Below are 228,396 nucleotides of genomic sequence, written 5' to 3' on the forward strand. Positions count from 1 at the left end.
GCCTCCTCCTGCGCGGCGGCCGGTTCGGCCGGGGCCTGCTGCGGCTCGGCCGGCTGGGCCGGCGCCGCCTGCTCGGGCTCGGCGGCGGGGGCGGCGCCCTCGCCGATGATCGCCAGTTCGGCGCCGACCTCGACGGTCTCGTCCTCGGCGACCTTGATGCTGGTCAGGGTGCCCGAGGCGGGGGAGGGGATCTCGGTGTCGACCTTGTCGGTCGACACTTCGAGAAGCGGCTCGTCGGTCTCGACGTGCTCACCCTCCTTCTTCAGCCAGCGGGTGACGGTGCCCTCGGTGACGCTCTCGCCGAGCTGGGGCATGGTGACGGAGACCGGCATGGCTCTCAGCGACTCCTTCGAGATCTCTCAAATATGGTGCCGGCGTTCAGCCGTGCACGTGCAAGGGCTTGCCGGCGAGCGCCAGGTGGGCCTCGCCGACGGCTTCGGACTGGGTCGGGTGGGGGTGGATCAGCTGGGCGACCTCCGCGGGCAGGGCCTCCCAGTTGTAGATGAGCTGGCCCTCCGCGATGAGCTCGCCCACGCGCGCGCCGACCATGTGGATGCCGAGGACGGGACCGTCCACGGCCGCGATCACCTTGACCTCGCCCTGGGTCCCCAGGATCTTGCTCTTGGGGTTCCCGGCCAGGTCGTAGGTGACCTCCCGGACCTCGTGGCCGCGCTCGCGGGCCACCGCGGAGGTGATGCCCACCGAGGCGACCTCGGGGTCGGAGTAGGTGATCCGCGGCACCCCGTCGTAGTCGATCGGCACCGGGCTCAGCCTGCCGAGCCGTTCGGCCACCAGGATGCCCTCGGCGAAGCCGGCGTGCGCCAGCTGCAGGGTCGGGATCAGGTCGCCCACCGCGTAGACGGTGGGAACGCTGGTCCGGCAGTACTCGTCGACCTTGACGAATCCGCGCTCGGTCTCCACCCCGGCCTCGGCCAGGCCGAGATCGTCGGACACCGGGCCGCGGCCGACGGCGACCAGCAGCAGTTCGGCGTCGATGGTGGTGCCGTTCTCCAGGGTGACCGCGACGCCGCCCTGGGTGGGCTTGGCCTCCCGGAAGAGGGTGCCGAGCTCGTATTTGACGCCGCGCTTGCGGAACGCCCGCTCCAGCCGTTTGGAGGACGACTCCTCCTCCAGCGGCAGCAGGTGCGGCAGCGCCTCGACGATGGTGACCTCGGCGCCGAACGAGCGCCACACGCTGGCGAACTCCACGCCGATCACGCCGCCGCCGAGGATGACCACCGAGCCGGGCACGTGCTCCAGGCGCAGCGCGTCGTCGCTGGAGATGATCCGCTCGCCGTCGATCTCCAGGCCGGGCAGGGTGTTGGGCTTGGATCCGGTGGCCAGCACGATGTGCCCGCCCTCGACCGTGGTGGTGCCGCCGTCGGGCGCGGTGACGGTGACCGCGGTGGGCCCGGCCAGCCGGCCCTCGCCCTCGATGAGCGTGATGCCCTTGGACTTGATCAGCCCGGTCAGGCCCTTGACGGTGGTGGAGACCACCTTGTCCTTGTAGGCGTTGACGCCCGCGATGTCGATGCCGTCGAAGGTGGCCTTGATCCCGAACGTCGCGGCCGCGCGGGTCTGGTCGGCCACCTCCGCGGCGTGCAGGAGGGCCTTGGTGGGGATGCACCCGCGGTTGAGGCAGGTGCCGCCGAGCTTGTCGCGCTCGATCAGCGCCACCGTCATGCCGAGTTCGGCCGCCCGCAGTGCGCACGCGTAACCGCCGCTCCCGCCACCCAGGACGACGATGTCGAAGGGGCCGCTGTTGGCCACTGGACGCTCCCTTTCCCCGTCTCGCGCTGTCGCTGCCGTGCCCCGGTGCCGCGCTCGGATCGGGCCGGTCGCGGGCCGCCGCTGCGCGCGGTTTCGAGGTACCTATTCACTTCTACCCGACGGCACCCGGCGCGGTCCGGTCGGCTCAGAGGACCCCGGCCGCCAGGTCCTCGGCGATCTGCACCAACGTACGGGCGGCGGCGCCGGTGCCGCCCTTGGGGGTGTAGCCGTACGGCTCGCCCTTGTTGAACGCGGGACCGGCGATGTCCAGGTGCGCCCAGCGGACGCCGTCCGGGACGAACTCCTTGAGGAAGACGCCCGCGGTCAGCATGCCGCCCCAGCGCTCGCCGCTGATGTTGGCGATGTCGGCCACCGCCGAGTCGAGCCCCTTGCGCAGGTCGGCCGGGAGCGGCATCCCCCAGGCGGCCTCCCCGGCCCGGTCGGCCGCCGCGACCACCTTCTCACGGACCTCGTCGTCGTTGGCCATCACTCCGGCGGTCCGGGCGCCGAGCGCGACCAGCTGGGCGCCGGTGAGGGTGGCCACGTCCACGATCAGGTCGGGACGGTCCTCGCCGCAGCGGACCAGGGCGTCGGCCATGACCAGGCGGCCCTCGGCGTCGGTGTTGAGGACCTCGACGGTCTTGCCGCCGTACACCCGCAGCACGTCGGAGGGGCGCTGGGCGGTGCCGCTGGGCATGTTCTCGGCGATGGCGAGGTAGCCGACGACGTTGACCCGGGGGGCCAGCCTGGCGATGGCGGCGAGCGCGCCGAGCACGGCCGCGGCGCCGCCCATGTCGGACTTCATCCAGTCCATGGAGTCGGCCGGCTTGAGGGACAGGCCGCCGGAGTCGAAGGTGATGCCCTTGCCGACCAGGGCGAGCGTCTTGGCCGCCTCGGGGTGGGAGTAGGCGAGCCGGACCAGGCGGGGCGGGTTGGCCGAGCCCTGCCCGACCCCGGCGATGCCGCCGTAGCCGCCCTCGACCAGGGCCTTCTCGTCGAGGACCTCGATCGCCAGGCCGGTCTCGGCGGCGACCCGCTCGGCGGCGCCGGACAGGTCCTCGGGGGTGAGGTCGGAGGGCGGGGTGTTGACCAGGTCGCGGACCAGGGTGACGGACTCGGCCAGGGTGCGGGCGCGCTCGACGGAGGCGTCGCCGGAGTCGGCCAGCACGGTGATCTCGGCGACCGGCTCGGGCCGCTCGCCGGTGCGGTAGGTGCCGAAGCTGTAGCTGCCGAGCAGGGCGCCGAGCGCGACGGCCTCGACCTCCTCGGCGGTGGCGGCGGGCAGCGCGACGGCGGCCCGGCGGGTGCCGGCCAGCGCCCGCACGCCGGCGCCGGCGGCGCGGCGCAGCTCCTCGGCGGTGGGGGACTCGCTCAGCCCGACCGCGACGATCACGGCGGCGGGGACGGCGCCCAGCGTCGGCAGCTTGGTGACCTCGCCGGCCTTGCCGGTGGCGCCCAGCGCCCGCAGCGCGGGGCCGAGCCCGCCGTTGAGCGCCTCGTCCAGGTCGGCGGCGCCCGCGGGACGGGGGCCCTGCCCGGCATCCGAGCCCGTGCCGGAACCGGTGTCCGAGCCGGTCGCGGAGCCGGCCGGCGTGACGCCGATCACGATCGCGTCGACGTCGAGAGAGGCGGGTGCTGCGCTGTCAAGGCTGATGCTCGTCACGTAGCCCGATGTTAGTCCTCCCGGTGACCGGTTTCGCCCTTTTGGATCAAGCCTTACCTCGCCCAACACCGGTTTCGGCGGCGCCGTGACCGGCCGGGGGAACGCGCGCGGGTGTGACGGCCCGTGCGCCGACCGGTTCGCGCGGTGAGCGCGGAGGACGACGAGGGGCCGGGCGGGACCGGCCCGGGAGCGGCCCCGCCGGGTGCCGGACGTGGCCTCAGGTACCGCGCGAGCGCGCTACCTGGCCGGTCATGCGATGCCGGAGGCGAGCCTCACCGGCCAGATCGCGAAGCGATGTCGCGCTCGCACCAAGCACGGTCAGGGTCCGAGCCGCCAGGCGAGCAGCCTGGGCCGTGATTGCAATAAACACAGCCCGGGACTATGAAACACAGCCCAGGACGACCAGCGCGGCGGTGGTGGCCAGCTCGACCAGCGCGCCGAAGACGTCACCGGTGACACCGCCCAGACGGCGGACGGCGTGGCGGAGCATGAGGAGCGCCGTGCCGAGCGCCGCCGCCACCGCCAGGCCCGCGCCGAGGGCGCCCTGAAGCCCGCCGCAGGCCGCGCCCGCCAGCGCGGCGCCCGCGAGGACGGCGGCCGTCACGGCGACGGCGGCGCGCGTCGTGACCGTGCCCGCCACCAGCGCGCCCAGGCCGCCGGGACGGGCCGCCGGGACGCCGGAGCGGCACGCCCACGGCAGCGCCAGGCGCCCGGCCACCGCGGCGATCACGGCGGCGGCCGCGGCGTCCGGCGCGGTGGCCAGGCAACCGACCTGGATCATCAGGGTGAGCACCAGCGTCACCACGCCGAACGGGCCGATGTCGGACCGCTTCATGATCGCCAAGGCGTCCGCGGCCGGGCGCCCGCTGCCGAGCCCGTCGGCCAGGTCGGCCAGGCCGTCCAGGTGCAGGGCCCGGGTGAGCACCGCCGTCACCGCCACCGCCAGGGCGGCCCGCGGCACCGCCGCCAGGCCCAGCGCATCGCCCAGCAGCAGCACGGCCGCCGCCCCGCCGCCGACGATCAGGCCGGTCAGCGGGGCCGGCACCATCGCGCGCCGGGCCGCCTCCCGGTCGGCCCGCTCCGCCCGCAGCGGCACGATCGTCAGCAGGGTGACCGCCAGCCGCAGCCCGGCGGCGGTGGCGCTCACGGCAGCTCCATGACGCGCCCGGCCACCACCAGGGCCGCCTCCTCCGACTCGGCGGCCAGCCGCTGGTTGAGCGCGCCCAGCAGGTCGCGGAACGCCCGTCCCGACGCGGTCGCCGGCACCAGCGACAGGCCGACCTCGTCGCTGACGGCCACCACCCGCGCCGCCGTGGCCCGCCAGGCGTCGACCAGCTCGTCCAGCCGCGGGCCGACGGCGGCGGGATCGTCCCAGGCGCCGGCCTCGTCGACCGTCGCGGTGAGCCACGTGCCGATGGCGTCGACCAGGACCGCGCCCGCGCCGGACTCCGCGGACCTCAGCGCCTCCGGCAGCGCGGTGGTCTCGACCGTCCGCCACCAGGACGGCCGGCGGCGCCGGTGGGCCTCCACGCGCGCGGCCCACTCGGCGTCGCCGTCGCGCGGCGCGCTCGTCGCCAGATAGGTGACGTCCGGGTGCGCGAGCAGGCGCGACTCGGCCTCGGCCGACTTCCCCGACCGCGCCCCGCCGAGCAGCAGCGTCCGATGCGGACCTCCCGGGGGACGGAGCCAGTGCCCCAGCCGCCGCCGCAGCTCCTCCTCCGACCGGACCCGGTGGTCCACGTGGATCGCCCTCACCTCGGTGCGGGACGTGACGGTCCCCATGCGGCGCAGCAGGCCCAGATGGTCCGGGCAGCCGATCAGGTCGAGCAGGGCCGCGTCGTACCGCGTCCGGGCGGACGGTTCGGGACGATCACCTGGCCCGGCGGCCACCAGGACCCGTTCGCCGTTGGGGCCGCGGACGTCATGGCCGCCGGGGACCTCCTCCCGGACGCATTCCTCCAGCGGCACGCCGCCGATGAGGACGCGGGCGGGCCCGTACCGGGTCCCCGCCGCGCGGAGCCGGCCGCAGGACGCGCAACGGCACCCTTCGGCGGGCCACCCCTCCTTGCCGGCGAACCCCCGCACCTCGATGCGCGCGTCCCGCGACCCGATATCCATCCCAATGTCCTTATCGATGCTCATGGCGTTCGAAACAATAGGCAGTGCCAGGGAGAATGGTTCCGCCGACGTCCATGAGCAGGGAGGAACGGTGGGCAACCCCCCGAACGCACCGTGGCCGCAGACGCCCGGTCAACCCGGCCCCCCGGCAGGGGCCTGGGGCCCGCCCCAGGGTCCGCCACAGGGCCCGCCGCCTGGCCCGCCGCAGGGCCCGCCGCCACCACGCAAAAGCGGTGGCGCCGGGCTGGTGATCGCGCTGGTGGCCGCCGGGCTGGTGGTCGTGGTGGTCGCGGCCGCCGCCGTGTTCTTCCTCACCGGGGACGACGACGATGGCGGAGGAGGAGGGGGCGGGCCGCAGCGGCTCGAGGTCGGGCAGATCGTCGGCGGGGCCGAGGCCAGGCCCGGAAGCGACGGCAGCCTCACCATGGTGCGGCCCGGCGTCGAGCGTCCCGTCGTGGAGGTGTACGGCGACTTCGCCTGCCCGCACTGCGGCACCTTCGACAAGATGATCGACCCGATGCTCAAGGACCTGGCCGTGTCGGGCAAGGCCAAGGTGATCTACCGGCCGATGGTGGTGTTCGGCGAGGGGTCGGAGCCGCAGTACGGCAACTCGCTGCGCGCCGCGTCCGCGATGCGCTGCCTGGGCGACGGGGCCCGCTGGCTGGCCTACCAGGACGCGCTGTACGCCCACCAGCCGGCCACCCTGAGCACCAAGGGCTACGTGCCGGCCGACCTGGTGTCGTACGCGGCGCCGCTGGGGGTGAGCGACCCGGCGTTCCGCGACTGCGTGCTGCGGCAGCGGTACGCGCCGTCGGTGCTGACCACCAGCCGCGCCTACATCGCCTCCGGGATCAACGCGACCCCGACCGTCCGGGTGGACGGCCGGTCGCTCTCGCCCAGCTCGCTGGGCAGCGCGGAGGAGATCCGCCGCGCCATCGAGAGCGGCTGAGAGCGGCTGAGGAAAAGGCAGGGAACCCGCGGACGGGCCGGTCGAGGCACTAGTCTCGCCGCGACCGGTGCGCAGAGGCCGTGGGCATGAGCGTGGGCGGACAGCAGGGAGGTCGACGCGATGGCGTGGAGCTGGCGGTTGGAGAAGGCCGACGGGCGGGCGGCCGGGGTGGCGGAGGAGACCTTCACCACACAGGCGGACGCCGAGTCCTGGCTGGGTGAGAACTGGCGCGGGCTCCGGGAGGAGGGCACCGATCAGGTCACGCTCCTGGACGGCGATTCGCCTGTCTACGGCCCGATGAGCCTGCACGAACCCGAGTGATGATCCGCCGGAACGCGACCGCCCGCCCGGCACGCGGCCGGGCGGGCGGGAGGACCGGGACGTCCGGGACGTCCGGCGGCGGGATGCTCAGGGGCGCCGGGGCGGGCTCTTCGTCTTCGCCGCGTCGCTGATGACCACCGGGTCCAGGATGTCGTCGATGCGCTTGAGCACGTCGGCGTCGAGCTTGACCCCGGCCGCCTTGACGTTGTCGCGGACCTGCTCGGGCCGGGACGCGCCCACGATGGCCGACGACACGTTCTGGTTCTGCAGCACCCAGGCCACCGCGAGCTGCGCCATGCTCAGTCCGAGGTCGGCGGCCACCGGCTTGAGCTCCTGCACCCGGGTCAGCACGTCGTCGTTCAGGTAGCGCTGGACCGCGTCGGCGCCGCCCTTGCCGTCGGTGGCGCGCGACCCCTCGGGCAGCGGCCGCCCCGGCAGGTACTTGCCGCTCAGGACGCCCTGCGCGATCGGCGACCAGACGATCTGCCCGACGCCCTCCCGCTCGCACAGCGGGACGACCTCGGACTCGATGACCCGCCACAGCATCGAGTACTGCGGCTGGTTGGAGACGATCCGTTCGAACCCCATCTCGTCGGCGATCTTCAGGGCGCGCTCGATCTCCTCGGCCCGCCACTCCGACACGCCCACGTACAGCACCTTGCCCTGCCGGACCAGGTCGTCGAACGCCTTGAGGGTCTCCTCCAGCGGCGTCTCGTGGTCGAACCGGTGCGCCTGGTAGAGGTCCACGTAGTCGGTGCGCAGCCGGCGCAGCGACCCGTGGATCGACTCGAAGATGTGCTTGCGCGACAGCCCCCGGTCGTTGGGGCCGGGGCCGGTCGGCCAGAAGACCTTGGTGAAGATCTCCAGGCCCTCGCGGCGCCGCCCCTCCAGCGCCCGTCCCAGGACCTCCTCGGCGCGCGTTCCGGCGTAGACGTCCGCGGTGTCGAAGGTGGTGATCCCTTCGTCGAGGGCCGCCTCCACGCATTCGCGGGCGGCGTCCTCCTCCACCTGGGAACCGTGGGTGAGCCAGTTGCCGTAGGAGATTTCACTGACTTTCAGACCGCTTCGGCCGAGATTCCTGAACTCCATGGGTCCGACCCTAGTGCCGGAAGATCGCCCGAGCGCGGCACGGCCGGACCCATCCTCATGAGAATCCCGCACGGGAGGCCGCACAGACGGCCTCCCGGTCCCCGCCGGTCAGTCCCTGCTGGTCAATCCTTGCCGACCGCTTCCTTCCGGCCCGGCTTGACCTGCGGCGCCGGGACGCGCAGCCGGCGGATCTGCATGGCGCGCATCGCCGCGTACAGGCCGACGCCCTTCTGGTCCTCATCGGGGTACCGCTCGGCGGCCAGCCGCTTGACCCCGCGGCTGATCAGCAGGCCCTCGACGAACACCACGGCCAGCAGCAGCGGCGGCGCGAGCAGCACCAGCAGCTTGGCGGCGGCCAGCGGCAGCAGGCTGAGCGCCACGATCGCGAACATCGCGTACATCAGGTAGGAGCCCATGGTGCGGCGGCCGTCGACGTAGTCGCGGGCCAGCCGGCGGACCGGGCCCTTGTCTCGTTTGAGGAGGTACTTCTCCTCGCCCTTGGCCATGCCCTCGCGCGCCTTGACGCGTTCGGACGCCTGCTTCTCGCGCACCCGCTTGTAGGCCTCCTTGCGGTTGGCCGGGGCGGTGATCGGCTGCCGGCGGCGTTTTTCAGCCTCGCTGCGCTTGGGCGTGGGGCGGCCCTTTCCTCCCGGCTTTGCTACCTGAGGAGGATTCTCGGGGGCTTCCTGGGTACGACGTCGGAACACGAGGATCAGACTACCGGCTGCGAACATCGTGGCTGCCTCGCGCGTTAACGCGTAGGGTGATAAGAACCCCAGCAGTGGTCATTGAGCCCAGTTTGTGACTGAGCACAGCACACGAAGGGACCGGCGCCGCGCGATGAGCGTGATGAAGCGAATGTCGATGATCTTCAAGTCCAAGGCGAACAAAGCCCTGGACCGTATGGAGGATCCCCGCGAGACCCTGGACTATTCCTACCAGCGCCAGCTGGAGATGCTGCAGAAGGTCCGTCGGGGTGTCGCCGACGTCGCCACCTCGCGCAAGCGTCTCGAGCTGCAGATCAACCAGCTCGAGCAGCAGCAGAGCAAGCTGACCGAGCAGGGCAAGAAGGCGTTGCAGGTGGGCCGTGAGGACCTGGCCAGGGAGGCGCTGACCCGGCGCGCCGGCCTGGACTCCCAGCTTGGCGACCTGCGCGCGCAGTACCAGCAGCTGCAGGGCGAGGAGGAGAAGCTGACGCTGGCCTCGCAGCGGCTGCAGGCCAAGGTCGACTCCTTCCGCACCCGCAAGGAGACCATCAAGGCCACCTACACCGCGGCCGAGGCGCAGACCAAGATCAACGAGGCGTTCACCGGCATCTCCGAGGAGATGGGCGATGTGGGCCTGGCGATCCAGCGCGCCGAGGAGAAGACAGAGAACATGAAGGCGCGCGCCGGCGCCATCGACGATCTGCTGGCCTCCGGCGCGCTGGAGGACTTCTCCGGTCCCAAGGACGACATCCAGGCCGAGCTCGACCGGATGGGCTCCGGGCCCGGCGTCGACCTGGAGTTGGAGCGGCTCAAGGCCGAGCTGGGCCAGGGCCCCGCGCCCAAGGAGCTCAACCAGGGCACTCCCGGTGCGCAGGAGCAGGGCGTCGACGCCCCGCAGCAGGCCCAGCAGAAGGCGCAGTGGCCGCAGCCGCCCGGCGGTGCGCAATGATCGTCCGGATCATGGGGGAGGGGCAGCTGGAGATCGCGGCCGACGATCTGACCGCCCTCAACACCTTGGACGACGCGCTCGAGGCCGCGATCGAGTCCGGTGACGAGGCGTCGTTCCGCACCGCGCTGCACGGGCTGCTCGACAACGTGCGCAAGGTCGGCCGGCCGCTGCCGGCCGACAGCCTGTCGTCGTCCGAGCTGATCCTCCCCCCGGCGGACGCGGCGATGGACGAGGTCCGCGGGATGCTCCGCGACGAGGGCCTGATCCCGGACTGAGCGCCGGCCGGCACCGGGCCACCCGACCACGGAGAACCGGAGCAACGGACAGCCCGCCCCTGCCTCGCGGTCAGGCACAAATACCGGTCCTTGTGCGTTTTCCCTGATGAACAGGGGAATGCACCGCGGGGGACAGGGGGACCGGATGGTTCGTACGCGGTATGCCCCCGATAGGGGGCTGACGTCACGGATGCTCGTGACGATGTTCCTGCTCGGGCTGGTCTATGTCGTCTTCGTGACGGCGTTCTTCGTGATCGCGCCCAGCTGGGGGCTGATCGCACTGGTGATCGCGGTGGTCTTCCTCCTCGCGCAGTACTTCTTCTCCGACCGGCTGGCGCTGTACGCGATGCACGGCCGGGAGGTGTCCCCGGCGGAGATGCCCGAGCTGCACGGCGTGGTCGACCGGATCTGCGCGATGTCGGACACGCCCAAGCCCCGGGTGGCCGTCGCGGACACCGACGTGCCCAACGCGTTCGCGACCGGCCGCGACCAGCGCCGGGCCGTGGTGTGCGTGACGACCGGCCTGCTGCGCCGGCTCGACCCGGTCGAGCTGGAGGGCGTGCTGGCGCACGAGATGTCGCACATCGCGCACCGCGACGTCGCGGTCATGACGATCGCCTCGTTCCTGGGCGTGTGCGCGGGCCTGATCACCAGGTTCGGGCTGGAGTGGGGGCTGTGGGGCGGCTTCCGGCAGCGGAACGGCGACCAGAACACCGGGCTGGTGCTGCTGGCGGTGATCGCGGTCAGCGCGGTCGCGTACGCGGTGAGCTTCCTGCTGACCCGGGCGCTGTCGCGGTACCGGGAACTGTCGGCCGACCGGGCGGCGGCGCTGCTGACCGGGCGGCCGTCGGCGCTGGCCGGGGCACTGACCAAGATCTCGGGGGAGATGGCCCGGATCCCGAACCGCGACCTGCGGGCGGCCGAGCCGTTCAACGCCTTCTTCTTCGCGCCCGCCTTCACCAAGGGGTTCAGCGTGTCCTCGCTGTTCTCCACGCACCCGCCGCTGGAGCGGCGGCTGGCGCAGCTGCGGGAGATCTCCGGCCGGCTGAGCAGGGGAGCGTGAGGCGATGGGGTTCCTGGACGTGCTGCTCGGCCGGTCCAAGCCGGCCAAGCCCGACCTCGACCGGCTGTTCGCGCTGCCGACGGCGGCGGTGACGCTGGAGGCGGCGGCGGGGTTCACGCCCACCGGGCTCGGCTCGGTGTGCTTCCGGGCAGCCGAGGGCGGCGCGTTCGCCCGGCTGCAACGCGACGTCCAAGAGCTGCTGGACGCCGACGAGGGCCCGCAGGTGGAGCTGAGCACCGACTCCTACGGCTACACCTGGCTGCTGGCCCGGCACGATCCCGGCGACCTGGCCGGGCTGGTCACCGATCTGCACGCGGTCAACGCCTCGCTGGAGTCGGCCGGGTTCGGGCCGCACCTGCTGTGCTCGCTGGCCGGCTTCCGCGGGCCGGGGCCCGGGCCGGACGAGCGGCCGCTGGCGCTGGTCTACCTCTACAAGCGCGGCACCTTCTACCCGTTCGCTCCGGTTCCGGGTGCCGCCGAGCGCCGCGACAACGCCCTTGAGCTGCAGGTCCGCGGCGCGGTCGGGGCCGATCTGCCGTTCGAGGACGATCTGGCCCGCTGGTTCCCGGTCTGGGGCGCGCCCGGGCTGTGACCCGTTTCGGGGTGGTCTCGGCGGGCAGACGGCCTTGAGTACTTGGAAGGGGGAACGTCATGACCGGTGGCCTGTACGGACCGGGGAACCACGACCCCGATCCTTTCGAGGAGTTCTTCGCCCGTTTCTTCGGCCCCGGAATGCCGCGGCGGCCCGTGCAGCGGGTCGACATCGGGCGGCTGATGAACGAGGAGGCCCGCGAGGCCGTCCGGGAGGCGGCGCTGAAGGCCGCCGAGTGGGGCAGCCGCGATCTGGACACCGACCACATCCTGTGGGCCCTGGCCCGCCAGGAGAGCACCCGGCGGCTGCTGGAGCGCGCCGGGGTGGACGCCGGCGTGATCCTGCGGGACGTCGAGGCCGAGGTGTCCCGCGGCAAGGCGAAGGAGAACCCGCCGGAGCTGACGCCGGCGGCCAAGCGCGCGCTTCTGGACGCCCACCAGATCTCGCGGGCCCTCGGCGCGTCCTACATCGGCCCGGAGCATCTGCTGTTCGCGCTGCCGCTGACCCCCGAGTCCCCGGCGGGCCGCATCCTGGCCCGGGAGCGGCTCACGCCCGAGGCGCTGCGGGACGCCGTCGGCGGCGGGCCGCGCGGCGGCGGGCCCCCGCCGACCGGGACCCCCACGCTGGACGAGTACGGCCGCGACCTGACCGCGCTGGCCGCCGAGGGCCGGATGGACCCGGTGGTGGGCCGGGACGAGCAGATCGAGCAGACCGTCGAGGTGCTGTCCCGCCGCACGAAGAACAACCCGGTGCTGATCGGCGACCCGGGCGTCGGCAAGACGGCGATCGTGGAGGGCATCGCGCAGCGCGTGGTGGACGGCGACGTGCCCGAGACGCTGTGCGGCAAGCGGGTCGTCCAGCTGGACCTGGTCGGCGTCATCGCCGGGACCCGGTACCGCGGCGACTTCGAGGAGCGGCTGAAGAAGATCGTCGACGAGATCCGGGCGCACTCCGAGCAGCTGGTGATCTTCATCGACGAGCTGCACACGATGGTCAGCGCCGGCGGCGGCGAGGGCGGCATCAACGCGGGGAACATGCTCAAGCCCGCGCTGGCCCGCGGCGAGCTGCACATCATCGGCGCGACCACGATCGACGAGTACCGCAAGAACGTGGAGAAGGACGCCGCGCTGGAGCGGCGGTTCCAGCCGATCCTGGTGCCCGAGCCGGCCGTGGACGACACCATCGAGATCCTGCGCGGCCTGCGCGACCGCTACGAGGCCCACCACCAGGTGCGGTTCACCGACGAGGCGCTGCTGGCGGCGGCCGAGCTGAGCGACCGCTACATCACCGACCGGTTCCTGCCGGACAAGGCGATCGACCTGGTCGACCAGGCGGGCGCCCGGGTCCGGCTGCGGGTGCGCACCCCGGCGGGCGAGGCGCGGCGGCTCGAACAGGAGCTGGCGGACCTGCGCCGGGAGAAGGAGCACGCGGTCACGGCGGAGGACTACGAGCGCGCGTCGTCCCTGCGCGACGAGATCATGGCCCTGGAGCGGCGCGTCGCCGACGCCCACGAGGGCGACCACAAGGCCGTGCCCGAGGTGACCCATGTCGACGTCGCCGAGGTGGTGTCCCGGACGACCGGCGTTCCGGTGTCCCAGCTGACCGAGGAGGAACGCGACCGGCTGCTGCGCCTGGAGGAGCACCTGCACCAGCGGGTGATCGGGCAGGACGAGGCGGTCTCGGCGGTGGCCGAGGCGGTCCGCCGGTCCCGTTCGGGGATGGCGCCGCCGGACCGCCCGATCGGCAGCTTCCTGTTCCTGGGGCCGACCGGGGTGGGCAAGACCGAGCTGGCGCGGGCGCTGGCCGAGGCGCTGTTCGGGTCGTCCGACCGGATGATCCGCTTCGACATGAGCGAGTTCCAGGAGCGGCACACCGTCAGCCGCCTGGTCGGCGCGCCGCCCGGGTACGTCGGGTACGAGGAGGCGGGCCAGCTCACCGACGCGGTGCGGCGCACCCCCTACGCGGTGGTGCTGCTCGACGAGATCGAGAAGGCCAACCAGGACGTCTTCAACGTGCTGCTGCAGCTGCTGGACGACGGCCGGCTGACCGACGCGCAGGGCCGCACCGTCGACTTCAAGAACACGATCGTCATCATGACCAGCAACCTGGGCTCGGAGCTGATCGTGGGCAGCGGCGGCCGGATCGGCTTCGGCGACAGCGGCGACGGGGCGGCCGAGGCGTCGGTGCGCGACCGGGTGCTGCGGCTGCTGCGGGACCGGCTGCGGCCGGAGTTCCTCAACCGGATCGACGAGATCATCGTGTTCCGGCAGCTGGACGCCGAGCAGCTCCGGCGGATCACCGACCTGCTGCTGGAGGAGACCCGGCGCCGCCTGCACGCCCAGCACGTCACGGTGGAGTTCGGCACCGCGGCGGTCGACTGGCTGGCCGAGCGGGGCTTCCAGCCCGAGTTCGGCGCCCGCCCGCTGAGCCGCACCATCCAGCGCGAGGTCGGCAACAGGCTGTCGCGGCTGCTGCTGGACGGCTCGCTGCACCCCGGCCAGCACGTGCGGGTCACGGTCAGGGACGACCGCCTGGAGTTCGAGGCGACCGCCCCGCGCGAGCGCGCGGAAGCCGCCGCGGCACCGCCGGACTGACTGTGGCACCCTCGGGGGGACGTGCCGATCACCCCCGGGAGGAGCTTCATGGCCGTGGAGCCTTGGACGCATGACCGCCACTGCGACGCGGCCGAGGCCGAGATCAGCGCCTTCGCCCGCGCCGTCGAGGGCGCCGACTGGGAGGCGCCCGTGCCGACCTGCCCGGGCTGGTCGCTGGGCGATCTGGCGCGGCATCTCGGGGTGACCCACAGGTGGGCCGAGGCCCTGGTGCGCACCAGGGCGCAGGAGCGGCAGAGCCCCCGCGGGCTGGGCGTCACGCGGCCGGAGGGGCCGGAGGGGCTGCTGCCGTGGTTCGCGGACGGCGGCGAGCGGCTGGTCAAGACGCTGCGCTCGCACGATCCCGGGACGCCGGTCTGGGCCTGGGGCGCGGACCGGCACGTGCGGTTCTGGTCGCGCCGGATGCTGCACGAGACGCTCGTGCACCGCTGCGACGCCGAACTGGCCCTCGGCCTGCGGCCGCGGATCGATCCCGGGACCGCCGTGGACGGCGTGGCGGAGCTGCTGGCGAACCTGCCCAGCGCCGCCGCGTTCGCGCCCAAGGTCGGCGAACTGCGCGGGGACGGCACCGCGCTGGCCTTCGTCGCCGCCGACGCCGGGACGAGCTGGACCGTCCGGCTCCGGCCGGACGGGTTCGACTGGTCCGCCGAGGACATCGCCGGCGGCGGCGCCGGCCCGGAGGCCGGCGCCGCCGTCAGCGGCGATGCCGCGGACCTCTACCTGTTCCTGTGGGGCCGCCGCAAGCTCGGCGACCCCGCGCTGGAGTTCTCCGGGGACGAGGTGCTGCTCGTCCACTGGGTGGAGAACTCGGCGATCTAGGGGAGGGCCAGCATCCGGTCGAGGGCCGTCCGGGCGTGGCGGGTGGTCTCCTCGTCCACCTCGATGCGGTTGACGACCTCGCCCGCCGCCAGCGTCTCCAGGGACCGGACCAGGTGCGGCAGGTCGATCCGGTTCATCGTCGAGCAGAAGCACACGGCCTTGTCCAGGAACATGACGTTCTTGTCCGGGTGCTCGTTCGCCAGCCGCCGCACCAGGTTCAGCTCGGTGCCGACCGCCCACGCCGATCCGGGCGGCGCCGCCTCGATGGTCTTGATGATGTACTCGGTCGACCCGATCAGGTCGGCGTTCAGCACGACCTCGTGCCGGCACTCGGGGTGCACCAGGACGTTCACCCCGGGCACCCGGGCGCGGACCTCGTCCACCGACTCCTTGCTGAAGCGGCCGTGGACCGAGCAGTGGCCGCGCCACAGGATCATCTTGGCGTCCCGCAGTTCCTCCTGGGAGAGCCCCCCGTTGGGGCGGTGCGGGTTGTAGACGACGCAGTCGTCCAGGGCGAAGCCCATCTCCAGGACGGCGGTGTTGCGGCCGAGGTGCTGGTCGGGGAGGAACAGCACCTTCTTGCCGCCCGCCCCACCCTCGCCATAGGCCCAGTCCAGCGCGCGCTTGGCGTTGGACGAGGTGCAGACCGTGCCGCCGTGGCGGCCCACGAACGCCTTGATGTCGGCCGAGGAGTTCATGTAGGTGACCGGGACGACGTCGTCGGCGATCCCTGCGTCCTCCAGGACCTCCCAGCACTCCTCGACCTGGTCGAAGGTGGCCATGTCGGCCATCGAGCAGCCGGCGGCCAGGTCCGGCAGCACCACCTGCTGGTGGGGGGCGGTGAGGATGTCGGCCGACTCGGCCATGAAGTGCACGCCGCAGAACACGATGTAGGGCGCCTCGGGCCGGGCCGCCGCCTGCTGGGCGAGCTTGAACGAGTCACCGGTCACGTCCGCGAACTGGATGACCTCGTCGCGCTGGTAGTGGTGGCCCAGGACGAACACCTGGTCGCCCAGCGCGGCCTTGGCCGCCCTGGCCCGTTCCACGAGTGCCGGGTCGGAGGCGGGCGGCAGGTCGCCGGGGCAGTCCACGCCGCGCTCGCTGGCCGGATCGGCCCCCTCGCCCAGGAACAGCAGTGGAAGGTCACGCACGGGGGTGGTCACGGGAGTCTCCCTCCTGCGACGGGGCTTATCGTCGCTTTGACGACTAATCATGGCATACCCGGCGGACGGGACCTTCCGCCAGGGGGTGCCCAGAAGGTCCGCGAAACTCCGGCCGGTGACCGGAATGAGCACGCGGCGAGGTACGTTGGTGTACGGAAGAGACGCACGGCGTCCTCGATGACATGCCGAATAGCCGCGAGACCGGGAGCTGAGCACATGGCAGGCGAGACGACCACGCAGGAGACCACCGAGGGCGTCATGGTCACCGACGCCGCCGCCGAGAAGGCCAAGAGCCTGCTCGAGCAGGAGGGCCGGGACGACCTCGCGCTGCGCGTCGCCGTGCAGCCCGGCGGCTGCTCGGGCCTGGTCTACCAGCTGTTCTTCGACGAGCGCGAGATGGACGGCGACCAGGTCCAGGACTTCGGCGGCCTCAGCGTCCGGGTGGACCGGATGAGCGCCCCCTACCTGGGCGGCGCGACCATCGACTACGTGGACTCGATCGAGAAGCAGGGCTTCACGATCGACAACCCGAACGCGTCGGGCTCCTGCGCCTGCGGCGACTCCTTCAACTAGCAGGGATCGCCCCGAAACGCGGTCCGGACCTGCCGTCCGGACCGCTCTTTTCGTGTCGCCTGGAATACCGACGACTGTGGCCCGCGGTGCGATGGCAAGTAGTCTTTCCGGGTTGTACGACAGCCGGATACAGAGCCGGACGACACCGACGAGGAGAGCGACGCCGTGCGCATCGCCGTGACAGGCTCCATCGCGACCGACCATCTGATGACCTTCCCCGGCAGGTTCGCCGACCAGCTCATCCCCGATCAGCTCGATCGGGTCTCGCTGTCCTTCCTGGTGGACGAGCTGGAGATCCGCCGCGGCGGGATCGCCGCCAACATCTGCTTCGGGATGGGCAGCCTGGGCCAGGAGTCCATCCTGGTGGGCTCGGTCGGGGACGACTTCGCCGACTACCGCTCCTGGCTGGAGCGGCACGGCGTCGACACCGACTCGGTGCACGTCTCCGAGCTGCACCACACCGCGCGGTTCCTGTGCACCACCGACCAGGACCAGAACCAGATCGCCACCTTCTACGCCGGGGCGATGAGCGAGGCCCGCTCGATCGAGCTGGGCCCGGTGGCCGACCGCGTCGGCGGCCTCGACCTCGTCGTGATCAGCCCGAACGACCCCGAGGCGATGGTCCGGCACACCGAGGAGTGCCGCGAGCGCGGCATCCCGTTCGTGGCCGACCCGTCCCAGCAGCTGGCCCGGATGGAGGGGCCCGAGGTCCGCAAGCTCATCGACGGCGCCGCCTACCTGTTCACCAACGAGTACGAGAAGGCCCTCTGCGAGGAGAAGACCGGCTGGTCGAGCCAGGAGATCCTGGACCGGGTCGACGTCCGCGTCACCACCCTGGGCGCCAAGGGCGTGGCGATCGACCGCAAGGGCGAGGAGGGCCTGCACGTCCCGGTCACCCCCGTGCCGTCGGTCGTCGACCCGACCGGCGTCGGCGACGCGTTCCGCGCGGGCTTCCTGACGGCGATCGCCTGGGAGCTCCCGCTCGAACGCGCCGCCCAGGTCGGCAACGCCATCGCCGCCCACGTCCTGGAGGCCGCCGGCCCGCAGGAGTACCGCCTGGGCACCCAGGCCTTCATCGACCGCCTCACCCAGGCCTACGGCCAGGAAGCCGCCGACGAAGTCGCCCCCCACCTCTCCTGCCCCACCCCGTAAGACCACCGCCCGCTCGCGGCGCGTCCCAGACCTCAGCTAACGCGCGGGCGCGCTACCTGGCCGGTGGGGCGATGCCGGAGGCAAGCCTCACCGGCCAGATCGCGAAGCGATGTCGCGCTCGCCCAAGCACGGTCAGGGTGCGAGCCGCCAGGCGAGCGCCCTGGGCCGGGATTGCAAAAAACACAGCGCGCTCAGTACGTGCGGCGGATGTGGAAGGCCCAGCCCTTGGGTGGAGAGCCCGCCGGGGCCTGGGCGTGGTAGAGGGTCTCCTCGCGGACGAAGTCCTGCGACTTCATCCGGCACCACGCGGGCACGTCGGTGCGGGCGGCGACGTCGTCGGCGAGGACGGCCACCACCTCGCCGACCGGGATCTCCCGGATCCGCTCGGCCAGCAGGATGATCGGGATGGGGCACTTGCGGCCCAGCGCGTCGATGACCAGCACGGGCTCGGGCCCGGCCGGCTCGGGGGCGGGGGCCGGGGCGGTCTGCGGCGGGGCGCCGCGGCGCGACCCGGTCTTCGCACGTCCTAGGAACCTCATGTGCGGGCCCGCCTCCCTCTGGTCCTGTCCATCATTGTGCGCTCACCCCCGCGGACCGGCGCAGCCGGGCCACGATGTCGGGGAGCACGGCGAGGAGGCGGTCGACGTCGTCCGGATTCGCGCCACGCGGCAGCGATACCCGTACGTTGCCATGCGTAATCACCCCCATCGCCTCGAGGACATGGCTGGGTCGCAGCGTATCCGCCGTGCACGAGCTTCCCGAGGAAACCGCGAAACCCAGTCGGTCCAGTTCGGTGAGCAGCGCCTCGCCCGGTACGTACAGGCAGGAGAAGGTGACCAGGTGCGGCAGCCGGTCGGTGGGATGGCCGACCACCTCGACGTCGGGGACGAGCCGCGGCACCTCCGTCCGGATCCGGTCGACCAGGCCGGACAGGCGGGGCGCCTCGGCGACGGCCTCCGCGGCGCGGGCCTCCAGCGCGGCGGCCGCGGCGACGGCGGCCGGGACGTTCTCGAACCCGGGGACGCGGCGGTCCCCGCGCTCGTCGTGCGGGAGCGGCGAGCGCCACCGGTTGCCCTTGCGCACGACCAGCAGGCCGACGCCGGGCGGCCCGCCCCATTTGTGCGCGCTGGCGGCCAGGTAGGACCAGCCGCCCGGGATCGCGGCGCGTCCGGCGGACTGGGCGGCGTCCACGAACAGCGGGACGCCCGCGGCCCGGCACGCCTCGGCGGCCGCGGCGACCGGCTGCAGCGTGCCGACCTCGTGGTTGGCCGACTGCAGGCACGCCAGCGCCGTGTCGGGACGGAGCGCCGCGGCGAACCCGGCGGGTTCGACCCGCCCGTACCGGTCGACGGGGACCGTGGTGACCTCGCCGCCGTCGCGTTCGTGCGTCTCGGCGGCGTGCAGCACGCTGGAGTGCTCCACGGCGCTCACCACCAGGTGCCGGCCCGCGCGGCGGCGCGCGTGCAGGGCGCCCAGGACGGCCAGGTGCACCGCCTGGGTGCCCGAGGTGGTGAACGACAGTTCGTCCGCCCGCACGCCCAGCGCCTCGGCCGTGCGGGCGCGCGCGCCGTCCAGCAGCACGCGGGCGCCGCGGGCGGCGCCGTACAGCCGCGCCGGGTCGGCCCAGCCGCCCTCCAGGGCGTCCAGGAGGGCCTGGCGCGCGGCCGGGTGGAGCGGCTCGGTGGACGCGGCGTCGAAGTAGGCGCCCGGGGCGTGGGAATCGGCCACGTCAGCACCCTAACCGGGCACCCGATCGGGGGTTTGCGGGACCCTCACGCTAATGTGTCCCCCACACGTGTAACAACTGATCTCACCGCCCGGCAGACCGGGCTTTCTATCCGTGGGGAAGGCATTTCGTGAGTCCGACCCGCTCTAGGGAGCGGCGTACGCCTGTGCGCGGTCGCCGCGCATTGACGAGCGCCGGCGCGCTGGGCCTGCTGGCGCTGACCGCCACCGCGTGCAGCGGCGAGGCGTCCCGCCTGGGCATGCCCGAGCCGATCAGTGACCAGGCCGAGCGCATGCTCAAGCTGTGGCAGGGTTCCTGGATCGCCGCGTTCGCCGTGGGCGGCGTGGTCTGGGGCCTGATCATCTGGGCGGTGCTGTTCCACCGCAAGCGCTCCGACGACCTGCCGCCGCAGGTGCGTTACAACATGCCGATCGAGATCCTCTACACGGCGGTCCCGTTCGTCATCATCGGCGTGCTGTTCTACTTCACGGCCCGGGACGAGAACTACGTCGAGAAGACCACCGCCAATCCGGCGGTGACGGTCGACGTGACCGGGTTCCAGTGGAGCTGGCAGTTCGACTACCGGGAGAAGGACTCCGCGGGCAAGGAGCGCACGGTCGCCTCGGTCGTCGGCACCCCGGTGAACCCGAACGCCACCACGGGGGCCAAGCCGGTCATGACGATCCCGGCGGGCGAGACGGTTCGCGTGCGGCTGCACGCCAATGACGTCATCCACTCGTTCTGGGTGCCGGCGCTCCTCTACAAGAAGGACGTCATGCCCGGCTACACCAACGAGTTCGAATTCACGGCCCGGAAGACCGGGACGTACGAGGGCCGTTGCGCGGAGCTCTGCGGGGTCGACCACAGCCGGATGCTGTTCCAGCTGAAGGTCGTCTCGCCGCAGGAGTACGACCGGTTCATCGCCGATGCCAAGCGCAAGGCGACGGGGGGTGCCCAGCAGTGACCACGGTGAGCGAGGCGCCGGGCGACCTGGCGGTCGCCGGGGCGCGGACGAGCAAGGGGCGCATCCTCGCCTCCTGGATGTCGTCCACCGACCACAAGGTGATCGGGTACCTGTATCTGATCACCTCGTTCGTGATGTTCCTGCTCGGCGGCGTGATGGCGCTGATCATGCGGCTCGAGCTGTTCGAGCCGGGGCTGGACTACGTGAGCAACGAGCAGTTCAACCAGCTGTTCACGATGCACGGCACGATCATGCTGCTGATGTTCGCGACCCCGCTGTTCGCCGGGTTCGCCAACGTGATCATGCCGCTCCAGATCGGCGCGCCGGACGTGGCGTTCCCGCGGATGAACATGCTGGCGTACTGGCTGTTCCTGTTCGGCAGCCTGATCGTGATCGCCGGGTTCCTGACGCCGGGCGGCGCGGCCAGCTTCGGCTGGTTCGCCTACGCCCCGCTGTCGGACGCGGTGCGGTCGCCGGGCATCGGCGGCGACATGTGGGTGATGGGCCTGGCCATGTCGGGCTTCGGCACCATCATGGGCGCGGTCAACTTCATCACCACGATCCTGTGCATGCGGGCGCCCGGCATGACGATGTTCCGGATGCCGATCTTCACCTGGAACATCCTGCTGACCTCGATCCTGGTGCTGCTGGCGTTCCCGGTCCTGGCGGCGGCGCTGCTGGCGCTGGAGGCCGACCGCAAGCTCGGCGCGCACGTGTTCGACGCCGCGCACGGCGGGGCGCTGCTGTGGCAGCACCTGTTCTGGTTCTTCGGGCATCCGGAGGTCTACATCATCGCGTTGCCCTTCTTCGGCATCGTGACCGAGATCCTCCCGGTGTTCAGCCGCAAGCCGGTGTTCGGCTACATCGGCCTGGTGTTCGCGACGATCTCGATCGCGGGCCTGTCGGTCACCGTGTGGGCGCACCACATGTTCGTCACCGGCCAGGTGCTGCTGCCGTTCTTCTCGTTCATGACGTTCCTGATCGCGGTGCCCACAGGGGTGAAGTTCTTCAACTGGGTCGGAACTATATGGCGAGGGCAATTGACGTTCGAGTCGCCCATGCTGTGGTCGATCGGCTTCCTGGTGACGTTCCTGTTCGGCGGTCTGACCGGTGTCATCCTGGCCTCGCCGCCGATGGACTTCCAGCTGTCGGACTCCTACTTCGTCGTGGCGCACTTCCACTACGTCGTGTTCGGCACGGTGGTGTTCGCGATGTTCGCCGGGTTCTACTTCTGGTGGCCGAAGTGGACCGGGAAGATGCTGAACGACCGGCTCGGCAAGGTGCACTTCTGGATGCTGTTCATCGGCTTCCACGGCACGTTCCTGATCCAGCACTGGCTGGGCGCCGCGGGCATGCCGCGCCGGTACGCCGACTACGCCAGCGAGTTCACCGGGATGAACCAGGTGTCCTCGGCGTTCTCGCTGCTGCTCGGGCTGTCGATGCTGCCGTTCTTCTACAACGTCTACATCACCTACAAGAAGGGCAAGCGGGTCGAGGTGGACGACCCGTGGGGGTACGGCGCGTCCCTGGAGTGGGCGACGTCCTGCCCGCCGCCCCGGCACAACTTCAACTCGATCCCGCGGATCCGCTCCGAGCGTCCGGCCTTCGACCTGCACCATCCGCACGTCGGGGCCAAGGGCGAGCTCACCGGGACGAAGGGCTAGGCGATGCGCGTTCAGGCGTTCATGTTCTATGGGTGCGCGGTCTTCTTCCTCGCCACCGACGTCGTCTACTGGCTGTGGTCCAAGGACTGGACGGGCACCACGGCGCTGGCCCTGTCCGTCGGCCTGGCCGGGCTGATCGGGTTCTACATCCACTTCACGATCCGCCGGCTGGAGAAGGGCAACGGCGGGCCGCTGTACGAGGACGACCCCGAGGGTGAGATCGCCGACGCGGCGGGCGAGTTGGGCTTCTTCAGCCCGCACAGCTGGTGGCCGCTGTTCGTGGCGCTGTCGGCCGCGGCCGTGGCGCTGGGCGTGGTGTTCGGGTGGTGGCTGGTGATCCTGGGTGCGTGCGCCGCCATCATGACGACGATCGGGCTGGTGTTCGAGTATTACCGGGGCCATTTCTCGCACTGAGTGCACCGGGAATCGGTAAAGGAACGCTCTGAGGGCCGGTACCCGCGAATTTCGCGGGTACCGGCCCTTTCATGATGATCTCGTTCACTATGTGCTCCGGGCCCGGTGCGCCTTCCGGGCCCCATCTTCGCGCGGCCGCACTGGGCCTGACGGCGGTGGTGGCGGGGGCGGGCCTGGCGGGATGTTCCTCGGACGCCGGGATGGTGGCGACCGGTGCCGGTGAGGTGGCGCTGGCGGTCAGCCCGGCGGAGGGCGGGGCGCGGCCGCGTCCCGACAGCCCGATCGCCGTGCAGGCGCGGCAGGGGACCATTGAGAACGTCACCGTCTCCACCAAGGGCGAGCAGGTGGAGGGCGCGTTGAGCGCCGACCGGACGCAGTGGCGGTCGCGCTGGTCGCTGCAGCCCGCGACCGAGTACACGGTCACCGCCACCGCGCTCGGCGGGGACGGCAAGACCCGCACCAAGAGCAGCCGGTTCAAGACCGCCGCGGCCAAGAAGACGCTCGGTGTCACCTTCGAGGGGCCGTACAACAAGGAGGTCGTCGGCGTCGGGATGCCCATCGTCATGAAGTTCGCCCGCGAGGTCTCCGACCGGGCCGCGGTGGAGCGGGCGATGGAGGTGCGTTCCAGCAATCCGGTCGAGGGCGCCTGGCATTGGTTCGACGGCCAGACGATGGTGTTCCGCACCAAGAACTTCTGGCCCCGCCAGACCAAGGTGAGCCTGCGCGCCCACCTGAGCGGCGTGGCGGCCGGCAAGGACGTCTACGGGGGGAAGAACCAGACCCTCGACTTCCGGGTCGGCGACGAGCACATCAGCAAGGCCAGCGAGGACAAGCACAACCTGGTCGTGAAGAAGAACGGCAAGATCGTCCGGAAGATCCCGGTCAGCATGGGGAAGGGCGGCGTCCGCAAGTACACCACCACCAACGGCATGCACCTGACGATGGACAAGGGCAACCCGGTCACCATGACGTCCGAGTGGGAGGGCTGCGGCCCAGGGTGCGCCGGCTACTACAGCCTGACCGTCGCCCACGCCGTCCGCATCTCCAACAGCGGCGAGTACGTGCACAGCGCGCCGTGGTCGGTGGGTTCGCAGGGCAACAGCAACGTCAGCCACGGCTGCATCAACGCCAGCCCTTCGCACGCGGACTGGTTCTACAACTTCTCCCAGCGCGGCGACCCGTTCGAGGTGACGGGCAGCAACCGGGAACTGGAGCCGGACAACGGCTGGGGCTACTGGCAGATGAAGTGGCAGGACTGGGTCAAGGGCAGCGCCCTCAAGCAGTCCATGCGGATCGGGCCACAGGGCGGCACTCCCATGCAGAACTCCGCCGAGGGCGCGGTGGCGGAGTCCGGGCAGCGCTCCTGAGCTCGCCGTCGGCCGAGGCGTCAACCGGCTAGCGTCGCTGCGGGGGAGGTTCCGGGACGCCGTGCAGCCGGGCCCAGTCGCGGGCCATGGCGATGCGTTCGGGTGCCGACGGGTGGGTCATGTAGAGGACCCGTTCGAGCGGGTCCGGCCCCAGGTCGGAGATGTTGCGGCTCGACAGCTCGTGCTGCATCGACGCGAAAGTGGCCGGGTCGCGGGTGAGGTCGAGCGAGTGCGCGTCGGCGCGGGCCTCGATCTGCCGGCTGATGAGGTTCTGCACGGGTGTTCCGAGCTGCATCGCGACCGTCACCAGCGCGAGCAGCAGCGCCAGCGACCGCGGATCGGCCGCGCCGCCCGCGGCGCCGTCCCCGTCACCGCCCTCGGGGGCGACGCCAGAGCGCCGCAGCAGGCGCGGCGAGCTGAGCAGCAGGTGGAGCAGGCAGACCGCCGCGGAGACGCTGAGCGCGCCGATGAGCGTCCCGTAGAGAACGTCGGCGTACTTGGCGTGCCCGAGCTCGTGCGCCACGATCGCCTTGACGCGCGGTTCCGGCGTCGCCTTCAGCAGCGTGTCGTACACGACGATGCGGCGGGTCGAGCCGAAACCGGAGACGTAGGCGTTGAGCGCGGTCGTGCGGCGGGACGCGTCGGCGACCAGCACGTCCTTCACCGGCACGCCGTCGCGCTGGGCCATCGCCAGCAGGTCGGCGCGCAGCCGGCCCTGCGGCAGCGAGTGGAACTTGTTGAAGACCGGCTCGAACGCGATCGGGTAGAGGAACGACATCGTCACGACCAGGAGGAAGCCGGCCGCGGCGGCGCCCGTCCACCAGTAGCGCGGGAAGCGGCGCAGCGCCCAGTACAGCAGGAGCAGCGCCAGCGTCCAGACGATCCAGGTGACGCCGAGCGACTTGGCCTGGTCGACGAACCACTCCGGCCACGACTGCGTGGACAGCCCGTACCGGCGCAGGACGGCCTCGCCCCAGACGCCGAACGGAAGCCCGGCCAGGCGCAGCACGGTGGTGAGCGCCACGGCCGCCACCGCGACCCGCAGCGGCCACCGGCGCACGCGCGCGGTCGTCCAGGCGATGAAGCGGGCGCCCAGCGGGGTGAGGCCGAGCACCAGCACCACGGCCAGGCCGGCGACCAGGCTGCTGTAGGCGCGCGGGGCCAGTGCGGCGTCGAACGCGCGGGACCGGGCGATCTCCGCGGCGCTGAAGTCGCGGGACGGGTCCACCGGCGCCGCGCCGCCCGGCACGTCCCCGGGCAGCGGGTTCCACGGCGTGGTGAGGGCCAGCACCGCGCCGACGGCGGCGAACAGCACGAGGGCGGCGATCGCGGCGGCCCGCCGGGACCTGGCGTCGGCCGTCGGCTCGGCGCTCATCGCAGTTCCCTCCGCAGGTAGTCGCGCCATTCGGCGGTGAAACGGGCCGGGGTCAGGCCCAGCACCTCGCGCAGCGCCGCGGCCTCGGACCGCCGTCCCGCGGCCCGGTAGAGCCGGACCAGACTCGCCTCACCGTACCGGTCGGCGATCATGCGGCAGGCCAGCCACGCCTCCTGGTAGCTCTGGGAGAGCCGGCCGGAGGCGGCGGCGTCGAAGGCGGTGCGGCCGGGCAGCCCGGCGGGCAGCCGTCCGGCGGCCACCTCGCGGCGCAGCTCGCGCGCGGCCGACGGCACGCTCACCGGCATGCCGTGGTAGCCGACGTAGTCGGCGAAGCCCTCGATGAGCCAGATCGGGGTGCGGCCGTCGCGCGCCCCGCCGGTGGCGACGTGCGTCAGCTCATGGGTGAGCACGACGTCGCGGCCCAGGTCGTTGAGGCGGCCGAAGGTGCCGGGCGCGATGACGACGCGGTCCGCGCCGGGGCCGCCCGCGGTGGGCGCGACGGTGGCGAGCGCGGCGATCCCGCCCAGGTCGCGGTCGCCGCCCGCCAGCGCGCCGGCCCGGGCGTCGGTGCCGGGCACCAGCGCGACCACCCGCCCGCGCCAGCCCCGGACGGCCGCCGCGCCGGTGATCCGGGCGACGGCGGGGACGGCCTCGTCCAGCCGGCGTGCGATCTCCGCCAGGGCGGGCCCGTCGCCGATGACCAGGCCGGTGCGGCCCCGCACGGCGGTGAGCGGGCCGCCGTCCCAGATCTCGGCGTCGTCGGGGAGACCGCGTTCCGCGCCGGCACCGGTGATCACCCAGGTGCCCGAGCGCGGCGCGAACGCCAGATGCCGGTTGCGCCGCAGCGGGTCGGCGTCGTGGCCGCGCAGCCGGTAGCCGAGCGTGACCTGGACGAGCACGGCGCTCCCGGTGGTGGAGACGACCCGTTCGAACCGCTCCCGCCAGCCGTCCAGCGGAAGCTTGAGCAGGTTGTCGAACATCGCGGCCTGGGCCTGCCGGTAGCCCGCCGGGGCGGCGGCGACCGTGGCCATGAACGCGGCGCGGTCGCGGTCGCGGACGGCCGCGGCCCGGTTGGCCAGGACGGTGGCTACCGCCTCCCGGTCGGGCGGTCCGACATCGGGGCCTGGCAGCGTCCGCGCCTGGTCTCCGGACGCGCTTCGGGCAGGGCCTTCGGAGCCGGCGGCGGACAGGCCCGCGCCCGCGAGGGCGCAGACGGCGGAGCCCGCGGCGATCGCCGTGAGGGCCTTCCGCCGCGGGACTCCGGGTCCGCGCTCCCGATCCATGCGCGAGATCCTATGCGCGCGCCCGTCCGGGCGCGCCGGGCCTCACTTCGACTTGGCGTACCGGGGGTAGCCGTAGCCGACGACAGAGGCTGTGGAACGTTCCCGAACCAGGACGGCGTTGCTGGTGTTGCCCTCCACCGTCTTCACGGTGCCGTCGCCGTTGTCCTTGATCACCATGCCGACGTGCTCGATGTCGTCGATGCTCTTGCTGCCGCCCCAGTTGAAGAAGACGATGGCGCCCGGCCGCGGCTTGTCGCCCCAGCGGCCCTTGTCCTCGAACCATTGGGCGTGCGCGACCGTCCAGGCGTCCATGCCCAGCTGGTCGCTGGCGCCGATCCGGTGGCCGATCCAGGAGATGAACATGCTGCACCAGGCGGCGGAGCTGTAGCCGCCGATGGTGCCGCCGTCGCGCTCCACGGTCTCCTTGGCGCGGTCGGTCGACTTGTACCAGTCCTGGAACTTGGTGTCGCCGACGGCGTCCTCGGAGATCCCGACCTGGGAACGGGCGAGCTTGATGGCGTCCTGGGCGGTGGGCTTCTTGCGCTTGCCGCGCTTGTCGCGCTTGTCGTGCTTGGCCTTGAGGCCCTTGCCCCGCTTGGTCTGGACGGTCTTCGCCTCCGTCACGTTCGCGGCCCCGGCGGCCAAGGTGGCGGGGCGCCGCGGGGAGTCGCCGAAGGCGAGCGACGCCTGCGTGGTGGCGGCGGCCAGGCCGATCACGGTGGCCCCGGCGACGAGGCCGCCGGTAGTACGGAGAGTGATGTTCAAGGGGTTGCGCGTGCGGTGCTTTCCTGGCACGTGGGGGTCTCCTCAGCTTCCATGCCGCCTGCCGGGTTAGCTGACGGGTTCGGGCGTGGAAGCTGCCCTACGGCCTGGTCAAAGGCCGATTCACCCCGGATGGGACGTGGGTCCCCGGCTCCGCTCGCGCGGACTCGGCGGTGGGCGCCCGTGCTGTGCGGACGCCCGTTGTTCGGATTTCGGTCAGATCACCCTGCGTACACGTGTACGCGGATGAGGGGGTAGGGCGTGGCCGCCCGGGCTCGCCACGGGACAGTGTGTGGGGGAGTCCCGAGGGAGACGGGGACGGGCGGCCACGCCGTGGCCATGTGTTGTCAGGGGTACTGCTGGAGATGGGCGGCCCGGGAACAGGGCACGCCCGCGGCCGGGGCCCGATGGGGGGACCGCCGTGGCGCGCTCTCAGAGCCCATGCGCGTCGAGGGTGCGCTCACGGTGCGGCCGGGCCGGCCGTTGGGAGGGGGACGCGGCACCTGGAAGGTGCCGAATCGAAGGCGGCACCTGGAGGGCGCCGTCGGGGCCGCGGTGCGCGGGTGCCGCGCGGGGCCCGGGCGGCACCTGGGGGGTACCGCGAGTGGACACAAGATAGCAAAGGTCTACGAGATGGCAAATAGGCGACAAAAAGCCGCCGGACCTGGAATAACGCGGTCCGGCGGCCTTCGTCCAGCCATCGATCCTCGGCTCAGGGGCGACCGGCCCCGTAGTAGTTCGAGGCGTAGTAGCCGGACATGATGGGCACGATCTCGACGTTCTTGCCCGTGCGCGGGGCGTGGATCATCTTGCCGCCGCCCACGTACATGCCCATGTGGTTGAGGCTGTTGAAGAACACCAGGTCACCGGGTTGCAACGCGCTCTTGGAGACCCTCTTGGTGGCCGCGTACTGCGTGTTGGTCGTGCGGGTGACGTTGACGCCCGCCGCCCCCCACGCCCTCATGGTGAGCCCGGAGCAGTCATAGGTTCCGGGGCCCGTGGCGCCGTACTCGTAGGGCTTGCCGAGCTGGGCGTAGGCGAAGTTGAGCGCCGTGCGGGCCGAACCGCTGGCCGGACCGGTGTAGGAGCCGCCGGTGCTGCCGCCGCCCGAGGAGCCGGACGGCTCGCCCAGCCGGGCCAGCAGCGTCTTCTGCTTCTTGATCGACTTCTCGACCTCGGTCTTCTTGGCCTTGGCCTCCTTGGCCTTCTTGGCCGCCTCGTCGTAGGCGGCCTTGGCCTGGGCCTGCTCCCGCCGCAGCCGCTGCGCCGACCCCAGGAACTGGGCCAGCTCGGAGTTGCGGTTGCGGGACAGGTGCTGGAACACGGCGGCCTGGTCGAGCACGGCCTGCGGGTTCTCGTTGCCGACGAAGCCGGCCACGTCGCCGGTGTTGCCCTGCTTGTAGGCGGTCGCCGCCATCTGCGCGACCTTCTCCTGGAGCTGGTTGAAGGTCGCCAGCTCCTCCTTGCCCGCCGCCTGCGTCGCCTTCCACTTCTTCTTGGCGACCTTGAGCTGCTCTTGGAGCTGGTTGTACTTCTCCACCATCTGCTCGACCTGCTCGTTGAGCTTGGTGAGCTTCTTGCGCGCCTCTGCCGCGCTGGGCCGCGGTTCGGCGTTGGCGGCGGTGGCGGGCAGCACGGTGACGGGAAGCGCGAGCGAGACCGTCACGGCGATCGCCGTGAGCCTGCGGGAGGTGCCGCGTGCCGCGCTACCGCTCGGGCGGTCGTGCTCTCTCAGGGAGCCCGCCCGGGTGAGATCACTGGCCACGATCCGTTGTGCCCCTCTCGTCCACGATGTCAGCGGACGACACTAGCGAGGGGTCACACCCGTCACAACTGATTCGTTGGTCTTTGGCGCGGCAATTCGCGCTTTACGCACACTCGGTGAGAGACGAATCACGAAACGCTGTTGCGAAGGAGTCTCATGTCACGCCGCGCGCAGGCAGCGCCACCAGGCGCTACGAACGGCCGAGGCGGCGCAGCAGCAGCGTGGACGGGGCGGGCCGCGCGTTGGCGCGGCGGGCCGCGTCGGCCACCTCGCGGTCGGAGGAGACCACCACCACCGCGCGCCCGGACGGCTCGGCCCGCACCAGTTCCCCGATCAGCTCGTCGGCGGTCTGACCGGGCTGGCTGAACAGCACCCGCACCCCGCGCGGCGCCGCGATCGCCACCGGGGCGTCCAGATCCGCCCCGTCGAAGACGCAGGTCACCTCGGCCCGCGTCTGCGCGGCCAGCCCGCCCAGCCCCGACAGCAGCCGGCTGCGCTGGTCGGCCAGCGGCAGCTCGCCGTAACCGGTCTTGGTGACGTTGTAGCCGTCCACCACCAGATGCACCTGCGGCAGGGTCAGCAGCCGCTCCAGCAGCTGCGGGTCCTGATCCGACAGCGCCCGCCCGGGCAGCGCCCGATGCGCCAGCCGGTCCGGCTCCACCCCGGCCACCGCGTCCGCCGGACGCTCGATCGTCGAGGGCAGCGCCAGCTCCCGGCGCACCCCCTGCGCCGCGTCCACCAGCGTGTCCAGCAGCATCCGCAGCCGCACGTCGTCGACGTTGCGGCCCTCCCGCGAAGCGCGCCGCGCCGCCTCGGCATCGGTCTCCGCCCGCGCCACCCTGCCGCGCAGCCGCCGCATCTCCTTGTCGGCCGCCGCGGTGCCGTCCCGGGCCGCGGCCAGCTCGCGCTCGGTCTCGGCGGCCAGCGCCTCGGCGCGCTCCTGCGCCGCCTTCGCCCTGGTCCGCGCCTCGTGCAGCTTCCGGCGCAGCTCCGCCACCTCGGCCTTGCTGTCGCGCAGCTCCGCGCGCAGCCGCTCCACCTCGGCGGAACGGGCGGTGCGCGCCGCCGCCAGCTCGGCGCGCAACTCGGCGATCCGCCGCTCGGCCGCCGCGCCCTCCGAAACGCTCGCGGATCGTTCCAGCTCGGCCCGGGCCGCCTCCACCAGCCGCGTCCAGCCCTCGGGACGCAGCAGGTAGGCGATCACCGCGACCTTCACCGGGTCCGCGGCCGGCGGCACCGGGCCCTGCTCCACCGCCTCGACCAGATCGGGCTGCGCCTCGCGCAGCGGCACCGCCACCCGCCGCCGGAAATCGGCGTCCTTCTCCAACTGCGCGGCGATGTGCTGCCCGGCCAACTTGGCCCGCTTGCGCCGCTCGAAGCGGGCGAACCGGCGCAGCGGAAGCGGGACCTCCTCGGCGGGCAGCGCCCCGATCAGCTCGGCGGCGGTCTCCACCACGCCCACCCGAACCGCCTCGGGGAGGGGACGAGGCAGGCGCTCCTCCGCGTCCGCGCCGCTGTCGATGATCCCGCTCCTCCCAGGCCCGTACCGCCGGTGCGCTCAAGTGTTTCCCGGGTGCCGCGCACCTTAACCAGCGCGAACGCCTGATCAGCCGGTGCCGGCCGGGGCCTCGCGGGCCGCCCCCGGCGCCTCCCGCCCACGGCGTTCCCCGGCGTGTCCTCCACCCTAGCGGCCCGCGCTCTGTCAGTGGCGTCCTCTACGGTCACGGCCATGACGGCTGCGCGTTCGCACTCCACCACGGCGCAGGGCGTCCAGGGCACCCTCGACGACCTCGGCACCCCGCTCGCGGAAGTCACCTTCGTGGTGGTCGACCTGGAGACCACCGGGGGCTCCCCGGCCGAATCGGCCATCACCGAGATCGGCGCGGTCAAGGTGCGCGGCGGCGCCGACCTCGGCCAGTTCGGCACCCTCGTCGACCCCGGCGGCGAGATCCCCCCGTTCATCACCGCGCTCACCGGCATCACCCAGGCCATGGTCACCGCCGCGCCCCGCATCGACTCGGTGCTCCCGGCCTTCCTGGAGTTCGCCCGCGGCTGCGTGCTGGTCGCCCACAACGCCCCCTTCGACACCGGATTCCTCAAGGCCGCCTGCGCCGCGCACGGCTACGCCTGGCCCGCCTTCCCCGTCATCGACACCGTCGACCTGGCCCGCCGCGTGCTCACCCGCGACGAGGTGCCCAACTGCAAACTGGAGACCCTGGCCCGGTTCTTCCGCACCGCCACCCGGCCCTGCCATCGCGCCCTCGCCGACGCCCGCGCCACCGTCGACGTCCTGCACGGCCTCATCGAACGGCTCGGCTCCTTCGGCGTCACCTCCCTGGAGGAGCTGCGCGGCTTCGCCAAGGCCCCCACCCCCGAGCAGCGGAGCAAACGCCACCTCGCCGACACCGTCCCCAGCGCCCCCGGCGTGTACGTCTTCGAGGACACCCGCGGCGAGGCCCTCTACATCGGCAAGAGCGGCGACCTGCGCAGCCGCGTGCGCAGCTACTTCACCGGCTCGGAGACCCGGCACCGCGTCCGCGAGATGGTCGGCCTCGCCGAACGGGTCCGCACGATCGTCTGCGCCACCGGCCTGGAGGCCGAGATCCGGGAGCTGCGGCTCATCGCCGAGCACAAGCCCCGCTACAACCGGCGCTCCAAGTTCCCCGAACGGGTGCTGTGGCTCAAGCTCACCGTCGAACCGTTCCCCCGGCTGTCGATCGTCCGCGAATGCCGCGACGACGGCGCCGCCTACCTCGGTCCCATGTCCTCCCGGCGGCAGGCCGAGGAGGCCCGCGCCGCGATGCACGAGGCCCTCCCGCTGCGGCAGTGCACCCAGCGGCTCACCCCCCGCCTCATCGAACGCGGCCGCGCCCGCACCTGCGCCCTCGGCGAGATGGGCCGCTGCGGCGCCCCCTGCGAGGGCCGCGAGTCCGCCGCCGCCTACGAGGCGCACAGCGGCTCCGCCCGGGCCGTCATCGCCGGCGACGTGCGCCCCGTGGTCGCCGCCGCCCGCGCCCGGATCGACCGGCTCGCCGCCGGGCGGCGCTACGAGGAGGCCGGCCTGCAGCGCGACCGCCTCGCCGCGTTCGTCCGCGCCGCCGCCCGCGGCCAGCGGCTGGGCGCCCTGGCCGGCTGCCGCCAGGTCGTCGCCGCCCGCCCCGCCTTCGACGGCGGCTGGGAACTGGCCGTCGTCCGGCACGGCCGGCTCGCCGCCGCCGGCATGATCCCGCCCCGCGCCCACCCCCGCCCCTACGTCGACGCCCTCATCGCCACCGCCGAGACCGTCTTCCCCTGGTCGGTCACCACCGGCGCCCCCGGCGGCGCCGCCGCGGCCGAAGAGATGGAATGCATCCTGCGCTGGATGGACGCCCCCGGCGTCCGCCCCGTCGAGGTCGAGGGCAGCTGGACCAGCCCGGTCCACGGCGCCGAACGCCTCCGCGAATGGATCGACAACGCCTACGCCACCCGCGGCCTGGGCGAGTCGCGGTCCGGCCGACCACTAAAGTGACGGGAGAAACCCCGGCAAACCCTTCCAGGACACGCACGAGGACACCCGATGGCCCTGCCGCTCTACGACAGCCAGCCCGCCCGGCGGGTCCCCTGGGTGACCTACCTCCTGGTGGCCGCCAACGTCCTGGTCTTCCTGATCACCCCCATGGCCAGCTTCTCCACCTGGTACGGCGACGGCAAGACCCGCGAATGCAACGCGGCCCGCTTCTCCTTCGAACACGGAGCCGTCCCCAAGGAACTGACCACCGGGGAACAGCAGCCGCTGCCCAACGAGATCGTCCGCCAGTGCGGCAACGCCACCTACGACAAGACCCCGTGGTTCTCCGCCTTCACCTCGATGTTCCTGCACTCCGGCGCCCTCCACCTGCTGGGCAACCTGGTGGTGCTGTTCGTCGTGGGCATGGGCGTCGAAGACCGGCTCGGACGCCTCCGATATCTGCTCGCCTACCTGTTCTTCGGCCTGGCGGCCGTCTACGGCTTCGCCTACATGTCGCCCGACTCCACCACACCCCTGATCGGAGCCTCCGGCGCCATCGCGGGCGTCCTCGGCACCTACCTGATCCTCAACCCGCGCGGACGCATCGTCAGCCTCGTCCCGCCCGTCATCGTGATCCGGCTCCCCGTCTGGGTCGTCCTCGGCTACTGGTTCGTCCTCCAGTGGCTCTCCCTGGGCGACAAGGAGAGCAACGTCGCCTACGTCGCCCACATCGCGGGCTTCATCGCCGGAGTGGGCTTCGCCGCCCTGGCCCGCCACGCCGGCCCGTCCCGCCGCCCCGTCGCCCTGAGCCGCGGGTAGAGTCGACCCGCTCAGCGTTGCCGAACGGGGGAGGATGCCGTGGTCACCGCGATCGTGCTCATCAAGGCGGACGTCGCGCAGATCCATGAGGTCGCCGAGAGCGTCGCCGCCCTGGACGGAGTCAGCGAGGTCTACTCCATGACCGGCGAATACGACCTCATCGCGATGGTCCGCGTCCACCGCCACGAGGAACTCAACGACATCATCCCCGGCCGCCTCAACAAGGTCCCCGGCATCCGCGACACCGAGACCCACATAGCCTTCCGCACCTACTCCCAGCACGACCTGGAAGCAGCGTTCGCCCTGGGCCTCCCCGACGCGGACTAGTCTGCGAGAACACAGCCGCCAGGCGAGCCCGTAGGCCGGGACTCTGAAACACAGCCTAGAGGTTGCTGCGCTTGATCCATTGGGCCAGCTTGGCGGCGGCCTGGCCCTCGTCCACGGCTTCGGCGGCCTGGGTGTAGGCGGTGCGGAGGGACTCGGTCAGTTCGCTCGCCGGCGGGGTGCCGTTGTAGGCGACCAGTAGGGCGGCCGCGTTGAGCAGGACCATGTCGCGGACGGGGCCGGGTTCGCCGGCGAAGACGGCGCGTGCGACCTGGGCGTTGTACGGGGCGTCGGCGCCGCGCAGGTCGTCCGGGCCGGCGGGTGGGATGCCCAGGTCGGCGGGGTCGAAGACGGTCTCGGTGGCGGTGCCGCCGCGGACGACCCACACGGTGGAGGTGCCGGTGGTGGTGAGCTCGTCCAGGCCGTCGTCACCGCGGAAGACCAGGGACGAGCAGCCGCGCTGGGCGAACACGCCGGCGATGATCCCGGCCATGCGGGGGTGGAACACGCCCACGGCCTGGGTGGTGGTGCGGGCCGGGTTGGTCAGCGGGCCCAGGAAGTTGAAGACCGTGGGGGTGCCCAGCTCGCGGCGGGTCTTGGACGTGTGCTTCAGCGCCGGGTGGTAGAGGGGCGCGAAGCAGAAGGTGATGCCGACCTCTTCGGCGATCTCGGCGGCCCGCCGCGGGGGCAGGTCGATCGCGACGCCGAGCTCTTCGAGCAGGTCGGCGGCGCCGCAGGAGGACGAGGCGGCCCGGTTGCCGTGCTTGACGACCTTGACGCCCGCGGCGGCGGCGACCACCGCGGCCATGGTGGAGATGTTGACCGTGTGCGCCCGGTCGCCGCCGGTGCCGACCAGGTCGCCGATCCGGCCGGGGACGTCGATCGGGGTGGCGTTGGCCATCATGCCCTCGGCCAGCCCGGTGACCTCGGCGACCGTCTCGCCCTTGGCCCGCAACGCGACGGCGAAGCCCGCGATCTGGGCGTCGGTGGCCTCCCCGGCCATGATCTGGTTCATCGCCCAGGCGGCCTCCTCGCTCGACAGCGACTCGCCGCCGATCAAGGCGTCCAGCAGCGCCGGCCAGGTGGTACGCGCGTTCATGGTCTCCCCAGGTGGGTCCGAGGGCCCGGGGGGCTCGCCCCGCCTCCCGGGCGAGCAGGTCTACAGAGCCGGGAGGCGGTTCTCCGCGCGGCGGCGCATGAGGTCGGCCACGGCGCCGGCCAGCGCCATCGGGTCCAGCGGCAGGCCGACCACCTTGTCGGCGCGCGACCAGGTCGCCAGCCAGCCGTCGTCGCGCCGCGCGATGATCGCCAGCACCGGCGGGCAGTCGTACACCTCGTCCTTGGCCTGGCGGCACACGCCCAGACCGCCCGCGGGCTGCGCCTCGCCGTCGACCACGACGACGTCGATGCCGCCCTCGTCCAGCCGCTCCACCACCGCGGGCTGGGTGGCGCGCTCGACGAACTCCACCCGGGGGAGGTCGGCGGCGGGCCGGCGCCCGATGGCGAGCCGGATCTGGGCGCGGGTGTCGGCGTCGTCGCTGTAGACGAGGACCTTCATCGGGGTCTCGGCGGCGCTGTCCGGGGTGGTGCTCATGGCTGAAGAGGGTACCGGACCTGCGGCGGGGATTTCTGTGGCCGTACCGTGTCCGAAACGTGGCCGTGCGCATACGGTGCGCGGGTCAGGGCCGGTGGGACGGCCGCGGGCGGTGCCCGGGGGCGCCCGGGAAAGCGCAGGTCGGACACGCTCGGGGGGCGCTGAAGGGGGGTCATGCGTCGATCACCGGGTGGGTGACGTAATAATGGCGCCCGTGGCAACAGCATCCGCGATAGAGACAACCCCTCACGCTCGGGCGAATCGTCCCAACCTGGTCAGCGTGGGGACGATCGTTTGGCTGTCGTCCGAGCTGATGTTCTTCGCGGCTCTGTTCGCGATGTTCTTCACGATCCGCTCCGTGACGATCGGCCAGCAGGGAGAGCACGCGTGGCCGGGCGCCGAGCTGGACCTTCCGCTTTCCGCGGTCAACACCACGATCCTGGTGCTGTCCTCGGTGACCTGCCAGATGGGCGTGTTCAAGGCCGAGGCCGGCAAGGTCGGACGCGACGGCGGCCTGCTGAACTTCCGGCGCTGGGGGCTGCGCGAGTGGTACGTGCTGTCCTTCCTGATGGGCGCCTACTTCGTGGCCGGGCAGGCCTACGAGTACTACAACCTGGTCACCCATGACGGCCTGACGCTGTCGTCCTCGGCGTACGGCTCGGTCTTCTACCTGACCACCGGGTTCCACGGCCTGCACGTCACCGGCGGCCTGGTCGCGTTCCTGTTCGTCCTCGGGCGGACCTACGCCGCCAAGCGCTGGACCCACGAGCAGGCGACCAGCGCGATCGTCGTGTCCTACTACTGGCACTTCGTGGACGTGGTCTGGATCGGCCTGTTCGCGACGATCTACCTGCTGGACCTGTGACCCGCGTGACCACCGACGACAAGACCCGAACGGGGATTTCCGTGAAAAGGTTCACCGCATGGCGACGGCGCCCGTGGGCGGGCTACGCCGTCGTGCTGGCGGCCCTGGCGGCGATCGGCGTCATCTACGCCGGTTTCCAGCCGCAGCCTGAGCGCGCAGAGGCGGCGAACACGGCGCAGGCCGCAGATGATCTGAAGAACGGCAAGCAGCTGTTCGACAAGAACTGCGCCAGCTGTCACGGCCTGAACGCCGAGGGCTCCAAGGACGCCAAGGGCAAGCCGCTGGCGCCGAGCCTGATCGGGGTGGGCGCGGCGTCCGTCGACTTCCAGGTCAGCACGGGCCGGATGCCCGCGATGAACCCGGGCGCGCAGATGCCCCGCAAGAAGCCGATCCCCGAGTTCGACACCGGGATCAACACCGACTACGAGGACCCCGAGCAGCGGGCGCGGGCCGAGAAGCAGAAGGCCCAGGCGGAGAAGAACCTGGCCGACCTGCGCGCCTACATCAACTCGCTCGGCGGCGGTCCCGCGGTGCCCAGCGCGGAGATGGTCGACCCGAAGAAGGGCGATGTCGCCCTCGGCGGCAAGCTGTTCCGTACCAACTGCGCCCAGTGCCACAACTTCGTGGGCGCGGGCGGCGCGCTGACCGGCGGCAAGTACGCTCCGCCGCTGGACAAGAGCGACGTCACGCCCACGCAGATCTACGAGGCGATGCTGACCGGGCCGCAGGCCATGCCGGTGTTCAACGACACCACGCTCACCGAAGAGGACAAGCGGGCCGTCATCGCCTACCTGGTCCAGACCCGCCAGGAGCCCAACCCGGGCGGTAACGGGCTCGGCCGCATCGGCCCGGTCTCCGAGGGCCTGGCCGGCTGGCTGATCGGGATCGGGCTGCTGGTCCTGGCGGCCATGTGGATCACCGCCAAGAAGCCGAAGAAGCTGAAGAAGTCATGACCGACAACAACGACACCGCCGGCTCCGGACGGGAGCCGGCCGAGGGCGGGGCGGCGCCGGGCCGGGTGGTCGGCACGCCCTCGCCCGCGGCCGAGAAGCAGCTGCTGGTCAGCGAGGACATCTCCGCGCCCGCCGGCGCGGGCGAGGAACTGGACGAGAAGGCCGCCAAGCGCGCCGAGCGCGTCGTGGCCCTGTTCTTCCTGGCCGCGTTCGCCGGCAGCGTGGCGTTCATCGCCTACTACATCGGGTGGAGCGGCCGCGACGGCGGCATGCACGGCATCGACCGGGCCCGCGAGTCGAACTACTGGCTCGGCGGCATGATGGCGCTGTCGTTCCTGGCACTGGCCATCGGCGTCACCATCTGGGTGCGCCGGCTCATGACGGCCAAGCCGATCGTCCAGGAGCGGCACGAGCTGCAGGCCGACGCGCAGACGCGGCGGGAGTTCACCCAGGATTTCCTGGAGGGCGCCCACGACAGCGGCATCACCAAGCGGCCGCTGCTGCGCCGCACCCTGCTGCTGGCCGCCGCGCCGCTGGGCCTGGCCCCGCTGGTGCTGCTGCGCGACCTCGGCCCGCTGCCGGAGAAGCGGCTGCGCCACACCTACTGGGGCGAGGCGGTGAAGAAGGCCCAGGCAGAGGGCAAGAAGGGCGTCCGCCTGGTGGTGGACGGCACCAACAAGCCCCTTAAGGCCAGCGACTTTGCCTCCCCGGGCAGCATGATCACGGTGCTGCCGGAGGGCATCGAGGAGTCGCACCACGCGCTGAACCAGATCGCCAAGGCCGTGACGATCCTCGTCAACATCCCGGCGGACCAGATCAAGGGCGGTACCGAGAAGAACTGGACCGTCAACGGGATCGTGGCCTACTCCAAGATCTGCACGCACGTGGGCTGCCCGGCCGCCCTGTACGAGCAGACCACGCACCACATCCTGTGCCCGTGCCACCAGTCCACCTTCGACGCCACCGACGGGGCCAAGGTCATCTTCGGCCCGGCGGCGCGGTCGCTGCCGCAGCTTCCGCTCGCGACGGAGAACGGCTACCTGATCGCCACGGGCGACTTCCCCGAGCCGATCGGGCCGTCCTTCTGGGAGCGCGGATGAGCGAGACAACCGCCCCGAAGGCGGTCGACGGGACGCTGAACTTCCTCGACGACCGCCTGGGCTCCACCGGCTTCTTCAAGCGGAACGTGAAGAAGGTCTTTCCGGACCACTGGTCGTTCATGCTGGGCGAGATCGCCCTGTACTCCTTCGTCATCCTGCTGCTGACCGGGACGTTCCTGACGCTCTGGTTCAAGCCGAGCATGACCGAGGTGATCTACGAGGGCTCGTACACCAAGCTGAACGGCGTGCCGATGTCGGAGGCCTACGCCTCCACGCTGCACATCACCTTCGACGTCCGCGGCGGGCTGCTGATGCGGCAGATCCACCACTGGGCGGCACTGCTGTTCATGGCGTCGATCATGGCGCACATGCTGCGGGTGTTCTTCACCGGCGCGTACCGCAAGCCGCGCGAGATCAACTGGCTGATCGGCATCGGCATGTTCACGCTGGGCATGCTCGAGGGCCTGTTCGGCTACTCGCTGCCCGACGACCTGCTGTCCGGCACCGGCCTGCGGATCACCCAGGGCGTGGCGGAGTCGATCCCGGTGGTAGGCACCTACATCTACATGTTCCTGTTCGGCGGGGAGTTCCCCGAGGGCAACACCGGCGACATCATTCCGCGGCTGTTCACCCTGCACGTGCTGCTGATCCCGGGCATCATCCTGGGCCTGGTCACCGCGCACATGATGATCATGTGGCATCAGAAGCACACCGCGATGCCGGTCAAGGAGCAGACCGAGGACAAGGTCTACGGCTACCCGTTCTACCCGGTCTTCATGGCCAAGACGGGCGCCTACTTCATGTTCACCTTCGGCGTGTGCGCGCTGCTGGGGGCGTTCGCCCAGATCAACCCGATCTGGCTGTTCGGTCCCTACGATCCCGGGGCGATCTCTTCGGGCTCCCAACCCGACTTCTACATGGGGATCCTCGAGGGTTCGCTGCGGATCATGCCGAACTGGGAGACCACCGCGTTCGGCCACACGGTCAGCTGGAACGTCCTGATACCGGCGCTGGGCCCGCTCGGGATCATCTTCACCGGAGCGGCGCTGTTCCCGTTCATCGAGCAGTGGGTGACCGGCGACAAGCGGCAGCACCATGTCAACGTGCGGCCGCGCAACGCCCCGGTCCGCACCGGCATCGGCATGGCGGCGGTCGCCTTCTACGGGCTGCTGTGGCTGGCCGGCGCGAACGACGTGATCGCCGAGCGGTTCCACGTGTCGCTGTTCGCCACGACCTGGTTCTTCCGGTTCGCGGTCATCCTCGGCCCGTTCATCGCCTACGCCGTCACCAAGCGGATGTGCCTGGGACTGCAGCGCAAGGACGCCGACACGATCGGCCACGGCGTGGAGAGCGGCATCATCCTGATGGCGCCGGACGGCAAGTTCAGCGAGCGGCACGAGCCGGCGCGCGCGGAGGAGCGGGCGGTGATTCTGAGCAAGGAGAACTCCCGTCCCGAGACGCCCGCGGTGGACGCCAACGGGGTCCCCGCGCCGAGCACCAAGGGCCCGCTGGGGCATGTGCGGTCGCGGCTCAACCGGGCCTGGACCTTCGACGACATCCCGGTCGAGGAGCACGCCGAGGTCGAGCACGGGGAGCACGGCGGGCACGAGGTCGAGAGCGGTACCCAGAGCGGTACCGAGAGCGGTTCGGAGCGCGAGGAGCTCAGCCGCTGAGCCGCCCGTTCCACGAGGGCATGGCGGAGGCCCGCCACCGGAGTGCCGGTGGCGGGCCTCCGCTCGTGCGTAGTCTGGGGAGAGATGACCAAGACCCTTGTCGTCACCAACGACTTCCCGCCCCGCCCGGGCGGGATCCAGGCGTTCGTGCACAACCTGGCGGTGCGCCGCCCGCCGGGGTCGATCGTGGTGTACGCACCCGCCTGGAAGGGGGCCGCGGAGTTCGACGCCGCGCAGCCGTTCCCGGTCGTCCGGCATCCGACCTCGCTGCTGCTGCCCGAGCCGGCGGCGCTGCGGCGGGCGGGGCAGATCCTGCGGTCGGAGGGCTGCGACTCGGTGATCTTCGGGGCGGCCGCACCGCTGGGGCTGCTGGCGCCGGCGCTGCGGCGGCGCGGGGCGGAGCGGCTGGTGGGCCTCACCCACGGGCATGAGGCCGGATGGGCGGCGCTGCCGGGGGCGCGCGGGCTGCTGCGCCGGATCGGTGACGGCGTCGACGCCCTGACCTACCTGGGGGAGTACACCCGAAGCCGTATGGCGAAGGCCCTTTCGCCCTCGGCGGCGTCCCGGATGGCCTGGCTGGCCCCCGGCGTCGACGAGCAGGTCTTCTACGCGGGCGCGGGCGGCGGGGAAGTCCGGGCGCGGTACGGCCTCAGCGATCGTCCTGTCGCCGTCTGCGTGTCGCGGCTCGTGCGCCGCAAGGGGCAGGACGCTCTGATCCATGCGTGGCCGCGGGTGCTGAAGGCCGTCCCCGATGCGGCCCTGCTGCTTGTGGGGGACGGATCGTACCGGGCCGACCTGGAGAAGCTGGCCGTCTCCCTAGGGGTGGACGGCTCTGTGGTGTTCACGGGAAGCGTGCCCTGGGAGGAACTGCCGGCCCACTTCGACGCGGGCGATGTGTTCGCGATGCCGTGCAGGACGCGCCATCGCGGCCTCGACGTCGAAGGGCTCGGCATCGTCTATCTGGAGGCGTCGGCCACAGGGCTGCCCGTCGTGGCAGGCGATTCCGGGGGCGCGCCTGACGCGGTCGTGGACGGGGAGACCGGCATCGTGGTCGAGGGTCGTTCCGTGGCCGCCGTCGCGCGCGCGCTGAGCGACTTGCTCGGCGACCCTGAGCGGGCTCGGAAGATGGGACGGCAGGGCCGTTCCTGGGTCGAGCAGGAGTGGCGCTGGGAGCTTCAGTCGTCCCGTCTCGACGCCCTTCTCCAGGGCTGACCGCCGTCCGGATCGGCCGGAACCGGCGGTTCGCGACGAGGATCACCATGCGGGTGTCATGGAGTGTCCGGAACCCGCTTCGAACAGTGGCAGGATGCGGGTCATGGCGGACGTCGAAGACACGTGGGAGCCGGTTTCCGGGGAGGCCACCGACTGGTTGAAGAAGCTCGATCCCGAGCAAGGGCCCACGGGTTACCACCCGCCGCGCCGTCCCGACGCGGTGTGGATCCTGCATTCCATGTACGTGTGGAACGGCGGCCTGGTCACCACGACCCACGACGACGTCTACCAGTCGGCACGGGCGTCCGGGCTGGCCGAGCCGGAGCCGGCGGGGGAGATCGACCGCGACCTTGTGGAGGGCGCCGTCGTCACCGGTACCCGGCTGGGCCGCGGCGGCCATCCGGGCGAGGGATGGCGGCGGCTGCGCTGGGCCGAGCTGGCCCGCGGGTTCGGGGAGCCGGCGGTGCCCGAGGGGGTGCTGCCGGGCCACCGCTGCCTGCGGCAGGCGCATCCGACCGGGAGCTGGTCGGCGGCCATCGAGCCGCCTGCGGAGGGCTGCCTCGACCGGGAGGGCTGGTCCCGGCTGATGGCGCTGCTGGCCCGGCACGACATCGACGGCGACGGCCGGCGCTGCCTGGCCTACTACTGCTCGTTCGTCACCGGCGACTGGGACCGGGAGACGGTGCTGGCCGGGCGGCTGGGCGACGCCGCCGGGCTGTACGAGCATCCGGCGATGTCGAGCTGCCCGTCCAACCTGTGGGCGGAGGACCGCTCCTGGATCGTCTACTGCGACTGGGATCTGTGGGGCACCAAGGTGGTGGGCCCGACCTCGCTGATCGAGTCGATCCTGGCGGATCCGGAGCTGGAGGCGCTGCGCCTGCCCTGGACCGGCTGAATCTTCCGGCCCGGGCTCGCCGGGGCCGCTTCACCGACCCGAGCCGGGGACGGGCGGCCCGCCCCCGCGCCATGCGGGCGGGCCGCCCGTCCCCGGGCCGCCTGTGATTCAGGGAAGGTCCGGTGGGGGATGGGATCGCGCCGGGCACTCCCGGAGACCAGTTCCACGCGGCCCCTGTCGAGGAGGGCTTGCGATCCGCGGTGCCCCGGCCCGGCGCCCATTCGGGGGGAGAACCTGGAGGCGGGCGCGTCGTGCGGGACGGCCGGTGCGCGGATCGTCGAGGCGTGGACGGGAGTGCCGGGCGCGACCCCGGCACTGGATCGCGGGTCCGTTCGAGGAGGGGTGGGCCACCCCGCGGAGGTCGTTCAACGGGGTACCTCCTCTCGTACCGGCGACCAGTGACACCACTGAAGCTAGGCCGCGCTTTCGCCCATGTCACGGGCGTTATGTCTGGCTTAAGGGAAGGCTGAGCCGCGGCTAAGCCGGGGCCGGCGGAACGGTCCCGTGACCTGCGCGGCGGGGCCCGCAGGTGCGTGCGAAGGGGGAGTGCGGAGGCGGAATCCGCGGCGCGGCCCTGTGAACATCCGGCCGCGTTCGCCCGTACTGGAGTACGGGGCGCGCGAGCTTCCCCCGGAGGACCGTGCCGGAAGGGGCAAGATCCACTTTCGGACACTTCTTCCGGAGGATTTTTGTCGCCAACCCCCGACAGAGTGGCCCTTGGGGCGTATGCTCCGGGGGAGTCGGGACGGACTCGATGTTCGAGCCGTCTTTGGGCGTGGTTGGAGCGGAGCGGGTTCCAACGCCTCGCCCGTGACTCAACTCAATCAGGAACGCGTTCCGGACCCTCGCGGGCCCGGAGCGAGACGGAACCAAGGTCGCGTTCGCGAGCCTCCGCCTTCCTCCACAGGAGAGGGCATGGCGCGACGCGACAGCAGGCATGCGTCCGAGAGCTCGTATGACGCCTTCTGGGCGAACCCGGCGGGCAGGCGCTCTCGGCCGAAGCAGCGGTCCCAGCCGCGGCAGCAGGCGCAGCCGAGGCGGTCTCAGCCGTCCCGGACGCCATCGGTCACGGACCCCCGTGACGTCCGGACCCCGGTCCGGAACGAGCCGGCGCGGCCAGGGACGCGGGATCTCGGCCCGCGCAACGCCGGCGTGCCCGCCCACGTATGGGCGGAGCCGCCGCGCGTGGAACCGGCACGCCCGGAATCGGCGCGCCCGGACCCGCGCCGTCCCATCCGGACCCGCACGGAGTCGGCCCTCCCAACGGCGCCTCCGGCACGGCCGACCCGTACCCGGCGGCCGCCCTTGCCCGAGCCGATCCTTCCGCCGGAGCTCCTTCCGGACCCGGACCCGCCACGGATCGAACGGCTGCACGGCGAGGACGGCCGGACGGGCCGGAAGCGGCGCCGTCCCCAGCGGCCCGGGTCGGCCCGGCGCGGCCGCGGCCCGCACGCGATGCCCAAGCAGAGCGGCATGCCGCGGCAGCGGGTCCGCGGCGCGCGCGGCCCCGCCGACCGGCTGAGCACCGGCGCGCTGGTCTTCTCCATCGTCGTCGGCCTGTCGCTGCTGGCGGTCGTGGAGAGCAGCCTGCTCGAGGGCAGCACCTTCGGCACCCCCGGCCCCGCGGGCTCCGACCTCGTGCTGCAATCGCCGGGTTCCCAGGCCAAGTCCCCCTCCCGCGGACCGGCCCCGACCCGGCCCTCGGCCGCGCCCCAGCCGGGCAACGCGGCGCCCGACACCCGCACCCTCACCGAAAGGGTCCGCAGGCTCACCCTCGACCAGCACGGCTCGACCGCCCGGCAGGCCTACGGGGCCGCCCCCGCCGGGGCCCCGATCATCGACGTCGACCGGGTCAGCGCCGACCGCCAGTGGGTGTTCGGCACCACGGCCGTCCCCGTCCCGGCCTCCAGCCCGGCCACTCCGCAGGGCGCGCTGTTCATCGGCCGCTGGGCGCAGGGCCAGTGGCAGGTCGGGCTGTCGGGGACCAGCTCGTTCGCCGCGCTGATCGCGCGGATGCCGGCGGCGGTGATGCCCGCGCCCGAGGTCGGGCTGCTGCGCCGCTACAACTCGGTGACCTCCGAGCAGGCGGTCGCGGCGACCAACGGCACCCGGGGCGGCGACGGCCTGATGCTGCCCTGGCGCGTCGGCGGCACCTGGACGATCGGCAGCGCCGACGGGAACGCCTCGTCCCGCCCGCTGGGCGCGCTCGCCTTCTGGGGCGGCGACGGCCTGGTGCAGGCCGCCGGCGACGGCCGCGTCTACCGGTTCTGCGGCGGCACCGCCGGCAGCGGGCTGGTCATGGTGGTGCACCCCAGCGGCGTCGCCAGCACCTACTACCGCATGCGCCAGGTCACCACCGTGCGCGGCGGCACCCCGGTCAAGCGCGGCGACACGCTCGGCCGGATCGGCACCGACCGTGCCTGCGGCGGCGCGGCCGCCCCTCGTTCGCTCGTCCAGTTCTCCCTCCGCCGCGGAGCCGAGGAGGTCCCGCTCGAAGGGGCCCGGCTCGGCGGCTGGACCTTCCGGGAACGGGCCCGCCCGCTGCTCGGCTTCGCCGAGCGCGGCGTGATGCAGGTCCTGCCCGGCGGGCTGCTGGCCAACCTCGGGGCGGTCCCGGCGGAAGCACCGTCGGCCGTCCCCTCCCTCCCCGGCCTGCCGGGCGGCGACGACGCCGACGGTGCCGGGCGAGGCCCCGCGCCTTCCGCAACCCAGAAACGGAGTTCGAACAGTGCAGACGCGAACTAGCGACGATCCCCTCATACCGAGTTGGGCGCTGCGCGCCGTCCTGATCGGCGCCGTCCTGGTGCTGATCGGCGCCGCGACCCCGCAGGGGGCCGCGATCGCCGGCGACGTGCAGCGCTTCCTCTCCTTCTACGCGGGCGTGTTCGGCCTGCTCTCGATGACGACCGCGGTGGTCACCGGGCTGCTGGCCACCGAGCGGCTGATCCTGGCGATCCGGCACCGGGTGCTGGCCCAGGCCGTCCACCGGGCGGCGTCCCTGCTCGCGGTGACGTTCGTGCTCGCGCACTTCACGGTGAAGATCCTCGGCGGGCTGGCGGTGCCGCAGCAGGTGATCGTGCCGAGCGTGGGCCCGATCGGGTACGGCGCGCTGGCCTTCGACCTGATGCTGGTGATCGCGGCCAGCGGGCTGCTGCGGGCCCGGTTCGCGCGCGGCACCCGGCCGTGGGTGTGGCGGTCCGTCCACGCGCTGGCCTACGTCTCCTGGCCGATGTCGATCGCGCACGGCCTGACCGCGGGACGCGCGGCGGCGCCGTGGGTGACGCTCAGCTACGTGCTGTGCGTCGCGATGGTCGCGCTCGCCGTGTTCACCCGGGTGTTCGTGGTCTTCCGGCCGCGGGAGGTGCGGCGCGCCGGCGACACCGCCACGGCGCCGTCGGCCACCGAGGCGCGCGGCGGCCGCACCGGCGGCGGGCGGCGCGACGTGGTCCGCGGCGCGACCCGCGGCCCGACGAACGACCCGCGCTTCGCCGACCCCCGCAACGGCGAGCTGGACCCCGGTGACCCGCGCACCGGCCCGGCCGACCCGAGAGGCACAGAGGTGATGCGATGAGCGGGGCCATAACCGTCTCCAACATCGGCGGGTCCCGCCTCACGCTCGGGTTCGACCGCTTCGACCGGCTGGACCTGGAACGCCACAAGGCGGTGCACGGCAGGCTCAGCACCCCGGTCATGGAAGACCTGGTCAAGATGGCCGAGCAGGTCGACATGCGCGGCCGCGGCGGGGCCGGCTTCCCGTTCGCGCGCAAGCTGATGGCCGTGGCCGCACAGGTCACCCATCCCTCCGCCGACCAGATGAACATGCTGCCCGGCGAGAGCCGCGACCGGCGCCGGCCCGCCCAGGACGCGGTCGTGGTGGTGAACGGCGCCGAGGGCGAGCCGGGCAGCTCCAAGGACAAGGTGCTGCTCAACCGGGCGCCGCACCTGGTCCTGGACGGCGCCGCGATCGCCGCCACCGCGCTGGGCACCCAGCGGATCGTGGTGGCGGTCGAGGACGACGAGGCCGCCCGCTCGGTGCGCGCCGCCATCGTCGAGCGCCGCATGCCGGCCCGCGTCGTACGGCTCACCGAACGGTTCATCTCCGGCCAGGCCGGCGCGGTGGTCCGGGCGATCAACGGGGAGATCCCGATCCCGCCGGGCCGCAAGGTGCGGGCCGCCGAGTCGGGCGTGGACGGCTGCCCGACGCTGCTGTCCAACACCGAGACGTTCGCCCAGCTGGCGGTGCTCACCTCGCTCGGCCCGGACCTGTACGCCTCCGTCGGCACCGAGGACGAGCCGGGCACCACCCTGCTCACCATCGGCGGGACCCGGGTCGTCGAGGCGCCGCTGGGCACCCCGCTGCAGGCCGTCCTCGAGCACTGCGAGGTCCCGCCGTCGCAGGCCGTGCTGGTCGGCGGCTACCACGGCATGTGGCTGGACGCGCGGGGCGTGTCGCGCGCCCTGCTGTCGCGCAAGGGCATGAAGGCGGTGGGCGGCACGGTCGGCGCGGGCATCATCCTGCCGCTCACGCAGGGCACCTGCCCGCTCGGCGAGGCCACCCGGATCGCCTCGTACCTGGCCGCGCAGTCCGCCGGGCAGTGCGGGCCGTGCCGGCTGGGGCTCCCGGACGTGGTCCGGGCCATGAACACGCTCAACGACGGGTCGGGCAGCGTCGACGACGTGCGCCGCGCCGCGGGGATCGGCCGCGGCCGGGGCGCCTGCACGCACCCGGACGGCACGGCGAAGTTCGTGCTGTCGGCGATGGACGCCTTCGCCGAGGACATCGAGATCCACCGGTACGGCGGCACCTGCGGGCAGCCGGTGTTCGGCGTGCTGCCGCTGCCCGTCCCGACCGGGAGCGAGGGACGGGTCGCGATCGACTGGAGCCGGTGCGACGGGCACGGCCTGTGCGCCTACCTGGTGCCCGAGCTGATCCAGCTCGACCGGTACGGCTTCCCGGTGGTGCTGGGCACCGACATCCCGGCCTGGATGGAACGCGACGTGCAGCGGGCGGTGGCGATGTGCCCCGCGCTGGCGTTGCGCGTGACCACGGGAGTGCCCAAGAGCGGCTCCACCCGCCGTTCCTGATCGGGAACGGTCCCGGAATGCCCGGCCGAAACCGGGCCGGGCATTCCGGCAACGGGCTGTGAATTGCACGGCCCGGCCATTGTCTTGGCGTTTCGCCCGGTCTTCTCCAAGGGCTCGGCCAGAGCAAGAGTAAAAGCCAGAAAATAATGTTACCCGGTGAACCCGGGGCGGGACCGGCGCGTATTTCCTGAAGACGCCTGCCGGGGTGGAGTTCAAGGATGCGGCGAAAGGAGGAAACCGGTGCGGAAGTCGTACGGCATCGGCGAGGCAAGGCTGCTGCGGCGCATGCGGCGCGGCCGGCTGCTGCTGGTGGTCGCGGCCGCGCTGACGGTCGCGGCGGCACTGTTCGTCGTGATGCGGCCGCCGGGGTCCGGGGTCGGGGCACCGGCCGATGGCGACATGTCCCGCGGGGGCATGCTCGCCGGCGGCACGGAGGACACCCGCTGGGGTCGTCTCAGCGCCTCGGACCGGACACTGCTGGTCAAGGTGCGGCAGGCCGGTCTGTGGGAGATGCCCGCGGGCCAGCAGGCCCAGCAGCGCGCCGCCAGCCCCAGGGTCAAGGAGGTGGCGGCGATGATCGCCGAGCAGCACGCGCGGCTCGACGAGGACACCCGCGCCGTCGCGCAACGTCTGGAGGTGATCCTGCCGAGTGAGCCGAGCCAGCAGCAGAAGGGGTGGCTGGCCGAGATGACCGACCGGTACGGCAACTCGTTCGACGACACCTTCGTGCTGCGGCTGCGCGCCGCGCACGGTGCGGTCTTCAGTGTCATCGCGACGGTACGGGCCAAGACCGAGAACAGCGAGATCCGCGCTTTCGCCGAGCGTGCGATGAAGTACGTCAATACGCACATGTCGCTGTTGGAGAGTACCGGGCTCGTCTCTAAGTCAGCCCTTTCCTGACGGGTCTATCATCCCCACCCCCGCTTACAGGGAGATGTACATGGGAAGCAGGAAACGAATAGCCGTCGTCCTTCCGGCGTTGCTGCTGATGGCAGCGATGACGGAGGCGCCGGCCGGGGCCACGGTTCCAGGGAGCCTGTCGCCCGCGGCTGCGGCGGCCGACCCCAACGAGCCGCCCGATAACGGCGGCCAGCAGAACGGCGGGCAGCAGGGCGGCGGCCAGCAGGGCGGCGCCCAGCCCCCGGCCGAGGACCCGAACGCGCCCGGCGGTCAGCAGGGCGGCGGGCAGCAAGGTGGCGGCCAGCAGGGCGGCGACCAGCAAGGTGGCGGCCAGCAGGGCGGCGGCCAGCAGGGCGGCGGCCAGCAAGGTGGCGGCCAGCAGGGCGGCGGCCAGCAGGGCGGCGGCCAGGAAGGCGGCGACCAGCAGCAGGTCGTCGAGGGGCCGAACGCCGACGACTTCGCTCCCATCGACCAGGCCCCGCCGGTGCAGCAGGTCGACGCGGCGGGCGGCGGCTCGAACGGCACGTTCACCTCGGAGTGCGGGACGAACGAGAACGAGCACCACAACCCCGACAACTTCATCGTGGCGCCGGGCGTCCAGAACGGGGCGCACCACATCCACGACTACGTGGGCAACAACTCGGCGGACGCCTTCTCCACCGACGAGAGCCTCGCCGCTTCGGACACCACCTGCACCAACGGTGACCTGTCCACCTACTACTGGCCGGTCATGCGCGACCGGGCCCAGCAGGACGACTCCAACCAGGCGCAGCAGAGCACGGCGGACGGCAACGTCGGCAAGATCGTGCTGCCGCAGTCGGCCCAGGTCGAGTTCCGCGGCAACGCGCAGAGCAAGGTCGTGCCGATGCCGCGGTTCCTGCGGGTGATCATGGGTGACGCCAAGGCCGGCACCAACGGCCTGGCCAACGCGAAGGCCTCGTGGACCTGCAGCGGGTCCGAGGACCAGGCGTTCACCGACAAGTACCCGCTGTGCCCGGGCGACAGCCAGGTGAAGCGCGTCCTGGACTTCCCGAGCTGCTGGGACGGCCAGAACACCGACAGCGCCAACCACCGCGACCACATCGCCTTCCCAGAGGAGAACGGCGCCTGCGGCGAGGGCCGGCAGGCCGTTCCCCAGCTGCGCCTGACGCTCAGCTACAACCTGCCCAACAAGGCGCAGGCGTTCGCGGTGGACTCCTTCCCCGAGCAGGGGCACGACCCGGTGACCGACCACGCCGACTTCGTGAACGTCATGCCCGACAACCTCATGGCCAAGGCGGCCGACTGCATCAACTCCGGGCAAGAGTGCTGAACCGGGCACGCTGAACCGGTCGGCAGACCGGAGGAAGGACCGAAGACCCGTCGGCGCGGCCGGTGCGGGGGACCGGGGAACCGGTGCCCGCACCGGCCGCGCCCCTTTCGGCCGCAGGTTCGTAAGATCGATCGCATGAACGTTGCCATCGCTGGAGGGCACGGGAAGATCGCGCTGCGGCTGGCCACGCTGCTGGCCGCGCGCGGCGACACCGTGCTCGCCCTGATCCGCGATCCCGACCACGCCGAAGACGTGCGGGCGGCCGGCGCCGACCCGGTGGTGTGCGATCTGGAGCGCGCCACCGCCGACGAGGTCGCCGGCCATGTCGCCGGCGCGGACGCCCTGGTCTTCGCCGCCGGGGCGGGGCCGGGCAGCGGCGCGGCGCGCAAGGACACCGTCGACCGGGCCGCCTCGGCCCTCACCGCGGACGCGGCCGAGCGCGCCGGGGTCCGGACGTTCCTGCAGATCTCGGCCATGGGCGTGGACGCGGAGCCGCGCGCCGACCGGGGCGAGGTCTGGGCCGCCTACATCAGGGCCAAGAAGCGGGCCGAGGACGACCTGCGGGCGCGCGACGGCCTGGACTGGCTGATCCTGCGCCCCGGCCTGCTCACCGACGACCCCGGCACCGGCCGGGTGCGGCTGGCCGCGCCGTACGTGGGGCACGAGGCGGTGCCGCGGGACGACGTGGCCGCGGTGATCGTCGCGCTGCTGCGCGCACCGGCCGTGCGGCGGCGCGTGCTCGAACTGATCGGCGGCGCCACCCCGGTCGACGAGGCCGTCGCCGCTGTATTTTAAAGTCCCGGCCTACGGCGCTCGCCTGGCGGGCTGTGTTTATTTCAATCCCGGCCCAGGGCGCTCGCCTGGCGGCTCGCACCCTGACCGTGCTTGGACGAGCGCGACATCGCTTCGCGATCTGGCCGGCGGGGCTCGCCTCCGGCGTCGCCCCAGCGGCCAGGTAGCGCGCTCGCGCGGTGCCTGAGGCGACTAGGAGTAGAGGGCTTCGATCTCGTCGGCGAAGTCCTTCATGACGGCGTGCCGGCGGACCTTGAGGCTGGGGGTCATGTGCCCGGCCTCCTCGGTGAAGTCCACCTCCAGGATCCGGTGCTTCTTGATCGCCTCGGCGTGGCTGACCGACCGGTTGGCCGCGGCGACCGCGGCGTCGATCTCGGCGATCACCTCGGGGTCGCGGGACAGCTCGGCGACCGACGTCGCGGCGGGCTTGCCGTGCCGCTCCTTCCACGGCCCCAGCGCCTCCTCGTCCAGCGTGACCAGCGCGGCGATGAACTTGCGGCCGTCGCCGACCACCAGGCACTGGCTGACCAGCGCGTGGGCGCGTATGAGGTCCTCCAGCGGGGCGGGCGCCACGTTCTTGCCGGCCGCGGTGACCAGGATCTCCTTCTTGCGGCCGGTGATGCGCAGGAAGCCGTCGTCGTCGAGGGCGCCGAGGTCGCCGGTGCGGAACCAGCCGTCGTCCAGGGCCTCCTTGGTGGCGGCGTCGTTGTTCCAGTAGCCGGTCATGACGCTGACGCCGCGGACCTGGACCTCGCCGTCCTCGGCGATCCGCACCGTCACGCCCGGGATCGGCCGGCCGACCGAGCCGACCTTGATGGCGTTGGGCCGGTTGACCGAGGCGGGGGCGGTGGTCTCGGTGAGGCCGTACCCCTCCAGGATGGTGATGCCGACGCCGCGGAAGAAGTGGCCGAGCCGCTCGCCGAGCGCGGCGCCGCCGGAGATGGCGTACTCGACCCGGCCGCCGACCGCCGCGCGCAGCTTGCCGTACACCAGCCGGTCGAACACCCGGTGCTTGATCTTGAGGCCGAGGCCGGGGCCGCCGTCGTCCAGCGCCCGGCTGTAGGCGATCGCGGTGTCGGCCGCCGCGTGGAAGATCCGGCCCTTGCCCTCGGCCTCGGCCTTCTGCGCGGCGCCGTTGTAGACCTTCTCGAACACCCGCGGCACGGCCAGCAGGAACGTCGGCTGGAACGAGGCCAGGTCGGGCAGCAGGTTGGCGACGTCGCTGTGGCCGAGCACGATGCCGCCCTCGACGCAGGCGACCTGGATCAGCCGGGCGAGCACGTGCGCCAGCGGCAGGAACAGCAGCGTCGAGCTGCCGTCCACCGTCACCTCGGCCATCGCGCCCTGGATGGCGTTGCGGGCGGTGGACACGAAGTTGCCGTGCGTCAGCTCGCAGCCCTTGGGACGGCCGGTGGTGCCCGAGGTGTAGATGAGCGTGGCCAGGTCGGCGGCGGTGCGGGAGCGGCGGCGCTCCTCGGCGGTCTCGTCGGTGACCTGCGCGCCGGCGGCTACCACGTCCTCCAGGTCGCCGGCGTCGATGCCCCAGACGTGCGCGAGGCCGGGCAGGTCCTCCCGTACCTCGGCGATGGCGGCCAGGTGCTCGGAGGTCTCGGCGAACACCGCCCTGGCGCCCGAGTCACCGATGATCCACTCGATCTGCGCGGGGGAGGAGGTCTCGTAGACCGGCACCGTCACGGCGCCGGCCGCCCAGATCGCGTAATCCAGGACGGTCCACTCGTAGCGGGTGCGCGACACCAGCGCGACCCGGTCGCCGGGCTCGATGCCCGCGGCGACCAGGCCCTTGGCGACCTCGGTCACCTCGGCCGCGAACCCGCCGGCGGTCACCGGCCGCCAGATCCCGCCGTCCTGGCGCCGCAGCACGATAGCGCCGGGGTGCTCGGCGGCCCGGGCGAAGGGCGCGTCGGTCAGGTTCTCGTCGGCCGGGACCTGCACCATCTCGGGGACGCTGAACTCGCGCACGGCCCATCTCCTCGGTTCGACACGGCAACGGTCGGGCGCTGCGGACGCCCGTCGTCCCACCGTCCCGCGGGGTGGACGGCGCGGCGGTGGCCACGACGGTACAGCGTTCCCACGGTCGAATGATACCCGCGAGTAGTAATCTGGCTCCGGCGTGCGGGGACGCGCCGCCGCGGTTAACGGTGACGCAAAGACGGCGGCGGACGCCCCGGCGGGCGGGCCCGGTCGCCTAGGCTCGGGACCCGTGGGAAATCCATGGCGGGACACCACGGGGGGTGGGGCGCCGTGTCGTTGCTCGAGGTGATCGTGCTGGACGCCGCAGACGCGCGGGCGGCCGAGGAGGGCGGCGCGGACCGGCTGGAGGTCGTCGCCGACATGGCCGCCGACGGCCTGACCCCCGATCCCGACCTGGTCGCCGAGCTGCGCGCGGCGACGTCCCTGCCGATGCGGGTGATGCTGCGCGCCAACGCCGGGTTCCGCACCACGGTCCCGGAGCTGGACCGGCTGCGGCGGGTCGCCGGGCTGCACCGCGAGGCCGGCGCGGACGGCTTCGTGCTGGGCTTCCTGGACCCGCTCGGCGGGATCGACGCCGCGGCCGCCGGCAAGCTCGCCGCCGCCCTGGCCCCGCTGCCGTGGACCTTCCACCGCGCGCTCGACCACGCCACCGCACCGGCACAGGCCTGGCGCGCCGTCCGGGACCTGGGCGGCGGCATGGACGCCGTGCTCACCGCGGGCTCGCCGCGCGGGGTCGGCACCGGGATGGACGCGCTGGTCCGGCGGGCCGCCGAGGGCCCCCGCCAGGCGGCGCTGATCCTGGCGGGCGGCGGGCTGCGCCGCAAGCACGTCGCGGTGCTGGCCGCCGCCGGCATCACCGCGTTCCACGTGGGCAGCGCGGTGCGTCCGGACGGGTCCTGGGACGCCCCGGTCGACGCCCGGCTGGTGCGCGAGTGGCGCGCCCTGGTCGCCGCCGCGGCCGGCCCCTGACCCCGACCCGAGCGGGAAGCCCTTGGGAGCACCGGCGTGCCGGACCATTTAGAGTCGGCTCATGCGGATCCATGTGGTGAGCGACGTTCATGGCCGCGCGGAGGCCCTCAAGCGCGCGGGCGATGGGGCGGACGCGCTCGTCTGCCTGGGCGACCTCATCCTTTTCATCGACTACTCCGACCACGGCCAGGGCATCTTCGCCGACCTGTTCGGGCAGGAGAACGCCGACCGGCTCATCGAGCTGCGCACCCAGAAGCGCTTCGACGAGGCCCGCGCCTTCTCCAAGCGGATGTGGGACTCGCTGGAAGGCGGCGCCTGGCCGCACATCGAGAAGGCCGTCCGCCGCCAGTACGCCGAGCTGTTCGCCGCCATGCCCACGCCGGCCTACCTCACCTACGGGAACGTCGACGTCCCGAACCTGTGGGCCGACTACCTGCGCGAGGGGCAGCACGTCCTGGACGGCGAGGTGACCGAGCTGGGCGGGCTGCGGTTCGGCTTCGTCGGCGGGGGACTGCGAACCGAATACCGCACCCCCTACGAGCTCGACGACGACGCGTACGCGGCCAAGGTCGCGGCCGTCGGCGCGGTCGACGTGCTCTGCTGCCACATCCCGCCCGCCGTCCCCGAGCTGCTGTACGACACCGTCGCGCGCCGGTTCGAGCGGGGCAGCGAGGCGGTGCTGGAGGCGATCCGCGAGACCCAGCCCCGCTACGTGCTGTTCGGCCACGTCCACCAGCCGCTGGCGCGGCGCATGCGCATCGGCCGCACCGAATGCGTCAACGTGGGCCATTTCCGTGGCAGCGGGGTTCCTTACGTTCTGTCGTTCTGACGGATACTTTCCTGGGGACGCCGGATCCGGCGTACTCGCACGCGCAGTACTCGCACGCGACTGGCACGCGCAGAAGGGCGGAGCATCGATGGCGGACCGTACGAGTTCTTCCGTCACCATCAGGTCCGGGAAGGCCGAGATCATGGCGGTGATCGCCGATCTGGAGTCCTATCCCGCGTGGGCCAGCGGCATCCGCGAGTTCACCGTCCAGGAGACCGGCGCGGACGGCCGCGCCGAGCGCGCCCGGCTGACCTTCGACGGCGGGCCGTTCGGCGACACCGTCGGGCTGGCCTACGAGTGGGTCGGCGACGACCACGTCCGCTGGGACCTGGTGGAGAAGGGCAGCGTGGTGAGCGGCCTGCACGGGTCCTACACCCTGAAACCGGCCGGGGACGGCACCGAGGTCACCTACGAGCTGGCGGTGGACGTCCGCGTCCCCATGATCGGCATGGTCAAGCGCAAGGGTGAGAAGCGCATCATCGACTCCGCGCTCAAGGGCCTGAAACGGCACGTCGAGGGCTGAGCGGGCCGCGCCCCCGCACCGGGGGGCGGCGATGCTGTTTCGCGCCGACGACGGATGGACAATGTTCACATGAACGAGCAGCCGGGCGACCTCCTCGACGAGGCGGTCAAGCTCTTCGAGACACTGCGCAGGCGGCTGGGCGAGGCGGGCGGCGGCGCGGGCCGGGAGACCGGCCCGCCCGACGCCGATGAACGTGCGGGTGGACGTGCGGGTGAGGACGTGTGGAGCCGGGTGGTGGCCGAGGAGCCGCCCCCGGGGCCGCTGCCGCCGGGCGAGCGGATCGCGACCGGCGCCCCCGAATGCCGCGACTGCCCGATCTGCCGGGCCATCGCCGTCGCGCGCGCGTCCCGCGCCGATGTCGAGGAGCACGTGCGGCAGGCCGGGCGCTCGCTGCTCGCGGCGGCGCTGGACGTGGCCGCCGCCTACGAGCGCACCCGTCCCTCGCAGGACCCGCCCGGCCGGGCGGAGCGCCGCGGGTGACGCGCAGTGACCCGCAATGACGCAGCGAGGGCTCCGTTAGGCGCCGCGAGGAGGAGGAACCGTACATGGCCCTGACCATCGGCGTTGATGTGGGGGGGACCAAGGTCGCCGCGGGTGTGGTCGACGACCGCGGCAGGATCCTGGAGAAGGTCCGCCGCCCCACCCCCTCGACCAACCCCAAGGAGACCGCCGCGGTCATCGCCGACGTCGTCGACCTGCTCAAGGGCAAGTTCGAGGACGTGGCGGCGGTCGGCCTCGGCTCCGCGGGGTTCGTCGACCAGACCCGTTCGACGGTGCTGTTCGCGCCGAACCTGGCCTGGCGGGACGAGCCGATCAAGAAGAAGGTGGAAGACCTGACCGGGCTGCCGGTCGTGGTGGAGAACGACGGCAACGCCACGGCCTGGGGCGAGGCCCGGTTCGGCGCCGGGCGCGGGCACGACTTCATCGTCCTGATCGCGCTCGGCACCGGCATCGGCGGCGGCGTCATCATCAACGGCGAGCTCTACCGCGGCCGGTTCGGGATCGGCGCCGAGGTGGGCCACTTCCGGGTCGTCCCGGACGGGCGGCGCTGCGGCTGCGGCAACCGCGGCTGCTGGGAGCAGTACGCCAGCGGCAACGCGCTGGTGCACGAGGCCCGCGACCTGGCCAGGGTCGCCCCGGCGATGGCGGGGCGGCTGCTGGAGCTGGGCGAGGGCCGTCCCGAAGGCATCAGCGGGCCGGAGGTGACGCAGGCGGCCCGCGAGGGCGACCCCGCGGCGCTGGAGTGCTTCCGCACCGTGGCGCAGTGGGCCGGGCAGGGGCTGGCCGACCTCACCGCGATCCTCGACCCGGGCGCGTTCATCATCGGCGGCGGCCTGTCCGACGCCGGCGACCTGCTGCTCGACCCGATCCGCGAAGCCTTCGGGAACACGCTCACCGGCCGCGGGCACCGCCCGCTGCCGGAGATCCTGATCGCCGAGCTGGGGTCGGCCGCGGGCATCGTCGGGGCCGCCGACCTGGCCCGGATCTGATCGCGCGGGCATGGCCGCCGTCCGGGTGCTCAGCTACAACGTCCGGTCGCTGCGGGACGACCCGGCGGCCGTGGCGCGGGTCGTGCGCGCCCTCGCGCCCGATGTGGTCTGCCTGCAGGAGGTGCCCCGCTTCCTGTGGTGGCGGTTCAAGCGGCGGCGGCTGGCGCGGGCCTGCGGGCTGTCGGTGGCGGCGGGACGGCGCGCCGCCGGGCTGGCCGTGCTGGCGGGGCCGCGCGCCCGGGTGGTGCACCGCGAGTACCACCTGCTGGAGCGCGTCCCCCGGCTGCATCGGCGCGGGCTGGCCGTCGCCGTCCTGGAGTTCCCGGACGGCGGCGGCGCGGCCGCCGGGGCGGCCCGGCTGATCGCGGCCAGCACCCATCTCGATCTCCGCGACGAGCCGCGCCGCGCCCACACCGGCCAGGTGATCGGCATCCTGGAGCGGGTCCGCGCCGCGTATCCGGCACCGGTCGTCCTCACCGGCGACATCAACGAGGAGCCCGGGGGAGCGTCCTGGACGCTGCTGGCCGGCCGCTTCCAGGACGCGCACGCCGTGGCGCCCGACGGGGAGGCCGCGACCTTCTCCGCGCGCGACCCGCGGCGCCGCATCGACGGGGTGTTCGCCGACCCGGCGATCGAGGTGGTCGGCTGCGGCGTCCCGGCGGGGGCCGCGGTCGCCGCCGACTACCCGGTCGCCACCGACCACCGCCCGGTCCTGGCCACCCTCCGGCTACCGGGCCCGGGCTAGACGACGGCGCCGTCGTCGGGGTCGCGGGGCTCGTCGCCCATCCGCAGCACCAGCGTCACGAACCCGCCGATGAACGCGGCGACCGCCAGGAACGCGGCGTAGCCCGGCACCTCCCAGTCGAGGATCACCGTGACCAGCAGGTACAGCGGCCCGCCGACCAGCGCGATCCAGGCCCCTTTGGTGAGCGGGTCGGCGCTGGGCAGCGGCGGGGGAGGCGGCGGGACGTAGTGGCCCTCGTCGTCCCCGTCGTCCTCGGCGGGGGCCTTGGACAGGTCGGCGGCCTTGATCACGCGGGCGCGGGGGAGCCGACCGGTGCGGTCGTCGCCCTCGGGGAGCGGCGGGGCGGGCGGCTCGTCGATGTTCTCCTGCTCGGGCCAGGGCACCTGGTCGCCCTCGGGGGCCGCGTCGAAGCCGGCGACGATCTCGGCCCAGATGGCGTCCTCGTCCAGCTCGTCGGCGTTCCCCGTCCGGCCGGTGCCGCCCGCCGGGTCGGGCGCGTCGGCGGCCAGGCCCTCGGCCCCGGGCTTGCGCAGGTCGATCTCGCGCGGCTCGCCGGCCGGCGGACCGTCCTCGCCGGGGTCGGTGTCGCGCAGATCGGCGTCCCAGAGATCGATGTCGCGCCGCTCGGGATCGCGCAGCCGGGTCAGGTGGACGCGCAGCACGCTCTCGGCGGTCGGCTTCATCTCGACATCGACGTACAGCCGGTCGAGGACGTCGTCGACGCCCGCCGAGGCCGCTCCGGCCGCGGCCTCCTCGGCGAGGCCCGCCAGCTCCTCCGGGGAGGCGGCATAGGCGGCCACGCCCGCCTCCCGCAAGGCCGAGAGCATGGCGTCGGCCAGATGCGGGGCGAGGTCGACCAGCGGAGCATAGGTGTCCGCTGACAGTCCATTGCCACGGCGATTCACGGGGTCGGCTCCTTCGACGACTCCGGCGTGACCGGCAGCACCGGCATGACGGCCTCCGCTCCCCCATTGACGTGTGTCCCACGGTATTCGCTGCGCCGCCCGGGACAAGCCCCTGAGGCACACCCGATCACGATTCCCTGCGCAGAGCCTACGTTCATATCGCCCCCGCCGGGGCGGGACGGGGCGCACCCGGGGGCGCGGGCGGGCGGACCGGGCGGTGGTGTGGGCAGGTCGGCCCGGGAGTGGGAAGATGTCGCATCATCGCCCGTTCGTCGCAAAGTTCGGGTAGGAGTGTTCGGAAAGCGCGCCGCAGGCGGGCGCGGCCGGAGGAAGGTGTCGGCATGCTCTGGTTCTGGATCCTCCTCAGGATCGTTCTCACGCCCATCCTGTACCTGGTGTGGCGTCCCCGGAACTCGGGCAGCCGGAACGTCCCCAAGCGCGGTCCGGCCCTGCTGGTGAGCAACCACCTGTCGTTCGCCGATCATTTCTTCGGGCCGCTGCCGCTGCTGCGCCCGATCTTCTTCATCGGCAAGGGCGAGTACTTCACCGGGACGGGCGTCAAGGGCCTGATCAGCAGGGCGTTCTTCACCGGGGTGGGGGTCGTCCCGGTGGACCGGTCGGGCGGCGACGCGGCGGAGGCGGCGCTGGAGACCGGGCTGCGGATCCTGCGCGAGGGCAAGCTGCTGGGGATCTACCCAGAGGGCACCCGGGCGCCGGACAACCGGCTCTACCGGGGCAAGACCGGGGTGGCGCGGCTGGCGCTGAAGTCGCGGGTGCCGGTGATCCCGATGGCGATGATCAACACCTTCGAGCTGATGCCGTCCGGCCGGGCCCGTCCCCGGCTGGGGGTGCGGCCGGGCGTGCGGTTCGGCCCCCCGCTGGACTTCTCCCGCTACTACGGCCAGGAGGACGACCGGGAGGTGCTGCGCAAGATCACCGACGAGATCATGCAGACCATCCGGGAGCTGTCCGGGCAGCGCTACGTCGACCGGTACGCGGCCGAGGTGAAGGCCGAGCTGGCGGGCGAGGAGGCCCGCCCGGTCGACGACGAGGACTGAGACGGCGATTGAGACGAGGACTGCGGGGCATCCGGCGGGGGCGGACGATGGGGCTGGAGGTCGCGCTCTGGCGTGCGGTCGCCGTCTACCGGTGGCTCTCGCTCGGCTACGCGGCCCTGCTGATCGCGATGGGCTTCGGCGAGTACGCGCATCCGCTGGGCGGCTGGGCGGTGCTGGCGGTCATGACGGTGTGGACGGCGTACGCCACCTACGCCTTCGCCGATCCCCGGAAGCGGGGCCGGTCGCTGCTGGCCGCCGACATGGCCGTGGCGGTGGGCTGCCTGCTGGCCACCGCGTGGGTGCAGACCCCGGGCGACATCTCCAGCGGCAGCCCGACGCTGCCGAGCTCGTGGGTGGCCGCGGTGGTGCTGTCCTGGGCGGTGGAGTGCGGGAAGCGGTCCGGGGCCGCGGCGGCGCTGCTGCTCGGCACGGCGAACGTCCTGGTGCACGTCCTGGCCGGGACGCCCGGCTCGGCCGGCTCGGTCACCTTCAACGGGATCGTCCTGCTGCTCATGGCCGGGCTGGTGGTGGGGCACGTGGTCAAGCTCGCCCTGGACGCGGAGGCGCGGCTGGCGCGCGCGGTGGAACTGGAGGCCGCCACCCGGGAGCGGGAGCGGCTGGCCCGCCGGATCCACGACTCGGTGCTGCAGGTGCTGGCGATGCTCCAGCGGCGCGGGGGCGAGCTGGGCGGGGAGGCGGCCGAGCTGGGCCGGCTGGCGGGGGAGCAGGAGGCCGCGCTGCGCGCCCTGATCGGCGCGGAACGCGATCCGGCCGCGCCCGACGAGGTCGACCTGCGGTCGCTGCTCAACGGGCACGCGTCCCCCAAGGTCACCGTCGCGGCCCCCGCCACGCCCGTCCGGCTGCCCGGGCATATCGCCCGGGAGGTCGGCGCGGCGGTCGCGGCGGCCCTCGACAACGTGCGGCGGCATTGCTCCGCGGACACCCGCACCTGGGTCCTGCTGGAGGACGACGGGGCGGGGGAGGTGGTGGTGAGCGTCCGCGACGACGGCCCGGGGATGCCGCGGGGACGGCTCGACGAGGCCGCCGCGGACGGGCGGCTCGGCGTCGCCCAGTCCATCCGGGGCCGGATCCGCGACCTGGGCGGCACCGTCTCGATCGTGACCGCGCCGGGCGAGGGCACCGAGATCGAGATGACCGTTCCCGCGCCCCCACCGCCCGTTTAGGGTGGCTTCGTGGACGACGACACCCCTCCCGAGGCCCCTTCCGACGGTTCGCTCCGGGTCATGGTGGTCGACGACCATCCGATGTGGCGCGACGCCGTCGCGCGCGACCTGGCCGAGGCCGGGCACGAGGTGGTCGCCACGGCGGGCGAGGGGCGGGCCGCGGTGCGCGTCGCCGCCGCCGCCCGGCCGCAGGTCGCGGTGGTCGATCTCCAGTTGCCCGACATCAGCGGGGTCGAGGTGACGCGGCGGCTGGCGGCGGCCGACCCGCCGGTGCGCGTCCTGGTGCTGTCGGCGAGCGGCGAGCAGCAGGACGTCCTGGAGGCGGTCAAGGCGGGCGCGACCGGCTACCTGCTCAAGTCGGCCGGGCGCGCGGAGTTCCTGGACGCGGTGCGGCGCACCGGCGACGGTGACGCGGTCTTCACCCCGCGGCTGGCCGGCCTGGTCCTGGGCGAGTACCGGAGGCTGGCCGCCGCCCCGAGCCGCCGTGAGGACGACGCGCCGCGCCTGACCGAGCGCGAGACCGAGGTGCTGCGGCTGGTCGCCAAGGGCCTGACCTACAGGCAGATCGCCGAACGGCTCGTGCTGTCGCACCGGACCGTCCAGAACCACGTGCAGAACACCCTCGGCAAGCTGCAGCTCCACAATCGCGTCGAACTGGTCCGCTACGCCATCGAGAAGGGCCTGGACAAAGAAGAGTGAACCGTGCGGCGGCCTCCGGCATCTATCCATGAAGAGGCTGTAAACGGTTACTTGTCGGTGGAGGCGCCCATGGCAGGCCAGGTCGGGGGTCTTTCCTACTGGGTCTTTCTCGTGCTGCTCGCGGGCGGCTTCGCGGTGCTCCTGGCCGGGGGCGCCGTCGCCCACCGGCGGCTCCGCGTCGGGAGCGCGCCGACGCGCGACCTGCACCCCTACGAGCTCGCCTACCTCGACGGCGGCGGCCGGCACGCGATCACCGCGGCGCTGATCTCGCTGCGCGGGCTCGGGGCCCTCGACGCCTACGCGACCGGGCGGATCCAGCTGACGGGCCGGATCCCCGCGGCGCGCACGCCGCTGGACGGGGCGATCCTCGGGTCGCTGCGCGGCGCGCGGATGCCCAGCGTCGCCGCCGTCGCCGCCGACCCCCATGTGCGGAGCGCGATCGCGCAGCTGCGTGACGGGCTGGCCGCGCAGGGCGCGCTCATGGGCACATGGGAGCGGCAAGTGGCCCGGCTGACGCCCTGGCCGGCCCGGATCTGGCTGCTGATCTGGTTCATCACCGGGTGGGACGACGTGACGGGCGCGGACGCGGTCTGGTACCGGGCGATGCTGCTGGTGTTCTCCTGCGTGGCCCTCGCAGCGGTGTCGTTCACGGTCGGCGGCGGTAACGAGCGGACCCGCGCGGGGGAGCGGGCCCTGGAGGAGGCGCGCGTTCGCCACGCGCACCTCGACCCGCGCTCGCGGCCCGCGTACGAGGGCGACGCGGCGCCGATGGGCGTGGCGCTCTTCGGCACGGCGGCCCTGATGGCGATCGATCCGGTCTTCGCGCAGACCGTCGGCCTCGGCCGCTTCCTGGCGATGGCCGGGAGCTCGTCGGCGACGGCCTCATCCGGTTCGGGCGGGCCCGCCACCTGCTCGTCCAGCGCCTCGGTCTGCTCGTCCGGCGGCTGCGGCGGTGGCGGCTCGTGCGGGGGCGGAGGAGGCGGCGGCTGCGGTGGCGGTGGCGGTGGGGGCGGTGGCTGCGGCGGCGGGGGCGGCGGATGACCATGCGCGAACGTTCGGTGGAACGATGGGGACCCGGAACACCCGCAGGGGAGGACCTGAGCATGCTCGCAGGGTTCGGCGTGGGCATCGGCTGGCGGCCGGAGATCGCCGGGTTCGTCGAGTCGCTGCCCGGCCAGCGCTTCACCGAGGTGGTCGCCGAATCGGTGCACACCGCCCATCCGCCCCCCGAGCTGCTCGAGCTGCGCGACCGCGGCGCCGCGGTCGTCCCGCACGGGGTGAAGCTGTCCCTCGGCGGTGCCGAACCGGTCGCCGCCGAGCGCGTCGCGCACCTGGCCGAATGCGCCGAGGCGCTGCGCGCCCCGCTGGTCAGCGAGCACGTCGCGTTCGTGCGGGCGGGCGGGATCGAGGCCGGGCACCTGCTGCCCGTCCCGCGCACCCGCGCCGCGCTGGACGCGCTCACCGCCAACATCCGCCGCACCCAGGCCGAGCTGCCGGTGCCGCTGGCGGTGGAGCCGATCGCGACACTGTTCGACTGGCCCGACGCCGAGTACGAGGAGGGCGACTTCCTGACCGAACTGCTGGAACGCACCGGCGCCCTGCTCCTGCTCGACGTCGCCAACGTCTACGCCAACGCCCGCAACCAGGGCGAGGACCCGGTGGCGCTCCTCGACCGCCTGCCCCTGGAACGCGTCGCGTACTGCCATGTGGCGGGCGGCTCGCAGGAGGGCGGCCGCTACCACGACACCCACGCCGCCCCCGTACCGGTGGAGGTCCTCGACCTCATCCGCGAGCTGTGCGCCCGCCACCGGCCGCCCGGCTTCCTGCTGGAACGCGACGGCCGCTACCCGCCCGCCGCCGAACTGCGCGAGGAGCTCGACGCCATCGCCACCGCCTCCGGCCACGCCCCCGTCACATGAGCGGCCCGAACGAGCCCCTCGACGCGGGTCTGGCGGCGGCGCAGGAGGCCCTGGTCCGGGCGATCACCGCGGGCGGGCCGCTCCCGCCCGGGTTCGACCCCGCCGCCGTGGACGCCGCCGCGCGCAGCATCCTCTACAAGCGGGCGAGCGAGGTGGCCCGCACCTGGCCCGCGCTCGCCGCCTCGTACGGACCGGACTGGAAGAACACCTTCGCCGACTGGGCCGCGCGGCGTCCCACCAACGGATCGGTCCGCGACGCCTGGGACTTCGCGCGCGAGCACACCGGCGGGCTCTCCGCCGAAGCGGTGCGGGAACTGGCGCTCACCGACGCCCGGTTCCGGTACGACGGACGAGGCGAGCCGCGCCGCCGCAGGGCCGCGGTGCGGCGCGTCCCGGGCGGCGTGATCGTCCAGATCATGGGCCGCGCCCGGACGCTCGGCCCCGCCGCCCGCCGCTGACCCCCGGCTGCGCCGAACGTGCGCGGCACACCCCGCCGAAGCACTATGGTCTAGACCAATGGCGGCACGCCCGCGAAGTGCGGGAACGCACCATCGCGGGGTGCGCCGGGGACTAGGCTTGAGCTGGTGGAACAGAGGGAGGAGCCCGGTGTCTGTTGAGGGAGAGGGCATGCGCGTCGGAGTGCTGACCGGAGGCGGTGACTGCCCCGGCCTGAACGCCGTCATCCGCGCCGTGGTGCGCAAGGGCGTGCAGGTCTTCGGCTACGAGTTCGTGGGCTTCCGGGCGGGCTGGCGCGGCCCGCTGGAGGGCGACACCATGGCCCTCGACATCGAGGCGGTACGCGGCATCCTGCCGCGCGGCGGCACCATCCTCGGCTCCTCCCGGACCAACCCGGTCAAGGTCGAGGGCGGCGTCGAGCGGATCAAGGACAACCTGGCCGGGCTGGGCGTCGACGCCCTCATCGCCATCGGCGGCGAGGACACCCTCGGCGTCGCCCGCGAGCTGTTCGACAACGGCGTCAACGTGGTCGGCGTCCCCAAGACCATCGACAACGACCTCAACGCCACCGACTACACCTTCGGCTTCGACACCGCCGTCGGCATCGCGATGGAGGCCATCGACCGGCTGCACACCACCGCCGAGAGCCACCACCGCGCGCTGATCTGCGAGGTCATGGGCCGGCACGCGGGCTGGATCGCGCTGCACGCGGGCATGGCCGCGGGCGCCAACGTGATCCTCATCCCCGAGCAGCCGTTCGACATCGAGAAGGTCGTCGCCTACGTCGAGAGCCGGTTCAAGACCCGCTACGCGCCGATCATCGTGGTCTCCGAGGGCGCCCACCCGGTGGACGGCCAGATGCAGCTCCAGACCGGCGAGCGGGACGCCTTCGGGCACGTCCGGCTCGGCGGCATCGGGCAGCGGCTCGCCGACGAGATCGAGAAGCGCACCGGGAAGGAGGCCCGCGCCACCGTCCTCGGCCACATCCAGCGCGGCGGCACCCCCACCGCGTTCGACCGCGTCCTGGCCACCCGGTTCGGGCTCCAGGCCATCGACGCGGTCCGCGACGGCGACTACGGCAAGATGGTCGCCCTGCGCGGCACCGACATCGTCCGCGTCGGCCTGGCCGAGGCCACCAAGGAACTGAAGACCGTCCCGGTGGAGCGCTACGCCGAAGCCGAGGTCTTCTTCGGCTAGACCCGGGCCCTCCTTCCCCCGCCCCGCAACAACCTCGTTTTTCCCACTGCCCGGCCCGGAGCGGAGCGCCGGCGGAGTGGAGAGGACGGGCAGGCGTAGCGGAGCGGGTCCGTAGCGGAGCGCCAGCGGAGCGAAGGAGGCGCTTCGCTACGTCCCGGGGGGCGTGGGGGGTCGCCCCCCACAATGAAAGGGAACAGGTATCCGAGTCGCGGCGTTGCGGTCTGTGGGTCACACTAGAGATCGATCCCGTTTCAGGTCCGTCCAGGAGGATGCCGCATGCCGCCGCTCGACACCGCGATCGCCGCCGACGGCCCGCAGGCGGCCGACACCGGGCTGCCGGTCGACGGCGAGCCGTGCGTGCTGATCAAGCTGGGCGAGGTCGTCCTCAAGGGCAAGAACCGCGAGCTGTTCGAGAAGCGGCTCGCCGACAACCTGCGCGCCGCGGTCCGCCCGATCGCCCGGGTCGACGTGGTCCGCCGGCACGGCGTGATGATCGTCCGGACCAAGGACGCCACCGCCGCCACGGTCGACCGGCTGGCCGAGCGGATCACCGACGTGATGGGCATCGTCTGGGCGCACCGCGCCTGGCGGGTCGGCAAGGACGTGGAGAGCGTCGAGCGGGCCGCGCTGGAGCTGATGGCCGGGCGCGCGGGCACGTTCGCGGTCCGCGCCCGCCGCCGCGACAAGCGGTTCCCGCTGACCTCGACCGAGCTCGACCGCAGGATCGGCGCCGCGATCGCCGGCCGGTACGGCCTGCCGGTCCGGTTGAAGAACCCCGACCACACGCTGTCCATCGAGATCGACCGGGACGAGGCGTTCGTGTACTCCGGCGGGCTGCCCGGCCAGGGCGGGCTCCCGGTCGGGATGAGCGGCCGCGGCCTGGTGCTGATGTCGGGCGGGATCGACTCGCCGGTCGCCGCCTACCGGATGATGCGGCGCGGGCTGCGGGTCGACTACCTGCACTTCTCCGGCATGCCGTTCACCGGCCCCGAGTCGATCTACAAGGCCTACGCGCTGGTCCGCGAGCTGGACAGGTTCCAGGGCGGCTCCCGGCTGTTCGTGGTGCCGTTCGGCAAGGCGCAGCAGCAGATCAAGTCCTCGGGCGCCGACCGGCTGGCGGTCATCGCGCAGCGCCGGCTGATGCTGCGCACCGGCGAGCTGCTGGCCCGCCGGCTGCGCGGCGGCACGCTCATCACCGGCGACGCGCTGGGCCAGGTCAGCAGCCAGACGCTGGCCAACATCACCGCCCTGGACGACGCGGTGGAGCTGCCCATCCTGCGCCCGCTGATCGGCATGGACAAGATCGAGATCATGGACCAGGCGCGCCGGATCCGGACGCTGTCGATCTCCGAGCTGCCCGACGAGGACTGCTGCACGCTGCTGGCCCCGCGCCGGGCCGAGACCCGGGCCAAGATCGACGACCTGCGGCAGATCGAGAAGCGGCTGGACGTGGGCGAGCTGGCCGAGCAGCTGGCCGGCTCCGTCCAGGAGCACCGCCCCGTCTACGGCGACGACGCCGCCGCCTGAGCGCGGCCGGCCCGCCCGTTCGGCGGCCGGTGGCTCAGCGCGGGTCGGCGTCGGTCGGACGGGGTGGCTCGGGGCCGTCCGGGCCCATCAGCGTGAGCCGCTCCAGCCGGACGATGCGGAACCGCCGGCCCGCCACCGCGATCCCGTTGCGGCGGGTGGCGTCGGCCATCAGCGAGGCGGCCTCGGCGTACTCGGCCAGGTCGGCCTCGCAGGGCCGCTCCACCGCCGGGACCACGTGCCGGAAGTAGGTGGCCAGGGAGTCGCGCGTCTGCTGCGGCGTCTCGTGCAGCCGTCCCACCGGGAGCCAGCGCCCTTCGGAACGTTCCGCGACGGTGAACACCGGGGCCAGCTGCACCGGCGTCAGGAACGACTCCGGCGGCTCGGCGCCGGTCCGCGACGTGGCGTCCAGGAGCTGGCACAGCAGCTCGGCGGTGGCCAGATCGGGGATGGCGTGGCCGTCGCGCAGCAGGTCGAACGGGCGGCAGCGGGGCAGCCGGTGGTCTCCGGGCCGCGGGTCGAAGTCGGTGGGCCGGGGCGGCTCGGGGCCGTCCGGACCGGTCCGCACCAGCTGCTCGATGCGCAGGACGCGGAACCGCCGGCCCGCCACCGCCAGCTCGTCCACCGGGTCGAACCGCAGCCGCCGCCCGGCCGCGGCGAGCGGCCCGGCGCAGGTGTCCTCCAGATGGTCGGCGAGCATCTCCCTGGCGCCCTGCGGCAGCGGGTCGCAGGGGCAGACGACCTGCCAGCCGTCGGCGACGCGCTCGGCCGCGGTGAACAGGGCGCCGACCGCCACCAGCTCGGGGTAGGCCGCGATGGCGCGGCAGGCGTCCGCGAGCATCACCGCGGCGACCGGATCGACGCCGTCCAGGTCCTCGGGGAAAAGCCGCCCACCGGCGTCCCCCTCGCCCGTTGTCATGCCGGACATCATCCACTCCCGCGCCCGCCCTGCCCAGTGGTTCAGACCAATTTTTCGGAACCCGTTATCGGGGAGCGGCGGCGGATCGGGCGCGGGCCCGGCGGCCCGGAGCGGACCGCCGGGCCGTCCGGATCACCGCCGTGCGGGCAGGACCAGCACGAGCAGGCTCGCCACCAGCAGCGCCAGCCCGCCGAGCGCGACGCCGCCGAGCCGCTCGTCCAGCACCGCCACGCCCAGCACCGCCGCCACCGCGGGCTCGGCCAGCGTCAGCGTCGTGGCCGTGGTCGCGGGCGTGGTGCGCAGCCCGCGCGCGAACAGCACGTAGCCGCCCGCCGTCGTCACCACGCCCAGGTAGAGCGCGACGAGCAGGCCCGTGCCGCCGAGCACCCACCCGGCGGAGCCGGTCGCCAGGACCGGCAGCAGCAGCACGGCGGCCACCCCGAACAGCGCGCCGGTGACGGCCCGGCCCTCCTCGCCGCGGGCGATGAGAGTGGACGCCACGGTGGCGTACACCGCGTAGGACAGCCCCGACAGCACGGCCAGGCCGATCCCCAGCGGCTCGGCTCCGGCGTCCTGGCCGCCGGCGACCAGCGCGGCGCAGCCGGCGATCGCGCCCCCGGTCGCCAGCGCCCACCGGCCGCCGAACGCCGACTGCCGGGTGATCAGGCCGAGCAGCCCGGCGAACGCGGGCGCACTGCCGATGGTGACGACCGTCCCGATCGCCACTCCGGTGCGGGCGGCGGCGACGAAGAAGGCGATCTGGTAGACGGCGACCGCGACCGCTCCCACGCCCAGCAGGTGCCGGTTGCGGCGGGACCTCAGCAGTCGGCGCAGGCCCGTCCCGCGCGCGGTGAGGGCGGCGAGGGCCAGTAGCAGCACGCCGCCCATGACGATCCGGACGGCGGCGATGGAGGCGCTGGAGGCCTCCGGGACGAAGGTGCGGACGGTGCCGGTGGTGCCCCACAGGCAGGCGGCCGCCAGAACGTCGGCGGCGCCGCCCAGACGGCCGCCGGGACGGCGCGCCGCGGTTCCGGAACCCGCGGCGGAGTCATGCTCGGTGACGCGTGCGGACGTGTTGCGCACGGACGAGCGAGGGCGTACGGACATGGGAGGAACGCTCCTGAACTCGAATCGGTGAGAAGGATCCGGATTCGGGGCGCAGGAAAAAGGGACCGGGCGCGTGCGCGCCGGGTCCGCGGGAACTCAGAGGAAGGTCGCCGCGCCCCTTCAGGCGCGGGGCGGCCCGCAGTTCGGTGTCCAGTACTCCACGAAAAGCGAGGCTACCACCCGTACGGCGCCATGCCGCCGGGCCGGGCCGCGCCGGGACGAGCGGCCCCGGCGCGGCCCAGGCGGGGCCCCCGGCGCGGCCCACGCCCGCCGAAGGGGAGAGGCGAGGGACGAGGATCAGACCGGCACGATCAGGCCGGGACCGCGTCGCCGTCGGACACCGCCAGCGATCGGCCCACCAGCGGCGGCAGCTCCCGCACCAGCCGGGCCAGCTCGCGCAGGTCGCCGTCCACCAGGGCCTGCGGCCCGTCGCACAGCGCGGTCTCCGGGTGCGGGTGCACGTCGATGATCACGCCGTCCGCGCCGACCGCGATCGCCGCCCGGCTCAGCGGCAGCACCAGGTCGCGGCTGCCGCCCGAGTGCGAGGGGTCCACGATCACCGGCAGGTGGGAGAGGCGCTGGGCGACCGGCACCGCGGAGATGTCGAGGGTGTTGCGGGTGGCCTTCTCGAAGGTGCGGATGCCCCGCTCGCACAGCACGATGTCGAGGTTGCCGCGCTGGGCGATGTACTCGGCGGCCATCAGCCACTCCTCGATGGTGCCGCTCATGCCGCGCTTGAGCAGCACCGGCTTGCCCGACTCGCCGGCCGCCTGCAGGAGCGCGAAGTTCTGCGCGTTGCGGGTGCCGATCTGGAGCATGTCGGCGTACGAGGCGACCAGCTCCACGTCCTTGGCGTCCACGACCTCGGTGACGACCGGCATGCCGGTCTCCTCCCGCACGTCCGCCAGGATCCGCAGCCCGGCCTCGCCGAGCCCCTGGAAGGCGTAGGGGGAGCTGCGCGGCTTGAACGCGCCTCCGCGCAGCAGGGTCGACCCGGCGGCCTGGGCCATCTGCGCGGCCTGCAGGGTCTGCTCGGGCGTCTCCACCGCGCACGGGCCGGCGATCAGCGTCATGGTGCCGGGGCCGATCGGCACTCCGCCCACCCGCACCACCGAGCGCTCGGCGTGGTTCTCCCTGCTGACCAGCTTGTAGGGGACCGAGATCCGGATGACGTCGCTGACCCCGCCCATCCCGCGCAGGTTGAGCGAGCCGAACTGCTGGACGTCCCCGACCAGCCCGACGATGGTGCGCTCCACCCCACGGCTGACGAAGGCGTCCCCGCCCGCCGTCTCGACCAGTGAGACGACGGCCCTGATATCGGCTTCGGTGGCCCCCGGGGCCATGACGACGACCATTGTTTGTTGCCTCTCCTCATCCTGCCGGACCCGTCCGGGCCCGGCGAAAGCGCCCTGGAACGACGAAAGCCCCGGGCCGTGGTGGCCCGGGGCTCCTCGTCTCAGGTCTGTCAGCGCAGCGTCTGGCAGACCAGCCTGCCGGGCTGGTCGAACCAAAAGAAATACACCACGTTGCGCATGGGTCACAGCGTAGCGGATGCCGTGCCGGGGACCGGAGGGCAGGGGGCGAATATGGCTCAGCTCACTACGGATGGCAGTATGGCCCGAGTCATGTCCCGACCCGAACGCTCCTCAGACGACCGGCGGGATCTCCCGCCCGGGCAATACGTCCCTCGCGATTGGCCGGTCCTCCACTACGGCCCGGTGCCCAAGTTCCGTCCCGCCGACTGGGACTTCCGGGTGTTCGGCGCCACCGAGTCGGGCGGCCAGCACGCCTGGTCGTGGGACGAGTTCGACGCCCTGCCGCGGACCAAGGCCGTCGCCGACTTCCACTGCGTCACCAAGTTCACGATCCCCGACAACGAGTGGGAGGGGATCTCCGGCACCGCCATCGTCGAGCTGGCGCCGCCGCACTCCGACGTCACGCACGTGATGGTGTGGGCGGAGTACGGCTACAGCGCCAACATCCGGATGAGCGACTTCCTGGCCGACGGGACGATGTTCGCGACCCACCGCGACGGCGAGCGCCTCAGCCCCGATCACGGCTTCCCGATCCGCCTCGTCGTGCCGCACCTGTACGCGTGGAAGAGCGTCAAGTGGGTGCGCGGGATCGAGTACATGGTGAAGGACCGCCGGGGGTTCTGGGAGGAGCGCGGCTACCACAACGTGGCCGACCCGTGGCGCGAGCAGCGCTACTCCTACCAGGAGGACGCCGACGAGTCGCCGCCGCTGTGATCCGCGGGCCGCTGCGGGAACCGCGGCCCTGACCAGGTGTTCCCGGAGGGGGCCGGGCGGGTTGCGCGGTTGACGCCGCGCGGGCGCCGCGCTGGCGTTACCGTACGTTTCCATGTCAGCACTTTCCGTGTTCGACGTGGTGACCCATGCCGTCGTCACGGGTTCGGCCGTCTCCGCCGCCGCGCTGTGCTGGTGGCTGCGCGTGCGGCGGAGCGGGCTGGGCGCCGTGGCCGACGAGGTCACCTTCGCGACCCTGCACACCATCTCCCGGGCGGCGCCCTCCCTCCGCAACGGGCTGACCAGGGAGTCGGCGCGGAAGGCGGCCCGTGACCTGCGGTCGCTGCTGGGCGCCGAGGCGGTCGCGGTGGTGGCCGCCGCCCGGTCCGGGGAGGGCCGCGGCGCGGCGCGGGAGGCGGCGCGGGAGGCGGAGTGCTGCCGGCTGCTGGTCTGGGAGGGTGCGGGCGGCCCCGGGCACTCCGCGGACGCGCCCGCGCACGTCCGGCAGGTCCTGGCCACCGGCCGCGCCCGTGTGGTGCCGGCGGAACTGCTGTCCTGCGACGATCCGCGCTGCCGGATCCGGGTCGCCGTGGTGGCCCCGCTCGCCGTCGACGGCCGTGTGGAGGGCGCCCTGGCCGCCTACGTGGCCGGTGCCTCGGCCGCCCGGGTGCGGGCGGTGAGCGAGGTGGCCCGGTGGCTGTCGGGCCAGCTGGAGCTGGCCGAGCTCGACTCGTCCAGGACCAGGCTCGCCGAGGCCGAGATGCGGGCGCTGCGGGCGCAGATCTCGCCGCACTTCGTCTACAACTCCCTGACCACGATCGCCTCGTTCGTCCGCACCGACCCCGAGCGGGCCCGCGACCTGCTGCTGGACTTCGCCGACTTCGCCCGCTACTCCTTCCGCAACCCGCGCGACTTCACCACGCTCGCCGAGGAACTGCGCTCCATCGATCGCTACCTGCTGCTGGAACGGGCCCGGTTCGGCGACCGGCTGCGCTTCAGCGTGGAGGTCGCGCCCGAGGTGCTGCCGGTCACGGTGCCCTTCCTGTCGCTGCAGCCGCTGGTGGAGAACGCCATCCGGCACGGGATGGACGACGCGCGCGGCCCCGAGCCGTTCCACGTCCGGATCGTGGGCCGCGACGCGGGCACCGAGGCGGCGATCAGCGTGGAGGACGACGGCGCGGGCATGGACCCCGACCGGCTGCTGGAGATCCTCACCGCGGCCGGGACGGGCGGCTCCGGCGGCTCCGGCGCGGGCATCGGGCTGGCCAACGTCGACGAGCGGATGCGCCAGCTGTACGGCGAGGCGTTCGGGCTGACCGTCGAGACCGGGCTCGGCGCGGGCACCAAGGTCAATCTGCGCGTCCCCAAGAACCGGGCGGGCCTGTTCCCGAGGTGAGCGGGCTTCCGAGTGGGCCGGGATCGGCCATCTCGGACGACTCACCTAACGAAATCGATTGCGAGCGGAAAGTAATCGCGGGAAGGTCCTTATTATGCTGCGCGTCCTGGCGGTCGACGACGAAGTGCCGGCACTGGAGGAACTGGTCTACCTCCTGCGTGCGGATCCGCGGATCGATCGGGTCCACCGCGCGGGCGAGGCGGCCGGGGCGCTGCGCGACATGAGCCGGCTGCTGCGGGCGGGGGAGCGGCTGGACGCGGTCTTCCTCGACATCCGGATGCCCGGCCTGGACGGCCTCGACTTCACCCGGCTGCTCACCGGGTTCGCCTCGCCGCCGCAGGTGGTGTTCGTGACCGCGCACGACGACTGCGCCGTCACCGCCTACGAGCTGGGCGCCCTCGACTACCTGCTCAAGCCGGTGCGCCCCGAGCGGCTGGCCGAGGCCGTGCGGCGGGTCGAGGACGCGGTGCGCCGGGACGCGGCGCGGGACGAGGAGCCCCCGGACCGCGCCGAGGAGGACGAGATGGTCCCGGTGGAGCTGGCCGGGCGCACCCGGCTGGTGTCCCGGCGCTCGGTCACGCACGTCGTGGCGCACGGCGACTACGTGCGGTTGCACACGGGCGACGGCAGCTTCCTGGTCCGCATGCCGCTGGCCGCGCTGGCCCGGCGCTGGGAGTCGGCCGGCTTCATCCGGATCCACCGCAGCACCCTGGTCGCGTCGGCGCACATCAGCGAGCTGCACTTCGACGGGGGGCGCGCCGCCGTCCAGGTGGGCGAGGAGCTGCTCCCGGTGAGCCGCCGCCATACCCGCGAGGTCCGCGACCTGCTGATCCGCAGGTTCCGCAACGGCGACCCCGAACCGGAGCCGCGCGCCTCGGGCCCCACCGGCATCTCGCTCCGCTACGGGGCGGAGCCGGGCGCGGGCGAACGCCCGCACTGAGCCCGCACCCACTGCACACACCGCATCCGCTGATCACGCACGGCGACGACCGGTCGGCCCCCCGGGGACGTCCGGCGGCCGCTCATGCCCGCCTCCGGGTGTGTCGTCCCGGCTTTGCCTGCGCTTGGAGATCGTAGGTTCTGAGGCGCTTTCCGCCGCAGCTCTGCCGGAGATCTACGCTCTTTACCGCAGCTTTGACGGTCCGATAGGGAGAAGGTCGAAAGGGTGGCGCGGGCGGTCCAGGCCGTTGGATCGTTCCCAGAACCGCTCGTCCCGCCGGACCGACCGCTCATCTTTCCGCTACGCTACGTACAACGATGACTACTGACCGTTTATCGAGCGTGGTGGGTCTCCGGTCCCGATCGGTATCGATGGGGCCCTAGTGTTCTCAGTGGCACCGCGCAGCACGAGCCGGCGGACGACACCGGCGAAGCGCACCGCATCCGGGGGGAGCGGGCATGGTGCGGGGCCCGGCCCTCCACCACGAGGCGCCACGACGGCCGCGGCGAGATCCCCCGGCCCAAGACATAACTGGAGATCCGGCACGCGCCAGTCGCACGCCGGATCAGGAGCCGCCGGATCCCGTACCGGGGGGGTGGGATCAGGCGGCGTTGGTTCGGGCGTCGCTGAACAGTCGGGGGGTTGTTCAGCGACGCCCGGCCTCTTTTGGCCGCGGGGCCCGCGGCCAGGGGACGGTCGAGGCCCGGCCGGGCGCGGCGTCAGCCGTCGCGCAGGCGCTTGAGGGTCGTGATGTCCTTGGCGTGCGGCTCGGGGGCGCGGCCCGGGGTCTCGATGATGAAGGGGACCCCTGCCACGGCCGGGTGGGCGAACAGTTCGGCGAAGGGCTTCTCGCCGATGTGGCCGGCGCCGATGTTCTCGTGGTGGTCCCTGGCGGAGCCGCAAGGGTCCTTGGAATCGTTGGCGTGGACGAGCTTCAGCCGTCCCGCGCCGACCGTCGCCACGAGGGCTTCCATGGTCTCGGCGACGCCCCCGGCGGAGGCCAGGTCGTGGCCCGCGGCGAAGGCGTGGCAGGTGTCGAAGCAGACCCCGAGCTTGGGATGGTGTTCCAGCGCCTCGAAGAACGGGCCGAGCTCCTGCACCTTGGCGCACAGCATCTTCCCCTGGCCCGCCATCGGCTCCAGCAGCAGGTCGGGGCCGTCGTCGGGGATCTCCTCCAGGAGCGGTAGCACGTGCTCGCGCACCTGCGCCAGGGCGTCCTCGTACGACTGGCTGACGGCCGATCCGGTGTGGACGACGACGCCGCGGGCGCCGATGGCGCGGCCGCGTTCGAGGGAGTGGCGGACCGACGCGACCGACTTCTCCAGGGTCTCGGCGCTGGGGGAGCCGAAGTTGACCAGGTACGGCGTGTGCACGTAGACGGGGATCGCGTCCTGGCCGCGCAGCTTGGCGTCCTCGGCGGGCTTCCCCTCGGGGAGCGCCCAGCCGCGCGGGTTGGACACGAACACCTGGACGGCCTCGGCGCCGATCTCGGCGGCGTACTTGAGCCCGCCGGTCGCCAGCCCGCCGGCGACCGGGACATGCGCCCCGACGGGGCTCTTGAGAGAGGTCATAGCGCGCACAGCTTAGTCGCCGGCTCGGACAGTCCGGCCGGTTCGCCGGTTCGCCGGTCCGCGGGTTCCCGGCGTCCGTCAGCCCCAGATGGTGATCTCCGAGCCGCGCGGAGCTTCGCCGCCGACCGGGTTCTGGCCCACGACGCGGTTGCCGAACCGGCTGCCGATCTTGACGTCGAAGCCGGAGTCGCGCAGCGCCTTGCGGGCCTGGTCGAGCGGCTGGCCCATCACGTTGGGCACCGGGATCCGCTCGCCGTCGCCGCGGTCGCCGTCGTCGCAGAAGAACTCGCGGAAGAAGCAGTCGCGCTCGTTGACCACCAGCGTGACCTCGTCGCCGCGGGAGACGCCGGTACCGGGCTCGGGGTCCTGGCTGATGACCGCACCGGGCCGGCGGCCGTCCTGCTTCCGCTTCTCGACCTTGACGTCCAGGCCCATCCCGCGGAGCTGGTTCTCGGCCTCCTGGCCGTTGCGGCCCACCAGCGACGGCATCGACATGCCGCTGCTCACCACGATGTCGACCGGCTCGTCGGGGGACTGGCTCGTGCCGGCCCGCGGATCGGTCCGCATGACGCGGTCCTTGGCGACCTGCTGGGACGTGGCCTTGCTGACCTGGCCGGGGGTGAAGCCCTTGCCCCGCAGGATCCGCCTGGCCTCGGCCTCGGTCTTGCCGGCGACGTCGGGCACGTCCCGGGGCGTGCGGCCCTTGGACGGGGTCAGCGTGATCGTGCTGCCCTCGGTGATCCGCGCGCCGGGCCCGGGGGCGGTACTGGCGACCTGGCCCTTGGCGACGCGGTCGTTGAACACCGGTTCGGCCACCCGGACGTCGAGCCCGCCCTGCTCCAGCTGGTTGCGGGCGTCGGCGACGCGCATCCCGATGATCTGCTCGGGGACGTGGTCGTACTGCCCGGAGGTCTGGTACCAGACCGCCCAGCCGAGGATAACCGCGGCCAGCGCGCCGATCGCGATCAGCACATAGCGGCCGGTGAGGGCGCCGATGGCGCGGTCGGAGGCGGTGCGCCGCGGCGGCGGCGGTGCCAGGTTGGAGGGCGCGGTGCGGGCGTCGAAGACCCGGGTGCGGGAGTCGCCGGGCGGCGCCATGCCGGGGGCGGGCAGCACGGAGGTCCGGCCGCCGGGGGGCGGCATGGCGGTGCCCATGCGCGCGTCGAAGTCGCGGGGGAGGCCGGCGCACACCTCGGCCACCTCGGCCAGCATGGCGTTGGCGTCCTGGGGGCGGTGGCCGGGCTCGCGGGCGGTGGCGCGCAGGACCAGCACGTCCAGCCGGTGCGGGAGCCCCGGCACCCAGGTGGACGGCGCCGGGACGGCGTCGTTGACGTGCTTGTAGGCCACCGCGAGGGGGGTGTCGCCCTGGTGCGGCAGCTCGCCGGTGAGCAGCTCGAACAGCATGGTGCCGGCGGCGTAGACGTCCGAGCGGACGTCGGCGCTGCCCGACAGCACCTGCTCGGGGGCCAGGTAGCCGACGGTGCCGATGATCATGCCGGTCTTGGTCATGCCGGAAGCGGTCTCGGCCCGGGCCAGCCCGAAGTCGGCGACCTTGGCCTGGCCGTCCTCGGTGATCAGCACGTTCTCCGGCTTGACGTCGCGGTGCACCAGCCCGGCGCGGTGCGCGGCGCCCAGCGCGGCCAGCACCGGCTGCATGATCTCCAGCGCGGCGCGCGGGCCCAGCCGGCCCCGCTCGCTGAGCACGTCGCGCAGCGTGCGGCCGCGGACGTACTCCATGACCAGGAAGACGTGCTCGCCGTCGGTGCCCTGGTCGTAGACGGCGACCACGTTGGGGTTGGACAGCGCGGCGGCGGCCTTGGCCTCACCGATGAACCGGCGGACGAACTCCTCGTCGGTGGCCAGGCCGGCGTGCATCACCTTGATCGCCACAACGCGATCGAGCCTGGTGTCGCGCGCCAGGTAGACGGTGGCCATCCCGCCGCGGGCGATCCGGGACTCGATGCGGTAGCGCCCGTCGAGCACCTGCCCGATAAGTGGATCTGCGACCGTAGCGTCCATCACAGCGAGTGTAAAGGCCTTCCCGAGCGGATCCCATCAGCCGGGAGAATGACTCTCGGCCGATCTTGGCGGCGGGGTCGGGCCTTCTCAGGCCGCCACGCCTCATCGTAGGGCCTTCTCGCCCGTCCGTCCGGGATCTGAAGAACTTGGTCCGCAATTGAGGCTTTCGTCTGATTTGAGCGATTTTGGGGTGGAAAATTTTACCTTCGCGGCGGGTCGCGGACCTCGCCGCGAGACCGCGACGCCGGCCAGGCACAGCAGGCCGCCCAGGAGGGTCAGTGGGCCGGGCACTTCGCCGAGCGCCGCCCACGACATCACCACCACCAGCGCCGGGGCCGCGTACGTCGTCGCGCCCATCTTCCCCGCCGACGTGCGGGCCAGCGCGTACGCCCACGTGGTGAACGCCAGCGCGGTCGGGAAGACGCCCAGGTAGACCATGTTGAGCGTGCCGGTGAGGGACGCCTCGGGCACCTCGGCGGCCAGCCGCCCGGCGAACGGCAGGCAGGCCAGCGCCCCGATCGCGCACCCGAAGGCGGTGACCTGCAGCGCGCTGCCGTGCCGCAGCGCGGGCTTCTGGCTGAGCACGCCCGCCGCGTACGTCACCGCCGCGACCAGGCACAGCAGCACGCCCAGCACCGACGAGCGGCCCCCGCCCGACATCGACGCCCCGACCACGACCGCGCCGGTGAACGACACCGCCAGCCCGGCCACCAGCCGGCGCGGGAAGCCCTCCTTGAGCAGCCAGCCGCCCAGCACCGCGATCAGGATGGGCCCGATGTTGACGACCATCGCGGCGGTCCCGGCGTCCACCAACTGCTCGCCCCAGTTCAGCGCGACCGTGTAGAGGCCGAACCACAGCACGCCCGAGACCGCGATCCCCGGCCAGGCGGCCCGCGGCGGCCATCCCGCCCTGCGGACCGCGCAGATGACGGCGAGCGCCACCGTGCCCGACAGCAGCCGCCCGAGCGCCAGCGCGCCCGGGCTGTAGTCCTCGCCCGCCTTGCGGATCGCCACGAACGCCGAGGCCCACAGCACGACCGTGACCGCCGCGGCGGCCACGGCGAGACGCTCGGAACGCGGCCCGGCCGTTGTTTCGCCCTGTTCCATGCGCTGCACCTTAGATCGCCGATATTTCCACCAACACCGAACGATTCCGTGCGGTTCCGGTGGGATTCGCGCCCAGTCTCATGGCGCCGATCGTTCAGGTCCAGCGAATTCTCCTACAGGAGACGCTTTAGGGCTGCTTCATCGTCCCCTCCCACGGGGACGACGCCCGCGCGTACCGGCGCATCGGGATCCGCCCGGCCAGCCGCGCGAGCCGCCCGGCCTCCACCGCGTGCCGCATCGCCGCCGCCATCCGCGCCGGATGCCGCGCCCTGGTCACGGCCGTCGCCAGCAGCACCGCGTCGCAGCCCAGCTCCATCGCCAGCGCGGCGTCGCTGGCCGTGCCCACCCCCGCGTCCAAGATCACCGGGACGCCCGCCCGCTCCACGATCAGCTCGATGTTGTGCGGGTTGCGGATGCCCAGGCCCGAGCCGATCGGGGAGCCCAGCGGCATCACCGCCGCACAGCCCGCCTGCTCCAGCCGGCGCGCCAGCACCGGGTCGTCGTTGGTGTAGGGGAGCACCGTGAAACCGTCGTCCACGAGCTGCTCGGCCGCCTCGACCAGCTCGATCGGGTCGGGCAGCAGGGTGTGCTCGTCGGCGATGACCTCCAGCTTCACCCAGTTGGTGCCCAGCGCCTCGCGGGCCAGCTTGGCTGTCAGCACCGCCTCGCCCGCGGTGAAGCAGCCCGCGGTGTTGGGCAGCACCCGGATCTCGCACTCGCGCAGCACGTCCAGCACCGAGCCGCGGGCCGACGGGTCCACCCGCCGCATCGCGACCGTGGTGAGCGCGGTGCCCGACGCCCGCAGCGCCTCGCGCAGCACGCTCATGCTGGGCGCGCCGCCGGTTCCCGTGATCAGCCGCGAGCCGATCCGCTCGCCCGCGATGACCAGCGCGTCGTCGTTCTCGTGGGGGTCCACCGTCAGCCTCCCTGCACGGCGGTCAGCACCTCGAGCCGATCCGCCTCCGCCAGCGTCGTCGCGGTCCACTCCGACCGCCGTACCACCTCGTCGTTCAGCGCCGCCGCGACCCCGGACGCCGCCGGCCCGGACCGCCCGGTGACCCGGGCGACCGCGTCGGCGACGCTGGTGCCCGCGGGAAGCTCGCACGGCTCCCCGTTGACCACCACGGTGATGCCGGGCCGTCTCTCGCCCGCCCGCTCGGTCATGCCGCCTCCTCCTGGGGGGACGATTCGCGGTGGGGGGACGACCCCCCGCACCCCCCGGCAAGATCGCGCGACCGCCCTCCGGGCGCTCGGCCGGTCGCGCCCCCACACCCCCCGGCAAGAACCGCGCTCATGCCCTCGCTCCGCTCGGTCATGCCGCGTCCTCCAGCCGGTCGGGGGTGAACGGGCGGCCCGCCTCGGGCACGGTGCCCTCCAGCAGCGCCTCGGTGAGGATGTCGGCGCTGATCGGGGTGAGCAGGATGCCGTTGCGGAAGTGGCCGGTGCCGAGGACGAGACCGGGCAGCCCGGTCGGGCCCATCACCGGGGCGTTGTCGGGGGAGCCGGGGCGCAGCCCCGCCGACACCTCGACGAACTCCAGCTCGGTGATGCCGGGCAGCAGCTCCCGCGCGTCCCGCAGCAGCTCCCACAGCCCGCCGGCGGTCACCCGGGTGTCGAAGCCCATCTCCTCCTGCGTGGCGCCGACCACCACCTCGCCGTCGGCACGCGGCACGAGGTAGACCGGCGAGCCCTTCACCACCCCGCGGGTGCAGCGCCGCAGGAACGGCACGGCGGTGCGCAGCCGGATGACCTGGCCCTTCACCGGGCGGATCGGTGGAACGATCCCGGGCGGCAGGCCCCCGATGCCGCCCGACCAGGAACCGGCCGCCAGCAGCACCCTGTCGGCGCGGACCTCGGTGCCGTCGCGGAGCCGGATGCCCCTGGCCGCGTCGTCCGCCACGATCACGGCGGCGGCGTGCTCGCGCACCAGCCGGGCACCGTGCCGCTCGGCGGCCGCCAGCAGCGCCGGCGCCAGCCGCCGCGGGTCGATCGCGCCGTCCCGGGGGGCCAGCAGGCCGCCGCGCACGCCCGGCGCCAGCATCGGCTCCAGCCTGCGGCACTCGCGGCCGCTCAGCGCCTCGGCGGGGACGCCCAGCGACTCCTGGAACCGCCGCATCTCGTCGAGGTGGGCCAGGTCGTCGGCGTCGAAGGCGACCTCCAGGATGCCGTCGGCGCGGTAGCCGGTGGGCAGCCCGGTCAGCTCCTCCAGCTCGGCGGCGAACGCGCCGTACCGGTCGCGGGAGGCCAGGCCGAGGCGCAGCAGCGGCTCCTCGCCGTAGGCCAGCTCGCTGACCGGGGTGAGCATGCCCGCCGCCACGGCGGACGCGCCGCTCGCGGGGGCCGGATCGATCAGCGTGACGGCGGCGCCGCGTGCGGCGGCGCGCCAGGCGGTGGCCAGCCCGATGACACCGGCACCGATGATCGCAATGTCCATCCCGCTCCCTTCGCCGGCATGATCCGGATCAGGTCCAAGCGGTCGGCGGCCCGTCGATAGCCGCCCTCTCAGCCCGGTCGTACCGGACTCCCGCGCATGTTCCCCCTAGCCTACGTCCACCTGCTGATTATGGGGCGACCCGGGCACCACCCGTCCCGCGGGCCGGTCCGGTGGTTATCGTGAGCCGTCATGGAGAGCGTGGTCGTGGTGGGTGGCGGGCTGGCCGGCGTGCGAGCGGTCGAGGCCCTGCGCGGCAAGGGATTCCAGGGCGGGCTGACGCTCGTCTCCGCGGAGCGGCACCGGCCGTACGACCGGCCGCCGCTGTCGAAGGCGGTGCTGGCCGGCGAGCGCGACGACACCACCGTCGACGCCGACTGGGACGCGCTCGGCGCCCGGCTGCTGCTCGGCGAGCGCGCCACCGCGCTGCGGCCCGCGCCGGGAGGCGGCGGTACGGTCGCCACCACGGCCGGCGACCTGCGCTTCGACGGGCTCGTCATCGCGACCGGGGCCGCCCCGATCACGCTGCCCGGCGGCGGGCCGCAGCGGGTGCTGCGCACCGTCGACGACGCCCGCGCCCTGCGCGCCCGCCTGGCCGAGGGCACCCGCGTCGTCATCGTCGGGGCCGGCTGGATCGGCGCCGAGGTCGCCACCACCGCCGCCCGGAAGGGCTGCGCGGTCACCGTCGTGGAGGCGGCCGACACGCCGCTGGCCAACGCCGTCGGGCCGGAGGTCGGCGCGCTCACCGCCCCCTGGTACGCCGAGGCGGGCGTGGAGTTGCGCACGGGCGTCAAGGTCGCCGCGATCGAGGCGGACGGCCTCGCCCTCGCCGACGGCGGCCGGATCGCCGCCGACGAGGTCGTGGTCGGCGTCGGCGTCCGCCCCTCGCTGGACTGGCTGGAGGGCTCCGGCGTCCTGGTCCAGGGCGGGATCGTCACCGACGCCGCGTTCCGCGCGACCGTCGGCGCGGACGACCTCCGCTCCGACATCGTCGCGGTCGGCGACTGCGCGGCCTGGTGGTCGCACCGGTACGGGCGCCGCCTGCTCGTCGAGCACTGGGACACCGCCCTCAACGCCCCCGAGGTCGCCGCCGCGACCCTGCTCGGCCAGGAGGCGGCCTACGACCCCGTCCCCTACTTCTGGTCCGAGCAGTTCGGGCGCATGGTCCAGTACGCGGGCCACCACCCCGCGGCCGAACGCCTCGTCCGCCGCGGCGACCCGGCGGAGGCCAAGTGGGCGGTCTGCTGGCTCAGCGGGGACCGGCTGGAGGCCGTCCTCACGGTGAACCGGCCGCGCGACCTGATGCAGGCCAGACGGGTCATCGCCGCGGGCACCCCGGTCGACCCCGAGGCCGTCGCCGATCCCGACATTCCGATCAAGGACGCGGTGCGTTCCTGAGGGTTTGAGCGTCATGGGCGCGTGGTAGCAAGGGGGCGTGACGCAACTGCACGCAACCGTAGAAAGCGCTCTGGATCCCCGGACCGAATCCCTCGTCGGTGAGTGGCTCACCCTCAAGGAGGCGACCGACGCCCTCGGGATCAAGAGCGGCAGGATCAAGCAGCTGCTCAGCGAGCGCAAACTGCTGGCGGTACGCCGCGAGGGCAGGCCCATGGTGCCCGCGTCCTTCATCAAGGACGGGCAGGTCGTCAAGGGGCTGCCCGGCACTCTCACGCTGCTGTCGGACGCGGGGTTCGACGATGTGGAGACCCTGCGCTGGCTCTTCACCGCCGACGACACGCTGCCGGGCACGCCGGTCCAGGCGCTCAGCGAGAACCGCGGAACCGAGGTCCGCAGGCGGGCGCAGGCGCTGGCCTTCTGACCGGCGGTCCGGGCCCGGCGCGGAACCGGACTTAGCCCATCAGAGCAGTCCAAAGCAGCACACATGACAGGATGACGGGGCCGCGCGCGGCGGCGGTTCGCGCCGCGCCGGCCCCGTGATCGCTTCTGCCCAGTGCCGGAAAGGAACCAGCCCCGACCGTGTCCAGGCATCTGCTCTCCGAACGTGCCGTGGCCCTGCGCGCCCGGCTCGACCGGTCCCGCCTCTACCTCTGCACGGACGCCCGGGAGCGTCAGGGGGACCTGCCCGCCTTCCTCGACGCGGCGCTCGCGGGCGGCGTCGACATCGTCCAGCTTCGCCAGAAGGACCTGGAAGCGCGGCAGGAGATGGAGCACCTGCGGGTGTTCCGGGACGCCTGCGACCGGCACGGGGCGCTGCTGGCCGTCAACGACCGGGCCGACATCGCGCACGCCGTCCAGGCAGACGTGCTGCACCTCGGGCAGGACGACCTGCCGGTCGGGGCCGCCCGCGCGATCGTGGGCGAGGACATCCTGATCGGCCGGTCCACGCACTCCGACGAGCAGGCCTCGGCCGCGGCCGCCGAGCCGGGCGTCGACTACTTCTGCGCCGGCCCGGTCTGGCCGACGCCGACCAAGCCGGGCCGGGCGGCGCCCGGCCTGAAGCTGCTGGAGTACGTGGCGGCGCAGCGCGAGGGGCGCCCGTGGTTCGCGATCGGCGGGATCGACTCCGGCCGCCTCCAGCAGGTCCTGGACGCGGGCGCGCGGCGGGCCGTGGTCGTCCGGGCGATCACCGAGGCCGACGATCCGGGGGCCGCGGCGGCGGAGCTGGCGCGGCGGCTGCGCGAGGCCGGCTGACCCGGGGCCGCGCCCGGCCGCCGGGTGGGACGGATCACCGATGCTCTGGATCACATCCGCGGCCGACCACCGCGCGCGATGCCCGACAATGGGGCCATGAGCCTGGGACCCGAAGACGAGCGCCCGGTGGATCTGTCCGACGACGATCTGGAGATCCTCCCGGACCAGACCTCCGACGACACCGACTCCGGCTGGGGCGACTGGCGCGGCGGTGACGACGACGCGCGGCTGATCGAGGACCGCCCGCCGCACTGGTGACCCGTCCCGCCGTACCGTCCTAGAAGAGGATGCCCAGCACGAAACCGGTCGACATCACCGCGGCGAGCGCCACCATCATCCGCCACCGGTACCGGGGGATCCGCTTGGGACGCGGCTTCGGCGCGAACTCCTGGCCGTCCCGCAGCGCCCGCACCACCTGCCGGGCCGTGGGCCGGGCGGCCGGGTTCTTGTCGAGGCAGCGCGCGACCAGGTCGCCCAGCGGCCCCTCCAGGTCGCCCAGGTCGGGGCGGCGGCTGGTGACCCGGCGCATGACGGCCGCGTTGGGGCCGGTGCCGAACGGCGGCCGGCCGGTCCCCGCGTACACCATCGTGGCGGCCCAGGCGAAGACGTCGGCGGGCGGGCCGACGGGCTCGTCCTCGATCTGCTCGGGCGCCATGTACGCGGGCGTGCCGATGGGGCCGGTGGTCAGCGGGGCGGCGTCCAGGGCACGGGCGATCCCGAAGTCGATCACCTTGGCGCCGTCCGGGCCGAGCAGCACGTTGCCGGGCTTGAAGTCGCGGTGCACGATCCCGGCCTTGTGGATCGCGGCCAGCGACCGCGCGGTGCGCAGCGCCGTCCGCTCCAGCCGCTCGGACGGCAGCGGGCCGCGCTCCTCGACGAGCCGCTGGAGGGACGGGCCCTCGACGTACTCGCTGACGATGTAGGGCCGGTCGCCGGTGACATCGGCGTCCAGGACCTGCGCGGTGCTCCGCCCGGTGACCTGGAGCGCCGCCTCGGCCTCCTTGACGAAGCGGGCGCGGGCGCGCTGGCTCGCCCCGGCCCCGCCGCGCAGCAGCTTCACGGCGACCGGGCCGCCGTCCTCGTCGCGGCCGAGGTAAACCACGCCCTGGCCGCCCTCGCCCAGCCGCTCGGTCAGCCGGTAGGTGCCGATGCGGCGCGGGTCGTCGCCGGTCAGCGGCCGCCTGCCGCCGCTCCGGGGCCGCGCCGCCGCGGCCCGCGCGGGACCGGGTTCGTCGGGGCCGGCGTCCACCGGGGCGTCGTGATCACGGTCGGCGCGGCCGCGGGGACCGTCGTCCCGCGCGCCGTCGGCGGCGGACCGGGCGCGGTGCGCGCGCTCGCCGCCCGGCCGCTCCCCTCCGCCGGGACGGGCAGGACCGGAGCCTCCCACGCCGGAAGGGACCGGCGTGAGGCGAGGGGGCGTCCTCCCTCGGGAGGGATCGTGCGGCACTGGGGGCTCCGACTCGGCGGGGACGGACGAAGAATGCCTTTATTTCTACCCTGTGCCCGTCGCACCCGGCAGGAGAACCGTGATCTTAGCCACGGCAGGAGGCGCCCCCCTGCGCGAACGCGTCCTGGAGGGCGATGTCCCGGGATGAGCCGCTCCCCTCGTCCCAGTAGGAGAGGGAACGGGCGGACAGCGGGAAGGTGACACGCGAGGACACGCGAGCGCCGCCGCGGCCGACGTGCAGGGCCTCTCCATCGGTGCTCCCTGTCAGTGGCCGGCGTCGGGGCGCACGCGCAGCGCGTTCAGCGCGAACGCCAGCATGTGGTAGTGCCCGATCAGGACGACCAGCTCGATCAGCTCGTTCTCGCCGAGCCGGCCGGCCAGCGCCGCCCAGGTCCGGTCGCCGAGCGTGCCGTCGGCGTGCAACTCGTCGACGGCGGTCAGGACCGCGCGGTCGGCGGCGTCCCACGGGTGCTCGTCCAGGCCCAGCCGCAGCGCGGCGATCTCGGCCTCGGCGAGCCCCGCGTCCAGGCCGATGCGGTGGTGGTGGGCCCACTCGTACTCGCAGGAGGCCAGGTGGGCGGTGCGCAGGATGGCCAGCTCCCGGACCCGTCCTGTGAGCGTCCCCTTGAGCAGCAGCATCGAGCCGAAGCCGAGCCACGAGTCGAACAGCTCGCGGTGGCGTCCCAGCGTGGTGAAGATGTTGAGGGGGCCGACGGTGGCGGCGACCACCTTGAGCGTTTCGTTCCACTCCGCCTCGGGCAGCGGCGGGACGCGCGGCGCGCCGTGCCGGTCGGGGTCTGTGACCATGCCGCCATTTGTGCCACTGATTGGTGGGACAGTGCTACCCCGCCGGGTCGGTTTGGCCACATCGCGCCACAGAGCGGCGCCTGCGCAACAGGTGCGCGCGCCGCTGGGGCGCGAGCGGCGGCCGGCGGTCGGCTCAGGCCTGCCGGGAGGTGGCGGCGACCGCCAGTTCCTCCAGCGCGATCCGCGCCTCGCCGTTGACCGGGGCGGCGGCGAGGGCGTCGGCGGCCTCCCGGGCGTACCGCTCGATCATCTCCTCGCAGGCGGCCAGCCCGCCCGTCCCCTCGATGATCGCGCGCAGCTCGGCCACCCCCTCCGGGGTCAGCCCGGGATCGCCCAGCAGCCGGTCCAGCACGGCGGTCCCGGCGGCGTCGGCACGTTCCAGGGTCTGCGCGATCAGCACGGTCCGCTTGCCCTCGCGCAGATCGTCCCCGGCGGGCTTGCCCGTCTCGGCCGGGTCGCCGAAGACGCCGAGCACGTCGTCGCGAAGCTGGAAGGCGATGCCCAGCGGCCGTCCGTAGGCGCGCAGCGCTTCGACGACCTCGGGCGAGCCCCCGGCCAGCGTCGCGCCCAGGTGCAGCGGACGCTCGATGGTGTACTTGGCGCTCTTGAACTCCACCACCCGCAGCGCCGCCTCGACCGTGCCCGCGCCGCGCACGCCCTCCAGCAGGTCGAGGTACTGGCCGCACATGACCTCGGTGCGCATCAGGTCGTAGACCTGGCGGCCGGGGCCGATCAGGTCCCGGGCGACGCCGCTGGTCTCGTACATCTCGCTGGACCAGGCCAGGCACAGATCGCCGAGCAGGATCGCGGCGCCCTCACCGAACGGCCCGGCGTGCCCGGACCAGCCCTCCGCGCGCGCCAGCGCCTGGAACCGCCGGTGCACCGAGGGCTGCCCCCGGCGGGTGTCGCTGGAGTCCATGACGTCGTCGTGGATCAGCGCGCTGGCCTGCAGCAGCTCCAGCGACGCCGCCGCCGCGACCACGCCCTCACGCGGTTCCCGGCCGCCGGCGGCCTGCCAGCCCCAGAAGCAGAACGCGGGCCGCAGCCGCTTCCCACCTGCCAGCAGCGCGTCCAGCGCGCCCAGCATGGGCGCCAGTTCCGGGCTGATGGCCAGCAGGCCGGGGCGCTGCCGGTCGACGAATGCCAGCAGTGCCGCGTCGACCTCCTTGCGGATGCGGCTCATGGACATGCGATGATCGTATCCAGTGGTGTAGGCAGCCTTCCCCATTGCCGGGGGAGTATTTCGTCGAATGTAACGAAATCTCCCGGCCTTCACCGGTGTCACCATGGGAATTTTGCCCCTCCGGCGCCGGCCCCCTGCCGGAGTCTTGACGATCCGCCGCGAAGCCGCGGGCGCCGGGGACGGGGGCGGGCGGCACTACCCTTGGAGGATGCGACGCGAACGCCCTGACCGAGCCCCCACCATCCGTGAGCTGCTCGCCGCCGGTGGCAGGTCCTTCTCCTTCGAGTTCTTCCCGCCCAAGACCGACAACGGCGTCCGCAACCTCTGGCGCGCCATCCGCGAGCTGGAGACGCTGCACCCGACCTTCGTGTCGGTGACCTACGGCGCCGGCGGCGGCACCCGCGACACCACGGTGGACATCGTCGAGCGGATCGCGACCGAGACCACCCTGACCCCGGTGGCGCACTTCACCGCGGTCGACCACTCCACCGCCGAGCTGCGCAACCTCATCGGCCGGTTCGCCGCGGCCGGCGTCCGCAACCTGCTGGCCCTGCGCGGCGACCCGCCGGGCGACCCGATGGGGGAGTGGATCAGGCACCCGGAGGGCGTGGAGTACGCCGCCGACCTGGTGCGGATGATCCGCTCGGCCGGCGACTTCTGCGTCGGGGTCGCCGCCTTCCCCTACAAGCACCCCCGCTCCGTCGACGTCGAGAGCGACACCCGCTACTTCGTGGAGAAGTGCCGGTCCGGCGCCGACTACGCGATCACCCAGATGTTCTTCCGCGCCGAGGACTACTTCCGGCTGCGCGACCGGGTGCAGGCCGCCGGATGCGACGTGCCGATCGTCCCGGGGATCATGCCGGTCACCCAGATGAGCACGATCGAGCGGTCCGAGCAGCTGTCCGGCGCGCCGTTCCCGCCCGAGGTCCGGGAGCGCTTCGACGCCGTCGCCGACGACCCCGACGCGGTGCGGCGGCTGGGCATCGAGCACGCCGCCGAGCTGTGCCGCGAGCTGCTGGAGCAGGACGCGCCCGGCATCCACTTCATCACCTTCAACAAGTCCACCGCGACCCGTGAGGTGTACGGGCTGCTGGACGCCGCCTCCTACGCGGCGCCCGGCGACGGGCCGGCGGCGATGCCCGGCTCGTACGGCGCCAGCGGCAGCGCCGCCCCCATCACGGCGTAGGGCGGGCCCCCGCCCGGGAACACGAACCCGGTCAGCAGGTCGACCATGCCCACCGACCGGTAGAGCCGCCTGGCGGGGGTCTCCTCCGGGCCGCGGTCCAGCGTCGACAGCACCACGGTCCGCTCGGGACGGCCCTCGCACAGGGTGTTCAGCAGCCGCCGCCCCAGCCCCTGCCCCTGATGATCGGGGTGCACGTGCAACTCGGCGACCTCGAAGGGGTCGTCCAGCCACCGGACCGCGTGCTCCTCGCCGGCCGTCCCGGCCAGCGCGCCGCGCACCACGTCGTGCCACCACTGGCCGCGCGCGCCGTGGAACCCGTAGCCGAACCCGCGGATCCCGCCGCGCGGCAGCAGTGCCCCGCGCCGCTCTGCCACCACCGCCCGGAATCCCGGGTACGAGGTGTGCCGTTCCATGATCGTGTGGCGGCCGGGGAGCTGTTCGGCGGGCGGCCGCATCGCCGCCGCGTACACCGCCAGGATCGGGTCGAGCCGCCGCAGGAAGGCGCGGTGGTCGATCTCGCGGAGCTTGGCTTCCTTCACCTGGTCGAGGGTAGACCCAGCGGTCAGGCCCGCGGGACGGTCCGCTGCGTCGCCGACAGCCGGTCGTAGATGTCCCACAGGATTTTGTCGGCGGCCTTTTGCAGCGTGCCGCGGTTGGTCTCCAGCTGGCCGCCCCACTGGCGGGCCTCGGGGCCCAGCCAGGCGTCAGTGCCGTTCAGCGTCCGCACCGCGGGATCCAGGGCCTGGCGGAGCCGGTTGATGCTGCCGTAGGCGTCGGCGTACGCCTGGTACAGCTCGCGGTAGGCCGGGTTAGGCCGCTCGGTCGGCGGCAGCCGGGTCGCCGCCGCCGAGTCCAGCGGCGGCGGGAGGCTGCCCGGGGGCGGGGGAGCGGCCATCGCGGCCTCCTCTCTGCCGGCTCGGCTATCCGGCCTTGCGGTCGGCGACGGGCTTGAGGTCGAGCTTGCCGGCGGCCTCGCGGGTGCGGCGGCTCATGTCGGCCCCGGTGAGGACCTGGACGGCGACCGGCCGGACCCCCGCCCGGTCGGCCTCGGCCAGGAACGCGCGCAGCCACCGCGCGTCCATCACCACGTGGTGGCTCGCGGTGCCGAGCGACTCCCGGACCGCGCCCACCCGGGCCTGGTCACCGCCCGCGGCCTTGAGCAGGTCGGCGGCCGCCGCCGGGCCGAGCCGCTCGTACAGCTTCTCGGTGTAGTCGGGATCGCCGGCGTTGTCCTTCAGGTGGCTCCACACCGACGCGGGCACCGGCTTGCCGTCCTGGACGGCCGCCGCCACCGCCAGCGCGTCGGTCTTGGCGGCCTTCGCGGCGTCCGGCCGGGTCGGGAAGTTGCCCAGATCGCCGCCCGCGCCATTCGGGGTGGTCGAGGGCGGCCGGGGCGCGGGCGCCGCCTGCCGGGGCGGCTCCGCCCGCTTCGGCGGCAGCACCGGCTCAAGCGTGCCACCGGGCGCGGGCCCGTCCCCGGGCGCGCCGCCGGGCGTGCGCGGCCGCGGCGCCGGAGCGGGCGGCGCCTCGACCCCGCCGCCCCGGTCCGGATGCGTCATCGCGTAGTTGTAGCGGCGGGTCAGCATGCCCAGCTGATCGGCCGCCCACCGCGCCACCTGCTCGGCCTGCCGGTACCCCGCGGCCGACACCCCGGCCGGCGGACGATGCCCGTTCAGCCAGCCGCTGATGGCGGTGTTGGCGTCCTGCACCTGCTTGATCAGCTGGTTCAGCGCCGCCGGATCGATCCCCCTGAAGTCGGCGTGGCGCGCCGCCGGGCCGGTGCGCATCTGCGCGGTCATCGCCCCTCCGCGATCACTCTGGATCGGTCCCCGTCAGTCTCCCAGAATCACACTCGCATCACGCGCTGTCGAGAGCCTTGCGCACCGACTCGGGATCGCGCGCCACCACAGCGTCCCCGTCCGCGGTCAGCACGATCGGCCGCTGGATCAGCGACGGGTTGGCCACCATCGTCGCGATCCAGCGCGCCCGGTCGCGCTCCATGTCCTTGAGGCCCAGCTCCTTGGCGACCGGCTCGTTCAGCCGCGCCACGTCCCACGGCTCGGCCCCGATCCGCTTCAGGACGGCGTCCAGCTCCTCGGCCGTGGGCGGTTCGTCCAGGTAGCGACGCTCGGTGTACGGCGTGCCCGCCTCGTCCAGCGCGGCCTTGGCGGCCCTGCTCTTGGAGCAGCGCGGGTTGTGCCACAGTTCGGTGCCGGTCATTCGCCCACCCCCACGTCGGCGGACTCGCCGCCGGTGATCCTCAGCAATTCCTCGTACGAGGTCGGGAACACGGTGTGGGCGATCCCGCCCGCCGCCCAGACCCGGTCGTACTTGTCCAGCCAGACGTCCACCAGGGTACGGATCGGCGCCGGATGGCCCAACGGCGCGACGCCCCCGATCGTCTGGCCGGTGGCCGCGCGCACGAACTCGGGGGCCGCCCGCCTGACCTTCGCGGCGCCCACCAGCGCCGCGACCCGCGCCGTGTCGACCCGGTGCGCGCCGCTGGTCAGCACCAGCAGCGGCGTCCCGTCGGCGTCGAAGACGAGGCTGTTGGCGATCGCCCCGACCGCGCAGTCCAGCTGGTCGGCCGCGGCCTGCGCGGTCGGCGCCGCCTCGGGCAGCTCGACGATCTCCCCGGTGGCGCCCTGCTCGCGCAGCGCGCGGGCGACCCGTTCCACGTTGGGATGCATGGGCATCACTTTAGAGCCGCCCGGAGCCGGCGGCGGAGGCGATGCCACCTTCCGTAGGCGGAATATCACTCTAAAGTGGTCGAACCCCCCTTGAGTCTCGTCGCGTCCAAGGGAGGACAGCGCCCGAGGGGACCATATGTGCGAGGGAGCCAGATGAGCGTTCGAAAGGGCACGTTGCTGATCGCGGGCGGGGCCATGATGGTGGCCGGATGCTCCGGCGGCGAGACGAACGCCGGCCGGACCGCCGAGACGCCCGCCGCCTCTCCGTCCACGACCGCCCCGACCGCCGCTCCCACGACCCGGCCTCCGCGCCGAACGCTCAAGGCGGGCACCAAGGGCGAGGACGTCAGGCAACTGCAGCGGCGTCTCAAGCAACTCAAGTACGACCCCGGCCGCGCCGACGGCAGGTACGGGCTCTCCACCCAGATGGCCGTGTGGGCCTTCCAGAAGGTCAACCGGCTCAAGCCCAGCAGCAACGTGGGCAAGAAGACCTGGGCCGCCCTCGACGCCCCCAAGCAGCCCGAGCCCATGGCCAAGCGCCGCGAGGCCGACCGCGTCGACGTCGACCTGCGCCGCCAGTTCCTCGTCGTCTACAAGGACGGCAAGCCGGACCTGATCACGCACATCTCCTCCGGATCGGGCGAGTACTACTGCGCCAAGGACCGCGGCGCCAAGGTCGCCCGCTGCCGCTACGCCACCACCGGCACCGGCGACTTCCGCACGGGACGCCGCGCCTCCGGCTGGGAGGTCTCGCCGCTCGGCCGGCTCTACAACCCGATCTACTTCAACGGCGGCATCGCCTTCCACGGCGCCCTCGACGTCCCCCGCCACCCCGCCTCCCACGGCTGCGTCCGGCTCCCGATGCACATCGCCGAGTACTTCCCCGAGATCGTCAAGACCGGTGTGCCCGTCCACGTGCGCCGCCCGCGGTGACCTCGCAAGATCACTGCGGGTCACGCCACTCGTTCGAACGCATTGACGAATCGACGTCAGGACGGTTTACTGTGAATGCGTCGAACTTATGTTCGACGTGGTGCGGGACTCGCGGCCCGCACCAGGGCGACGTCCCCGCCGGGACGGACGGCCGGGCGGAGTGAGGGGAAGCTCTCCGCCCGGCCGGCCCGAGCCGCCGGAAGGAGGCAGTCATGTCCACAGCGATGACCGCACACGGGCTCCACTCTTCTGCCCAGCGCCTGCCCAGTCCCCGATCCCGTCCACCGCAACCGCCGCGTCCCGCGCAGACCGCGGTGGGCCAGCTGCACGCCGCCCGGATGGGCCTGGCCGAGGCGGCCGAGGCGACCTCGCCCGCCGTCCGGTACGTCTGCGCGCACCTGGCCGCGCTGCGCGCCGCGGCCGCCGTGCTGGCGTCCAAGGAGCCGGCCGACCCCCAACGCCGGAGCCGTCCGCGCAGCGTCTGGGTGCTCCTGCCCGAGGCCGATCCGGCGCTGCGCGAATGGGCCGCGTTCTTCGCCGCCGGCGCCGACAAGCGCGCCGCCGCCGAGGCCGGCCTGCCCCGCGCCGTCACCGCGCGCGAGGCCGACGAGCTGCTGCACGACGCGGAGATCTTCGTCTCCCTGGTCGAGGACACCCTGGGCATCCCCGGCCAGCCCACACTGTGTTCATACAACCCCGGCCCAGGGTGCTCGCCTGGCGGCTCGCACCCTGACCTGGCTTGGTGCGAGCGCGACATCGCTTCGCGATCTGGCCGGTGAGGCTCGCCTCCGGCTTCAACTCACCGGCCAGGTAGCGTGCTCGCGCGGTACCTGAGGCCGCTTCGAGCAAGACCAGCCCCCCAAGCTGCCGGCACCTGGCTGGTGGAGTCGGCCGTTAGCAGGAAAGCCCTCCTGCGAGGGGAATCCCCTTTCTTTGGGCGGGGGAGGAAGCCAAGCTGGGGGGATGGTCTTCCCGGCGGTCGTGACGTCGCTGGTGGTCGCGGCCACCGTCGTGGCTTGGCTGGGCGGTCCGGAGCAGCCGTGGCCGCGGACGCTGCTGGACTCGGCGCTGGTCCTCAGCGTGTGCGGCGCCCTGTTCGTCCCGCGGAGGCACGTGCTGGCGGCGGGCGTGTACGCGCTCCTGGCCAGCGGCGTCTACTACGTGCTGAGCCCGGTCGACGGGCCGCTGCTGGTGGTGGTGATGCTGTGCCTGTACGCGGTCGCGGCGGAGGGGCGGACGTACTCGGCGGTGGCGGTGGCGGCGGTGCTGGTGATCGGCACCGGGCTCGGGACGCTGGCGGGCAACCACGAGTTCAACGGGATCGCGCTGACCATGCTGGCCGGCTGGGTGGTGGCGGTGGTCGCGCTCGGCGTGGTGCGGCACGGCCGCCAGGAGTCGCTGCTGGCGGCGGTGCGGCGGACGGAGGAGGCGGCCCGGCTGCGCGCGGTCGAGGAGCGGTTGCGGATCGCGCGGGAGCTGCACGACGTGGTCGGCCACCATCTGTCGATGATCAACGTGCAGGCGGGCACCGCGCTGCACCGGCTGGAGCGCGATCCGGCGCAGGCCGGGACGGCGCTCGGCGTGATCAAGGAGGCGAGCCGGGACACCCTCCGCGAGCTGCGCTCCACGCTGGGGGTGCTGCGGCAGGTGGACGAGGCGGAGGCGACGGCGCCGGCGGCACGGCTGGAGCGGCTCGGCGACCTGGTCCGGTACGCCGAGCTGGCCGGGCTGGCGGTGGAGGTCCGCACCGAGGGGGAGCCGCGGCCGCTGCCGGCCGGCGTCGATCTGGCGGCGTACCGGATCCTGCAGGAGTCGGTCACGAACGTGACCCGGCACGCGGCGGCGCGCCGGGTGCGGGTGACGCTCGGCTACGGCGCCGCGGAGCTGCGGGTCGAGGTCGAGGACGACGGCCGGGGCGGCGCGGCGGCGGGCGGCGGGGGGATCCGCGGCATGCGGGAGCGGGCGCGGGCGCTGGGCGGCGAGCTGGCGGCCGGGCCGGATCCGGACGGCGGTTTCCGGGTGAGGGCCCGGCTGCCCTACGGTGCGCAGGCATGATCCGCGTTCTGCTCGCCGACGACCAGGCCCTGGTCCGCGCCGGTTTCCGCTCGCTGCTGGACGACGAGGACGACCTCGCCGTGGTCGGGGAGGCCGCCGACGGGCGGGCCGCGGTGGCGATGGCGCGCGCCGAGCGGCCCGATGTCGTGCTGATGGACATCCGGATGCCGGGCATGGACGGGCTCGAGGCGGCCCGGCGGATCGCCGCCGACCTGCCCGAGGTGCGGATCGTGATCCTGACGACGTTCGACCTGGACGAGTTCGTGTACGGGGCGCTGCGCGCGGGCGTGGCGGGGTTCCTGGTCAAGGACACCGATCCGGCGGAGCTGATCCGGGCGGTGCGGGTGGCGGCCCGCGGCGACGCGCTGATCAGCCCGTCGGTGACCCGGCGGCTGATCGCCGAGTACGCGGGACGGGCGGTGCGTCCTGGGCCCGATCTGCGGCTGAACGGGCTCACGCCGCGCGAGCGCGAGGTGGTGGGGCTGGTCGCGGAGGGGCTGTCCAATGACGAGGTCGCCGCGCGGTTGGTGCTGAGCCCGGCGACGGTCAAGAGCGCGGTGAGCCGGATCATGGCCAAGCTGCGCGTCCGGGACCGGGCGCAGCTGGTCGTGCTGGCCTACGAGAGCGGCATGGTCGCGCCCGGCTACGCGGGCGGCACGGGGACGCAACCCCGGGCGTAGGGCGGTGCGGGCGGTGCGCAACAACCGCCGTAGCCTCGCGGCGCCCGGCGGCCGATTCGGCGGGCCATGCCGTTCCCGCACGGTGTGCCCATGGACGATTCATCTCCGAGCAAGGCCGGCGGCGCGTTCGTCGGCTTCCTGGCCGGCGGCGCGGCCGGGTTCGTGACCACCGAGGGCGGCGCCGCGTTCTTCCACTTCGTTCTCGGCATCACCCCCGATGTGGAGGGCAATCCCGCGCTGATCGCGGTGTTCGCGCTCGTTCCGCCGCTGTTCGCGGTGGCCGGCGCGTTCGTCGGCTTGCGGGTCGCCACCCGGAGGGGGAACTGATGGCGGGGCGATCCGAAGGCGTCATCGCGCGCGTGGCGGCGTGGTCGTTCCGGTTCAAGTGGGCCGCGCTGGCCCTGTGGGCGCTGGTCCTGGTGGCCGTCACGGTCGCCGGGCAGGCGGCCGGGGCGGATTACCGCAACGACTTCACGCTTCCCGGGACGCAGTCGCAGCGCGCCACCGACCTGCTGACGCGGCATGGGGCGGCGCAGGCGGGCGACAGCGTGCAGATCGTGGTCAAGGCGCCGGGCGGGCTGCGCGCGCCCGCCGTCGAGCGGGAGGTGCGGGCGGCGCTCGACCGGGTGAAGGGGCTGCCGAGCGTGGCGGGCGTGCGCGCGCCGTACGAGGACGCCGCGGCGATCTCCCGGGACGGCACGATCGGGTACGGCACCGTGACGCTGTCCGGCAAGGCGGAGGCCGTCCCGAAGGAGGACGTCCGCCGGATCATCGAGACCGCGCGCACCGCCGCCTCGGCCGGGGTGCGGGTGGAGGCGGGCGGGGACGCGGCGCGCGGCGCGGAGGAGAGCGAGGGCGGCGGCGCCGAGGGCGCGGGCATGATGGCCGCGCTGGTGATCCTGGTCCTGCTGTTCGGCTCGCTGCTCGCCGCCGCGCTGCCGCTGGTCACCGCGCTGTTCGCGGTCGGCGCCTCGATGGGCCTGATCGTGCTGGCCTCGCGGGTGGCGACGGTGGCCGACTTCACCCCGCCGATCATGATGCTGGTCGGGCTGGGCGTCGGGGTCGACTACGCGCTGCTGGTCTTCTACCGCTACCGGCACGAGCTGCTGGACGGCGCGGAGCCCCGGGAGGCGACGCGGCGGGCGCTGGACGCCGCGGGCCGCACCGTCTTCGTCGCCGCCTGCACGGTCGTCATCGCGCTGCTCGGCCTGGTCGCGCTGGGGCTCGGCGCGCTGCAGGGCGTGGCGCTGGCGGTCGCGCTGACCGTGCTGGTCACCATGCTGGCCTCGCTGACGCTGCTGCCGGCGCTGCTGGGCGTCTTCGGCGGGCGGATCCGGCGGCACGTGCTGAAGCGGGCCGCCAAGGCCGCCGCGAAGGGCCGGGAGCCGGGCGCGCGGTGGCGGCGGGCGGCCATGGCGGTGCAGCGCCGTCCCGTCCCGGCGCTGCTGGTGGCCGTCCTGGCGCTGCTGGCGCTGTCGGCGCCGGCGCTGGGCATGCGCCTGGGCTTCGCCGACGCCGGGAACGACCCGGCCGGCCAGACCAGCCGCGAGGCCTACGACCTGCTGGCCGAGGGCTTCGGGCCGGGCTTCAACGGCCCGCTGGTCGTCGTGGGGGAGGGGGACGCGGCAGCGGGGCGCCGGATCCAGGGCGTGCTGTCCGGCACGGACGGCGTCGCGGCGGCCACCCCGCCGATCCCGTCCGGCGACGGCCGGCTGTTCACCGTGCTGGTCTTCCCGGAGACGGCGCCGCAGGACGAGGGCACCGCGGATCTGGTGCACACCCTGCGCGAGGACGTGCTCCCCGGCGGGTACCTGGTCGGCGGTTCCACGGCCGCCACGCAGGACTTCGCCGATACGGTCTCGGGGCGGCTGCCGCTGTTCGTCGCGATCGTGGTGGGGCTGTCGGCGCTGCTGCTGCTGGTGGTGTTCCGCTCCGTGCTGATCCCGATCAAGGCCGCGCTGCTCAACCTGCTCAGCATCGCGGCCGCGCTCGGTGCGATCACGCTGGTGTTCCAGGACGGCCGGTTCGGCGCGGAGGCCGGCCCGATCGAGGCGTTCATCCCCGTGATGATCTTCGCGATCGTGTTCGGGCTGTCCATGGACTACGAGGTGTTCCTGCTGTCGCGGATCCACGAGGAGTGGACCCGCACCCGCGATCCGGCGCTCGCGGTGCGGGAGGGGCTCACCGCGACCGGTCAGGTGATCACCGCCGCCGGGGCGATCATGATCGTGGTGTTCGCGGCGTTCGTGCTGAGCCCGTCCCGGATGCTGCAGCAGTTCGGGCTGGGCCTGGCGGTGGCGATTCTGCTGGACGCCGTGGTCATCCGCTGCCTGATCGTCCCGGCGATCATGCAATTGCTGGGACGGCGCGCCTGGTGGCTGCCCGGGCCGCTGGCCCGGCGCCTTCCCGAAGTGTCCCTGGAACGGGTGGAATAGGTGATCGGTTAGCGGCGGACGCGGTCCGGCTTTTATCTCCGCTTTCGGCATGTGTTGATCAAGTGGAACCGTCTCGCAGCCGACAACGGAGGAGAATATGCGCCCTGCCGACCGTTCCGCCGTCCATTCCGTCGCCCATTCCGCCGCCCGGATCGGGCTCGCCGCGGCCGCCCTCACCACCGCCCTCGCGGGGACCGTCCCGGCGGCCGCGGCGGACGCCGGAGCCCCGCCCGACCCGGCGCCGGGCGGGCCGCAGCGTCCGTACGAGCCGGACGTCCCCGGCCCGGAGAACCTGGACTCGCTCGACGTCACCGCCACCCGCGGCGAGGGCCGCAGCGTCACCGTGGCGTTCGACCGCCGGAGCCGGACCGCCGACGGCTCGGTCCAGGCCGGCGCGCGCCGTTTCGTGTTCCTGTTCGACCGCTCGATCCGCTTCAACCCGCAGGCGTTCCCGACCTGCACGGCCGAGCTGATCAGGGAGAAGGGCGTGCGGGCGTGCCCGCCCGGCTCGCAGATCGGTTCGGGCCGCGGCACCCTCACGACGGGCGAGCGGCAGGAGGTCCTGGTCTTCAACGCCATGGTCGGCCGGCTGCGCGGGGCGCTGGTCGTCATCCCGGCGGGCGGGGTGCTCCTGGAGCAGACCTTCGAGCGGGCCTCCGCGCCGTACCGGCGGGACCACCGCTGGACGCTGGACGAGATCGTGCCGCCCACCGCCGTCCCGCCGGAGGAGCGCCAGGGCACCGCCCGTTTCGAGCTGTCGTTCGGCGCCACCCGCATGGTGAACGGCCGGCCGGTGGGCTTCGTCGAGACCGCGGCCCGGCCCGGCACGAAAACGAAGTTCGGCCTCTGGAGCGAATTCGTCACCGGCCAGGTGGTGCTTCCCCGGGACACCGCCAGACTGCGATAGCGGACGACCCGGCAGCGCGTTTCCGATGACCACACGGAAACGCCCGACCGGCGTTCCGGTAAACGCCTGGTAACCGATTCAGGGAATGGCGGGTCGGCGCATAAGAGAGGACGCGCGAGGAAACTTGCCCGGCCCGCCGCCCCGGGCCGGGGCCGCGGGTCGCGGTGATCTTGATGGCGTCCGATCCGGCGGCCGGCGGCTTCCACCGCCTGAGCGCGACCGCCGCCGGCAGGCCCGGCCCTGCCGTCTCTCAGGCGGCGCTCAGGGGCAGGGCACTGATCATCGGGGCTCCGGACGGCGGAGCGGCCCGAGGGACCGGCTGAGGGGCGGTGGGGAACGCAGACGGGGCCTTGGGCGCGACGCCGGAAGGGTCACCGGAGAGTGTCGCGTCCAAGGCCCCGCTAGGCGATCGCTACGCGGGTCGCCGACGGGCGGTCCGACCGGTCAGAAGGACTCGACGGCCCGGCGCGCCTCGGGGTCGAGGACGCCCCAGGTGATGAGCTCTTCGGTCAGCTCGGTCGGAGACTTGTCATAGATGACCGCGAGTGAACGCAGGTCCTCTTGACGGATGGACAAAACCTTTCCGTTGTAGTCGCCCCGCTGGCTCTGGATCGTCGCGGCGTAACGGGCGAGGGGACCGGCCTTGTCCTTCGGAAGCTGCTGCAGCCGCTCGAGGTCGATCACGAGCTTCGGCGTTGGCCCGAGCGGGCTCGGCGCGGCTCCGCCGGGCAACAACTCGGAGACCGGCACGCCGTAGAAATCGGCGAGCTCGGCCAGCTTCTGAACGGTGACGGCGCGGTCGCCCCGCTCGTACGAACCCACGACGACGGCCTTCCAGCGGCCTCGGGACTTCTCTTCCACACCGTGCAGGGACAGGCCCTGCTGAGTGCGGATGGCGCGCAGGCGCGCACCGAGAGCCTTCGCGTATTCAGACGGCATTTTGCGGCCCCCAGGCTCACTATCGTCGTTGTGGTCGGGCCCCGGGTGGGTTCCCGGGGGGAGTCAGGTCCTTCGGGCTGTGATGCCTTAAAGCTCTGTCTCCAGGGATGGTTACGGACAGTGACGGTAAAACGGGGACGGCCTCAGGTCAAGCCGATTGGAAAAAAGCGGTCGAATCCGCAGGTCTCGATCTGGGCCGTCCGGATCGTACGGAACGGCCAGAGATGTCGTGTCTCATCCGTCTCATCCGTTGCGTCCCGATCTTGGGCCGGCCGGCGCGCCGCCCGCACCCCGTCCGCGCGCCGTCCGCGCGCCGTCCGATGTGACGCCTCTCACCTGCTAAGACGCGGTTCGGTCCGGGGACGGGGCAGCGATCCGGTCCTGCTACGGTGAGACGGACAAGACGTCCTTTAAAGCCCGTCCCGTGAGGCGGGAAAGGAGGTTCCGGCGGTGAATGCTGCCTCGAATGTCCCCTCCACACCGGACCGCCCGGCCCAGGCGCGCGTGGCGGACGGTGATGCCCGCCGCGGCGACCCCGCACGCGATCCGGCGGACGCCGGTGCCGCGGCGCAGGCCGCCGCGCAGAAGGCCGTCCTGGAGCGCCCCGACATCCGGCGCGCCCTCACCCGGATCGCGCACGAGATCCTCGAGCGCACCAAGGGCGGCGACGACGTCGTCCTGCTCGGCATCCAGACCCGCGGCGTGACGCTCGCCCACCGGCTGGCCGCCCAGCTGGAACAGGTCGAGGGCCGCCGCGTCCCGTGCGGATCGCTCGATGCGACGATGTACCGCGACGACCTGCGGTTGAAGCCCGCCCGCGCCCTGGGCCGCACCGAGCTGCCGCCCGAGGGCGTGGAGGACCGGATCGTGGTGCTGGTCGACGACGTGCTGTTCTCCGGCCGCACCGTGCGGGCCGCGCTGGACGCCCTCAACGACCTGGGCCGGCCGCGCGCCGTCCAGCTCGCCGTCCTGGTCGACCGCGGGCACCGCGAGGTCCCGATCCGCGCCGACTACGTGGGCAAGAACCTGCCCACCTCGATGCGCGAGACCGTGAAGGTGCTGCTGGACGAGAACGACGCCCGCGAGGCGGTCATGCTCGGCCCGGCGGGGGAGGAGCGCGAGTGAACCGGCATCTGATCTCGGCGGCCGACCTGAGCAGGGACGACGCCCTGCTGATCCTGGACACCGCGGAGGAGCTCGACCAGGTGTCGGGCCGCTCCTCCATCAAGAAGCTGCCGACGCTGCGCGGCCGCACCGTGGTCAACCTGTTCTTCGAGGACTCCACCCGGACCCGGATCTCGTTCGAGGCCGCCGCCAAGCGGCTGTCCGCCGATGTGATCAATTTCTCCGCCAAGGGGTCCAGCGTGTCCAAGGGCGAGAGCCTGAAGGACACCGCGCTCACCCTGGAGGCGATGGGCGCCGACGGCGTGGTGATCCGGCACGGCGCGTCCGGCGCGCCGCACCGGCTGGCCGGCTGGGTGCGCGGCAGCGTGGTCAACGCCGGCGACGGCACCCACGAGCACCCCACCCAGGCGCTGCTGGACGCCTTCACCATGCGGCGCCGGCTGGGCGCGCTGGACGGCCGCAGGATCACCATCGTCGGCGACGTCCTGCACAGCCGGGTGGCGCGGTCCAACGTGCTGCTGCTGAACACCCTGGGCGCCGAGGTCACCCTGGTCGCACCGCCCACGCTGCTGCCGGTGGCGGTCGACACCTGGCCGTGCGCGGTGTCCTACGACCTGGACGCGGTGCTGCCCAAGAGCGACGTGGTCATGATGCTGCGGGTGCAGGCCGAGCGGATGAACGCCGCCTACTTCCCGACCGTGCGCGAGTACAGCCGCCGGTACGGCCTGGACGGCGAGCGGATGGCGCGGATGGCCGACGACGCCATCGTCATGCACCCGGGCCCGATGAACCGCGGCGTCGAGATCGCGGCCGAGGTCGCCGACTCGGTCCGCTCCACCATCGTCGAGCAGGTCGCCAACGGCGTGAGCGCCCGCATGGCCGTCCTCTACCTGCTGCTAGGCGGATCCGAGCCCGCCATCGGAAAGGAAATCTCCGAAGCATGAGCCGCACGTACATCATCAGGGGGGCCCGGATCCTGGGCGGGGAGCCCGCCGACATCCTGGTCCGGGACGGCGAGATCGCCGAGATCGGCGCCGGGCTGGACGCCGCGGGCGCGGAGACCGTCCCGGCCGACGGCCTGGTCGCGCTGCCCGGCCTGGTCGACCTGCACACCCACCTGCGCGAGCCGGGCCGGGAGGACGCCGAGACCGTCGAGTCCGGCACCCGGGCCGCGGCGATGGGCGGATTCACCGCCGTGCACGCGATGGCCAACACCGACCCGGTCGCCGATACCGCCGGCGTGGTCGAGCAGGTGTGGCGGCTGGGCCGCGAGGCCGGGTACTGCGACGTGCAGCCGGTCGGCGCGGTCACCCGCGGCATCCGCGGCGAGCAGCTGGCCGAGCTGGGCGCGATGGCCGACTCGGCCGCCGAGGTGCGGGTGTTCTCCGACGACGGCCACTGCGTCTCCGACGCGGTGATCATGCGGCGCGCGCTGGAGTACGTGAAGGCGTTCGACGGCGTGGTCGCCCAGCACGCGCAGGAGCCGCGGCTGACCGAGGGCGCGCAGATGAACGAGGGCGAGATGTCCGCCCGGCTCGGCCTGGGCGGCTGGCCCGCGGTGGCCGAGGAGGCGATCATCGCCCGGGACGTGCTGCTGGCCCAGCACGTCGGCTCCCGGCTGCACGTCTGCCACGTGTCCACGGCCGGCTCGGTGGAGATCATCCGCTGGGCCAAGAGCAGGGGCTGCCGGGTCACCGCGGAGGTCACCCCGCACCACCTGCTGCTGACCGACGCCCGCGCCGAGACCTACGACCCGATCTACAAGGTCAACCCGCCGCTGCGCACCGCCGACGACGTGACCGCGCTGCGCCGGGCGCTGGCCGACGGCACCATCGACTGCGTCGCCACCGACCACGCCCCGCACCCGGTCGAGGCCAAGGAGACCGAGTGGGCCGTGGCCGCGATGGGCATGATCGGCCTGGAGACCGCGCTGCCGGTGGTGCAGGAGGCGATGGTCGACACCGGCCTCCTCGACTGGGCGGGCGTGGCCGACCGGATGTCGTACCGCCCGGCCCGGATCGGCCGGCTGTCCGCCCAAGGCCGCCCCCTGGAGCCCGGCGCGCCCGCCAACATCACGCTGTACGACCCGTCCCCGCGCCGTTCCGTGGACCCGATGGCCATGACCTCCAAGAGCCGCAACACGCCGTACACCGGCCTGGAGCTGCCGGGCCGCGTGGTCGCCACGTTCCTGCGCGGCACGGCCACCGTCCTCGAGGGGAAGCTGCAATGAGCCCGACTTCAGCCCTGCTCGTCCTCGAGGACGGGCGGATATTCCGCGGTGTCGGGTACGGGGCCGAGGGAGAGACCTTCGGGGAGATGGTCTTCAACACCGGCATGACCGGCTACCAGGAGACCCTGACCGACCCGTCCTACGCCCGGCAGATCGTCGCGATGACGGCGCCGCACATCGGCAACACCGGCGTGAACGAGGAGGACCCCGAGTCCAGCCGCATCCAGGTCGCCGGGTACGTGGTCCGCGAGCCCGCCCGCGTGGCGTCCAGCTGGCGGGCCACCGGCTCGCTGGGGTCGGCGCTGCGCGAGCAGGGGATCGTGGGCATCGCGATCCCCGGCACCCGCGCGCTCACCCGGCACCTGCGCGACCGGGGCGCGATGCGCGCCGGGATCTTCAGCGGCGCCGCCGCCGCGGTCCCCGAGGCGGAACTGCTGGAGAAGGTGCTGGCCGGCCCGTCGATGGAGGGCGCCGACCTGGCCGGCGACGTGTCCACGACGGAGCCCTACGTGGTCGCGGCGCACGGCGAGCGGCGCTTCACCGTCGCGGCCGTCGACCTGGGCATCAAGGCGATGACGCCGTACCGGATGGCCGAGCGCGGCTGCGAGGTGCACGTGCTGCCCGCGTCCAGCACGGCCGCCGACATCCTGGCCCTGAACCCCGACGGCGTCTTCTTCTCCAACGGCCCCGGCGACCCCGCCGCCGCCGACCACGCCGTCGAGGCGCTGCGCGGCGTCCTGGACGCGGGCAGGCCGTTCTTCGGGATCTGCTTCGGCAACCAGATCTTCGGACGGGCGCTCAGCCTGGGCACCTACAAGCTGAGGTTCGGGCACCGCGGCATCAACCAGCCCGTCCAGGACCGCGCGACCGGGAAGGTGGACGTCTCCGCGCACAACCACGGGTTCGCCGTGGACGCGCCGGCCGACGGGCCGTTCGACACCCCCTACGGCCGCGCCGAGGTCAGCCACGTCAACCTGAACGACGGCTGCGTCGAGGGGCTGCGGCTGCTCGACCGCCCGGCGTTCAGCGTCCAGTACCACCCCGAGGCCGCGGCCGGGCCGCACGACGCCTCGGACCTGTTCGACCGCTTCTGCGAGCTGATGCAGGGGTCGCCTATCACTGTGGGGGGACGACCCCCCACACCCCCCGACGAAGACTCACGACCGCCCTCCGGGCGCTCGGACGGTCGTGAGGAGGGCGCGGAGTAATGCCACGCCGCCAAGATCTGAATTCCGTCCTGGTGATCGGCTCCGGGCCGATCGTGATCGGCCAGGCCTGCGAGTTCGACTACTCCGGCACCCAGGCGTGCCGGGTGCTCAGGGCCGAGGGGCTGCGGGTGGTGCTGGTCAACAGCAACCCGGCCACGATCATGACCGATCCGGAGTTCGCCGACGCCACCTACGTCGAGCCGATCACCCCCGAGGTGGTCGAGAAGATCATCGCCAAGGAGCGGCCGGACGCGCTGCTGCCCACCCTGGGCGGCCAGACCGCCCTCAACACCGCGATCGCGCTGTACGAGAGCGGCGTGCTGGACAGGTACGGCGTCGAGCTGATCGGCGCCGACGTGGCCGCGATCCAGGCCGGCGAGGACCGCGAGCGGTTCAAGGAGGTCGTGGCCAAGGTCGCCGCCGAGCACGGCCTGAACGCCGAGTCCGCCCGCTCGCGCATCTGCCGCACCATGGACGAGGTGCTGGCCGCCGCCGGCGAGCTGGGCTACCCGGTCGTGGTGCGGCCCTCGTTCACCATGGGCGGCGCCGGGTCCGGGTTCGCGCACGGCGAGGACGACCTGCGCCGCATCGCCGGCACCGGGCTGGACGCGTCCCCGACCAGCGAGGTGCTCCTGGAGGAGTCGATCCTCGGCTGGAAGGAGTACGAGCTGGAGGTCATGCGGGACCGCGCCGACAACGTGGTCATCGTGTGCTCCATCGAGAACCTCGACCCGATGGGCGTGCACACCGGCGACTCGATCACGGTCGCGCCCGCGATGACGCTGACCGACCGCGAGTACCAGAACATGCGGGACGTGGCGATCGCGGTGATCCGCGAGGTCGGCGTCGACACCGGCGGCTGCAACATCCAGTTCGCGGTGCAGCCCGGCACCGGCCGGATGATCGTGATCGAGATGAACCCGCGGGTGTCGCGGTCGTCGGCGCTGGCGTCCAAGGCCACCGGCTTCCCGATCGCCAAGATCGCGGCCCGGCTGGCGGTCGGCTACACCCTGGACGAGATCCCCAACGACATCACCGCCGAGACCCCGGCCTCCTTCGAGCCGACCCTCGACTACGTGGTGGTCAAGGTGCCGCGGTTCGCCTTCGAGAAGTTCCCCGGCGCCGACGGCACGCTCACCACCCACATGAAGTCGGTGGGCGAGGCCATGGCGATCGGCCGCAACTTCACCGAGGCGCTGCAGAAGGCGCTGCGCTCGCTGGAGCAGAAGGGCTCATCCTTCTCCTGGGACGGCGGGCCGGGCGACGCCGCCGCCTGGGTGGAGCGGGCGGCCCGCCCGCACGACGGGCGGATCCGCGCCGTCCAGCGGGCCCTGTGGGCCGGCGCGACCGTCCAGGAGCTGTACGAGGCCACCGGCATCGACCCCTGGTTCCTGGACCAGCTCACCGCGATCAACGAGATCGCCGACGAGATCCGCACCGCCGAGGACGCGCTCACCCGCGGCAAGCTGCTGCGGGCCAAGCGGCACGGCTTCTCCGACGCCCAGATCGGCGGGCTGCGCAACCTGTCGGAGGAGGTGGTCCGGGAACTGCGGCACGCCCTCGGCCTCCGGCCCGTCTACCTCACCGTCGACACCTGCGCCGCCGAGTTCGCCGCCCGCACCCCCTACCTCTACTCCGCCTACGACGAGGAGACCGAGGTCCCGCCCGGCGACCGGGCCAAGGTGATCATCCTGGGGTCCGGCCCGAACCGGATCGGGCAGGGCGTGGAGTTCGACTACTCCTGCGTGCACGCCTCGTTCACGCTGGCCGAGGCGGGCTACGAGACCGTCATGGTCAACTGCAACCCCGAGACCGTCTCCACCGACTACGACACCTCCGGCCGGCTGTACTTCGAGCCGCTCACGCTGGAGGACGTCCTGGAGGTGGTGCACGCCGAGCAGCGGACCGGCACCGTCGCCGGGGTGATCGTCCAGCTGGGCGGGCAGACCCCGCTGGGCCTGGCGCAGAAGCTCAAGGACGCCGGCGTCCCGATCGTCGGCACCTCGCCCGAGAGCATCCACCTGGCCGAGGAGCGCGGCGCGTTCGGCCGCGTCCTGCACCGCGCCGGGCTGACCGCGCCCAAGCACGGCACCGCCTCGTCCTACGAGGAGGCCCGCGAGATCGCCGCCGAGATCGGCTACCCGGTCCTGGTGCGGCCCTCGTACGTGCTCGGCGGGCGCGGCATGGAGATCGTGTACGACGACGTCACGCTGGAGTCGTACATGGCCAAGGCGACCGAGGCGTCCCCCGAGCATCCGGTGCTGGTCGACCGGTTCCTGGACGAGGCCATCGAGATCGACGTGGACGCCCTCTTCGACGGCGCGGACCTCTACCTCGGCGGCGTCATGGAGCACATCGAGGAGGCCGGGATCCACTCCGGCGACTCGGCGTGCGCGCTCCCGCCGATCACCCTCGGCCACGAGGACGTGCGGCGGATCCGCGAGGCGACCGAGGCGCTGGCCCGCGGCATCGGCGTGCGCGGGCTCATGAACGTCCAGTACGCGCTGTCGGCTGGCGTCCTGTACGTCCTGGAGGCCAACCCGCGCGCGTCCCGCACCGTCCCGTTCGTGTCCAAGGCGACCGCGGTGCCGCTGGCCAAGGCGGCGGCCCGGGTGATGCTCGGCGCGACCATCGCCGAACTGCGCGCCGAGGGGCTGCTGCCGGCCGAGGGCGACGGCGGCACGCTCCCGCTGGACGCGCCGATCGCGGTGAAGGAGGCGGTACTGCCGTTCGACCGGTTCCGCAACGCCCAGGGGCAGGGCGTCGACACCATCCTCGGCCCGGAGATGCGCTCGACCGGCGAGGTCATGGGCATCGACGAGGTGTTCGGCACCGCCTACGCCAAGTCGCAGCAGGCCGCCTACGGGATTCTGCCGACCAAGGGCCGCGCGTTCGTCTCCGTCGCGAACCGGGACAAGCGGCACATGATCTTCCCCGTCAAGCGGCTGGCCGACCTGGGTTTTGAGATCCTTGCCACGGAGGGGACCGCCGAGGTCCTGCGCCGCAACGGCGTGCGTGCCAAGATCGTGCGCAAGCACAGCGAAGGGCCCGGCCCCGACGGCGAACCCACCATCGTGCGGCGCGTCCTCGACGGGGAGGTGGACCTCATCGTCAATACTCCGTTCGGCGGGCCCGGCCAGTCGGGGCCGCGGCTGGACGGCTACGAGATCCGCACGGCGGCCGTGCTGCGCGGCGTCCCGTGCGTGACGACCGTGCAGGGGCTCGCCGCGGCCGTGCAGGGCGTCGAGGCCATCGCGGGCGGCCATGTCGGGGTCAGGTCGCTGCAGGAGCACGCCGAGCGGCTGCGCGGCGCGCACGGCCGGGGGTAGCCGCCGGGAGCGCACGGCAGGACGACGAGAGGGAGACTGGTGTCCGACACCCCGGTGCAGACGTCGGCGACCGTACTGACGGTCCGCCAGGTGCAGGACTACCACGCGCTGACGCTGGTGGCCCCGGCGATCGCCGAGCGGTTCCGCCCGGGGCAGTTCGTGGCGCTGGCGGTCGGCGGCGAGCACACCGGCCGCCTGGTCCGCCGGTGCTTCGGGGTGTACGAGGTCAAGTCGGACTACGGCGGGACGGTCGAGCTCGTCTTCGCCGACCGGGAGCCGGGCACCGCGTGGCTGGCGTCCCGCCGCTCCCGCGACCAGCTCGACCTCGTCGGCCCGCTCGGCCGCCCGTTCCGGCTCCCCAGGGACCCCGTGAGCTGCCTGCTGATCGGCGGCGGCCCCGGGGGAGCGGCCCTGTTCGCGCTGGCCGACACGCTGCATCGGCGCGACTGCCGGGTGCACTTCGTGCTCGGCGGTCCGTCCGCCGGGCAGGTCTTCGGGTCCCGGATGGCCCGGCGCATCGGCGACTCGGCGACCGTCACGACCGAGGACGGCTCGCTCGGGGAGGAGGCCGCGATCCGCGACGTGCTGCCCCGCGTCATCCAGGAGACCGGCGCCGACGTGGTGTACGCCTGCGGCCCGACGCCGCTGCTGCGTTCGGTGACCCAGGTCGCGGGCGAGTACGGCCTGCCCTCCCAGGTGTCGGTGGAGTCCTTCCTCCAGGAGACGGGCGCCTGCGGCATCGGGGTCTGCATGACGTGCATGCTCCCGATGCACGGCGACGACGGCGTGACCCGCATGGTGCGCGCCTGCGCCGACGGGCCCGTCCTGCGCGGCGACCGCGTCCGCTGGGGCGACCTCGGCACGATCCCCTTCGACGCCCTGGGCGCCCCCCGCGCCCTCAGCCTCACGGAAGGCGGCAACCGGTGAACGCGATGAACACCGCGCGGCTGGGGACCCGCCTGGGGGCGCTGGAACTGCCCAATCCCGTGCTGACCGCGGCCGGCTGCGGCGGCACGGGGCGGGAGCTGGCCCAGTTCTTCGACCTCGACCGGCTGGGGGCGTTCGTCACCACGTCGGTGATGACGCAGCCGCGGGCGGGCCGTCCCACGCCGCGGATGGCCGAGACGCCCAGCGGCCTGCTCACCGCCATGGGCCTGCCCGGGCCGGGCATCGAGGGCTTCCTGGAACGCGATCTGCCCTGGCTGGCCGAGCAGGACGTGCACACGATCGTGTCGGTCGCGGGCAACAGCGTGGAGGAGTTCGGGGAGCTGGCCCGGCGGTTGCGCGGCGTCCCGGGGATCGCCGCGATCGAGGTGAACGTCGCCTGCCCCAACGTCGAGGACCGGGGCCGGATGTTCGCCTGGCACCCCGGCGCCGCCGCCTCGGTGGTGCGGGCGGTCAAGGCGCACGCGCGGCCCGGCGTGCCGGTGCTGGCCAAGCTCGCCCCCGACGTCACCGACATCGTCACCATCGCCCTGGCGTGCGTGGACGCGGGCGCCGAGGGCCTCACCCTGATCAACACCCTGGAGGGCATGGCGATCGACACCGGGACGCTGCGGCCCGCCCTCACCGGCGTGTCGGGCGGCCTGTCGGGGCCGGCGCTCCGCCCGCTCGCGCTGCGCTGCGTCTACCAGGTGCACGCCGCGCTGCCCGGCGTCCCGATCATCGGGGTGGGCGGGGTGAGCAGCGGCCTGGACGCGCTGGAGTTCGTCCTGGCGGGCGCGTCCGCCGTGGCCGTGGGCACCACCCTGTTCCACGATCCGATGGCCGTGCCGCGCATCCTGCGGGAGCTGGACGAGGCGCTGGCCGTCCGCAGCATCGGCCGGATCGGCGACGTCGTGGGCCTGGCCCACAAGCCCGCCGGCTTCGTACCGCCCCAGGTGCTGCCCGAGCCGCCCGTACCGGCCACGGAGCCTGATCGGGACCCCGACCCCCGAGCAGGCTCCGAGTACGCCTCTGAGCCGCTCTCCGGCCCGGCGCCGGCCGGTCCGGGGAATTGAAGGAGAAGCTCCAGTGACCGTCTCACCCGCTCCCATCGCCGTCGCCCTGGACGCCCCCGACCTGGAGACCGCCGCCCGCTGGGCCACCCAGGTCACCCCGCACGTCAGCACCGTCAAGGTCGGGCTGGAGCTCTACCTGCGGTACGGCCCCGACGTCGTGGCCAGCGTGCGGGGCGCCAGCGGCGTCCAGGTCTTCCTGGACCTCAAGCTGCACGACATCCCGGCCACCGTCGCGGGCGCCGCCCGTGCCGTGGCCCGGCTGCGGCCGGCCTTCCTCACCGTGCACGCGGCCGGCGGCCCGGCCATGATCCGCGCCGCGGTGGAGGCGGCCCCGGCCACCCGCGTCACGGCCGTGACGGTCCTCACCTCGCTCGGCGACGGCGACCTGGACGCGCTCGGCGTCGCCGGTCCCGCCTCCGACGCGGTGCGCCGGCTGGCGGCGCTCGCGGTGGACGCGGGCGCGCAGGCGCTGGTGTGCTCGCCGCGGGAGGCGGCCGCGGTGCGCGCGGAGGTCGGCCCGGACATCACGCTGATCACGCCCGGGGTGCGCCCGTCGGGGGCCGCGACGCAGGACCAGGCGCGGGTCGCCACGCCGGAGGCGGCGCTGGCGGCCGGCGCCGACCTGCTGGTGATCGGCCGCCCCATCACCGGCGCCGCGGACCCGGGCGCGGCGGCGGCCGGGATCGCCGCCGCGCTTCGCCGGGTCGCCGCCGGCGCCCCGTGAATCCGGGCGTTCGAAGTTCACCGCGCGATGTTCGACGGGCGAAGTCCGCCCGACATTTGAATCGTGCCAATTGTCGCGTGCCAAAGTCGCGCGAGCGGTGCGCACACCCGGCCCGCAAGATCAGCATCCAGGTTCGGCCGACCGAAAATGGTGAATACGGACCGGGCGTGACAAGGGTCACGTTCTGCGCGTTCCAGTCCGTCGATCGCGCCCCCGGCGCGCTCCCCGAGCGGTGTCCCGACCAGCCACGGGAAGGCGCCGAGCGTGCTCAGTGTGACCGTCCGATGGCCCTCTGATGATCAACTAGGCCGCTAGGGGGGTGAAATCGGGTGACGGATGACACAATCGGGGCCCTCGCGGGCGGTTTTTCACGATCAGGCAATAGTCCCAGCAAGGCGGGCGGATGGCCGTCTCGGACGGCCGAGTTGAGTACACTGTGTATTGAGGTCACTTCAAGGAGTGATATTCGTGATTTTGTGGCGGGCTAAACGGCACTTCACGTTGCCTTATGGGCAGTGAAGTCGCTAGTTTCCACACCCGTCCGACTCCGTCGAGTGGAAACCTGAGGTGACCCGGCGTGGCTCTTCCGCCCCTAACCCCCGAACAGCGCGCCGCAGCCCTGGAGAAGGCTGCCAAGGCCCGCAAGGAGCGGGCCGAGGTTAAGAACAAGCTCAAGCACGGGGGGCTCTCGCTTGCCGAAGTCCTCAAGGAGGGGCAGACCGACGACGTCATCGGAAAGATGAAGGTGTCGGCCCTCCTGGAATCGCTGCCCAGTGTGGGCAAGGTCCGTGCCAAGCAGATCATGGAGCGCCTCGGCATCGCCGAGTCCCGCCGTGTGCGGGGGCTCGGTGCCAACCAGCGCGCTTCCCTGGAGCGTGAGTTCGGCGGCGGTGCGAACCGCTGATCGGCGACTCATGGGCGGGCGCGGCGGGGCATCCGCCGCGGCCGGTCAGGTGCGTTTCCGGCCGGCCGGCTCCATCCCGTCCGATTCCGGCACACCCATTCCTGTGCCGGACGGCTCCCTCCCGCGGGACGTGCGCGTGCGGCGGCTGACGGTCCTGTCCGGGCCGTCGGGCGCCGGTCGGCGCACGGTCGTCGCCGAGATCCGGCGGGCCCACCAGAGGTGAGGCTGTCGGTCTCGGTGACCACCCGGCCCCCGGCCGGGCGAGACCCGCGGGGACGCAGTGCTTCTTCGTCGACGACGCCGGTTCCGACCGGCTCGTCGCCGAGGGGGAGGACCGGCTCGCCCACGGCGAGCCGGTGCTCCTGGAGATCACCCGCCGGTCCCGGCGGTCACCCGGACTCCCCGGCGTCACCCTCGTCCACACCTCCGTCCAAGAGATGTGCGATGAGCTGCTAACCTTGATGGTTGTCCATCAACGCGACGCCCGCCGCCCGGCGGAGAGGTCGCGACGCCAGACATCGAATGGAAGGCCACGGAGTGGCAGCCAGCAGCGAAGGCATCACCAACCCGTCGATCGACGAGCTTCTCGAGGTCGTCGACACCAAGTACGGCCTCGTGAGCATCGCGGCCAAGCGCGCCCGGCAGATCAACGCCTACTACGCCCAGCTCGGCGAGGGCCTGCTGGAGTACGTCGGCCCGCTCGTCGAGACGCAGGTCCAGGAGAAGCCGCTGTCGATCGCGCTGCGCGAGACGCGCGAGGGCCTGCTCAACGCCGAGCCGATCGAAGGCTGAGGCCGACCCGAGGAGCCGAGGCATGCTCGACGCCCTCCGGTGCGTCTTCGCCGGTTCCTCGGATCTTGTGTTGTTCCAGGGGGGCGACCCCCTGGAACCCCCGGGAGGGGGCGTGCTCGACGCGCTCCGGGCGTCTTCGCCGGGCCCCTTGGATCTTGTTGTTGTTCCAGGGGGATCCCCTGGAACCCCCCGGGGGTGTTCGACGCCCCGGGGGGCCGCCCCGCGGGGCTAAGGTCGGCCGCGACCGGACGGGAGAGCGATCCCCGTGAGCGGGGGGGCGGCCTGATCACATGAGCGCCGGGAATGCGATCATAAAGAGATGAGCTCCTCCCAGCCGCGCGTCGTCCTCGGCGTGGGCGCGGGCATCGCCGCGTACAAGGTGTGCGAGCTGCTGCGGCGGCTCACCGAGTCCGGCCATGACGTGCGCGTGGTGCCCACGGCCGACGCGCTGCGCTTCGTGGGCGAGCCCACGTGGGCCGCGCTGTCGGGCCATCCGGTGTCGCCCGAGGTGTGGACGGGCGTCTCCGAGGTGCCGCACGTGCGCCTCGGCCAGGGCGCCGACCTGGTGTTCGTCGCCCCCGCCACCGCCGACCTGCTGGCCAGGGCGGCGCACGGGCTGGCCGACGACCTGCTGACCAACACGCTGCTGACGGCGCGCTGCCCGGTGGTGTTCGCCCCGGCGATGCACACCGAGATGTGGGAGCACCCGGCCACCCAGGCGAACGTGGCCACCCTGCGGTCCCGCGGCGCGATCGTCGTCGAACCGGCCGCGGGCCGGCTCACCGGCAAGGACACCGGCCCCGGCCGGCTGCCCGAGCCCGCCGAGCTGTTCGAGGTCGCCCGGCACGTCCTGGCCCGGTCCGCGGCGGGACGCGCCGAGGGCCGCGATCTGGCCGGGCGGCACGTGGTCGTCTCGGCCGGCGGCACCCGTGAGCCCATCGACCCGGTGCGCTTCATCGGCAACCGGTCCTCCGGCATGCAGGGGTACGCCCTGGCCCGTACGGCGGTGGCCCGCGGCGCCCGCGTCACGCTGGTGTCGGCCAATTCGGCGCTGCCCGACCCGGCCGGTGCCCGGGTGGTGCGGGTCGGTTCCGCCGAGGAGATGCGCAAGGCCGTCCTGGAGGCCGTGCAGGGCGGCGGCCCGCACCCGGGCGGCGAGGCCGACGCGGTGGTGATGGCCGCCGCGGTCGCCGACTTCCGCCCCGTCGGCTACCAGGGCTCCAAGATCAAGAAGGCCGCGGGTGTCGAGCCCGAGCCCATCGCCCTGGCCAAGAACCCCGACATCCTCGCCGAGCTCGCGGCGCGCCGCCCGGCCGGCCAGGTGGTCGTGGGATTCGCCGCCGAGACCGACGACGTGCTGGCCAACGGCCGCGACAAGCTCGCCCGCAAGGGCTGCGACCTGCTCGTGGTCAACCAGGTCGGGGAGGACCTGACCTTCGGCCTGCCGGACAACGAGGCCGTGGTGCTCGGTGCCGACGGCACCGCCACCGAGGTGCCGCGGGGTGCCAAGGAGGCGCTGGCCGAGGTCGTCTGGGACCTCGTCGTCGCTCGGCTGGAGCCGCTTCCCCTGGGGTGAAGCCCCTGCTCCCGGTATGCGGTCCGGCCGGAAGTCCGAGGATGCACCGGTCGGAGGGTTGGGTATACGTTGCCTCGGGGCCGTTCCCGATAGACTTCGGCGGAATAAGCCGAGTCGAGTCGGTCAGCCGGTCGCGCCCGGCCGGTCGTGCCATGGCCGAGACGGTTCCGCCCGCGCGGGACGGCGTTTCCCGCCGGAGGCCACATCCACAAGTCCGTTTCTGCGACGTCAGTCAGCAGCCGCTGCAAGGAGTTCACGTAACGTGTCTCGCCGCCTGTTCACCTCCGAGTCCGTCACCGAAGGACACCCGGACAAGATTGCGGACCAGATCAGCGACGCGATCCTCGATGCGATGCTCAAGGACGACCCCACCAGCCGGGTCGCCGTCGAGACCATGATCACCACCGGCCAGGTGCACGTCGCCGGCGAGGTGACCACCGAGACCTACGTGGACATCCCCGGGGTGATCCGCGAGAAGATCCTTGAGATCGGCTACGACTCGTCCAAGAAGGGCTTCGACGGGCACTCCTGCGGCGTGTCGGTATCGATCGGGGCGCAGTCGCCCGACATCGCGCAGGGCGTCGACGACGCCTACGAGAACCGCGAGGGCGACGACCGCGACAAGCAGGGCGACGACCTCGACCGGCAGGGCGCCGGCGACCAGGGCCTGATGTTCGGCTACGCCACCAACGAGACGCCCGAGCTGATGCCGCTGCCGATCACCCTGGCGCACCGGCTGGCGCAGCGGCTGTCGGAGGTCCGCAAGCAGGGCAAGGTGCCCTACCTGCGCCCCGACGGCAAGACCCAGGTCACCATCGAGTACGACGGCGACCGCGGGGTGCGGCTCGACACCGTGGTGGTGTCGTCCCAGCACGCCCCCGACATCGACCTCAAGGAACTGCTGACCCCCGACGTCAAGGAGCACGTGGTCGACCCGGTGCTGGCCGGCCTCGACCTGGACACCGACGGGTACCGGCTGCTGGTCAACCCCACCGGGCGGTTCGAGATCGGCGGGCCGATGGGCGACGCCGGGCTGACCGGCCGCAAGATCATCGTGGACACCTACGGCGGCATGGCCCGGCACGGCGGCGGCGCGTTCTCCGGCAAGGACCCGTCCAAGGTCGACCGGTCCGCCGCGTACGCGATGCGCTGGGTGGCCAAGAACATCGTGGCGGCCGAGCTGGCCGACCGCGCCGAGGTGCAGGTCGCCTACGCGATCGGCAAGGCGCACCCGGTGGGCGTGTTCGTGGAGACCTTCGGCACCGAGAAGGTGCCCGCCGCCAAGATCCAGGAGGCGGTGCTGGAGGTGTTCGACCTGCGCCCGGCCGCGATCGTCCGCGATCTGGACCTGCTGCGCCCGATCTACTCGCAAACCGCCGCCTACGGGCACTTCGGCCGTCCCGAGCCGGACTTCTCCTGGGAGTCCACCGACCGCGCCGCCGACCTGGCCAAGGCCGCCGGCCTCTGACCGTCCCGCAACACTGGAAAGGGCCTCGGGGTACGTCTTGGGTTCACGCGGTCGTCGCAACACCTCGATTTGAGGAGTTGCGACGACCGTGTCGTTTGCGGAGGAGTTGGCGGCGCATGGCGAGCGGCTGACGCGGCTGGTCGATGCGGGTGTGCCGGTGAAGGACGCGTGCGTGGCGTTGGGGCTGCCGCAGCGGCGCGGGTATGCGATGTTGCGGGCGCTGGGCCGGCCGGCGGGGCGGTCGAAGCCGGTGATCGGCCAGGCGGTGCGGGAGCGGGTGGTGGGTCGGCCGGAATCGAACCGGCGTCCTCCCGGAAGGGGGTTCCGGGCGCGACGACCTCTGCGCTACGACCCACCAGCCGGCACCCTAGCGATGCGCGCGTCGGCGGTGCGAGCGGGTTTCCGTGCGCGGGCGAGAGGCGGTGTCGCCGGCATCTGGTAGGACGGGTGGCGTGACGAACGAGGGCGGCGAAACGGAGCTGATCCCGGGCCTGGGGGACGTGCCGCGCGCGCCCGTCAAGGCCGGGAAGGGCACCGCCACGGCCGCCAAGAAGGCGGGCAAAGGGAAGAAGGGGGCCCGCCGGCCCGCCGAGCACCTGCCCGTCGCGCGCGTCGCCGTGGACATGTCCTTGCCGCACCTCGACCGTCCCTTCGACTACCAGGTGCCCGCAGAGCTGGACGAGAAGGCCGTGCCGGGCTGCCGGGTGCGGGTCCGGTTCGCGGGGCAGCTCGTGGACGGCCTGGTCCTGGAGCGGGTGGCCGAGAGCGAGCACGAGGGCCGGCTGTCGTTCCTGGAGCGCGTAACCTCGTCCGAGCCCGTCCTGTCTTCGGAGGTCGCCGCCCTGGCGCGGGAGGTGGCCGACCGTTACGCCGGTACGTTCGCGGACGTGCTGCGGCTGGCCGTACCGCCCCGGCACGCGCGCGTCGAGGCCGAGCCCGCGCCCGAGGCGCCCGACGGGGAGATCGCCGTGGACGGGCCCGGGCCGTGGGAGGAGTATCCGGCGGGGCCGTCGTTCCTGAAGGCCCTCGCAGAAGGGCGCGCCCCGCGTGCCGTGTGGACCGCCTTGCCCGGCCCCGCCTGGACGAGGGCGATCGCACGGGCCGTGGCTGTCGCGCTCAAGGGCGGACGGGGCGCGCTCGTGGTCATGGCCGATGGCGGGGACGTCGCCCGTGTCGACGAGGCCCTCGGCGAAGAGTTGGGGACGGGCAGGCATGTCGCCCTCACCGCGGAAGTGGGCCCTGCCGAGCGCTACCGGCGTTGGCTCGCCATCCGCAGGGGCACGGCGCGGGCGGTCGTCGGTACGCGGGCTGCGATGTTCGCCCCCGTCGAGGACCTGGGCCTGGTCGTCCTGTGGGACGACGGCGACGATGTGCACGCCGAGCCGCACGCCCCCTACCCGCACCCGCGCGAGGTGCTGGCTCTGCGCGCGCACAGGGCCGGGGCGGGCGCGCTGATCGGGGGCTTCACGCGTACGACGGAAGCGACCGTCCTGGTGGAGACGGGGTGGGCACACGCCTTGGCTGCGGATCGGCTTCGGGTACGTGCGACGATGCCGCGCGTGCGGCCTGTGGGGGATGACGTCGAACTGTCGCGTGACGGCGCCGCGCGCACGGCAAGGCTCACCCATATGGCGTTCCAGACGGCGCGGCAGGCGCTTGAGCATGGGCCGGTTCTGGTGCAGGTCCCTCGGCGCGGCTACCTGCCGGGGCTCGCGTGCGGCCGTTGCCGTGGCCCGGCCCGGTGCGGGGCGTGCCAGGGGCCGCTGTCGTTGACGTCGGCCCATGCGGCGCCCTACTGCCGCTGGTGCGGCCGTATAGCGGGTGATTGGGCGTGCCCCGAGTGCGGCTTTCGGCAGGTCCGCGCCGTGGTCGTGGGGGCCCGCCGTACGGCCGAGGAGCTCGGCAGGGCCTTTCCGGGGGTACTCGTACGGACCTCTGGCCGGGACGCCGTGCTGGACCGGATCGGCGAGGAGCGGGCTCTGGTGGTGTCCACGCCAGGTGCGGAGCCGGTCGCCGAAGGCGGCGGTTACGCGGCGGCGCTGCTGCTGGACGGCTGGGTGCTGCTGGGCCGCGCCGACCTGCGGGCGGGGGAGGAGACGCTGCGCCGCTGGATGAACGCCGCCGCGCTGGTGCGGCCCTCCGCGCCCGTGGTCGTCTCGGCCGACGGGGCGCTTCCCCCTGCGCAGGCCCTCGTCCGCTGGGATCCGGTCACTTACGCCGAACGCGAGTTGGCCGAGCGCAGGGAGGTCGGTTTTCCTCCTGCCGTCCGCATGGCCTCCCTGACGGGCACGCCTGCGGCCATCCGGGAGCTGCTCTCCCACGCGCGGCTGCCGGGAGGGGCAGAGGTCCTCGGCCCCGTGCCGGTGGCCGTGGGCGCCAAGGGCCCCGCGCAGGAAGGCGAGGGCGCCGAGAAGGAGCGTGCGCTCGTGCGCGTGCCGCGTCCCGCCGGGGCCGCCCTGGCGAAGGCGTTGCAGGAGGCCCAGGGCGTGCGCAGCGCCCGTAAGGCGCCGGAGACCGTGCGCGTGCAGATCGACCCGCTCGAACTCATCTGAGCGGGCCACTTCCGGCGCGTTCGAGCACTAGGGTTCTCCGGGTGGCCGACAACTGGGTGGACGAGGTCGCCGGGGATTTCCGGCGCTGGGCGGACCGCCGCGCGATCGACGGCGCCGCGGACGTAGAGGGTGCGCTGCTCCTGCTCGACCTCGCCCGCGCGGAGCTGGAGCTCCCCGGGCTCGCGGGGCTCACCCCGCCGCTGCTGCGCGAGCTGCTGCTGGAGGTGTTCCCCGACGCGGTGGTCGCGAGCGCGGACGAGGCCCCGGCCGTTCTCGACGCGATCCGCCGGCTGCTGGTCTTCCTGCGCGACACCGGGGCCGTCGAGGACGGCGCCGCCGACGCGCTGGAGGCCGAGCTGGACGCCCTCGCCCCCGAGTTCGCCGAGGCCGTCGCCGCCGCCGACACCGCCGAGCGGCAGGCCGCCGCCGAGCTCCTCACCGGGATGATGCTCGCCGAGGGCGTCCCGGTCGACGACCAGGAGGCGGTCTCGCGGTGGGTGCGGGAGTTCGAGGCCCTGCCCGAGGAGCAGCGGTACGCCCGTACCGAGCAGTATCTGCGCGAGGCCGGGGAACGCGTCGTCCCGCCAGTGCGGCTGGCCCCTGCCGCCGACCTGGCCGCGGCCGCCCGGGCCTCGGGCCTGGCCGCGCAGATCCGCGCGCTGGCCGCCTGGACCGGGGACGGCAGGGCGGTCGACGAGTACGGCGAACCGGCGGCCGCGGAGGCGAGCGCCGCCGTCGAGGCCCTCGACCTGCCCGTGCCGCGCCGTTCCGGCACCGTGCACGACCTGGGTGACCTGCCCGAGCTGGACCGGCTCTGGTGGGCCGCGGTCGAGGCCGAGGTGATCACGGCGGAGGACGGTCGCGCCGGCCCCGGCCCCGCCCTGCCCAGGCTGCCCGCCCCCGGCGAGGAAGGCGACGGCGTCCCGGGCGATGAGGACGTGCTGGAGACGTGGCTGCGGTTGTTCGACGGCGTGGCGGTGCCCGAGCACGACCCGGAGGACGGCCTGGACGCCGTGCGGCTCGTGCAGAACGAGCTGACCGGCGTCCTCATCCACCTCTACGAGCAGGAGGGGCCCTCGCCGCGCGCGGAGCTGGCCGCCGCGCTGGCCGAGCACGTCGCCGAGGCCTACGAGGCCGCCGACGGGCTCGACCTGGCCGCCGCCGTCGAGGAGGCGCTGGCGCTGGAGATCGACGATCTCGTCCGGTGGGACGTCGTCCGCCCCGTCCAGGAGGGCTCGGGATACGCGCTCACGCCGCTGGGCGTGTGGGGCGTGCGGGAACTGCTGCTGGCCGACGGTTTCGCCGCGCCCGTCGTCGGCGAGCTGGCCGGCGCCCCCGCGGCCGAGCTGGTCGCCGGGCTCACCTGGCACCGGCAGGACACCGCCGACGAGGAGATCGACGGCTGGCTGGCCGGCCGCGACGCCGGCACCGCCGCCCGCGACCTGCTGGAGGTCATGCGCACCGGCGGCCCGGGCGCCCGCAACCTGGCCGCCGCCGTGCTGCAGCGCGTCGGCCCCGAGGCCGCGGACGCGGTGCGCGAGGTCGGCGCGGAGCGGCCCGTCCGCCCGTACGCCGCGCTGTGGCTGGAACGCCTCACCGCCGACCGCGACGGCCCGGACAGCACAGCCCCGGACAACACGGGCCCGGACAACACGGGCCCGGACAACACGGGCCTGGACCGGGACGACTACCTCTGGCTGTTCATCGACACCGTCGCCGGCATGCTGGAGACCGCCGATCCGGCGGACGCGGTGGCCGCCGCCCTGGCGGACGCCCCGGCCGGGGCCGACCTGTCCGGCATGGTCGAGGAGATGTGGCGCGCCGACCACCCCGACGTCGAGGAGGTCCTGCGCGCCCTGGGCGACCACCACCCGGACCGGGAGATCGCCAAGACGGCCCGCACCGCGGCGTACAAGGCCCGGTCAGTGCGCGCCCCTTCGTAGACTGGGCACCCGATTCGCAGGGACCAGTGAGTTACAGGACAGGAAACGGAGTCCTCGTTGGCCGTCAAGCCCATTCGCCTGTTCGGCGACCCCGTGCTGCGCACCCCGGCCGAGCCCGTCAAGGACTTCGACAAGGAACTGCGGCAGCTCGTCAAGGACCTGACCGACACGATGATCGACGCGCCCGGCGCGGGCCTGGCGGCGCCGCAGCTCGGCGTCGGCCTGCGCGTGTTCACCTACTACGTCGACGACCGGCTCGGGCACGTGGTCAACCCGACCCTCGACCTGTCCGACGAGCTGGAGACCGACGACGAGGGCTGCCTGTCCCTGCCAGGGCTGGCCTTCCCCACGCCCCGCGCCGTGCGGGCCGTCGCCAAGGGCTTCAACATGCACGGGGAGCCGATCACGCTGGAGGGCACCCACCTGCTGGCCCGCTGCGTCCAGCACGAGACCGACCATCTGGACGGGATCGTCTTCATCGACCGGATGGACCCCGAGCAGCGCAAGGCGGCGATGAAGGCCATCCGCGAGGCCGAGTGGTTCGGCGACCCCGCGCCCGTGGTCAAGGAGTCCCCGCACCGCACGTTCGGCAAGGCCATCTAGGTGGAGCAGGAGCACGCTTGAAACTCGTTTTCGCCGGCACGCCGGAGACCGCGCTGCCCGCCCTGGAGGCGCTGCTGGACTCGCCCCGGCACGAGGTGGCCGCGGTGGTGACCCGCCCAGACGCGCCGTCCGGGCGGGGCCGCCGGCTGGTGGCCAGTCCCGTCGCGCAGCGCGCGGAGAAGGCCGGGATCGAGGTCCTCAAGCCGGTCAAGGCCCGTGACCCGGAGTTCCTCGACCGGCTGCGCGCCATCGGCCCCGACTGCTGCCCCGTGGTGGCCTACGGGGCGCTGCTGCCCCGGGTCGCACTGGACGTCCCGCGGCACGGCTGGGTCAACCTGCACTTCTCGCTGCTGCCCGCCTGGCGCGGCGCGGCGCCCGTCCAGCACGCGATCCTGCACGGCGACGACGTGACCGGCGCGGCCACCTTCCAGATCGAGGAGGGCCTGGACACCGGCCCGGTGTACGGGGTGCTGACCGAGCCGATCCGGCCGGACGACACCGCGGGCGCGCTGCTGGAGCGGCTGTCGGTCGCGGGCGCCCGGCTGCTGGCCGACACCATGGACGGCGTCGAGGCCGAAGTGCTGGAGGCCCGCCCGCAGCAGGAGGACGGCGTCTCGCACGCCCCCAAGATCACACCGGAGGACGCCCGGGTCGACTGGGCCGCGCCCGCGCAGCGCGTCGACCGGCTGGTCCGGGCCTGCACGCCCGCGCCCGGCGCCTGGACGACCTTCCGCGACGAGCGGCTCAAGCTCGGCCCGGTCCGCCCGGCGGCGGGGGCCGGTCCGCTGGGCCCCGGCGAGATCCGGGCGGCCAAGAAGGAGGTCCTGGTCGGGACGGCCACCCATCCCGTCGCGCTCGGCGAGGTGCAGCCCCAGGGCAAGCGGCGGATGTCCGCGCTCGACTGGACGCGCGGCGCCTCCCTCACCGGTGAGGACACCCTGGTCTGATGCCTCCAGCCCGCAAGCGCCAAGGCGGTCAGGGCGACGGCAAGGGCCGCGCCCGGGGGCACGGCCGGGCCCACGGCCACCCCAGCCGCAACCGCAGGCCCGGCGGCCCGCGCCGCACCGGCGCCCCCGAGGACCTGGTCCGCCGCACCGCGTTCGACGTGATCCGCGCCGTGGAGACCCGCGACGCCTACGCCAACCTGCTGCTGCCCGCCCGGCTGCGCGACCGCGAGCTGACCGGCCGGGACGCGGCGCTGGCGACCGAACTGACCTACGGCACGCTGCGCGGCCGCGGCACCTACGACGCGGTGCTGGCGCTGTGCAGCGACCGGCAGCTGCACCGCATCGACCCGCCGCTGCTGGACGTGCTGCGGCTGGGCGCGCACCAGATCCTGGCGACCCGGATCCCGCCGCACGCGGCCGTCGGCACGGCCGTCGACCTCGCCCGCTCCGTGGCCGGCCCGGGGCAGGCCAAGTTCGCCAACGCGGTGCTGCGCAAGGTCGCCACCCGGGATCTGGCGGGCTGGCTGGCCATCGTCGCCCCGCGGGACGGCGGTGAGACGGCCCGGCTCTCGATCGCGCACAGCCACCCCAAGTGGATCGTGGGCGCGCTGCGCGACGCCCTCGGGCCCGACCGGGACGAGATCGAGGCGCTCCTGGAGGCCGACAACCAGCGCCCCCGCGTGACGCTGGTCGCCCGGCCGGGCCGCGCGACCGTGGCGGAGCTGCGGGAGGCCGGCGCCGAGCCCGCGCCGTACTCGCCGTACGCCGCGGTGCTGCCCGAGGGCGACCCGGCCGCGGTCGCCGCCGTCCGCGAGGGCCGCGCCGCCGTCCAGGACGAGGCCAGCCAGCTGGTGGCGCTGGCCATGGCCGCCGCCCCGGTCGAGGGCCGCGACGGGCTGTGGGCCGACCTGTGCGCCGGTCCGGGAGGCAAGGCCGGGCTGCTGGCGGCGCTGGCCACCGAGCGCGGCGCCCGGCTGCTGGCCGCCGACGTCCAGCCGCACCGCGCCGCCCTGGTCGCCCGCGCGGTCGACGCGCGCGCCGGGGTGGTCGTCGCCGACGGCGCCGCGCCCGCCTGGCGGCCCGGCGCGTTCGACCGGGTCCTGCTGGACGTGCCGTGCACCGGGCTGGGGGCGCTGCGGCGCCGTCCCGAGGCGCGGTGGCGGCGCGGCCCGGAGGCGGTGGCCGAGCTGGGCCCGCTGCAGCGCGAGCTGCTGCGCCGCGCCCTGGAGGCCGTGCGGCCCGGGGGAGTGGTGGCGTACGTCACCTGCTCCCCGCACCTGGCCGAGACACGGGTGGTCGTCGACGACGTCCTGCGCGGTCGCGACGATGTGGAACGGCTCGACTCCCCGGCCGTCCTGGCCGCCGTCGAGCCCGGCCTGACCGGGCTCGGGGACGGTCCGTACGCCCAGTTCTGGCCGCACCGGCACGGCACCGACGCGATGTTCCTGGCGCTTCTCCGGCGCCGCTGAGCGCCGCGCGGCGCCGTTCGCCGGCGCACGCCCGGGAACCTTTACGTGTTGGAGGAACGTCCTTCCGGTAGCGCTCAGTAACGTTCGACACCCCGGCCTTTCTCACACGTACAGGGGGATCCGTGCTCACCGGCGCCATGCACGTCCTGTCGTTCATCGGCAGCGCGGCGTTCTACCTGCCGCTGCTGGTGGTCGTCTACTGGTGCGTGGACGCCCGGCTCGGCGCGCGGGCCGCGGTGGTGCTGTCGTGCGGCTCGGTGGTCAACACCTGGCTGAAGCTGCTCTTCCACGATCCCCGGCCGTTCTGGACCGACGGCTCGGTCACGGGGCACGAGTCCCGCAACTCGTTCGGCATGCCCTCGGGGCACGCCCAGAACGCCGTCGCGGTGTGGGGGTTCCTGGCCGCGCAGACCCGCCGCAGGGCGCTGTGGGCGGTGTCGGCGGTGCTGATCGCCGGGATCGGGGTCTCCCGGGTCGTGCTCGGCGTGCACTCGCCCGGCCAGGTCGCGGCCGGGTGGACGATCGGCGCGGCGCTGCTGGCGGCGGCGCTGTGGCTGGAGCCGCGGGTCGTCCCGCGGTGGACGGGCCGCTCGCTCCCCGAGCAGTTCGGGTTCAGCCTGGCGGTGTCGCTGGCGGCGCTCGGCGCGATGTGGGCGGCCGTGGAGGCGCTGGACGGATGGCGCTGGCCCGCCACCTGGGCGCGCGAGATCGTGCAGGCGGGCGGCCGGGTGGAGCCGATCACGCTGAGCGAGGGCGCCGCGGCCGCGGGCGGGCTGTTCGGCCTGCTGGCGGGGCTGTCGTACGCGGCGAGCCGCATCGGGTACGACCCGGCGGGCGAGGTGTGGCGGCGGCTGGCCCGGATCCCGGTGGGCGCCGCCGGGGCGCTGGCGATCTACACGCTCGGGCTGTTCCTGGGCACCCGGCCCGCGCAGGCGTTCGCCGTCCAGGCCCTGCTCGGGCTGTGGGCCACCGCGGGCGCGCCGGAGGCGTTCGTCCGGCTGGGACTGGCGCGGCGAACCTCCCGCGCCGTGACCCGGCCGGGTGCGAAGCGGCCGAAGGTGCGGCAATAGACTCGGGGCATCATGGCTCCGCAGATCTCTCCCAGCATCCTGTCCGCCGACTTCACCCGGCTCGCCGACGACGTCGCGATCATCGCCGGCGCCGCCGACTGGGTCCATGTCGACGTGATGGACAACCACTTCGTGCCCAACCTCACCCTCGGGCTGCCGGTCGTGGAGGCGCTGCTGAAGACCAGCGCGCTCCCGCTGGACTGCCATCTGATGATCGAGGACCCGGACCGGTGGGCGCCGCAGTACGCCGAGGCGGGCGCCGGCAGCGTGACCATCCACGCCGAGGCCGCCAAGGCACCGATCCGCACCCTGCGCACGATCCGCGCGGCGGGCGCCCGCGCCGGGCTCGGCATCAACCCGGCCACCCCGGTGGAGCCGTACGAGGACCTCCTCGGTGAGATCGACATGCTGCTGCTCATGACGGTGGAACCCGGGTTCGGCGGCCAGCGGTTCCTCGACGTCGTGCTGCCCAAGGTCCGCCGGGCCCGCGCGCTGATCGGCGACCGGCCGGTGTGGCTGCAGGTGGACGGCGGGGTCAGCGCCGAGACCATCGAGCGCTGCGCCGAGGCGGGCGCCGACGTGTTCGTCGCCGGCAGCGCCGTGTACGGCGCCGACGACCCGGCCGAGGCCGTCCGGAAGCTGCGCGGCCAGGCGGAGGAGGCCGCGGCCCGGTGAGCGTGCTGACCCTGCCGTGCCCGGCGGTGCTGTTCGACGTGGACGGCACCCTGGTCGACTCGACGCCCCTGGTGGAGCGGGCGGCGCGGCTGTGGGCGCCCGAGTACGGCATCGACGCCGAGGAGTTCCTGTCGGGCGCGCACGGCCGCCGCACGGGCGACCGGGTCGCCGACTTCCTGCCGCCCGATCGGGTGCGCGCGGCCACCGAGCACCTGGACGCCCTGGAGGCGGTCGAGGTCGACGGCGTCACCGCGATCGCGGGCGCCCGCGAGCTGCTGGCCGCGATGGACGGGCTGCCGTGGGCCGTGGTGACGTCGATGGACCCGGCGCAGCTGGAGGCGCGTGCCGGGGCGGCCGGGATCCCGTTGCCCGAGGTCGTCGTCACCGCGTCCGACGTGCGCGTCGGCAAGCCCGATCCGGACGGGTACCTGCAGGCCGCCCGCCGGCTGGGGGCCGACCCCCGCGACTGCGTCGTGGTCGAGGACGCCCCGGCGGGGGTGCGTGCGGGCCGTGCCGCCGGTGCCACCGTCGTGGCCGTGACGACCAGCCATGCCGCGGCGGAGCTGGGCGAGGCGGACCTGCTGGTGCCCGACCTGACGCCGTTGACCGCGGTGCCCGGGGGCCTGCGGCTCTCCCTGTGCTAACCTAGCAAGCGCTTGGTAGAGAGAGTGCTTGGTGGCGAGAGTGTCCGGCGTGGCCTTCCTCACATGTGGTGGGGAATGCCCGGCATGGCACACTGGTTGGCAGCAGTGAAACGCGTGCTCCGGGGTCGGTGAAATTCCGAACCGGCGGTGACAGTCCGCGACCCGGCCGAAGCCATCGGCCGGTTGACCCGGTGGAACTCCGGGACCGACGGTGAAAGTCCGGATGGGAGGCAGCGCGCCGTACGCCCCTGCACGGGGCGCCGTTCGACCGTCACACCCCCCCGGAGCCTTCGGCAGACCCATGGAGGCCCGGGAGATGTTCACCGGCATCGTCGAGGAGCTCGGCGAGATCGTGGCGATCGAGCCCGCGGGCGACTCCGCCGCGATCACGATCCGCGGCCCGCTCGTCACCGAGGACGCCGTGCACGGCGCCTCGATCGCCGTCAACGGCGTCTGTCTCACCGTGGTCGAGACCGCCGACGGCACCTTCACCGCGGACGCGATCAAGGAAACCCTCGACAGGTCCGCCCTGGGCGCGCTGCGCCCCGGCGCCAAGGTCAACCTCGAACGCCCGGTGCGCCTCCAGGACCGCCTCGGCGGCCACCTGGTCCAGGGCCATGTGGACGGCGTCGGCGAGATCCTCTCCCGCGAGCCCGGCGAGCGCTGGGACGTCGTCACCGTCTCCCTCCCCGCGGACCTGAGCCGCTACCTGGTCGACAAGGGCTCCATCACGGTCGACGGCATCAGCCTCACCGTGGTCGAGGCGGGCGCCGACCGCTTCAGCGTCGCGCTCATCCCGACCACGCTCGCCCTCACCACCCTCGGCCACAAGGCCCCCGGCGACCCGGTCAACCTCGAGGTCGACGTCGTCGCCAAGTACGTCGCGCGCATGCTGGGCGACCGCGCGGCCGGCCCCCTGGACGGCACCGGATGAACTGGCTGAACGCGAGCTTCGAGGCCTTCGGCGAGCACATCCTCTGGACCGGCCTCGCCGGCGTCCCGCCGGCGCTGAAGCCGGGGCCGTACGTCTCGGCCGCGGTGTACGGCGTCTTCTTCGTCATGGTGATGATCGGGTTCCGCGACTGGCACCGGGAGGCCCGGGCGCAGAACGTACAGAACCCCCGACACGAGGCGGTGGCCCCGTGAGGACGGAAGGAACGAGCATGGACATCGACGGCGGGACCGGCGGGATCTTCGACCCGATCGAGGAGGCGGTCGCCGACATCGCGGCCGGCAGGGCCGTCGTGGTCGTCGACGACGAGGACCGCGAGAACGAGGGCGACATCATCTTCGCCGCCGCCGCGGCGACCCCCGAGCTGCTGACCTTCACCGTCCGCCACACCAGCGGCGTGATCTGCGTGCCGATGCTGGGAGCGGACCTGGACCGCCTCCAGATCCCCCTCATGACCGCGCAGAACACCGAGCGGATGCGCACCGCCTACACCGTGAGCGTGGACGCCCGCGACGGCGTCTCCACCGGCATCTCCGCCGCCGACCGGGCCCGGACGATCCGCACGCTGTGCGACTCGGCCACCGAGCCGTACGAGCTGGTCCGTCCCGGCCACATCTTCCCGCTGCGCTACCACGACGGCGGGGTGCTGCGGCGCCGCGGGCACACCGAGGCCGCCGTCGACCTGGCCCGGCTGGCCGGGCTGGCGCCCGCCGGGGTGCTGGCCGAGGTGGTGAACGAGGACGGCACCATGGCCCGCCTGCCCGAGCTGCAGGTCTTCGCCAAGGAGCACGGCCTCAAGCTGATCTCCATCGAGCAGCTGGTCGAGTACCGCAGGCGCACCGAGTCGCTGGTGGAGCGGGTCGTGGAGACCCGGCTGCCGAACCGGTTCGGGACCTGGCGCGCGGTCGGGTTCGCCAGCGCCATCGACGGCGGCGAGCACGTCGCGCTCGTCCTCGGCGACCTCGGCGACGGCACCGACGTGCTGATCCGGGCGCACTCCGAATGCCTCACCGGCGACGTCCTGCACTCCGAGCGCTGCGACTGCGGCACCCAGCTGGACGCCGCCATGGAGCGCATCGCCGCCGAGGGGCGCGGCGTCGTCCTCTACCTGCGCGGGCACGAGGGCCGCGGCATCGGCCTGCTGGCCAAGCTGCAGGCCTACGCGCTTCAGGACAGCGGCTCCGACACCGTGGACGCCAACCTGGAACTGGGCCTGCCGGCCGACGCCCGGGAGTACTCCAACGCCGCCCACATGCTGCGCGACCTGGGCGTGCGCTCGGTCCGGGTACTGACCAACAACCCGGCCAAGCTCAAGGGCCTGGACGGCTTCGGCCTCGAGGTGCTGGGCCGCGAGGCCATGCCCGTCGTCGTCACCGAGCACAACCGCCGCTACCTGACGGTCAAGCGCGACCGTCTCGGACACAGGATCGAGGGTCTCTCATGAGCGGGGCGGGACGTCCCGAGGACACCACCGTCGAGGCCGGGGGCCTGACCCTCGGCATCGTGTGCACGCGCTGGCACGGCCACATCACCGACCGGCTCCTGGAACGCGCCCTGGCCGCCGCCGGCGCCTGCGGGATCCGGGAACCGGTCGTCGTCCGGGTCGCCGGCGCGCTGGAGCTGCCCGTGGTGGCGCAGCAGCTGGCCCGCGACCTGGACGCCGTCGTCTGCCTCGGCGCGGTGATCCGCGGCGAGACCGCGCACTTCGACCACGTCTGCGACTCGGTCACCTCCGGCGTCACCAGGGTCGCGCTGGACGCCGCCACCCCGGTCGGCAACGGAGTGCTGACCTGCGACGACGTCGAGCAGGCCATGGCCCGCTCCGGCTTCCCCGACAGCAAGGAGGACAAGGGCTGGGAGTCGGTGGTGGCCGCCCTGGACACCGCCCTGACGCTGCGCCGGCTGAGATCGTCCGGCGCGGCCCGGCCGCCGCGCGGCACGCCTCCGGGCGGCCCGGTCGGCGGAAGCCCGGCCCGGACCGCGTAAGATCTGGGATGGACAGCGCGCCGGGCCGACCGGCGCGAGGGACCACTCGCCGGAGCGACCGGCGGGTCGCACCACGGGATGGGAGGCGACGGTGGCCGCACTCGACACGGCACTGCCCCTGCGAGGCCGGCGGCATCACGGGCACGCCGGGCATCGCGCGGAGCATCTGGGCTCCTGACGCCGTCCCGGTCACCCGACATCGCATCCCGTCACGAAAGGCTCTTCCCGTGCTGTCTCTCGTCCTGCCCAAGGGCTCGCTGGAAAAGGCGACCACCCAGCTGTTCGACGCCGCCGACCTCACCGTGCGGCGCGCCTCCGACCGCGACTACCGCGCCCAGATCGACGACCCGCGGATCGACCGGGTCCGGGTGCTGCGCCCGCAGGAGATCCCCACCTACCTCGAACAGGGCCTGTTCGACCTGGGCATCACCGGCCGCGACTGGATCACCGAGACCGACTCCGACGTGGTCAGCCTCGGTGAGCTGCAGTACTCCAAGGCCACCAGCAACCCGGTCCGGGTGATCATGGCGGTGCCCGAGGACGCGCCCTGGCAGAAGGTGTCCGACCTGCCGGAGGGCGTGCGGATCTCCACCGAGTTCCCCTCGATGACCCGCCGCTTCCTCGACCGGCACGGGGTCAAGGCCAAGGTCGTCCCGTCCTACGGCGCGACCGAGGCCAAGGTCCCCGACATCGTGGACGTGATCGTCGACCTCACCGAGACCGGCTCCTCGCTCCGCAAGAACGGCCTGCGCATCCTCGACACCCTGCTGACCAGCTACACCGAGCTGGTCGCCAACCGGGCCGCCTACGAGGACGCTGAGAAGCGCGCCGCGATGGAGGACATCGCCCTGCTGCTGCAGGGCGCCATCCGCGCCCGCGGCAACGTCCTGCTCAAGCTGAACGTCGCCGACGGCGACCTGCGGGCCGTCCTGGACATCATGCCGTCGATGTCCTCGCCGACCGTGACCCCGCTGGCCGGCGGCGAGAAGCACGCGGTGGAGAGCGTGGTCGCCAAGCGCGGGGTCAACACCCTGATCCCGGCGCTGAAGGCGGTCGGCGCGCACGACATCCTCGAGATCCCGATCTCGAAGATCGTTGACTGACGTTCCCGGGCTTCCGGTGGTGTGGCGTCCGCGCACCACCCGGGTGGTCGCCTACGCGACGGCGGGCGTGATCGTGCTCGGCATGATCCTGCTCGCCGTCGTGGTGGCGCCGCAGTTCAAGCTGTTCGACCGCATCCTCATGGTCGCCTTCGGACTGTTCCTGGCGTGGATCCTGCACATGTTCGCCCGCTGCCGCGTGGTGGCCGACGCCGCCGGCATCACCGTGGTCAACGCCTTCCGCTCCCGCCGCCTGGACTGGGCCGAGGTGGTGGACGTGACCATGGCGACGGGCGAGCCCTGGCCCACCCTGGACCTGGCCGACGGCACGTCCATCGGCGCCATGGGCATCAACGGCGCCGAACGCGACCTCGCCGCCCGCCAGCTCGACCAGTTGCAGGCCCTGGTCCACCAACGCGGCGAAGCCCCCGACCCCCGCTAGCCCCGCGTGCCGCGGGCGGCTACCGGTTGACGCATCGTACGAGAATCGGTGCAATTCATCGATGAAAGTGCGGGCTCCGGCTGAGTAGCCTGAGGTGGTGGGTGACAGGGCGGCCGGTGCCGCGTTCGAGATCGCTTCCCCGGCGGAGTTGGCGGACCTGCTCGACCGGCACGCCTACCTCTGCGACGACGGCCTGGCCACGGCCGGGTTCCTGGCGTTGCGGATGGGCCGGCCGCTGTTCCTGGAGGGCGAGGCCGGGGTCGGCAAGACCGAGCTGGCCAAGACCCTCGCCGCGGTGCTCGGCGCGCCCCTGATCAGGCTCCAGTGCTACGAGGGCCTGGACGCCTCCCAGGCCCTGTACGACTGGGACTTCCCCCGCCAGCTCCTGCACCTGCGCGCCGCCGAGGCCGCCGGGATCACCGACGTGGCGCGGCTGGAGGGCGAGCTGTACGACCGCCGCTTCCTGATGGCGCGTCCCCTGCTCCAGGCCCTGGAGACGGCGCCCAGCGTGCTGCTGGTGGACGAGATCGACCGCGCCGACGACGAGTTCGAGGCGTTCCTGCTGGAGGTGCTGAGCGACTTCACGATCTCCGTGCCGGAGCTGGGCACCATCCGCGCCGAGCGCCCCCCGGTGGTCGTGGTCACCTCCAACCGCACCCGTGAGGTGCACGACGCGCTCAAGCGCCGCTGCCTCTACCACTGGCTGGAGCACCCCTCCTTCGACCGCGAGGTGGCGATCATCCGGCGCCGGCTGCCCGGCGCCGCCGGGCGGCTGGCCGGGCAGGTGGCCCGGGCGGCGCAGCGGCTGCGCGCCGCCGACCTGCTCAAGCCGCCCGGCGTCGCGGAGAGCCTGGACTGGACCGAGGCGCTGGTGGCGCTGGGCGTGCGCGAGCTCGACCCGGAGGCCGCGGCGGTGACGCTCGGCACCGTCCTGAAGTACCGCGAAGACCAGGAGCGCGTGGTCGCCGGCGGCCTCGACGTCCTGCTCAACGGGGGCTGACCGTGCCCGGCGACCGGGACGTCACCGAGACCATAGTGGGGTTCGCCCGGACGCTGCGCGCGGCCGGCGGCGCCGCCGGTCCCGAGCGGGTGCAGGCCATGCTGAGCGCCCTCGACCACCTCGACGTCCTGGACCGCTCCGAGGTGTACTGGGCGGGACGGCTCACGCTGTGCGCCGATCCCGACGACCTGCCCCGCTACGACCGCTGCTTCGCCGCGTACTTCTCGGGGGTGACCGCGCGTCCGGGGCGGCGCAGGCCGCCGCCCGTGGTCGTCCGCCACGCGCCCATGGCCGTCCCGGACCCGTCCGGCGAAGGGGACGGCGACCCGCGCGAGGTGCGGACGGCCGTCGCCAGCGCCGTCGAGGTGCTGCGCGAGCGCGATGTCGCCAGGCTCGGCCCGGACGAGCGCGCCCAGGTCAACCGGCTCATCGCGGTGCTGGACGCGGCCACCGAGCGGCGCCGTTCCCGCCGGTTCGCGCCCGCCCCGCGCGGCCGCCTCGACCCGGGCCGCACGGTGCGGGAGACGCTCCGGCGGGGCGGTGAGATCTCGCTGCTGCGGCACCGCGCCCACCGCACCAGGCCGCGCCGCGTCGTGCTGCTGGTCGACGTCAGCGGCTCGATGAGCCCGTACGCCGACGCGCTGCTGCGGTTCGGGCACGCCGCCGCGCGCTCCGGCGGGGGCGGCCGCCCGGTCGAGGTGTTCAGCGTCGGCACCCGGCTGACCCGGCTCACCCGCGAGCTGCGGCACCGCGACCCCGACGCCGCCATGGCCGCCGCGTCCGCCGCGATCCCCGACTGGAACGGCGGGACGCGGCTGGGCGAGGAGCTCAAGGAGTTCCTCGACCGGTTCGGGCGGCGCGGCATGGCCCGCGGCGCGATCGTGGTGATCGCCTCCGACGGCTGGGAGCGCGGCGACGCCGGGCTGCTCGGCGAGCAGATGGCCCGGCTGCGCCGGCTCGCCCGCCGGGTCGTGTGGGCCAACCCGCACAAGGCGCGCCCCGGCTACGAGCCGCTCACCGCCGGGATGGCCGCCGCGCTGCCGCACGTCGACGACTTCACCTCGGGGCACAGCCTGGCCGCCCTGGAGGACCTGGCCCGTCTGATCGGAGATCGCCATGCGTGACGTGCTCGCCGACATCGCCGCCTGGTACGCGGCGGGGGAGACCTTCGGCCTGGCCACCGTGGTCAACACCTTCCGCAGCGCGCCCCGTCCGGCGGGCGCGGCGATGGCGGTGGCTCCTTCGGGGGAGGTGACCGGCAGCGTCTCCGGCGGCTGCGTGGAGGGCGCGGTGTACGAGCTGGCGCAGGAGGTGATGGCCTCGGGCAGGCCGGTCGTCCAGCGGTACGGGGTCAGCGACGACGACGCGTTCGCGGTCGGCCTGACCTGCGGAGGCATCCTGGACGTGCTGGTCGAGCCGGTCGGGCCCGGAACCTTCCCCGAGTTCGCGCGGGTGGCGGACTCGATCGCGGCGCGCGAGCCGGTGGCGGTCGCGACGGTGGTGGCCGGGCCCGGCACGGTCGGCGCCCGCCGCGTCGTCTGGCCCGACCGCGCCTCCGGGTCGCTGGCGCCGGGCGCCCGGTACGCCGGCCGGCTCGACGCGGCGGTCGACGACGACGCGCGCGGCATGCTCGCCCAGGGCCTCACCGGGCAGCGCCACTACGGCCGGGAGGGGGAGCGGCGGCTGGACGAGCTGGCCGTGTTCGTGCACTCCTTCGCGCCGCCGCCGCGCCTGCTGGTCTTCGGCGCGATCGACTTCGCCGCGGCGGTGGCGCGGGCCGGCAAGTTCCTCGGCTACCACGTGACGGTGTGCGACGCCCGCCCGGTGTTCGCCACGGCCAAGCGGTTCCCCGACGCCGACGAGGTCGTGGTCAAGTGGCCGCACAAGTACCTGGACGAGACCGAGGTGGACGAGCGGACCGCGATCTGCGTGCTCACCCACGACCCGAAGTTCGACGTGCCGCTGCTGGAGGTGGCCCTGCGCACCCGTTCCGGCTACGTCGGGGCGATGGGCTCGCGGCGCACCCACGACGACCGGATGAAGCGGCTGCGCGAGGCGGGGCTGGCTGAGGACGAGCTGTCCAGGCTGCGTTCGCCGATCGGGCTGGACCTGGGCGCCCGCACGCCCGAGGAGACCGCGGTCTCCATCGCGGCCGAGCTGATCCAGCTGCGCTGGGGCGGGTCGGGCCGGCCGCTGACCGACACCGAAGGGCGGATCCACGGTGAGATCCGCGGACCGGAGGGATGAGCGGGCTACGCTCGCGTGATGACCTTGCGCGGAGCGGAGTGCCCGGCCGGGCTGCTGCTGGCGGCCGGCGAGGGCAGTCGGCTCGGCCGGCCGAAGGCGCTGGTGGAGCTGGACGGCGAGCGGCTCGTCGACCGCGGCGTGCGCACCCTGCGGGACGGCGGCTGCTCGCCGGTCCTGGTGGTCGCGGGCGCCGCGCAGATCGAGGTGATCGGGGCGGTCGTGGTGCCCAATCCCGGCTGGCGCACCGGGATGGGCTCGTCGCTGCGCGCGGGCCTGTCCGCGCTGCCGCCGGAGTGCCCGGCGGTGGTCGTGGCGCTGGTGGACCAGCCGCTGGTCACCGCCGCCGCGGTGCGGCGGCTGGTCGAGGCGTACGAGCGGGGCGCCCGGGTGGCCGTGGCCACCTACGACGGGCGGCCGCGCAACCCCGTGCTGATCGCGCGCGAGCACTTCGCCGCGGCGGCGGAGGCGGCGGAGGGCGACGCCGGCGCGCGCTCGTTCCTGCGCGCCCGCCCGGAGTTGGTGACGGCGGTGCCGTGCGCGGACGTGGCCGCGCCCGACGACATCGACACCCCGGCGGACCTGGCCGCCTTCACGTCCCGGAACCTTCGGTGACGGCGCGCTCGTAGGCCAGCAGCGTGTCGATGAACAGGCGCCGCTGCGCGGGCGTGAGCGGCTCCAGCGCGGTGCGCCAGGCGTTCGCGCCCTGCGCCAGCCAGCCCTTGATCGACTCCAGCCGGGCGTCGGCGATGCTGACGATGGTGCGCCGCCGGTCGGACGGGTCCTCGCGGCGCTCCAGGATGCCCTGACGGCTCAGGTCGCCGACCATCAGGCTGGCCGTGGCCGGGGCGATCTCCAGCCGGGCGGCCAGCTCGTTCACGCTCATCGGCCCGTCGAACAGCAGGTACGACAGCAGGGACAGATGGCGGGGGGCCAGGTCGAAGGAGCGCAGCTCCGCGGGGATTTTGATGCGCTTCACCCGGCCGACCAGCCGGGGCATCAGCAGCAGCATGGCGCGGACGCCGTCCTCCACGCCGGTCCCGGCCTCCGGGGCGGCGCCGTGCTCGTCCGTTGACATACGTGGGCGACCTCAATACCTTTGTATCTAAAGTAGCTTTGCATCTAAAGCAAAGTGTTCTCAGTCTCAACCGTCAGAATAAGGGGGCGTCCCATGGCCGAGGAGTTCTCACCGGCGGAGTTCAACCGGGCGATCATCGAGGAGTTCCGCGCGAACGGCGGCCGGGTCGGCGGCATGTTCGAGGGCGCCGCGCTGGTGCTGCTCACCACCACCGGGGCCAGGAGCGGCAAGCGCCGCACCAGCCCGCTGACCTACCTGGCCGACGGTGACCGCGTCCTGGTCTTCGCCTCGAACGCCGGTGGTCCCGACCACCCCGCCTGGTACTCCAACCTGCTGGCCGACTCCTGCGTCACCGTGGAGATCGGCACGGGCGACGGCACCGGCGTGGAGACCTACGAGGCCACCGCGATGCCGCTGCACGGCGCCGAGCGCGACTCGCGCTACGCCCGGCAGGGCGAACTCGTCCCGGCCTACGCCGAGTACCAGCGGATGACCTCGCGGGTGATCCCGGTCGTCGCGCTGCTCCGCGCCGACTCCGCGCGCGGGCTGGCCATCGGCGACACGCTGGTGAAGGCCCACGCGACCCTGCGCGCCGACCTGGCGTCCCTGCGCGAGGAGGTCGAGGCGTACCTCGCCGGGGCCGCCGCGGGCGAGCGCCCCGGGCCGGAACCGGCGGCCCAGCTCCGCGCGCACTGCCTGGCGTTCTGCTCCGCGCTCGGCGAGCACCACGACGGGGAGGAGAACCGCGGCTTCCCGCCGCTGCGCCGGCACCACCCCGGGCTGGCGCCCGTCCTGGACCGGCTGCGCCGCGAGCACGCCACCGTCGCCCGCCTGCGGGCCGACCTCCAGGAGACGCTCGACGGCATCGACGCCGCCGACCCCGCCGCCGTACGCGGCCGGCTCGACCGCGTCACCGCCGAGCTGGAGGCCCACTACGCCTACGAGGAGAAGGAACTCGTCGACGCCCTGAACGCGATGACCGCCGCCGACTGGGCCGGCCCCACCCGAGAAAACCCCTAGTCCCACAACACCAACCCCGCAGCCACCCCGCTTTTTCACTGTCCGGCCCGGAGCGGAGTGGAGAGGACGGGCAGGCGTAGGGAAGCGGGTCCGTAGCGGAGCGCCAGCGGAGCGGAGGAGGCGTTTTCCTACGTCCCGGGTGGTGTGGAGGGTCGCCCCTCCACATTGGGAAGAGCGCTCTCGTCCAGCGCGCCGCAGTCGACGGCGCGCTGGAGGCGGTCGGTGAGGGCCCTGATGGTCGCGGGCTCCTCCAGCACCCCGCCGTCCTGGCCCGCCGCCTGCTCGTGCCACGCCCGCACCCGCCCGATCACCCCGTCGACACCCGCCAGGTGGTAGGCGTAGACGGCGGCGTAGCGGCTGGGCAGGTGCGCCGGGTGCAGGTCCCAGCCCTGGTAGAAGCCGTGCCGCAGGGAATGCCGGACGTGCGCCGCGTGCACCGCCCAGGTGTCGTTGACCTCGTCCGGGCCGTCGTTGCGGGGGACGACGTTGGTGGAGCCGTCCGACAGCCGCACGCCGGTGCCCGCGAACGCGACCTGCATGACGTGCCGGGCGAAGTCGCACGCCGGATGGTCGAGCCGCTGCTGGTCGGGCGGCAGCCCCAGGGACGCGGTGTAGTCGAACACGCCGAAGTGCGCCGCGGTCAGCCGGGGCCCCGCGGCGTCGATGATGGCGCGCAGCCCGATCCCGCCCTCGTGGTCGACGATCGCCTCGGTGGTCTCCACCTGGATCTCGAACCGCAGGATGCCCGCGGGCAGCCCCAGCGAGCTCTCCAGCCGGTCCAGGTAGTCCACGAAGACCGCCACGTGCTCGGCCATGACCACCTTGGGGAAGGTGATGGTGAACCCTCCGGGCAGCCGGCCCAGCCGGTCGCGCAGCGAGGTCAGGAACCCGTCCATGGTCCGCATCGACCTCTCGTGCCCGCCGTCGGCGAACGACTTGACCCGCAGCCCCCAGTAGTGCGGCAGCCCCTTGACCTGGTAGGCGGCGGCGACGGCCTCCACCACCTGGGCGATGTGCGCGTCCTCCTCATCGTCGGGGCGCGTGCCGTAGCCGTCCTCGAAGTCGATCCGCACGTCCTCGACCGGCTCGCGCGCCAGCTTGGCCGCCACCCGCTCCCGCACCGGCCCGGCGAGCTCCGGATCGAGGCCGAACGCGGTGCCGAACGAGCCCGCGCCGGGCGTGTGGGTGTTGAGCAGCCGCAGCGCCTCGGCGCCGAAGTCGGCCGGCGTGGACCGGGAGAACCGGTCGGCGGGGACGTACACCGTGTGCACCGGCTGCCGTCCCGTGGCCGGCCCCGGGAAGTGCTTGGCGTGATCGTCGCGGATCGCGGCGATCCGGGCGGACAGGTCGTCGAACGAGGGGACGCTGAGGTTCACCCCGACATGATCCCCCAAGAACCGGTCGCTTGGGCACCCGGTTCGAGGTGGATCACATCGATTCCGGTGGCGAAGGCGTTGGGCGGGCACGTCATCGGCTCGGCGCCGAGCCCGCGCCGCCGCCGGTCGCCGGGCGCCTGGTCGGCGGTGTAGACCTCCAGCCAGGGGTGCGCCGCGTCCGCCCACAGCGCGGTGGTGCGCCCGCCGCCGGCCAGCCGCACCCAGGCCCGCCCGTCGCCGTCGCGGCGCAGCCCGGTGAAGGCGTTGTCGATCCGCAGGCCGCCCAGCTCGCGGCCCTCGCGCAGGTCGTAGGGGGTGCCGGTGACGTCCTCGGCCGGCCCGGACGGGATCATGCGCTCGTCCACCGGCAGCCGGCGGTCGGCGGTCACCGTCACCGTGCAGTCGTCGATCGGCTCGTCCACGGTGAGGTAGGGGTGGGCGCCGTGCCCGTACGGCGCGGTGCGGGTGCCGATGTTGCGGGCGGTGAGGACGGCGGTGAGGCCCTGCTCGGCGTCCAGCGCGTAGGCGATCTCCAGGGAGAGCCGGTACGGGTAGCCCGGATGGCCCATCAGCTCGTGCGCGAGCAGCACCCGGTCGGCGCCGTGCGCGGTGACGGTCCAGGGGGCGTGCCGGACCAGGCCGTGGATCGCGCAGCCGTTCTTGGGCTCGGACAGGTCGAGCTGGTGGACGCGGCCGTCATAGGCGTACCGGCCGCCGTCGATCCGGTTGGGCCACGGCACCAGCAGCTGGCCGAGCGCCACGGGCACGGCCTCGTCGGCGCCGTGCGACAGCACCAGCGGGCGGCCCTGGTGGGTCAGCTCGCGCAGCCCTCCGCCCGCCTCGGTGACGACCGCGCGGTACGGCCCGGCGGCGATCTCGTACTGCACACCGGTGATCGGCACGCCGCCGTCCTGCGCGCCGTAGATCGACTGGGTCATGGCCCGAACGTACCCTTCCCGGTCCCCGGTCACGTGCCTTTCGCGGCGGCGGCCCCGGGATCCGCGGCGATCTCCGCCAGGGCGTGCAGCGCGTCCCGGAAGACGCCGGCGGGCGGCGACACCAGGCCCGCGCCGACCTGGCCGGTGCCGGCCTCGCGCCCGGCGATGCCGGTGTCGATGACCGGCAGGATCCCGGTGCGCACCACCCGGGTCGCATCGATCCCGGCCGGGGTGCCGCGGAACGACAGCAGCGGGATCTGCAGCGCCGGATGCTCGGCGAGCGTGATCTCGTACATCCGCTGGGTGGCGGCCAGCGCGTCGGGCACCTCGCCGCCCACGAACCGGACGATCGCCGGCGCCGCCGCCAGCGCGAACCCGCCCACCCCGGCGGTCTCGGTGATCGCCGAGTCGCCGATGTCGGGATTGGCGTCCGCGGGACCGTAGCCGCCCAGGTAGAGGCCGTCCGGGACGCCGGCGGGACCGGTGAACCAGCGGTCGCCGGTGCCCGACACCTGGATGCCGAAGTCGGTGCCGTTGCGGGCCATCGCCACCACCATGCTGGAGCCGGGCACCCCGCGGGCGGCGTCGGCGGCGGCCTTGGCGGCTGCCATCGCCGGGTTGAGGAAGAAGTGGTCGTTGCCGCCGGCGAAGCGCAGCACCTCGGCCACCCGCGCGCGGGGCGCGTCCGCCTCGGCCAGGTCGGCGGCCAGCTCGCGCAGCAGCAGGGAGGTCGCCGCCCGGTTGCGGTTGTGCAGCTCGTCGCCCATCTGCAGGGCCTGCGCCATGATCGCGAGAAGGTCGACCGGGCCGTGCCCGCGGACGGCCGCGCGCAGCACCGGACCGAGCACGCCGCCCATCCAGCGCAGCCGGTCGATCACCTCGGGGCCGTACGCCCCGTACCGCAGGACCTTGCCCAGTCCCTCGTTCAGCGAGCAGTACGCGGTGCCGCCGTGTTCGGCGTCCTCGACCACCAGCATCCACATCGACGGGCTCACCACGCCCGCCATCGGGCCGACGGCGCCGTGGTGGTGGCACGGCTCCAGCACCACCGTGCCCTTCTCCAGCGCCCGCTCGGCCTTCTCCGGGGAGTCGGCCAGCCCCTCCAGCAGCATCGCGCCGACGAGCGCGCCGCGCATGGGGCCCGACGCCCGCTCCCACTCCAGCGGCGGGCCGGCGTGCAGGAACGTGCCCGCGTCCAGTCCGAGGACCTCGCCCGCGGGACGGACGTCGACCAGGTGCGGCCGGGCGCCGAGCATCCGCCCGACGGCCCGCTCGTTGGCCTCCGCCCATCCGGGACGGCCCAGCACGGCCGCCAGCGCGCCCTCGGTGCCCTCGGGCGGCGGCCGCCAGTCGACGGCCGCCACCGGCACCGCCTGGCGCTCCAGCGCCTCGGCCAGCACGCCGACCCCGGCGGCCACGACGCTCGGCTCGCGGGTGAGAAGGCCGCCGAGCCGCGGCCGGGAGTCAGTCATCGGCGCCCTCCGTGCGCTCGCACAGCCCGATCGCGTACCGGGCCGCCTCCGCGTTGGACGCGAAGACCGCGGCGCCCGCCGCGTGCAGTGCCGCCGCCTGCGCGTCCCTGTCCTGCGGGTCGGCGGGCGTGCCGCACAGCGACACCGCGACGGCCAGATCCGCGCGCCCGGCCAGCGCCGCGGCGATCGCGGGGGCCAGCGCGGCGGCCGGATCGGGATCGGCCCCGTGGCCCAGGACGACGTCCAGCAGCAGCACCCCGCACGCGGGATCGGCCGCGTGCTCGGCGATCGCCTCCAGCCGCAGCGCCGGGTCGATCATCGGGTGGGCGCGGCCCCGGGTGTAGGCGTCGTCGCCGAAGTCGATCAGCCGGTGCCCGCGCGTCGCCGGGTCGCGGCCCAGCGCCGCGGTCGCGATCGCGGCGGCCTCGTCGCGCAGCGTCCCGCCCGAGAACAGGCCGCGCAGCCCGCCCGCCACCCGGGCCGGGGCCGGCCTGGACGCGGGCCGGCGGGGCCACGGCGGGACGGCCCGGCCGAGCCGCTTCAACACGCGCTCGGTGGCCCGGGTCAGATCGTCCTCGGTGCCGGGGAAGGCGAAGACCACCGGCGTGTCGAGCCGCCGCGCCGCCTCGCGGACCAGATCGGCCACCTTGGGCGCGGGCGGCTTGGACACCAGCACGATCAGCTCGGTGCCCGGGTCGGCGTCCAGCGCCGCCAGGGCCGCCAGCGCCGAGCGCCCGCTGACCTCCACCGACAGGTCGCGGCCGCCGACGCCCAGCGCGTGGCCGACGCCGACGCCGGCCGCGTCCAGCAGGCACATCACCTGCTGCGCGCCGGTGCCCGAGGCGGCCACCAGGCTCACCGGGCCCGGCCGCACCGCGTTGGCGAAGCCCAGGCCGGCGCCGCCGATCACCGCGGTCCCGCAGTCGGGGCCCATCACGATCAGCCCGCGCCGGGCCGCGGCGTCCTTGAGCGCGATCTCCTGCTCCAGCGGCACGTTGTCGCTGAAGACCATGACGTTGAGCCCGGCCGCCAGCGCGTCCATCGCCTCGGGGAACACGTGCGGGCCGGGCACCGACACCAGCGCGATCCCGGCCTCGGGCCGCCGCCTGGCCGCCGCGCCCGTCGTCCGCGGCGGCGCCTCGCCCGGTGCCGCCGCGCCGCCGCCCTGGGCCCGGGACGAGCGCAGCAGCTCGTCCAGCGTGTCGCGGGCGCCGTCGAGGGCGGCCTCGCCCTCGGCGCGGATCGCCACCACCAGATCGGCCGGACCCGCCCCGGCAGGCACCTCGAAGCCCATCCGGGCGAGGAGTTCCAGGTTGAGGCCGGTCGCCATCGCGGCCATCGCGCCCGCGACGCCGGGGATGTCCCCGACCTGCCGGCTGACCCGCATGAGGGTCACCGAGTCGTGGTACGCCCCCCGCCGCACCTCGACCCACCGGGTCACGGCGCCTCCCGTTTCACACCGGCACCTTCCGCGGCCGCGCGGGCGCCCCGGCCCGGGCCCGGTCCGGGGCCAGCGCCAGCGCGGCGCGGCAGCCCGCGAGCACTCCGGCGGCCAGATCGGCGCCCGAGGTGTGCCCGGCCGCCAGCAGCCGCCGCACGGCGGGCGCGGCGGGCTCGTGCCCCGCCACCGCGCGCAGGACGGCGGCGACCTCGGCCCCCGCCGCGCCGGACGCGGCGCAGTGCAGCAGGGTCGCCGCCAGCGCGGTCGTGCGGGTGCCGGCGTCGGCCGTCACGGCCGCGCCCAGCCAGTCGGCCATCCACTCGGCCCGGCCGCCGCCGCGGCCGGTGCCGTGCCCGCCGGCCCGCAGCGCGCCGCCGAGCAGCCGCAGCGAGAGCAGCAGGCCGGACAGGATGTCGTCGCCGCTGGGCGTCAGCCCCGGGCCGAGGCCCACGATCCGCTCGGCGGCCTCGACGGTGCCGGCCAGGTCGCCGGCCGCGCACCGGTCGGCCAGCCGCACCGGGTCGGGGTGCCCCGCCAGCCCGCCCCGGGACGCCTCGCCCGCGTCCCGCAGCGCCGCCTCCAGGGCCCGGACGCCGCGCGCCAGGACCGCGGGCGGCACCGCGCCGAGCGCGGGGGAGGGCTCCCACCAGCGCCGGACCCGGGTCTCCAGCCCCTCGGTCTCCACCCGGCCGTCGCCGACCCAGGCGTCCCCGCCCTCCCGGACGGCGCGGAACGGCCGCTCCCGGCAGGTCGCGACCACCACGACCGCGTTGGGCAGCCGCACCGCGTCGGAGCTGACCACCGCGATCACCCGCGGCTCGGGGCCGCCGCGGGGCTCCAGGTAGACCGCGGACGGGAACACGGCGATCACCCGGGCCGGGCGGCGCGGCGCGTCCAGCACCGGGCGCAGCGCCAGGCTGGCCGCGCCGGCGGCGGGCGGCCGCCGCCCCGGCCTGGGCGCGAGCGGGGTCGGGTCGCGCATCGGGTCGCGCACGAGGGCTGTCACTGGGTCCTCCCGGGGCCGGTGTGGGCGCCGTCCTGCCGGCGGTCCGACCCCTCTAGCTGGGACCGTACGGCCGGGCCAGGGGGGTGACGTATGGAGAAAGCTGCCAAGACTGGTTGTCTTCCTTCGTCTTTGTTGTCAGTGTTGATCAGAGAGGGGTAGCGATCACCCTTCGGGGGGCGATGTAAGGACCGAAGAGCGAGGTGACCGTTTTCGTGAGTCCGCGTCCATGAGCGCCTCACGCGGTCCCGCCGACCGGCCGCATGCGCCGGGCGGGCCCGCGGGTGAGCCGTTGGTCCCTCGTTCCCGATCGGCGGTGCCGGCGGCCGGTGACGCGTCCGGCCGCGCGAACCACAGCGTGACGGTCCGAGGCGGCACGGCCCGGGCCGGACGGGGCGGGCCCCACCACGGCCCGGCCCCGCGCACCCCGGCGGACGAAGACCTCGCCGCCGGAGCCGACCCAGTTGGGAGTCATCTGATGTCAATCCCCGTGGACGGCCCACCGGCCCTGCGGCTCGCCAGCACGGGCACCCTGACCTACGGGCTGCCGGTCGGCGAGGTCCTGGGGGTCTCCACCCTCAGGGGCGCGCGCCTGATCGCGGGCCGCACCGGGCTCGGCCGGGTCGTCCAGCGGCTGAACGTGATGGAGGTCCCCGACATCCTGTCGTGGGTCAAGCCCAACGAGCTGCTGCTGACGACCGGCTACCCGTTGCGCAACACGCCCCAGTCGCTGGACAACCTGGTGGCCGACCTGGACGAGCGCGGGCTGGCCGCGCTGGCGATCAAGCTGGGCCGGTACCTGGACTCGCTGCCCGCGGAGATGATCGAGCAGGCCGACCGGCGCGGGTTCCCGCTGATCCTGCTGGCCGACGACGTGGGCTTCGACGACATCCTCAACCAGGTGCTCACCGACATCCTCAACCGGCAGGCGGCCGTGCTGGCCCGCACCGAGGAGGTGCACCGGGCGCTGGTGCAGATCGTGCTGTGCGGGGGCGGGCTCCAGGAGGTCGTGGACGAGGTCGCCGCGCTGCTGGAGGTGGCGGTGGCCGCGCTGGACGGCGAGCAGCGGGTGCTGGCGGGGGCGGGGCCGGAGGAGCACGTCCAGGCGATGCGGGCGCTGGGGCGCGGCTCGCCGCAGGAGGGCGAGCACCTGGTGGTGCCGGTGGTCGCCGGCGGGTTCGACCACGGGAAGATCGTCGCCTACAGCCCGAGCGGGTCGCTGCGCGAGGCCGATCTGACCATCCTGGAGCGCGCCGCCACGGTCGCCGCCCTCGTGGTGACCAAGCAGCAGGCGGTCGCGGCGGTGGAGAGCAAGTACCGGGCCGACTTCCTGCGCGACATCCTGGCCGGGCGGGCCGGCGACGACGACCGGGTGGTGGCGCACTGCTCGGGTTTCGGCTGGGATCTGGACCGCCCGGTGATGGTGCTGGTCGCCGAGCTGGACGGGCGGGCGCGCGGCGCCGAGCCCGAGCGTCCGTCCCGGGACGGCGGCCGTGAGGGAGGCCGCGAGAGCGGCCGCGGCGAGCCCGCGCGGGCCGAGCCGGGCGGGCGGGCCGAGCCGGCGGGGCGCGGCGCGGAGGAGCGGCTGGCGCAGGAGCGGCTCGCCGCCGCCTGGACGACCGCGGTGCGGCGGCACGACCGGGGCGCCGCGGTGGCCAGCTTCGCGCACGAGGTCGTCGCGGTCGTGGGCGCCGAGGACGGGGACGCGGCCGCTCTCTCCGCTGGACCGGTCCAGGCGATGGTGAAGGAGGCGGCCGCCGTGTTCGCCGAGCACCGCCGGACCTTCTCCACCGGGATCAGCCGCACCGTCGCCTCGCCCGCCGGGCTGCCCGAGGCCTACGACCAGGCCGTCAAGGCGGTACGGGTGGGCCGGCAGCTGCACGGCGCCGGGGCCCGCGCGCACTTCGACCAGCTGGGCGTCTACCGGCTGCTCAGCCTGGTCTCCGACCCGGCCGAGCTGCACGCCTTCGTCCGCGAGACGCTGGGCGAGCTGGCCGGCGACGACGAGCCGGAGCTGGTCGACCTGCGCCGCACCCTGCAGGTGCTGCTGGAGACCAACCTCAACGTCGCCGAGACCGCGCGCAGGCTGCACTTCCACTACAACACCCTGCGCTACCGCATCGGGAAGCTGGAGCGGATGCTCGGCCCCTTCACCGAGGACGCCCACCTGCGGCTCAACCTGACCCTGGCCCTGCACGTCCTGCGGATGCGCGGCATCTGACCCCGCGGCCGGTCACTGGTAGGCGAACTGTGACACCATGCCGCAGCCCTCGCTACGATCGGCAAGATTGTCATTGCATACAGTAATCGCGATCTGCCCGGCGTTGAGCGGGCGGCGGTGCTTTGGCAGATGTCGCCGGTGCCTGTAGGCAAGAGTCGTTCTAGGTTGCGCGCAAGGTGACACCCCGAGGGAGGGCGCGGATGGCCGAGGGCTGGAAACCGGCGGGCTGGAAGCTGCACGGGGACGGCAGGACCCCGCCGCCCGGCGAGGTCGTCGCCCCGGACGAGCGGCTGACCTGGCCGCGCACGGCGGGCATCGGAGCCCAGCACGTGGTCGCCATGTTCGGCGCCACGTTCGTGTTCCCACTGGTCATGGGGCTGGACCCGAACCTCGCGGTGATGATGTCGGGCGTCGCGACGATCCTGTTCCTGCTGATCGTCCAGGGGAAGGTGCCCAGCTACCTCGGCACCAGCGCCTCGTTCGTGGGCGGGGTGTTCGCGATCCGGGCGGGCGTCGACAGCGCGCAGACCGACGGCTGGGTCACCGGCGCGATCCTGGTAGCGGGCGCGGTGCTGGCGCTGTGCGGCCTGCTCATCCACTTCCTCGGGCAGCGGATCATCCACCAGGTGTTCCCGCCGGTGGTGACGGGCGCGGTGGTGATGCTGATCGGGTTCGGGCTGGCGTTCGTGGTCGCCGACACCTACTGGCCGCAGGACCAGTGGGTCGCGCTGATCACCATGACGTTCGTGTTCCTGGTCATGGTGCTGTTCCGCGGGTTCATCGGCCGGATCGCGGTGCTGCTCGGGCTGGTCCTGGGGTTCGCGCTGTCGTGGGTGCTCGACCGCACCGCCGGCCCGATCACCTCGGTGCTGCCGGGGCAGAACCTGCGGGGTGCCGCCGGGCAGGCGTGCCAGCCGGAGGGGACCTACTGCGTGGCCACCGCGTTCCCGCACGACCGGGTGAACCTCTCGGCCGTGGAGAGCGCCGACTGGTTCGGCCTGCCGAGCATGCACGCGCCCGACTTCAAGCTGTCGGCGATCCTGCTGGTGCTGCCCGCCGTGATCGCGCTGATCGCGGAGAACACCGGGCACGTCAAGGCGGTCGGCGAGATGACCGGCGCAGACCTGGACCCGCTGATCGGCCGGGCGGTCTTCGCCGACGGGGTCGGCACCGTGGTGACCAGCTCGGTCGGCGGCGCGCCGACCACCACCTACGCCGAGAACATCGGCGTCATGGCCGCCACCCGCATCTACTCCACCGCCGCCTACTACGTGGCGGCGCTGATCGCGATCCTGTTCGGGCTGTGCCCCAAGTTCGGCGCGCTGGTCGCGGCCACCCCCGGCGGGGTGCTGGGCGGGGTCACCGTGATCCTGTACGGGATGATCGGCCTGCTCGGCGCCAAGATCTGGATCGAGAACCGGGTGGACTTCGCCGACGCGGTCAACACGGTCCCGATCGGCGCGGGGATCATCCTGGCGATCGGCCCGGTCGTGCTCGAGATCAGCGACGACTTCAAGCTGGAGGGCATCGCCCTGGGCACGATCGTGGTGCTGACCGGCTACCACCTGCTGCGCCAGATCACCGTCCGGATGGCGCGGCCCGCGTGAAGCCGCCCCAGTTCGACTACCGCGCGCCCCGTACGGCAGACGAGGCCCTGGACGCCCTGGCCGATGGCGGGGCCAAGGTGCTGGCGGGCGGGCAGAGCCTCATCCCGCTGCTGAACATGCGCCTGGCCGCGCCGTCCCGCCTCGTCGACATCAACGGCCTGGCCGAGCTCGACACGGTCGAGGTCGCCGGCGGCGGAGTGCGGATCGGCGCGCTGGCCCGGCACACCCGGGTCGAGCGCGACACCGGGGCCGCCGCCGCGCAGCCGCTGATCCGCCAGGCCCTGCGGCACGTCGCGCACCCCGTCATCCGCAACCGGGGCACCGTGGTGGGCAGCCTCGCGCACGCCGACCCGGCCGCCGAGATGCCCGCCGTCCTGGCCGTCCTCGGGGGCACGGTGGAGGCCGTCTCGGCGACGGGCCGCCGCACCATCCCCGCCGCCGAGTTCTTCGCCGGGCCGCTGGAACCGGCGCTGCGGCCCGACGAGCTGGCGGTGTCGGCGTTCTTCCCGGCCGCGCCCCGCCGCACCGGCACCGCGTTCGCCGAGACGGCCCGCCGGCACGGCGACTACGCGCTCGCCGGGGTCGCCGCGGTGGTCACGCTGGACGACGACCTGCGGGTGACCGCGGCCCGCGCCGGCTATCTGAGCGTCGGCGGCACCCCGCTGGTGCTGGACCTGACCGAGGCCGCCGCGTCGGCCGTGCGCACCGGCGACTGGCCCGCGGCCGCCGGGTACGCCCGCGCGCGGCTCGACCCCGGCGACGATCTGCACGCGAGCGCGGACTACCGCCGCCACCTGGCCGGCGTCCTCACCGAACGGGCCCTGCGCGCCGCCGCCGAAGAAGCGCTGAGCCGGGAGGGGCTCTGATGGAGGAGACGTTCGAGGTCGCGCTGACCGTCAACGGGGTGCACCGGACGGCGCGGGCGCCGGCCCGGCGGCTGCTGTCGGACCTGCTGCGGCACGATCTCGGCCTGACCGGCACGCACGTGGGCTGCGAGCACGGCGTCTGCGGCTGCTGCACGGTGCTGCTGGACGGCGAGCCGGTGCGCTCGTGCCTGATGTTCGCCGTCACGGCCGCCGGGCACGAGATCACCACGGTGGAGGGGCTGGCCGCACCGGACGGCACGCTGTCGCCGGTGCAGCGGGCGTTCCGCGAGTGCCACGGGCTGCAGTGCGGCTTCTGCACGCCGGGGTTCCTCTGCACGGTCACGGCCCTGCTCCGTGAGACGCCGCGGCCGACCGAGGAGGAGGTCGTCGAGGGCATCTCGGGCAACCTGTGCCGCTGCACCGGGTACCAGAACATCGTGAAGGCCGTGCATCGCGCCGCCGAGCTGGCGGAAGAGGGGGCCTGATGGGGTTCGGTGAGCCGATCGAGCGCCGGGAGGATCCGCGGCTGCTCACCGGTCAGGGGCGGTTCCTGGACGACCTGGGCCGGGGCGCGCTCGCGGCGGCCTTCGTCCGCTCGCCCCACGCGCACGCGCGCGTGCTGGACATCGACGTCACCGACGCCCTGGACGTCGACGGCCTCGTCGCCGTCTACACCTGGGAGGACCTTCCGGGGCGGGTGGGCGAGCCGCTGCCGCTGCTCATCCCGCACCCGGCCCTCACGCACGGCCGGACGGGCTACCCGCTCGCCCGCGAGGTCGTCCGGCACGTGGGCGAGCCGGTCGCCATGGTGGTCGCCCGCGACCGGTATCTGGCCGAGGACGCCGTCGAGCGGATCCGCGTCGAGTACGAGCCGCTGCCCGTCGTCGTCGGGCTGGAGGCCGCGGAACGGGCCGAGCATCTCGTCCACGACGACGTCCCGGGCAACGTGGGGGCCGTCCTGCACCAGGAGGTCGGGGACGTGGACGCGGCCATCGCGGCGGCGCCGCACGTCCTGGAGTTCCGGCTCGGCATCGAGCGCAGCGCGTCCATGCCGCTGGAGGGGCGCGGCGTGTACGCGCGGTGGGACGCCGACGACCGGTCGCTGCGCGTGTACTCCTCGACCCAGGCGTCCACGAGCGTGCGCGCCGCCATCGCCGCCAAGCTGGAGCTGCCGCCCGGCAAGGTCGAGGTGATCGCGCCGGATGTCGGCGGCGGGTTCGGCGTCAAGATCGTCCATCCGTGGCCGGAGGAGGTCCTGGTCCCGTGGGCGGCCCGGCTGCTGGGCCGGGAGGTCAAGTGGACCGAGGACCGGCGCGAGCACTTCGTGGCGGCGGCGCACGAGCGCGGCCAGGCGCAGCGGGTCCGGGTCGGGTTCGACGACGCGGGCCGGGTGCTGGGCATGGACGTGCGGATCCTGCACGACCACGGCGCCTACACCCCGTACGGGATCATCATCCCGATCATCTCGTCCACGCAGCTGCTCGGCCCGTACAAGCCGGGCGCCTACCGGGCCGAGGTGCGCAGCCTCTACACCAACACCCTGATCGTCACCCCGTACCGGGGCGCGGGCCGCCCGCAGGGCGTGTTCTGCATGGAGCGGACGATGGACCGCATCGCCGACCACCTCGGGCTCGACCGGGCGCGGGTGCGGGAGGCCAACTTCATCCAGCCCGACGAGTTCCCCTACGACCAGGGCCTGACGTTCCAGGACGGCCGCCCGCTGATCTACGACTCGGGCGACTACCCGGAGCTGCTGCGCAAGGTCAAGGACCTGATCGGCTGGGACGGGTTCGCGCGGGCCCGCGCCGAGGCGGAGGCGGCGGGCCGCCGGATCGGGATCGGCGTCGGCTGCTACGTGGAGGGCACCGGCGTCGGCCCCTACGAGGGCGGGCACGTGGAGATCGACTCCACCGGGCGGGTGCACGTGTCGACCGGGCTGACCTCGCAGGGGCAGAGCCACCAGACGGTGTTCGCCCAGATCGCCGCCGCCGAGCTGGGCGTGCCGATCGAGGACGTCACGGTCACCACCGGCGACACCAGGCGGTTCGGATACGCGGTCGGCACCTTCGCCTCCCGCGCCGCGGTGATGAGCGGCAACGCGATCGCGCTGGCCTGCCGCAAGGTGCGGGCGAAGGCGCTGCGGATCGCGGGTGAGGCGCTGGAGGCCGACCCGGACGACCTGGAGATCACCGACGGTGTCGTGCACGTGCGCGGCGACCGGTCGGCGGCCGTCCCGCTGCGCACGGTCGCGGTGCTGTCCAACCCGCTGCGGTACGCCTTCGACGAGGAGGCCGGCCGCGCCACCCAGTTCGCCGCGGCGGCGCCGCCGGACCGGCCGCCCGTGCCGCACGGCGAGGAGCCCGGCCTGGAGGGGCGCGACTACTACTCGCCGGTGCGGTCGACGTTCGCCGCCGGGGCGCACGCGGCGATCGTCGAGACCGACCCCGACACCGCCGAGATCCGCATCCTGCGGTACGCGGTGGTGCACGACTGCGGGCGGCTGATCAACCCGATGGTGGTCGAGGGGCAGATCCACGGGGGAGTCGCGCAGGGCGTCGCGGGCGCCCTGTACGAGCGGATGGCCTACGACGAGTCCGGCCAGCTCCTCAACGCCTCGTTCATGGACTTCCTGATGCCGTACGCGACCGAGATCCCGCGGATCGAGACCGGCCATCTGGAGACGCCCTCGCCGCTCAATCCGCTCGGCATCAAGGGCGCGGGCGAGGCGGGCGTCATCCCGGTGTCGGCGGTGCTCGCCTCGGCCGTCGAGGACGCCGAGGGCATCCGCGTCGACGCCATGCCGATGGGTCCCGACGACCTGTACCGCCTGCGGCTGCGCGCCCGCGACGACGGCACGCTCCGCACCCGTGCGGGGAAGGCGGGGGCCTCCCGTACTGCCGCTCGATGACGGGAGGCCCCCGCCTTCAAAGAGACAGCAGATTCCACGCGATGTCGTGGAGGCGCGCCGCATCGATCTTGCCGAAGTTCGCGCACGTCAGCGGCCGCTACGGGACGGTGGCGGGCTGTTCCGTCTGCCCGGCCGGTCCGGGCTGGTCGGGGGCGTTGCCGCCCAGCGACTTGGGCAGGTAGTTCTCCACGGCGGCGGGCCGGAAGCCCTGCTGGCGGATCCAGCCCAGGATCATCTGGAACTGCTCCGCCAGGCCCTTCCGGTAGTGCATCAGGATGATGTCGCCCGGACGGAAGTTCTTGCCCGCGCCGTCGCCGCGCGCGAACCCGTTGAAGCCGACGCCCGGACCGGTCGTGCCGTTGTAGAACTCCGCCGACCACAGCAGGATCGACTTGATCCCGCACTCCTTGGCCTTCTGCCGCGTGGTCTCGTTCATGCTTCCGAACGGGGGCCGGAAGATCTGCGGCCGCCGCCCGTACTGCTCGGCGATGGTGTCGGACGCCTTGCAGATCTCCTTGCGCTGCCCCTCCGGCGACAGCGACGCCATGTTGGGGTGGCTGACCGTGTGGTTCTCCATCTGCGAACCGGCGTTGCGCAGCGCCCAGAAGTACTGCCCCTGCCCCTCGACGTAGCGGGAGGTCAGGAACGTCAGGATCGGCACCCGCTCCTTGCGCACCAGGTTCACGAACTCGGCGTCGTACTCGTAGCCGTCGTCGATGGTCAGGAAGACCACCTTGTCCTGGGTGGCGATCCTGGTGATCTTCGGGGGCAGGCCGTCCGGCGCGGGCTTGGGAGGCGTCCAGGAGCCGGGCTTCGGCTTGGCCCACTGCTGGTCGGACAGCACGCCGGTGAGCTGCGCCCGCATTGTGGGCGCCTCCTCCCCGGACGACTGCCCCCGCACCGTCGGCCAGGCGCCCGCTCCGACGCCGATCACGCCCGCCGCCACCGTTGCGACCACGGGCATCTTCCCTAGCATCAGCCGCGCTCTCCGTCCGCCGCGGGCCCGCACGGGGCCCGGTCCGATTCAGGGGTGTCGCATCGGTTGACGCGTGAAAGTCCGCCAGGGTTCGCGTCCGCCGAGCAATGAATCCCTGGGGCATTCTTCCCTTACCCGGACCGGTCGGGGCGTATCTACCAACCTTCGGCGTGTACTCGGCAAGTGTTGCCGTACGGAGGGCGGGCCGGGTTCTCTAAAGTCGGCACATGAAGGTCACTGGTAGTGCCACCGTCGCCGCGCCCGTGCCGCGGGTATGGGACGCGTTGCAGGACCCGGCCGTGCTGGCCCGGACCATCCCGGGCTGCCATTCCCTGGAGACCACCGGGCAGGACGTCTACAGGATGACGGTCTCGGCGGGGGTCGCGTCCATCAAGGGCACCTACGTCGGGAGCGTCGAGCTGGCCGAGCCGGATCCGCCGCGCTCGTTCGTGCTGCGCGCGCGGGGCCAGGGGGCGCCCGGGACGGTCGACGCCACGGTCCGGGTGCGGCTGTCGGCGGGCGAGGGCGGCACCCGGATCGACTACGACGCCGACGCGGTCGTCGGCGGGATGATCGGCGGCGTGGGGCAGCGGATGCTCGGGTCGGTGGCGAAGAAGACCGCGGGGGAGTTCTTCGCGGCCGTCGAGCGCTCCCTGGCCGAGCCCGCCGCGGCCTTCGCGGCGACGGGCGCGGGCGGGGCCGACGTCGTCCAGATGCCCGCGCGCGGCGACCAGGCCGCCCAGCGGCCCAAGGAGCCCCGGACGTTCATGGGCGCGGCGACCGCTGGGCCGCGCCCGGTGCCCACGCTCGCCGCTTTCGGCGCGGGGGCCGCCGCGGCGTTGGCCGGGGTCGTCATCGGGTACGCCTTGGGACGCCGCACGAGGAGGCGACCATGAGGCCGTTCACCGCAGCCGCCCTGCAACTGGCGCCCGCTCCCGGGCCGGTCACGCGCGACACCGTCCGGGCGAACATCGACAAGGCCGTCTCCTGGACGGCGCGCTGCGTCGAGCGGTCCGGCGCGGAACTGGTCGTCCTGCCCGAGTCCTGCACCACCGGCTTCGACCCGGCCCTGCCGGCAGAGGAGCTGTGGGAGGCGGTGTCGGAGATCCCCGGGCCGGTGACCGAGCCGTTCCAGGAGACGGCGCGCGACCTGGGCGTCCACCTGTGCTTCGGCACCTACGAGCGCGGCCCCGACCGCGGCACGGTCTACAACTCGGCCGTCCTGACCGGCCCGGACGGCGCCGTGCTCGGCGTCTACCGCAAGACGCACCCGTTCCGCGTCGAGGACTCCCGGCACGGCGGCTGGGCCACGCCCGGCTCCGAGGTCTGCGTCGTCGACACCGGGCTGGGCCGGATCGGCATGGCGATCTGCTTCGACGGCGACTTCCCGGAGCTGTGGCGGATCCAGGCGGTGCGCGGCGCCGAGCTGATCTGCCGCCCGTCGGCGCTGCTGCGCTCGGCCGACATCTGGGAGCTGACCTGCCGGGCGCGCGCGTACGACGAGCACGTGTACGTGGTCGGCGCCAACGCGGTCGGCGCCGACCCCGGCGGCACGCTCTACTTCGGCAACTCGATGATCGTGACACCGATCGCCGAGGTGGTGGCGCGGGCCGCCAGCCAGGAGGGCTGGGCCGCGGCCCGGCTCGACCCCGAGGCGGCGATGCGCTCGCTCACCCCGGGGTCGTCGGTGCGGCACGGCTTCGACCATCTGGCCGAGCGCAACCTGGCCCTGTACGAGAAGCACGCCGCCGACCTCATCGCCCCGGCGCAGACGTCCTTCCCGCACTGAGTCTCAGCCGGGTCTCAGCTGACGCCGACCAGGTCGACCACGAAGATCAGTGTCTCGCCGGGCTTGATCCGGGGGCTGGGGCTCTGGTTCCCGTACGCCAGGTGGGGCGGGATGACCAGCTTGCGCCGGCCGCCGACCTTCATGCCGGCGATGCCCATGTCCCAGCCCTTGATGACCTGGCCGCCGCCGAGCGTGAAGTCCAGCGTGCCGCCGCGGTTCCACGAGGCGTCGAACTCCTCGCCCGTGGAGAAGGACACGCCCACGTAGTGCATCGACACCTGGGAGCCCTTGGCGGCCTCCGGGCCGTCGCCCACGGTGATGTCGGTGATGTCGAGGTATTCGGGCGGCTGCCCCTCGGGGAAGTCGATCTCGGGCCGTTCAAGCGCCATCGGCGGGCTCCAGCGTTCTCATCAGTGGTTTCGCGGAAAAGGACCCGCTCAGCCTAGTGCCCGATGGGACTCGCCAAAGAAAGACCCGCTGATTGGCAGAATGCGACGGTTCGCCGGGCGGGCGGCTTCCGGTAGACCCGAGTCATGGGGCGACGGCTGCGCATCGGGATCGACACCGGCGGGACGTTCACCGACGTCGTGGCGCTGGACGAGGACACCGGGGAATACATCACGACCAAGACGCCGTCCACTCCGTCCGACCCCGCCGAGGGCTTCCTGGCCGCGGCCGCCAAGGTGCTGGCGGGCGACGGCCCGTTGCCGGCCGAGGCGGTGGGGCTGTCGCACGGGACGACGGTCGCGACCAACCGGCTCCTGGAGGACCGGATCGAGGACCTGGGGTTCATCACCACCGAGGGCTTCGAGTCCGTGCTGGAGATCGCCCGGCAGAGCGTCCCGGACGGGTACGGCAACTCCTACTTCTGGGTCAAGCCGCCGCGGATCGTGCCCGTCCACCGGGTGCGGACGGTCGGCGGGCGGCTCGACCACACCGGCGCCGAGCTGCGGCCGTTCGACCAGGCCGGGGCGGTGCGGGCGGCCCGCTGGTTCCGCGACCGGGGGATCGCCGCGATCGGGGTGTGCTTCCTGCACTCCTACGCCGACCCGTCCCACGAGCTGGCGATGCGGGAGGTGCTGCGGCGCGAGCATCCCGAGGCGGTGGTGTCGCTGTCGTGCGAGGTGCTGCGCGAGTACCGCGAGTACGAGCGGTCGGTGACCACGCTGGTGGACGCGGCGGTCAAGCCGGTCATGGCCCGCTATCTGGCGCGGATCATCGAGCGGATCGGCGATCGTGCGAGCGCGCGGGCGCCGGCCCGGCTGCACGTGATGAAGAGCAACGGCGGGGTGCTGTCGGCGGAGGAGGTCGTGCACCAGCCGATCACCACGGTGCTGTCGGGCCCGGCGGCGGGGGCGCTCGGCGCGGCGTTCGTGGCGGCCCGGGCGGGCCGCGGCTCGGTGGTGACCCTGGACGGCGGCGGCACGTCCACCGACGTGGCCGTGGTGCTGGACGGCGAGCCCACGCTGACCACCGAGGGCGCGATCGGCCGCCATCCGGTCAAGATCCCGATGATCGACATCGTGACGGTGGGCGCGGGCGGCGGCTCGGTCGCCCGGGTGTCCCCGGAGGGCACGATGAAGGTCGGCCCGCGCAGCGCCGGGGCCGACCCGGGCCCGCTGTGCTACGGCCGCGGCGGCACCGAGCCGACGGTCACCGACGCGCACGCCGTCCTCGGCCGCATCCCGCCGCACCTGCTCGGCGGCGAGATCCCCCTGGACGTGGACGCAGCCCGCGCCGGCCTCGCGGAACTCGCCGCGACGCTCGGACTCAGCGTGGAGCGCGCCGCCACCGGGATCCTGGAGATCTCCGCCTGGAACCAGGCCAACGCGATCCGGCAGATCACCGTCAAGCGCGGCCTGGACGTGCGCGACTACCCCCTGGTCGCGTTCGGCGGATCGGGCCCGCTGCTGGCGTGCCGGCTGCTGGACGTGCTCGGGCCGCCCGCGGCGATCGTCCCGGAGAACCCCGGCAACCTGTCGGCGTTCGGGCTGCTCACCGTGGACGTCAAGAACGACTACGTGCGCACCCGCGTCATGCGCGACACCGGGCTCGACCTCGGCGCCGTCGCCGCCGCGTTCGGCGACCTCGAGCGCGAGGCCGCCACCGCCCTGGACCGCGAGGGCTTCCCACCCGCCCGGCGCCGCTTCGCCCGCACGGCCGACCTGCGCTACCACGGCCAGGCGTTCGAGGTGCGGGTGCCGGCCCCGGCCGGGCCGGTGACCGAGGACTTCCGCGCCGAGGTGGTCGGCCGCTTCCACGACGCCCACGAGGCGCTGTACGGCTACTGCTACCGCGACGACCCCGACCGGCACCCGGTCGAATGGGTCAACTACCGGGTCTCCGGCATCGGCCCGATCGACCGCCCCCGGCCGCGCGAGCGCCCGCCCGGCGACGGGGATCCGTCCCGCGCGCTGGTCTCGTCCCGGCGCGTCCACTTCGGCGACGGCTGGACGGAGACGCCGGTGTACGAGCGCGCGCTCCTGGCGCCGGGCGACGTGATCGAGGGCCCGGCGATCGTCCAGGAGTTCGGCTCGACCCTTCCCCTCCACCCCGGCTTCCGCGCCGAGGCCGACCCCTGCGGCAACCTGACGGTGACCCGAGCGGAGCGAGAGTGAGCCGCCGAGCGGAGGGAGGCAAGTGAGCACTGATCCGATCCTGTTGGAGATCGTCGAGGGGACGCTGGCGTCGGTCGAGCGGGAGGTGGAGACGGCGATCGCGCGGACCGCGCGGTCGCCGATGATCCGGGACGCGCACGATTTCCGGGCCGGGATCCACGACCGGCGGCTGCGCAAGCTGACCGGGCGGTCGTATTCGGCGCTGGTGCATCCGGTCGCGCGGGACTTCCCGCCGGAGAAGATGCGGCCGGGCGATGTGTTCTTCCACAACGACGTGTACCTGTCGGAGGGCGGGATCGGGCATCTGCCGGACCTGTGCGTCACGGTCCCGGTGTTCCACGAGGGGGAGGTCGTGGCGTTCGTTCAGGCGTTCGGGCATCACGACGACATCGGCGGGGCGGTTCCGGGGTCGATGCCGAGCCATGCGCGCAGCGCGTTCGAGGAGGGGCTGATGGTCCCGCCGATCAAGCTGTGGGATCAGGGCGTGCCGAACGAGGCCGCGTTGCGGATCATGACGCGCAACTCGCGGATGCCCGACTCGCTGGCCGGAGACCTGGACGCCGAGTGCGCGGCCTGCCTGATGGGCGCGCGGCGGCTGGCCGAGCTGTTCGCCCGGTACGGCCGCGCGGCCGTCGAGGAGTGCTTCGACGCGATCATCGGCAAGACCACGGAGACGTTCCGCCGCGAGCTGCTCGCCAAGATCCCCGACGGGGTGTACGTGTGGGAGGACTACGCCGAGCACGACGGCGTGGACCCGCCCCGGCTGCACGCGCAGCGGATCACGCTGACCGTCGACAACGCGGCGCCGGTCCCGCTGGTGATCGACTTCACCGGGACGTCCCCGCAGGCCAAGGGGCCGATCAACCACGCGGGCGACTACGCCGACGGGGTGTTCCTGAAGAAGTGGCTGGCGCCCGTCCTGCGGAACCTGGCCGACACGCCGGAGCGCGCGGCCGAGCTGGACGTCAACGAGGGCGTGGTGCCGCTGATCGAGATGCGGTTCCCGGCGAAGGGCACACTGCTGACCCCGGTCTTCCCGGCGCCGACCAACGCGCGGACGTTCGTCATCCTGCGGCTGCTGGGCGTGCTGGCGGGTGTGCTGGCCAAGGCGACCGGGGGACGGATGCCCGCGGACCAGGAGACGATCCGCTACACGGGCGTGTACGGCGAGGACGACCGCGCCCCGTACCTGATGCGGGAGGTCCTGGGCGGCGGCTCGGGCGGGCGGCACTACGCCGACGGCGAAGACACCGTCCACGTCGTGCCGGACTCGCGCAACATCCCGGTGGAGTTCGCCGAGGCGCGCTGGCCGTTCGTCGTCGAGCGGCTGGGCCTGGCGGCGGACTCGGGCGGGCCGGGGGAGTTCCGCGGCGGGCTCGGCTACGACAAGCACCTGCGCATGCTGCGGGACGCGCACTACATGTCGATCGCCGACCGCTCCATCCTGTCCTGCTGGGGCGTGAACGGGGGACGGGCGGGCCGCCCGTTCCGCGTGGACATCGACGGCGAGGAGATGGAGGGCCTGGTGGACGACCGGCCGGTCCGGGCGGGGCAGGTCATCCGGATCCGCACGACCGGGGGCGGCGGCTGGGGCGATCCGCTCGACCGCGACCCGGCGCGCGTCGCCGCGGACGTCCGGGACGGGAAGGTGTCGGCCGACGGCGCCCGGGACGACTACGGCGTCGTGATCGCGGGCGGGTCCTTCGACGCGGCGGCCACCACCGCGCTGCGCGCCCGCCTGCGGGAGGAGCGCGGCGAGCCCCCGTTCTTCGACCGCGGTCCCGGCTACCCCCTGCTCAGCGGGGGCCGGACCGGCGCGGAGGTCGACGAGCTGTAACGGCAGGTGAAGGCGGGGGCCTCGATGCGGCGGCCGTCCACGCGCAGGTCGGCCCGGGCGAGGGTGCCGTCGGCGGCGAAGTGGCGGCGCTCCAGTTCCGACCATGCGTCCCAGGCGGCGGCGTACTCGGCGCCGTCGCGTTCCAGCGCGCGGGCGCGGCGCAGTGCGCGCGGGGCGTCGATCCAGATCCGGTACGCGGCCGGCGACCCCCGCCAGGCGGCGCCCACGCCCTCGACGATCAGGACGGGCGCGGGCGGGATCTCCTCCTCGGGGCCGTAGGAGTCGCGGTGCCAGTCGTACCGGCGCAGCCTGCCGGGACGCCCGTCGCGCAGCAGGTCCAGGACGGTCTCGGTGAGGGGGCGCCACCAGGTCAGCGGGTCGGCGTCCCAGGGCACCCGGAAGTCGTCGGACCGGAGCGGCGGCGGCGGGCCGTCCAGGGCCGCTGTGAGCCGGGCGGCGAACGTGGACTTGCCCGCGCCGCTCGGGCCGTCCACGGCGACGACCCGGACCGGCCCGCAGGACGGGGGCAGGGCGAGCAGCCGGGCGGCCAGGTCCGGGTAGGTGGTGGTCGGCTCTGGAACGAATGTCATCGAAAGGCATACTGCCGGAGGAAACGGTGTGCCCAGACCGCGCCGCCGGTCCTGGGGGAGCACAATGACGACGTGATGGCCTGGCTGGACGAGAGGGACGCCTGATGGACCTGCCCGCGGGGGACGTGCTCGGGAAACCGCGCGACGGCCAGATGATCAGAGTGGGGGAGCACGCGCTGCCCCGCGCCGAGCTGCTGGACCGGGCGGCCGGGGTCGCCGCGGAGATCGCGGGCGCCGAGGCGGTCGCGGTGCACGCCACCGCGAGCCTGGAGACCGTCGTCGCCGTGGTGGGCGGGCTGCTGGCCGGGGTGCCGGTGGTGCCGCTGCCGCCCGACTCCGGTCCCGACGAGCGCGCGCACATCCTGGGCGACTCGGGCGCGAACCTGCTGCTGGCCGCGCGCGGCGCGTACGAGCCGCACGAGGGCGCGGCGCCGATCGTCCCCGTCGACGAACTGCGGGGCGGCGGCACGGTCAAGAGCGAGGTGCCCGGCGACGCGACCGCGCTGATCCTCTACACCAGCGGCACGACCGGTGCGCCCAAGGGAGTGCTCGTCTCGCGGTCGGCGATCGCCGCCGGCCTGGACGCGCTGGCCGAGGCGTGGGCGTGGACACCCGACGACGTGCTGGTGCACGGATTGCCGCTGTTCCACGTGCACGGCCTCGTGCTCGGCGTGCTCGGCGCGCTGCGCGTCGGGTCGCCGCTCGTGCACACCGGGCGGCCCAAGGCGGCGGCGTACGCGGCGGCCGCGCAGGACGACGGCGGGTCGCTGTTCTTCGGCGTCCCGACCGTGTGGTCGCGGGTCTGCGCCGATCCGGACGCCGCCCGCGCGCTGCGCGGCGCCCGCCTCCTGGTCTCCGGGAGCGCGCCGCTGCCCGTCCCGGTGTTCGAACGGCTCGCCGACCTGACCGGCCACCGTCCCGTCGAGCGGTACGGGATGACCGAGACCCTCATCACCTTGAGCGCGCGGGCGGGCGGCGACCGGCGGCCCGGGTACGTGGGCCTGCCGCTGCCCGGCGTGGAGACCCGGCTGGCCGCCGAGGACGGCTCGCCCGTCCCGGCCGACGGCGAGACCCCGGGCGAGCTGCACCTGCGCGCCCCGATGCTGTTCGGCGGCTACCTGAACCGTCCCGAGGCCACGGCCGCCGCGTTCACCCCCGACGGCTGGTTCCGCACGGGCGACATCGCCGCCATCGGCCCGGACGGCTGGCACCGCATCGTCGGGCGGGCGTCCACCGACCTCATCAAGAGCGGCGGCTACCGGATCGGCGCGGGCGAGGTGGAGAACGCCCTGCTGGCGCACCCGGCCGTCCGCGAGGCCGCCGTCATCGGCACCCCGCATCCCGACCTGGGCGAGCAGGTCACCGCGTACGTGGTGGCCGACGGGGCCGACGAGCAGGCGCTCATCGGCTTCGTCGCCGACCGGTTGTCGGCGCACAAGCGTCCGCGGGTCGTCCACCTGGTGGACGCGCTGCCGCGCAACGCGATGGGCAAGGTGGTCAAGACCCGGCTCGGCGGTTAGCGCGATGGACGTCCTGCCATGTGGCCACGTGGCCTACCCGAGCACCAGCCGCATGTGCCGGCATCTGCTGGGCCCCGACGGCGACGAGGTCGACCACGTGCGGCTCCTCACCGGACGCGGCCTCGAGTACGACATGTGCTGCGACGCCTGCGACCGCGCCGACGGCGATCCGGAGCTGACGCAGGTGTGCGAGGGGTGCGCGGAGCGGGTCGGCGACGAGGACAACCGCACCATGGTCGGCTGGCGCGGCGAGGCGGAGATCCTGGAACGTCCCGAGCCCGTCGACCCCACCTTGAGGCGCACGCCGCTGCCGCGCGCGCTGCGCGACCCGCTCGACTGGGCGGCGATCCCGGGGGAGAGCGGTTCGGCGTGGCTGTTCCTCACCGGTCGCAAGCGCCTGGTGCGCCTGGACGCCGGGTCGGGCGAGCACGAGACCTTGACCCGCGTGCCGCTGCGCAGGGAGCGGGGGGAGGACCGGCAGCCCGACCGCCGGCCCCGTCCACGCCTGCACGTGTCGCCCAGCGGCCGGTACGCGGCGGTCGTCCACGATCGCGGCACCGGGGGAACGCTGGTCGACCTGCGTTCGGGGCAGGTGATGATGTCCCTGGACGGCGGCGACGACCGGACCGAGCACGTGCCGTTCGCGCTGGCGTTCGCCGTGCACCGGGGCCGCGAGGTGGTGGTGCACCGCACGCAATGGAACCGCCTGGACGTCTCCGACCCGGCCACCGGGCGGCTCCTCACCGCACGCGAGCATCCCGAACCCGCGGAGGGTGAGCGGTTCCCCGCGCACTATCTGGACTATTTCCACGGCGCGGTGCACGTCTCCCCGGACGGTCGCTGGATCGCCGACGACGGCTGGGTCTGGGCACCGGTCGGCATCCCCACGGTGTGGGACCTGCGCCGCTGGCTGGACGAGAACCCCTGGGAGTCGGAGGACGGCCCGTCCCGCGGCAACCTGGCCTGGCGCCACTACGCCTGGGACGAGCCGATGTGCTGGGTCTCCGACCGGCAGCTCGCGGTCTCCGGCATCGGCCATGACGACCTCTACCTGCTCGACGGGGTGCAGATCTTCGACGCCGAGAGCGGTGCGGAGGTGACCCGGTTCGCCGGGCCGCGCCGCCCGCTCATGGCCGACGACCGCCGCCTCTACTCCGCCGGCGCGGACGGGCTGGAGATCTGGGACCCCTTCACCGGCGAGCGCACCGGCGCGGTCCCCGGCTTCTTCCCCGAGCGCCACCATCCCGGCGCCGCCGAGCTGGCCGCCCTCCACGACGGCACCCTCGTAAGGTGGCCCACCGGCCGCTGAGCTAGGAGTCCGGCGCGAAACCGAGGGCGGGTAGTAGGGGGGCGACCAGGGCGCGGGCGTCCGACTCCGGGATCGCTGGGCCGTCGGGGCCGTGCGCGAAGTAGTGCAGGAAGCCCTGCTGGAAGCAGGCGCCCATGAACAGCGAGGCGATCGCTTCCGGGTCGGCGCCGGCGGCGATCCGGCCCGCGTCCCGCTCGGCGCGCAGGTACGCGGCCAGCCGGTCGACGGGCACCCGGGGGCCGGCATCGTACTTGCGGAGCGATTCGCGGGTGGCGGCCATGAGCTTGGGCTGGGAGACCATGGAGGCCATCATCGGAAAGGCGCGCAGGTAGAAGTTGAGCGCGCGGTGGGCCAGCGCGGCCAGGTTGGCCGCCACCTCGCCCTCGCCCGCGACGACGCCGTCGATGAACGCGGGCATCCGGTGGTGCATCACGTGCAGGAGCAGCTCTTCCTTGTCGCGGAAGTGCTTGTAGAGCAGCGCCTCGGAATAGCCGGCGGCGCGGGCGATCTCCTTGGTGGTGGTGCCCGCCATGCCGCGCTCCAGCATGACCTCGGCGGCCGCGTCCAGTATCCGTTCTCGCGCGCTCATGGCTCCTCTTGACAGACGGGTAGATCCTACCCACGATAAAGGGGTGAGTGAACATTCACTAACCTTCAGGGGGACCTCATGAGACTCACCGTCTGCGGGGCCACGGGCGGCACCGGGGTGCACGTCGTCCGGCAGGCCCTGGACGCCGGGCACGAGGTGACCGCCGTCGTCCGCGACCCGGCGCGGCTGCCCGGCGACCTGCGCGACCGCGCCACCGTCGTGACCGCCGACGTGCTGGACCCGGCCGCGATCGAGCCCGCGATCAAGGAGCGGGACGCCGTCGTCAGCGCGCTGGGCCCGCGCGGCCGCGGTCCCAGCACCGTCTGCGCGGACGGCATCCGCGCGATCTCCACCGCGGCCGCGTCCACCGGGGTCCGCCGGGTGGTGCTGGTCAGCGCGAGCGGGCTGGCCGCCGACGCCGGCGACGGCCCGTTCACCCGGTACGTCGTCAAGCCGCTCCTTCTGGAGCGGATACTGCACGGGCCGTTCGAGGACATGCGGGCCGCCGAGGCGCACCTGCGCGGCACCGATCTCGACTGGACGATCGTGCGCCCGCCGCAACTGCTCGACAAACCGGCCAAGGGCACCTATCGCAAGGCCGTCGACCTGGCCGTGCGGGGCGGCCTGCGCATCCCCAGGGCCGATCTCGCCACCGCCCTCCTGGACGTCCTCGCCGACGGCAGGACGGTCGGCCACGTCATCTCCGTCGCGACGTGACATCCGTCATGCCGCCGGCCTGACAAGCGCGGCCGCGACCGGTGACAGCGGCTTCTACCCCGGCGGGGCGGCGCCCGCCACGCTGGGGTGTATGACCAGTCATCCCCCCATCCAGGTCACCGGGCTGCGCCGCCGGTACGGCGGCTTCGAGGCCGTCGCCGGGATCTCGTTCGAGGTCGCGGAGGGCGAGCTGTTCGCCCTTCTGGGCACCAACGGCGCAGGGAAGACGACCACGCTGGAGACCCTCGAAGGGTTCCAGCCCGCGCACGGCGGCACGGTCCGGGTGCTCGGCCGCGACCCGTACCGGGAGCGCCGCGCCGTCCGCCCGGAGCTGGGCATCATGCTCCAGGAGGCCGGGTTCTTCGCCGACCTCACCGTCGCCGAGACGATCGACCACTGGAGCGGCTTCACCCCCCGTCCGCGCCCCCGCGACGAGGCGCTCGACCTCGCCGGCCTGCACGAGCAGGCCGGCGTGCGCACCCGGCAGCTGTCGGGCGGGCAGAAGCGCCGGCTCGATCTGGCCCTGGCCCTGCTCGGCCGTCCCCGCGTGCTGTTCCTGGACGAGCCGACCACCGGCATGGACCCCGAGGCGCGCCGCGCCACCTGGCGGACCGTGCGGGACGTGGTCGCCGGCGGCACCACCGTCGTGCTCACCACCCACTACCTGGAGGAGGCCGAGCAGCTCGCCGACCGGCTGGCCATCATGCACCGCGGCCGGATCGAGGTCAGCGGCACCGTCGCCGAGGTCGTCGCGGGCCACGGCGACCGGATCGCCTTCCGGATGCCCGACCGGCTCCAGGTCGCCGACCTGCCCGCCCTGCACGGCGTCACCCCCGCCATCACCGTCGACGCCCGGCGGGCCGTCGCCGCCTACGGCATCGCGCCCGGCGGCCTCCAGCCCGCCCTGGACGAGCTGCTGGCCTGGGCCGCCGACCAGGAGGTCGTCCTCGACGGGCTGCAGGCCCGCAGCGCCTCCCTCGAAGACGTCTTCCTGCACACCGCCGAAGGGATGGCGGCATGAACAAGCTGCTGCGGATCGCCCGCCTCGACCTCACCCTGCTCTGGCGCAACCGGACCGCGCTGTTCACCGTCATCGGCATGCCACTGCTGCTGGGGGCCCTGCTCCTGCCCGCGCGCGGAAACGACTTCGACGGGATCGACAGCGGCGTCTTCCAGGGCACCGGCTATTTCGGCTTCTTCCTGATCATCGTGGTGTTCATTCATCTGACGAGCGTCTTCACCGCCCGGCGCGAGGACCTCACCCTTAAACGCCTGCGCGGCACCGCGCTGAGCGACGCGGAGATCCTCGGCGGCAGCCTCCTCACCGTGGCCGCGATGTACGCCGTCCAGGCCGTGCTTCTGGTCGCGCTGCTGGGCACCGTGCTGGACGGCCGGTTCCCGGACGACCCGCTGCTGCTCCTCGCCGCCCTGGCCGCCGGAGCGGTGGTCTTCGCCCTCCTGGCCTTCGCGGTCTCCGGGCTCACCCCGACCGCCGAGCTGGCCCAGCTGACCGTGATGCCCGTCCTGTTCGGCTGCATGGCCGGCGCCGGGGTCCTGGTGCCGCTGGACGACGCGCCCGAAGCCCTCCGCGAGGCGTGCCGCCTCCTGCCGCTGACCCCGGTCGTCGAGATCGTCCGCACCGCCTACTTCGGCCAGGACTTCACCACGTACGGCGCCCACGCCGACGTGGGCTTCGCGGAAGCGTGGACGGCATGCCTACGGCCCTTCGCCGTCCTGCTGGCCTGGGCGGTCGCCGGCCGGGCCATGGCGGCCCGCTGGTTCCGCTGGGAACCCCGGCACGCCTGAGCCCGGTACCGTACCTCGGAAGGGAGGCCGGATGGGCGCGACGACGGCCGAGCTGCAGGAGCATGCGGCCGGACGACTCGAGAGCTACCGCCGCACGATCTACTGGACGTTCCTGGCGGCCGCGTTGGCCGTGCTCGCCCCCGCCGCGACGGTGCTGGTCCACTCCTACGGCGACATCGGGCTCCCGGTCGCGGTCGCCGCCGCGGCCGGGACGGCGGTGTTCCTCGGTTACTACGCCAGGCTGGTCAGGCTGGGCCTGGCCGGGCGGCTGCCGCGCCGCGACATCGTCGGCAGCGGCGCGGTGACGTTCCTGCTCAGCCTGATGATGGTCACCAACCCGCTGTGGTGCATAGTGCCGATCTTCTGGCTGTCGTCCGTCGCGCTGTGGGTGCGGGGCCGCTCCCGCAAGGTCGCCCTCTGCCTGGTCGGCTCGGCGGTCGCGGCGCCCATCGGGTCGCTCAACGGGGAGTGGCACTGGTACGAGCCGTTCGTGCTGTTCGCCTTCTTCACCGCTTCCTGCGGGCTCGCGTACTACCTCAACTACTACTCCTACCAGCGGATGTGGGATCTGCACCTGGAGGCCGACGCCACCCGCGAGGCGCAGGCCCGCCTCGCCGTCACCGAGGAGCGGCTGCGCTTCTCCCGCGACCTGCACGACCTGCTCGGGCACAGCCTGTCGCTGATCGCGGTGAAGAGCGAGCTGGCCATGCGGATGACCGAGGCCGAGCCCGCCCGCGCCCGGGAGGAGATGGCCGACGTGCGCCGCGCCGCGCGCGAGGCGCTGCGCGAGGTCCGCGCCGCCGTCCGCGGCTACCGCGCCGTCGAGCTGGACGCCGAACTGGCCGGGGTCCGCGCGGTGCTGGAGGCCGCGGGCGTGCGCTGCGAGATCGGCGACCCGCCCCCGGACCTGCCGTCGGAGGTCCGCTCCGTGCTGGCCTGGGTGATCCGGGAGGGCGCCACCAACGTGATCAAGCACAGCGAGGCGGGGCGCTGCGCCGTCACGATCACGCCGTACGGTGACTCCGTGGTGCTGGAGATGAGCAACGACGGCGCCCGCCAGTCCCGCCGCCCGGCCGGCTCGGGACTGGCCGGGATGGCCGAGCGCGTCGAGATCCTCGGCGGCACGCTGACCCACGGGCGCCGCGACCGCGACGGTTTCCTGCTGCGCGCGGTCGTCCCGGTCGGGGAAGCATGATCCGCGTCCTGCTGGCCGACGACGAGCACCTCATCCGCGGCGCCGTCGCCGCCCTGCTCGGCCTGGAACCCGACCTGGAGGTGGTCGCCGAGGTCGGCCGCGGCGACGAGGTGCCGCCCGCCGTCGCCGCGCACGCGCCGGACGTGGCCGTCCTGGACATCGACATGCCCGGCGCCGACGGCCTGACCGTCGCCGAGCGGCTGCACGAGGCCGGGGCCACGTGCGCGGTCTGCATCCTCACCAGCTTCGGCCGCCCCGGCTACCTGCGCCGCGCCATGGCCGCGGGGGTGCGCGGCTTCGTCGCCAAGGACGCCCCGACCGAGGAACTGGCCACCGCCATCCGCAAGGTCCACAACGGCGGCCGCTACCTGGACGCCGAACTGGCCGCCAGCGCCATGGCCGCCGGCGACAACCCGCTGACCGCCCGCGAACGCGAGATCCTGCGCCTCATCGGCGCGGGCACCGAGACGTCCCGCATCGCCGCCCTTCTCAACCTCTCGGAGGGCACCGTCCGCAATTACCTCTCCACGGCGATGACCAAACTGGGCCAGCCCAACCGAGTGGCCGCCGTACAAGCCGCCCGAGAAATGGGCTGGGTCTAAGAAGCCGGGCCTGGGGCACCGGATCGGGCAGGTGTTCAGCCGTGGCAGCTGCGCGATGCGGGGACATCTCGCCGCCGCCAGAAGCGCCGACCACCTCTACTCGGTCCTCGCCTGACCGCTGGCCCGGCGGTGAGGTTTTTGTTCCGGTGCCGGCCGGGACGGGGACGCCGCCTACGGTGACGGCAGGACCGTCGAGCAGAGGAGCCCGCCATGTCCGAGACCGGCCTGTGCTGGCGCAAGAGCAGCCGCAGCCACAACAACTCCCAGCAGCAATGCGTCGAGGTCGCGGCGATGGCCCGCGCGATCGGCATCCGGGACGGCAAGAACCCCGCCGGGCCGCGCCTCGCCGTGAGCCGGGCGGCCTTCCGGATCCTGGTCGAGCGGGTGAAGGCCGAAGCCCCCCTGACGTGAAAGTCGGGCGCTGACCGGGGTGGACGTGCTAGGAGAGTGGCATGGACCGTCTTACTCCCGAGGGCGTTCGCAACACCACGTTCGGTACGACCCGGTTCCGGCCGGGATACCAGGAAGAGGAGGTCGACGCGTTCCTCGACCGTGTCGAGAGCGAGATGGAGACGCTCATTCGCGAGCGTGACGAGGCTCTTGCGGAGGTGGCTCGTCTCCGGGTGGAGTTGAGCCGCGAAACGTCCTGAGGTCAGCCGCAGCAGACGGGGTCGTCGCAGGGGGCGCCGACCTCGCTGCCGTAGACGGCGAAGGCCTGGACGGGTTCGAGAAGCTCCTGCGCGGTGTGGGGCTCTAGTACCGGGGCCGACGGATCGGTCGGGTCGCCCGGGAGGGTCGAGGTCTCGTGGACGTCGTGGCATCTGGCGCCGTCCACGAACAGGGTCCAGAGCGGGTGGTCGGGAAAGCCGTTGATCCGCAGGACCCACCATTGGTCGTTGACTCTGGCGGCTACGGGGAAGCGTGTGTTTCCTGTCCTCTGCCAGTCAGGCATGTGTCCTGCCTCTGCGGGTTATCACGGCGTAGGCGGTCAGGGAGGCGGCCAGGCTGATGAGGCTCAGCCATAGCTGGGAGCGGGTGTCCTCGACGATCGCCATGGAGATGAGGACGAGTACGACGCAGATGAAGGTGGCCCAGCTCAGCCAGGGGTGGAGCCACATCTTCAGTTTGAGTCGTTCTGGGGATTCGCGTTCCAGGCGGTTGCGCATGCGGAGTTGGGACAGGGCGATGATGCCGTACAGGAAGAGGGCGACCGCGCCCGCGGAATTGATGATGAAGTAGAAGACGCGGTCGGGCGAGACGAAGCTCATGATGACGGCGACGTAGCCGAGGGAGGTGCTGAGGAGGATGCCCTTCCACGGGACGCCCCGCCGGCCGGTGTCGCCGACCCAGGCCGGTGCCCAGCCGTGCTCGCGCATCGCGAAGAGCATACGGGAGGCGATGTAGAGGCCGGAGTTGAGGACCGAGACGACCGCGGTCAGCACCACGATGTTCATGATCGTCTCGGCGGCGGGGATGCCGAACCGGTCGAAGGCGGCCGCGAACGGGCTGGTCCCGTCGTGCGGCACCTGCTCCCACGGGGTGATCATGAGCAGCAGGGCGACCGAGCCGACGAAGAACAGCAGCACGCGCCAGATGACGGTGACGGTGGCGGTCGCGATGGCCTTGGCGGGCTCCTTGGACTCGGACGCGGCGATGGTGACGATCTCGGCGCCGAAGTAGGAGAACACCACGATGACCACGCCGTGGACGACCGCGAACGAGCCCTTGGCCAGGAAGCCGTCGGCGGCGATGTGGGTGACCGAGCCGGTGCTGTCGGGCCACAGGCCGATCACGTAGAGGGTGCCGACCAGGAGGAAGACGGTGATGCAGGCGACCTTGACCGAGGCGAGCCAGTACTCGGCCTCGCCGAACGAGCGGACCGAGACCAGGTTCGTCGCGGTCAGCACCAGCATGAGGATCAGCGCGAACGTCCACTGCGGGACGTCGGGCGCCCATTTCTGCAGGATCTGCGCCCCGACCACGGCCTCGAAGGCCACGACCCCGACCCAGTAGTACCAGTAGAGATTCCGGCCCCGGCGCCACCAGCGCCGGGGCCGCGAATCGCCTGGGTGAACAGGCAAAACACATCCCTGGAGTTCCCGAAGAAATCCCTGCACTTCCCGGTCCCATGTGCATTCGATGTGCACGCCCGGGACGTCTTCGGGAACTCTTGGGGAGGTGATCGAAACGGGGGGCGGACGGCGTCAGATGCCGGCCGTCAGAGCTCGCAATTCCTTCGCCGCTGGCAGTTTCCGGTTCTTGTCCGGGGCCACGCTCAACGTCATCCGCGCGGCCGTCAGATAGCGCGTCCGGCGCGCCTGGGCGGGGATCTGGTCGATGATCTGGATAGCGCGCTCGATGGCCTCTGGATCCTCGTGGGCGTCCAGAGTGGCGCGGTGCAGCCCCACCTCGATCCTGGTCATCTGGTCGGCCCGGCGCATCAGGACGTCTTGCGACTCGGTGGCGCGCCGCACATCGCCGGCCAGACTGTAGATCAGGCTTTGGTCGAACCAGAGCCCTCTCACGTCCCCGCCCGCTGGGATCGACCGTGACTCGGGGAGCGCCTCGAAGGCGCGCTCGGCATGCTTAAACGTCGCGATGGCCTGCCCGTGCCGTCCCATGAGCGCGAGCGTCTGTGCCTCGGCAGCCAGCGCCGAGACGCGGGGCGCGCTGGGCCGATCGCCGGCCAGTCGCCGCGCCTCCTGTGCGACGGCCAGCACCTCCGGGAGTTCGTCGGAGGGGTCGCCGCGGCGGTACAGCGCCTCACGACTGCGCACCCACGACCCCAGCAGCGGGTCTCCCGACTGGTCGCTCAGCGCGCGCGTCCTCCGCCACCAGCGACGGGACTCCCGGCGGTCGCCCAGGTCCACGAGCTTTCCGGCGATGAGCATGGCGTGCGGGGCGGCGGCGTGGGCGAGGTCGGCCTGCACCTTGCCGGGCTGGCTGGCCGCCAGGTGCGGCGCCATGTCGGCGAACTCGGCAGCCAGCGCGCTGAGCATGGCGACTGGTGGATGTCTGCGGGCGCGCTCGGCGTGCACGTAGGCGGCGTCCTCCCAGTCGTCGATCATGCCCTGAGAGACGGTCGCGCCCGCGAGTTTGGGCTCGCTGGCCTGCCATGCCTGTGTGAGAGCGGTGAGTACTGGGGCCATTGCGGCGCCGACGCCCAGCGCAGCGGTGTCCTGAAGCAGCTCGCGACGAATCACGTCGTCCCCCAGCTCGGGAGTAGGAGTCGGTGTCACGGTACCCACGCGGGCCCGCGTTGGCTCCTGGTCGGCAGGTTCGGCCGACACGGGAAACAGATCGTCGTGGTCGATGCCGAACAGCTCGGCGATGGCGACCGCCCAGTCCCGGGGGCAGTGCTCCCCGGCCTCCCAGCGAGAGATCGACCTGCCGAGGGCTTTGACCCGATTGGTCTCCGGATTCATGATCCCCGAAGCGGCGAACAGCTGACGGGCCATATCCCATTTTCCCCAGCCGCGCTTTGTGCGCTCGAATTCAAGACGAATCGCCCATTCGGGACGGTCGAGCTCGCTCATGTCGCGCACCCTTCGGGGGAAGGCCTCACGTGACGAGGTGACAGAGGGATTGTCACCCTCTCCGTGGCATCTATTGTCACCTAGCTCTGCGGAATGCGACATGGGTTCACTGGAGTCCGGCGGGGCTTGCGCCCGAGCGAGATCAGCGCCGGGGTTCGCCCCGCCATCCAGACAAGTCGGCCCCGGCCCTGGTGCGCCAACACCAGGGGGAACCCGGGGCCTTGGCCGGAAGGGAACTCCGACCCGTGGCAAAGGTTATGCCCCAGACCAACCCGCTCGCCGCGCTCGGCGCCTACATGGGCGCGCACGGCTTCGCGGTCGACCTGACCGCGCGCGACCTCAAGGTGACCAACGCGCAGGTCTCCGAATGCTCCGGCGAGGTGTCTTACGCGTCGGACACGATCACCTGCCGCAAGCGCGACGACGACGGCGGAAGGAAGTGGTTCTTCAACTCGTCCGGGGAGCCGATCACCGAGGTGGAGCGTGTCGCGGACGCCGCCCTGATGATCCGCAGCGACCTCTCCGGCCGCGCGCCGGCCGGAGGTGGACAGTGAACGCGGTGGCCCCGTGCCCGGCGGAGATCTCCCGGGTCGTCACCGAGCTCGCCCGCCGTTTCCCCGGCGTTCGCGCCTGGTGGGGCGAGGCGACCGGCGAGTGGTGGGCGATGACGCGCGACTGCTTCGGCCGTGACCGGCTGATCGAGGCGACCGACCCGGCCGAGCTCGGGCGGCGCGTGGAGGCCGTGCGCTCCCACATTCCTCACTTCGCGCGTGCGGCCCAGCAGACCGGCGCGGCGGCGCGGCCGACGACCGCCCCCCGCAGGACGTCTCGCCCCGCCGCGTCATCCAACCCCCAGTACCCCGGTCATGGGCGCCACGAGGCCCCGGGGCGCCGGCTGCTGTTCGGACGACGCTGACCACGACCGACAACCGGGAGAGAGTATGCCTGGATTCGACGAACCCGCCGAGCTGGTGAGGCGTGCGTCGTTCGGCCCGCTGGACAGCCTGCACGGCGCATTCCGCCGCCGCTTCCCCCAGGTGGTCGTGGCGCGCCTGGGGGCGCCGACGGAGTTCCTCGTTGTCACCTACCGGCACCGCGGTCCTTGGCGGGTCCTCTGGGACGACGGCGACGAGCTGTTCATCTGGGCGTCCGGCCCTCAGGAGGGCAAGCCGGTCGGCACCCTCACCTACGTCGAGCGGACCGCGGAGCGGGTAGCGCGCCCGCTCGGGGTGCCCACGCACGCGCTGCGGTGCTGACGCGCCGCTCGCCGACGCGGCCGGGACGGCGGAGAGAGACCCTCGCCGTCCGGCCGTGAACAGGGGGACGCCGCGCGGCCGAGGCCGACCTACCCCCGCAGGGGCCTCGGCTGCGCGGCCAAAACGTGGGCGTGCGCCGCGCCGACCGTCCAGGGGACGGCGCACGCCCACCCCAAGCGCGGGGCGGGCCGGCCGGAAAAGGCGCGGCAGCCGGCCCGCCTCGCAAACCACGCCGTGCGACCGCCCCGAGCACCGCAATCCCGTCGGGAAACTCCCACACCCGAGGGGCGGTCGCACGGCTCGCAACCCCCGGGAGGGCGGCGTGGGGATAGCTGCCCTCCCGGGAAGCAGGGGGAACCGTGTAGCCGGTGCCACGGCCCTGATGGTGCTGGCCACAAGCCCGAAACGCGTGGCGGTTCTGAGGACCGCGAGAATCCCCGGCGCCCTAAGGGCGCCGCACCTCCAGCCAGTTCTCGCTCCCGAGTGAGGAGGCCCAATGTCCCAGCTTGCTCTTTTGAAGGCTGGCCGGTCGACGCCACCTTCGGCTTCGCCTGAGTCGGGTGGTGAACGATAGCCGCATGACAACCGTGATGCGTGATCACCCTGGGTGGACGAACGTGGCCGGAACCTGGCTACGGGCCGTCAGCGACGCCGACCAAGCGCCCGAGGTACTGGATGCCGACAACGTCGACGGCCCGGACGAGTTCGTCCTGCCCCCGCTGACATCTGCGCAGGTCCCAGCGGCGCTGGAGAGGGCGCTGCGTGACCTTGGCCCGGTGAGGCGGTGGCGGAACCCGAGCCTGTGGGATGCGGTCGCGACCGCGATCATCCGACAGGTCATCAGCGCTGACCAAGCGCGCGCGCAGCACCGCCGCCTCCGTCAGACGTTCGGCGCCACCGCCCAATCCCCCCACGGGCCCGTGCACGCACTTCCCACCCCCCAAGCCATCCTGAAGCTGGAGGTCGAGGACCTGGCCGCGATCGGTTTGGCATTCAAGGCCCCGGTGCTGCTTGCCGCCGCCGATGCCTACCTCCTGCATGGCGCCAAATGGACCGCACTGCCGGCCGCCAGCCTGTTCCAGGAGCTGCACTCGGTGCCGCGGATCGGGCCATGGACCGCAGGCGCAGCGGTGGCCGACTTCACCCACGACTGGTCCTTGTACCCCCACGGAGATCTCGCGGTCCGCAAATGGGCCCGGACCGCGGCACCAAGTACGGACTGGCCCACCGACGAGAAGCAGTTCGCCACGCGGTGGCGCCAGATCACCGGCGCCCACCTCGCTCCATTGACCCTGTTCACACTCGCCTGGGGAAGACACCATGGAGGCTCGCCCTAACCCCCAACCCACGCCCGCCCATGACCTCAGCCCGGCCGCTGTACACCACCATGTGGTCGGCGCCGACCCGAACCGCCCGCTGGACTGCGTGTTCATCAACGCGCCCCTACGCGACTACGCCGAACGCCCCCGCGTCAACGACTACACCCTGCCCGTGCTCGGCATGGCCTACATCGCCACCTACGCCACCGCACACGGGTTCAACGTGGCCATCCTGGACGCCGAGGCCCACGGCCTGCCCGTCGCCGACGTCATCACCCTGGTCAACCGGCTGGAGCCACGTTGGGTCGGGCTCAACCTGCTCGCCCCCACCTACGAACTCTCGGCGCACATCGCCGCCCACCTCGACCCCGCGATCCAGATCATGGCCGGCGGGCACCACGCCAAGGCCATGCCCACCCGCATCCTCAGCGATCCGCGAATGCGGCGCTGTGCCGCGCTGGTCTTGGGCGAAGCCGAAACCCGCGTCACCGAACTCCTCCACGACCTGGGCAACCGCACGCGACTGCCGGGAGTGATGTGGCGCGACCCTGCTACTGGCCAGCCCGTAACCGGTCGGGGGCCCGGCGCGTATCTGGCGCCCGACATCGACGCGCTCCCGTTCGTGGACCGCGCCTTCCTGGCTCAGGACCCCTACCCGGCCGGCGGCCGGATCGAGGCCAACATGGTCGGTGCCCGCGGCTGCCCGTACGACTGCTCATTCTGTGGAGCCGCCGTGTCGGCCAATCCCGATGTCACCATCCGCACCCGCTCCCCGGAGGCGATCCTGGCCGAGATGCACCACCTGCGCGAGTGCTACCAGGTGGACGCGTTCCGATTCGTCGACGACCTGTTCCTGGGCGCCCGCCGGGTGATCGACCAGATGATGGCCGCGTTCACCGACGCCGAGGTCGGATCATGGGCCGAGTGGGACGCCACCGGACGCATCAACGTGCTGCACCGCCTCCCCGACGCCACCCTCGACGGGCTCGCCGTCAACGGTCTGCGCGAGGTCGCCCTGGGAATCGAGTCCGGCAGCGAACGGATGCTGAAGTACATCGACAAGCGCCTCAGCCCGGACATGGCCCGCTCGGTGGTGACCCGGCTCGCTGAGCGCGGCATCAATGTCAAGGGCTACTTCATCCTCGGCTTCCCCACCGAGACCCGCGCCGAACTGGCCGCCACTGTCGAGCTCGTGCACCGGCTGTGGGACCTCACCGACACACTGCCCGGCCAATTCCGCGCGTCGATGTTCGAGTTCCGCCCCTACCCGGGTACGCCTGAATGGGACCGGCTGATGGCAACCGGCCGCTTCACCGCCGACCAGCTGCTGGATTACGCCGCGGTCGATCTCACCGGCCACGGCGCCCAGGAAGCGATGCGAGAGCGCGACGAGTTCAACTTCTCGGTCGGCGTGCAGTTCGGCGAGTCCGCCGTCGAGGAGATCCGCGCACGCCTAGTCGAGCTGAGCCGACGTCAGCACGCCCGCAACCAGGCGGCCGTGTGAGCGGCCGTGGGCTGCTGGTGAGCATTGACGGGCCGGGCGGGGCCGGCAAATCCACCCTCGCCCGGCTCGCCGCCGACCAGCTCACCGCAGCAGGAATCCAGACGCTGGCCACCGCCGAGCCCTCCACCGGCCCGATCGGCGTGCTGGCCCGCGGCCACACCCATGAGCTGGGCGGGCTGGCGCTGGCGTGCCTGGTCGCCGCCGACCGTTACCACCATCTCGACACCCAGGTCCGCCCCGCCCTGGCCACCGGCACCGTTGTGATCTGCGACCGCTACACCCCCTCATCTCACGTCCTCCAAGCCCTCGACGGCGTCGACCCCGACTTCATCCAGCTGCTCAACCGCCACGCCGACCTGCCCGACCTGGCCGTCCTACTCACCTGCAACCTCGACACGCTCCACCAACGGCTCAGCGACCGCGGGTCCCACGGCCGCTTCGAAGACACCCCCGGCATCTCCCACGCCGAAACCGCCCGCTACCAACACGTCGCCGACCAACTCACCGCCTCCGGCATCCAGGTCCTCGGACTGGATTCGACCATCGAGCCCCCCGAGCTACTCGCTGCCCGCCTCGTCGCCCGCGTCCAGGCACTACGGTCACTCACACAGCAGTGACCACTACCGCCAGGGGCAGCGCATGCAGCAGGAGCCGTACCGTTCGACCATCGACGTTCACGTCATCCTGGAACGCGAAGGCGAGATCCTGCTGCTGGAACGCCAGGGCACCGGCTATTGCGACGGGATGTTCCAGCCGCCCTCCGGACACCTTGAAGACGGCGAAACCGTCATCCAGGGCGCCGCCCGCGAAGCCCGCGAGGAAGTCGGCGTCCACATCGACCCGGCCGACCTTCGCTTGGCCACCGTGGTCCACTACCGGCAGCGGCCCGAGCTCACACGGATCGGGTTCTTCTTCGCCACCGACCGGTGGGTCGGCGAGCCCTACAATGCCGAACCCGACGAATGCGCCAAGATTCTCTGGACCGACCCGGCGGTGTTGCCCTCCAACACCATCGACTACCCGGCCGCGGGCGTCCGCGCCTACCTGGCAGGGATCCCCCTCACCACCTACGGCTGGGACGAACCAGCCAGCGAGTGCCGCTAGGACGGGATGAGCGCCGCACGCACCAACGAGTCATAGGTGTCGCTCGTGCGCTCGAGCTCAACACCCAACGACCGCGCCAACTGATCCAGTTCACGCTGAGCCGTCTCACCCGACTCGGCCGCGATCACGCTCTCGAACTCGACGAACAAGCCGACATGGGCAACCTCGTCGACACACACTGACACCCCGCCCAGCTCCGCCAAGCGGGCTGTGCGGCGCTCTTTAACGATTCGCACCGTGGGCCGGAAACCCATCGTGAGCAGAGCCCGGTGCATCTGCTCACGGTCCTCGACGACCGTCTCCTGCTCCAGACACGCCTGCTCGTTCGCCACCGGCGTCTTCACGGTGAACAGGTGCCGCCCGTCCTGCGTCCGCAGACGGGCGAACGGGACGCCGAGCTTGCTCTGCCCATAGGCCCAACCTTCGGGAGCGAACGCCTGATCGTCCTGACGCACCGGAGCCGACAGGACGATCCCGCGGCCGGCCAAGGCGGCTTCGAGAGCCGGGCCGTCGAAGACCCGGTACTTGACCTCGATCTCCTGAACCTCAAATGACATGCCAGGACTCCTGCGCACCTCTAGACGACATGCGGCAGCCTAGCCACCAGCCCACCACCAAGAACTCATATCCAGTGAGAACACCAAGCGTTTCGCCCCAGCAACGACCTGGACCGTCCGCAGTTGTGCGGTGCCGAGCCAGGCGCCCCGACACCGCCCCTCTGCCGAGCGTCATCTCACATGCACGACTGCAACATCCGGCCGAGCTCGACCTTTTCAGCTGGGTCGACGGCGAGGCTGTAGCGATGCTTCACATCGGTCCACGACCGGGCGTAGGTGCAGTAGAGCCAGCCGACGGTGAAGCCCGCCCAGCCGCCCAGGGACTCCCGGGCGTACTCCATGAAAGAGCCAAGGGCGGGCTCGGCGGCGGCCATCTCGCCTAGCATTCGCATCACGAACACGACCAGCAGGCCGCCGATGATGTACGACAGGACCGCGGCGGGGCCGACCGTGTGGATCACCGCGCCGCTGCCCACGAACAGGCTGGCGCCGATGATCCCGCCGAGCGCGATCATGCGGAGATGGCGGGGCCGCAGCTCGCGCCGCAGCCGGGTGTCCTGGGCGGTGGCCACTTCCTCGCGGGGTGTCATCGCCGGTAGATCACCGGTGTGGCCTCGGTCGATACCGTCTTCACAGATCAGAGATCGATTCGATACGGAGAGGAAGGCGGCGTGAGCGGACCGCTCGTCCCGCGGATGCGGGAGTTCGGCGAGACGATCTTCGCGGAGATGTCGGCGCGGGCCGTGGCGACCGGCTCGATCAACCTGGGGCAGGGGTTCCCGGACACCGACGGGCCGCCGGCGATGCTGGAGACGGCGGTCGAGGCGATCCGCTCCGGCGGCAACCAGTACCCGCCCGGCCCCGGGCTGCCCGAGTTGCGGGAGGCGGTGGCGGAGCAGCGGCTCGAACGGTACGGCCTGGAGTTCGACCCGGCGGCCGAGGTGTACGTCACGGTCGGCGCGACCGAGGGCGTCGCGGCCTCGGTGATGGCGCTGGCCGGGCCCGGCGACGAGGTGATCGTCTTCGAGCCGTACTACGACTCCTACGCCGCCACGGTCGCGCTGGCGGGCGCGTCCCGCAGGCCGGTGATGCTGCGGCCGGTGGAGGGGCGGTTCACCTTCGACCCCGACGAGCTGCGCGCCGCCGTCGGCCCGCGCACCCGGCTGATCCTGGTGAACTCGCCGCACAACCCGGCGGGCACCGTCTTCACCCGCGACGAGCTCCAGGTGATCGCGGACGTCTGCCGGGAGCACGACCTGGTCGCGGTCACCGACGAGGTGTACGAGTACCTGACCTACGACGGCGCCGAGCACATCCCCCTGGCGACGCTGGACGGCATGCGCGAGCGGACGGTCACCGTCTCCTCGGTCGGCAAGAGCTTCTCGGTCACGGGGTGGAAGACCGGCTGGGTGACGGCCCCCGCCCGGTACGTGCAGGCCGTGCAGACGGTCAAGCAGTTCCTCACCTACGCGACCGGCGGGCCCTGGCAGCGGGCCGCGGCCTACGGCCTGCGCAACGAGCTGCCGTGGGTGGAGGAGCTGCGCAAGTCGCTGGAGGCCAAGCGGGACCGGCTCGTCGCCGGCCTGGAGGCGGCCGGGTTCGCGACGTACCGGCCGCAGGGCACCTACTTCGTCCAGGCCGACATCCGCCCGCTGGGGTTCGCCGACGGGATCGAGCTGGCCAAGGCGCTGCCCGACCGGGCGGGGGTGGTGGCGATCCCGACCCAGGTGTTCTACGACCACCCGGAGGCCGGTGCCCACTTCGTGCGGTTCGCGTTCTGCAAGAAGGACGAGGTCATCGACGAGGCGGTGGAGCGGCTGCACCGCCTGGCGGGCTGAGGGCTCAGGGCCCGAACCGCCGTAGGGGCAGGCCGCTCAGCGCCGACGCCGCCGCGGCGATCTCGGCCGCCGGACGGTCGAGGGCGAGGTCCGCGACCGACACCGGGCCGCCGTAGGCCCGCAGGGAAGTGCGGGCGCGCTTGGCCGGCCGGGGCTTCAGCCGGGAGATCAGCGCCTCCGGGTCGGCGGCGACGAACACCACGACCTGGCTCGCCCGGCCCTTCTTGCCGGCCAGGCCGAAGGCGCGGAAGGGCGCGACGCGGATCTCGGTGAACTCGTGCCACGCCACCCGCGTCTCCGACGCCGGCAGCTCGATGCCGTCGGCCCGCACGTGGAGGGCGGGCAGGTGCGGCTTCCCCCAGCGCATCGTCAGCACGACGCTCAGCGTGACGAGGCCGCCGGAGAACGCCGCGACGCCGAGCCCGACGACCGGATCCCAGGCCGAGATGAACGCCACGCCCAGGACCAGGATCGTCACGAGCAGGACGTACTGGCGGCGCAGCACGGAGAGGTCGTACCGCACGGTGGTCTCCGCGGCCGAGGGCGCGACGGCGGGTGAGGGGGCCGAGTGCTCGGTGACCCACAGCGCCGCGGCGTGCAGGCTCTCCATCCGGTGCCAGGCCAGCGACCGCCGCCGCAGCCACAGGATGTAGAGCAGGACGGCGGGCGCCACGGGCCCGGCGGCGGCCAGGTTGGCGCGGCTGCCCCAGCCGAACGACACGTCCGGCGCGACCGACATGGTGACGATCACCACCGCGACCGCCCAGCCGGCGGCCACGGCCAGCGCCGGCCAGGCCCGCCGCCAGTACGGGCGGCCCAGCTCCGCGCGGGCGTACCCCACGGCGATCACGGCGGTCGTCGGGTCGGGCGCCCGGTCGCCGCGCATCAGCGCGCCTCGCGTGCCGCGGTCGAGCTCGCGCCAGGCGTCCAGCGCCGAGCGGCCGCTCGGGACGGGTGGGGCGGCGGTCGTCGGTTGCACGCCGGGAGTGTAACGGCGCGACCCGACCAGGATGCCCGATTCGTCGTACATACCCGTTCGATGTGAGCGTGACGTGCCGAAACCTCGGCTCCGGTTGGGCGTTTTTCGCCGGTGAGTGTGCTCGGCGGCCCTGGGTACGGTCGGCCCGTGAACAGGGACGCCGGGGGAGCGGTCGGGCCGGTTCTGATCGCGTTGGGCGGCAACGCGATGACCGGGCCGGACGGCAGTGCCGCGCCGGACGCGCAGGCGGCCGCGGTCGGGCGGGCCATGGAACGGGTCGCCGACCTCGTCGCGGCGGGCGCCCGGGTCGCGCTGACGCATGGCAACGGCCCGCAGGTCGGCAACCTGCTGATCAAGAACCAGGTGGCCGCGCACGTGGTGCCGCCGGTGCCGCTGGACTGGTGCGGAGCGCAGACGCAGGGCACCATCGGGGTGCTGATCATGAACGCGCTGGAGCGTGCGCTGGCCGCCCGCGGCGCGTCCCGCCCGGTGTCGGCGGTGCTCACCCGCACCCTGGTGGACGCCGCCGACCGCGGGTTCACCGACCCGGTCAAGCCGGTCGGCCGCTACTTCCCCCGGGAGGAGGCCGAGCGGTTCATGGCGCTGGGCCAGTCGTGGCGGTCGTTCGGCGCGCGCGGCTGGCGGCGGGTGGTCGCCTCGCCGGAGCCGCTGGAGATCCTGGACGCCGGCGCGGCGGCCGCGCTGCTGGAGGCCGGGCACGTGGTGGTCGCCGCCGGGGGCGGGGGCGTGCCGGTGGTGCGCGCCGCGGACGGCTCGCTGCACGGCGTGGAGGCCGTGGTCGACAAGGACCTGGCGGCCGAGCTGCTGGCCCGCCGGCTGGGCGCGGGCACCCTGGTCATCGCCACCGACGTGGAGCACGTCATGGCCGGGTACGGGACGCCGCGGGAGCGCCCGCTGCGCCGGACGACCGCGGCCGAGCTGCGCACGCTGGCGGCCGCCGGGCACTTCGCGGGCGGCAGCATGGGCCCGAAGGTGGAGGCCGTGCTGCGCTTCGTCGCGTCGGCCCCCCGGCGGCGCGCGGCGATCGCCTCCCTGGACCGCATCACCGACGCCGCGCACGGCAAGGCCGGAACGATCATCGAGGAGTAGTGGACGTGCCCGATCCGATCGAAGTACGCAAGATCCCCATCGAGAGCGTGACCGACGCCTCCGGGCTGGCCCGGCTGATCGACGGCGGCGTGCTGGCGGCCGACCGGGTGCTGGCGGTGGTCGGCAAGACCGAGGGCAACGGCGGCGTCAACGACTACACCCGGCTGCTGGCCGACCGGGCGTTCCGCGAGGTGCTGACCGCGCGGGGGACCCGTACCGCCGCGGAGGTCGCGGGCGTGCCGCTGGTGTGGTCGGGCGGCACCGACGGGGTGCTGAGCCCGCACGCCACCGTGTTCGCCACCGCCGACCCCGCCTCGGTCCCGGCCTCGGACGAGCCGCGGCTGTCGGTCGGGGTGGCGATGAGCGAGGTCATCCTGCCCGAGGACATCGGCCGTCCCGCGATGGTGGAGACGGTCGCGGCGGGCGTGCGCGCGGCCATGAAGACCGCAGGGATCGACGATCCGGCCGACGTGCACTACGTGCAGACCAAGACGCCGCTGCTCACCCTCGACACCATCAACGACGCCAGGTCCCGGGGCCGCGACGTCGTCACCGAGGACACGCTCAAGTCGATGGACATCTCCAACTCCACCACCGCGCTCGGCATCGCGGTCGCGCTGGGCGAGATCGAGATGCCCGAGGCCGGGCGGATCCACCGCGACCTGTCGCTGTACTCCTCGGTGGCCTCCTGCTCCTCGGGGGTCGAGCTGGACCGGGCGCAGATCGTCCTGGTCGGCAACGTGCGCGGCATCGGCGGCCGCTACCGGGCCGGGCACGGCGTGATGCGCGACGCGCTGGACGCCGACGGCATCTGGTCGGCGATCCGCTCCGCCGGCCTCGCCCTGCCCGACCGCCCGCACCCCGACGACCTGGGCGGACGGCTGGTCAACGCGTTCATCAAGTGCGAGGCCGACCCGGGCGGGTCGGTGCGGGGCCGCCGCAACATCATGCTGGACGATTCCGACGTGCACTGGCACCGCCAGATCAAGGCGTGCGTCGGCGGCGTCGCGGCCTCGGTCACCGGCGACCCGGCCGTGTTCGTGTCGGTCGCGGCCGTCCACCAGGGCCCGTCCGGCGGCGGGACGGTCGCCGCGATCGTCGAGCCGTGAGCGCTCGCGCGGCCACATCGTTACGTGTCGTCACGAGATCGTCGCGAAGAGTATCGGTAGTCTGGGGCGGGCGCGGCGACCGGAGGTATAACCTCGTCGGGTGCCCGGACTGACCATTCCCGAACCTCAGTTCCCCGCGGACGACGGCGGCGCCGATCCGCGGCTGCGCGAGGCGCTCGCCGGATACGCGGCGGGCCGCGTCGGCGCGCACGGCGTGATCAACCGGCTGCACGACGCGCGGCTGCTGGTCCCGGTCGTGGCCGTCCTGACCGAAGAGGAGGACGTCGCCCCGGGGGAGCTGCGCCGCGAGAAGTCCAGCGACATGGCGCTGCCCACCCTGATCGGTGCGGACGGTCGGCGCGGGGTGCTCGGCTTCACCTCCGCGGAGACGATGAAGGCGTGGCGGCCCGACGCCCGCCCGGTGGCGGTGCACGCCCGGCAGGCCTGCCTGGCCGCGCTCGACGAGGGCGCGCACGCCCTGGTGGTCGACGTGGCCGGCCCGGTGCCGTTCGCGGTGGAGGGGCTGCGGCTGCACCTGCTCGCCGAGGGCCGCACCATCCCGCCGCCGCACGAGGACCCGGAGGTCATGGCGGCGGTCGAGGCCGCGTTCGGCGCGGAGGAGGCGGTCACCGGCGTGCGGCTGTCGGAGGGCACCGCGGCCGAGCTGTCGATCCGGTTCTCGGTGCGGCCCGGCCATGACGAGCGGGCCGCCGTCCAGCGGGTGTCCGACCGGCTCGCCGAGCTGCTGCGCGGCCGGGTCGTCGGCGGTGTCGAACTCTCCGTCGTCCGCCGCTGACCCGCGCCGTGGACACCCCCGTGGAGTCGGCGTGGTCGTTGCGGGCCGACTGGACCGCGCCGCTCCGGCGCCGCCCGCTGCCGGTGGCGCTCGCGGCCGCGGCCGTCCTGGCGCTGCTGACCTGGCGGATCGGCCCGCGGGCCGACCTGCCCGCCTTCCTTGTCCTCGGGGTCGCCGGCACGGCGCTGGCCGCCGTCGACGTGGCGCTCCGGCGGCTGCCCGATCCGCTCACCCTGCCTCTCTACGGTGCCGGGCGGTACTGCTGGGCGCCGCCTCGCCGTTCACGTCCGGCGGTGCGGCGCGGCTGCTGTACGCGCTGATCGGCCTGGCCGTGCTGTGGCTGGTGTTCGCCGTCCAGTGGTTCGCCGTGCCCGGAAAGATGGGCCTGGGGGACGTCAAGCTGGCGGGCGTGCTCGGGCTGTACCTGGGCTGGCTCGGCTACGACGCCTGGATGCTCGGCGTGCTCGCGATGTTCGTGCTGGGCGGGCTGTTCGCCGTGACGCTGCTGGCGCTGCGCCGGGCGGGCCGCGGGTCCGAGCTGCCGTACGGCCCGTTCATGCTGGCCGGGGCCCTGATCGGCGTCCTCGTCCACGCGGGCTAGACGGGCCCGCCACCGACCCCCGTAGGCTGGCCTCAGACCCTTAGCCGCATGCCGTGTAGGAGACGACGCCCCGTGCTGACCATGCAGGATGCCCTGATCCGGCTCACCGACCACTGGGCGGGGCACGGTTGCCTCATCACCCAGCCGATGAACACGGAGGTCGGCGCGGGCACCCTCAACCCGGCCACGGCATTGCGGGTGCTCGGCCCGGAGCCGTGGCGGGTCGCCTACGTGGAGCCGAGCGTCCGCCCCGACGACGCCCGCTACGGCGACAACCCCAACCGGCTCCAGACCCACACCCAGTTCCAGGTGATCCTCAAACCCGAGCCCGGCGACGCCCAGCAGCTCTATCTCGGCAGCCTGGAGGCCCTCGGCATCGACCTGCGCGCCCACGACGTCCGGTTCGTCGAGGACGACTGGGCCTCGCCCGCGCTGGGCGCCTGGGGTCTGGGCTGGGAGGTGTGGCTGGACGGCCTGGAGATCACCCAGTTCACCTACTTCCAGCAGTCCGGCGGGCTCACCCTCGACCCCGTCGCGGTCGAGCTCACCTACGGGATGGAGCGCATCATCATGGCGCTCCAGGGCGTGTCCCACTTCAAGGACATCGTCTACGCCCCGGGGATCAGCTACGGCGAGGCGTTCGGGCAGGCCGAGTACGAGATGAGCCGCTACTACCTCGACGACGCCGACATCGGCACCGTCCGGGAGCTGTTCGAGGCGTACGCGGCCGAGGCGCGGCGCATGCTGGACGCCCGGCTGCCCGTGCCCGCGCACTCCTACGTGCTCAAGTGCTCGCAGGCGTTCAACGTGCTGGACGCGCGCGGCGCGATCGGCACCACCGAGCGGGCCCGCGCGTTCGCCCGGATGCGGCGGCTCGCGCACGACGTCGCCGGGCTGTGGGTGGAGCGCCGCGCGGAGCTGGAGCATCCGCTGGGCGACGTCTCGACCCGTCCCGCCGAGCCGTTCGATCCGGCCGCGGTGCTCTACCCGGAGATCTTCGCGCCGGGCATCTTCGCCCTGGAGATCGGGGTGGAGGAGCTGCCGCCGCACGAGGTCGGCCGCACCCTCGACCACGTCGCCGCCGAGCTGACCGCGGGGCTGGAGGAGGCCGGGCTGCTCGGCGACGGCCACGAGGTGCACGGCTACGCCACCCCGCGCCGCGTCATCGTGACGGTCCAGGGCGTCGAACCGCACGAGCCCGACACCGAGCAGGTCGTCAAGGGCCCGCGGCTGTCGGCCGCCTTCGACGCGGAGGGCAACCCGACCAAGGCGCTCCAGGGCTTCGCGCGCGGCCAGGGCGTCGACCCCGCCGAGGTCGGCACGGTCAGCGTCGGCGGCGGCGAGTACGCCGGGCTCATCCGGCCGATCAAGGGCCGCCCGGCGGCGCGGGTGCTGGCCGAGCTGCTGCCGCGGATCGTCGAGGGCCTGCGCGCCGAGAAGAACATGCGGTGGAACGCGCCCGGCCTGTCGTTCGCCCGCCCGATCCGCTGGCTGCTGGCGCTGCTGGACGAGTACGAGGTGCCGTTCGAGGTGGCCGGGATGCAGGCGGGGCGCATCACCCACGTCCACCGCACCGCCACCACCTCCGACGTGTCGATCCCGGACGCGGGCGCGCTGGTGCCCGCGCTGCGCGCGCACGGCATCGAACCCGCGGTGGAACGGCGCCGCTCCCAGATCGTCGAGACGGCCGGGACGCTGGCCGGGGGCGCGGGCGGCGCGATCGACTTCCCGGGCGAGCGCTCGCTGGTGGAGGAGATCGTCAACCTGGTCGAGGAGCCGGTGCCGATCCTCGGCTCGTTCGACGACTCCTACCTGGAGCTGCCGGAGGAGATCCTCACCACCGTCATGAAGAAGCACCAGCGCTACCTGCCGGTCCGCGAGGCCGGCGGCGCCGGCCGGCTGCTGCCGTACTTCGTGACCGTGGCCAACGGCGACTGCGACCACATCGCCGTGCGCGCGGGCAACGAGGCCGTGCTGCGCGCCCGCTATGAGGACGCGGCGTTCTTCTTCCAGCAGGACCTGCGCAGCACGCCCGAGGAGATCGGGCGCGGCCTGGACCGGCTCACCTTCACCGAGAAGCTCGGCTCGATGGCCGACCGGGCCGGCCGGATCCGCGCGATCGCCGCCGGCCTGGCGGAGCGGATCGAGCTGGGCGAGGCGGAGGCGGCCGTGCTGCGGCGGGCCGGTGAGCTGGCCAAGTTCGACCTCGCCTCGTCCATGGTGATCGAGCTGTCCGGGCTGTCCGGGACGATGGCCCGCGAGTACGCCCGCCGCGCCGGCGAGGACGAGGCCGTCGCGCAGGCCCTGTACGACATGGAGCTGCCCCGGTCGGCCGGCGACGCGCTGCCGTCCGGCGTGCCGGGCGCGCTGCTCGCCCTGGCCGACCGGCTGGACCTGCTCGCCGGGCTGTTCGCGGTCGGCTCGGTGCCCAGCGGCAGCTCCGACCCGTTCGGGCTGCGCCGCGCCGCCCTGGGCCTCACCGCGATCCTGCGCGGCACCGACCGGCTCGGCGCGCTGACCGTCGAGGACGGGCTGGCGGTCGCGGCGCGCCACCAGCCCGTCGAGGTGACCGGGGAGGCCGCCGCCGAGGCCGCCCGCTTCGTCGCCCGCCGCCTGGAGCAGGCGCTGCTGGACGACGGCCACCCGATCGCGGTCGTGCGGGCCGTCCTGCCGCACGCCGGGTCGCCCGCGTACGCCGAGCGGGCGGCGGCCGACCTGGGCAAACTCGTCAACGACGAGCGCTTCCTGAGGCTCACCGCCGCGCTGCAGCGGGTGCTGCGGATCGTCCCGGAGGGCACCGCCGCCGGTTACGACCCCGACCTGTTCCAGGAGGCGGCCGAGCGGCGGCTGCACGAGGTGTTCACGCAGGTCCGGGAGGCGCTGCCGGAACGGGCGCCGCTGCCGGAGTTCACCGAGGCCGCGCTGCCGCTGGCGCACCCGATCGACCAGTACTTCGACGACGTGATGGTGATGGCCGACGACCCGGCGCTGCGCGCCAACCGCCTCGGCTTCCTGGCCTCGGTCCGCGACCTGGTCGGCGGCGTCCTGGACTGGCCCCAGATCGCCTGATCGCACGGCGGTCCGTCGTAGGGGTGCCCTACGGTGAACCGCCATGGATGATCACTTTCCTCCGGACGAGGATGTCCTGGAGCTTCCCGAGTCGCTGCGCGAGGACCTGCATACGCGTCGCGGCGGCGTGCTCCCCCCGGGGCCGGGCATCACCGGCAGGGCCGAGGGCAAGGTCGCGCCCGGCGAGACCGTCGACCCCGGCGCCGCCGACGTCCTGGCGAAGCTGATCGAGGAGCACCGCGACCACATCGAGCGGGTCCTGTCGGCCCGCACCAGCCGCCCCGCCCTGGTCGGCCACGCGCGGGCCTACCTCGCAGGCGAGGACGACCCGGCCGGGGCGGGGGCGATCCTGATGGCGGTCGACCGGGTCCGCACGGGCAAGTACGACACCGCGCGGATCTTCACCGACGGCTGGATCGCGGCCCGCGGGCCCGCCTTCGCCGCGTGCGCGTTCGCGGAGAAGAGCGCGGTCGCCTACTCACTGAACGACCTGAGACCGCTGCCCGCCGATGCCACCCCCAACCTGCAGCCGTGGTCCCTGCGCCGCGTCCGGGGCCTGCTGGCGTTCTGCGGCGAGGACGAGTACGAGCGGGCCGTGGAACGGCTGGCCGCCCACCGCCGGACCCGGGTCATGCGGCTGATCGTCTCCTACCTGGTCCCCACCCGGCACGACTGGGTGGACGAGTGCTGCGCCGAACCGCCCGCGGACGACCGTTACGGCGAGGGCAAGTACCGCGACCTGCTGTGGGCCTCGCTCGGCACCCCGCGGCAGCTCGAACTGCTCGGCGGCTGGCGCCTGGAGGAGTCGGACTTCGGGCCGTTCTCGTTCGGGCTGCGCGCCACGATGGCCGACGGCGTCGGCCCGGCCATCGCCCCCGTCCTGGTCGACGCCTGGGACCGGCTGAAGGTCTACAAGCTCTGGCGGGAGGGGCTGGTCGAGCTGATCTCCCTGCTGCCCAGTGACGAGGCGTTCGAGCTGCTGCTGGAGCGGTACGAGCGGGAGCACGCGCGCAAGCACATGCTCGCCGCGATGGAGCGCTTCCCCGTGCGTGCCGTCCGGGTGCTGTCCAAGGTCGCGGCGAGCGGGTCGCCGAGCGCCTTCCTCGCGGCCGGGCTGCTGCACGCGCACCTCAAGGCGCATCCCGAGCTGTCCGGACCGCCCCCGTCCCCGCGTCTCCCGGAAGCGCCCGCCGAGCGGGTGCCGGAGGTGCTGACGGGGCCGGGCAAGGCTCCGCGGCTTCCCGCGTACGCCGATCCGGACGCACTGCCGCAGGTGCTGCTCAAGGGCGGCGGAGAAGCCCTGCCCGCCGATGCGACCAGACGGCTCATCGCGCTGGCCAAGAAGCCGCACGAGGGGCTGGAGGCCGTCCGGGACGCCTGCGACCGGCGTTCCCTCGCCGACCTCGGGTGGGCGCTGTTCCTGCACGGCGACGCCTGGGCGCTGACCGCGCTCGGCCGGCTCGGCGACGACCGCACCGCCCGCGACCTGGCCGAGCTGGTCCCCGGCTGGGCGGACCGGGGCACCCGGGCTCGCGCGGTCAAGGCGCTGGACGCGATCGCCGGCATCGGCACCGCCGAGGCGCGGGCGCGGCTGGACGACCTCGCGCGGACGAGCCCGCACGACGCGATCAAGAAGGCGGCCCGGGAGCGGGCGGCGGAACTCGCCCGCCCGATCCGCGCGACGAAAGGTGAAAACGCATGACCATGGTGGATCACGTGGCCCCGGACGAGGACGTCCTGACCCTGCCGGACCGCCTCCTGGCCGACCTGCATCCGCGGCGCGGCGGGACGCCCGGCCCGCCCGTGGAGATCGAGGAGGGCGCGGCCGGCCGGATCGCCCGGCTCGTGGAGCGCAAGGGTGAGCGGATCGAGGAGGTCCTGGGCGACTCCAGGAGCGACCCGGCCCTCGTCGACCGGGCCCGGCGCCATCTGGGCGGCGGGCCCGACCCCTGCGGCGCGGCGGTCGTGGCCCTGATCGTGTGCTCCAAGCGGGACGACGCCAACGAGGCCGAGCGGCGGTTCGCGCACGGCTGGGTGGAGGAGCACGGCCCGGCCTTCGCGGCGTGCGCGCTCGCCGAGATCACCGGCATGTCGCTGTCCCCAGGCCTGGGCAGGCGCTCCGAGGGCGGCTGCGTGCCGGACACCGCGGCGCTGCACGACGTCCGGTCGCTCCTGGCGGTCTGCGGCGACGACGAGTACGCCGCCGCCGAGAAGCTCCTGGCGGAGACGCGCTCTACGCACTCGCAGCGCGTGGTCGTCTCCTACCTCGTCCCGACCCGCGGGGACTGGGTCGACGAGTGCTGCGCGGCGCGGCCCGGGCTCCTGCTGGCCTCGCTGAGCACGCCCCGCCACGTCGAACTGCTCGGTGACCGGCTCCGCCTGGACTACCAGGACTGCTGGCAGGGCTACTTCGTCACCATGGCCGATGGCATGCGCGCCGCAGCCGTGCCCGTGCTCACGGCCGCCTTCGCCCCCTACCCGGAGGGCATGGCGCCCGCCGGGCACGCGGAGGTGCTGGACGCCCTCGGCGTGCTGCCGCTGGACGAGGCGTTCGCCGCCATCGTGGACCACATCGATTACCAGCCCGCCCAGGCCGCGCTGCTCACGGCGATGGACCGGTTCCCGGTGCGAGCCGTCCGCGTCCTGGCCCCGGCGACGGCGGGCGCGTCCCGGAAGGCGGCGTTGGCCACTGAGATGCTCAAGGTGCACCTGCGGAAGCACCCCGGACTCGCCGCGTCCGGAGACCTGCCCGCCGCGGCCAGGGAGATCGCGGCGGCCGTGGAGCGCGTCCCGGACGCCCCGGCCGGGGAGGTGCCGCCTCTGCTCGCCGAGCCGCCCTGGACGCGCGAGCGCGAACCGGTCGTCATCAAGGGCCTGAAGGCGCCCGCCGAGTGCACGATGCGCTGGGTGCCCGGCGAACAGGAGGAGTGGGCGGCCACCGACAGCCGGAACTGCACGCGTCCCGAACCGCATGCCGACCTCCAAGGGCTGGCCCTGCGGTTCCGGTCGGGCAATCTCGCCTTCGACCGCCAGGTCGGCCTCCTCGCGGCGGGGCCCGACGACCTGGTGCGCCCCCTCTTGGAGGTCTGGGCCGAGGGCAAGCCGCTGACGACATACGGCGACTGGTGGCGGCCCCTCGTCGCCCGCTTCGGTCCCGCCATGAAGACGATCATGCTCAAGGGGGCGCAGAAGTACCCCGCCGACCAGGAAGGCCAGGTGCTGCCGTTCCTGGACGCCGAGGTCGCCGCGTTCATGGCCGCCTGCCTGACCAAGCCGAAGGACGCCCGTCCGCACGCCCTCGCCTGGTTCGACCGGCACGGCCTGGACGCCGTGCCGCCGCTGGTCCCCGCCGCCGTCGGCAGGGCGGCCCGCCTGCGCCGCGACGCCGAGGCCGCGCTGCGCCTGCTCGCCGGGACGCACAGCGCCGGCGCCGTCGCCGAGGCGGCCCGGGCGGCGCACGGCGACACGGCGGCGGAGGCCGTCCAGGCCGCGCTGGAGATCGACCCGCTGGAGCTCCTCGCCGCCAAGCCGCCGAAGATCGGCGACTGGGCGGATCCGGCGGTGCTCCCGCAGGTCCTGCTGCGCGGCCGCGACCGCGCGCTGCCCGCCGAGGCGACCCGCCACCTGATGACGATGCTCGCGCTGTCCAAACCGGGCGAGCCCTACCCGGGGGTCGCCCGGGTCCGCGAGGCGTGCGATCCGGAGTCGCTCGCCGAGTTCGCCTGGTCGCTGTTCGAGCGCTGGCAGTGGATCGGCGCGCCCGCCGCCGACGGCTGGGCGCTGACCGCGCTCGGGCGGCTCGGCGACGACGGCGCCGTCCGCCGCCTGGCCCCGCTGATCCGCGCCTGGCCGGGGGAGTCCGGGCACGCCAAGGCGGTCAAGGGGCTGGACGTGCTGGCCGAGATCGGCACCGAGGTCGCCCTCATGCACCTGCACGGCATCGCCCAGCGGGTGAAGTTCGGCGGGCTCCGCGACCAGGCCCGGAAGAAGATCGGGGAGATCGCCGAGGGGCTCGGGCTGACGGCCGCGGAACTGGCGGACCGGCTCGTCCCGGACCTCGGCCTGGATTCCGCCGGCACCCTCGTCCTCGACTACGGCCCGCGCCGGTTCACGGTGGGCTTCGACGAGCGGCTCAAACCGGTCGTGAGCGGCGAGGACGGCGAGCCCCGGTTGTCGCTGCCCAAGCCGGGCAAGAACGACGACCCCGAGCTGGCGCCCGCCGCTTACAAGCGGTTCGCCGAGCTGAAGAAGGACGTCCGCTCGATCGCCACCGACCAGATCCAGCGTTTGGAGACCGCCATGCTGGACGGGCGGTGCTGGACCCCTTCGGACTTCCGGAGATTCTTCGTCGAGCACCCCCTGACCTGGCACATCGCGCGGCGGCTGGTGTGGTTCAGCGAGGACGGCGACCGTTCCGCCGCTTTCCGGATCGCCGAGGACCGCACGTTCGCCGACGTGGACGACGAGCCGTTCACGCTCCCGGAGTCGGCGCGCGTGCTGATCCCGCATCCGCTGCTGCTGGGCGAGGCGGCCGAGGCGTGGGCGGAGGTGCTGGCCGACTACGAGATCCTCCAGCCGTTCCCGCAGCTCGGCCGTCCCATCGAGGCCCTCACCGAGGCGGAGCGGGAGAACGGCCGGCTGGAACGGTTCGAGGGCGTCACGGTCGCCTCCGGCGCGGTCCTGGGCCTGGCCCGGCGCGGCTGGGTCCTGGAGGCGGACGACCACGGCGTCCAGACCCGGATGGTCTTGGGCCTGCCAGGCCGCCTGTACATGGAGGCCGAACTCGACCCGGGCATCTACCTCGGCGACGTCGCCGCGGAACCCGAGCAGCTCTTGGCGCGCGTCGCGATCGAGGCAGAGGGGATCGGCACCGGCACCGCTGAGGACCGCCGGGCCCGGCTGTCCCCTCCGCTCCCGGTGTCGCTCGCGGTCGCGGTCTCCGAGGCCCTCGCCGATCTGTCCGGGCTCAAGGGCGCGGGCTGAGCGGCCCCGTGCACGGAAAGGGCCCGGGAGATGGGAGGATTGGCCCCATGCTGCGCTGGTTGACCGCGGGGGAGTCCCATGGCCGGGCCCTGACCGCCATTGTGGAGGGCGTCCCGGCCGGCGTGCGCGTGACCTCGGACGACATCGTCGAGGCCCTGCGCCGCCGCCGGCTCGGGCACGGGCGGGGCGCCCGGATGAAGTTCGAGCAGGACGAGGTCACGATCATCGGCGGGGTGCGCCACGGCGTGACGCTCGGCGGCCCGGTCGCGATCGAGGTCGGCAACAGCGAGTGGCCCAAGTGGGAGACGGTCATGTCGCCCGACCCGGTCGACGCCGAGGTGCTGGAGGCCCAAGCCCGCAACGCCCCGCTCACCCAGCCGCGGCCCGGCCACGCCGACCTGGTCGGCATCCAGAAGTACGGCTTCGACGACGCCCGGCCCGTCCTGGAGCGGGCCAGCGCCCGCGAGACCGCGGCCCGCGTCGCGCTCGGCGAGGTCGCCAGGCAGTTCCTGCGGCAGGCGCTCGGCGTCGAGATCCTCAGCCACGTGATCGCGCTCGGCGAGGTCGCCGTGCCCGACGGCACGCTGCCCGAGCCGTCCGACCTCGCCGCCGTCGACGCCGACCCGGTGCGCTGCTTCGACCCTGACGCGGCCGCCGCGATGGTCGCGCACGTCGACGAGGTCAAGCGGGCCGGCGACACCCTGGGCGGGGTGGTCGAGGTGCTCGCCTACGGCCTGCCGCCCGGCCTGGGCAGCCACGTGCACTGGGACCGCCGGCTCGACTCCCGGCTGGCCGGCGCCCTCATGGGCGTCCAGGCGATCAAGGGCGTGGAGCTGGGCGACGGCTTCACCACCGCGCGCCGCCGCGGCTCGGCCGCGCACGACGAGATCGACGGCACCCCCGAGGGGATCCGCCGCCGCACCAACCGGGCGGGCGGCGTCGAAGGCGGCATGACCACCGGCGAGGTGCTGCGGGTGCGCGCCGGGATGAAGCCGATCTCCACCGTGCCGCGCCGCCTCGACACCATCGACGTGCGCACCGGCGAGCCGGCCAAGGCCATCAACCAGCGCAGCGACGTGACCGCCGTGCCCGCCGCCGGGGTGGTGGCCGAGGCGATGGTGGCGCTGGTGCTGGCCGACGCCGCGCTGGAGAAGTTCGGCGGCGACTCGGCCGAGGAGACGGCCCGCAACCTGCGCGGCTACCTGTCCTCACTGGCCGTCAAGTAGGAGGGCGCGGACACCATGGTGAAACCCAAGGCGGTCCTGATCGGCCCGCCCGGCTCGGGCAAGACCACGGTCGGCACGGCGCTGGCCGGGCGGCTCGGCCTGGCACTGCGCGACACCGACACCGACGTCGAGGCGGCCGCCGGCAAGCCGATCGGCGAGATCTTCATCGACGACGGCGAGGAGCGGTTCCGGGAGATGGAGCACCGGGCCGTCCGCGCCGCGCTCGCCGAGCACGAGGGCGTGCTGGCGCTGGGCGGCGGCGCCGTCCTCGCGGCCGAGACGCAGGAACTGCTGGCCGGGCACACGGTGGTCTACCTGCGGGTGGGGCTGTCGGAGGCGGTCAAGCGGGTCGGTCTCGCCTCGGCCCGGCCGCTGCTGGTCTTCAACCCGCGCAGCCAGTTGCGCAAGCTGCTGGAGGAGCGGCTGCCGGTCTACGAGCGGCTCGGCACGCTGCACGTCGACACCGACGGCCGCGCCCCCGAGGAGATCGTCGACGAGATCGTCAAGGAGCTGGCATGACCGTCCGCACCATCCGGGTCGAGGGCGCCGCCCCGTACGACGTGGTGATCGGGGCGGGCGTGCTCGGCGAGCTGCCCCGCCTGCTCGGGCCGGGCGTCCGCACGGTCGCGGTCGTCCACGACGCGGGCGTGACGCAGGTGGCCCGCCCGCTGGAGGCGGCGCTGGAGAAGGCCGGCTACCGGGTCCACGCGCTGGCCGTCCCGACCGGGGAGGCGGCCAAGGAGGTCCACGTCCTGGCGGGCCTGTGGTCGAGCTTCGCCGAGTTCGGCATGACCCGCTCCGACGCGGTCGTGGGCGTCGGCGGCGGCGCCACCACCGACCTGGCCGGGTTCGCCGCCGCGACGTGGCTGCGCGGGGTGCGCGCCGTCCTCGTCCCGACCACGCTGCTCGGCATGGTCGACGCCGCGGTCGGCGGCAAGACCGGCATCAACATCCCCGAGGGCAAGAACCTGGTCGGCGCCTTCCACCCGCCGGGCGGGGTGCTGTGCGACGTCACCACGCTGATGACCATGCCCCGCGAGGACTACGTCAGCGGGCTGGCCGAGATCATCAAGGCCGGGTTCATCGCCGACCCCGCCATCCTCGACCTGGTCGAGGACGACCCCGAGGGCGCCGCGACCCCGTCCGGCCCGCACACCCTGGAGCTGATCGAGCGCGCCGTCCGGGTGAAGGCCGAGGTCGTCTCCGCCGACCTGAAGGAGGCCGGGCTGCGGGAGATCCTCAACTACGGCCACACCCTCGCGCACGCGATCGAGAAGGCCGAGGACTACCGCTTCCGGCACGGCCACGCGGTCGCGATCGGCATGGTCTACGCCGCCGAGCTGGCCGCCCTCGCCGGCCGGCTGTCCGCGGACGTGGTCGCCCGGCACCGCTCGGTGCTGGCCGCCACCGGCCTGCCGGTGGCCTACGGCGCCGAGGCCTGGCCCGCGCTGCGCGCCACCATGACCATCGACAAGAAGTCGCGCGGGTCGACGCTGCGCTTCGTGGTCCTGGACGGCCTGGCCAAGCCGGGCCGGCTCGAAGGGCCCGCCGAAGAGCTCCTCGAGGCCGCCTACAAGCGGATCGCCCGGTGACCGGGCGGCGATGAACGGGCGGGGCGCATGAACCGAGTGCTGGTGCTGAACGGGCCGAACCTGCGGCGGCTGGGGGTGCGGGAGCCGGACGTGTACGGCTCCGAGTCGTTCGAGGACCTCACCGCCCTGTGCCGCGACACCGGGCGCCGCCTCGACCTCCAGGTCGAGGTGCGGCAGACCGACGACGAGGCCGAGATGATCCGCTGGGTGCACGAGGCGGCCGACGAGCGGCTGCCGGTCGTGCTCAACCCGGCGGCGTTCACGCACTACTCCTACGCGCTGCGGGACGCGCTGGCGCAGCTGCGGGCGCCGCTGGTGGAGGTGCACATCTCCAACCCGGCGACGCGCGAGGAGTTCCGGCACACCTCGGTGGTCGCGGGCGTCGCGACCGGGACGATCGCCGGTTTCGGGTTCATGTCGTACGTCCTGGCGCTGCAGGCGGTGGCCGAGATCGTCGCCGAGCGGCACCGTACCGGCTGACACGTACCGGCTGACACGTACCGGCTGACACGCCGTTCAGGTGTCGCCGGTTTCGGCGGCGGCGCGGGCCAGCGCCTTGAGCTCGGTGACGACCTCGTCCAGCGGGCCGACGTCGCGGTGCGCGCGGCACAGGATGGTGGCGCCCTCCACGGCGGACACGATGAGGGTGGCGAGCCGGCCGGCGCGCTCGTCCGGCACGCCCGCGTTGCCCAGGCCGGTGGCCAGGGTGTCCTGCCAGCGGCCGAACGCGGCGGAGGTGGCGGTGGCGAGCTGCGGGGCGTCCTCGTGGGACTCCACGGTGACCGCCACGACCGGGCAGCCGGCCCGGAACCCGCTCTTGATCAGGACCTGCCGCCACCAGGCCACGAACGCGTCGACGGCCGAGGCGGCGTCGCCGCCCTCCACGGCCGCCTGGATGCCGGCGTTGAGGAACTCCCCGGTGTAGCGCACCGCCTCCTCGGCCAGCTGCACCTTGCCGCCGGGGAAGTGGTGGTAGATCGAGCCGCGCGGGGCGCCGCTGTGCGCGATGACGTCGCGGAAGCCCGTACCGCTGTAGCCGCGCTCGCGGAAGAGGTAGGCGGCGCTGCGCACCATGCGTTCCCGGCTGTCGGACCCCATGCGGCGATTATGACATTCATCATATGTCTCTTGCCTAGGCCATGACCTTCGTCATACAAACACGGCTACCGGCCAGTAGGGTTCGTTCAGGCACTGACGAAGGAGATGGCGTGATCGACCTTCAGCGCGACGGCGACGTGTTCGTCCTGCGGTTCGACGACGGCGAGAACCGGTTCGGCCCCGGCTTCCTGGACATGGTGGAGGAGGCCCTGGACACGGTCGAGAAGGCCGGTCCGCCCGGCGCCCTGGTGACCACCGGCACCGGCAAGTTCTACTCCAACGGCCTGGACCTGGACTGGCTCGGCGCCAACCAGGACCGCTTCGAGGAGTACCTCGGGCGGGTGCACGCGCTGTACGCGCGCCTGCTCGCCTTGCCGATGCCGACCGTCGCGGCGGTGAACGGCCACGCCTTCGCGGCCGGCGCCATGCTCGCCCTCGCCCACGACTTCACCGTGATGCGCACCGACCGCGGCTACTTCTGCCTGCCCGAGGTGGATCTCGGGATGAGTTTCTCGCCTGGGATGTTCGCGCTGATCCAGGCCCGGCTGTCCCCGGCCGTCGCGCACGAGGCCATGGTCACCGGCCGCCGGTACACCGCCGAGCAGGCGCGGGCCGCCGGGATCGCGGCGGAGACCGCCGACGAGGCCGGGGTGCTGCCCGCGGCGGTCGGGCTGGCCGCCCCGCTGGCGGGCAAGAACGGCACGGCGATGGGCAGGATCCGCACCGGAATGTACGGTCCGGTACTGGCTGCGCTGCGCGGTCCAGCCCTGGGTTGACCGGCCAGGGGGGCGCCCCTCACTCGGGGCGGGGCACTACGTTACGTTCAACTGAAATCATATTCGGTTTCGTGGAAGGGATGCCGGATGCGCATCGGGATGGCCCTCAACTACGCGGGCGGCTTCAAGGAGACCGTCGACGAGCTGGCCGACTTCGAGAAGGCCGGCCTCGACATCGTCTTCGTCGCCGAGGCGTACAGCTTCGACGCGGTGAGCCAGCTCGGCTACATCGCCGCCAGGACCGAACGGCTGGAGATCGCGTCCGGCATCCTGCAGATCTACTCGCGCACGCCCACGCTGATGGCCATGACCGCGGCGGGCCTGGACTATGTGTCGGAGGGCCGGTTCACGCTCGGCCTCGGCGCGTCCGGCCCGCAGGTGATCGAGGGCTTCCACGGCGTGCCGTACACCGCCCCGCTCGGCCGCACCCGCGAGATCGTCGAGATCTGCCGGACGGTGTGGCGGCGCGAGCGGCTCCAGTACGAGGGCAAGCACTACACCGTGCCGCTGCCCGAGGGGCAGGGCACCGGCCTCGGCAAGCCGCTGAAGATCATCAACCATCCGGTGCGGGCCGCCGTCCCGATCCTGATCGCCGCGATCGGGCCCAAGAACGTCGAGCAGACCGCCGAGATCGCCAACGCCTGGCAGCCGATCTTCTACGTCCCGGAGAAGGCCGCCGACGTGTGGGGGGCCGCCCTGGACGCGGGACGGGCCAGGCGCGACCCCGCGCTGGGCGGGCTGGACATCGTCGGCCAGGCCCCGCTGGCCATCGGCGACGACGTGCAGGGCTTCCTGGAGTTCGGCCGTCCGATGGCCGCGCTCTACATCGGCGGCATGGGCGCCAAGGGCAAGAACTTCTACAACGACCTGTGCCGCCGGTACGGCTGGGAGAAGGAGGCCGAGGAGATCCAGGACCTCTACCTGGACGGCAAGAAGGACGAGGCCGCCGCCAAGGTCCCGCAGGAGCTGCTGGAGAAGATGTCGCTCATCGGCCCCGAGGGGCACGTCCGGGAGCGGCTGGCCGCGCTCAAGGAGTCCGGCGTCACCACGCTGAACGTCACCCCGATCGCCGGCGACCACAAGGGCCGCCTCGCCCTGATCGAGCGGGTCAAGGAACTGGCCGCCGAGGTCTGAGGCCGCCCGCGTCCGACCGAACGCCCACGAGGCACGGGCCTCCACCGCGCGGCGCGGCGGGGGCCCGTCCGCACCGGTGAAATAGAGTTCGGCCATGAGCGACCAGCACCGGCGGCGCCGCGCCGCCCTCGCCGAACGCGTCGCCGCCGCCGCGGACGCCGACGCCGTCCTGATCACCCGGCTGGTCAACGTCCGGTACCTGACCGGCCTGGACAGCTCCAACGCCGCGCTCCTGGTGCACGCCGACGGCGCCGTCGTGCTGTGCACCGACTCCCGCTACGCCGGCACCGCCCGCCGCGTCTGCCCCGAGCTGGAACTGGTCGTCGAACGGCCCACCGCCGAGACCCTCACCACCCGGGCCGCCGGGACGGGCGTGCGGCGGCTCGCGTTCGAGGCGCACGCGATCACCGTCGAGAAGCACACCGCCCTGGCCGCCCTCGAGGACGGCCTGGACCTCCGGCCCGCCGGCCGCCTGGTCGAGGAGCAGCGCCTGGTCAAGGACGAGGACGAGCTGGCGCTGCTGCGCCAGGCCTGCGCCATCTCCGACCGCGCCTTCGCCGCCCTCCTCCCGGCCCTGGCGCCCGGGACGACCGAGCGCGAGGCCGCCATCGCCCTCGAACGCCACATGGTCGACCTCGGCGCCGAGCGGCCCGCGTTCGAGACCATCGTCGCCTCCGGCCCCAACGGCGCCATCCCGCACCACCGTCCCGGCGACCGCGAGCTGGCCCGCGGCGACCTGGTGACCTTCGACTTCGGCGCCCTGTACGGCGGCTACCACGCCGACATGACCCGCACCGTCGCGCTGGGCGAGCCCGCGGGCTGGCAGCGCGACCTCTACGACCTGGTGCTGCGCGCCCAGCTGGCCGGGATCGCCGCGGCCGTGCCCGAGGCCGAGACCAAGGCCGTGGACGCCGCCGCCCGCGAGGTGATCGAGGACGCCGGGCACGGCGAGGACTTCCCGCACGGCCTCGGACACGGCGTCGGCCTGGAGATCCACGAGGCTCCGCTCATGGGGTACGACAAGACCGGTAAGCTGATGGATCGAGTTCCGATCACCGCCGAGCCCGGGGTCTACCTCGCGGGCCGGGGCGGGGTCCGCATCGAGGACACCCTGGTCGTCCGGGGGAGCGGACCGGAGCTCCTCACCGAGACGACCAAGGACCTGCTCGTCCTCTGAGAGGGCGGGGCGCGGGCCGGTCCCGGCGTACCGGTGGGCACGAGCGAGCCGAAGAGAACGACCGAGGCGGGCGGGTCCCGCACAGGAGAGGACGCTGTGGCGACGACGAACGACCTCAAGAACGGCATGACGCTGAGACTCGACGGCCAGCTGTGGACCGTCCTGGAGTTCCAGCACGTCAAGCCCGGCAAGGGCGGCGCGTTCGTCCGCACCAAGCTGAAGAACGTGCTCTCGGGCAAGGTCGTCGACAAGACCTTCAACGCCGGCACCAAGGTCGAGGTGGCCAGCGTCGACAAGCGCGAAATGCAGTACCTCTACCGCGAGGGCGAGGACTTCGTCTTCATGGACACCGAGACCTACGACCAGCCGCACATCCCCGGCGGCGTCGTCGGCGACGCCGCGAACTACCTGCTCCCCGAGCAGAACGCGGTGATCGCGTTCAACGAGGAGAACCCGCTCTACGTCGAGCTGCCCGCCGCCGTCGTGCTGGAGGTCACCGAGACCGAGCCGGGCCTGCAGGGCGACCGCTCGACCGGCGGCACCAAGCCGGCCACGCTGGAGACCGGCGCGCAGATCAGCGTGCCGCTGTTCATCACCACCGGCGAGAAGGTCAAGGTCGACACCCGCTCCGGCGATTACCTCGGCCGCGGTTGATGGCGGCGGCGGGCGAGCGGACCCGAGCAGATGAGCGCTAGAACCAAGGCCCGCAGGCTGGCCCTCGACATCCTGTTCGCCGCCGAGCTCCGCGAGGAGGAGCCGACGGCGGTGCTGGCCCAGCGCGGCCGGCCCAACCAGGACGAGCTGTCGGCGCACGGGCACGCGGTCCGGCTGGTCGAAGGCGTCCAGGAGCACCGCGAACGGATCGACGAACTGATCGCCACCTACGCCACCGGCTGGACGCTGGACCGGATGCCGGCGGTCGACCGCAACATCCTGCGGATGGGCGCCTACGAGCTGCTGTGGCTGGACGAGGTCCCGGACGGGGTCGCGGTGAGCGAGGCGGTCGCGCTGGCGACCGACCTGTCCACCGACGAGTCCCCGCGGTTCGTCAACGGCCTGCTGTCCCGGCTCCAGCAGCTCAAACCCTCCCTCTCCCTGGAGAGCTGACCACCGGAGGCGATCCCCCGAACTCCGGCCGCGGGCGGCCCGGCTGGCTAGGGTGGGGGGCGGATGAAGAGGGCGACAGAGGGCAATGAAGAGGCCAGAGCAGCACGACGCTAGGGGGATGGCCGTGGCCGCCCGACCGGGAAGGCGCGCCTGGGCCGGCGGCGGGGTGCGCAACGCCGTCCTGTGGGACGCGTTGCGGAAGGTCCTCGACCGGCTCGACCCCGGGGCCCGGCCCCGGGACATCGTCGACGTCGGCGGCGGCACGGGCGGTTTCGCGGTGCCGCTGGCCGAACTGGGGCACCGGGTGACCGTGGTCGACTCCAGCCTGGACGCACTGGCCGCCCTGGAGCGCCGCGCCGCCGAGTCCGGCGTCACGGTGCGGGCGGTGCAGGGCGACGCGGTCGACCTGCCCGACCTGATCGGCCCGGACGCCGCCGACCTGGTGCTCTGCCACAGCGTGCTGGAGTACGTCGACGACCCGGCGGCGGTCATGGCCGCGCTGACCGCCACGGTGCGCCGCGGCGGCTCGGTCAGCGCCCTGGTCCCCGGCCAGGTCGCGGCGGCGGTGCACCGCGCGGTGGCCGGCCACTTCGACGACGCGCGGCGGGCGCTGACCGACCCGGCCGGCCACTGGGGCGACCACGACCGCACCCCGCGCCGGTTCACCCGCCAGTCGCTGTCGGCCCTGGTGGAGAACGCCGGGCTGCGGGTCGGCGCGCTGCACGGCGTGCGGATCTTCGCCGATCTGGTGCCCAGCGGGCCGCTGGACGCCGAGCAGGACGCCGCCGAGTCGCTGATCGCGCTGGAGGCGGTCGCCGCCGTCCACCCGGTCCTGCGCGAGCTGGCCACCCAGCTGCACGTGGTCGCGGACCGTGTTTGATTTGCGGCGCCTTGGCGTCGGGCGTTGGACGCCCTCCTTCGCGGCGCCGCGGCGATCGCCGCATCGCTTCGAACTCGCCTGGCGGCTCGCTTCGCGATCGGTTCCTCGCAGGCTCGGAACCGACTTCGCACGCGATCGCCACGATTGGGGCCCGCTGTGGCCGGTCTCGGGGGCGGGGCGTGAGTCGTAAGCAGCAGTTGCATCGGCCTGGGCCTTCGCGGGGGCCGCTGGCCGACGACACCGGCTGCCCGATCCTGCACGTCGACATGGACGCCTTCTTCGTCAGCGTCGAGCTGCTGGAGCGCCCCGAGCTGGTCGGCCGGCCGGTGGTCGTCGGCGGTGTGGGGGCCCGCGGGGTGGTGTCGGCGGCCTCGTACGAGGCGCGCGAGTACGGGGTCCACTCGGCGATGCCGATGAGCCGGGCCCGGCGGCTGTGCCCGCACGCGGTCGTGCTGCCGCCCCGGCACGAGAAGTACTCCCGGGTCTCGGCCGCCGTGTTCGAGATCTTCCGCACCGTCACCCCGCTGGTCGAGCCGCTGTCGCTGGACGAGGCGTTCCTGGACGTGGCCGGGGCGCGGCGGCGCCTGGGCCCGCCCGCCACCGTGGCCAGGCTCATCCGCGAGCAGGTGCGCGAGCAGCAGGGCATCACCTGCTCGGTGGGGGTCGCCGCCAACAAGTTCGTCGCCAAGCTGGCCTCCACCCGGTGCAAGCCCGACGGGCTGCTGGTGGTCCCCGCCGACGGCGTCGAGGAATTCCTCCACCCGCTGCCCGTGGCGGCGCTGTGGGGCGTTGGAGAGCGCACCGAGGAGGCGCTGGTCCGCCTGGGGCTGCGGACGGTGGGCCGGCTCGCCCAGGTGCCGCTCGCGACCCTTCAGCGGGAGCTGGGGAACGCGCTGGGGAGCCATCTGCACGAGCTGTCGTGGGGCCGCGACCCGCGCTCGGTCGTCGCGCACACGCCCGACAAGAGCATCGGGGCCGAGGAGACCTTCGACACCGACATCGACGACCCGGAGATCATCCGGCGCGAGCTGCTCCGGCTGGCCGAGAAGGTCGGCGCCCGGCTGCGCGCCGGCGGGAACGCCGGACGCACGGTGAGCGTCAAACTGAGGATGGCGAATTTCAAAACGATCACACGGGCGCGCACGCTGCGCGAGCCCACCGATCTCGCTCGTGTGATCTATGTCACAGCCTGCGAGCTGTACGAGGCCGCCGGGCTGGAGCGGGTACGACTCCGTCTGGTGGGTGTCCGGGTGGAGAATCTGGGCCCCTCCGACCAGGCCCCCCGCCAGCTCGCCCTCGACGAACCCGAGAGCGGCTGGAGAGAGGCAGAACGCGCGATTGACCAGGTCGCGCACCGGTTCGGCAGCGGAGCCGTCCGTCCGGCGGCGCTGGTCCGGCGCGCGCGCGGCGGTGACACAGGCGACGAGCGGGACGCACGGGGATGACGGTGGACGAGGACACGACCCCTGACCGGTGCTCGCTTGGCCGTTCGCTTTCGTCCCATCGTTCCGCCTCGTATTCTGGGCATATCACCGTTGAGGTTCCTGTCCTGCATCGGATACCCCGTAGCGGGGCTGTCGTTGGGAGGCGCCGTGCCGCTCTCTGAGCACGAGCAACGCATGCTCGAGCAGATCGAGCAGGCGTTGTACGCCGAGGATCCGAAATTCGCTCACGCGGTCCGTTCGACCAACCCCCAGGTGCATTACAAGCGCCGGATCGTCAAGGCCGCCCTCGGCTTCGTGGTGGGTGTGTGCGCGCTGATGACCGGGCTCGTCATGAACGCGGGCACGGTCACCATCGCCGTGAGCGTCACCGGATTCCTGCTCATGGTCGTCTGTTGTGTCTGGGCGCTGACCAGTTGGAAGCGCATGACCGGGGTCGGCGCCGAGCAGGCCGCGCCGGGCGGCGACGCCGGCGGGGGCGGTCAGGGCCGCCGCCGCGAGCGGTCGTCCAAGCCCGGGTTCATGGACCGGATGGAGGAACGCTGGCGCCGCCGCACCGAGGGCGAGTGAGGCGCGCACGCACCTGATCACCCCCCGGGGTGGCCGTCCGGTCGTGCCCTTCGTGCCGCATGTGGCCCTGCTGCCACGTGTGGCACGCACGTTTGCACGCTGAGTCGCCGCCGGCGGGTTCCGGATCAGCGGCGGCGGTCGCGGATGCGGGCGGAGAGCCGGTCGGTGAGGCCGTTCAGACGGCCGGTCACGCGGTTGAGCCGTGTCGCCGCCTCCAGCGCCGCCGAGCGGAACGCGGCCATGCTCGACGGCGGCAGGTAACGCGCCCGCAGGCGGGCCCTGCGGTTCACCGCGGCCGCGAACGCGTCCCGCACCGTCTTCAGATCCGCCCGCAGCGATTCCGCCGGCGTCTGCGCCCGGGACCGCGAGTACCGGGCCAGCTCCTCGGCGTGCGCGATGCGGCGCAGCGCCCCCGCGCTCTCGGCGTCCAGCTCCAGCAGCTCGCCCAGGTGGCGCGCGGTCGCGCGCGGGGTGTCGGCGGCGCGCAGGGACAGGCCGTGGTCCAGCGCGTCCGCGCGCATCTCCCGCCAGGCCGCGTGCGCGGCGTCCACCGGATCGAGCGGGAGCGGCCCGCCGTCCGATCGGCCCGCGCCCAGGCCCAGGCCAGGGCCGGTCCGGTCCTCACGGGGGACGACCGCCGCCCACCGCCGCCGCCGGGCCAGCACCCGCACCGTCACCGGCGCGGCCAGCAGCATCGCCACCAGCAGCCCCGCCGCCAGCCAGCCGGCGGGCACGCCGCCCTCTTCCTCCTTGGCGGGCGCGTCCACCGGGCCCTGGTCCTGGGGCTGCCGGCGCTCGGGCTGCTGGGGCCCGTTGCTCTGCGCCGCGGTCGGAGAGTCCTCCGGACTCGGCGCCTCCGGCTCCGCCGGCGCCGACCCATCGCCGAGGGACGCGGCGTCGGTGTAGGCGGGCGTGCTGGCCGTGCCCTGCCCGGCCGCGCCGACCGGGGTGGGCTCGAACCGCACCCAGCCCGTCCCCGGGAAGTACAGCTCGGGCCAGGCGTGCGCGTCACGGGAGCGCACCACCCACTGGCCCGGCGCGGTCTTCGTCCCGGCCGTGTAGCCCATCGCCACCCGCGCCGGGATGCCGAGGATCCGGGCCAGCAGCGCCATCGCGGCGGCGTACTGCTCGCAGTAGCCGCGCTTGCTGCGCTGCAGGAAGTCGACCAGGTCGTTGCCGTGCTGGGGCGGGGGAGCGTTCAGGTCGTACTGGAAACCGCCCTCGCTGGTGAACCACCGCTGCAACCGCACCGCCTGCTCGTGCGCGGTGGTGGCGCCCTCGGTGACCTCCTGCGCCAGCTCCCGGATCTGCTGCGGGATGCTCTTGGGCACCCGGGTGTAATGGGACACGACGTCGCTGGGGTAGGTGCTGCCGCCCGCCAGCACCTTCGCCGTCGGCTCCGCCCGGACGCTGGTGACCTCGTAGGACCGCCCGCTCGCCGAGTCGCGCAGCGAGTAGATCATCAGCGAGGCGGCGTCCACCCGCCAGTCGCCCTCGACCGACAGCCGGGACGGCGCGTACGGCACCGGCAGGAAGGTCATGTTCCGGACCTTGCGCTGGACCCGGACGGTGGTCCTCACCTCGCGGGTGGCGGCCTCGCTCAACCCCGGCGGGCGGGGCAGCGGACGGTCGGTGACGCGGTCCTTGGACGTGCTCTCCAGGGCGCTGTAGGTCCAGCGGTCGCCGTCGAACCGGTCCAGCGCGTACAGCCGCAGGTAGTCGGGCTGCTCGTCGTCGGTGCGGTAGGTCAGCACGACCGAGTCGTCCTGCCGGGTCAGCTCCCGCTTGAGGCTGACCAGGGGATCGGGCGTGGTCACCGTCTGGGTGCCGCCGCCGCGGCCGCCGCCCGAGCCCAATCCGAACAGGCCGCGCGGGTGGATGCCCGGCACGGCGGTCGGCAGCAGCACCGCGATCGCCACGGCGGCCACCCCGATCCGGCGCCCGCTGGCGGCCAGCGCGCTGGAATCGGGACGCTCCCCGCGCCCGAGCCCCTTGCCCGCGCCGGAACCGGCGGCCCCGGCCATCGGGACATCCTCGGTCCAGCGGCGGGTGAGGACCACCCGGCCCCAGCCCACGACGTGCTCGCGGGAGTCGGCGACCAGCAGCGCCAGGTAGCCCAGGGCGCCGATCCCGAACGCCGCCCAGTTGATGCTCTCCTCGCGCACCGCAGCGGGCACGCTGTACATCGCCAGCAGCGGCAGCCCCGCCGGGGCGACCCGCCGCAGCCGCGCGGCCAGCAGGTCGACCGCGACCGCCACCAGCCCGATCCCCGCCGTGGCCAGCAGCGCGATACCCGGGACGAGCGGGACCGGCGCGGCGTACTGGTTGGCCGCGTCCCAGCCCTCGCCGAACAGCTCGCCCAGCCGGCGCAGCGACGACGGCGTCGGCACCAACCCCAGCCAGGCCTGGCCGGCGGTGAACCGCACGGTCAGATAGAGGTGCAGGACGGCCAGCCCGCCCAGGGCGCTGAGGACCGCCGGCGCGCGGAACCGCCGCACCAGCAGCCCGCCCGCGACCACCGACAGCACCGCGCCGAGCCCCGACCAGAACCACGGACCGCTGGAGAACAGCGGGTACAGGCCCACCGACCCGGCCAGCACGGCCAGCGCGCCCATGATCGTCATCCGGATGTTCATGACCGCCCCCCGGCCGGCTCCCCGGCCGCCCGTCCCGCCGCCGACCAGACCGCGGGCAGGTCGGTCGCCGACGTCACGACGGCCACCTGCCAGCCCGCCGCGCGCAGCACCCGCGCCGCGCTCTCGACCGAGGCGCCCGGGCCGGCCTCGTCGCCGGGGCGCGGCGAGGCGACGAGCACGGCCACGCGGGCGGCGCCGCCGCGCCGCGCCGCCGCCACCCGCTGCGCCTCCTCCGGCCGCAGCGCCCCGAACACCGCCACGACCAGGCCGTCGCCGTCCCGGCCCTGGTCGGATGGGCCGCGCAGCGCCGCCAGCCCCGTCGTCAGCGAACCGCCCTGCGACGCCCGGACGGTGGCCAGCACGTCCAGCAGCGGGCCCTCGAACGACCCGTCCGCGCCCGCCGCGCGCGGCAGCGTCTCGCCCCGGTCGGTCACGAACCGCAGGCTCATCCCGGCCCGCAGCAGGTGCACCCCCACCGACGCCGTCACCGACACCGCCTGCTCGAACGCCGACGCCGGCCCCTCACCCCCGTACCCGCCGCGCCGGGTGTCGAGGAAGAGCGTCCCGCTGCTCTGCCAGTGCTGCTCCTCGCGCCGCACCATCAGCTCGCCGTGCCGGGCCGTCGACCGCCAGTGCACCCGCCGCAGGTCGTCGCCGTGCCGGTACTCGCGCGGCGCCACGTCGTCCTCGCCCGCGGTCGCGACCGTGCGGGCCACGCTCTCGCCGCCGCCCGCCCAGGCGCCGCTCAGCCGGCCGTCCGGCAGCGGCACCACCATCGGCGTCACGGTCAGCCCGTCCGACAGGCTGAAGGAGCGGACCAGCTCCACCATCCCGAACGGGTCGGCCAGCCGCACGGTCAGCGGCCCCACCCGGAACCGGCCGCGCACGTCAGAGCGGATCCGGTAGCTCAGCTCCCGCGACCCCTGCGGCTCGATCCGGTCGAGCACGAACCGCGCCCGCCCGCCCAGCGTGTAGGGCACCTGGTCCTCCACCATCAGCAGCCCGCTGGGCAGCCGGGAGACGTTCTCCAGCCGCAGGTCGACGCGGGACTCGCGGCCGACCGGCAGCCGGGCGGGATCGAGCCGCCGCGCGCAGGCCAGCCGGTAGCGGGTCCGCGACACCGCCAGGGTGGACAGCAGCGGCAGGACCAGCACCAGCACCCCGGCCCGCAGCAGATCCCGCTCGCCCAGCACGAACGCGCACACGATGGCGGTCGTCCCCGCGGCCACGAACGACCGTCCCCGGGTGGTCAGGCCGGCCAGCGCTCTCCTCAAGGGTCACGCCCTGGGGGAGGGCACCGGCAGCCGCTTGACCAGTCCGGCCACCACCTGCTCGGGACGGCGCCGCTCGACCTGCGCCTCCGCCGTCGGCAGCAGCCGGTGCGCCAGCACGGGCACCGCCAGCTCCTGCACGTCGTCGGGCAGCACGTAGTCGCGCTCGTCCAGCGCCGCATAAGCGCGGGCCGCCCGCACCAGGTGCAGGGTGGCCCGCGGCGAGGCGCCCAGCCGCAGGTCGGGATGGTTCCGGGTGGCGGTGACCAGGTCGATGGCGTACTGCCGGACCTGCGCCGCGACATGCTGGCGCCGCACCACCTCGATCAGCCCGCGCACGTCGCCCGCGTGCGCGACCGGGCGCAGCCGGTCCAGCGGCGAGGACTGGCCGTGCACGTCCAGCATCTCCAGCTCGGCGGCCGGATCGGGGTAGCCCATCGAGATGCGGGCGGTGAACCGGTCGCGCTGCGCCTCCGGCAGGGGGTAGGTGCCCTCCATCTCCACCGGGTTCTGCGTGGAGATCACCATGAACGGGCGCTCCAGCGGGTAGGTGGTGCCGTCGACGGTGACCTGCCGCTCCTCCATGCACTCCAGCAGCGCCGACTGGGTCTTGGGCGAGGCGCGGTTGATCTCGTCGCCGACCACGATGTTGGCGAACACCGGGCCCGGCTTGAACTCGAACTCGCGCAGCTCCTGGTTGTAGGCGCTGACCCCGGTGATGTCGCTGGGCAGCAGGTCGGGGGTGAACTGGACGCGGCGCACCGAGCAGTCGATCGACCGGGCCAGCGCCTTGGCCAGCATCGTCTTGCCGACCCCGGGGACGTCCTCGATGAGCAGGTGCCCCTCGGCCAGCAGGACCGTCAGCGCCAGCCGCACCACCGAGGGCTTGCCCTCGATCACCGTCTCCACCGCGTCCCGGATCTTGCCCGCGACCTGGGCCAGCCCGTCCAGCCCCATGGAACCCGGTTCGGAACCGGATTCAGGGCCGGACCGATGGCCGGAACCGCCATGGCGGGTGCGGGAGGGGGCGGACGGGGACGCCGCGGATACGGCGGGGTCGGTCTCCATGAACGACTCGCCGTGCGTGCCTACTGCCACCAGCAACCCTCCTCAGCCGAGCGGCCGCCCGATTCCGCCCCGGGCCCCTTAGCGAGCCGGTACGGCATCGCCCTGCGTCCTGGTTCACGTGCCCCGGTCAATGTGCCTGTCCCCAATGACAGTGCTCCAACGATGACAGTGCTCCCCACGAGAGTGCCTGTCCCAACGACAGTACGTCGTTCGGCCGCGCCGTCGCGATGTTCATGGCGAACGGGAGCCATTGTGCTGCACCGAAATGACCTTCACAGCCCGGCCGGACGCTCCACTCCGCTCCACCCGCCGCCCGAGGTGTCCCGCCGGTGCCTCTGACCCTTCCTTGACAGGGGGTTCCGGGAGGGTGCCCGCCCAGGGGGTGGTATAGAGCGGGGGCGCGCGGGGGTCCGCCGCCCCCCACTCCGCACCACCCCCTCTGACCTGCGGGTTTCCGACGCTTCGCGGCGTGGAAGAGATGTTTTCGTAGTTGACGGTGGGGAAGAGTGGAGTAGAGTGGGGCGCCGTGGGGAGCGGTAGCGCCCCGCACGGCGCGGGAGGTGGGGGCCGTTGTTTCTCGGCACCCATGCCCCGCGTCTCGACGACAAGGGACGACTGTTCCTGCCGGCGAAGTACCGCGAGGAGCTGTCGGGGGGATTGGTGATCACGAAGGGCCAGGAACGCTGCCTGTACGTCTTCCCTATGGCGGAGTTCCAGCGCATCACCGAGGCGCTTCGTGCCGCGCCGGTCACCGAGAAGGCCGTCCGCGCGTACAGCCGGGTGTTCTTCGCCAGCGCCTCCGACGAGATCCCCGACAAACAGGGACGCGTCACCATCCCGCCGCCGCTGCGCAAGTACGCGGGCCTGACCCGCGACTGCACCGTCATCGGGGCCAACACGCGCCTGGAGATCTGGGACACCGCGGCCTGGGAGGCCTACCTCGAGCAGGAGGAAGAGGCCTTCGCCGATGTCTCGGAGGAGGTGTTGCCCGGGATCCTGTGAACTTTCACTCGTCGGTCCGATGACCGGCAATGGCCCACGTTCGGCCAGGTCTCCAGCCGCTCTCCGGCCAGCTGGCGCAGCTTCCCCGGCGCCAGACGGCGACCCCCCGCGGGAACGCGGTGATCTTCCTCACGGGCAGCGGATGGGGACCTGGCCGGGCGAGGCCGCCGGGGGGCACCGCCTGATCGAGGCTCTTCGATCGCACCTCGACCGCACCCGCCGAAGCGGGCGCTCTGGTCGGCGTATCCATGGATCGGAGCACGCGCCGGTCGCGGCACGGGCCCTGGGGGTTCCGGCCCGACGATGCCACGCAGTCCGCGAGCGTAGTGGTGGCACGAGGGGGTGAGCATGGACGTGGGGAACCACGCGGGCGAGGCCGGTCACGTACCGGTCATGCTCGGTCGCGTTCTGGAACTGCTGGCGCCCGCCGTGCAGATCACCGGCCGCGCGCCCGTCTACCTCGACGCGACCCTGGGCCTGGGCGGGCACGCCGAGGCCATGCTGGAGGCCCATCCCCGGCTCCGCCTGGTGGGGCTCGACCGCGACACCACCGCTCTGGAGCGCTCCGCCCGCAGGCTGGCGCGCTTCGGCGACCGGGTGCGGCTCGAGCACGCCGTCTACGACGAGCTGCCGGACGTCCTCGACCGGATCGGGGTGCCGCGCGTCGACGCGGCGCTGTTCGACCTCGGGGTGTCCTCACCGCAGCTGGACGAGGCCGAGCGCGGCTTCGCCTATTCCTATGACGCCCCGCTGGACATGCGGATGGACCGCGGCCAGAGCCTGACGGCGGCCGAGGTGGTCAACGGCTACCCGCCCGCCGAGCTGGCCCGCATCCTGCGCGAGTACGGAGAGGAGCGGTTCGCCCAGCGGATCGCCGCCGCGATCGTCCGCGAGCGCGAGAAGGCGCCGCTGGACTCGACCCGGCGGCTGGCCGACCTGGTGCGCACCGCGATCCCCGCCGCCACCCGCCGCACCGGGGGCAACCCCGCCAAGCGCACCTTCCAGGCGCTGCGCATCGAGGTGAACGGGGAACTGGACATCTGGCGGCGGGCGCTGCCCGCGGCGCTGGCCGCGCTGCCGGTCGGCGGCCGGATCGTGGTCCTCTCCTATCACTCGCTGGAGGACCGCATCACCAAGCGGATCCTGGCCGCCGAGGCGGCCGACACCACCCCGCCGGGGCTGCCCGTCCCGCTGCCCGAGCACCGGCCGCGGTTCCGGCTGCTCACCCGCGGCGCCGAGCTGCCCTCCGACGAGGAGACCACGACCAACCCACGGGCCGGATCGGTGCGGCTGCGCGCCGCCGAGCGGCTCCGGGAGGCGACATGACGACCACGACCAGGCGCCCGCCGGGTGCCACGCCATCGACCCCGTCCCGGGCCCGCCCGGACCGCAAGGGCCGGGGGCGTCCCGCCGACGGGGACGAGGGCTCGACGGTGCCCCTCAAGGAGGTGCCGCTCAAGGAGAAGGCGCCCGCGAAGGGCACCTCCGACGCCGCGGTGAAGGCGGCCCCGGTCGCCTCCAAGGGCAGGACGCGGCCGGCGCCGGCGGCCAAGGGCGAAGCGGCCGAGCGCCGCGCCGCGCGGCCCGCCGCGCCGCCCCGCACCCCGTTCGTGCTGCTGATCTGCGGGCTGCTGGGCGGTGCCCTGGTGAGCCTGCTGCTGCTCAACACCGTCCTCGCCGAGGACGCGTTCACCATGACCCGGCTCCAGCAGAGCAACAAGCTGCTTGGCCAGCAGCGGGAGGCGCTGCAGGAGGAGATCGCCCGCGAGGAGTCGCCGGAGCGGGTCGCGCAGAAGGCCGAGGCGCTCGGCATGCAGCGGCCGACCCGGCTGGCGTTCATCGACGGCGACACCGGCCGGCTGATCGGCGGCACCGTCCGGCCGGTGCCGCACGTGTCGGCCGCGGCCGCCGGCGCCGCCGGGGTCGTCGGAGTCCCGGGCGCGATCGTGCCCGGCGACGGCGTGCCCGTGGCCTCGACCGGCGGTCCCGCCGGAGGGCGGCCGGGGGCCGGTGCCGGCACCGCGCCGGGGACGGGCGCCGGAGCGGGCGCGCGGCCGGGTGCGGGAACGGGAGCCGGGACGCCGTGACGGGCGGCCGGGCCAGAACGGAGCGGGGGACAGGGTGACGGCGGGGCCGGGACGCGGAGCGGGGGGGCAGCCGCCCGGCCGCGGGCGCGGCGGCGCCAAGGGACGGTCGTCCCGGGGCCCGGCGGGTGGCGAGGAGAGCCGCAAGACCGGCAAGACCGGCAAGGGCGGCCAGAACGCTAAGAACGCCAAGGACGGCAAGACCGGCAAGAACAACAAGAGCGGCCCGGGCGCGGCGCGCGCGTCCGGGCGCAAGACGGGCGATCCGCCGCGGTCGCCGGGCGGTTCCGGCCCCCGGCGACCGGCCCGCAACGGCATGGTCCCCCCGCCGCGCCCCGCCGCCGGCGGGAGGGCCGACGGCAAGAAGGGCGGCACCGGAAAGACCGCGGGAAAGACCGAGGGCAAGGCCGCGGGAAAGGCCGCGGGAAAGGCCGCGGGTAAGGGCCCGGAGAACGACACGGGCACACGGCCCAGGCGGCGGCCCAACGACAAGGCGCCGCCCGGCCGCGGCACGGCGAAGCGGACCGCCGCGGGCAGCGGGCCCGCGACGAAGAGGCCCAAGCGCCCGGGACGCGCCGGAGGGCGCGGCGGCGGGCCGCCCAGGCGCCGCCCGCCCCGCCCGCGCGTCCCCTTCCACCGGCGCGACCCGATCAAGCGGCTCAACGTCGGACTGCTGGTCGTGGCGTTCGTGCTCTCGCTGTTCGCCGGGCGGCTGGTGCAGCTGCAGACGATCGAGTCCGCCTCCTACAGCGATCTGGCGATGGAGCAGCGGCTGAAGGAGATCGACCTGCCCGCGACGCGCGGCGACATCACCGACGCGCAGGGCAACCCGCTGGCCATGACCGTCGAGGCCCGCGCGATCTTCGCCGACCCGTACCTGATCAAACCGGAGAAGCGGCAGGCGATCGTGGCCGCGCTGGCCCCGGCGCTGAGCCTGGACCCGGCCTACGTGATGAAGATCATCAGTAAGCCCGGCAGCCGGTTCGAGTACCTCGCGCACGGCGTCCGCCCGGACCAGGCGCGGCTGGTGACCGGCTACAAGTTCCTGGGCATCGGCACGCTGCCCGAATACCGGCGGCAGTACCCGAACGACTCCCTCGCGGCGGGCGTCATAGGGTTCGTGAACGGCGAGGGGAAGGGCGCCGCCGGCCTGGAGCACGCGATGGACTCGCGGCTGTCCGGCCGCAACGGCTGGCAGCGCGTCGAGATCAGCCCCGAGGGCCAGCACATCCCGATGGGCGAGGACCAGAAGCGGCCACCGGTGCCCGGCACCGGGGTCCGGCTCACGCTGATGCGCGACATGCAGTTCCACGCGCAGCGGGCCATCGAGCAGCAGGTCGCGAAGACCGGCGCGCGCAGCGGCAGCGTCATCGTGATGGACCCGCGCGACGGCAAGATGCTGGCCATGGCGTCCGCGCCCGGCTACGACCCCAACGACTACGGCAGCTCGCCCTCCAGCCGGTGGGGCAGCCCGATCGTCCAGGAGGCCTTCGAGCCGGGCTCGACCGGCAAGGTGCTCACCGCCGCGGCGGCCATGGAGAAGGGCGGGGTGACGCCCGGGACGGTGTTCACCGTGCCCGACCGGATCAGGCGCTACGACCGGGTGTTCCGCGACTCCCACACGCACCCCACCCAGCGGCTCACCTTCGGCGGGGTGCTGGCCACCTCCAGCAACGTGGGCACCATCCTGGCCAGCGAGCGGATCCCGCAGCAGACCCTGTACCAGTTCCTGCGCGCCTTCGGTTTCGGCGAGCGGACCGGCATCGGCCTGCCCGGCGAGACCGCCGGGCAGCTGCTGCCGCCCAGCCGCTGGTCGGGCACCGACCGCTACCCGATCGCGTTCGGGCAGACCGTCTCGGTGAACGCGCTGCAGATGGCCAGCGTGTACGCCACCATCGCCAACGACGGGGTGCGGGTCGCGCCCAACCTGATCGCGGGCACCACCGGCGGCGACGGGAGGTTCACCGCCGCGCAGCGGCCCGCGAGCCGGCAGGTGATCAGCGCCGAGACCGCGCGGCAGATCCGGGACATGCTGGAGGGCGTCACGACGCCCGACGGCACCGCGCCCAAGGCCAGGATCCCCGGCTACCGGGTGGCCGGCAAGACCGGCACCGCCGAGATCGTCAACCCGCGCTGCGGCTGCTACGACGGCAGCGGCTACACCGCCTCGTTCGCCGGCCTCGCGCCCGCCGACGACCCGCAGCTGGTCGTCCAGGTGGTGCTGCAAGGGCCCCGGAAGGGGAGCCACTATGGTGGCGATGTGGCGGCTCCCGTCTTCAAGGACGTGATGAGCTTCGCGCTGCAGACCCGCAAGATCCCACCGACGGGGAGCAAACCGCCGATCACCAAGATCTACGCCCGCGACTGAGCGCAGCGAGTACTCTCTCTCGCCGTGAGCCCAGCACCTGTGCCCCGGCCGGCGGACCAGCCGGCCCCTTCGACCCGTACCGGAAGAAACGCCATGCGCCCGAACACCAACCCGGCCCGTCCGCTCTCAGGGCTCGCGGCGCTGCTCGGCGCCGAAGGCGGCGCGCCGGCCGAACCGGCCGGGACGTCCGGGGAGGCCGCCGGGATCTCGGTCACCGGCATCACGCACGACTCGCGCGCGGTGCTGCCCGGCGACCTGTACGCGGCGCTGCCGGGCGCCCGCGCGCACGGCGCCGAGTTCGCCGCGAAGGCCGCCGAGGCGGGCGCCGCCGCGATCCTGACCGACCGGGCCGGGCGCGAGCGCGCCGCGGCGACCGGGCTGCCGGTGCTGGTGGTGGACGACCCGCGGGCCCGGCTCGGCACCGCCGCGGCCTGGGTGTACGGCGAGCCCGCCAACGACCTGACCCTGATCGGGGTGACCGGCACCAGCGGCAAGACCACCACCGTCTACCTGCTGGAGGCGGGCCTGCGCGCGGCCGGGGTGGAGACCGCCGTGGTCGGCACCGTGGAGATGCGCATCCAGGACGCCCGGCTGCCCAGCGCGCTGACCACCCCGGAGGCCACCGACCTGCACGCGATCTTCGCGATGATGCGCGAGCGCGGGGTGGGCGCGGCGGCGATGGAGGTCTCCAGCCACGCGCTGGAGCAGGGCCGGGTCGGCGGCGCCCGCTACGAGGTGGCGATCTTCACCAACCTGTCCCAGGACCACCTGGACTACCACCCGACCATGCGGCACTACTTCGCGGCCAAGGCGAAGCTGTTCACGCCCGAATACTCCCGGGTCGGCGTGGTCAACCTCGACGACCACCACGGGCGCGAGCTGATCGAGACCGCGACCGTGCCGCTCACCACCTTCTCCGCCGGCGGCGACCCGGCCGCCGACTGGCGGGCCGAGGACGTGCGCACCGGCGCCGACGGCAGCGTGTTCCGGGTGGTCGGGCCGGGCGGGGTCGAGGCCGACGCGGCCGTGCAGCTCGCCGGGCCGTTCAACGTCGCCAACGCGCTGGCGGCGATCGTGGCGCTGGTGGAGGCGGGCATCCCGCTGCAGACGGCGGTGCACGGCGTGGCCGCGCTGCCGGGCGTGCCGGGCCGGCTGGAACGGGTGGACGAGGGGCAGGACTTCACGGCCCTGGTCGACTACTCGCACAAGCCGGGCGCGGTGGAGGCCGTCCTGACGGCGCTGCGCCCGGTCACCGAGGGCCGGCTGGTGGTGGTGCTGGGCTGCGGCGGCGACCGCGACCGGGGCAAGCGGCCGCTGATGGGCGAGGCCGCGGCCCGGCTGGCCGACCAGGCCTACTTCACCAACGACAACCCCAGGTCGGAGGATCCGCTGGCGATCCTCGCCGCGATGTTCGAGGGCGTGCTCAAGGTGCCGCAGCCGCACCGGGCGCACATCGTGCTGGAGCCCGACCGCGCCGCGGCGATCGAGCTGGCGATCGGCCGGGCCCGGCGCGGCGACGTGGTCGTCGTCGCCGGCAAGGGGCACGAGCAGGGCCAGTACACGGCGGGCGAGATGCGCCCCTTCGACGACCGCGAGGTCGTCCGGGAGGCGCTGCGGCGCCGCGCTGCGGCCCGGGCGGGCGCCCCGGGCCGAGATATGAGGCAGGACCTGAGAGGGGACGGGACGCAGGCGTGATCCCACTTCCGCTGTCGACGATCGCGGAGCTGACCGGCGGCACCCTGGCGGACGGCACCGGCGACCGCGAGGTGACCGGTCCGGTGGTCATCGACTCCAGGCAGGCCGTCCCGGGGGCGCTGTTCGCGGCCTTCCGCGGCGAGCGGGCCGACGGGCACGACTTCGCCGCCGCCGCGTACGAGGCCGGGGCGGCGGCGGTGCTGGCCGAGCGCCCCGTCGGCGGCCCGGCCGTGCTCGTCGACGACGTCGAGCGCGCCCTGGGCGAGCTGGCCCGCGGCGTCCTGGACAGGCTGCCCGAGGTCACCGTGACCGGCATCACCGGCTCGTCGGGCAAGACCTCCACCAAGGACCTCATCGCCCAGGTCGTCGGGTCGGCGGGGCCCACGATCGCGCCGCCCGGATCGTTCAACAACGAGATCGGGCTGCCGCTGACCGTGCTGCGCGCCGATGCGGGCACCCGGCACCTGGTGCTGGAGATGGGCGCGCGTGGCATCGGTCACATCGCCTACCTGGCCGGGATCGCCCGGCCGGGCGTCGGCGTGGTCCTCAACGTCGGCACCGCGCACCTCGGCGAGTTCGGCGGCCGCGAGGGCATCGCCAAGGCCAAGGGCGAACTGGCCGAGGCGGTGCCGCCCGGCGGCACCGTGATCCTCAACGCCGACGACCCGCTGGTCGCCGCGATGACGTCCCGCACCGAGGCCGCGGTGGTGACCTTCGGCCGGTCCGCGCGGGCCGACGTCCGGGCCGCGGACGAGCGGCTCGACGACACCGGCCGCCCCCGGTTCACGCTGGTCACCCCGGAGGGCGCGGCCCCGGTGGAACTGCTGCTGCACGGCTCGCACGCGGTCTCCAACGCGCTGGCCGCCGCCGCCGTGGGACGCGCCGCCGGGCTGGACGCGGCGGCCGTGGCGGCGGCGCTGTCGCAGGCCCGGCCCGCCAGCCGGTGGCGGATGGAGGTCACCGAGCGGGCCGACGGCGTCACGGTCGTCAACGACGCCTACAACGCCAATCCCGAGTCGACCCGGGCCGCCGTCGACGTGCTGGCGCACATGGCCCGCGGCCGCCGCGCGTTCGCCGTCCTGGGCGAAATGGCCGAACTGGGCACCGAGTCCGCGGTGGAACATGCCAAGATCGGGCAGCATGTCGCGCGCAGCGGCATCGCAGGCCTCGTCGTCGTCGGCGCGAACGCAGCCGCGATGGCCGAAGGGGCCGACCAGGTGGCGTCATGGACGGGAGAGTGCGTACAGGTGGATGACGTCGGCGCGGCGGTGACCGCGCTCAGCGGGCGGCTGAGGCCGCGGGACGTCGTACTGGTGAAGGGCTCTCGCGTCGCCGGGATGGAACGGATCGCGCAGGCGCTGCTCCAGGAGGGTGAGCCCGCGTGACCAACATCATCATCGCGGCGCTGATCGCCATGATCTTCGGCATGGTCGGCACGCCGGTGTGGATCCGGATCGTCAACCGGCTGGGCTACGGCCAGATGATCCGGGAGGAGGGCCCGTCCGGGCACCACGGCAAGCGCGGCACCCCCACCATGGGCGGCACCGTGTTCATCGTCGGGTCGCTGGCCGGGTACGCGGGCGCGCACCTGTTCGACGGCTCGATGCCGACGGTGTCGGGCGCGCTGGTGCTGTTCCTGATGACCGGGCTGGGCCTGGTCGGCTTCGTGGACGACTACATCAAGGTGTTCAAGCAGCGCAGCCTGGGCCTGCGCAGCGGCGCCAAGATGATCGGCATCGTCCTGGTCGGCGTGGTCTTCGCGGTCGTGTCGCTGAACTTCCCCAACGGGTACGACATCACCCCCGCCTCCCCGCACCTGTCGTTCCTGCGCGACTTCGGCCCCTCGATCGGCCCGTACCTGTTCGTGGTGTGGGCGCTGCTGCTGATCGCGGCGATGTCCAACGGCGTGAACCTCACCGACGGGCTGGACGGCCTGGCGGCGGGCCCGGCCGGCATGGTGCTGGCCGCGTACGTGATCATCGGCAACTGGCAGCTGCGCAACAGCTGCTACGACTTCGCGCTGGCGCCCAACTGCTACAGCGTCCGCGACCCGCTCGACCTGGCGGTGGTCGCGGCGGCGGTGCTGGGCGGCGTGTTCGGGTTCCTGTGGTGGAACGCCCCGCCCGCCAAGATCTTCATGGGCGACACCGGTTCGCTGGCGCTGGGCGGGGTGCTGGTCGGGCTTGCCATCCTCACCCGCACCCAGTTCCTGCTGGCCATCCTGTGCGGCCTGATCGTGATGATCACCCTGTCGGTGATGATCCAGGTCGGCGGGTTCAAGCTGACCAAGAAGCGGGTGTTCAAGATGGCCCCGCTGCAGCACCACTTCGAGCTGTCGGGCTGGGCCGAGACCACGATCGTCGTCCGCTTCTGGCTGATGTCGGCGCTGTTCACCGCGATCGGCCTCGGCCTGTTCTACCTGGAATGGATGCCCAAGAGTTGAGTTCGCACCGGGGGGAGTGGGCCGGCCGCGCGGTGTGCGTGGCCGGCCTGGGGGTGTCGGGCCGGGCGGCGGCCCGGGTCCTGGCCGAGCGGGGCGCCCGCGTCACGGTCGTCGAGGGCCGCGACGGCGCCGAGCAGCGCGCGCACGCCGCCGATCTGGAGGCCCGCGGGATCAGCGTGCGGCTCGGTGCCGGCGACACCCTGCCGGACGGCACCGAGCTGGTCGTCATCTCGCCGGGGTGGCGTCCCGACGCGCCGCTGCCGCGCGCGGCCGCCGCCGCGGGGATCGAGGTCTACGGCGAGGTCGAGCTGGCATGGCGGCTGCGTCCCGAGGGCGCGGCGCCGTGGCTGGCGATCACCGGCACCGACGGCAAGACCACGGTGGTGCGGATGCTGGCCCGCATGCTGGAGGCCGCCGGGTACGACGCGCTGGCCGTCGGCAACGTCGGCACGCCCATCGTGGAGGCCGTCCTGGAGAAGCACGACGTGCTCGCGGTGGAGCTGTCCAGCTACCAGCTGCACTGGTCGAGCTCCCCGGCGCCGCTCGCCGCCGCCGTGCTCAACCTGGCGCCCGACCACCTGGACTGGCACGGCTCCATGGAGGAGTACGCCGCGGCCAAGGCCAAGATCTTCCAGCGGTGCGGCACCGCCGTCTACAACGCCGACGACCCCGGCTCCGCGGAGCTGGCCGCCGACTCGGCCGCCGGCGACGCGCGGCGGGTCGGCTTCACGCTGGACGTGCCGCGGCCCGGCTCCCTCGGCGTCGTGGAGGAACTGCTCGTCGACCGCGCTTTCACCGGCGACCCCGAGCGGGAGGCGGCGGAGCTGGCCGGGCTGCGGGACGTGCGCCCGTTCGCGCCTCACAACGTCGCCAACGCGCTCGCCGCCGCCGCGCTCGCCCGCGCCTACGGGGCGCCGCCCGAGGCGGTACGGGACGGCCTGCGCGCGTTCGTGCCCGACCCGCACCGCATCCAACACGTCGCCGACGTCGGCGGCGTCACCTACATCAACGACTCCAAGGCCACCCAGCCGCACGCGGCCGCGGCCTCCCTGGCCGCCTACGAGTCCATCGTGTGGATCGCGGGCGGGCTGCTGAAGGGCCTGGAGGTCGACGACCTCGTCCGCTCCTGCGCCGCCCGGCTGCGCGGCGCGGTGCTGATGGGACGCGACCGGGCCCGGATCGCCGAGGCACTCGCGCGACACGCGCCCGATGTTCCCGTCGTCGACGTCGCCGACACCGACACTGGGGCGATGGACCGCGTCGTGAACGAAGCCGCCGCCCTGGCCCGTCCGGGCGACACCGTGCTGCTCGCCCCGGTCGGGGCCTCCTTCGACATGTTCGCCAACTACCCGGCGCGCGGCGACGCCTTCATCGCCTCGGTGCGGCGCCTGCCCGGCGCCCGTCCCGAGGGCGAGGCCGGCTGACGGCGGGGAGCCACCGTGAGCACCGCGATACCGGCTGAGGACCCGCCCGCCGAGCGGCCCGGGCCGCGCGAGCGGGTCGCCGCCGCGATCGGCCTGCTCGACCGCCCGCTGACCTCGTACTACCTGGTGCTGGGCTGCACGGTGATGCTGCTGGCGCTGGGGCTGACCATGGTGCTGTCGGCGTCGCTGGTCAAGCAGATCGAGGAGACCGGCTCGGCGTACACGCTGCTGCAGAAGCAGGCGGTGTGGGTCGCGATCGGGCTGCCGGGCATGTGGCTGGCCTCCCGGCTGCCGGTCAAGACGTTCCGGGCGCTGGCCTACCCGCTGCTGCTGCTGTCGATCGTGGCGCTGCTGCTGGTGCTGGTCCCGGGGCTGGGCCGGACGGCCGGCGGCGCCACCCGCTGGATCGCCCTGGGGCCGCTCCAGATCCAGCCGTCCGAGCCCGCCAAGCTGGCGCTGGTGCTGTGGGGCGCCGACCTGCTGGCCCGCAAGGAGCGCCTCGGCCAGCTCACCGAGTGGAAGCCGCTGCTGGTGCCGCTGCTGCCCGGCGCCGGGCTGCTGGTGCTGCTGGTGATGCTCGGGGACGACCTGGGCACCACGCTGATCCTGCTGACGATCTTCCTCGGGCTGCTGTGGGTGGTGGGCGCGCCCGGCCGGCTGTTCGTCGGGATGGCCGGGCTGGTGTGCCTGCTGGTGGCGATCCTCATCGTCGTCGAGCCGTACCGGATGCAGCGGCTCACCGGATTCCTGGACCGCAGCGGCGACCCGCTGGGCGCGCGCTACCAGGGCCTCCAGGGCCTGTACGCGCTCGCCTCGGGCGGCTGGTTCGGCACCGGCCTGGGCGAGGGGCGGGCCAAGTGGTACTTCCTCCCGCACGCCGAGACCGACTTCATCTTCGCGATCGTCGGAGAGGAGTTCGGACTGGTGGGTACGCTCGTGGTGCTCAGCCTGTTCGGGCTGCTGGCCTACGCGGGCCTGCGGATCGCCAGGCGCGTCAAGGACCCGTTCACCCGGCTGGCCGCGGCCGGCGCCACCGCCTGGCTCGTGGTGCAGGCGATCGTGAACATCGGGGCGGTGATCGGCGTGCTCCCCATCACGGGGATCCCGCTGCCGCTGGTCTCCTACGGGGGGTCGGCGCTGATCCCCACCCTGATCGCGCTCGGCATGCTGCTGGCCTTCGCCAAACGCGAGCCCGGGGCGCGCCAGGCACTGGCCGCGCGGGGTCCCGGACCGGTCCCGCGGGCCCTAAGCTGGCTGGGCCTGGCACGGCGCTGAGACCCCACACCGGGGTGCCGATCGGCCCGGCGACCGGCGTCCGCGGGCACGCGGCGCGGGAGGCGGGGCCCGCGGCACCGCCACGACGAACATGCTGAGGAGTTGTCAACGAGCATGAGGGTTGTCCTGGCCGGCGGCGGCACCGCCGGACACATCGAGCCTGCCCTGGCCCTGGCCGACGCGCTGCGACGCAACGATCCCAACGTGGGGATCACCTGCCTCGGCACCGAGCGCGGCCTGGAGAACAGGCTCGTCCCGCAGCGGGGGTACGAGCTCGCCCTGATCCCGCCCGTGCCGCTGCCCCGCACCCTGACCCCGCAGCTGCTGACCGTACCCGGCCGGCTGCGCGGCGCGATCAACGCGGCGGCGAACGTCCTGGACCAGGCGCGGGCCGACGTCCTGGTCGGCTTCGGCGGCTACGTCGCCACTCCCGGCTACCTCGCGGCGCGCAAGCGCAAGGTGCCGATCATCGTGCACGAGGCCAACCCCAAACCCGGGCTGGCCAACAAGCTCGGCGCCCGCTTCACCGACCACGTCGCGGTGTCGCACACCGACTCGCCGCTGCCCAACGCCCGGTTCGTCGGGATCCCGCTGCGCCGGGAGATCGCCGCGCTGGACCGGCTGGCGATGGGCGACAAGGCCCGCTCCTACTTCGGGCTGCTGCCCGACCTGCCCACGCTGCTGATCTTCGGCGGTTCGCAGGGCGCGCGCTCGCTGAACCGGGCCGCGGTGGCGGCCGCCCCCGCGTTCCGGCAGGCCGGCATCCAGGTGCTGCACATCGTCGGGCCCAAGAACACCGAGGAGCCCGCGCAGACCGCCGGCGGCCCGCAGTACGTGACGATCCCGTACTGCGACCGGATGGACCTGGCCTACGCCGCCGCCGACATGGCGATGTGCCGGGCGGGCGCGATGACCTGCGCCGAGCTGGCGGCGGTGGCGCTGCCGGCGGTGTACGTGCCGCTCCCGATCGGCAACGGCGAGCAGCGGCTCAACGCCGAGCCGATCGTGGCCGGCGGCGGCGGGCTGCTGGTCGACGACGCCGAGCTGACGCCGGAGTGGATCGCCTACTCCCTGCTGCCGGTGCTGGCCGATCCGGCGCGGGTCGCGCACATGTCCGAGGCGGCCGGGCGAATGGGCCGCCGGGACGCCGACGTGGCGCTCGCGCAGATGGTGTACGAGGTGGTCCGCGGAGGTGGCCGGGCATGAGCCCGGCGGGCCGCGCGGTGAACGAGGGGACGAGAGCCACCCGATGAGTCTGATCAGTCCGGGCGAGGCCTTGCCGGCGGGGGAGCTGGGCAGGGTCCATTTCATCGCGATCGGCGGGGCCGGCATGTCCGGCATCGCGCGGATCATGCTCAAGCGCGGCATGGCCGTCTCCGGCAGCGACGCCGCGGACTCCGAGCTGCTGGCCCAGCTGGGCGATCTGGGCGCCAAGGTGTTCGTCGGCCACGACGCGGCGTACCTGGGGGACGCCGATACCGTGGTGGTGTCGACCGCGATCCGCGACTCGAACCCCGAGCTGGTCGCGGCGCGCGAGCGCGGGCTGCGGGTGCTGCACCGGTCGGCGGCGCTGGCGTCGCTGATGGCCGGGCGGCGGGCGGTCGCGGTGGCGGGCACGCACGGCAAGACCACGACCACCTCGATGCTGACGGTCGCGCTGCAGCACGCGGGCGCCGACCCGTCGTACTGCATCGGCGGGCAGCTGGTCACCACCGGGCTGGGCGCCGACGAGGGGCGCGGCGAGGTGTTCGTGGCCGAGGCCGACGAGAGCGACGGCTCGTTCCTGATGTACTCGCCGTGGATCGCCGTGATCACCAATGTCGAGGCCGACCATCTGGACAACTACGGCGGCTTCGAGAAGGTGAAGGAGAACTTCGCCCGTTTCGTCGACCGCGTCGAGCCTGGCGGGACGCTGGTGGCGGGCGCCGACGACCCGGTGGCGATGGAGCTGGCCGAGCGCGGCCGGGAGCGCGGGCTGGCCGTCCTGACCTACGGGGAGGCGCCGGGCGCCGACCTGCGGGTGACCGGTTTCACGCCGCGCGGCCTGGGCTCCCGCTTCGACCTCGAGGGCGTGGGCGAGGTGACGCTGGGCGTCCCCGGGCGCCACAACGCGCTGAACGCCGCGGCGGTGGTCGCGGTCGCGCGCGCCCTGGGCCTGGACCTGGGCGCGGTGCGGGACGGGCTGGCCGGGTTCCAGGGGGCCATGCGCCGTTTGGAGCCCAAGGGCGAGGCGGCGGGCGTCGAGGTGTTCGACAGCTACGCCCACCACCCGACCGAGCTGACCGCCGACCTGTCGGCCACCCGCGACTACGTGGAGCAGAAGGCCGGCCAGGGCGGGCCGTCCGGGCGGATCGTGGCGGTGTTCCAGCCGCACCTTTACAGCCGCACGCGGTTCTTCGCCGCCGAGTTCGGCGCGGCGCTGGGGCTGGCCGACGTCGCGGTCGTCCTGGACGTCTACGGCGCCCGGGAGGACCCGGAGCCGGGCGTCACGGGCCGGCTGGTGGCCGATCGGGTCCCCGAGGGGACCGCCTGGGAGTACGTGCCCGACCAGGCCGAGGTGGCCGCCGCGGTGGTCCGGCTGGCCGTGCCCGGCGACGTGGTCATCACGCTGGGCGCGGGCGACGTGACCAGGCTCGGCCCCGAGATCCTCGCCCTGCTCTCGCGATAATCCCCGTTCACGGGCGCGGTTCGGGGCCGATCTCGGGGATCCGGGCGTGGGGTCCCCGGTTTCGGGGGCGATCACTGTCAAGCTTGGGTCATGACCGAGGCCGGGACGCGTCAACGCAGGAGCACGTCCGAGCCCGCCGGCCGGCCCGCCGCCGCACGGAGGGCGGGCCGCTGGAAGGCGGCGTGCGTCACGCTGCTGGTGCTGGGGGTGCTCGGCACCGTCGCCTGGGTGCTGCTGGGCTCGCGCCTGCTGGTGGTGCGGAACGTCGAGGTGACCGGCACGAAGCTCGCCCCGCGCGACCGGATCGTGGCGACCGCTGGGATCCGGCTCGGCCTGCCGATGGTGCGGCTGGGCACCGGCACCGTCCGGTCCCGGCTGGAGCGGCTCCGCGAGGTGGAGTCGGCCACGGTGGAGCGGCGCTGGCCGGCCACCATCCGGATCGTGGTGCGCGAGCGGGTGCCGGTCGCGGCGGTGCAGCGCGCCGGGCGGTTCTACCAGCTCGACCGGCACGGGGTGGCGGTGACCGACGGCCCGTCCCGGCCGCCTGGGATGCCCGCGCTGGCGTCGGCCGCGCCCGGTCCCACCGACGCCGCGACGCTGGCGGCGCTGCGCGTGCTGGAGGACCTGCCGGACCGGATGGGCAAGCGGGTGGCGAGGGTGGAGGCCCCGTCGCCGGAGTCGGTCACGCTGCGGATGGCGGGCGGCCGCACGGTGGTGTGGGGTCCGGCCGAGCGGTCCGCGGAGAAGGTGCGGCTGGTGGACGCGCTGCAGAAGTCCGCTGCCGGACGGTCCGCGCGCACCATCGACGTCAGCGCTCCCGAGGTCGTCACCACCCGCTGACCGGCCCCCGTCCGGCCCCCGTCCGGCCCCCGCGGGACAATGGTGATCAATCAGATGCTTCCGGGACGTGTGGGGCGGCCGACGCGGGGTAGGTGCGAGGGACTCCGTTCCGGTGCGTGTGTCGCGCCGCTTCCGGACGCGCGATGAGGCACGCTGGGACGACCGGCGCGGACGGACGGAACCGGGCGGGAGGTGAATCGGCGATGCTCGTCACCAACCAGGGCATCTGGTGCTGTGTGCGACACGCCGGTTCCGTTGGCGGCAGGTTAGTTGACCCTGGCGGTAAGCCCGCCCTACTGTCCGTATCAGCCTTCAGGTTGACATAACTGTAAGCCTCAAGTTGAGGGTGAGGGTTTGGGGTGGCGCCGATCACCTCGGCCCGGACCGGAACACACACAGACATCCAGACAAGACACCGGACAGACGGCCGGCACCGGACCCGGACACCGGCGCCGCGGCGCGAACCGCCGCGGCGGCGATGCCCGAGGCCGGGCCGGCCGGCCGGATAGGGCGAGCGGAAAGGCCCCTCCTCGTGGCAGCACCGCAGAACTACCTCGCGGTCATCAAGGTCGTCGGCATCGGCGGCGGCGGCGTCAACGCCGTCAACCGGATGATCGAAGAGGGACTCAAGGGCGTCGAATTCATCGCGATCAACACCGACGCTCAGGCGCTGCTGATGAGTGACGCCGACGTGAAGCTCGACGTGGGCCGCGAGCTCACCCGGGGCCTGGGCGCGGGGGCCAACCCCGACGTCGGCCGCAAGGCCGCCGAGGACCACCGGGAGGAGATCGAGGAGGTCCTCAAGGGCGCCGACATGGTGTTCGTCACCGCGGGCGAGGGCGGCGGCACCGGTACCGGCGGCGCCCCGGTGGTGGCCAACGTCGCCCGCTCGCTGGGCGCCCTGACCATAGGCGTGGTCACCCGGCCGTTCAGCTTCGAGGGCAAGCGCCGCGCCATGCAGGCCGAGGCCGGCATCGAGACGCTGCGCGACGAGGTCGACACCCTCATCGTCATCCCCAACGACCGGCTGCTGTCGATCTCCGACCGGCAGGTCAGCGTGCTGGACGCGTTCAAGGCCGCCGACCAGGTGCTGCTGTCCGGTGTCCAGGGCATCACCGACCTGATCACCACCCCGGGCCTGATCAACCTGGACTTCGCCGACGTGAAGTCGGTCATGTCCGGTGCCGGCTCGGCGCTGATGGGCATCGGCTCGGCCCGCGGCGACGACCGCTCGGTCGCCGCCGCCGAGATGGCGATCTCCAGCCCGCTGCTGGAGGCCAGCATCGACGGCGCGCACGGGGTGCTGCTGTCCATCTCCGGCGGCTCCGACCTGGGGCTGTTCGAGATCAACGAGGCGGCCCAGCTGGTGTCCAACGCCGCCGCCCCGGACGCCAACATCATCTTCGGCGCGGTGATCGACGACGCGCTCGGCGACGAGGTCCGGGTGACCGTGATCGCCGCGGGGTTCGACGAGGGGCGCCCTACCAGGTCGGCTCCTGAGCCGGAGACCAAGAGACTCCCGCCGCCACCGCGTCCGACCCCGCCGCCGCCCGGCAACCCGATCCCCAGCCGGGTCGGGCGGTCGGACGCCTTCGGCTCGGCGCACACGCCCGCCCAGCCGGCGGGGGGCGCGCAGTCGCACCAGTCGGTCGCGCAGGCCGCCGCGGCGCCCGTCCAGCAGCAGCCCCAGGCCGCGCCGGTGCCCGCGCCGCCGCGCCGTCCGGCCGACACCGAGCCTCCGCGGCCCGCCCCGGCCGACGACGACGCCCCCGGCGAGTCCGCGGGCGGTGACGCCGCCGCCGGCGACGACGCCGGCCTGCGCGGCGAACGCGGTCCGGGCGAGGAGGCCGGCGCGGCCGCCGAGCGGGACGAGACCGCCCGCCCGCCCGCGCCGCGCGCGCCCGAGCAGTCGGCGACCCGCGTGCACGCGGGCGAGTCCGACAGCGGCTCGGCCGCGACCGGGCCGCGCCGCCGCCCCGTGGTGTTCGACGAGGACGACGATCTCGACGTGCCCGACTTCCTCAAGTGACCCGAACCGCACAGTGACCCGAACCGCAGTGACCCCGAACCGCACAGTGAGCCGCGAAGCGAGCCGCGAGTGATCGAGACCGTCGCGCTGGCGGAGGGCGTCGGCGCCGCGTTCACCGCGCGGGCCGGCGGCGTCAGCACCGCCCCCTACGACTCCCTCAACCTCGGCGGCGCGGTCGGCGACGACCCGGCCGCCGTCCGCGCCAACCGGCGGCACGTCGAGGAGACCCTCGGCATCGCCCCCGGGCGCACCGTCTGGATGCGCCAGGTGCACGGTGCCGACGTGCGCGTCGTCACCGCCGCCGGCGCGCCCGCGCCCGCGGAGCCGCCGGCGGTCGACGCGATCGCCACCACCGTTCCCGGGGTGGCGCTGGCCGTCCTGGTCGCCGACTGCGCGCCGGTGCTGCTGGCCGACCCCGTGGCCGGCGTCGTGGGCGCCGCGCACTCGGGACGTCCCGGCACCGCGGCCGGGGTCGTGCCGGCCCTGGTCAAGCGGATGCTGGAGCTGGGCGCCGAGCCCGCCCGGATCGCCGCCGCGATCGGCGCCGCGGCCTGCGGCGAGTGCTACGAGGTGCCCGCCGCGATGCGCGACGAGGTCGCCGCCGTCGTCCCCGCCGCCCATGCCACCACCCGCGCAGGCACGCCGGGCCTGGACATCCGGGCCGGGGTCGTCGAGCAGCTCGCCGCCGCCGGCGTGACGGACGTGCGGGTCGACCCGCGCTGCACGATCGAGACCCCCGGGCTGTACTCGTACCGCCGCGAGGGCCGCACCGGGCGGTTCGCCGGTTATGTCTGGCTCGATGGCGCCGCCGGGCGGTCCGCCGATGCCTGAGACGCCGCACGAGTCCGCCGAGCCCGCCGGGTTCGCGGCGCCCGCCGAGGCCGCGGCGGAGCGGCGCGCCGAGCTGGCCGCCAACCTCGCCGACGTCCGCAAGCGGATCGCCGCGGCCAGCGCCGCCGCCGGACGCGGCACCGGTGAGATCACCCTGGTGGCGGTGACCAAGACCTTCCCGGCCTCCGACGTCCGGCTGCTGGCCGGGCTGGGCCTCACCGACGTGGCCGAGAACCGCGACCAGGAGGCCGCGCCCAAGGCCGCCGCGACCGCGGACCTCCCGCTCACCTGGCATTTCGTCGGGCAGCTGCAGAGCAACAAGGCCCGGTCCGTGGCGGGCTACGCCGATGTGGTGCAGTCGGTCGACCGGCCCAGGCTCGTGACCGCCCTGTCCGCCGCGGCGGTGGGGCTCGGCCGCGAGCTGCGCTGCCTGGTCCAGGTCTCCCTGGACGAGCCCGTCCCCGGCGGGCGGGCCCGCGGCGGCGTCGCGCCGGACCGCGCGGCGGAGCTGGCCGGCGCCGTGGCCGCGGCCGAAGGGCTGGTGCTGGACGGGGTGATGGCCGTCGCGCCGCTGGACGCCGACCCCGGCCCGGCCTTCGAACGGCTGGCCGGCGTCGCGGCGGAGATCAGGAGCGCGCACCCCGGCGCCGCCGTGATTTCGGCGGGAATGAGCGGGGATCTGGAGCCCGCGATCGCGTGTGGCGCGACACACCTACGGATCGGTACGGCGTTGCTCGGCGGCCGACGGGCAATCGTCAGGTAATGTCCCCCCAGTGGTACCTGCCGAAACGGCAGGCCACGAAGACGGAGCAGTCCGACGGCGGTGCCGGGGCCACAGGACGACGGAGGGCATATGGCCAGCGCGATGCGCAAGATGGCGGTCTACCTCGGCCTTGTGGAGGACGACCGCTACGACGACAAGTACGACTACGACGAGTACGAGGCGTACGACGACGACACCGACCCGGGACAGGGCCGGCAGGGCCGGCTCCGCGAGGAGGAATCCGGCGGTCAGCTTACCCGAGCCGAGGATGCCGCGGACCGTGATCGCGATCATCACGCCTCAACGGCCGCCGAGCGCCGCTCCGTGGCGCTCTACGAGTCGGGTACCACCGACCTCGCCCGGATCACTACGCTGCACCCAAGGACCTATAACGAGGCGAGGACCATCGGGGAGCACTTCCGTGAGGGGACACCGGTCATCATGAACCTGACCGAGATGGTCGACAGCGACGCCAAGCGCCTGGTCGACTTCGCGGCGGGTCTGGTGTTCGGCCTGCACGGGAGCATAGAGCGTGTTACGAACAAGGTGTTCCTGCTGTCACCCGCCAATGTGGAGGTGACGGCGGAGGACAAGGCCCGGATGGCAGAACGAGGGTTCTTTAACCAGAGCTGACAGCCCACATGTGAGAGTGTCTTCGTGACAATCGTTGGAACCGTACTGACGACCGTCCTCTACATCTTCCTCCTGTTCCTGATCGGGAGGCTGATCCTGGAGGTCCTTCAGTCGTTCGCGCGGTCGTGGCGTCCGACCGGTGTGGTGCTGGTGATCGCCGAGACCACGTACACCATCACCGATCCGCCACTGAAACTCCTGAGACGTTTCATCCCGCCCATCCGTCTGGGTAACGTGGCCTTGGACCTCAGCTTCACCGTCCTCATCCTCGTGGTCTGGATCATGATCATCTTCGTGAGGACGCTCTGATCGGATACCGTCCTTTGGACATGACTCCAAGCGCGCCAAGGAGACGAACATGCCCCTGACACCCGCCGATGTGCGGAACAAGCAGTTCAGTACCACCAGGCTGAGGCCGGGGTACGACGAGGAGGAGGTGGACGCCTTCCTCGACGAGGTCGAGGCCGAGCTGGACCGCCTCATCCAGGAGAACGAGGAACTGCGGGCCAAGCTGGCGGAGTGCCTGCGCGGCAAGGTTCCCGCGATGGCCGCGCCGATCGTGGAGCCCAAGCCCGATGTGGCCAAGATCCCCGAGCCGCCCCGGCCGCCCGAGCCGCCGCAGCCGCAGCCGCAGCGGGAGCCCGAGCCGGTGATGGGCGGCGGGCTGGGCATGGCGCCCGCGCCGTCCGGCGAGGACAACATGGACACCGCGGCACGCGTGCTGGCGCTGGCGCAGCAGACCGCCGACCAGGCGATCGCCGACGCCCGCCGGGAGGCCGACGAGACGCTGGGCCGCGCCCGCCGCGAGGCCGAGGAGATCCTCGGCAAGGCGCGCCGGCAGGCCGACCAGATCGTCAGCGAGGCCCGGTCCCGCGCCGAGGCCCTCGACCGCGACGCCCAGGAGCGGCACCGCCAGGTGATGGGCTCGCTGGTGCAGCAGCGCGAGGAGCTCGAGCGCGAGGTCGACAACCTGCGCGCGTTCGAGCGGGAGTACCGCAGCCGACTCAAGGTCTACCTCGAGGGGCAGCTGCGCGACCTGGAGGCCGGCAGCACCGAGACCGGAGGGTTCCCCGCCGTGCCCGCCGGCCCTGGGCAGACCGCCCCGCAGCCGCAGGGCGGACCTCCGACCGGCCCGCAGAGCGCGATCCCGCACGAGAACCGCAACGGCGCCCCCGGTGCGTCCGGTCCCGGCACCTTCGGGTCCCCCGCCGAGCCGGCCCAGCACACCCAGCAGGTCCAGCACTCGGCCACCGGCGCGTTCCACGCGGGCGGCGACAACCCGCCGCACGAGAGGCACTGAGGGCGCCCGCGCGGGCGATAGTGTCTTCCCGTTCGCCGCGCCGCGGATGGCGCAGCCGCCATCCCGGCGGCGCTTCGGAGATCCGCCTGTGAAGGGGGAGAGACCCTGTGATCATCCTGAGTGGCGTCCTCGTCGTCGTGGCGATAGCCCTGCTGGTGGCGGGCATCGTCGGCGGCAGCGGAGAGAGCGCGCAGGTCCTCGGGCTGGACGCGCTGGTGGTGATCTACGTGTCGATCGCCGTCAGCATCGTGTCCGCCCTGTGCCTGTCCATCGGGGTGTTCCTGAGACGCAAGGAGCTGTTCGGCCCGGGTGCGTCCGCCGCCACCGCCAAGAAGACCCGGCGGCCCGGCACGACCAAGGCCAAGGGCCGTAAGAAGACGGAGCGTCCCGTGCCCGCCGCGGGTCGTGCGAAGACCCCCGCCGCCCCCGCCGCGGACGATGACGCGGTGGAGATCCCGCCGCAGCCCGCCGAGGTCCCCGACGCCGCGGTGGTGTACGTGGTACGCGGCCGCAAGCGCTACCACCTCGACACCTGCCGCCAGCTCGCCGGTCGCGACCGGGACGAGCTCACCTACGCGGAGGCGAAGGAGGAGGGCTTCAGCTCCTGCACCGCCTGCATGCCCGACACCGCGCTGGCCGCGCGCGCCGCGGTCTCGGTGCCCGCGGGCCCGGGCGCCAGGCCCGCCGACGCCGGCACCGCCACGGCCAAGACCATCGAGTCCAAGGCGGTCGCGGCCGAGCCCGCCGGGTCGGAGACCGCCGACTCCAGGACCGCCGAGGTGCCCGCCCCGTCCCCGGAGCCGCCCGTCGAGGCCGGATCCGGCCACGCGTCCTCCGCCACGGCGGCCTTCCCGCCGGCCTGGCCCACTCCCGGCGCCACCCCGCCCGAGACGGCGGCCGACATCCCGGCCGGCGCCCCGTCGTCCGCCACGGCCGCGGGCGACCCCGTGCCCGACGACGGTGACGACGTGCTGGTGCGCATCCTCAGCGGCACCAAGCGCTACCACCGCGTCGAGTGCGCCCTGATCGAGGACATCGGCGACGACACCGAAGACCTGGAGTCGCTGACCCGCGCCGAGGCCAAGTCCCGGGGCTGCACCCCCTGCCTGGTCTGCCAGCCCGACCGCCTCAGCGCCTGACGCCGCGCTCCGCCGCGATCATCCGCGGCGGCGGGACTCCCGCAGCCTGCGCAGGTGGTCACGGCGTTCGTCGCGGGTCCGGCGGATCTCCCGGCGGTGCTCCTCGTGCATCTGGAGGCGCTCCTCGCGGTGCTCTCGCAGCTCCCGGTGGCGGTGCTCGCGCCGCTCTCGGTGTTCCCAGTGGCGGTCGGAGCGCTTCTCGCCCATCTCGCGGCGGGACGCGGTGACGCCGCCGAACAGCACCATCCCGCTCACCCGGATCACCGGGGCGTCGGGGGCGACGGTGTCGTCCTCGGGCAGGTCGACGCCGCCGAACACCGCGGACACGGAGCTGACCAGCCGCACGCCCGGCGGAATCGTGATGTCGACGCCGCCGAAGACGCAGGTGACGTTCACCAGGACCTCGCGCTGGGAGAGCACCGCCTGGCGGAAGTCCAGCTCGGCGCCGCCGAAGACGCAGGTGACGGTGGTGGCCGGCTCGACCAGCCAGCGGCCCCGGCGCTCGGCCCCGGCGAAGAACGCCACGATGGAGGTGGACTGCGGTTCGGGCGGCGGGAGGCTCGGCTCCTTCTCGAGCCGGACCCGCGGCTCGGCGGGCGCCGCCGCGGGCCGCCCGGGGGCGGCCGGCAGGTCGCTGAGGACGGGCTCCAGCTCGGCGTAGGTCTTGGCGCGGTACACCACGTCGATGCGCTCGGCGTGCTCCTCCGGCGTGATGCGCCCCTCGGCCAGGGCCTCGCGGAGGCGGTCGGCGACCCGGTCGCGGTCGGCGTCGGAGGCGCGCAGCTCGGAGCCGGCGGGCGTCTTGGTCTCCGGGGCCGGTTCGGAGGGCTCAGTCGGGTTCACGCGACCCATCATCGCAAACGCGATGTGTCTCGAATAGGCCTTCGGCGGCTTTCGTCGGCGCCGCGGCACCCGGCGCTCGCGGCGCGGCTCGAAAGCCGCCGAAGGCCCGCCGCCGTCAGGCCTTGCGGAGCCAGAAGGTCAGGCCGAGCTCATCGTCCCGCTGGGCGGGCAGGTCCAGCTCGGGACGGCCCTCCAGCACGCTCTCGGCCAGCACCTCGCCCGCCAGCTCGGCCCCGTGCGCCCGCAGCGCCTCGGCCAGGTCGTCGCCGGCGGCCCGCCACCACAGCTCGATCCGGTCGGTGACCTCCAGCCCGCTGGACTTGCGGCCGTCCTGGACGAGCCGCACCGCCTCCCGGACCAGCCCCGCGCGGCGCAGCTCGGGGGTGACGGTGAGGTCGAGCGCGACGCTCTCGCCGCCGGCGCTCTCCACCGCCCAGCCGGTGCGCGGCCGCTCGGTGACGATCACTTCCTCGGGGGAGAGGCCGACCGGGCCGAGGTCCTGGGCCTCCACCGTGACCGAGCCGCCGCCGCGCAGCGCGGCGACCAGGTCGGCGGCGTCGGCGGCGGCCACCGCCTTGGCCACCTTCGGGGTGTCCTTGGCGAACCGCTTGCCCAGCTCGCGGAAGTTGGGCTTGACCTCGTACACGACCAGGTCGCCGCCGATCGAGGACAGCTCCTCGAACGCCTGGACGTTCAGCTCCTCGGCGATCTGCGCGCGCAGCTCCGCGGGAAGCGCGGCCCAGCCCTGAGCGCCCACCAGGGCGCGTCCGAGGGGCTGCCGGGTGCGGACACCGCTGCCGGCCCGGGCGGCCCGTCCCAGCTCCACCAGGCGCCGGACGAGGGCCATCTGGGACGACAGGGCGGCGTCCAGGAGGTCCTCCCGCACGGCCGGGAAGTCGGCCAGGTGGACCGACTCGGGGCCGTCGGCCGGGCGGATGACGTTCCACACGTAGTCGGTGAGGAACGGCACCATCGGGGCCATGAGCCGGGTCAGGCTCTCCAGGCACTCGTAGAGCGTGGCGAACGCGGCCGAGCCGCCGGGCGTGCCGGGCCCCTCCCAGAACCGCCGCCGGGACCGCCGCACGTACCAGTTGGACAGGTCGTCGACGAACTCGGCGAGCCGGCGGCCCGCCGCGGCCGTGTCGAACCGCTCGAGGGCCGCGTCGACCTCGCCGATCGTCCGGTGCAGTTCGGCCAGGGCCCAGCGGTCCAGCAGCGGCCGGTCGGCCGGGGCGGGCGCCTCGGCCATGCGCTCGGGCGTCCACGCCTGGCCCTGCGCCTCCGCCGCGTTGGCGTACAGGACCAGGAAGGAGGCGGTGTTCCAGTACGTGAGGAGCACCTTGCGGACGATCTCCTCCAGGGCGCCGTGGCCGACCCGGCGGGCCGCCCAGGGCATGCCGTTGGCGAGCATGAACCAGCGCAGCGCGTCGGCGCCGTGCTCGTCCATCAGCGGGATGGGCCGCAGCACGTTGCCCAGGTGCTTGCTCATCTTGCGGCCGTCCTCGGCCAGGATGAGCCCCAGGCACAGCACGTTCTCGTAGGAGGACCGGTCGAAGACGAGCGTGCCGACCGCCATCAGGGAGTAGAACCAGCCGCGGGTCTGGTCCTGGGCTTCGCAGATGTACTGGGCCGGGTAGGACGCCTCGAAGACCTCTTTGTTGCGGTGGGGGGCTCCCCACTGCGCGAACGGCATGGAACCCGAGTCGTACCAGGCGTCGATGACGTCCGGTACACGGCGCGCCTCCTCCCCGCACTCGGGACAGGGGAGCGTGACGTCGTCGACATAGGGGCGGTGGGGGTCGAGCTTGGACAGGTCCTGCCCGGCCAGCTCGCCCAGCTCTTCCAGGGAACCCACGCAGGTGATGTGGTTCTCGTCGGCGCCGCACACCCACAGCGGCAGGGGCGTGCCCCAGTAGCGGCTGCGCGACAGCGACCAGTCGACGTTGTTGCGCAGCCATTCCCCGTACCGGCCGTGCTTGACCGTCTCGGGGAACCAGTTGGTCTTCTCGTTCTCCTCCAGCAGCCGGTCCTTGACGGCGGTGGTGCGGATGTACCAGGACGGCAGCGCGTAGTACAGGAGCGCCGTGTGGCAGCGCCAGCAGTGCGGGTAGCTGTGCTCGTAGTGACTGCCGCGGTACAGCAGCCCGCGCGCGCGCAGGTCTTCGGTCAGGGCCTCGTCGGCGTCCTTGAAGAACTTGCCGCCGACCAGCGGCACGTCCGGGAGGAAGCGGCCGTCGGGCCCGATCGGGTTGACGACCGGCATGCCGTAGCGCTTGCACACGGCCATGTCGTCGCCGCCGAACGCGGGCGCCTGGTGGACCAGGCCGGTGCCGTCCTCCACGGTGACGTAGTCGCCCAGGACGACGTAGTGCGCGTCGGGGATGTCGACCAGGTCGAACGGCCGCCTGTAGGCGGTGCGCTCCAGCTCGGCGCCCTGGAAGGAGGCCAGCCGCTCGGCCCCCTCCCCAAGGGCCTGCTCCAGCAGCGGCTCGGCCACCACGAGCACCTCGTCGGACCCGGCCGGACGCGCGGCCACGTAGGTGACCTCGGGGTGCACGGCCACCGCGGTATTGGACACCAGCGTCCACGGCGTGGTCGTCCAGATGAGCAGGGACGCGCCCAGCTCGGCCAGGGGGCCGGAGGTCGCGGGCATCCGCACGTACACCGAGGGGCTGGTGATGGTCTCGTACCCGCCGGGCTGGCCCAGCTCGTGGTCGGACAGGCCGGTGCCGCAGCGCGGGCAGTACGGCGTGATGCGGAAGTCGCGGAACAGCAGCCCCTTGTCGAAGACGACCTTCAGGGACCACCAGACGGCCTCGACGTACTCGGAGTCCATGGTGCGGTACGCCTGGGCGGTGTCCACCCAGAAGCCCATCCGCTCGGACATCTCCTCGAAGGCGTCCACGTGCCGCAGCACCGACTCCCGGCAGCGCGCGTTGAACTCGGCGATGCCGTAGGTCTCGATGTCCTTCTTCCCGGTGAGGCCGAGCTCCTTCTCCACCGCCACCTCGACGGGCAGCCCGTGGCAGTCCCAGCCGGCCTTGCGGGGGACGTGGTAGCCCTTCATGGTGCGGTAGCGCGGGAAGACGTCCTTGAACACCCGGGCCTCGACGTGATGCACCCCGGGCATGCCGTTGGCGGTGGGCGGACCCTCGTAGAACAGCCAGCGGGGGCCGGACGCGGTGCGCTCCAGCGACCGCTCGAACACCTTCGCCCGCCCCCAGCGGTCGAGCATCTCCCGCTCCAGGGCGGGCAGATCGACCTGCGCGGGCAGGGGCGGGAATTTGCGGGTCACGGGGCGGACCTCCGGATCGACGTGAACGGGACGGCACGTGGACCGGAGGGACGAGACGCCCGCCTGGCTGCGCGCCGGGCCGGATCCCGCGGTACCACCCTCCTTGACCGCGCCGGGACGGCGCGATCCGCTTCGTTCGAGTCTCGGCTGCCGGTTCTACCGCGCCCGGCCCGCGCCCCGGCGGGCCGTCCCCGGAGGGCGGCCGCGGTGCGGTCCGGCGGTTCTTCCGGCGGCTCCGGGGTGATCAGACCGCCGGGCTCGCCCCCGGGCTCGCACCGT

At 73.4% G+C, this 228,396-nt stretch carries 213 protein-coding genes, 1 pseudogene and 3 riboswitches; of the genes and pseudogenes, 154 read left to right on the top strand and 60 right to left on the bottom strand.

From position 1 onward, the window contains the following. The 5 genes from ABD340_RS06550 to ABD340_RS06570 form a co-directional block, all read right to left on the bottom strand. Positions 1-332, bottom strand: a 332-nt coding sequence (locus ABD340_RS06550) for a biotin/lipoyl-containing protein (RefSeq protein ID WP_344587628.1), incomplete at its 3' end; no start/stop codon positions are given. Between the two features lie 46 nt (positions 333-378). Further along, a complete protein-coding gene (lpdA, locus tag ABD340_RS06555; protein WP_344587629.1) occupies positions 379-1,770 on the bottom strand; it encodes a dihydrolipoyl dehydrogenase in 1,392 nt (463 codons plus the stop codon). A gap of 145 nt (positions 1,771-1,915) precedes the next feature. Next, positions 1,916-3,433 (bottom strand): leucyl aminopeptidase, encoded by a 1,518-nt coding sequence (locus tag ABD340_RS06560; protein WP_344587630.1) that lies wholly within the window; start codon positions 3,431-3,433, stop codon positions 1,916-1,918. 379 nt (positions 3,434-3,812) lie between these two features. Then, entirely contained in the window at positions 3,813-4,580 is a 768-nt protein-coding gene (locus ABD340_RS06565) for an adenosylcobinamide-GDP ribazoletransferase (RefSeq protein WP_344587631.1), read from the bottom strand. Then, positions 4,577-5,551 (bottom strand): bifunctional adenosylcobinamide kinase/adenosylcobinamide-phosphate guanylyltransferase, encoded by a 975-nt coding sequence (locus tag ABD340_RS06570; RefSeq protein WP_344587632.1) that lies wholly within the window; start codon positions 5,549-5,551, stop codon positions 4,577-4,579. Before ABD340_RS06570 ends, ABD340_RS06565 begins: the two co-directional genes overlap by 4 nt. Positions 5,552-5,798: 247 nt before the next feature. On the opposite strand from ABD340_RS06570, the gene ABD340_RS06575 reads away from it, so the two are divergent. Then, positions 5,799-6,500, top strand: coding sequence for a DsbA family protein (locus tag ABD340_RS06575; RefSeq protein WP_344587633.1), 702 nt, complete (start codon positions 5,799-5,801; stop codon positions 6,498-6,500). 120 nt (positions 6,501-6,620) lie between these two features. Beyond that, positions 6,621-6,821: a hypothetical protein gene (locus tag ABD340_RS06580; RefSeq protein ID WP_344587634.1), complete on the top strand. Its 201-nt coding sequence runs from the start codon at positions 6,621-6,623 to the stop codon at positions 6,819-6,821. Between the two features lie 87 nt (positions 6,822-6,908). On the opposite strand, the gene ABD340_RS06585 is transcribed toward ABD340_RS06580, so the two are convergent. Next, complete coding sequence (locus ABD340_RS06585) at positions 6,909-7,910, bottom strand: aldo/keto reductase family protein (RefSeq protein ID WP_344587635.1); 1,002 nt, start codon at positions 7,908-7,910, stop codon at positions 6,909-6,911. Between the two features lie 122 nt (positions 7,911-8,032). Further along, positions 8,033-8,617: a DUF3043 domain-containing protein gene (locus ABD340_RS06590; protein ID WP_344587636.1), complete on the bottom strand. Its 585-nt coding sequence runs from the start codon at positions 8,615-8,617 to the stop codon at positions 8,033-8,035. A gap of 133 nt (positions 8,618-8,750) precedes the next feature. On the opposite strand from ABD340_RS06590, the gene ABD340_RS06595 reads away from it, so the two are divergent. From ABD340_RS06595 to ABD340_RS06620, 6 genes are all read left to right on the top strand, one after another. Continuing rightward, complete coding sequence (locus tag ABD340_RS06595) at positions 8,751-9,566, top strand: PspA/IM30 family protein (RefSeq protein WP_344587637.1); 816 nt, start codon at positions 8,751-8,753, stop codon at positions 9,564-9,566. Further along, a complete protein-coding gene (gene pspAA / locus ABD340_RS06600) occupies positions 9,563-9,841 on the top strand; it encodes a PspA-associated protein PspAA (RefSeq protein ID WP_344587638.1) in 279 nt (92 codons plus the stop codon). Before ABD340_RS06595 ends, pspAA begins: the two co-directional genes overlap by 4 nt. 145 nt (positions 9,842-9,986) lie before the next feature. Beyond that, the gene (gene htpX, locus ABD340_RS06605; RefSeq protein ID WP_344587639.1) at positions 9,987-10,904 is read left to right on the top strand and encodes a zinc metalloprotease HtpX; all 918 of its coding nucleotides are present in this window, start codon (positions 9,987-9,989) and stop codon (positions 10,902-10,904) included. Positions 10,905-10,908: 4 nt separating this feature from the next. After that, positions 10,909-11,496, top strand: coding sequence for a PspA-associated protein PspAB (gene pspAB / locus ABD340_RS06610; RefSeq protein ID WP_344587640.1), 588 nt, complete (start codon positions 10,909-10,911; stop codon positions 11,494-11,496). Positions 11,497-11,555: 59 nt separating this feature from the next. Continuing rightward, positions 11,556-14,090, top strand: a complete 2,535-nt coding sequence (locus ABD340_RS06615; protein WP_344587641.1) for an ATP-dependent Clp protease ATP-binding subunit — start codon at positions 11,556-11,558, stop codon at positions 14,088-14,090. Positions 14,091-14,138: 48 nt separating this feature from the next. Beyond that, entirely contained in the window at positions 14,139-14,927 is a 789-nt protein-coding gene (locus tag ABD340_RS06620; protein WP_344587642.1) for a maleylpyruvate isomerase family mycothiol-dependent enzyme, read from the top strand. On the opposite strand, the gene nadA is transcribed toward ABD340_RS06620, so the two are convergent. Further along, positions 14,924-16,090, bottom strand: a complete 1,167-nt coding sequence (gene nadA, locus ABD340_RS06625; protein WP_344587644.1) for a quinolinate synthase NadA — start codon at positions 16,088-16,090, stop codon at positions 14,924-14,926. The two genes, ABD340_RS06620 and nadA, sit on opposite strands and share 4 nt — an antisense overlap. Positions 16,091-16,306: 216 nt before the next feature. On the opposite strand from nadA, the gene ABD340_RS06630 reads away from it, so the two are divergent. Continuing rightward, positions 16,307-16,663, top strand: coding sequence for a HesB/IscA family protein (locus ABD340_RS06630; protein ID WP_344587645.1), 357 nt, complete (start codon positions 16,307-16,309; stop codon positions 16,661-16,663). A 165-nt stretch (positions 16,664-16,828) separates the two neighbouring features. Further along, positions 16,829-17,815 carry a carbohydrate kinase family protein gene (locus ABD340_RS06635; RefSeq protein ID WP_344587646.1) on the top strand — a complete coding sequence of 329 codons (987 nt, stop codon included), beginning with the start codon at positions 16,829-16,831 and terminating at the stop codon, positions 17,813-17,815. 191 nt (positions 17,816-18,006) lie between these two features. Here the strand turns inward: ABD340_RS06635 and ABD340_RS06640 are convergent, their stop codons facing one another. Together ABD340_RS06640 and ABD340_RS06645 are read right to left on the bottom strand one after the other, a co-directional pair. After that, positions 18,007-18,354 (bottom strand): sulfurtransferase TusA family protein, encoded by a 348-nt coding sequence (locus tag ABD340_RS06640; RefSeq protein ID WP_344587647.1) that lies wholly within the window; start codon positions 18,352-18,354, stop codon positions 18,007-18,009. A gap of 31 nt (positions 18,355-18,385) precedes the next feature. Next, a complete protein-coding gene (locus ABD340_RS06645; RefSeq protein ID WP_344587648.1) occupies positions 18,386-19,543 on the bottom strand; it encodes a cysteine desulfurase family protein in 1,158 nt (385 codons plus the stop codon). A 164-nt stretch (positions 19,544-19,707) separates the two neighbouring features. On the opposite strand from ABD340_RS06645, the gene ctaC reads away from it, so the two are divergent. The 4 genes from ctaC (at position 19,708) to ABD340_RS06665 (ending at position 23,950) form a co-directional block, all read left to right on the top strand. Further along, the gene (gene ctaC, locus ABD340_RS06650) at positions 19,708-20,505 is read left to right on the top strand and encodes an aa3-type cytochrome oxidase subunit II (protein WP_344587649.1); all 798 of its coding nucleotides are present in this window, start codon (positions 19,708-19,710) and stop codon (positions 20,503-20,505) included. Continuing rightward, positions 20,502-22,169: an aa3-type cytochrome oxidase subunit I gene (gene ctaD, locus ABD340_RS06655; protein ID WP_486303559.1), complete on the top strand. Its 1,668-nt coding sequence runs from the start codon at positions 20,502-20,504 to the stop codon at positions 22,167-22,169. The genes ctaC and ctaD overlap by 4 nt, the downstream gene beginning before the upstream one ends. 3 nt (positions 22,170-22,172) lie before the next feature. Next, positions 22,173-22,583 (top strand): cytochrome c oxidase subunit 4, encoded by a 411-nt coding sequence (locus ABD340_RS06660; RefSeq protein ID WP_344587650.1) that lies wholly within the window; start codon positions 22,173-22,175, stop codon positions 22,581-22,583. Between the two features lie 200 nt (positions 22,584-22,783). Further along, positions 22,784-23,950 (top strand): L,D-transpeptidase, encoded by a 1,167-nt coding sequence (locus ABD340_RS06665; RefSeq protein WP_344587651.1) that lies wholly within the window; start codon positions 22,784-22,786, stop codon positions 23,948-23,950. Positions 23,951-23,978: 28 nt separating this feature from the next. Here the strand turns inward: ABD340_RS06665 and ABD340_RS06670 are convergent, their stop codons facing one another. The 5 genes from ABD340_RS06670 to ABD340_RS06690 all read right to left on the bottom strand — a co-directional run bounded on the left by ABD340_RS06670 (position 23,979) and on the right by ABD340_RS06690 (position 30,597). Further along, positions 23,979-25,325: a M48 family metallopeptidase gene (locus tag ABD340_RS06670; protein ID WP_344587652.1), complete on the bottom strand. Its 1,347-nt coding sequence runs from the start codon at positions 25,323-25,325 to the stop codon at positions 23,979-23,981. Continuing rightward, entirely contained in the window at positions 25,322-26,608 is a 1,287-nt protein-coding gene (locus ABD340_RS06675) for a putative metallopeptidase (protein ID WP_344587654.1), read from the bottom strand. The genes ABD340_RS06670 and ABD340_RS06675 overlap by 4 nt, the downstream gene beginning before the upstream one ends. 42 nt (positions 26,609-26,650) lie before the next feature. Beyond that, positions 26,651-27,403 carry a CHAP domain-containing protein gene (locus tag ABD340_RS06680; RefSeq protein ID WP_344587655.1) on the bottom strand — a complete coding sequence of 251 codons (753 nt, stop codon included), beginning with the start codon at positions 27,401-27,403 and terminating at the stop codon, positions 26,651-26,653. A gap of 9 nt (positions 27,404-27,412) precedes the next feature. After that, positions 27,413-27,553: riboswitch (cyclic di-AMP (ydaO/yuaA leader) on the bottom strand. 529 nt (positions 27,554-28,082) lie between these two features. Continuing rightward, complete coding sequence (locus ABD340_RS06685; protein WP_344587656.1) at positions 28,083-29,135, bottom strand: C40 family peptidase; 1,053 nt, start codon at positions 29,133-29,135, stop codon at positions 28,083-28,085. 190 nt (positions 29,136-29,325) lie between these two features. Then, complete coding sequence (locus ABD340_RS06690) at positions 29,326-30,597, bottom strand: NYN domain-containing protein (RefSeq protein ID WP_344587658.1); 1,272 nt, start codon at positions 30,595-30,597, stop codon at positions 29,326-29,328. A gap of 267 nt (positions 30,598-30,864) precedes the next feature. On the opposite strand from ABD340_RS06690, the gene ABD340_RS06695 reads away from it, so the two are divergent. The 3 genes from ABD340_RS06695 to ABD340_RS06705 are packed head-to-tail and all read left to right on the top strand — an operon-like array spanning position 30,865 to position 33,768. Continuing rightward, positions 30,865-32,643: a DEDD exonuclease domain-containing protein gene (locus tag ABD340_RS06695; RefSeq protein WP_344587659.1), complete on the top strand. Its 1,779-nt coding sequence runs from the start codon at positions 30,865-30,867 to the stop codon at positions 32,641-32,643. A gap of 48 nt (positions 32,644-32,691) precedes the next feature. Next, on the top strand, positions 32,692-33,441 hold the full coding sequence (locus ABD340_RS06700) for a rhomboid family intramembrane serine protease (protein WP_344587660.1): 750 nt from the start codon (positions 32,692-32,694) through the stop codon (positions 33,439-33,441). A gap of 39 nt (positions 33,442-33,480) precedes the next feature. Then, entirely contained in the window at positions 33,481-33,768 is a 288-nt protein-coding gene (locus ABD340_RS06705; RefSeq protein WP_344587661.1) for an Lrp/AsnC family transcriptional regulator, read from the top strand. A gap of 55 nt (positions 33,769-33,823) precedes the next feature. Here the strand turns inward: ABD340_RS06705 and trpD are convergent, their stop codons facing one another. Both trpD and ABD340_RS06715 read right to left on the bottom strand, forming a co-directional pair. Next, the gene (gene trpD, locus ABD340_RS06710) at positions 33,824-34,864 is read right to left on the bottom strand and encodes an anthranilate phosphoribosyltransferase (protein ID WP_344587662.1); all 1,041 of its coding nucleotides are present in this window, start codon (positions 34,862-34,864) and stop codon (positions 33,824-33,826) included. Positions 34,865-34,924: 60 nt separating this feature from the next. Continuing rightward, complete coding sequence (locus ABD340_RS06715; protein WP_344587664.1) at positions 34,925-35,359, bottom strand: response regulator transcription factor; 435 nt, start codon at positions 35,357-35,359, stop codon at positions 34,925-34,927. A gap of 205 nt (positions 35,360-35,564) precedes the next feature. Here ABD340_RS06715 and ctaE point away from each other — a divergent pair, with 205 nt between their 5' ends. From ctaE to ABD340_RS06775, 12 genes are all read left to right on the top strand, one after another. Further along, positions 35,565-36,224, top strand: a complete 660-nt coding sequence (ctaE, locus tag ABD340_RS06720) for an aa3-type cytochrome oxidase subunit III (RefSeq protein ID WP_344587665.1) — start codon at positions 35,565-35,567, stop codon at positions 36,222-36,224. 41 nt (positions 36,225-36,265) lie between these two features. Then, positions 36,266-37,177 carry a cytochrome bc1 complex diheme cytochrome c subunit gene (qcrC, locus tag ABD340_RS06725; RefSeq protein ID WP_344587666.1) on the top strand — a complete coding sequence of 304 codons (912 nt, stop codon included), beginning with the start codon at positions 36,266-36,268 and terminating at the stop codon, positions 37,175-37,177. After that, entirely contained in the window at positions 37,174-38,277 is a 1,104-nt protein-coding gene (gene qcrA, locus ABD340_RS06730) for a cytochrome bc1 complex Rieske iron-sulfur subunit (RefSeq protein ID WP_344587667.1), read from the top strand. Before qcrC ends, qcrA begins: the two co-directional genes overlap by 4 nt. Further along, positions 38,274-39,950 (top strand): cytochrome bc1 complex cytochrome b subunit, encoded by a 1,677-nt coding sequence (gene qcrB / locus ABD340_RS06735; RefSeq protein WP_344587669.1) that lies wholly within the window; start codon positions 38,274-38,276, stop codon positions 39,948-39,950. The genes qcrA and qcrB overlap by 4 nt, the downstream gene beginning before the upstream one ends. 84 nt (positions 39,951-40,034) lie before the next feature. Next, a complete protein-coding gene (locus ABD340_RS06740) occupies positions 40,035-41,162 on the top strand; it encodes a glycosyltransferase family 4 protein (RefSeq protein WP_344587670.1) in 1,128 nt (375 codons plus the stop codon). A 103-nt stretch (positions 41,163-41,265) separates the two neighbouring features. After that, the gene (locus tag ABD340_RS06745; RefSeq protein ID WP_344587671.1) at positions 41,266-42,057 is read left to right on the top strand and encodes a hypothetical protein; all 792 of its coding nucleotides are present in this window, start codon (positions 41,266-41,268) and stop codon (positions 42,055-42,057) included. 1,305 nt (positions 42,058-43,362) lie between these two features. Beyond that, entirely contained in the window at positions 43,363-44,802 is a 1,440-nt protein-coding gene (locus ABD340_RS06750) for a peptidoglycan DD-metalloendopeptidase family protein (RefSeq protein WP_344587672.1), read from the top strand. Next, positions 44,786-45,628 (top strand): ferric reductase-like transmembrane domain-containing protein, encoded by an 843-nt coding sequence (locus ABD340_RS06755; RefSeq protein WP_344587673.1) that lies wholly within the window; start codon positions 44,786-44,788, stop codon positions 45,626-45,628. Before ABD340_RS06750 ends, ABD340_RS06755 begins: the two co-directional genes overlap by 17 nt. Then, complete coding sequence (locus ABD340_RS06760) at positions 45,625-47,142, top strand: NADH-quinone oxidoreductase subunit NuoF family protein (RefSeq protein WP_344587674.1); 1,518 nt, start codon at positions 45,625-45,627, stop codon at positions 47,140-47,142. The genes ABD340_RS06755 and ABD340_RS06760 overlap by 4 nt, the downstream gene beginning before the upstream one ends. Before the next feature lie 240 nt (positions 47,143-47,382). Next, positions 47,383-48,042, top strand: a complete 660-nt coding sequence (locus ABD340_RS06765) for a DUF4142 domain-containing protein (RefSeq protein ID WP_344587676.1) — start codon at positions 47,383-47,385, stop codon at positions 48,040-48,042. A gap of 40 nt (positions 48,043-48,082) precedes the next feature. After that, positions 48,083-49,354 carry a DUF1996 domain-containing protein gene (locus ABD340_RS06770; RefSeq protein WP_344587677.1) on the top strand — a complete coding sequence of 424 codons (1,272 nt, stop codon included), beginning with the start codon at positions 48,083-48,085 and terminating at the stop codon, positions 49,352-49,354. Positions 49,355-49,489: 135 nt separating this feature from the next. Next, the gene (locus ABD340_RS06775; RefSeq protein WP_344587678.1) at positions 49,490-50,149 is read left to right on the top strand and encodes an NAD(P)H-binding protein; all 660 of its coding nucleotides are present in this window, start codon (positions 49,490-49,492) and stop codon (positions 50,147-50,149) included. A gap of 189 nt (positions 50,150-50,338) precedes the next feature. Here the strand turns inward: ABD340_RS06775 and ABD340_RS06780 are convergent, their stop codons facing one another. Continuing rightward, the gene (locus ABD340_RS06780; RefSeq protein ID WP_344587679.1) at positions 50,339-52,126 is read right to left on the bottom strand and encodes an AMP-dependent synthetase/ligase; all 1,788 of its coding nucleotides are present in this window, start codon (positions 52,124-52,126) and stop codon (positions 50,339-50,341) included. Positions 52,127-52,408: 282 nt separating this feature from the next. On the opposite strand from ABD340_RS06780, the gene ABD340_RS06785 reads away from it, so the two are divergent. From ABD340_RS06785 to ABD340_RS06810, 6 genes are all read left to right on the top strand, one after another. Then, positions 52,409-53,107 (top strand): copper homeostasis protein CutC, encoded by a 699-nt coding sequence (locus ABD340_RS06785; RefSeq protein WP_344587681.1) that lies wholly within the window; start codon positions 52,409-52,411, stop codon positions 53,105-53,107. 61 nt (positions 53,108-53,168) lie between these two features. After that, complete coding sequence (locus ABD340_RS06790) at positions 53,169-53,936, top strand: metallophosphoesterase family protein (RefSeq protein WP_344587682.1); 768 nt, start codon at positions 53,169-53,171, stop codon at positions 53,934-53,936. Between the two features lie 88 nt (positions 53,937-54,024). Further along, entirely contained in the window at positions 54,025-54,459 is a 435-nt protein-coding gene (locus tag ABD340_RS06795) for an SRPBCC family protein (RefSeq protein ID WP_344587683.1), read from the top strand. A 69-nt stretch (positions 54,460-54,528) separates the two neighbouring features. Further along, positions 54,529-54,939 carry a hypothetical protein gene (locus ABD340_RS06800; RefSeq protein ID WP_344587685.1) on the top strand — a complete coding sequence of 137 codons (411 nt, stop codon included), beginning with the start codon at positions 54,529-54,531 and terminating at the stop codon, positions 54,937-54,939. A gap of 65 nt (positions 54,940-55,004) precedes the next feature. Beyond that, positions 55,005-55,949 carry an ROK family glucokinase gene (locus tag ABD340_RS06805; RefSeq protein ID WP_344587686.1) on the top strand — a complete coding sequence of 315 codons (945 nt, stop codon included), beginning with the start codon at positions 55,005-55,007 and terminating at the stop codon, positions 55,947-55,949. 10 nt (positions 55,950-55,959) lie between these two features. Further along, on the top strand, positions 55,960-56,694 hold the full coding sequence (locus tag ABD340_RS06810; RefSeq protein ID WP_344587687.1) for an endonuclease/exonuclease/phosphatase family protein: 735 nt from the start codon (positions 55,960-55,962) through the stop codon (positions 56,692-56,694). On the opposite strand, the gene ABD340_RS06815 is transcribed toward ABD340_RS06810, so the two are convergent. After that, positions 56,691-57,599, bottom strand: coding sequence for a hypothetical protein (locus tag ABD340_RS06815; protein WP_344587688.1), 909 nt, complete (start codon positions 57,597-57,599; stop codon positions 56,691-56,693). The two genes, ABD340_RS06810 and ABD340_RS06815, sit on opposite strands and share 4 nt — an antisense overlap. Before the next feature lie 341 nt (positions 57,600-57,940). On the opposite strand from ABD340_RS06815, the gene ABD340_RS06820 reads away from it, so the two are divergent. The 8 genes from ABD340_RS06820 (at position 57,941) to thiI (ending at position 65,639) form a co-directional block, all read left to right on the top strand. Beyond that, a complete protein-coding gene (locus ABD340_RS06820) occupies positions 57,941-58,657 on the top strand; it encodes a lysophospholipid acyltransferase family protein (RefSeq protein WP_344587689.1) in 717 nt (238 codons plus the stop codon). 8 nt (positions 58,658-58,665) lie between these two features. Beyond that, a complete protein-coding gene (gene macS / locus ABD340_RS06825) occupies positions 58,666-59,841 on the top strand; it encodes a MacS family sensor histidine kinase (protein ID WP_344587691.1) in 1,176 nt (391 codons plus the stop codon). Positions 59,842-59,901: 60 nt separating this feature from the next. Further along, positions 59,902-60,540 carry a response regulator gene (locus tag ABD340_RS06830; protein WP_344588082.1) on the top strand — a complete coding sequence of 213 codons (639 nt, stop codon included), beginning with the start codon at positions 59,902-59,904 and terminating at the stop codon, positions 60,538-60,540. Between the two features lie 69 nt (positions 60,541-60,609). Continuing rightward, positions 60,610-61,581 carry a TIGR04222 domain-containing membrane protein gene (locus ABD340_RS06835; protein WP_344587692.1) on the top strand — a complete coding sequence of 324 codons (972 nt, stop codon included), beginning with the start codon at positions 60,610-60,612 and terminating at the stop codon, positions 61,579-61,581. 62 nt (positions 61,582-61,643) lie between these two features. After that, positions 61,644-62,459: an MbnB/TglH/ChrH family RiPP precursor modification enzyme gene (locus ABD340_RS06840; protein WP_344587693.1), complete on the top strand. Its 816-nt coding sequence runs from the start codon at positions 61,644-61,646 to the stop codon at positions 62,457-62,459. Continuing rightward, positions 62,456-62,917: an SCO6045 C-terminal-like domain-containing protein gene (locus ABD340_RS06845; protein WP_344587694.1), complete on the top strand. Its 462-nt coding sequence runs from the start codon at positions 62,456-62,458 to the stop codon at positions 62,915-62,917. Before ABD340_RS06840 ends, ABD340_RS06845 begins: the two co-directional genes overlap by 4 nt. A 169-nt stretch (positions 62,918-63,086) precedes the next feature. Then, the gene (locus ABD340_RS06850) at positions 63,087-64,112 is read left to right on the top strand and encodes a 6-phosphofructokinase (RefSeq protein ID WP_344588083.1); all 1,026 of its coding nucleotides are present in this window, start codon (positions 63,087-63,089) and stop codon (positions 64,110-64,112) included. Between the two features lie 276 nt (positions 64,113-64,388). Beyond that, a complete protein-coding gene (thiI, locus tag ABD340_RS06855) occupies positions 64,389-65,639 on the top strand; it encodes a tRNA uracil 4-sulfurtransferase ThiI (protein WP_344587696.1) in 1,251 nt (416 codons plus the stop codon). A gap of 34 nt (positions 65,640-65,673) precedes the next feature. On the opposite strand, the gene ABD340_RS06860 is transcribed toward thiI, so the two are convergent. From ABD340_RS06860 to aroF, 3 genes are all read right to left on the bottom strand, one after another. Further along, a complete protein-coding gene (locus ABD340_RS06860) occupies positions 65,674-66,555 on the bottom strand; it encodes a DUF5954 family protein (RefSeq protein ID WP_344587698.1) in 882 nt (293 codons plus the stop codon). A gap of 132 nt (positions 66,556-66,687) precedes the next feature. After that, complete coding sequence (locus tag ABD340_RS06865; RefSeq protein ID WP_344587700.1) at positions 66,688-67,662, bottom strand: EamA family transporter; 975 nt, start codon at positions 67,660-67,662, stop codon at positions 66,688-66,690. Between the two features lie 311 nt (positions 67,663-67,973). Beyond that, positions 67,974-69,017, bottom strand: a complete 1,044-nt coding sequence (gene aroF / locus ABD340_RS06870) for a 3-deoxy-7-phosphoheptulonate synthase (protein WP_344587704.1) — start codon at positions 69,015-69,017, stop codon at positions 67,974-67,976. Between the two features lie 258 nt (positions 69,018-69,275). Here aroF and ABD340_RS06875 point away from each other — a divergent pair, with 258 nt between their 5' ends. From ABD340_RS06875 to ABD340_RS06885, 3 genes are all read left to right on the top strand, one after another. Next, positions 69,276-69,911, top strand: a complete 636-nt coding sequence (locus ABD340_RS06875; RefSeq protein WP_344587705.1) for a sulfite oxidase-like oxidoreductase — start codon at positions 69,276-69,278, stop codon at positions 69,909-69,911. Positions 69,912-70,023: 112 nt separating this feature from the next. Next, the gene (locus ABD340_RS06880; protein WP_344587706.1) at positions 70,024-71,304 is read left to right on the top strand and encodes a sensor histidine kinase; all 1,281 of its coding nucleotides are present in this window, start codon (positions 70,024-70,026) and stop codon (positions 71,302-71,304) included. A gap of 94 nt (positions 71,305-71,398) precedes the next feature. Beyond that, entirely contained in the window at positions 71,399-72,244 is an 846-nt protein-coding gene (locus ABD340_RS06885) for a LytR/AlgR family response regulator transcription factor (RefSeq protein WP_344587707.1), read from the top strand. A gap of 719 nt (positions 72,245-72,963) precedes the next feature. Here ABD340_RS06885 and ABD340_RS06890 read toward each other — a convergent pair. The 6 genes from ABD340_RS06890 to thiO form a co-directional block, all read right to left on the bottom strand. Further along, positions 72,964-73,815 (bottom strand): deoxyribonuclease IV, encoded by an 852-nt coding sequence (locus ABD340_RS06890; RefSeq protein ID WP_344587708.1) that lies wholly within the window; start codon positions 73,813-73,815, stop codon positions 72,964-72,966. Between the two features lie 78 nt (positions 73,816-73,893). After that, on the bottom strand, positions 73,894-75,834 hold the full coding sequence (gene pknB / locus ABD340_RS06895) for a Stk1 family PASTA domain-containing Ser/Thr kinase (RefSeq protein WP_344587709.1): 1,941 nt from the start codon (positions 75,832-75,834) through the stop codon (positions 73,894-73,896). A gap of 102 nt (positions 75,835-75,936) precedes the next feature. Continuing rightward, positions 75,937-76,941 carry a DMT family transporter gene (locus ABD340_RS06900; RefSeq protein ID WP_344587710.1) on the bottom strand — a complete coding sequence of 335 codons (1,005 nt, stop codon included), beginning with the start codon at positions 76,939-76,941 and terminating at the stop codon, positions 75,937-75,939. Between the two features lie 127 nt (positions 76,942-77,068). Then, entirely contained in the window at positions 77,069-77,857 is a 789-nt protein-coding gene (locus ABD340_RS06905) for a thiazole synthase (protein ID WP_344587712.1), read from the bottom strand. Positions 77,858-77,859: 2 nt separating this feature from the next. Beyond that, the gene (thiS, locus tag ABD340_RS06910) at positions 77,860-78,105 is read right to left on the bottom strand and encodes a sulfur carrier protein ThiS (RefSeq protein WP_344587714.1); all 246 of its coding nucleotides are present in this window, start codon (positions 78,103-78,105) and stop codon (positions 77,860-77,862) included. A 148-nt stretch (positions 78,106-78,253) separates the two neighbouring features. Continuing rightward, positions 78,254-79,375, bottom strand: a complete 1,122-nt coding sequence (thiO, locus tag ABD340_RS06915) for a glycine oxidase ThiO (protein ID WP_344587716.1) — start codon at positions 79,373-79,375, stop codon at positions 78,254-78,256. Beyond that, positions 79,364-79,479, bottom strand: a riboswitch (TPP riboswitch). Its footprint overlaps the gene before it by 12 nt. An 85-nt stretch (positions 79,480-79,564) precedes the next feature. Between thiO and ABD340_RS06920 the strand changes: the two genes are divergently transcribed. The 4 genes from ABD340_RS06920 to ABD340_RS06935 all read left to right on the top strand — a co-directional run bounded on the left by ABD340_RS06920 (position 79,565) and on the right by ABD340_RS06935 (position 82,282). Further along, on the top strand, positions 79,565-80,770 hold the full coding sequence (locus tag ABD340_RS06920) for an NAD(P)/FAD-dependent oxidoreductase (RefSeq protein ID WP_344587717.1): 1,206 nt from the start codon (positions 79,565-79,567) through the stop codon (positions 80,768-80,770). Positions 80,771-80,807: 37 nt separating this feature from the next. Beyond that, the gene (locus ABD340_RS06925) at positions 80,808-81,191 is read left to right on the top strand and encodes an Rv2175c family DNA-binding protein (protein ID WP_344587718.1); all 384 of its coding nucleotides are present in this window, start codon (positions 80,808-80,810) and stop codon (positions 81,189-81,191) included. A gap of 158 nt (positions 81,192-81,349) precedes the next feature. Continuing rightward, a complete protein-coding gene (thiE, locus tag ABD340_RS06930) occupies positions 81,350-82,024 on the top strand; it encodes a thiamine phosphate synthase (RefSeq protein WP_344587719.1) in 675 nt (224 codons plus the stop codon). 96 nt (positions 82,025-82,120) lie between these two features. Further along, positions 82,121-82,282, top strand: a complete 162-nt coding sequence (locus ABD340_RS06935; RefSeq protein ID WP_344587720.1) for a hypothetical protein — start codon at positions 82,121-82,123, stop codon at positions 82,280-82,282. A 19-nt stretch (positions 82,283-82,301) separates the two neighbouring features. On the opposite strand, the gene ABD340_RS06940 is transcribed toward ABD340_RS06935, so the two are convergent. From ABD340_RS06940 to ABD340_RS06950, 3 genes are all read right to left on the bottom strand, one after another. Beyond that, complete coding sequence (locus ABD340_RS06940; protein ID WP_344587722.1) at positions 82,302-83,411, bottom strand: serine/threonine-protein kinase; 1,110 nt, start codon at positions 83,409-83,411, stop codon at positions 82,302-82,304. A 324-nt stretch (positions 83,412-83,735) separates the two neighbouring features. After that, positions 83,736-84,278, bottom strand: a complete 543-nt coding sequence (locus tag ABD340_RS06945) for a carboxymuconolactone decarboxylase family protein (protein WP_344587723.1) — start codon at positions 84,276-84,278, stop codon at positions 83,736-83,738. A gap of 133 nt (positions 84,279-84,411) precedes the next feature. Next, on the bottom strand, positions 84,412-85,467 hold the full coding sequence (locus ABD340_RS06950) for a polyprenyl synthetase family protein (RefSeq protein ID WP_344587724.1): 1,056 nt from the start codon (positions 85,465-85,467) through the stop codon (positions 84,412-84,414). Positions 85,468-85,669: 202 nt separating this feature from the next. On the opposite strand from ABD340_RS06950, the gene metF reads away from it, so the two are divergent. Then, entirely contained in the window at positions 85,670-86,647 is a 978-nt protein-coding gene (gene metF, locus ABD340_RS06955) for a methylenetetrahydrofolate reductase [NAD(P)H] (protein ID WP_344587725.1), read from the top strand. On the opposite strand, the gene ABD340_RS06960 is transcribed toward metF, so the two are convergent. Genes ABD340_RS06960 through ABD340_RS06980 form a run of 5 tightly spaced genes read right to left on the bottom strand, consistent with a single transcriptional unit; the run spans position 86,566 to position 89,337 of the window. Next, a complete protein-coding gene (locus ABD340_RS06960; protein WP_344587726.1) occupies positions 86,566-87,186 on the bottom strand; it encodes a GNAT family N-acetyltransferase in 621 nt (206 codons plus the stop codon). The genes metF and ABD340_RS06960 overlap by 82 nt on opposite strands. A gap of 23 nt (positions 87,187-87,209) precedes the next feature. After that, entirely contained in the window at positions 87,210-87,542 is a 333-nt protein-coding gene (locus ABD340_RS06965) for a hypothetical protein (RefSeq protein WP_344587727.1), read from the bottom strand. 25 nt (positions 87,543-87,567) lie between these two features. Beyond that, positions 87,568-88,446 carry a hypothetical protein gene (locus ABD340_RS06970; protein ID WP_344587728.1) on the bottom strand — a complete coding sequence of 293 codons (879 nt, stop codon included), beginning with the start codon at positions 88,444-88,446 and terminating at the stop codon, positions 87,568-87,570. Positions 88,447-88,504: 58 nt separating this feature from the next. Beyond that, entirely contained in the window at positions 88,505-88,867 is a 363-nt protein-coding gene (locus tag ABD340_RS06975; protein ID WP_344587729.1) for an arsenate reductase family protein, read from the bottom strand. Further along, positions 88,864-89,337, bottom strand: a complete 474-nt coding sequence (locus ABD340_RS06980; protein WP_344587730.1) for a YbaK/EbsC family protein — start codon at positions 89,335-89,337, stop codon at positions 88,864-88,866. The genes ABD340_RS06975 and ABD340_RS06980 overlap by 4 nt, the downstream gene beginning before the upstream one ends. Positions 89,338-89,490: 153 nt before the next feature. On the opposite strand from ABD340_RS06980, the gene ABD340_RS06985 reads away from it, so the two are divergent. The 7 genes from ABD340_RS06985 (at position 89,491) to ABD340_RS07015 (ending at position 96,347) form a co-directional block, all read left to right on the top strand. Continuing rightward, positions 89,491-90,270, top strand: coding sequence for a L,D-transpeptidase family protein (locus ABD340_RS06985; RefSeq protein ID WP_344587731.1), 780 nt, complete (start codon positions 89,491-89,493; stop codon positions 90,268-90,270). Between the two features lie 212 nt (positions 90,271-90,482). Further along, positions 90,483-91,049: an SAV_6107 family HEPN domain-containing protein gene (locus ABD340_RS06990; RefSeq protein ID WP_344587732.1), complete on the top strand. Its 567-nt coding sequence runs from the start codon at positions 90,483-90,485 to the stop codon at positions 91,047-91,049. Positions 91,050-91,233: 184 nt separating this feature from the next. Next, on the top strand, positions 91,234-92,325 hold the full coding sequence (locus tag ABD340_RS06995) for a sensor histidine kinase (RefSeq protein WP_344587734.1): 1,092 nt from the start codon (positions 91,234-91,236) through the stop codon (positions 92,323-92,325). Continuing rightward, positions 92,322-93,005, top strand: coding sequence for a response regulator transcription factor (locus ABD340_RS07000; RefSeq protein WP_344587735.1), 684 nt, complete (start codon positions 92,322-92,324; stop codon positions 93,003-93,005). Before ABD340_RS06995 ends, ABD340_RS07000 begins: the two co-directional genes overlap by 4 nt. A gap of 90 nt (positions 93,006-93,095) precedes the next feature. Beyond that, positions 93,096-93,332: a hypothetical protein gene (locus tag ABD340_RS07005; protein ID WP_344587736.1), complete on the top strand. Its 237-nt coding sequence runs from the start codon at positions 93,096-93,098 to the stop codon at positions 93,330-93,332. Continuing rightward, positions 93,332-95,440 carry an MMPL family transporter gene (locus ABD340_RS07010; protein WP_344587737.1) on the top strand — a complete coding sequence of 703 codons (2,109 nt, stop codon included), beginning with the start codon at positions 93,332-93,334 and terminating at the stop codon, positions 95,438-95,440. Before ABD340_RS07005 ends, ABD340_RS07010 begins: the two co-directional genes overlap by 1 nt. Positions 95,441-95,537: 97 nt before the next feature. Beyond that, entirely contained in the window at positions 95,538-96,347 is an 810-nt protein-coding gene (locus tag ABD340_RS07015; RefSeq protein WP_344587738.1) for a hypothetical protein, read from the top strand. A gap of 444 nt (positions 96,348-96,791) precedes the next feature. On the opposite strand, the gene bldD is transcribed toward ABD340_RS07015, so the two are convergent. Beyond that, entirely contained in the window at positions 96,792-97,286 is a 495-nt protein-coding gene (gene bldD, locus ABD340_RS07020) for a transcriptional regulator BldD (protein WP_030145002.1), read from the bottom strand. A gap of 504 nt (positions 97,287-97,790) precedes the next feature. On the opposite strand from bldD, the gene pyrR reads away from it, so the two are divergent. The 12 genes from pyrR (at position 97,791) to metK (ending at position 112,642) form a co-directional block, all read left to right on the top strand. Continuing rightward, a complete protein-coding gene (gene pyrR / locus ABD340_RS07025) occupies positions 97,791-98,411 on the top strand; it encodes a bifunctional pyr operon transcriptional regulator/uracil phosphoribosyltransferase PyrR (RefSeq protein WP_344587739.1) in 621 nt (206 codons plus the stop codon). Beyond that, positions 98,408-99,355 carry an aspartate carbamoyltransferase catalytic subunit gene (locus tag ABD340_RS07030; protein ID WP_344587740.1) on the top strand — a complete coding sequence of 316 codons (948 nt, stop codon included), beginning with the start codon at positions 98,408-98,410 and terminating at the stop codon, positions 99,353-99,355. The genes pyrR and ABD340_RS07030 overlap by 4 nt, the downstream gene beginning before the upstream one ends. Further along, positions 99,352-100,641, top strand: coding sequence for a dihydroorotase (locus ABD340_RS07035; RefSeq protein ID WP_344587741.1), 1,290 nt, complete (start codon positions 99,352-99,354; stop codon positions 100,639-100,641). The genes ABD340_RS07030 and ABD340_RS07035 overlap by 4 nt, the downstream gene beginning before the upstream one ends. Then, complete coding sequence (carA, locus tag ABD340_RS07040) at positions 100,638-101,849, top strand: glutamine-hydrolyzing carbamoyl-phosphate synthase small subunit (protein ID WP_344587742.1); 1,212 nt, start codon at positions 100,638-100,640, stop codon at positions 101,847-101,849. The genes ABD340_RS07035 and carA overlap by 4 nt, the downstream gene beginning before the upstream one ends. Further along, positions 101,849-105,178 carry a carbamoyl-phosphate synthase large subunit gene (gene carB, locus ABD340_RS07045; protein WP_344587743.1) on the top strand — a complete coding sequence of 1,110 codons (3,330 nt, stop codon included), beginning with the start codon at positions 101,849-101,851 and terminating at the stop codon, positions 105,176-105,178. Before carA ends, carB begins: the two co-directional genes overlap by 1 nt. Before the next feature lie 39 nt (positions 105,179-105,217). Then, the gene (locus tag ABD340_RS07050) at positions 105,218-106,105 is read left to right on the top strand and encodes an iron-sulfur cluster-binding protein (RefSeq protein ID WP_344587745.1); all 888 of its coding nucleotides are present in this window, start codon (positions 105,218-105,220) and stop codon (positions 106,103-106,105) included. A 5-nt stretch (positions 106,106-106,110) separates the two neighbouring features. Beyond that, on the top strand, positions 106,111-107,178 hold the full coding sequence (locus ABD340_RS07055; protein ID WP_344588084.1) for a dihydroorotate dehydrogenase: 1,068 nt from the start codon (positions 106,111-106,113) through the stop codon (positions 107,176-107,178). Positions 107,179-107,191: 13 nt separating this feature from the next. Beyond that, positions 107,192-107,902 (top strand): orotidine-5'-phosphate decarboxylase, encoded by a 711-nt coding sequence (pyrF, locus tag ABD340_RS07060; protein ID WP_344587746.1) that lies wholly within the window; start codon positions 107,192-107,194, stop codon positions 107,900-107,902. A gap of 577 nt (positions 107,903-108,479) precedes the next feature. Further along, entirely contained in the window at positions 108,480-108,806 is a 327-nt protein-coding gene (gene mihF, locus ABD340_RS07065; protein WP_344587747.1) for an integration host factor, actinobacterial type, read from the top strand. 522 nt (positions 108,807-109,328) lie between these two features. Continuing rightward, complete coding sequence (rpoZ, locus tag ABD340_RS07075; protein WP_192761463.1) at positions 109,329-109,598, top strand: DNA-directed RNA polymerase subunit omega; 270 nt, start codon at positions 109,329-109,331, stop codon at positions 109,596-109,598. Between the two features lie 319 nt (positions 109,599-109,917). Next, a complete protein-coding gene (gene coaBC / locus ABD340_RS07080) occupies positions 109,918-111,174 on the top strand; it encodes a bifunctional phosphopantothenoylcysteine decarboxylase/phosphopantothenate--cysteine ligase CoaBC (RefSeq protein WP_344587748.1) in 1,257 nt (418 codons plus the stop codon). A 262-nt stretch (positions 111,175-111,436) separates the two neighbouring features. Further along, complete coding sequence (gene metK / locus ABD340_RS07085; RefSeq protein ID WP_344587749.1) at positions 111,437-112,642, top strand: methionine adenosyltransferase; 1,206 nt, start codon at positions 111,437-111,439, stop codon at positions 112,640-112,642. Between the two features lie 278 nt (positions 112,643-112,920). Here the strand turns inward: metK and ABD340_RS07090 are convergent. After that, positions 112,921-112,996 (bottom strand): annotated as a pseudogene (locus ABD340_RS07090). Between the two features lie 98 nt (positions 112,997-113,094). On the opposite strand from ABD340_RS07090, the gene ABD340_RS07095 reads away from it, so the two are divergent. From ABD340_RS07095 to ABD340_RS07180, 18 genes are all read left to right on the top strand, one after another. After that, on the top strand, positions 113,095-115,194 hold the full coding sequence (locus tag ABD340_RS07095) for a primosomal protein N' (RefSeq protein WP_344587750.1): 2,100 nt from the start codon (positions 113,095-113,097) through the stop codon (positions 115,192-115,194). A 41-nt stretch (positions 115,195-115,235) separates the two neighbouring features. After that, a complete protein-coding gene (locus ABD340_RS07100) occupies positions 115,236-117,137 on the top strand; it encodes a hypothetical protein (RefSeq protein ID WP_344587751.1) in 1,902 nt (633 codons plus the stop codon). 57 nt (positions 117,138-117,194) lie between these two features. After that, positions 117,195-117,740, top strand: coding sequence for a peptide deformylase (def, locus tag ABD340_RS07105; protein WP_344587752.1), 546 nt, complete (start codon positions 117,195-117,197; stop codon positions 117,738-117,740). Between the two features lie 17 nt (positions 117,741-117,757). Further along, on the top strand, positions 117,758-118,687 hold the full coding sequence (gene fmt, locus ABD340_RS07110) for a methionyl-tRNA formyltransferase (RefSeq protein ID WP_344587753.1): 930 nt from the start codon (positions 117,758-117,760) through the stop codon (positions 118,685-118,687). Then, positions 118,687-120,156 (top strand): RsmB/NOP family class I SAM-dependent RNA methyltransferase, encoded by a 1,470-nt coding sequence (locus ABD340_RS07115; RefSeq protein WP_344587754.1) that lies wholly within the window; start codon positions 118,687-118,689, stop codon positions 120,154-120,156. Before fmt ends, ABD340_RS07115 begins: the two co-directional genes overlap by 1 nt. Positions 120,157-120,278: 122 nt before the next feature. Beyond that, positions 120,279-121,226 (top strand): phosphatase PAP2 family protein, encoded by a 948-nt coding sequence (locus ABD340_RS07120; RefSeq protein WP_344587755.1) that lies wholly within the window; start codon positions 120,279-120,281, stop codon positions 121,224-121,226. A gap of 12 nt (positions 121,227-121,238) precedes the next feature. Further along, entirely contained in the window at positions 121,239-121,901 is a 663-nt protein-coding gene (gene rpe / locus ABD340_RS07125; RefSeq protein ID WP_344587756.1) for a ribulose-phosphate 3-epimerase, read from the top strand. Beyond that, positions 121,898-122,545 (top strand): HAD-IA family hydrolase, encoded by a 648-nt coding sequence (locus ABD340_RS07130; protein ID WP_344587757.1) that lies wholly within the window; start codon positions 121,898-121,900, stop codon positions 122,543-122,545. Before rpe ends, ABD340_RS07130 begins: the two co-directional genes overlap by 4 nt. Positions 122,546-122,655: 110 nt before the next feature. Next, positions 122,656-122,786, top strand: a riboswitch (FMN riboswitch). A gap of 75 nt (positions 122,787-122,861) precedes the next feature. Then, complete coding sequence (locus ABD340_RS07135) at positions 122,862-123,479, top strand: riboflavin synthase (protein ID WP_344587758.1); 618 nt, start codon at positions 122,862-122,864, stop codon at positions 123,477-123,479. Then, positions 123,476-123,691: a hypothetical protein gene (locus ABD340_RS07140; protein WP_344587759.1), complete on the top strand. Its 216-nt coding sequence runs from the start codon at positions 123,476-123,478 to the stop codon at positions 123,689-123,691. The genes ABD340_RS07135 and ABD340_RS07140 overlap by 4 nt, the downstream gene beginning before the upstream one ends. Positions 123,692-123,708: 17 nt before the next feature. Beyond that, a complete protein-coding gene (locus ABD340_RS07145) occupies positions 123,709-124,941 on the top strand; it encodes a bifunctional 3,4-dihydroxy-2-butanone-4-phosphate synthase/GTP cyclohydrolase II (protein ID WP_344587763.1) in 1,233 nt (410 codons plus the stop codon). Next, positions 124,938-125,483: a 6,7-dimethyl-8-ribityllumazine synthase gene (gene ribH / locus ABD340_RS07150; RefSeq protein ID WP_344587764.1), complete on the top strand. Its 546-nt coding sequence runs from the start codon at positions 124,938-124,940 to the stop codon at positions 125,481-125,483. Before ABD340_RS07145 ends, ribH begins: the two co-directional genes overlap by 4 nt. Before the next feature lie 227 nt (positions 125,484-125,710). Further along, complete coding sequence (hisG, locus tag ABD340_RS07155; protein ID WP_344587765.1) at positions 125,711-126,586, top strand: ATP phosphoribosyltransferase; 876 nt, start codon at positions 125,711-125,713, stop codon at positions 126,584-126,586. Next, positions 126,579-127,025, top strand: coding sequence for a PH domain-containing protein (locus ABD340_RS07160; RefSeq protein WP_344587767.1), 447 nt, complete (start codon positions 126,579-126,581; stop codon positions 127,023-127,025). The genes hisG and ABD340_RS07160 overlap by 8 nt, the downstream gene beginning before the upstream one ends. Before the next feature lie 97 nt (positions 127,026-127,122). Beyond that, the gene (locus ABD340_RS07165; protein ID WP_344587768.1) at positions 127,123-128,025 is read left to right on the top strand and encodes an AAA family ATPase; all 903 of its coding nucleotides are present in this window, start codon (positions 127,123-127,125) and stop codon (positions 128,023-128,025) included. Between the two features lie 2 nt (positions 128,026-128,027). After that, positions 128,028-129,149 carry a vWA domain-containing protein gene (locus tag ABD340_RS07170; RefSeq protein WP_344587769.1) on the top strand — a complete coding sequence of 374 codons (1,122 nt, stop codon included), beginning with the start codon at positions 128,028-128,030 and terminating at the stop codon, positions 129,147-129,149. Then, positions 129,142-130,272, top strand: a complete 1,131-nt coding sequence (locus ABD340_RS07175; protein WP_344587770.1) for an XdhC family protein — start codon at positions 129,142-129,144, stop codon at positions 130,270-130,272. The genes ABD340_RS07170 and ABD340_RS07175 overlap by 8 nt, the downstream gene beginning before the upstream one ends. 18 nt (positions 130,273-130,290) lie before the next feature. Then, a complete protein-coding gene (locus ABD340_RS07180; protein ID WP_344587771.1) occupies positions 130,291-130,884 on the top strand; it encodes a nucleotidyltransferase family protein in 594 nt (197 codons plus the stop codon). Here ABD340_RS07180 and ABD340_RS07185 read toward each other — a convergent pair. Then, the gene (locus tag ABD340_RS07185) at positions 130,862-131,347 is read right to left on the bottom strand and encodes a MarR family winged helix-turn-helix transcriptional regulator (RefSeq protein ID WP_344587773.1); all 486 of its coding nucleotides are present in this window, start codon (positions 131,345-131,347) and stop codon (positions 130,862-130,864) included. The two genes, ABD340_RS07180 and ABD340_RS07185, sit on opposite strands and share 23 nt — an antisense overlap. Before the next feature lie 93 nt (positions 131,348-131,440). Here ABD340_RS07185 and ABD340_RS07190 point away from each other — a divergent pair, with 93 nt between their 5' ends. Next, positions 131,441-132,367 (top strand): nitroreductase/quinone reductase family protein, encoded by a 927-nt coding sequence (locus ABD340_RS07190; protein WP_344587774.1) that lies wholly within the window; start codon positions 131,441-131,443, stop codon positions 132,365-132,367. A gap of 128 nt (positions 132,368-132,495) precedes the next feature. Here ABD340_RS07190 and ABD340_RS07195 read toward each other — a convergent pair whose 3' ends face one another. The 5 genes from ABD340_RS07195 to ABD340_RS07215 are packed head-to-tail and all read right to left on the bottom strand — an operon-like array spanning position 132,496 to position 138,600. Then, on the bottom strand, positions 132,496-133,743 hold the full coding sequence (locus ABD340_RS07195) for a DUF6986 family protein (protein WP_344587775.1): 1,248 nt from the start codon (positions 133,741-133,743) through the stop codon (positions 132,496-132,498). Beyond that, complete coding sequence (locus tag ABD340_RS07200) at positions 133,740-134,681, bottom strand: aldose 1-epimerase family protein (protein ID WP_344587776.1); 942 nt, start codon at positions 134,679-134,681, stop codon at positions 133,740-133,742. The genes ABD340_RS07195 and ABD340_RS07200 overlap by 4 nt, the downstream gene beginning before the upstream one ends. 29 nt (positions 134,682-134,710) lie before the next feature. Then, positions 134,711-136,153, bottom strand: coding sequence for a YlbE family protein (locus tag ABD340_RS07205; protein ID WP_344587777.1), 1,443 nt, complete (start codon positions 136,151-136,153; stop codon positions 134,711-134,713). Further along, positions 136,146-137,594 (bottom strand): AllF/FdrA family protein, encoded by a 1,449-nt coding sequence (locus tag ABD340_RS07210; protein ID WP_344587778.1) that lies wholly within the window; start codon positions 137,592-137,594, stop codon positions 136,146-136,148. The genes ABD340_RS07205 and ABD340_RS07210 overlap by 8 nt, the downstream gene beginning before the upstream one ends. A gap of 13 nt (positions 137,595-137,607) precedes the next feature. Further along, the gene (locus tag ABD340_RS07215; RefSeq protein ID WP_344587779.1) at positions 137,608-138,600 is read right to left on the bottom strand and encodes an oxamate carbamoyltransferase subunit AllH family protein; all 993 of its coding nucleotides are present in this window, start codon (positions 138,598-138,600) and stop codon (positions 137,608-137,610) included. A gap of 475 nt (positions 138,601-139,075) precedes the next feature. Here ABD340_RS07215 and ABD340_RS07220 point away from each other — a divergent pair, with 475 nt between their 5' ends. The 5 genes from ABD340_RS07220 (at position 139,076) to cutA (ending at position 146,199) form a co-directional block, all read left to right on the top strand. After that, positions 139,076-140,818: a PucR family transcriptional regulator gene (locus ABD340_RS07220; RefSeq protein ID WP_344587780.1), complete on the top strand. Its 1,743-nt coding sequence runs from the start codon at positions 139,076-139,078 to the stop codon at positions 140,816-140,818. Between the two features lie 200 nt (positions 140,819-141,018). Then, the gene (locus tag ABD340_RS07225; RefSeq protein WP_344587781.1) at positions 141,019-142,425 is read left to right on the top strand and encodes a uracil-xanthine permease family protein; all 1,407 of its coding nucleotides are present in this window, start codon (positions 141,019-141,021) and stop codon (positions 142,423-142,425) included. Then, positions 142,422-143,291, top strand: coding sequence for an FAD binding domain-containing protein (locus ABD340_RS07230; protein ID WP_344587782.1), 870 nt, complete (start codon positions 142,422-142,424; stop codon positions 143,289-143,291). Before ABD340_RS07225 ends, ABD340_RS07230 begins: the two co-directional genes overlap by 4 nt. Further along, positions 143,291-143,776: a (2Fe-2S)-binding protein gene (locus ABD340_RS07235; RefSeq protein WP_344587783.1), complete on the top strand. Its 486-nt coding sequence runs from the start codon at positions 143,291-143,293 to the stop codon at positions 143,774-143,776. Before ABD340_RS07230 ends, ABD340_RS07235 begins: the two co-directional genes overlap by 1 nt. Further along, entirely contained in the window at positions 143,776-146,199 is a 2,424-nt protein-coding gene (gene cutA / locus ABD340_RS07240; RefSeq protein ID WP_344587785.1) for an aerobic carbon-monoxide dehydrogenase large subunit, read from the top strand. Before ABD340_RS07235 ends, cutA begins: the two co-directional genes overlap by 1 nt. Before the next feature lie 97 nt (positions 146,200-146,296). Here cutA and ABD340_RS07245 read toward each other — a convergent pair whose 3' ends face one another. Further along, entirely contained in the window at positions 146,297-147,163 is an 867-nt protein-coding gene (locus ABD340_RS07245) for a polysaccharide deacetylase family protein (protein WP_344587786.1), read from the bottom strand. A gap of 239 nt (positions 147,164-147,402) precedes the next feature. Here ABD340_RS07245 and ABD340_RS07250 point away from each other — a divergent pair, with 239 nt between their 5' ends. Together ABD340_RS07250 and ABD340_RS07255 are read left to right on the top strand one after the other, a co-directional pair. Next, positions 147,403-148,071, top strand: coding sequence for an SRPBCC family protein (locus ABD340_RS07250; protein ID WP_344587787.1), 669 nt, complete (start codon positions 147,403-147,405; stop codon positions 148,069-148,071). After that, positions 148,068-148,964, top strand: a complete 897-nt coding sequence (locus ABD340_RS07255; RefSeq protein WP_344587789.1) for a carbon-nitrogen hydrolase family protein — start codon at positions 148,068-148,070, stop codon at positions 148,962-148,964. Before ABD340_RS07250 ends, ABD340_RS07255 begins: the two co-directional genes overlap by 4 nt. 14 nt (positions 148,965-148,978) lie before the next feature. Here ABD340_RS07255 and ABD340_RS07260 read toward each other — a convergent pair whose 3' ends face one another. Beyond that, positions 148,979-149,353, bottom strand: coding sequence for an FKBP-type peptidyl-prolyl cis-trans isomerase (locus ABD340_RS07260; protein ID WP_344587790.1), 375 nt, complete (start codon positions 149,351-149,353; stop codon positions 148,979-148,981). 144 nt (positions 149,354-149,497) lie between these two features. Between ABD340_RS07260 and ABD340_RS07265 the strand changes: the two genes are divergently transcribed. Further along, on the top strand, positions 149,498-151,582 hold the full coding sequence (locus ABD340_RS07265; RefSeq protein ID WP_344587791.1) for a hydantoinase/oxoprolinase family protein: 2,085 nt from the start codon (positions 149,498-149,500) through the stop codon (positions 151,580-151,582). A gap of 22 nt (positions 151,583-151,604) precedes the next feature. Then, complete coding sequence (locus ABD340_RS07270) at positions 151,605-153,419, top strand: hydantoinase B/oxoprolinase family protein (protein ID WP_344587792.1); 1,815 nt, start codon at positions 151,605-151,607, stop codon at positions 153,417-153,419. Here the strand turns inward: ABD340_RS07270 and ABD340_RS07275 are convergent. Next, a complete protein-coding gene (locus ABD340_RS07275; RefSeq protein WP_344587793.1) occupies positions 153,368-154,009 on the bottom strand; it encodes a uridine kinase family protein in 642 nt (213 codons plus the stop codon). The genes ABD340_RS07270 and ABD340_RS07275 overlap by 52 nt on opposite strands. 104 nt (positions 154,010-154,113) lie before the next feature. On the opposite strand from ABD340_RS07275, the gene ABD340_RS07280 reads away from it, so the two are divergent. Both ABD340_RS07280 and ABD340_RS07285 read left to right on the top strand, forming a co-directional pair. Next, a complete protein-coding gene (locus ABD340_RS07280) occupies positions 154,114-155,529 on the top strand; it encodes an acyl-CoA synthetase (protein WP_425547321.1) in 1,416 nt (471 codons plus the stop codon). 28 nt (positions 155,530-155,557) lie between these two features. Next, positions 155,558-156,838: a WD40 repeat domain-containing protein gene (locus tag ABD340_RS07285; RefSeq protein ID WP_344587794.1), complete on the top strand. Its 1,281-nt coding sequence runs from the start codon at positions 155,558-155,560 to the stop codon at positions 156,836-156,838. 1 nt (position 156,839) lies between these two features. Here ABD340_RS07285 and ABD340_RS07290 read toward each other — a convergent pair whose 3' ends face one another. Then, the gene (locus ABD340_RS07290; protein WP_344587795.1) at positions 156,840-157,427 is read right to left on the bottom strand and encodes a TetR/AcrR family transcriptional regulator; all 588 of its coding nucleotides are present in this window, start codon (positions 157,425-157,427) and stop codon (positions 156,840-156,842) included. Between the two features lie 78 nt (positions 157,428-157,505). Here ABD340_RS07290 and ABD340_RS07295 point away from each other — a divergent pair, with 78 nt between their 5' ends. From ABD340_RS07295 to ABD340_RS07325, 7 genes are all read left to right on the top strand, one after another. Then, entirely contained in the window at positions 157,506-158,144 is a 639-nt protein-coding gene (locus tag ABD340_RS07295; protein WP_344587796.1) for an NAD(P)-dependent oxidoreductase, read from the top strand. A gap of 91 nt (positions 158,145-158,235) precedes the next feature. Then, a complete protein-coding gene (locus ABD340_RS07300; protein WP_344587797.1) occupies positions 158,236-159,165 on the top strand; it encodes an ABC transporter ATP-binding protein in 930 nt (309 codons plus the stop codon). Continuing rightward, positions 159,162-159,950: an ABC transporter permease gene (locus ABD340_RS07305; protein ID WP_344587798.1), complete on the top strand. Its 789-nt coding sequence runs from the start codon at positions 159,162-159,164 to the stop codon at positions 159,948-159,950. The genes ABD340_RS07300 and ABD340_RS07305 overlap by 4 nt, the downstream gene beginning before the upstream one ends. A 31-nt stretch (positions 159,951-159,981) precedes the next feature. After that, positions 159,982-161,145 (top strand): sensor histidine kinase, encoded by a 1,164-nt coding sequence (locus ABD340_RS07310; RefSeq protein ID WP_344587799.1) that lies wholly within the window; start codon positions 159,982-159,984, stop codon positions 161,143-161,145. After that, complete coding sequence (locus ABD340_RS07315) at positions 161,142-161,747, top strand: response regulator (protein ID WP_344587801.1); 606 nt, start codon at positions 161,142-161,144, stop codon at positions 161,745-161,747. Before ABD340_RS07310 ends, ABD340_RS07315 begins: the two co-directional genes overlap by 4 nt. Positions 161,748-161,957: 210 nt before the next feature. Beyond that, positions 161,958-162,158: a DUF397 domain-containing protein gene (locus ABD340_RS07320; protein WP_344587802.1), complete on the top strand. Its 201-nt coding sequence runs from the start codon at positions 161,958-161,960 to the stop codon at positions 162,156-162,158. Positions 162,159-162,199: 41 nt separating this feature from the next. Next, on the top strand, positions 162,200-162,397 hold the full coding sequence (locus ABD340_RS07325; protein WP_344587803.1) for a DivIVA domain-containing protein: 198 nt from the start codon (positions 162,200-162,202) through the stop codon (positions 162,395-162,397). A gap of 2 nt (positions 162,398-162,399) precedes the next feature. Here the strand turns inward: ABD340_RS07325 and ABD340_RS07330 are convergent, their stop codons facing one another. The 3 genes from ABD340_RS07330 to ABD340_RS07340 form a co-directional block, all read right to left on the bottom strand. Then, positions 162,400-162,699 carry a hypothetical protein gene (locus ABD340_RS07330; protein WP_344587804.1) on the bottom strand — a complete coding sequence of 100 codons (300 nt, stop codon included), beginning with the start codon at positions 162,697-162,699 and terminating at the stop codon, positions 162,400-162,402. Further along, entirely contained in the window at positions 162,692-163,828 is a 1,137-nt protein-coding gene (locus ABD340_RS07335) for an amino acid permease (RefSeq protein WP_344587805.1), read from the bottom strand. The genes ABD340_RS07330 and ABD340_RS07335 overlap by 8 nt, the downstream gene beginning before the upstream one ends. Positions 163,829-163,951: 123 nt before the next feature. Continuing rightward, the gene (locus ABD340_RS07340) at positions 163,952-165,283 is read right to left on the bottom strand and encodes an NsdA family TPR-like regulatory protein (protein ID WP_344587806.1); all 1,332 of its coding nucleotides are present in this window, start codon (positions 165,281-165,283) and stop codon (positions 163,952-163,954) included. A 257-nt stretch (positions 165,284-165,540) separates the two neighbouring features. On the opposite strand from ABD340_RS07340, the gene ABD340_RS07345 reads away from it, so the two are divergent. The 7 genes from ABD340_RS07345 to ABD340_RS07375 all read left to right on the top strand — a co-directional run bounded on the left by ABD340_RS07345 (position 165,541) and on the right by ABD340_RS07375 (position 170,466). Continuing rightward, positions 165,541-165,837 (top strand): hypothetical protein, encoded by a 297-nt coding sequence (locus tag ABD340_RS07345; RefSeq protein ID WP_344587807.1) that lies wholly within the window; start codon positions 165,541-165,543, stop codon positions 165,835-165,837. Further along, entirely contained in the window at positions 165,834-166,199 is a 366-nt protein-coding gene (locus ABD340_RS07350; protein ID WP_344587808.1) for a hypothetical protein, read from the top strand. The genes ABD340_RS07345 and ABD340_RS07350 overlap by 4 nt, the downstream gene beginning before the upstream one ends. Before the next feature lie 25 nt (positions 166,200-166,224). Continuing rightward, on the top strand, positions 166,225-166,539 hold the full coding sequence (locus ABD340_RS07355; RefSeq protein ID WP_344587809.1) for a hypothetical protein: 315 nt from the start codon (positions 166,225-166,227) through the stop codon (positions 166,537-166,539). A gap of 578 nt (positions 166,540-167,117) precedes the next feature. Next, entirely contained in the window at positions 167,118-167,876 is a 759-nt protein-coding gene (locus ABD340_RS07360) for a DNA glycosylase family protein (RefSeq protein ID WP_344587810.1), read from the top strand. Beyond that, positions 167,860-169,362 carry a B12-binding domain-containing radical SAM protein gene (locus ABD340_RS07365; RefSeq protein WP_344587811.1) on the top strand — a complete coding sequence of 501 codons (1,503 nt, stop codon included), beginning with the start codon at positions 167,860-167,862 and terminating at the stop codon, positions 169,360-169,362. The genes ABD340_RS07360 and ABD340_RS07365 overlap by 17 nt, the downstream gene beginning before the upstream one ends. Then, entirely contained in the window at positions 169,359-169,979 is a 621-nt protein-coding gene (gene tmk, locus ABD340_RS07370) for a dTMP kinase (protein ID WP_344587812.1), read from the top strand. The genes ABD340_RS07365 and tmk overlap by 4 nt, the downstream gene beginning before the upstream one ends. Before the next feature lie 22 nt (positions 169,980-170,001). Continuing rightward, complete coding sequence (locus tag ABD340_RS07375) at positions 170,002-170,466, top strand: NUDIX hydrolase (RefSeq protein WP_344587814.1); 465 nt, start codon at positions 170,002-170,004, stop codon at positions 170,464-170,466. Here the strand turns inward: ABD340_RS07375 and ABD340_RS07380 are convergent. Both ABD340_RS07380 and ABD340_RS07385 read right to left on the bottom strand, forming a co-directional pair. Continuing rightward, entirely contained in the window at positions 170,463-171,023 is a 561-nt protein-coding gene (locus ABD340_RS07380) for a class IV adenylate cyclase (protein WP_344587815.1), read from the bottom strand. The genes ABD340_RS07375 and ABD340_RS07380 overlap by 4 nt on opposite strands. A 176-nt stretch (positions 171,024-171,199) precedes the next feature. Continuing rightward, on the bottom strand, positions 171,200-171,613 hold the full coding sequence (locus ABD340_RS07385; RefSeq protein WP_344587816.1) for a hypothetical protein: 414 nt from the start codon (positions 171,611-171,613) through the stop codon (positions 171,200-171,202). An 81-nt stretch (positions 171,614-171,694) separates the two neighbouring features. Here ABD340_RS07385 and ABD340_RS07390 point away from each other — a divergent pair, with 81 nt between their 5' ends. Continuing rightward, a complete protein-coding gene (locus tag ABD340_RS07390; protein ID WP_344587817.1) occupies positions 171,695-172,861 on the top strand; it encodes a pyridoxal phosphate-dependent aminotransferase in 1,167 nt (388 codons plus the stop codon). Positions 172,862-172,865: 4 nt separating this feature from the next. Here the strand turns inward: ABD340_RS07390 and ABD340_RS07395 are convergent, their stop codons facing one another. Next, on the bottom strand, positions 172,866-173,840 hold the full coding sequence (locus ABD340_RS07395) for a hypothetical protein (protein WP_344587818.1): 975 nt from the start codon (positions 173,838-173,840) through the stop codon (positions 172,866-172,868). Positions 173,841-173,987: 147 nt separating this feature from the next. On the opposite strand from ABD340_RS07395, the gene ABD340_RS07400 reads away from it, so the two are divergent. From ABD340_RS07400 to aroQ, 12 genes are all read left to right on the top strand, one after another. After that, the gene (locus ABD340_RS07400; protein ID WP_344587819.1) at positions 173,988-174,950 is read left to right on the top strand and encodes a carbamate kinase; all 963 of its coding nucleotides are present in this window, start codon (positions 173,988-173,990) and stop codon (positions 174,948-174,950) included. Positions 174,951-174,955: 5 nt separating this feature from the next. Next, entirely contained in the window at positions 174,956-176,059 is a 1,104-nt protein-coding gene (gene bar, locus ABD340_RS07405; protein WP_344587820.1) for a barbiturase, read from the top strand. Between the two features lie 100 nt (positions 176,060-176,159). Continuing rightward, positions 176,160-176,855 (top strand): SseB family protein, encoded by a 696-nt coding sequence (locus ABD340_RS07410; protein ID WP_344587821.1) that lies wholly within the window; start codon positions 176,160-176,162, stop codon positions 176,853-176,855. Between the two features lie 8 nt (positions 176,856-176,863). After that, positions 176,864-177,175 (top strand): hypothetical protein, encoded by a 312-nt coding sequence (locus tag ABD340_RS07415; protein ID WP_344587822.1) that lies wholly within the window; start codon positions 176,864-176,866, stop codon positions 177,173-177,175. A gap of 11 nt (positions 177,176-177,186) precedes the next feature. After that, positions 177,187-177,456, top strand: coding sequence for an A24 family peptidase (locus tag ABD340_RS07420; RefSeq protein ID WP_344587823.1), 270 nt, complete (start codon positions 177,187-177,189; stop codon positions 177,454-177,456). 81 nt (positions 177,457-177,537) lie between these two features. Continuing rightward, positions 177,538-180,525 (top strand): glycine--tRNA ligase, encoded by a 2,988-nt coding sequence (locus tag ABD340_RS07425; RefSeq protein ID WP_344588086.1) that lies wholly within the window; start codon positions 177,538-177,540, stop codon positions 180,523-180,525. A gap of 43 nt (positions 180,526-180,568) precedes the next feature. Next, complete coding sequence (locus ABD340_RS07430; protein WP_344587824.1) at positions 180,569-182,227, top strand: acetyl-CoA carboxylase biotin carboxylase subunit family protein; 1,659 nt, start codon at positions 180,569-180,571, stop codon at positions 182,225-182,227. Next, positions 182,224-185,508 carry a DUF4132 domain-containing protein gene (locus ABD340_RS07435; RefSeq protein ID WP_344587825.1) on the top strand — a complete coding sequence of 1,095 codons (3,285 nt, stop codon included), beginning with the start codon at positions 182,224-182,226 and terminating at the stop codon, positions 185,506-185,508. Before ABD340_RS07430 ends, ABD340_RS07435 begins: the two co-directional genes overlap by 4 nt. Before the next feature lie 47 nt (positions 185,509-185,555). Further along, complete coding sequence (gene aroC / locus ABD340_RS07440; protein ID WP_344587826.1) at positions 185,556-186,734, top strand: chorismate synthase; 1,179 nt, start codon at positions 185,556-185,558, stop codon at positions 186,732-186,734. Positions 186,735-186,749: 15 nt separating this feature from the next. Next, complete coding sequence (locus ABD340_RS07445) at positions 186,750-187,253, top strand: shikimate kinase (protein ID WP_344587827.1); 504 nt, start codon at positions 186,750-186,752, stop codon at positions 187,251-187,253. Continuing rightward, positions 187,250-188,326 carry a 3-dehydroquinate synthase gene (gene aroB, locus ABD340_RS07450; protein WP_344587828.1) on the top strand — a complete coding sequence of 359 codons (1,077 nt, stop codon included), beginning with the start codon at positions 187,250-187,252 and terminating at the stop codon, positions 188,324-188,326. Before ABD340_RS07445 ends, aroB begins: the two co-directional genes overlap by 4 nt. A gap of 27 nt (positions 188,327-188,353) precedes the next feature. Beyond that, the gene (aroQ, locus tag ABD340_RS07455; protein ID WP_344587829.1) at positions 188,354-188,806 is read left to right on the top strand and encodes a type II 3-dehydroquinate dehydratase; all 453 of its coding nucleotides are present in this window, start codon (positions 188,354-188,356) and stop codon (positions 188,804-188,806) included. Positions 188,807-188,842: 36 nt separating this feature from the next. Here the strand turns inward: aroQ and ABD340_RS07460 are convergent, their stop codons facing one another. After that, a complete protein-coding gene (locus ABD340_RS07460; RefSeq protein ID WP_344587830.1) occupies positions 188,843-189,424 on the bottom strand; it encodes a TetR/AcrR family transcriptional regulator in 582 nt (193 codons plus the stop codon). Between the two features lie 110 nt (positions 189,425-189,534). Between ABD340_RS07460 and ABD340_RS07465 the strand changes: the two genes are divergently transcribed. The 8 genes from ABD340_RS07465 (at position 189,535) to ABD340_RS07500 (ending at position 196,510) form a co-directional block, all read left to right on the top strand. After that, positions 189,535-190,200 (top strand): enoyl-CoA hydratase-related protein, encoded by a 666-nt coding sequence (locus ABD340_RS07465; protein ID WP_344587831.1) that lies wholly within the window; start codon positions 189,535-189,537, stop codon positions 190,198-190,200. An 87-nt stretch (positions 190,201-190,287) separates the two neighbouring features. Next, entirely contained in the window at positions 190,288-191,334 is a 1,047-nt protein-coding gene (locus ABD340_RS07470; protein ID WP_344587832.1) for an LLM class F420-dependent oxidoreductase, read from the top strand. A gap of 94 nt (positions 191,335-191,428) precedes the next feature. Then, positions 191,429-192,511 (top strand): M24 family metallopeptidase, encoded by a 1,083-nt coding sequence (locus tag ABD340_RS07475; RefSeq protein ID WP_344587833.1) that lies wholly within the window; start codon positions 191,429-191,431, stop codon positions 192,509-192,511. A 96-nt stretch (positions 192,512-192,607) separates the two neighbouring features. Then, positions 192,608-193,165: an elongation factor P gene (efp, locus tag ABD340_RS07480; protein WP_344587834.1), complete on the top strand. Its 558-nt coding sequence runs from the start codon at positions 192,608-192,610 to the stop codon at positions 193,163-193,165. Between the two features lie 30 nt (positions 193,166-193,195). Next, complete coding sequence (gene nusB, locus ABD340_RS07485; RefSeq protein ID WP_344587835.1) at positions 193,196-193,618, top strand: transcription antitermination factor NusB; 423 nt, start codon at positions 193,196-193,198, stop codon at positions 193,616-193,618. Positions 193,619-193,736: 118 nt separating this feature from the next. After that, positions 193,737-194,498, top strand: coding sequence for a methyltransferase domain-containing protein (locus ABD340_RS07490; protein WP_344587836.1), 762 nt, complete (start codon positions 193,737-193,739; stop codon positions 194,496-194,498). A gap of 179 nt (positions 194,499-194,677) precedes the next feature. Beyond that, a complete protein-coding gene (locus ABD340_RS07495; RefSeq protein WP_344587837.1) occupies positions 194,678-195,943 on the top strand; it encodes a DNA polymerase IV in 1,266 nt (421 codons plus the stop codon). A 147-nt stretch (positions 195,944-196,090) separates the two neighbouring features. Next, complete coding sequence (locus ABD340_RS07500; protein ID WP_344587839.1) at positions 196,091-196,510, top strand: DUF3040 domain-containing protein; 420 nt, start codon at positions 196,091-196,093, stop codon at positions 196,508-196,510. A gap of 125 nt (positions 196,511-196,635) precedes the next feature. Here the strand turns inward: ABD340_RS07500 and ABD340_RS07505 are convergent, their stop codons facing one another. The 3 genes from ABD340_RS07505 to ABD340_RS07515 are packed head-to-tail and all read right to left on the bottom strand — an operon-like array spanning position 196,636 to position 201,374. After that, positions 196,636-199,146: a transglutaminase TgpA family protein gene (locus ABD340_RS07505; RefSeq protein ID WP_344587840.1), complete on the bottom strand. Its 2,511-nt coding sequence runs from the start codon at positions 199,144-199,146 to the stop codon at positions 196,636-196,638. After that, positions 199,143-200,420 carry a DUF58 domain-containing protein gene (locus ABD340_RS07510; protein ID WP_344587841.1) on the bottom strand — a complete coding sequence of 426 codons (1,278 nt, stop codon included), beginning with the start codon at positions 200,418-200,420 and terminating at the stop codon, positions 199,143-199,145. The genes ABD340_RS07505 and ABD340_RS07510 overlap by 4 nt, the downstream gene beginning before the upstream one ends. A gap of 3 nt (positions 200,421-200,423) precedes the next feature. Next, positions 200,424-201,374, bottom strand: a complete 951-nt coding sequence (locus tag ABD340_RS07515) for an AAA family ATPase (protein ID WP_344588087.1) — start codon at positions 201,372-201,374, stop codon at positions 200,424-200,426. Between the two features lie 681 nt (positions 201,375-202,055). Here ABD340_RS07515 and mraZ point away from each other — a divergent pair. The 19 genes from mraZ to ABD340_RS07610 all read left to right on the top strand — a co-directional run bounded on the left by mraZ (position 202,056) and on the right by ABD340_RS07610 (position 223,979). Next, positions 202,056-202,487, top strand: a complete 432-nt coding sequence (gene mraZ, locus ABD340_RS07520) for a division/cell wall cluster transcriptional repressor MraZ (RefSeq protein ID WP_344587842.1) — start codon at positions 202,056-202,058, stop codon at positions 202,485-202,487. Between the two features lie 348 nt (positions 202,488-202,835). Continuing rightward, positions 202,836-203,813 carry a 16S rRNA (cytosine(1402)-N(4))-methyltransferase RsmH gene (gene rsmH / locus ABD340_RS07525; protein WP_344587843.1) on the top strand — a complete coding sequence of 326 codons (978 nt, stop codon included), beginning with the start codon at positions 202,836-202,838 and terminating at the stop codon, positions 203,811-203,813. Continuing rightward, a complete protein-coding gene (ftsL, locus tag ABD340_RS07530) occupies positions 203,810-204,574 on the top strand; it encodes a cell division protein FtsL (protein WP_344587844.1) in 765 nt (254 codons plus the stop codon). The genes rsmH and ftsL overlap by 4 nt, the downstream gene beginning before the upstream one ends. 313 nt (positions 204,575-204,887) lie before the next feature. Then, the gene (locus tag ABD340_RS07535; RefSeq protein ID WP_486303560.1) at positions 204,888-206,939 is read left to right on the top strand and encodes a peptidoglycan D,D-transpeptidase FtsI family protein; all 2,052 of its coding nucleotides are present in this window, start codon (positions 204,888-204,890) and stop codon (positions 206,937-206,939) included. 93 nt (positions 206,940-207,032) lie between these two features. Continuing rightward, on the top strand, positions 207,033-208,634 hold the full coding sequence (locus ABD340_RS07540) for a UDP-N-acetylmuramoyl-L-alanyl-D-glutamate--2,6-diaminopimelate ligase (protein ID WP_344587847.1): 1,602 nt from the start codon (positions 207,033-207,035) through the stop codon (positions 208,632-208,634). Next, the gene (locus tag ABD340_RS07545) at positions 208,631-210,019 is read left to right on the top strand and encodes a UDP-N-acetylmuramoyl-tripeptide--D-alanyl-D-alanine ligase (RefSeq protein WP_344587848.1); all 1,389 of its coding nucleotides are present in this window, start codon (positions 208,631-208,633) and stop codon (positions 210,017-210,019) included. Before ABD340_RS07540 ends, ABD340_RS07545 begins: the two co-directional genes overlap by 4 nt. Next, the gene (gene mraY / locus ABD340_RS07550; RefSeq protein WP_344587849.1) at positions 210,016-211,077 is read left to right on the top strand and encodes a phospho-N-acetylmuramoyl-pentapeptide-transferase; all 1,062 of its coding nucleotides are present in this window, start codon (positions 210,016-210,018) and stop codon (positions 211,075-211,077) included. Before ABD340_RS07545 ends, mraY begins: the two co-directional genes overlap by 4 nt. Then, the gene (murD, locus tag ABD340_RS07555; RefSeq protein WP_425547322.1) at positions 211,059-212,501 is read left to right on the top strand and encodes a UDP-N-acetylmuramoyl-L-alanine--D-glutamate ligase; all 1,443 of its coding nucleotides are present in this window, start codon (positions 211,059-211,061) and stop codon (positions 212,499-212,501) included. Before mraY ends, murD begins: the two co-directional genes overlap by 19 nt. 15 nt (positions 212,502-212,516) lie before the next feature. Beyond that, the gene (gene ftsW, locus ABD340_RS07560; RefSeq protein ID WP_344587851.1) at positions 212,517-213,776 is read left to right on the top strand and encodes a putative lipid II flippase FtsW; all 1,260 of its coding nucleotides are present in this window, start codon (positions 212,517-212,519) and stop codon (positions 213,774-213,776) included. A gap of 114 nt (positions 213,777-213,890) precedes the next feature. Next, the gene (gene murG / locus ABD340_RS07565) at positions 213,891-214,982 is read left to right on the top strand and encodes an undecaprenyldiphospho-muramoylpentapeptide beta-N-acetylglucosaminyltransferase (protein WP_344587852.1); all 1,092 of its coding nucleotides are present in this window, start codon (positions 213,891-213,893) and stop codon (positions 214,980-214,982) included. 43 nt (positions 214,983-215,025) lie between these two features. Next, complete coding sequence (gene murC, locus ABD340_RS07570) at positions 215,026-216,444, top strand: UDP-N-acetylmuramate--L-alanine ligase (protein ID WP_344587853.1); 1,419 nt, start codon at positions 215,026-215,028, stop codon at positions 216,442-216,444. A 90-nt stretch (positions 216,445-216,534) separates the two neighbouring features. After that, on the top strand, positions 216,535-217,284 hold the full coding sequence (locus ABD340_RS07575) for a cell division protein FtsQ/DivIB (RefSeq protein ID WP_344587854.1): 750 nt from the start codon (positions 216,535-216,537) through the stop codon (positions 217,282-217,284). A 532-nt stretch (positions 217,285-217,816) separates the two neighbouring features. Next, complete coding sequence (gene ftsZ, locus ABD340_RS07580; protein ID WP_344587855.1) at positions 217,817-219,313, top strand: cell division protein FtsZ; 1,497 nt, start codon at positions 217,817-217,819, stop codon at positions 219,311-219,313. 69 nt (positions 219,314-219,382) lie between these two features. Further along, complete coding sequence (gene pgeF / locus ABD340_RS07585) at positions 219,383-220,144, top strand: peptidoglycan editing factor PgeF (RefSeq protein ID WP_344587856.1); 762 nt, start codon at positions 219,383-219,385, stop codon at positions 220,142-220,144. Continuing rightward, positions 220,137-220,907: a YggS family pyridoxal phosphate-dependent enzyme gene (locus tag ABD340_RS07590; RefSeq protein WP_344587857.1), complete on the top strand. Its 771-nt coding sequence runs from the start codon at positions 220,137-220,139 to the stop codon at positions 220,905-220,907. Before pgeF ends, ABD340_RS07590 begins: the two co-directional genes overlap by 8 nt. Before the next feature lie 90 nt (positions 220,908-220,997). After that, positions 220,998-221,540, top strand: a complete 543-nt coding sequence (locus ABD340_RS07595) for a cell division protein SepF (RefSeq protein ID WP_344587858.1) — start codon at positions 220,998-221,000, stop codon at positions 221,538-221,540. Between the two features lie 24 nt (positions 221,541-221,564). After that, complete coding sequence (locus ABD340_RS07600; RefSeq protein ID WP_344587859.1) at positions 221,565-221,849, top strand: YggT family protein; 285 nt, start codon at positions 221,565-221,567, stop codon at positions 221,847-221,849. A 49-nt stretch (positions 221,850-221,898) separates the two neighbouring features. Continuing rightward, positions 221,899-222,840 (top strand): DivIVA domain-containing protein, encoded by a 942-nt coding sequence (locus ABD340_RS07605; protein ID WP_344587860.1) that lies wholly within the window; start codon positions 221,899-221,901, stop codon positions 222,838-222,840. A gap of 107 nt (positions 222,841-222,947) precedes the next feature. Beyond that, a complete protein-coding gene (locus ABD340_RS07610; protein WP_344587861.1) occupies positions 222,948-223,979 on the top strand; it encodes a hypothetical protein in 1,032 nt (343 codons plus the stop codon). 18 nt (positions 223,980-223,997) lie between these two features. Here ABD340_RS07610 and ABD340_RS07615 read toward each other — a convergent pair whose 3' ends face one another. Continuing rightward, the gene (locus ABD340_RS07615) at positions 223,998-224,822 is read right to left on the bottom strand and encodes a DUF1707 SHOCT-like domain-containing protein (RefSeq protein ID WP_344587863.1); all 825 of its coding nucleotides are present in this window, start codon (positions 224,820-224,822) and stop codon (positions 223,998-224,000) included. A gap of 115 nt (positions 224,823-224,937) precedes the next feature. Further along, the gene (ileS, locus tag ABD340_RS07620; RefSeq protein WP_344587864.1) at positions 224,938-228,117 is read right to left on the bottom strand and encodes an isoleucine--tRNA ligase; all 3,180 of its coding nucleotides are present in this window, start codon (positions 228,115-228,117) and stop codon (positions 224,938-224,940) included. Positions 228,118-228,396 lie beyond the last annotated feature (279 nt).

Origin of the sequence: Actinomadura vinacea, from assembly GCF_039532545.1 — a bacterium.
Classification (GTDB): Bacteria; Actinomycetota; Actinomycetes; order Streptosporangiales; family Streptosporangiaceae; genus Spirillospora; species Spirillospora vinacea.

Bases quoted from the DNA above. Each gene is read 5' to 3' on its own strand.
- htpX (WP_344587639.1), top strand. From the start codon at position 9,987: ATGGTTCGTACGCGGTATGCCCCCGATAGGGGGCTGACGTCACGGATG.
- ABD340_RS07340 (WP_344587806.1), bottom strand. From the start codon at position 165,283: ATGAGCGAGCTCGACCGTCCCGAATGGGCGATTCGTCTTGAATTCGAG.
- ABD340_RS07135 (WP_344587758.1), top strand. From the start codon at position 122,862: ATGTTCACCGGCATCGTCGAGGAGCTCGGCGAGATCGTGGCGATCGAG.
- ABD340_RS07275 (WP_344587793.1), bottom strand. From the start codon at position 154,009: ATGACATTCGTTCCAGAGCCGACCACCACCTACCCGGACCTGGCCGCC.
- ABD340_RS06965 (WP_344587727.1), bottom strand. From the start codon at position 87,542: ATGGCCGCTCCCCCGCCCCCGGGCAGCCTCCCGCCGCCGCTGGACTCG.
- ABD340_RS06810 (WP_344587687.1), top strand. From the start codon at position 55,960: ATGGCCGCCGTCCGGGTGCTCAGCTACAACGTCCGGTCGCTGCGGGAC.
- ABD340_RS07220 (WP_344587780.1), top strand. From the start codon at position 139,076: ATGTCAATCCCCGTGGACGGCCCACCGGCCCTGCGGCTCGCCAGCACG.
- aroF (WP_344587704.1), bottom strand. From the start codon at position 69,017: ATGGTCGTCGTCATGGCCCCGGGGGCCACCGAAGCCGATATCAGGGCC.
- ABD340_RS06695 (WP_344587659.1), top strand. From the start codon at position 30,865: ATGACGGCTGCGCGTTCGCACTCCACCACGGCGCAGGGCGTCCAGGGC.
- ABD340_RS06670 (WP_344587652.1), bottom strand. From the start codon at position 25,325: ATGAGCGCCGAGCCGACGGCCGACGCCAGGTCCCGGCGGGCCGCCGCG.
- ABD340_RS06630 (WP_344587645.1), top strand. From the start codon at position 16,307: ATGGCAGGCGAGACGACCACGCAGGAGACCACCGAGGGCGTCATGGTC.
- murD (WP_425547322.1), top strand. From the start codon at position 211,059: ATGGATGCCCAAGAGTTGAGTTCGCACCGGGGGGAGTGGGCCGGCCGC.
- ABD340_RS07000 (WP_344587735.1), top strand. From the start codon at position 92,322: ATGATCCGCGTTCTGCTCGCCGACGACCAGGCCCTGGTCCGCGCCGGT.
- ABD340_RS07225 (WP_344587781.1), top strand. From the start codon at position 141,019: ATGGCCGAGGGCTGGAAACCGGCGGGCTGGAAGCTGCACGGGGACGGC.
- carA (WP_344587742.1), top strand. From the start codon at position 100,638: ATGAGCCCGACTTCAGCCCTGCTCGTCCTCGAGGACGGGCGGATATTC.
- ABD340_RS07330 (WP_344587804.1), bottom strand. From the start codon at position 162,699: ATGCCTGACTGGCAGAGGACAGGAAACACACGCTTCCCCGTAGCCGCC.
- ftsL (WP_344587844.1), top strand. From the start codon at position 203,810: ATGACGACCACGACCAGGCGCCCGCCGGGTGCCACGCCATCGACCCCG.
- ABD340_RS07300 (WP_344587797.1), top strand. From the start codon at position 158,236: ATGACCAGTCATCCCCCCATCCAGGTCACCGGGCTGCGCCGCCGGTAC.
- ABD340_RS06970 (WP_344587728.1), bottom strand. From the start codon at position 88,446: ATGACCGCGCAGATGCGCACCGGCCCGGCGGCGCGCCACGCCGACTTC.
- ABD340_RS07180 (WP_344587771.1), top strand. From the start codon at position 130,291: ATGACCTTGCGCGGAGCGGAGTGCCCGGCCGGGCTGCTGCTGGCGGCC.
- ABD340_RS07295 (WP_344587796.1), top strand. From the start codon at position 157,506: ATGAGACTCACCGTCTGCGGGGCCACGGGCGGCACCGGGGTGCACGTC.
- thiS (WP_344587714.1), bottom strand. From the start codon at position 78,105: ATGACCGAGCGGGCGGGCGAGAGACGGCCCGGCATCACCGTGGTGGTC.
- rpe (WP_344587756.1), top strand. From the start codon at position 121,239: ATGGCTCCGCAGATCTCTCCCAGCATCCTGTCCGCCGACTTCACCCGG.
- ABD340_RS07190 (WP_344587774.1), top strand. From the start codon at position 131,441: ATGGCCGAGGAGTTCTCACCGGCGGAGTTCAACCGGGCGATCATCGAG.
- ABD340_RS06900 (WP_344587710.1), bottom strand. From the start codon at position 76,941: ATGGAACAGGGCGAAACAACGGCCGGGCCGCGTTCCGAGCGTCTCGCC.
- ABD340_RS06615 (WP_344587641.1), top strand. From the start codon at position 11,556: ATGACCGGTGGCCTGTACGGACCGGGGAACCACGACCCCGATCCTTTC.
- qcrA (WP_344587667.1), top strand. From the start codon at position 37,174: ATGACCGACAACAACGACACCGCCGGCTCCGGACGGGAGCCGGCCGAG.
- ABD340_RS07115 (WP_344587754.1), top strand. From the start codon at position 118,687: ATGCCTCCAGCCCGCAAGCGCCAAGGCGGTCAGGGCGACGGCAAGGGC.
- ABD340_RS06715 (WP_344587664.1), bottom strand. From the start codon at position 35,359: ATGAGCACCACCCCGGACAGCGCCGCCGAGACCCCGATGAAGGTCCTC.
- ABD340_RS06990 (WP_344587732.1), top strand. From the start codon at position 90,483: ATGTCCACAGCGATGACCGCACACGGGCTCCACTCTTCTGCCCAGCGC.
- ABD340_RS06760 (WP_344587674.1), top strand. From the start codon at position 45,625: ATGAGCGGGGCCATAACCGTCTCCAACATCGGCGGGTCCCGCCTCACG.
- ABD340_RS06585 (WP_344587635.1), bottom strand. From the start codon at position 7,910: ATGGAGTTCAGGAATCTCGGCCGAAGCGGTCTGAAAGTCAGTGAAATC.
- ABD340_RS07325 (WP_344587803.1), top strand. From the start codon at position 162,200: ATGGACCGTCTTACTCCCGAGGGCGTTCGCAACACCACGTTCGGTACG.
- metF (WP_344587725.1), top strand. From the start codon at position 85,670: ATGCGACGCGAACGCCCTGACCGAGCCCCCACCATCCGTGAGCTGCTC.
- ABD340_RS07005 (WP_344587736.1), top strand. From the start codon at position 93,096: ATGGACGATTCATCTCCGAGCAAGGCCGGCGGCGCGTTCGTCGGCTTC.
- ABD340_RS06980 (WP_344587730.1), bottom strand. From the start codon at position 89,337: ATGCATCCCAACGTGGAACGGGTCGCCCGCGCGCTGCGCGAGCAGGGC.
- ABD340_RS06975 (WP_344587729.1), bottom strand. From the start codon at position 88,867: ATGACCGGCACCGAACTGTGGCACAACCCGCGCTGCTCCAAGAGCAGG.
- ABD340_RS07505 (WP_344587840.1), bottom strand. From the start codon at position 199,146: ATGAACATCCGGATGACGATCATGGGCGCGCTGGCCGTGCTGGCCGGG.
- rsmH (WP_344587843.1), top strand. From the start codon at position 202,836: ATGGACGTGGGGAACCACGCGGGCGAGGCCGGTCACGTACCGGTCATG.
- aroQ (WP_344587829.1), top strand. From the start codon at position 188,354: ATGAACCGAGTGCTGGTGCTGAACGGGCCGAACCTGCGGCGGCTGGGG.
- ABD340_RS07145 (WP_344587763.1), top strand. From the start codon at position 123,709: ATGGACATCGACGGCGGGACCGGCGGGATCTTCGACCCGATCGAGGAG.
- pknB (WP_344587709.1), bottom strand. From the start codon at position 75,834: ATGGACGCTACGGTCGCAGATCCACTTATCGGGCAGGTGCTCGACGGG.
- thiO (WP_344587716.1), bottom strand. From the start codon at position 79,375: ATGGACATTGCGATCATCGGTGCCGGTGTCATCGGGCTGGCCACCGCC.
- ABD340_RS07175 (WP_344587770.1), top strand. From the start codon at position 129,142: ATGCGTGACGTGCTCGCCGACATCGCCGCCTGGTACGCGGCGGGGGAG.
- nusB (WP_344587835.1), top strand. From the start codon at position 193,196: ATGAGCGCTAGAACCAAGGCCCGCAGGCTGGCCCTCGACATCCTGTTC.
- ABD340_RS07460 (WP_344587830.1), bottom strand. From the start codon at position 189,424: ATGGGGTCCGACAGCCGGGAACGCATGGTGCGCAGCGCCGCCTACCTC.
- ABD340_RS07535 (WP_486303560.1), top strand. From the start codon at position 204,888: ATGGTCCCCCCGCCGCGCCCCGCCGCCGGCGGGAGGGCCGACGGCAAG.
- ABD340_RS07035 (WP_344587741.1), top strand. From the start codon at position 99,352: ATGAGCCGCACGTACATCATCAGGGGGGCCCGGATCCTGGGCGGGGAG.
- thiI (WP_344587696.1), top strand. From the start codon at position 64,389: ATGCCGCCGCTCGACACCGCGATCGCCGCCGACGGCCCGCAGGCGGCC.
- ABD340_RS07290 (WP_344587795.1), bottom strand. From the start codon at position 157,427: ATGAGCGCGCGAGAACGGATACTGGACGCGGCCGCCGAGGTCATGCTG.
- ABD340_RS06620 (WP_344587642.1), top strand. From the start codon at position 14,139: ATGGCCGTGGAGCCTTGGACGCATGACCGCCACTGCGACGCGGCCGAG.
- ABD340_RS07265 (WP_344587791.1), top strand. From the start codon at position 149,498: ATGGGGCGACGGCTGCGCATCGGGATCGACACCGGCGGGACGTTCACC.
- ABD340_RS06880 (WP_344587706.1), top strand. From the start codon at position 70,024: ATGTCAGCACTTTCCGTGTTCGACGTGGTGACCCATGCCGTCGTCACG.
- ABD340_RS06700 (WP_344587660.1), top strand. From the start codon at position 32,692: ATGGCCCTGCCGCTCTACGACAGCCAGCCCGCCCGGCGGGTCCCCTGG.
- ABD340_RS06595 (WP_344587637.1), top strand. From the start codon at position 8,751: ATGAGCGTGATGAAGCGAATGTCGATGATCTTCAAGTCCAAGGCGAAC.
- ABD340_RS06840 (WP_344587693.1), top strand. From the start codon at position 61,644: ATGCTCGCAGGGTTCGGCGTGGGCATCGGCTGGCGGCCGGAGATCGCC.
- ABD340_RS07140 (WP_344587759.1), top strand. From the start codon at position 123,476: ATGAACTGGCTGAACGCGAGCTTCGAGGCCTTCGGCGAGCACATCCTC.
- ABD340_RS07470 (WP_344587832.1), top strand. From the start codon at position 190,288: ATGCGCATCGGGATGGCCCTCAACTACGCGGGCGGCTTCAAGGAGACC.
- ABD340_RS06660 (WP_344587650.1), top strand. From the start codon at position 22,173: ATGCGCGTTCAGGCGTTCATGTTCTATGGGTGCGCGGTCTTCTTCCTC.
- ABD340_RS07250 (WP_344587787.1), top strand. From the start codon at position 147,403: ATGAAGGTCACTGGTAGTGCCACCGTCGCCGCGCCCGTGCCGCGGGTA.
- ABD340_RS07055 (WP_344588084.1), top strand. From the start codon at position 106,111: ATGAACACCGCGCGGCTGGGGACCCGCCTGGGGGCGCTGGAACTGCCC.
- ABD340_RS06770 (WP_344587677.1), top strand. From the start codon at position 48,083: ATGGGAAGCAGGAAACGAATAGCCGTCGTCCTTCCGGCGTTGCTGCTG.
- ctaE (WP_344587665.1), top strand. From the start codon at position 35,565: ATGGCGCCCGTGGCAACAGCATCCGCGATAGAGACAACCCCTCACGCT.
- pspAA (WP_344587638.1), top strand. From the start codon at position 9,563: ATGATCGTCCGGATCATGGGGGAGGGGCAGCTGGAGATCGCGGCCGAC.
- ABD340_RS07475 (WP_344587833.1), top strand. From the start codon at position 191,429: ATGAGCGACCAGCACCGGCGGCGCCGCGCCGCCCTCGCCGAACGCGTC.
- qcrB (WP_344587669.1), top strand. From the start codon at position 38,274: ATGAGCGAGACAACCGCCCCGAAGGCGGTCGACGGGACGCTGAACTTC.
- ABD340_RS07515 (WP_344588087.1), bottom strand. From the start codon at position 201,374: ATGGGGCTGGACGGGCTGGCCCAGGTCGCGGGCAAGATCCGGGACGCG.
- ABD340_RS07490 (WP_344587836.1), top strand. From the start codon at position 193,737: ATGGCCGTGGCCGCCCGACCGGGAAGGCGCGCCTGGGCCGGCGGCGGG.
- ABD340_RS06985 (WP_344587731.1), top strand. From the start codon at position 89,491: ATGAGCGTTCGAAAGGGCACGTTGCTGATCGCGGGCGGGGCCATGATG.
- ABD340_RS07010 (WP_344587737.1), top strand. From the start codon at position 93,332: ATGGCGGGGCGATCCGAAGGCGTCATCGCGCGCGTGGCGGCGTGGTCG.
- ABD340_RS07540 (WP_344587847.1), top strand. From the start codon at position 207,033: ATGCGCCCGAACACCAACCCGGCCCGTCCGCTCTCAGGGCTCGCGGCG.
- ABD340_RS06845 (WP_344587694.1), top strand. From the start codon at position 62,456: ATGAGCGGCCCGAACGAGCCCCTCGACGCGGGTCTGGCGGCGGCGCAG.
- ABD340_RS06675 (WP_344587654.1), bottom strand. From the start codon at position 26,608: ATGGATCGGGAGCGCGGACCCGGAGTCCCGCGGCGGAAGGCCCTCACG.
- ABD340_RS06805 (WP_344587686.1), top strand. From the start codon at position 55,005: ATGGCCCTGACCATCGGCGTTGATGTGGGGGGGACCAAGGTCGCCGCG.
- ABD340_RS06885 (WP_344587707.1), top strand. From the start codon at position 71,399: ATGCTGCGCGTCCTGGCGGTCGACGACGAAGTGCCGGCACTGGAGGAA.
- ABD340_RS06640 (WP_344587647.1), bottom strand. From the start codon at position 18,354: ATGAGGTTCCTAGGACGTGCGAAGACCGGGTCGCGCCGCGGCGCCCCG.
- ABD340_RS07590 (WP_344587857.1), top strand. From the start codon at position 220,137: ATGCCTGAGACGCCGCACGAGTCCGCCGAGCCCGCCGGGTTCGCGGCG.
- ABD340_RS07280 (WP_425547321.1), top strand. From the start codon at position 154,114: ATGGACCTGCCCGCGGGGGACGTGCTCGGGAAACCGCGCGACGGCCAG.
- ABD340_RS07360 (WP_344587810.1), top strand. From the start codon at position 167,118: ATGACAACCGTGATGCGTGATCACCCTGGGTGGACGAACGTGGCCGGA.
- aroB (WP_344587828.1), top strand. From the start codon at position 187,250: ATGACCGTCCGCACCATCCGGGTCGAGGGCGCCGCCCCGTACGACGTG.
- bldD (WP_030145002.1), bottom strand. From the start codon at position 97,286: ATGCCGTCTGAATACGCGAAGGCTCTCGGTGCGCGCCTGCGCGCCATC.
- ABD340_RS07445 (WP_344587827.1), top strand. From the start codon at position 186,750: ATGGTGAAACCCAAGGCGGTCCTGATCGGCCCGCCCGGCTCGGGCAAG.
- ABD340_RS07345 (WP_344587807.1), top strand. From the start codon at position 165,541: ATGCCCCAGACCAACCCGCTCGCCGCGCTCGGCGCCTACATGGGCGCG.
- aroC (WP_344587826.1), top strand. From the start codon at position 185,556: ATGCTGCGCTGGTTGACCGCGGGGGAGTCCCATGGCCGGGCCCTGACC.
- trpD (WP_344587662.1), bottom strand. From the start codon at position 34,864: ATGAACGCGCGTACCACCTGGCCGGCGCTGCTGGACGCCTTGATCGGC.
- ABD340_RS07310 (WP_344587799.1), top strand. From the start codon at position 159,982: ATGGGCGCGACGACGGCCGAGCTGCAGGAGCATGCGGCCGGACGACTC.
- ABD340_RS07435 (WP_344587825.1), top strand. From the start codon at position 182,224: ATGACCATGGTGGATCACGTGGCCCCGGACGAGGACGTCCTGACCCTG.
- ABD340_RS07205 (WP_344587777.1), bottom strand. From the start codon at position 136,153: ATGACTGACTCCCGGCCGCGGCTCGGCGGCCTTCTCACCCGCGAGCCG.
- ABD340_RS07185 (WP_344587773.1), bottom strand. From the start codon at position 131,347: ATGTCAACGGACGAGCACGGCGCCGCCCCGGAGGCCGGGACCGGCGTG.
- ABD340_RS06950 (WP_344587724.1), bottom strand. From the start codon at position 85,467: ATGTCCATGAGCCGCATCCGCAAGGAGGTCGACGCGGCACTGCTGGCA.
- ABD340_RS07425 (WP_344588086.1), top strand. From the start codon at position 177,538: ATGCAGGATGCCCTGATCCGGCTCACCGACCACTGGGCGGGGCACGGT.
- murC (WP_344587853.1), top strand. From the start codon at position 215,026: ATGAGTCTGATCAGTCCGGGCGAGGCCTTGCCGGCGGGGGAGCTGGGC.
- ABD340_RS07255 (WP_344587789.1), top strand. From the start codon at position 148,068: ATGAGGCCGTTCACCGCAGCCGCCCTGCAACTGGCGCCCGCTCCCGGG.
- ABD340_RS07315 (WP_344587801.1), top strand. From the start codon at position 161,142: ATGATCCGCGTCCTGCTGGCCGACGACGAGCACCTCATCCGCGGCGCC.
- ABD340_RS06830 (WP_344588082.1), top strand. From the start codon at position 59,902: ATGGTGGTCGACGACCATCCGATGTGGCGCGACGCCGTCGCGCGCGAC.
- ABD340_RS06995 (WP_344587734.1), top strand. From the start codon at position 91,234: ATGGTCTTCCCGGCGGTCGTGACGTCGCTGGTGGTCGCGGCCACCGTC.
- ABD340_RS07430 (WP_344587824.1), top strand. From the start codon at position 180,569: ATGGATGATCACTTTCCTCCGGACGAGGATGTCCTGGAGCTTCCCGAG.
- ABD340_RS07200 (WP_344587776.1), bottom strand. From the start codon at position 134,681: ATGACCCAGTCGATCTACGGCGCGCAGGACGGCGGCGTGCCGATCACC.
- ABD340_RS06935 (WP_344587720.1), top strand. From the start codon at position 82,121: ATGAGCCTGGGACCCGAAGACGAGCGCCCGGTGGATCTGTCCGACGAC.
- ABD340_RS07305 (WP_344587798.1), top strand. From the start codon at position 159,162: ATGAACAAGCTGCTGCGGATCGCCCGCCTCGACCTCACCCTGCTCTGG.
- ABD340_RS07380 (WP_344587815.1), bottom strand. From the start codon at position 171,023: ATGTCATTTGAGGTTCAGGAGATCGAGGTCAAGTACCGGGTCTTCGAC.
- ABD340_RS06865 (WP_344587700.1), bottom strand. From the start codon at position 67,662: ATGTCCGTACGCCCTCGCTCGTCCGTGCGCAACACGTCCGCACGCGTC.
- murG (WP_344587852.1), top strand. From the start codon at position 213,891: ATGAGGGTTGTCCTGGCCGGCGGCGGCACCGCCGGACACATCGAGCCT.
- ribH (WP_344587764.1), top strand. From the start codon at position 124,938: ATGAGCGGGGCGGGACGTCCCGAGGACACCACCGTCGAGGCCGGGGGC.
- ABD340_RS07235 (WP_344587783.1), top strand. From the start codon at position 143,291: ATGGAGGAGACGTTCGAGGTCGCGCTGACCGTCAACGGGGTGCACCGG.
- ABD340_RS07575 (WP_344587854.1), top strand. From the start codon at position 216,535: ATGACCGAGGCCGGGACGCGTCAACGCAGGAGCACGTCCGAGCCCGCC.
- pspAB (WP_344587640.1), top strand. From the start codon at position 10,909: ATGGGGTTCCTGGACGTGCTGCTCGGCCGGTCCAAGCCGGCCAAGCCC.
- ABD340_RS06570 (WP_344587632.1), bottom strand. From the start codon at position 5,551: ATGGATATCGGGTCGCGGGACGCGCGCATCGAGGTGCGGGGGTTCGCC.
- ABD340_RS06890 (WP_344587708.1), bottom strand. From the start codon at position 73,815: ATGACCTCTCTCAAGAGCCCCGTCGGGGCGCATGTCCCGGTCGCCGGC.
- carB (WP_344587743.1), top strand. From the start codon at position 101,849: ATGCCACGCCGCCAAGATCTGAATTCCGTCCTGGTGATCGGCTCCGGG.
- ABD340_RS06790 (WP_344587682.1), top strand. From the start codon at position 53,169: ATGCGGATCCATGTGGTGAGCGACGTTCATGGCCGCGCGGAGGCCCTC.
- ABD340_RS06920 (WP_344587717.1), top strand. From the start codon at position 79,565: ATGGAGAGCGTGGTCGTGGTGGGTGGCGGGCTGGCCGGCGTGCGAGCG.
- ABD340_RS06800 (WP_344587685.1), top strand. From the start codon at position 54,529: ATGAACGAGCAGCCGGGCGACCTCCTCGACGAGGCGGTCAAGCTCTTC.
- ABD340_RS06665 (WP_344587651.1), top strand. From the start codon at position 22,784: ATGGTGGCGACCGGTGCCGGTGAGGTGGCGCTGGCGGTCAGCCCGGCG.
- ABD340_RS07595 (WP_344587858.1), top strand. From the start codon at position 220,998: ATGGCCAGCGCGATGCGCAAGATGGCGGTCTACCTCGGCCTTGTGGAG.
- ABD340_RS06740 (WP_344587670.1), top strand. From the start codon at position 40,035: ATGACCAAGACCCTTGTCGTCACCAACGACTTCCCGCCCCGCCCGGGC.
- ABD340_RS07385 (WP_344587816.1), bottom strand. From the start codon at position 171,613: ATGACACCCCGCGAGGAAGTGGCCACCGCCCAGGACACCCGGCTGCGG.
- ABD340_RS07355 (WP_344587809.1), top strand. From the start codon at position 166,225: ATGCCTGGATTCGACGAACCCGCCGAGCTGGTGAGGCGTGCGTCGTTC.
- ABD340_RS06795 (WP_344587683.1), top strand. From the start codon at position 54,025: ATGGCGGACCGTACGAGTTCTTCCGTCACCATCAGGTCCGGGAAGGCC.
- ABD340_RS06745 (WP_344587671.1), top strand. From the start codon at position 41,266: ATGGCGGACGTCGAAGACACGTGGGAGCCGGTTTCCGGGGAGGCCACC.
- rpoZ (WP_192761463.1), top strand. From the start codon at position 109,329: ATGGAAGGCCACGGAGTGGCAGCCAGCAGCGAAGGCATCACCAACCCG.
- ABD340_RS06945 (WP_344587723.1), bottom strand. From the start codon at position 84,278: ATGGTCACAGACCCCGACCGGCACGGCGCGCCGCGCGTCCCGCCGCTG.
- ABD340_RS07245 (WP_344587786.1), bottom strand. From the start codon at position 147,163: ATGCCCGTGGTCGCAACGGTGGCGGCGGGCGTGATCGGCGTCGGAGCG.
- cutA (WP_344587785.1), top strand. From the start codon at position 143,776: ATGGGGTTCGGTGAGCCGATCGAGCGCCGGGAGGATCCGCGGCTGCTC.
- ABD340_RS07375 (WP_344587814.1), top strand. From the start codon at position 170,002: ATGCAGCAGGAGCCGTACCGTTCGACCATCGACGTTCACGTCATCCTG.
- ABD340_RS06580 (WP_344587634.1), top strand. From the start codon at position 6,621: ATGGCGTGGAGCTGGCGGTTGGAGAAGGCCGACGGGCGGGCGGCCGGG.
- ABD340_RS07015 (WP_344587738.1), top strand. From the start codon at position 95,538: ATGCGCCCTGCCGACCGTTCCGCCGTCCATTCCGTCGCCCATTCCGCC.
- ABD340_RS07260 (WP_344587790.1), bottom strand. From the start codon at position 149,353: ATGGCGCTTGAACGGCCCGAGATCGACTTCCCCGAGGGGCAGCCGCCC.
- ABD340_RS07605 (WP_344587860.1), top strand. From the start codon at position 221,899: ATGCCCCTGACACCCGCCGATGTGCGGAACAAGCAGTTCAGTACCACC.
- ABD340_RS07365 (WP_344587811.1), top strand. From the start codon at position 167,860: ATGGAGGCTCGCCCTAACCCCCAACCCACGCCCGCCCATGACCTCAGC.
- ABD340_RS06860 (WP_344587698.1), bottom strand. From the start codon at position 66,555: ATGACAACGGGCGAGGGGGACGCCGGTGGGCGGCTTTTCCCCGAGGAC.
- coaBC (WP_344587748.1), top strand. From the start codon at position 109,918: ATGAGCTCCTCCCAGCCGCGCGTCGTCCTCGGCGTGGGCGCGGGCATC.
- ABD340_RS06835 (WP_344587692.1), top strand. From the start codon at position 60,610: ATGGCAGGCCAGGTCGGGGGTCTTTCCTACTGGGTCTTTCTCGTGCTG.
- ABD340_RS06775 (WP_344587678.1), top strand. From the start codon at position 49,490: ATGAACGTTGCCATCGCTGGAGGGCACGGGAAGATCGCGCTGCGGCTG.
- ABD340_RS06875 (WP_344587705.1), top strand. From the start codon at position 69,276: ATGGCCCGAGTCATGTCCCGACCCGAACGCTCCTCAGACGACCGGCGG.
- ABD340_RS07320 (WP_344587802.1), top strand. From the start codon at position 161,958: ATGTCCGAGACCGGCCTGTGCTGGCGCAAGAGCAGCCGCAGCCACAAC.
- ABD340_RS06820 (WP_344587689.1), top strand. From the start codon at position 57,941: ATGCTCTGGTTCTGGATCCTCCTCAGGATCGTTCTCACGCCCATCCTG.
- ABD340_RS06850 (WP_344588083.1), top strand. From the start codon at position 63,087: ATGCGCGTCGGAGTGCTGACCGGAGGCGGTGACTGCCCCGGCCTGAAC.